The sequence below is a fragment of the Paenibacillus brevis genome (genome assembly GCF_018919145.1).
Taxonomy (GTDB): domain Bacteria; phylum Bacillota; class Bacilli; order Paenibacillales; family Paenibacillaceae; genus Fontibacillus; species Fontibacillus brevis.
Genome location: NZ_JAHLQJ010000004.1, coordinates 57672 through 288357 on the forward strand (window position 1 = coordinate 57672; position 230686 = coordinate 288357).

Here is a 230686-nt window from a genome sequence, read left to right on the forward strand (position 1 = left end):
ATTCCCGCGTGACTCTTGAATTGGCGGGAGAAATGCGCCAGCTGCATGCCCAGTTGCTCGGCAATATCCGCAATGCTTGTATCTGTAAAGGTCAACAGCCGCTTGGCCTCCTCCATCCGCTTTTGCTGCACGTAATGCATAGGGGTAACGCCCATAATTTTTTTGAAATAAGGAATAAAATAGTTCGGATGCAAATGGACGAGGTGGGCCAGCACCTCGATCTCGATCGGCTCGCAGAGATGCTCCTGAATATACGCCAGCACTTTTCCCAGCTTGTTTCTTTCCGTCACCTGCATGTAATCCTTCAAATAATCGTGATATCCTCCCTCCTCCAGACAGCAGGCAAGCAGGTTAAGCAGACAGGCCTGCATCCGCAGCCCGGCGAATGGGCCGCCGCTTTGAAATTGGCGGATCATCTCCTCAAACGTCAGACGGACCTGCTCCGGGTTACGTACACTGCAGATATAGAGCTTGCTCCCCGCATGAAACAGCGGCCAGCCTCCCACCTGGGCATCGAAATGGCAAAAATATCTTGAATACGGATTGTCCGGATTCGTAAAGGTCGTTTGACTGGAGCCCGCAGGCATGATCATTAACTGATTGGGCTCCGGGTAATAGGTCTCGCCATTAATAATGACAGAGCCTTCCCCTTGAGGAATGAAATACAGCCGATTAAAGCTCGGAGCCAGCTCCGTCCGGTTCCAGCCGGGATAGCCGGTTTTCAATTGGGCGTGCGTTACCGTTACGGTCAAGCTTTCTGGCATTCTCCCGGCCAGAAGCTCCATTTCATTCATCATCTTTCCCAATCCTCTCCGTGGATTTCTCTTCTCTTCTGATTGTAACACCGGGAGAGAGAAATTTAACATATTCACCTTAATTTTATGCAAAATACGCTTAATCTTTGTCATTCTCTTTCTTCAATATTCAAGCTAAGCTAAGAGCGATAAATATGGGGAATAAAGAAAGGCAGGTAGCGATATGAACAAAGTACGGTTTGGCATTATCGGCATCGGTAATATGGGCTCTTCCCATGCGTTAAGCCTGATTCACGATATTCAGGGCGCGGAACTGACTGCTGTATGCGATACAAACCCCAAGCGTCTGGATTGGGCAAAGGAGCACCTCCCTAGCCAAGTGCTTATATTCGGGAATCCCAAAGATTTCTTTGAGTCTCGCGCTATGGATGCCGTCTTGATTGCAACGCCTCACTATGACCATCCCTCCCTTGCGGTACAAGCTTTTGAGAGCGGTTACCATGTGTTGATTGAAAAGCCGTCCGGCGTATACACCAAGGCAGTCCGTGAGATGAACCTTGCGGCTGAAGCTTCAGACAAGCTGTTCGGTATCATGTACAACCAGCGAACCAACCCGCTCTATGCCAAGCTGCGCGAGCTGGTATTATCCGGGGAGCTTGGCGAGATTCGCCGGACGAACTGGATTATTACGAACTGGTACCGGTCGCAGAGCTACTACGATTCCGGCGGCTGGCGCGCCACTTGGGCCGGAGAAGGCGGCGGCGTGCTGCTCAATCAGGATCCGCATCAGCTTGACCTATGGCAGTGGACGACCGGAATGATGCCGGCCCGGGTTCGTGCGTTTTGCCACTTCGGGAAATACCGGAACATCGAGGTCGAGGACGATGTCACCGCTTATGTTGAATATAGCAACGGCGCCACTGGCCTGTTCGTGACTACAACCGGAGAAGCACCCGGAACGAATCGCTATGAGCTGACCGGGGATAACGGAAAAATCGTCGTCGAGGACGGCAAGCTGACCTTCTGGAGGCTGCGGGTGCCCGAGCCTCAGTTCAACGCGGAATTCACCGGCGGCTTCGGCCAGCCCGAATGCTGGAAATGCGATATTCCGATCCATGAAGGTGAAGGTTCGCAGCATAAAGGAATTTTGCGGAATTTCACGAACGCCATCCTTCACGGCGAGCCGTTGCTGGCTCCGGGAAAGGACGGTATTCACGGATTGACGCTGTCTAATGCCATGCATTTGTCGTCCTGGACCGAGGATTGGGTGGAGCTGCCGCTCGATGAGGATTTGTACCACGCCAAGCTGCAAGAGAAGATCGAAGCTTCAACCTTCCGAAAAGCAAGCGGAGACGGCAAAACACTCGACGTTTCGGGCACGCATTAGCTCTGATATCCAATTGATTTCAAGGAGGCTCAATCAGCGATGAAATTGTCCGTATTTACCGTAGCAACACCGGATCTCACACCGGAGGAATTGGTCCAAGCGGCCCGGGAAGCAGGACTCCATGGCGTGGAATGGCGATACAAGGAGATTCCAGCCGATGCAGCCGGAGAAGCGCCCTCCTACTGGCGCAACAACCTATGCTCGATTGATCCGTCTCTCCCGGACAATGAGCTGCTGCGCTTCAAGCAGATTACCGAAGCCGCAGGGCTGGATATGGTTAGCGTTACTCCCTACTTGAATCACCTCGGTCTGGAGGAGACAGAACAGGCTTTCCATGCTGCTCGTCTGCTGGGCGCGAAGATGATTCGCGTCGGAGCCGCCGGATATGGCGACGGGACGCCTTATCCCGAGCTGTATGACAAGACGGTCCGCTACCTGAAGGAAGCCGAGCGGCTTGCCAAGCAATACGGCGTTAAAGGGGTCGTGGAGACGCATCATTTCACCATCGCACCCAGTGCCGGCCTGGCCCATCGGCTTGTCAGCCATTGCGATCCCGACCTGATCGGCGTCTTGTTCGACCCTGGAAACATGGTATATGAGGGCTACGAGCAGTTCAAGATGGGACTGGAGCTGCTTGGTCCTTATCTGGCGCATGTTCATATCAAGAACGCCGCCTGGATTGAAACCGGCAAGCACAAGAACGGAACGGCCGAATGGCGCTGTGAATGGGCCTCCCTGCATAACGGGGTCGTCGATTTCGGCCGGCTGCTGGCGGATTTGAAGTCCGTTCACTACGACGGATATCTCGGCATCGAGGATTTCAGCGGTACATGGAATTCCAGAGCTATGCTTCGGCAGTTTGCCGAATTTATTCACGAGCGAATTTAAGAGGTTGTTCAAAAAGTCATCTTTGATCACAAAGTATTCCAAGGGGTTGATTCGGCGTCGAATCTTGCGTTCACCCTAGAAGTCCGGTACTCATGTGGGGCTCCCTACACTCCGTTACTCCTTCTTCGGGTTCTCACAACCTTCTCGGTGCTGAAAACCTGACTTTTTGAACACGCACTATAAGGAGGCTGCTTATCTATGCCATCGGAAGCTAACGAACAAGTTAAATCTTTTCAGACCAGCGACGGAATGAACTACGCGCCAAAAGGCAAGCCCAATCAAGTCGTACAGCCGGGCGAATTCATATTTGCCGCTGCAGCCCTGGATCACGGACATATTTATGGCATGACCGGCGGATTGATCGAGGCTGGAGCGACCTTGAAATGGGTCTATGACCCGGATCCGGCCAAAGTACAGGCATTTCTGAAATCCTATCCGCAAGCGGCCCCTGCCGCCAATCTGGAACAAATCCTTCAGGACCCGGAGGTTCGGCTTGTTGCCTCCGCTGCGATTCCATCTGAACGAGGTCCGTTAGGGCTTCGGGTAATGGATGCCGGGAAGGATTACTTTACGGACAAGGCGCCGTTTACCAGCCTGGAGCAATTGGAAGCTGCCCGCCAGAAGGTTCAAGAGACCGGACGAAAATATGCCGTATACTATAGCGAACGCCTGCATGTGGAATCTGCGGTTTACGCCGGACAGTTGATTCAGCAAGGCGCCATCGGACGAGTGCTGCAGATTACCGGATTTGGGCCGCACCGGTTGAACGCCCCTTCCAGACCATCCTGGTTCTTTGAAAAGGAGAAGTACGGCGGTATTCTTTGCGACATCGGGAGCCATCAGATCGAGCAATTCCTGTTCTACTCCGGGTGCAAGGATGCCGAGGTCGTGCACAGCAAAGTTGCCAACTATAACCATGCGGAATACCCCGAGCTGGAGGATTACGGTGACGCGACACTCGTCGGGGATAACGGAGCGACCCAGTACTTCCGGGTGGACTGGTTTACGCCGGACGGATTAAGCACCTGGGGAGACGGCCGGACATTCATTATGGGAACCGAGGGCTACATCGAGCTGCGAAAATATACCGACATTGCCCGGGATCGGCAGGGGGATCATGTCTATCTGGTCAACAAGGATGGCGAACAGCATTTCTCCGTTCGCGGGCAGATCGGATTTCCTTATTTCGGAGAGCTGATCCTGGATTGCATCCACCGTACCGAGCATGCGATGACCCAGGAGCATGCCTTCAAAGCTGCAGAGCTTTGTCTGAAGGCACAGAACCAGGCGCTTCATCTCACCACCTCTCTATAGACAGGAAGGATGCAACATGAGAGATCAGATCAGTACGGCCATTGTCGGCGCTGGTGCGATATCCACCGTTCATGCCGAAAGTATAGCCAAATTGAACGGAGCGCATCTGAAGCTGATCGTTGACAGTGATCCGGTCAGAGCCGTACAGGCCGCTGAGAAATATCATTGTGAGGCAGCATGCGATTTTCAAGCGCTGTTGAACCGGGAGGATATTCAGGTTGTGCATCTATGCACGCCCCATCATCTCCATGCCGAAATGGCGATCGATTTGCTCCGTTCCGGCAAGCATGTTCTTACGGAAAAGCCGATGGCTCATCATCTCCACGCTGCCGAGGCTTTGCTTCGGGAGGCCAGCCAGAGCTCGGCTCAGCTGGGGATTACCTTTCAAAACCGTTATAATGCCTCATCCCGGACCATACGGGAAATGATCGACAAGGGAACCCTGGGGCGTCTGCTTGGCCTTAAAGGAATCATCACCTGGAATCGCGAGCCGGCCTACTACACCTCCAGCCCTTGGCGCGGACGTTGGGCGACCGAGGGCGGCGGTGTGCTGATTAACCAGGCGATTCATACCCTCGACCTGCTCCAATGGTTCGGCGGCGAGGTAGCTTCCATCGAAGGCAGCGCAAGCACCGATACCCTGGGCGATACGATTGAAGTCGAGGATACGGCGCATGCCCATATCCGGTTTGCCAACGGAGCACGGGCATTATTTTATGCTACGAACGCCTATGTCTCCAATTCCCCGGTCGAGCTGGAGCTTGTATTCGAGCAGGGGGTGCTTCAGTTGCGTGAGGACTGTCTATATCTCGTTCAGGGTAGCTCTACGACGCTGCTATGCGAGCCTCCTGCCACCTTGGATGAGCAAGGGCTGGTTACGGGCAAATCCTATTGGGGCATTAGTCATCAGCTATTGATCGAAGATTTCTACGACCATGTCCGCAGCGGGACGCGCTTTCCGATTCACGCTGAGGAAGGGATCAAAACTATGCGGTTAATCACCGATCTGTACGCTTCTTCCCAAGCGCAGGCCGCTCGGATGAGCAGCCGTCCGACTTAAATTCTATATAAAAGTTGAGCTAATGATTATACACAGGAGGCAACGTGTAAAGTGTTCTTACGATCGCTGTTGTTCGCGGATTTCTTGGATTGAATTGGCCATGTAAAGGAAGCAATCCGCTCTCAAAGGCGAACGCTATCGAGCCTATGCTCCCGAGGTAGCTTTCCTTCAGAAAGCTTATACTATAGGACACTTTACATTTATGCCTTTTCTGTGCCGTTCTTTAGTTCAACTTATACAGTAAAAGAATCAGGCTCCCTCTCCAGAAAGAACACCTCTTTCAAATCACGGCTTACAGGACGGTGGTCAGCATGCGTCTCCATAATATCCTTCATGCTATCCCACCACTTTCTGCAAATCATCGTATCGGCAGCCTGGTTCCAGAGAGCTTCGTCCTCAAGCTCTAAATAGGCAAACAACGTGCTTGTAGGTTCATCCAAGAAAATCGAATAACTAATGACCCCGTGAGCGAGCAGCATCTCTTTCATCTCAGGCCAAAGCTCATGATGACGCTTATGATATTCATCATGACAATCCTCATAGACCTTCATCAGCGAAGCTTTTCGTATCATCCTCCCACCTCCTCTCGCTCAAAAAATTGAACTACTGAATGTTACGTCTGTGGGCAACGTGTGAAGTGTTCTTACGATCGCTGTTGTTCACGGATTTCTCTGATTGAACTAGTATAGAGTAGAAATCCATTCACAAAGGCGAACGCTTACGCTTCTACAGCACACTCCACACTTATGCCCTTTCGACGTAGCTTTATAGTTCAACCTATATAAGCAGCAAGTATCGAGTATCCTTCGTCAATCATTCGCCAATTTGAATTGCCGCCGCCAGCAGCACTAATGTAAGGCCCTGTCCCCAGCCTTGGGCCCATTTTCGGTCCACCGCAAGATAGTCCTCAACATCGTTCATCACAGCGGTTCCTCCGGAGACATTAAGCACGCGGCCATTCGCTGCAATATTACTCAGCACGCCATCCAGGGCTTTCTGCACATATTTCGCATGGAGGGGATTGCCCTGCATGAGCATAGCCGCCGCTATTCCTGCCGTCGCTGACACTTCACCGTAGGCCTCCGGAACATTAAGAACGGTTCCCCAAAGGCCATTATCCTTCTGCAGTTTTTTAATAGCAGCGAGTTGATCCCGCAAGGAACTCCATATATGCATCATCGGCGGATAGAGATAGCCTTCCGGCACCACCCTTGCCGCCCGGGACATCGTATAGGCTGCCCAAGCATTGGCTCGCGCCCAGTAAATCCCGGACATATGATCTTGCCTGATATTGTTGTAGCCATGGTACCAAAGCCCGGAGTCCTCGTCCTGCAAATAATGGATATGCCAATAAAATTGGTGCAGAGCATCTTCAATCAGCGGCTTCTCTCCCAGCATCACGCCGGTGCGCAGCATGAAGTAGGCGGCCATAAACAGCGTGTCGGCCCAGCACTGCTCCGGAAAATCATTCTTGGCGGAGACCGTATGCTGAAGCACCCGTTCTCCGAATCGAGGCGCCTTGTTCTGGATGTAATCGATCTTGCTTAAAATCAGATCGAGATACTTCTGGTCTTGCGTATGTTCATACAAGGTAAGCAGCATATGTCCCATCGCGCAGGTGTTCACGTTCCATATTGGAAGCCCCGCCTCAATATACTCATCACACCATGCCACCATCCGTTCGAGATAAGCCTGTTCCCCGGTAGCTTCGAAGATCGAGCTGACTCCGTAAAAAGCAACCCCTCCCGGCCAGTCCCAGGTCAAATCCATTCCGAAGATATAGTCCACCACGCGTCCGGCGATTGGTCTCAAGTCGGACGGAACCGCTGTTAGCTTCAACCTATTCACCCTCCCGGATTAGTTGTACTGTCCCTCGTCGATCGCTTTCTGCTTCTCATCAAGAATCTCCTGGTAACCCGCGTTAAGGTAAGTCTTCTTAGCCGCTTCGTATGTTACATCGAACTCCCCTTCCGGAGACAGAACGCACTTGACATACAGCTCCTGGAACAGCGAGTTCAGGTCGGCCTTGTATTCGTTGACTTTCTCAAGAACGATAGTGAACAAGGCGTCCGGCGTGCGGTATTCTGCCGTCTCATCATAGTACCGCAGCATATCTTCGGCCAGATATTCATACCCTGGGGGCGCCCAGTTGCGGATATACGATTTTCGCGTCAATTCCGGGCTGGCGTATTCAGCCATCTCCGTGACAAGTCCCCAATAATCCTTGTTGTTGTTATTGGACAGCTTCGATTCACCCGCAAAATCGGCTACCTTCACAGCGATGCCATCGCTGTCGAGCGTGTAATTCTGGCCTTCAACACCATTTTGCAGGAAGAAAAGATTGTCCGGCTGGCTCATCCATTCGAGATACATCCATACAGCCCTTCGTTCCTCGGCCGAGGATTCGTAATTAATGCCCATAATGAAGCCAAAGGGCCAGTAGGCGCGTCCCTGAGGCTGGAGGCCTTCCGGAACGCTCGCCGTCGGAGGCAGCACCGCGAATTCGGCATCCGGATTGTTAACGAGCGTAGCGGATATCACGTCCGTATTGCTGGTGAGATAGAAGGCGAACGTTCCGGTCTTTCCGGCTACGAACTCCGCTTTTGTCTTTGCCTCATCATTGCGCAGATAAAATTCCTTATCGATTATTCCGTTGTTGTACTGATAATTCAGATTACGAAGATAACGTTCCGTTGCCGGAGACGTCAGGTCAGCCACGCTAAGGTCAGAATACAGCGCCCGTTCTTTTCCATCGATCGGCCAATCCCGGAATGCATAGTTGAAATTATAGTTGTTTTGCAGCAAGCTGCCGCCGCCAACCCCGAGACCTGCTTCCTTCCACTTTGCCAGCATCTCGTTATATTTCTCCAAAGACGTCAGGTCCTCGACCTTCATCCCGGCTTGCTCTACCCAGTCCTTCCGAACGAGTGTCGTGAAGTTGTCCGCAGAAGGACGATTAGCAAAGAAGAAGACTTTGTTTCCGTCCACACTACCGTATTTCTCTATGGTTGAATTCATATTTTTCCAGTAAGTCGGAGCATAGTAAGCAATTTCGTCATAATCAAGCTCTTGCATCACTTCTTCCCCGTAATAGGCCAGTGCTTGCGGCATGTCATAGTGAAAAATAATGTCCGGTGCCTTGTGCGAAGCAAGCAATTGCTCATAGTCCGTAACCTCGCTCGTGCGGGTAATCGGAACATATTTAACATCGATGTTGTACTTATCTCCGAATTCCTGCTGAACCCATCGGGTATAGTAGTTGTCCGTGACATTCCAGCCTTCGAACGCGCGCTCGTAGACCGGGATTTCCAGCGTGACCTTCTCGGGAAATCCTCCCGAGTAATCTTCATAATCTCCCGACGCGTTAGCAGAGTTGGTGCTCGGCGTATTCGAATTTTTAGAGCCGTTATCGGAATTGGAGCTGGAGTTGTTATTCCCTGTACATGCCGACAGAACACTGATTGCTACGAACAAAGCCATGACGATCGAGAAAATTCTACTTTTGCTCATCGTTTTCCCCCCGTTTTTTCAAATGATCTTGCTCCGGTTATTCCTTGACCGCACCCAGTAAAACGCCTTGAACGAAATACTTCTGGATAAACGGATAGATACAAAGGATCGGAAGCGTCGCAAACACGACACACGATGCCTTTAGAACCTCAGGATTACTAAGCTGAACCTGTGTCGCCTCCAGCTGGAAGCTTTCGCTGGCCTGAATGACCAGATAATACAATTTGAGCTGCAGCGGCCGAAGATCCACCGCTTGCTTAATGTAGAATAAAGCGTCCTGATACGCGTTCCAGCGGCCAACCGCATAAAAGAGCGATAAAGTCGCAATAATCGGCTTGGAGAGCGGCAGGACGATGCTCCACAGGATGCGGAAATGGCCTGCGCCATCAATTCTCGCCGATTCCTCCAGGCTTGCCGGAATACTGCTTGAAATAGAGGTCTTCATGATCAGGAAATTGAACGCGCTGAACGCCTGCGGCAGAATAAGCGCCCACAAGGTATCGAGCATGCCGAGTTGATTCATCAGCATGTATTCGGGAATAATGCCGCCGCTGAAGTACAAGGTAATCATGAAGATCATGGTCAATGCGGTGCGCCCCTTAAGCTGCTTGCGTGATAAAGGATAGGCCGCGCAGACGGTGATGATCATGCCGAGTATGGTGAATGCAACCGTCACAATCACGGATACATAGAGGGAACGAAGGATACTGGCATCGGCAAAAATCTTGCCGTAAGCTTCAAATGTGAAGCCGCGCGGCAGCAGAACCACCTTGTTCGCGATGACAAAAGCGTCAGAGCTAAGCGATTTGGCGGCGACATGGAGGAACGGCAGCAAGCAAACAAGCGAGGCGATGATCAGCGTGAGATGAATCAGCACATCCCAGGCGTCAAAGCGTCTGTTGCGATGCACGGTGAGTATATTGCCCGAAGACTTCAAGAACCCGCCTCCTTTCTTTAGATAGGTTGTTCAAAAAGTCAGCTTCCCAAGACGAAGCTGTTCCAGGAGTACATTCGACATCGAATCTTGAATTCAGCCGGGCCTTCCGTTGCTCACGTAGATCTGTCTACGCTCCGCTACTCAGTCCCTAGCTTCATCCAACCTTCTTGGTCCTGTAAACCCAACTTTTTGAACTTTCAATTTAAGGGCTGTAATCAAAATCAGTTCGTTTATTACAATGCATGTTTAAAAAATCAGCTTCTCAGCACCGAGAAGGTTGTGAGAATCCGAAGAAGGAGGAACGGAGTGTAGACAAAACCTACAAGAGCGAAATGCTTCCAAAGGAAGCATGCCTCGTAAGCATCCGCTTGGACTTCAAGGATGAACGCAAGATTCGATGTTGAACCAACCTCTTGAAATACTTCGTGATCAAAAGATGAATTTTTAAACTACCTCTCATAATAGTCCGTCTTCTCCTAGCTTCTTGGCGATACGATCCGCCAGCAGCACCAGCATGATTCCGATCATGGATTGGAACAAGCCGAGCGCCGTTGCCCGGCTGAAGTTCCCGCCCTCGATCCCCCAGCGGTATACCAGCACGGGAATGGTCGTCGTAAACTCTGTTGTGGCTTTATTCTGCAGTGCATAGATCCGTTCGAACGAGCCCTCCATGACCCGTCCCAGGTTCATGATTAACAAAGTCACGATGGTGGTGCGAATCGACGGCAGAGACACGTTCCATACCTTCCGCCAGCGGCCTGCGCCGTCCACGGTTGCCGCCTCGTACAGCTCCGGGTTGATCCCGCTGATCGCCGCAAGATAAATAATCGTCCCCCAGCCCATACTCTGCCAGACGCCAATCGCCAGATAACTGATCAGCCAGTTGACATCCTCCTGCAGAAACGGAACCCGGTTTCCGCCCATCATCGCGATCACATTATTGACCACGCCGTTGCCCTCGCTCAGCAGTTGATAGGCGATTGCACCGATAATAATCCAGGACAGAAAATGCGGCAAATAGAGCAGGGTCTGGTTAATCCGCTTGAATCGGATGCTTCTTACTTCATTAAGCAATAGGGCAAGCACGATCGGCATCGTGAAGCTGAAGACAAGATCAAGGCAGTTCAGCAGCAAGGTATTGCGGACAGCGCGTCCGAAATCATGCTTGGCGAACAGCTCCCTGAACACCTCGAATCCAACCCATTCGCTCCCCCAGACGCCATGGGCGATTTTGTAATTCTTAAACGCCAGCACAAGGCCGGACATCGGTGCGTATTTGAATACAAGCACAAAAGCGATCGGGATCAGAAGCATCAGGTAAAGTTGAAGGTCCCGGCGAAGATAAAAAGCGAAGCTCTTCCCTAGCGTCCCTCTAGTATGCAGAGGACTTTCAGTCTTTGAAGCGCTTTCAATTTTCAGAATCTCACCTCCTAACGCTTGGTCATTCCTCGCCCCGCCCGAGCCAGTGTGGAGACCATAGGGGAGGCTGTGTCTCATCTTACGCTCCGTCTTCGCACCGGTAAATCATGAGTTTTGATTCTATTTGTCATTTTTGATTGCTGCTTGATGTCATGGGAATTTTACAGGTGAAAATAATCAATATTGAAGGTTCTAAGCAAAATTAACTATTATGACTAACCTCCTGCCTGCTCCTTCATCTCATTCACGAAGTGTTTGTCTTGGCAGATCTGTAGCTGCTTGGCGCCATGCCCTCATATTTACGGAAAAACCGGTTGAAGCTCTGCACATTGTAGTACCCTACTTCGGAAGCAATCTGGGCGATGGTAAGCGAGGTTTCCAGCAAGAGCTGTTTTGCTTTTTCAATTCGCAATTGATTGATGTAATCGATCAGGCTTTTCCCCGTGAGCTCATATACGATTCTCCGCATATAGGAATAACTGATGCCGATTTCCTTGGCCATATTTTCGAACACGATTTCCTCGCAATAATGCTGTTCCAGGTAGCGGACAATTCGCTCGCCATGCCCCGCTTCACCCTGATTCCGTGTGAGGTACTGGATGATCTCGCCGAAGAAGCCGCGCATGTATTCCTCAAGCTCGTCAAGCGTATCTAAGGAAGCAATGGCGGAATAAACATTTCCCCGGCCCGCGAATATCCGTTCCGTGCTGATGTTGTTTTCTCTGAGATGCTTGATCGTGACACTGAGCAGCTGGTTATAGATGAACATGATATTATCGTAAGAGATATATTCGGCCGAAAGAATTTCCTGCCGGATCATACTCAGCTCTTTATGGATGCTGTCCAGATCACCGGTGTTCAGAAAATTGAGAATCCTTCTTTCACTGAGCGACGGGTAGACATATTTCCTGCTGCCGTTGTCTGCTGCCCCTCTCCAGAAAATAATTCCCCGGCCTCCTTCAATCATCCTGTACTTGATCATCTCCATAGCCTCAGCCGCCCGGTCAGGAATATTCCCGTTCAAGGCAGCCGGACTGCTTACTCCGATCGTCACCGTATGACCGAAAATATCCTCTGCCGTGGTCCTCACTGCTGCAAGAGCGCCGTGAATGCCTTCGCAATTCCGGCCGGCTTCCCCCTCTCCATAATTAATCACCATCGCAAAATAGCCCTCGCCCTGATAAACGCTATAAGCATGGATATCTTCCGGAAATAAGTCCTCGCATTGGGCGTTGAAAAGATACCGGTGATAGCTCCGGGTTTCCGAATTGGCCTGGCGCACATAATTCCGGTATTGGTCAATCGAGACGATGGTGATCAGGCAATAGGGCTCAGGGAACATACTCTCAGCCTGCTCCGAAACCTCGCCCTTCAGCAGGTTATGAATGGCCAGACTGCGTGTATCCCGTTCACGCTGGCGAAGCAGCAGATGAAGGCCTTCCTCCTCCTCCTGCATCCGCCGGAATGCCGCATCGAGGAACGCAAGCTCATTTCGCCCCGATATCCCAAGATTGCCGCGTGCGCGAACACTGTGAACCAGCCTGCGCACCGGCTTGGACAGCCAGGTGGCTAGAAGGACGGACAGCAAGGTCCCGACGAAGAAAATAACGACGGTCAACAGAAGGATGCTGCGCTGCATCGCACGAGTCTGGGTCATTAACTCATCCATCGATAGAATACTCACATTCCACCATCGGTACCGCTCTGAAAAGGACCAGGTGTACAACAGCCGCTTGTCATCCAGCTCATGAAATGCGTACCCCTGCTTGATCCCTTGATCCAATATTTCTCCGACAAATGGCAGCTCTCGCCCATTGGTGAGCAATAGGCTTTTATCATCATGCGAAATGATGGTGCCATCCCGCCTCATAAGCACAAATCCGTGCTCGCCAGGCTCCGACGATCGCAGGTAGCTCTCAATCTGGCTTTCCCGCAAATTGACAACGATCATGCCCCGTGTCGTGGTCGATAGGCGATTCAATGGCAGCACATACGAAATGACACTCGTCCCCGAGCTTAATTCCCGGGGAACCCAAATCCCTCCGATCCCTACCCTTCCGATCAGCGCCCGCTCGATCCAATCGATCGACTCATATCTGTCCAGCGTCGTAATCCCTTTGTCCGTGGAAATGACGTAGTTCGCTCCCTCCAGATAAAAATAGGTAGAGTACACGCCATCGACTCTGTGGTTCAGGTTCACCAATTCGTTTAGCACCGTAAGGGCGCTGCTCATGTTGCCATAATTCTCTCCAAGCTCGGCATAGGTCTCGAAATTGCGGATCCGGTCATAAATATGGGTCGAAGACAGCCTTACGGCATCCTGTGCCAGATTGTTCAGCGCATTCTCATTCAGCTTCCGGTTCGCATTCAGTCCAGCGAGTGCGGATTCCGCAATCTCAAGCTCGGAATTCCGCAGGATCTGGGCTCCGCTGTACCAGGTCAGAATAGACAACGGAATCGCCATGACGCAGAACAGAATAAGTGCCAGCTGAAGCAGCATCGGAATTCGTTTCATTGCTCCTTGCCCCTCTTTCCCTATTCGTAATCGCTTTCATTTTAATTTATATGAACTGTTTCAAGTTAATTTAAATATATTTCGCTCCACGTGCTTTATCAACCATTTTTTTACACAAAAAACCGCCCGGAGAAATGTCACAGGCGGTGATGAAGGGGATATCTTCTATTATCGTTAGTAAGAATGGATTAAAACTTGACCAGATCATCCACCTTGACTGCCTGACCTGTTCGAATCGAACGATTGGCAGCAATCCCGGTAAGGATGGATCTTGCTCCATCCACATGGTTAGCAGCTCGATTGAACCGATCATTGACCGGGGTACCGAACATATCTTGAAGTAAAATCGGATCTCCTCCGCCATGGCCCCCTTCCCCTTCTTCAACCTCTACCTCATAAGGCGGCTTCCACATCGGATAGACTAGAATTCGCTTATTCATCAGCGCCCCCTCCAGCGCTTTATCTCCCCCGGAGTTGACGTACGATTGCTCCACAATCGTCATTTCCATTCTTCCCTTGCTGCCATTAAAGGCAATACGGTAGCCTTCCCAAGGCATATAGGCATTCAAGGAATACGTCAAAATCGCTTTATTCTTGTATCGAACAATGACGCCCAAGGTGTCTTCAATGCTGATCCCATCCCCGAATACGCTTTGGTCGCGCCGATAGCCGTCCTCATGCTCGGCCTCCAGATACATCGCCTTCAAGTGCGGATTCTCATCTAAATGCAAGGCAAAAGGATCATCCTTGGCATTCGGATTGCCAGTTGCCCGCTCGTAGAAGCTGGTTGCTCCCCGCTGCTCAGCGTTCTCCCTGCCATAGAACAGCAAATCCCCAAAGGCAAACACCTCTTCCGGCTGCGAGCCGATCCAGAAGTTGACCAGATCGAAATGATGCGTCGATTTATGAACAAGCAATCCTCCGCTATTCCGTTTATCCCGGTGCCAGCGGCGGAAGTAATCCGCACCATGCATCGTATTGAGCAGCCATTCAAAGTGGATCGAATGCACATCCCCGATCACCCCATCCATGATGAGCTCGCGGGCTTTGGTATGATGCGGCGCATAGCGATAATTAAAGGCGACTCTTACCTGGCGGCCCGTTCGCTTAACCGCATCAAGGATGTCCTGGCATTTGTCTTCATCTACAGTCATCGGCTTTTCCGTAATGACATCACAGCCAAGCTCCAGCGCCCGGATGATATAGATATGATGCGTGCGATCCACACTGGTCACGATGACGGCATCCGGTTTCTCAGATTCGAGCATCTGCTCGAACTGTCCTGGAGGGTAAGTCCTCACTTTCGAATAGCCATACTTTTCTTCCAGAAGCTGGTTCGCATAGTCCATCCGTGTCTGGTTGATATCACAAAAGGCAACAAGCTCAGAGGTCTCACTGAATTGCTTGGCAATGGCAGAATAAAAAAACTCCGCACGGCCTCCGGTTCCAACAAGCACATACTTTTTCTTGTTCATGTTACAGCTCCTTTTGAGTTTATTCCTTCATTCGTAAGTTAACACAATAAAGGATGGTTTTCTCCGCTTTTAAAGCTGTTTTTCTTTGATAACCCGCTTTTATTGTCATATGATAAAGGAAGTAACCGCTCAATTAAGGAGTGCTTTCATGAAACCTTCTCATTTTCCTGACATTCTTCGATTTGGACATAAAAACGACCCCTTCTATCTGGAATTTGATCGAAGAAGGGGCCATTATTCCATGGCAACAGATCATTACCACAGAGAATATGAGCTCTACTATTTATTCAACGGACAGCGTAACTATTTTATCAAAGATGATGTCTACCAGGTACAGTCAGGCGATCTTGTATTGATTGAGTCAAATGCCGTTCACAAGACCTCCGACTCAGGAACGCCAAACCATGAACGAATCGTACTTTACTTCGCACCGTCCTATTTCGACGTTCTGCCTGCAGCGGAAAGAGACCTGCTTCTATCCCCTTTTCTACAGGAATTTCCGCTGTTGAGACTTAACCTTCAGGAGCAGCTTCAGGTCGAAGCCCTGTTTCATACCCTGCTCACAGAATTGAATGAGCAGCACCCCGGATATCGCTTACGCATTTCTCAAATAGCAGATGAATTATTGCTGTATACGGCACGCAGCCTCCTGAAGCGAGAGTCGCTGCCGAAGCAGGAATCCTCCTCGGTTCAGCGCAAAATTTCCGACATCGTGCGATATATCAATCTTCACTTTGGAGAACCGCTTAAGCTGGAGGAGCTATCTCGCCGTTTTTTCATCAGTAAGAGCTACTTGAGCAGAATGTTCAAGCAGGTCACTGGTTTTGGCTTCGCCGAATACGTGAACCTCACCCGCATAAAGGAAGCCGAGCGACTGCTTCGTGACACGGACCACAGCATTACCCATGTGTCTGAGCTAGCCGGCTTCGATAACTTTTCTCACTTCGGGAAAATGTTTAAAAGACTGACCGGACTGACGCCCAGAGCTTATCGGGAGTCCCATCATCCCTTCTTCCGATAATACAGCGGCGCCTGTCCTGTTACCTGCTTAAATACCCGTCCAAAGTGAGTGATACTGCCAAAACCGACTTTTCTAGCGATCAGATTCACCTTCATGGAGGAGCTTTCGAGCAACTGCTTCGCTTCCTTCACTCGCACATGGTTCAAATATTCTATAAAAGTAAAGCCTGTCGCTTCTTTAAAGAAGCGGCTCAAATAATAGGGACTGATATAAAATTTCTCCGCCACCAAGGAGAGTGACATGTCCTGCATGTAATGGCTGTTCATAAACCTGACTACTTCAAATATTCGCTCATATGCCGCCGGATTTTGGACTTCCGTGGAATCTACGCTGCTGTTCAACAGATGTCTGCTGCAAAGGATGAGCATCTGGAAAACAAGAGTTTGAGCATACAGCTCAAATCCATGATTACGTTCCCGAATTTCCTTAATGATGCTGCGTGACAGCTCCTCAATCAGCATCGCCGTTTGCGGAGGGCATTTTAGAATCAGATATTCATGGTCAAGCAGTTGATTGATGAGGTCCGGGGATACTCCTTCGGCCCAAGCCAATTCCTCACTGTGGATGTTGACTACCAGTCTCTCATATTCTGATGTGTGCGCATCCGTGGTCCGGTGCACCACATTCGGACCGATCATGATGATATGCCCTTCATCTACAATCATGGTCCGGTCCTTAATAAAGAACCTTCGCTGGCCAGACATTAAGTAGAAGAATTCATAGCTGCTGTGTAAATGATTAATCTTCATATGATGGCTTCTCGCCTTCCGGTAAGAGACCGAGAAGGTGGTTTGTGCATTCACATAATTGATCTCTTCCATCATCCCGCCTGCCTTCTATTCCAACCCTTTTCCCCATCATAATTTACCGCTCAAATTCACGCAAGATATAAGAGGTTTCTAATGATTATCGCAAAAAATGTGTATTTTCCTGTGCTATGATGGGTTCAATTCCAAGGAGGTCAGATGCAGATGAACAATTACGGGAACCGTACGTCGTCTTTGAACCCATCAGATACCGTGCAGCGCTCTCCAATCGAGTGGGCGGAGCTGGGATGTGAAGCGCTAATGAACAAGTTTAAGCCTGAGCAGCTTCCTCCCGACCGTTTTCATTATCATCAGGGCGTATTTCTGTCAGGGATGGAGAAGTGCTGGGAAATCACTCAAAACCCTGCCTATTTTCATTACATCAAGAGCTGGGTCGACAGTAATATCCGGGCGGATGGCAGTATCAGAAAGTACAATTCTACGGAGCTGGATGATATACAGCCTGGGGTGCTCCTTTTTAATTTACTTGAGCAAACCGGGGATGACCGATACAAAAAGGCACTGGACGAACTCGTGTCGCACTTTGAGTCATGGAAGACCAATCCTTCAGGCGGGTTCTGGCATAAAGATCACTATCCGAATCAAATGTGGCTGGATGGCTTATATATGGGCGGGCCGATTGCAACTCTGTATGCCAAAACATTCGGCAAGGACGAATTCTTTGACATGATCGCCGCACAAGCGCTTTTGTTGGAGAAGCACACCAAAGACCCCGTTACCGGCCTGCTCTATCATGGCTGGGACGAGACCAAAGCTGCGGTATGGGCTGATCCCGAGACGGGTCTGGCCCCGGAGTTCTGGGGACGCTCGATTGGCTGGGTTCCTGTCGCCCTGCTTGAAATGCTGGAGCATTTCCCAGTGGATCATAAGGATCGGAACAACTTAATTGAGATGCTGCAAAGTCTGCTTAAAGCCGTCGTAAAATATCAGGACCCCGCCACCGGGCGCTGGTATCAGGTTGTCGACAAGGGACATCTCGCTGATAATTGGTTAGAGAACTCTTGCACCTCTCTTTTTGCTCAAGCCATCGCCAAAGCAGTAAGACTTGGATTTCTAAGTCCTGATTATATGGAGTACGCGTGGAAAGGATATCAAGGTGTGATTGATACCCTGACCTTTGATGAGCATGGCCAACTTGTGATCGGCCAAATCTGCATCGGCACCGGCATTGGGAACTATGCGCACTATATCGCCCGCCCTACCAGTGAGAACGACCTGCATGGGGTTGGGGCTTTTGTGTTGATGTGTGTTGAGATGAGTCAGGCTCGAGTGGGGAATGAGGAAGCCTTTCTGGGTGTTCCGGATCTGGCAAATAGAAAATAACCAATCTTCATACAAGAAAAGCCCTCTCATAAATGATTGGGCTTTTGCTATAGATACATATGTCAGTCACGTAGTAGCATCTTGTACAAAATGGTGCCCAAAAGGACCATTGCGCCATTGGTTCGGAACCTCATCAGCGAACCACTTTTCTCGCAATACAGCAAGCTGGACAAAAGGAAAAATGTTACGTCTTGAATTGGGATTCAACATAAGATCTTAAGCGGCTTGTTCGGTTTCAAGTTATTTTGAATGAACTCCCACTCTACCAATCGTTGCAACTATAGAAAGATCACCCGGATCATTAATTTTTCAAGATGTCACTGTAATTTCATCCATAAAGCATTCTGACGATCATTTGGACTTGATAAAACTATCATTCCAGATTGATGATCTTCAGGAATCATAAATCCAACCCAGCCGTTAAATGATTTTCCTTCTGCTACGCTAGGCGAATATTGGGAGAACATAAAAGAAGGAGTTCTCTTTTGAGTTACCGGGTCAATATACAGAAATCTATAATTATTTATTGACAGCGTTGCCCCAGGTTTTTCAGATGCTAAGATTTCAAGATTCACTTTTACAAGAACATAGGTATAACCGTTTGGAGCAGGTTCTTTTTTATCCTGAAGGACTTTCAAAGCATCCTTTCCTGTGCTGGTTTCTTCGATGATAACAGAACCAATGAATTTATCAAAATTTTCATTTATTTCAAAATATGCTTTTGAACCGTAAAGTAATGGATTTGACTCATCAAACCCGCCGTACATGCTTATGTCTCTTCTCAAAATACTGATTGTATTCGATTCAGGCATGACGTGGTATGATCCGCCTAATCCTTCAATAACTGTACGTAATGGCACATAGGTTACTCCATCAATGACTTTAGCTTCTCCTTTAATATCAGCCCCGTTTACCCTTAAAGAGTATCCGGCAGTGGCCGCAAAGACCGTAATGGATAGACATAATACTAAAAATGTACTAAGAAAACTTATGAAAACTAACTTTCTATTCACAATTAGCCGACTCCTTTACAATACTAGGCTGTGTTTCTATGGATACATTCCCTGCTACGGCTCTGGAGATCATGCAGGACTGTTCGGCCAAATGTGCGAGCCGCTCTGTTTTTAAAAATTCAGCTTCGGTCGACTCTTCTCTGAGTACGATTCGTGGTCTATGAATGATCCGTTCGTACGTAAAAATATTATTCGTTACATCGACTGTCGCCTCAGACTCTAGCGTCAGTTCCTGGGGTGTAATATCTGCACGCTCCAGCATCGCTGCCAGAGTGATCAGATAACAGGTCGACGCCGCTCCCAGCAGCATTTCGTCAGGGTTTGTGCCTGTCCCCGGACCGCCCATCTCCTGCGGAATCGATATCACCGTTTTTAAACCGCCTGCATCTATATAGCCTTCACTGTTACGTCCACCATTCCATACTGCTTTCAGATGAAAAGGATGCTTCATTACACTCATTCCTTTCGCTCTTCTCCAGCTTAGAAGCCGTCTATAGTTATTCTCCCATCATAACATAGCGCTCCTGCAAGGAGAATTCTGCAACAAGGCAAAAAGAGGAGCTCTCCTTCCCAGCACTAGGTCCCTCCATTTATACGACAAGGAACTCTTTTTTATTTATATCCCAGTACAGTGATCCCCTCTACTTGGTGCTCAAATGATACAATAGACAGAATTCAATTTATGCCCTTACAAAAATAATGGAGCTACCGCAGATATTTTAATCCACGCTCCTGCGTAAGGAGCGACATTAATCCCTTCGGCGTTTCATTATTCGCCTTCTGATTTCAATCCACGCTCCTGCGTAAGGAGCGACGTGGGAGCTTGTGAGTGCACGTAACAACCACGCTCCTGCGTAAGGAGCGACTTAAGATGCTCTAGAAGCACCTGCTGGCTTTGAAGATTTCAATCCACGCTCCTGCGTAAGGAGCGACACCGACAAAATGTTTTTTCATAGTCTCAACCATAATTTCAATCCACGCTCCTGCGTAAGGAGCGACTCTTCATAAATCCGGAGCAAATCATCTATGGAGCATTTCAATCCACGCTCCTGCGTAAGGAGCGACCACGAAAACATAAGAAATCGAGAGTAATTTAAATATTTCAATCCACGCTCCTGCGTAAGGAGCGACGCTTAAAGGTGCGATTAGGTACAGTCAAATCGAGATTTCAATCCACGCTCCTGCGTAAGGAGCGACTCCGGGCGATTTCAGCCCTTGTGCAGCAAGGGTTTGCAAGCGTTTTAGTGCGAATCCCTTTTTCAAGGCTTGGGAAATACCAAAATATGTTAGCAAAATCCCGAAATCCCGCGTCAGCCGCGAGGTGCGAATCCCCCTGGGATTTCATGTTCGCTTGGGGTTCGCACTATTATGTATTGGTGCTTAATGTTTTGATACTTAATGCTTTGGTTTCTAAATGCCCGATTAAACTTTATAGTGCGGATGAAATCTATCTTATGCCTCTTTATTATGAATAAATGTAATTCTACTAATATCTAATTCAGATACATTGTACCATACCAACAAAGGCTTCCGAATTTTCCCGGAAGCCACTCATGATTTTTCCTAATTGGAATACTTTTTTACTTGTCACCATTGATTTCAAACTTACACTAATCTCCTACCACAGAATCCCCTCCCTCCAGACAAACAGGCTGCAACCTTTCACCCGCTTGGCTGATGGGATCTTACAATTTCTATTCCCGTGAGTTAATGGAATTCGCAGCTTCGAATGATCAGGTCTGCTGCTTGACAAGGACTAGTGCTCGACACATCTACTTTAAGTGTATTCAGTTCCTCGTAAAGGGGAATACGTCCTACGCTTCTGGCAATGATGTCCTCCGTCCGAATCCCTGCATCCACGTCCTTACTCAGACGGGAGCGCAATGCCTGTTCACTGCACATTAAAGAGATGGAATGAATCTTACAGTCATCGGCTTCAAGATGCGAAATAATCTCATCAATAATGGACTGTTGATGCATCACCCAGCAGAACACGATGTTCTCATAGGTAGAGCACTTAATAAAGTTATTCAGCATATAGCAGATATTGTCCATCACCATATGCTTTGTTTCCTCTGTCACCTGAAAAGGATGCATATCCCAGCACCAGTCGCCATCCAGAAATACACTGTTTTTCAGATTAGTCTTCATAATCTGACAGGTAGCGGTCTTGCCCACTCCCATTGTTCCGCCAATTAAATAAATGTGCTTCATCCTAATTGCGCTGAATCCTCAAAGCGGATACTGTCTCCAGCCTTCCCTTCCGTTTCAAACAGAATAACCTCATTCGCACCCGTCTTCAATAAAGGTCCGGGGATATACAATCTTCTTTGCGGGCCAATCTCCCAGTACCGTCCCAGATTAAAGCCGTTGATCCAGGCTACCCCCTTGCCCCAGCCCGTAAAGTCCAGGAACGTATCGCCTGCCTCATCCACTTCCAGCTCAAAGCGATAAAAGGCTGGGGTTCCGCTCACATACTCTTTGCTGAAATCCACCATCTCCAGATTATCCAAAGGCAATGCGTAATGTCGCCAGCCGCTTTGGAAGGCGCCGTTGACGATCACCCCTCCCTTAATGCCCTTATGCTGCGTATTCATCTTGACAGAGTAATTGATTCTGCCCATGTTTTCGACCAGAACCTTCAGTTCATTTTGCGGATCAGGTAGATCAAAGAGCTCTTTATCCTCCATATGCTGGTCATATTTAGTGAACATCAGCTTATCGTTGATAAATACTTGGGCCCGGTCAGCACATTGAATCAAGCGAAAATCCTCAATACGTCTTTGTTTGCCCAAATTCGTCTGATACAGAACATATCCGGTAGGCTGATTCAGAGCCTCCATCGTCAAGGGATATGGAGATTCCACAACCTTTGCCAGCTTGTCTGCAATAGAGAACAGGGAAACCTTCTGTTGAACAGCAACCTCTCCGTAAGCCTTCTTGTTAATCAGGGTCGAGAATTGCACCTCCGGCACCTCGGTATAGCGGGCAATTACCTGCCTAAAGGCCTCATATTTCGGGGTAAAATCACCCCATTCCGTCAGAAGGGCATCATAATCATACGAAGTCGTGTCCGGCGAAAGCTTGTCATAATAATTGGCACCGCTCGTAAAGCCAAAATTCGTTCCCCCATGGAACATGTAGATGTTCACGCTGCCCTCTTTTAAAATATCATCCAGTTCTGCAGCCGCACTCTGCGCCTCCCGAGTATGATGTTGCTCATCTCCCCACGCATCGAACCACCCGATCCAGAACTCCATGACCATCAGCGGCCGGTCTTCCCCGTGGAATTGCTTCAGTCGCACGAAATGCTCTTTCACATCCGAACCACAGTTAATGGTCGGCAGTGCCGCATCCTGAACAGAGCCGTTATCGAGCATGTCATGCCATGGACCATCAGAAGTCACCAAGGGGACGGTTACCCCATGCTTTCTCATCAAGTCCACCAATGAGTGCATATATTGCTTATCGTTAGCATAGCTGCCGTACTCATTTTCGACCTGCATCATTACGATGGGCCCGCCTTGATCAATTTGCAGATCGTTAAATTCTTCGAACAAGCGCTTGTAATAGCGGTCGATCTTCGCCAAATATGGCGGATAGTTGAAACGGAGCTTCATATCGCCATCCTTCAGCAGCCAAAAAGGAAGCCCCCCAAATTCCCACTCAGCACAGATATATGGGGACGGTCTGAGTATCACATACAGCCCCAGCTTCTGAGCCGTCAGGATAAACTTCCTGACATCATACATGCCAGAGAAGCAATATTCGCCCTCCTGCGGCTCATGCATATTCCATGGAATATAGGTTTCTACAGTGTTACACCCAAGGGCCTGGAGTTTCTCCAATCGGTCCTGCCAATACTCCGGAACAACACGGAAATAGTGAATAGCCCCGGAAATAATCTTTAACGGCTTACCATCCAAGTAGAACTGATCTTCAATCGTAAATGAATGCTGCTTCGACATAGGCCACGATCCCTTCAAGCGTACTGGAAATCCCTTATACTTTATCACATTCTTGGGCTGTACGCTGTTCATTCTGTATACGATTCTGTACGAGCAAAGCGGCCTATAGCAATGCAACCAGTTGCTTTATAGCATTTAAAAAACTGGAGAATAGTTCTCCAGTTTTTTCACTCTAAACTCCCTACCCCAAAACCCCGTCCTTCGGCTTCACACCGAACGCCTTCGCCAAATCGGCCAGTTCCGAATCGGTAATTACTTGCTTGATTTCTCTTCCGCCGATCAGGTTGTAGACGGTTGCGGCCTTCTCTACGGTCTCGATCAAGCCGAAGGTTTCGTCCATGGTAGCGCCTGTGCCAAAGATGCCGTGATGCGGCCAGATGACAATGCGGTAATCCTTCATTTTCTTGGCTGTTTCCCGCCCGATCTCATTACTGCCCGGAACCATCCAAGGCAGGATGCTAACGCCTTCCGGGAAGACCACAAGACATTCGGTACACATCTGCCACAGTGTCTTGGTGAACTTCCGTTCATCCAACTCATGAGTAAAGGTCATGGCAATGAGATTCGTAGCATGAGTATGCATCACAATACGATGCTTGGGGTCTACCTTCAAACGCTCGATATGGCTCATAAAGTGAGAAGCCAGCTCACTGGTTGGTCTTGCGCCATTGCGCAGGCCCCACAAAATTTCCACTTGCTCTCCGCTCGCAGATACACGCACCACGCCAAGGTTGGCTTCCGGGTCCTTGATTACGTTTCTGAAATACTTGCCCGATCCGGTGACGATAAAGTATTTGCCGGCCAATTCCTTTACCGGGAAAGCAAGATCCAGAGAACGCGGGGAGCTATGAATATCAATGTACTTGGATACTTCCTCTTTATCCAGTAAATAGCTGATATTGCCGCCGTTCAGCTCATCCCAGCCCAGGGTCCACATATGATGAGTAATCTCGGTCATTTCCTGAATAAAAGGAGCTTCTGTGCTTCCAATGTATCCTGACATTTCAATCAGAGATGTTGTCATGATTTCTTCTCTCTCCTTAGATAATGGATAATAGAGGTTGTTCAAAAAGTCATCTTTTTCCGGATTCTCGCAACCTTCTCGGTGCTGAAAAGCTGACTTTTTGAACTCGCATTAATAGCTCATTTATCTCTTCAGCAATACTTCCTGTTCGTGCCGCTTTACCTCGTTGAGCCATTGCTCCCTGACAGGCACGCCTTGCGAAGCACAGTAGTAATCCCATACGGCTCCGAACGGATAGGATTTGAATTCTTCAACCAAAGCCAAGCGGGAGGTATAGTCGCCTGACAGTTCAATCTTCCGCAGTTCCTCCACCGGCTCCAGCATCGCACGCAGCAGCGCCTTGATTGTGTTTCTCGTTCCGATTACCCAGGCTGCCAAATGATTAATGCTCCCGTCAAAGAAATCGAGACCCAGACTTGTCTTCGACAGTAAATCTCCACGAACGAGTTCACGAGCAATTTCCAGCAATTCATCATCCATGGTGACCACATGGTCGCTGTCCCAGCGAACCGGACGGCTGACATGCAGCAGCAAATGCTTGCTGAACATCAGAATCGACGACAGCTTGTTGCTGATCACCTCGGTCGGATGGAAGTGCCCCGCATCCAGTGTGATGGCCTTGCCGCGCGATATTCCGTATCCCATATAAAACTCATGTGAGCCCACAACATAGCTCTCCGAGCCGATGCCGAACAGCTTGCTCTCCACGCCATCCACATTGAACTGCTCATCAATCGGTTCGCCGAAAATCTCATCCAGCGAGGCCGCCAGCCTTTGTCTTGGGGCCAGACGGTCCACCGGCGTATCCTTGTAGCCATCCGGTACCCAGAAATTCGTGAAGCAGGTCTGACCCAGCTCCCGACCGAAATGCTCGGCAATTTTGCGGGAAGCCTTGCCATGACGAATCCAGAATTCCCGGATCTCATCGTTCGCATGACTCAAGGTAAAACCGTCTGCCGCATTCGGGTGGGAGAAATAAGTCGGGTTAAAATCAAGACCCAGACCCTGTTCCTTCGCCCAATCCACCCATTTCTGGAAGTGGCGCGGCTCCAGCTCATCCAGATCCACCTGCTCATCCGTATCTGCGTAGATGGCATGCAGGTTGACCTTGTGCTTGCCGGGAATAAGGGACAACGCCTTCTCCAGATCCTCGCGCAGCTCTTGCGGAGTGCTTACACGCCCCGGATAGCTGCCTGTGACTGCAATACCGCCGCTAAGCTCCTTATCACGGAACAGGAATCCTCGAACATCGTCCCCTTGCCAGCAGTGGAGAGAGATTTTAATCTCCGCTAGTTGTTTTAAGACCTGATCTACATCAACGCCGTGGGATTCATACAACTTCTTCGCTTCGTTATAGCTGTTGACTACGCTTTGATTCATGTCGCTAGTCCCCTTCCTTCTATCCCAATTGTTCTGTGCTTCAGCTTCAACTATCTGCTGCCTGGTCCACCTTTTTCCAGCGATCGACGATCCGTCCCAAATCTTGAATTGGCTCCGGCTTGTAATATTTAATATCAAATGAGTTCATAATCACTTCTCGCGCTTCCTTAATATCCGGCAGTACACCGCTACTGATCATCTGAACAGCCAGATTTCCGAGCGCTGTCGACTCGGTAGGTCCCGCCGAGACGTCCCGTCCCAGCACATTCGCGGTAAGCTGACACAGCAATTCATTGTTCGCTCCCCCGCCAACGATCTGGAGGATATCCATCGATCTACCGGTCAACTGCTCCAGTTCCTCCAAATAACTGCGGTACGACAATGCCAAGCTGTCAAATATGCAGCGGGCTGCTTGCCCGATACTCTCCGGAACCGGCTCTCCATACTGCTCGCAGGCCTTCTGAATTTCCTTAATCATATGCTCCGGGTTAAGGAATCTATCATGATTGCACGGAATCAAGCTCCGAAAAGGCTCCGCCTCCGCAGCCAGATCGGCTAACTCCGCAAAGTTGTATCGATTGCCGTCCAGCCTGCGAACCTCCTGAATCAGCCAAAGGCCCATAATATTCTTCAGGAAGCGGAATGTGCCATACGCTCCCCATTCATTCGTATAATTCGCGGCCATCGCTTTGGCATCATTCAGGGGCTGCGTCAGCTCAACCCCAAGCAATGACCAGGTTCCGCTGCTGAGGTAGGCGGCATGACGCCCCTTGGCTGCCGGAATGCCGAGCACTGCCGAGGCGGTATCATGTGTTGCCGTAACGATGGCCCGGCACTCCGGTAGATCGTACTGCTCCATGAGCTCCGGGCAAAGCGAGCCGAGCTCAGTCCCTGGTTCAATTAATCCCGGAAACTGCTCCTTGCGCAAGCCAAGCAGTTCCAACAGCTCGGTATCGAAATCACGCGTATCCAGATTCAACAGCTGCATCGTCGAAGCATTGGTCGTTTCGTTCCCTTTTTTTCCAGTCAACAGGTAGTATAGATAATCCGGCACCATCAGGATGCTGTCCGCACGGGACAGTTCTTCACGGTCATGCACGAATAACTGATACAGGGTATTAAAGTTCAATTGCTGAATACCCGTCTTGCCATAGACAGCCTCAGGCGGGATGAGCGCCGCCAGACGCTGCATGGCATGCTCGGTCCGGCGGTCCCGATAAGCGTAGACCTCCTGAATCCGGTTACCGGCTTGATCCAGCAGCACATAATCCACGGCCCAGGTATCAATCCCCAGCGTGCATTGCCCGATTCCCTCCGCCTTTGCCTTTACAAGTCCGGTGATGATCTCACCAAACAGATAATCGATATCCCAGAAGCAGGAGCCGTCCCGCTCCAGGAACCCGTTGGCGAAGCGATGGATCTCTTTCAATTTGATTTTCCCGTCTTGAAGCGTTCCCAGCACCAGTCTCCCGCTGGAGGCGCCGATATCAACGGCAATATGATGGGTCATAGAAACAATCTCCTAGATGATTTTTTTGAACATCGCAATGACAGGTAGGATTTGGCTTAACATCATCATACAGCGCATAATCCAGGCCGATGGCATCAAGCACAGCAGTTACTTTGCCTGCAATTCCGCTTTGAACTAGAAACTTATCGGTCACAACCAGTGTTTTTTTCAAATCCAATTCCTGAATGTATGTCCCGGTATCCTTCAGACAGCCCTTCCCCATCAGATTAACCGGCGGAACGTAATAGACATACGTACTCATGATTTGGCCAGCCTCCATTATCAATTTAACGAAGCAATAATTTCGCCATCCTGCCCGTTTCTCTGTGTTTATATCTTATATCCTATCTACGTTAATCTTTGTTGTCAACGAAATAAAGAATAGTAATGTTGTTTTTATTTGTTTCGTGACATTTTTGAATTGAAATACTATATAAGTTGAACTATAAAAACTACGTAGGAAGGGCATAAGTGTGAAGTGTGCCGTAGTGAGAGCTTTCTGCAGGAAAGCTGCTTCGGAAGCATAAGCTCGTAAGCGTTCGCCTTTACGAGTGGATTTCTACCTTATAATATCTTAGTTCAATTAGAGAAATCCGCGAACAACAGCGATCGTAGGCACACTTCACACGTTGCCCTCAAAACGTAAAATGCAATGATTCAACTTATATAGAAAAAACCTTTGTTTTTGTTGCAAACACAGAATTATTATTCCATACTTAACTAGGAAGGGCTTGTATCCCCCCCTCCTCCATTGCGGTTTCGCAGAAAGGAAGAATTATGTTAGCTGCCGAAAGACGAAAGAAAATTATAGATTTGGCCCATCAGGAAAAGAGAGTGCTGGTATCGGTTCTCAGCCGCATGTTTGAGGTCACCGAAGAGACGATCCGGCGTGATCTTGAGAAGCTGGAAAAGGAAGGCATCGTAAGCCGGACTTACGGAGGCGCCATGCTGAACCGGCATACGAATGAAGATCTCCCGTTTACCGCCCGCAATATCATGAATACCGATATCAAGCAGAACATCGCCATCAAAGCGATGGATTTAATCAATGAAGGCGATACCTTGATGGTGGATCCAAGCTCCACCTCATTTGAATTGCTAAAGCTGCTAACCAATAAGAACAACCTGACCGTGATCACGAATTCCGTACATATTTTGAATGATTTCTCCGGATCAGAAATGAATATCGTCTCCACTGGCGGCAACCTGAGACCGCGCTCCTTGTCCCTGGTCGGTCCGGTGGCTCATCACACTCTCCAAAGATACAACGTGGATAAGGCGATCATCAGCTGCAAGGGCATTGACCTGGACAAAGGCATTACCGAATCCAACGAGCCTGAATGCGAGTTGAAAAAATACATGGTCAAGCAATGTGACAAGGTCATCCTCCTCGCCGATCATACCAAGTTCGATAAAGTTGCCTTTACCGTGCTGAGCGAATTGGAGCGGGTTGATTATCTGGTTACAGATCAGGCGCCGTCTGAGCCTTGGATGCGCAGATTGGCGGAGCTTAATATTGAGTTGATATACTGAGGCTGAGTTCCCTTCTATTGAGCTGACATTTGAGATGACCTTGATAGCATGAAAAAATCCCCATAAGACAGACAGATTATATCATCTCACCTGTCTATCTTATGGGGAGCTCACAATCATTAATTCCGATGTTCAAGCATTCTCAGTATCACCGTTATAGCCTCCGCCCGGGATGCCAGACTGTCAGGAGCGAACTTGTTATCGCTCCGTCCGCTCACGATGCCGAGCGAACGCAATGCTTCCGCTGCGTCCTTCACCCATCCGGGGATTGAACTATCATCCGCAAAGCCGGTAACCGCAGCACCCTCTCCGCGCAGTCCCAGTGCATTGGCCAGCATGCTCGCCATCTCGGCGCGGGTAATCGGCTTATCCGGTCTGAAGCTTCCATCCTCATAACCGTTCACAATGCCGGATGCAAGTGCTTGAGCGATCGCCGACACAGCCCATTGACCGATCTTTGATGCGTCCGTAAAGTGAAGCCCGCCCGTCGCTTCGTTCAGCTTGAGCGCATTGACGAGCATTACAATGAATTCGGCCCGGCTAACCTGATGATTCGGCTTAAAGGTACCGTCAGTATACCCTTTAACGATCCCCATTTCCAAGGCGGTCCGGATAGACTCCGCTGCCCAATGTCCCTGAAGATCGGAAAGGGATTGCACCGGTCTTTCCTCTGCTTTATTTCTTCCTGTATCTACAGCAAATACCGCAAATAAGCCGAATTGATCGGTTTGCGCCGTGAGACGGCTCCCTGTCAGCTCTCCGCCGAGCGAAATCCAGATCTGCTCTTCTTCGGAGTACAGGAAAATTTCCGCCTTCTCGTTGCTCTCCAGCAAGGAAGCATCAACCTCAAACGCAACGGTGATCTCGCGCAGCAACCTTCCTGCCAAGCCTCCCGATAGTTCATAGACGCCGGTGATGCGTTTTGCCTTCAATTCCTCCGGCAGGGCCGGATTCTCTCTTGATGGCTCAAGCGTAATGAGCAACTCCCGATTGGTCGCCCCTTTCGGAATCGATACATAGATCGTCCGGTTTCTTTCCAGATACCCAGCTTCCCCGGCCGGCAGGGTCGCTTGCCCTTGTGCGGGCGGCGCCTGGGTAGTTGTTGGAGCAGGGGCGCTCGTCCCCCCGCCTCCTCCACCTGACGGCGGTTGCGGTCTCTTGCTTGTGATCGTCACTTTGCGGGAATGTTCTTTGCCCAGATTCCCGACAAGATCAATCGAACGGGCGTAAACCATCGTTTCGTAGGCATCGCCGACGGTGAAAGAGGTTGTGACCTTCGTCCATTGTCCATCATTGATCTTATATTCCGTGTAATCCGTACCGCTCCAATCATCCAGGCCATCATCGATGCTTACCGTGATCGGGCCAACATCCCAGCTGTCATTCCCGTTAGGCGCCCCCGGTCCCGTCAAATCGATGACCGGTTCCGAAGGACCTGTCATATCTAGCTTTATTTCCAGGTCGGCCTCTGCTCCTGCATTCCCGGCCATATCGACGGTTCGGGCATAAATCTTCGTGATTCCTTCAATATTCAGGGTCAAATCGCCCGTATATGTCGTCCACGCTCCGCTGGCCCCGAGCTTATACTCCGTATAATCTGCTCCGCTATATGTGTCGGCTCCTTCCGAGATCAACACTGCAACCGGTTCAGTCCACCAGTCCTCAATACCAGCCGTACCAGCCGTTTGGATGATTGGTGCAAGCGGTCCCGTCAGATCAAGCTTACCCTCCCGTTCGGTCTCCGCTCCGACATTTCCGGCCCTATCCACTGTCCGGGCATAGATCTTCGTGATCCCTTCATCGTTCAGTACAAATTCAGCCGTATACGGCGTCCATGCTCCGTTTGCCCCTAGCTTATACTCCGTATAGTCCGCTCCGCTATGTGCGTCATTTCCTTCCAAGATCGCTACCGTGACCGGTCTGCCTGACCAGCCGTTCGGACTGATGGTCCCTTTCAGCTGAATCTCCGGCTCACTCGGACCTGTCGTATCTACCTTAGCTTCCTGCTCTGCTTCCGTCCCGGCATTGCCAGCCTTATCGACGGTTCGGGCATAAATCATCGTGACCCCTTCATCGCTTACCGTAAATTCGGACGTGTACGCCGTCCAGGCTCCGCTCGCCCCAACCTTAAATTCCGTATGATCCGATCCGCTTAATACATCCGCTCCCTCTACGATCTTCACGCTGACCGGTGTGCCGGACCAGCCATTCGTGTTCAGGGAGCCCGTCACCTGAATCGCAGGTTCGGCCGGGCCTGTCGTATCGATCTTGGCTTCATACTCTGCTTCCATCCCGATATTACCCGCTTTATCAACGGTGCGGGTATAGATCATCGTGACCCCTTCATCGTTTACCGTAAATTCGGACGTGTACGTTGTCCAGGCTCCGCTGGACCCGATCTTGTATTCCGAGTAACCTGCTCCGCTCTGATCATCCGTCCCGTCTGTAATCCTTATCGTGATGGGGCCATCCGCCCAATTTTCCGCGCCGGTCGCACCTGATACTTGAATCGTTGGAGCCGCAGGGCCGGTTATATCCACGTTCGCTGCTGCCTTCGCTTCCAATCCGGCATGGCCGACTTTATCCATGGTACGCGCGTAAATCTCCGTAACGCCTTCCGTGTTTATCGTAAAGCCCGCAGTATACTTACTCCAGGCCCCGCTTGCGCCGATTTTGTACTCTGTATAGTCTACGCCGCTCTGCATATCCGCTCCGTCCGAAATGGTCACCGTGATCGGGCCGGTTGCCCAGCCGTCCACGAAAGGTCCGCCCATCTGAATTATCGGCTCTGAAGGAACCGTCATGTCAACCTTCGCTTCAAATTCAGCTGCCGGCCCGATGTTGCCGGCCTTGTCAACCGTCCGGGCATAGACCTCGGTTATTCCTTCATCGCCGAGCACGAAATCTGACGTATACGACGTCCAAGCTCCATGGGCACCAAGCTTATACTCCGTATAGTCAGGGCCGCTAAGCGTATCCGCTCCCTCAATAATCGTCACAGCTGCCGGCCCTCTTGTCCAGCTTCCCGATGCTGGAGCTCCTTCCACTTGTATCGTTGGAGCTGCCGGATCCGATAGATCGAGCTTGACTTCTCCCTTGGCTTCTGCCCCTAAATTGCCAGCCCTGTCAACCGTCCGGGCATAAACCTCTGTAATGCCTTCATTACTCAAGGTCAAGCTATCGATATACTGAGTCCACACTCCATTCGTTCCGAGCTTATACTCCGTGTAATTCACGCCGCTCAGCATATCTACCCCCTCCGTGATCTCCACGGAGACCGAATTATTCGCCCAGCTTCCAGTACCGTTGGCTGCTCCCGCAACCTGAATAGTTGGTTCCGAAGGGCCCGTTAAATCAAGCTTGAGCTCTAACTCTGCTTCCGGGCCTATGTTGCCGGCTTTATCAACCGTCCGGGCCTTTATTTCCGTGATCCCTTCGGTCCCCCATTCAATTCCGCCTGCGTACCTCGTCCAGGTTCCGTCAGCTCCGAGCTTATATTCCGAATAATCGGGGCCGCTTAATGCATCCGCGCCTTCAGATATCGTCAGTGTAACCGGCCCGTTCGACCATGCTTCCGAATTGATCGGACCTGCGGCATGAAGCACAGGCGTTGCAGGCGCATCCGTATCGATGCCTATCTGGAACGATTGATGCGAGTCCATGCCGATACCATTTTCCGTTCGTACCCAGACCTTGTATGCACCCGAGGAACGGATTGCGATCGGTTCTGCATAATTTATCCAATCCGTGATCGAAGCCGGGTCTACGATCGAGGCATCTGTAATGCTGTATTGCCTTTTATCAGCCACATCATTTAGGAAGTCAGCACGAATATACACCGCTTCCTGCGTCCATTCATTCTCCATATATACCGTCCCGTCCGCCAATTCACCATGTAGCGTCATTTCGACCGGAACGATGACCTGAAAGGGTTGGGAATGAACTGCTACTCCCCCCTTTTTCGTCATTGCCCATATTTCAAGCGTATAGTTCTGGTTTACCGGAAACCGGGAATCGATCGTCACGGATTCTCCGAAGGCTTCTGTCTCCCCGGGATTGGTTATGTTCATCATGCTATGCGTAACCATCGCCCGACCATTCTGATCCAGAATCGTATAGTAGGCATAAAGCGGCTTCATTCTGCTGTCTACATAGGGATTCGTTTCAGATTCCAGGGCAACCACACCTGAAAAATTCAGATTTTCTCCCAGGGTAAGCGTTGTTGAAGACGAAGTGTTCATCTGGATAACCGGTTGAGCGGCATATTCGTTCCGCGGGAACGGTGCTGTCTCTCCGGGCACAATTAACCACGGCTTAGTCAATGACCCGGAACTGACGAAGCTGAATCCTGAAAGCTGATCCTTCTGTTTGATCTGTTCCGCCGTCCGATATGTTCCAAGCGTATTTCCTCCTGTCGCATCGCCGGAATAATAGGCATTCTTCAAAGTACTGCCGCTTTTAACGCTCCCAGCAAATCCTCCATATGTGGTGAAAGAGCCCCTAATATTTCCTGTCGCATAGGAGAATTCCACCGAATTGTTTGCATAACCGACCAGACCTCCGACTGTAATTGCATCTGAACCCGTAATATTCCCCGATGCATAGCTGTTTTTAAGATAGCCGTATTGAAGATATCCGACCAATCCCCCAATGCCAGAACCGGATATCCCGGTTATTTCCCCCATAGCATACGATTGATCAATGCTGCACGAGCAAAACCCTGCCAATCCCCCTACTCTAGTTGCCCCCTGGACATCCCCAAAGGCGGTTCCGTTCATGATCTGAATCGTTTGCCCGCTGTATTCCTCTCCTTCGCCGATCAATCCGCCGACTCTCTCCTGTCCCGTAACCGATCCGGCAGCATAGCTGTTTATGATTTTGGAACCAAAAGTCATCCCCCCTGCAAGCCCGCCGACACGGTCCGTCCCTTCCACCATGCCGGATGCTGAGCTATGCTCGATGACCGTCGTCATTCCGCTTCCCAATAGACCACCGGCTTTGTCTGTACCCAAGACTGATCCGGCAGCATAACTATTCGATAACGTGGCATAATTCGCGTTTCCTATGAGTCCACCGGCAGAACTCATCCCTTGTACTTGTCCGAGCGCATAACTATTCCGCACAGATTTTTGATATTGGTAGCCGATTAATCCGCCGACAGAACTGCCATCGGCAATGACATCCCCTTCGGCATAACTGTCGGTCACGTCATTGTTGTTCTGTCCGATCAGGCCGCCAATGTAGCCGCTGGTTGATCCGCTAGCCGTCACCGTTCCCGTTGCATGAACACCCGATAAAAACCCTTCATTATCCCCAACCAATCCGCCAACATAGTCTGATCCGCTGACATTCCCTGATGCCGAGGAATCTGCGATATTTCCAGTATTTCTTCCAGCGAGCCCTCCGGCAAAAAGTGTTCCGCTTACATTGCCCCCCGCATGCGAATTTGATATTGGCGCACCATTCGATCCGATCAATCCGCCGGCATAGTAATCTCCAGCAATGACATCACCCGATGCCATAGATCCGCTCACCATGGCGACTCCCGGGGATGCGGAACCGATCAATCCCCCAATGCCGCTTGTTCCGCTGACCTTGCCCGTGGCTTCACCATTTATCAACTGGTTTCCAGTCCCCTCAAAGTAGCCGATTAACCCCCCGATGCCGGATTCCCCCTGAACATCGCCGGATGCGCTCACATCCTGGAGATTCCCCGAGGATTGTCCGATTAATCCTCCTACCGTTCTTACGCCGGTAACGGAGCCCGAAGCCGAAGAAGAACGGACACCTCCATAGTCGATTCCCACCAGGCCTCCGGCCCAAGATGAATCATTCAGCGCTTCAACGGAGACGGCTGTCATAGCATTCGAAATCGTGCCGATATTCCGTCCAATTAACCCACCAACCTCGCTCCTCGCAGTGACAGAACCACCGGTGACTTGTATGCCTGTGATCGTTCCATCATTCCATCCTGCCAATCCACCTGCAGCGGAACCGTCTGTACTAATTGACACAGCCTCCAGATTTAAGTTTTCGACGAATCCTCCCTTGCCGATTTTGGAGAATAAACCTTGATTATATTCAACGCCTACTTGAATCGTTAGCCCATGAATCGTATTTCCGTTGCCGTTAAAATGCCCCGTAAACCCGTCATAATTCGAGTGTGAGATCGGCTGCCAATTTCCGAAGCCTGTTAAATCGATATCCTGCATCAGGACATATTGGCCGTTATCCGGATAAGCCGGATCGACCCCGATCATCGCCAATTCCTCCGCTGAGAAGATCTCGATCACCGCTTCATCGGCCCTGATCATGCTTGTACCTAACATAAATATTATTAGTCCTGCCAAAAGTACGAAGAGCCCGGTCCTTTTCCTGTTGCTCATCTCCTTAAGTTTCATCACTTCACCTTTCCCTTTCCCGCAATAGGTCGAGTTAAGCGCACTTTTCTCGAAGTACTCTTATGTGATAATTATTATAGATTCTTGCGAATGCCGGGATAAGTAGACATTTAAATGTCCACCCTGCTAGCTAAAATTCCAGCATACAAAAAAGCTCTGGAACTCCCCCACCGGGGAATTCCAGAGCTTTTTCATTGCAGGTCATGCGGTCGAGAGAATTCAATCTTTCTATGCTACGAAAAAACAAATTGACCAACCGATTTTTTCAACCGCATAGATAAATCATTTTGTTGCTCCATTGAACCATTAGTTTCTTCCATCATTAAAGTAATTCCCGACAAATGGGTGCTGATTTGCTCCGCAGAATTCAAGGTCTGCAAAGACATCTCGGCAACCGCTTCAATCACGCTGCCAATATCCTTGATGTAATGTGTTACGGAATCGGCACAGCCATCTACATCGATCGATAGATTAGAGATGGATTCCGCATCACGCTCATATTCTACTCCGGTTTGAAGCAATAGCTCGAATTGAGATGTAACATCCGTGCTGATGTAATCCAAAACCTTCTGGGAGCTTGAGGATAGCTGATTAAAAGCGACTCTGATGCGATTTACAACCGAATCAATGTTGCTAATAGCCGATGCACACTGTTCAGCCAGTTTTTTTACTTCATTAGCCACGACAGCAAATCCTTTTCCCTGCTCACCAGCTCTGGAAGCTTCAATTGCCGCATTTAGCGCTAACAGACTGGTCTGGTCCGTCAGTTCCCGGATTGTTTCGGCAATGATCTGTATTTCTTCTACCGATTTGCTTGCTTCTATGGCTCTTAATATGTCTTCCTGCCTTTGAATATAGATCTCCCGGCTGCTGTTGATCGATTGCGCGACTTCACCCTTCATTCGTAGGGCCCTTCTTTTCATCTCAGTCGAAAAATCCATCACATTTTGGGCTTTGTCCAGCAGATTGGATGTTACGGAGTGAATTTCTTGCACAGAAGCATTCGCCTCTTCCATATTGGCGCTTAAAGCTTCCGTCTGGCTGGACATTTTTATGGAAGAATCGTTGATATTGCTGATAGAAACGGAAGATTCACTGACGGACGCCAATAATCTGGCACTTGAGTGGCCAATGGTCTGTGAAGCCGTCGAAATTTCTATCAATAAGCTCTTTATATTTGAAACGGCCCCACTTAAAGACTTTGCCAGTTGACTTAGATCGTCATTACCTTTAAAGACAAGCTCTTGAGAAAAATCGCCTTTTCCCATTTCGTCGGTGTAAGCTATCACCTTAGATAGTTTTTTCAACACTAATTTATCATAAATGAAAACGACCATAAATGATGAAAACAGAATGCTCAGCACAGCTGTAGCCGCCACTCCCAAGGAGCCGTCCGCTAAATGAGCGCTAACGCCCCAGCGATCAAATACTTTGTTTGCGTGAGACAGTCCCACATTGATGGCTCCCCCAATATTGGAGCTGACAATTTGAACGATGATAACGGCTAATACCAGCTTCCATTTGATAGAATTGAATTTCATATAGGCTAGATCTTCCCCTCGCTGCGGAGCCAAGCTACCGTGTCAATGATCGTCTCCTGAAATGGCCTTGTACGGAAGCCTAGCTCATTCTTTGCTTTTACGGATGAAAACTGATTATTCCGGGTTAAGTTATAGATTTCAAATTTTAAAGCTTCCAGATTGGACCCGCCTTCCGATTCGACCATACTCCCCTGCGACATGGCCTGCATCTGTTCCGGTGTCAGAATCGTTTCGACCCGTTTGGCCCCGCTGGCTTCGCTGATCAGATCAAACATCTTCCGCATCGGCACCATCTCATTGCTCAAAATATATCCCTCTCCCCGCCGTCCTTGCCCGGTGCATGCAATGATGCCGTCCGCAAGATCGCGAACATCTACAGCGTTGAAGGATCCTTCAACCCCCACGCGAATTTCTCCACGGCAATAGCGAGTCACAAAACTCACCAACGGACCAAAGGCACTGTCGTTCGGTCCCGCTATTCCTGAAGGATAGATGATCGAGGCATCCAGACCTTTATTCCGTACCGCTTCCAAAACATATTGCGTGGCGATGGCTTTTGTTTTTGCATAATAGCCGACTACCTGGTCCGGGAAAAACTGTTCCGGCTCCCGGATGATCTCACCATGCGGCTCTTCAAGAATAGCCCCTGTAGAACTGACGTGTACCAACTTTTTCACCTGCTTGGCCACACACAAATCCACAACATTTTGAGTCCCGGTTACATTGACGTCGTACACCTTTTGGCTTGGCTCGGGAGATGTCGTCACAAGGCTTGCACAGTGGATTACGATGATTTCGTGATTTTCAGGTACATCGAAGAAAGCCTTCAACGACTTCATATCCGTCAGATCACCAAACACGACTTCTGCCTTACCCGGCACATATTTCACCGCAGGATCGCCGTTCAATACCAGCGCTCGAACCTTCTTCCCTTCGGAAGCAAGCTTATGGGAAATGTTGTTGCCCAAAAATCCGGCGGCACCCGTCAGCAAATAAATCGTCTCTTTCATAAATATAAATCTCCTCTCATAGGTCCAAATTAAATTGCATGTCTCTACCTTACCTATGAGTTGTTTATGAATTGCTTTGAAAATGTTTAAGAAATGCTAAAGAGCTTAAGAGTAAAACAACAACATAACTTTAACAACTCTCCGTTATAATAAAATTAATTTTGTGGGGAGGCGCATCCTATGTTCAAAATATTGGTTACCGAAGACAACAAAGAATTGAATCACGCCATCTGCGCTTATTTAAATCAGAACGGATATCAGGCTATGGGGTGCCTTAACGCGATGGAAGCATACGACACGATGTATGGCAATCTGTTCGATCTGATCATCTCCGACATCATGATGCCTGAGGTAGACGGTTTTGAATTTGCCGAAACCGTCCGGGGGCTGAATCAAGAGATCCCGATCCTATTCATAACAGCACGGGATGATTTTGCCTCCAAACAGCGGGGATTTCGCGCAGGAATAGACGACTACATGGTAAAGCCCGTCGATTTGGATGAATTGCTCCTGCGCATTGGCGCTTTGCTGCGCAGAGCGAAGATCGCGTCCAGCAAACGGCTTGAAATCGGAAATCTGATCCTGGATGCCGAAGAGCATACGGCCTATTTAAAGGAAGAGGAAATTCCCTTGACCGTTCGGGAGTTCAACCTGCTGTATAAGCTGCTGGCCTATCCAAAGAAAACATTTACCCGTTTCCAGTTAATGGACGAGTTCTGGGATTCCGAGACTTCCTCCAGTCCCAGAACCGTGGATGTGTATATGACAAAACTACGGGACAAATTTTCCAAGTGTAGTGAGTTTGAAATCGTTACCGTGCATGGACTAGGGTACAAGGCGGTGTTGAAGTGAAAGAGAACGAACGCAGCCTGTTTTCCTTTTGGAATTACCTGATCTTCTTCCTTTTCACCTCATTCGTGGTCAGCTGCAGCTTCCTGCTGTTTTTCGCAGGGATGGATATTTCGGAGACGGAAGTCAGGGGAAATGCAATAAGAACCTTTGCCAACATTGTTTTCCTGAGCGGCCTGTTTTGCCTGTTTGACGGGATTCGCCGAAAATATACTGTAGAGCGCCCCGTAAAGCGAATTCTGGAAGCCACGCGCCGCATAACGCAAGGTGATCTCAAAACACGCATCCATTCGATTCATGGACCGAACAGCAGAAATGAATTCGATATTATCATTGAACACTTTAATCAAATGGCGCGAGAACTCTCCGGCATCGAAACGTTGCGCTCCGATTTCATCGCTAATGTCTCCCACGAACTAAAGACGCCTCTAGCCGTGATCCAAAATTATTCGACTATGCTTCAAGACCCGGCTCTGCCGGAAGATAAAAGAATGGAGTATGCCAAGACGCTCACATCAGCTTCTCAACGGCTGTCGGATTTGATCACCAACATTTTGCGATTGAGCAAGCTGGAAAATCAACAGATTTTTCCGGAAATCCAAAGATATAATCTGGGCAGGCAGCTTTCCGAATGCCTGTTGGGATTCGAGAGCACTTGGGAAGAGAAAGAATTGGAGTTGGATACCAACATAGAGGAAGACATCTCGGTAGAAGCGGATGCGGAGCTTTTGACGCTGGTGTGGAACAATCTGATTTCTAATGCCATGAAGTTTACCGAACCTCACGGCAAAATAACCGTCAGTCTTGCCGCGGATGACGGCTGGGCCGTAGTAAAGGTTTCGGATACAGGCTGCGGGATGAGTCCGGAGGTTGGAAGGCATATCTTCGAGAAATTCTACCAAGGCGATGAATCCCATATGACACAGGGCAACGGCCTCGGGCTTGCCTTGGTTAAGCGGGTCATTGATATTGTGGGCGGCGAAATTCGGGTTGAAAGTGAGCTGGGAAAGGGAAGCACCTTCCTTGTAAAGCTGAGTATTTCCTAAATATAACGTCATCATTTCTAAAATAACTGCTTTCTATAATAAATTTATAAACCCAAAGGAGGTCATGGTCGACATGAATAACGAAACCAAGAATTTTACCTACATGTATTCCCCCAAGCAACAAGAGGAAGTGAAACATATCCGCCAGAAGTATATTCCAAAAGAAGAAGATAAGATGGAACAGCTGCGCAGGCTTGATAAGAGTGCTGAATCGCGCGGAACCCTCATTTCCATCCTAGTCGGTACGGCAGGTGCGTTGCTCCTTGGCATCGGAATGAGCTGTACGATGGTTTGGAAAGACATCCTGATGGTCCCGGGCATCGTGATCGGGGTCATCGGTCTAGCGGGCATAGCTCTGGCTTATCCGCTTTTCCATTCCATCACGAAAAAACAGCGTGAGAAGCTGGCTCCCGAGATTATGAGACTTAGTCAAGAGCTAATGGGCGAGAATTAAGATTCTTAAGGCTGCTTATAAAGACATGCAAAAAGCTCTTGGACTCCCCTATCGGGAAATTCAAGAGCTTATTCATCTTAGGGATGGTGCGGTCGAGAGGACTCGAACCTCCACGGGGGGTTAGCCCACACGGACCTGAACCGTGCGCGTCTGCCAATTCCGCCACGACCGCATTTTTGTGATACCGTTAATTTAACGGCAACGAAATATATGTTATCATGATACGAATAGATAGTCAACAAGCAGATTGGATGCCCCATCTTACGGGATGAAGCTTCGCGCTCATGTCGGGGAATTCGGCTCCGCCGACGATGTAATGGATGGAAGCTGTTGATGAATTTATTTCGATCCGGCCTGATGGCTCCGGAGGAGCTCAACCTCATTTGCGAGTACGGGCTGAGCAACTATAAATAAAATTGAGCTTGCCGCTTCCTATTTCCGTTCGTCCCCATATCGTTCCACTTCAAGCGATGCCAGCAGGAACGGAGCAACGCCCATCGGAGCATCTGAAACAACGGCCTCGGAGACATAATAATCGTAAGAACCGTTGCGGTCCTTGCTTAATCCGGCGCCATGGCAAATCCCGTGCAAATGGACTCCCCGCTCATCTTCTTGGGCCAAATGCGTTAATATGCCTTCGTAGCCTTTAAGCATGATCTCCTCAAAGGATGGCTCCAGATAACGCAGCCTAAGCCCTTTGGCCATGGCATAAACGAACATGCAGGAGCCCGAAGCCTCCAAGTAATTCCCCTTTCGTCCTCCTTGATCCAGCACCTGATACCATAGTCCGCTTTTCTGGTCCTGAACCCTTGCCAGTGCCTGACACAGCCGTTGAAAAATACCGATAATCGTGCCCCGCTTCGGATGATCAACCGGAAAATGCTCGAGGCAATCGACAACGGCCATCGCATACCAGCCCATCGCCCTACTCCAGAAATGAGAGGATAGGCCTGTGACGGAGTCAGCCCACTCCTGCTCCCGCGACTCGTCCCAGCCATGGTACAGCAGACCGGTTCGCGGATCACGCGTCTTGCGCTCGATTAACAGCAACTGATGAGCGGCTTCATCCATTAAGTCCGGGCGTTCAAACACCCGGGCATACTCTGCCAGAAACGGAGATGCCATGTATAAGCCGTCAAGCCACATCTGATAAGGGTATACCTTCTTGTGCCAAAATCCCCCTTCAGAGGTGCGGGGGTGCCCGACCAGTTGGACGGCCAGCAGATGGGCGGCTTTGGCATAGCGCTCCTCTCCGATCTCTCGAACCAGCTGAAACAGATTTTTTCCTTGATTGATCTGATCCAGATTGTATTCCTCAAGCGTATAAGAACAGATTGAACCGTCCTCCCCTATAAAAGTGTCCATATGCCGCTGCATATACGAAAGATAGCACGGTTCTTCATGCAGTAATCCCGCCCGAGCCATAGCCATCAGCAGCATGCCGGGCACATACGCCCAGCGCTGCAGCACAAATTCGTGATCGCCCTGTGCGTTGCATTCTCCCAATATCGTATCCGCGATTTTACGAGACCAGCACCTTGCGGTTGATTCCGCCGCTGTCTGAACTTCCGTCATTTCGATTCCTCCTGTCGTCGATTGGCTGCGCTAAAGATGACGGCGTTCACCTGCTAACTGCTCTCGCAACCAGGCGAATGCCGGAGCACCATGGATCTCGTGTCCCCCGGCGAAAAAGTCTGCCTCTACCCGTCCGGAGCAGCCTGCCGCATCATAGATCAGCTTCAACCGGTCCAGCGCCTGCCTTGCTCCATCCGGTCCGAATAAGTGATCGGTATCTCCCGATTCCAGAAATAACCCGCGCGGGGCGATCAAGCCAAGCAAATCCGGCATTTCGGCCTCTAGCAAAATCCCCGGGATATAATTATCAAGGCAATGGTGCCGGGTTAAAATACTGGTTGCAAAAGTGCCCGCATAGCCGCTGACCACCGCACAGGCAATCCGCTCATCAAGCGCAGCCGTCAAGCCGGCTACCAAGCCTCCGCCGGAAATCCCCATGATACCTATGCGATTCGGCGCCACTTCTTCGAGGGTTCGCAAATAGTCCAGCACCCTCATCGTCTCATAGATACGGAATCCAGCCATCGTATGCCCGGCCAACAGCAAAGCCGTGGACAGGCGGTAACAGGAATTTTTCGTTGCATCTCCGCCGGCTATATCCTCCGCGAGCCTTCTATCCCCGAATCCAAGCAGCTCCGGAGCCGCGACGATGAAGCCTTGCTTCACCAGAGACACTGCAAAATCCTTATGCAATCCAGGCGGCCCCGAGCGCTCCATTCCGTCTGCCATCAGGCCGACGATATCCCGGCTGCCATAGCCATGTCCATGAACAGTGATAACTGCCGGAGCAGGTGAAGCCAGTGGAGAATCCGGAATTAGAAGATACACAGCCATACGCATTCCCTTGCAGGTCGTGATTTCTAGGCGTTCCCGTATATAACCGGGGCAAGACACCCGTTCAAGCTTTACCGGCTGCAGCTCCCCCAGAGATTCAGGGAACCCGCCAAGCCGCACTGTCAACCCGGCCGCTAACTTGGCTCTCCACTCCTCAAAGGAAGTGTTACGGTGAAATGAACTTCTGCGCGGTGCGGCATCTGTCAGTCCTTTCATAAATTGCTCCAATGTGGACATGATCGCTTCTCCCTTCCTAACTAATGACAAGAATACCTTGCGAGGATGCCCTAGTAACCCTCGGGATGCCAGCCGTCCAACACCGTAATCACTCGATACTCCGCTGCTTCCTCGTCTGTCAGTTGACGGGACCAAGTTACTCTGGCCGCAGGGTTCGCACCGGGACCGCTGCTGCCGAATTCTTCATATCGGCTGGTCTGCTCGCGGTCAGGCTGTCCCCAATTGTGCCAGCCTTCTCCGATAATCGAAGCATCCATCCGGGTACGAATAAATGCGACATGCGCATGCGGACGCCATGGACGCCCCAGATACACCTCGCTTACCCCTTGGCCCCCGGTGATGCGACAGTCCAGGAACACATAACCGAACGGCTCGCCTTCCGGTGTGGAGGCGGCGGTAATATACCCGCGAGAGCGCTTGTTATGCAGATGGCAGCGGTCAAACAACGCCGTCGCCGCGCCGAAAATATAATCCACATCCCCTTCGATGTAGCACTCGTTGTAATATTGCTTGCCGCATCCGGTATACAGCGTATCCTGATCGCCGAGCAAGCTCACCCGGCGGAACACCGCCCTTCCCGCATCCACGAAGGCTGCCACCGCTTGCCCGGTCCCTGGCCCGGAGGCATTGCGGATCGTCAAATTCTCGGCCGTGAAGTTCTCGGCATACACATTCAGCGTACCGCTTCTGAAGGTTCCGAGCGGCTCTCCATCCGGACCAAGCGTATGCGCATTATCCGACCAGGATATAATTGTCGACTGCGAGTCTTCCCCAAGCAACAGGATCGCCGGAGCCTCCGGTCCCACCGTGATCTTCTCTTCATAGACACCGGGCTTGATCCGTATCGTTACCTCCGATTTGTGACCCTGCGGAATGGAATCCAGCGCCGCCTGCAGACTATCGAAACCTTCATCGCTTTGTTTGGAAACCGTGATCAGCATGTTTGACTCCTTTCGATTTTCAAGGTATTTATTCTATAAGAGGTAGTTCAAAAAGTCATCTTTTGATCACGAAGTGTTCCAAGGGGTTGATTCGACATCGAATCTTACGTTCACCCTCGAAGTGCAAGCGGATGCTTACGAGGCATGCTTCCTTTGGAAGCATTTCGCTCATGTAGGTTCTGCCTACACTCCGTTCCTCCTTCTTCGGGTTCTCGCAACCTTCTCGGTGCTGAAAAGCTGACTTTTTGAACACGCATTATAAGAGGTTGTTCAAAGAAAAGAGGCAGCTCACAATGACCAAAGTAACCGGTCCCAACCCCAAATATCAAATCGAACAGGGACGCTACAGCATTCAGCATATGATGCGCAAAGGCGTTACCGCCATGCCGCGTCCTCATAGCCATCCATGGACTGAGCTTTATTATTTATCGGAAGGCGAACGCGTCTATTTTGTGGATAATCGAGTCGTTACCGTCCATAAGGGTGAGCTTATTCTGATTCCCGGAGGGGAGCTTCACTCTACCGCCAGCTCCGAGATCGCCGAATTCGAGCGGATTCTGATCCACTTTGATCCTGAACTGCTTCCCCATGCGCTCCGCGATGAATCCGCCTGGTTTTATGGGCGGAGATACCGTCTGTTCAGACTGAGCTTGCGTGAACAGAACGATGCGCAAAGCCTCCTGGGCCGGATGCTGGAGGAATGTCGGCTCGGGAAGCCTTACTACGAAAGCTCTGTCATCGCTTTGCTGACCGAGCTGTTGATTTTGCTGCAGCGCTCAAGTCCTCCTCCCCAGGCTGGAGAGCGCAAGCATCCCCTGCATGAGCTTGTGACGGATGTGGCTACCTTTATTCGCACTCATTACAATGAAGCACTGACCATCGAAGAAACGGCCAGGCACTTTTTCATTAGTCCTTCGTATTTAAGCCGGGTCTTTTATCGGTTCACGGGCTTTCATTTTCGCGAGTATATCGTTCATCTTCGCGTCAAGGAAGCGGAGCGGCTGCTTGCCGAGTCCACAGTCAAGATCCAAGAAATTGCTCCGGCAATCGGATTCGAGCATTTATCTCATTTTAATAAAACCTTTAAAAGAGTGACCGGACTTACTCCGCTTCAGTATCGGAAAGAAGCCCGGTCACAAAGAGCTCCGTCCCGTACTGAAAAATAAAAGTCCGGCCTCCTCTCCTACTGCCATAACGCACCCTATACCGTCGTTACCGAAAGTCCGCCGGACCGGATCAGCTTCACATCGACGCATCGGTGCGCCGCAACCTTGGGCTGTACCTGCTCTTCCGTGTGCAGGACAATCCCATCCAGCAACAAACGGTCGGCATTGCGCAAAACAATGCCCCGCCGGCTCATTGCGCGGAAATTAGTGATGCCGAGGTCGGTCAGCGGCATCTCCGGCAGACCATTGACGAGCAGTGCGGTATCCGCTCCGCGGCAGATCACATTGCTCAGCCGGATATTCCGGAATACCGGGGTTTCCTCGGTCACCGGAACCGGCTCCTCCATGTATCCCTCAGAGCCTTCAACCCCTTCATAGAACAGATGGAAGGATACGGCCTCATACACAATACCGCTCATCAGAATATTCTCCATTACGATATCCTCGACGACGCCGCCTCTCCCCCTAACACTTTTAAAACGCAGTCCGATATCGGTGCCGATAAATGTACAATGATTCACCCTGACCGCCCGAACGCCTCCGGACATCTCGCTGCCGATGACCACGCCGCCATGACCATGATAGACCGTGCAATGGCGAATGGTAATGTACTGACTGGGTATACCCGCCCTGCGCCCTTCTTCGTCCTTGCCTGATTTCAAGCAAATGGCATCATCCCCTACATCGAAGCTGCAATGCTCGACGAGAGCATGGGAGCAGGATTCCAGATCAAGGCCGTCTCCATTCTGCGAGTACCACGGATTCCGCACCCGGATATTGCGAACGGTAATTTGCTCGCAGCCCCGGGGATGCAGGCACCAGGCCGGAGAATTCTGAAAGGTCGGCCCTTCCAGCAACACTCTCCGGCAGCCTCGCAAGCTCAGCAATACCGGACGGAGGTAGGCTCGGGAAGCCATATAAGCTTCCCGGCTTGTCTCCCCTTCCTCCTGCAGCTTTCTGAAGATGCCTTCCCCCTCCAGTGCGGCTCGGGAAGGCCACCAGATCTCGCCCTGTGTATCCAGCTCTCCTCCGGAAGCGGTCAGCCGATCCCATTGCAGCTCCGTCATCTTGAAGCGCTTAACCGGTCTCCACCCCTCGCCTCCTCCATCGATGATCCCTTGACCTGTAATCGCCACATCACTTAGTCCGTTGCCATCCAAAGGCGCCTGGCAGCGCCATCCGGAGTTGCCCTCATAGTGAGACAGCACAAGGGGATACAGCGTGAAATCGGAGGCAAACCGCACCAAGGCTCCTCGTTCCACGCAAAGATTGAGCCGGCTATGGAGTGTAAGCGGTCCTGTCAGCCAAATCCCCCGGGGGATGACTACCTTGCCTCCTCCCGATGCGGCGCAGTCGTCCAATGCTGCCTGAATAGCAGCGGTACAGAGTGACAGTCCGTCCCCGTTCGCTCCATAATCGGTTACATAAAATGTACGCTCAGGAATGGAAGGCAACTCGGGCAATGGATATGCCTGGCCCTGAATATCGTTCATCATGGTAGCATTCCTCCCTTGCTTAGTTGAGCTCCTCATAGCTAAACCAATCAAAATCGGCATAGCTCGTGCTTTCTGATCCCTGAGAGCTGGCATACATGCCCATATACGCTCCAGTAAATCCGCCGGCCAAATCCGTGCTGAGCACCGTTCCGTTAGCTCCGCCAAGCAGCAGGTTCCATTTATCTCTCTCATCTGCCCGGTAATAGAAGCTATAATTCTGTCCTCGCGCTTCGACCTTTAGCTGTACCCTTTCTGAGTTATAAGGTACGGAGGCGAACTCCTTCTCCTGGCCATTGCGGCGTTCGATCAGGCGAAGCGCCGGCTTTCCTGCCTCCAGGCCCAGCTCATACCGGAAATGATAGTTCTCATTTTGCAGCAGGACCAGCCCGGCAACCTCGCCCTCAGCCTGGGGACCAAACGTCATATCCGCTGCTGCCCGAAAGCTCAGATGCTGCTGCCTGCGCCCCACGAATGAAGGGTTTGCCAGATCCGACAGACGCTCCGGCTTAAGCTGAAGCCGCAGATAGCCCGGACGGCTGGACAGACTCCAGAACTCGCCGCGCGGGGTCCGCAGGAAGTTCCATATCAGCGCAAGCTCGCCGTCTGTGAAATCATCACGCGCCGGAGACTGAGGCCATTTTTGCTCCGGCAAGTCAGGTGCTGCCGTTTCAAATTCAACCACACCTTTTCCCGGGTTTACAACAGGCCATTCATTTTCCCAGCTAACTGGTGTCAGGAAGGTTTCTCTTCCCAGGTTGCGGTAGTATCCTCCACAGGTCCGGGAGGCCAGACAGAACATCCACCAATCCCCATGCTGGGTCTCCACAAGCTCGGCATGACCGACGTTGACGATCGGATAGCTTCTTCCCAGATGACGATGAGTCAGGATCGGGTTTGCTTTGTTCCCCTCATAAGGGCCAAGCACGCTACGGCTTCTGGCAATCGTAACCGCATGGGTATGGCCGGTGCCGCCCTCGGCAATCAGCACATAGTACCAGCCTCCGATTTTATAGATATGCGGTCCTTCCTGGGCATGGCCCACTTTAAGAGCTCCCTGCCAAATACTGTGCTTGGGTCCAACCAGCCCCCCCGACTTTAAATCGATCTCCTGCAGCCAAATATCCATATGCTTCGGGTAATCTTGACCTTCAGGAGGAACGCGGTTGCCCGTGTAGTACACTTTTCCGTCATCGTCAAAGAACAGGGAAGGATCAATTCCCGGAGCATCCTCCAGCCATACGGGATCAGACCATTCTCCGGCAGGATCTGTTGCAGTGACGTAGAAGTTGTGCTGCTCCTTGTCATTATCGACGAACGTCGTGATCATATAAAATACACCCTCGTGATACCGCAAGGTTGGTGCCCAGATTCCTCTGGATGGAATAATGTCTTCCAGGTTGAGTTGGGACGGACGATTCAGCACATGGCCGAGCTGATTCCAATTTACCAGATCCTTGCTGTGGAAAATCGGAACACCAGGGAAAAATTCAAAGCTTGAAGTTACCAGGTAGTAATCCTCGCCGACTCGGATCGCCGAAGGGTCGGGGTAAAATCCTGGCAGTACCGGATTGCGGAATGTTCTCAAGGTAAAAGACCCCCTTCACATAAATGAATTGTAAGCATAAACAATTATAGTACAACCAAATTTAATTTTCTTGATTGTTGCGTGTCATAATTAGATATTTTTATACTTTCATGCTATAACGAACGAATTCAGTGCTTGTCAACTTAACACCTTCCCCTCTAAAATGGAGGAAGAAAGGGGAAATCATCTTGGGAAAAAGAAGGACGCTCTATGCCCGCCTCTTTGTCAGCTTCACCCTCATTTCTGTTTGCTGTATTCTCATTCTGGCCACCGTGATCTTCTACCTGTACAGGAATATTTCTATCGCCAATGTCAACAAGGCAAACCAAAATGTGCTGCTGAATACGGAAACCGTTTTTATGAACTATAAAGAAATCGTCCAGAACTACACGATGGACTTCTACGCGAACCCGAATATCAACTCGCTGATGATGAGCGGGGACACGGAATGGAGCGATCAGCTGTACAATGCCCTGAGCCAAGTGCGAGGTGCCCTGGTCGTCAATCAATATCTGGAGAATGCCTATATTTTTGGTGTGGATAAGCCTGTTGCGATGTTTGAAAATATGCCGCTTAGCGCTGAATCCAAGCAGGAGCTGTTTGAATTGGTAAAGGGCAGTCAGCTCGTTGACTCTCCCTTTCTATGGAAGGCTGTTCTGAACGACGGAACCCCCATGACCCTGATGATCGTCTTCTATAATGACATGGCGTTCGCACATAGTGAGTATTATGGAGGCGTTGCGCTGACCGTTAATCTCGGCAAGCTGCAGAAGAACCTTTTTTCGCAAAAAACCGAGGAATCCACCCGTTATGCCATCCTTGACGAGCAAGGCGGTGTGCTTATGCACAGCACGCTTCCCGGTACTCCCCTGGATGCTGAAATGCTGAGCCGTGTCGTTGCCTCTCCTTCCGAGCGGGGTTCCTTTGTCTATAAAGGTGCTGAAGAGCCGCGATTGATTACCTTCATCTATTCTCCGCGGGACAAGCTGTGGTTCTTATCGGAGACGTCCTATCAGGACAGCGTCCGTGATATTTCAAGGCTCCGCAATATCCTTGTCTTGCTATGTCTGTTCCTCATTGCTGCTGTATCGGTAAGCGCTAATCTTGTCTCCCGGAGGATTTATCAGCCGATCAGGCGGTTGTTCGGAAATATCTTTCATATCTCCGGCAATCAAGAGGCCCTAAGATTCGGTAATGATCTGGATGCAGCAGACCTGGAGCTGGAAATGATCGGAGCCAAATTAAAGCAGCTCAAAAAAGAAAGCGATGACAGCGCCTTGATGCGCTGGTTGCTCTCTCCGCACAGTGATGCTAATCATGCCGAGACGCCTATAATGAACATCTGTGCCTCCGGAGGGTCTTACTGCGTCTGTGTGCTCGCCGCCGCACAACCTAATCCGGATGAAAGCCCCGCCGCAATCGTCGAGGAGATCATCACGGGAATTGACACAGCCTTCTCGGGCCGCGGATCGATTCAGTCCTTCCGTCCGCATCAAGGAGGCGCCGTGATTATTCTCAGTGAGGCAACTGCCGGAAGCCTGGGAGACTACGCGCTCTACCGGGAGAAATGGGAAAAGCTTGCCGCGTGGTTGTCCGAAGCCGGTGCCAGTCATGCGCTGGGGATCAGCGGTCTTACGAGCGATGTTGGCCTCCTAAGACCGAAGTACAGCGAGGCTGCCGACTGTTTGCAATACATCAAGTTTCATCAACAGCAAAATATTATATTTGGAGACGACATTATTCACTTGAACAGCAGCCCGATGCCGGACAGCACCCTTGAGCCTGTGCTTCAAGCCGTCCGGCACCCGGATCAGACAGACCGGATCCCTCAAGCGGTCGAGCGGCTGCTTGCCGTGGCCTGCAGCTATCGTGCCGAGTCCGCCACAACCGCTCTATCCAGGCTTGCCTTCGAATTAAGCCGCACCGCCGTGGCGGGGGCAGATGCCTGGCACGCCGAGTTCTGGGATTATTACCGGCAGGTCTGGCAGATTCAGAGCTATGACAAGCTAAAGAACTGGCTGGAGGAGTGCTGCTTCGCCGCCCTTGAACGCTTGGCCAACATAACCGCCGTACGGACCAGGAGCCTTGCCGCAGAAGCTGTTCATTATATCAGGGAGCAATATCATGATCCCGGCATTTCGCTTAACGTGTTGGCCGATAAGCTGTCAATCAGTCCCGCGTATCTCAGTAAGCTGATTGCAGAGGAAGTCGGCAGCAGCTTCCCGGATTTCATCAACCAGCTTCGTCTGGAACAAGCCAAATCGCTGCTGGTCACGAACCTGGAGCTGGACATTCGAGAGATTGCCACACGGGTCGGTTATGGCAGCAGCACCTATTTCACCACCCAATTCAAGAAGCGCTATGGGGTTACCCCCTCCAAATGGAGAATGAATCATATTTTGCAGTCAAGATGATTTCTAAAAATAGGAGTTCAAAAAATCAGCTTTTCAGCACCGAGAGGGTTGCGAGAACCTGAAGAAAGAGGAACGGAGTGTAGGCAAAACCTACAAGAGCGAAATGCTTCCAAAGGAAGCATGGCCTCGTAAGCATCCGCTTGGACTTCGAGGGTGAACGCTAGATTCGATGTCGAATCAACCTCCTGAAACTCCTCGTGATCAAAAGATGATTTTTTGAACAACCTCTTAAAAGGGATATCTGAAGCCTTCTGCCTTATGGCAGGCTAAAGATAATCCCTTTTTTCACGGGCATTCGAGCCGATACAACAAAAAAACAAAGCTTTTTTAGGTTTTTTAAGCCCTGAAAATCGACTTTTTTTAATCTTTTTTCGATTATTTTGATAGCGCTTTCATTAGGCTCTGATTTATGCTCTGCCATATAAAGCGTTCGCCCGATCGCCAGAACGCCGCTAACTGATAACGCTAACATAAAGGAGTTGAACCGGTCATGATGCAAGAGACCTTACCGGAGGCACCCGGACGGAATGTCCCGAAGACCCGAACCCCGAAACCCAAAAGCTTCCGTAAAGCCCTTCGGAAGGACGGCTCGCTTTATCTGCTCGCTCTCCCGGGTATCATCGTTCTGATTCTTTTCGCGTACCTGCCGATGAGCGGCCTGATCCTGGTTTTCAAAAATTACAACTTTAACGATGGCATTTTCGGCAGCCCCTGGGCGGGATTCTCCAATTTCGAATTCTTCTTCTCCAGTATGGAGGAAGCTTTCAGAGCCACCCGCAATACCGTGATGCTGAATGCATTGTATATGCTGACCGGTACGTTCTTCTCGGTCGCTATCGCTATTATTTTGAATGAGCTGCGCAGCAAGTGGTTCATTAAAATAACGCAAAGCGTCATGTTCTTCCCTTACTTTATTTCCTGGATTATTATCGGGGCAATTCTCTTCTCCTTGCTCGATTACGACAAAGGGATTCTGAACCAGCTGTTCCTAGCCATTGGCATCCCTGAAGTCGAATGGTACTCCAGCCCTTGGCTGTTCGTCATCATATTGGTGCTGGCGAATATCTGGAAAAGCGCAGGCTATGGCGCCATCATCTACTACGCCGTGCTCCAAGGCATTGATACTTCCTATTATGAAGCCGGACGGATCGACGGCGCCTCCAGGTGGCAGCTTATTACCCGAATTACGCTGCCTATGCTGATCCCTTCCATTATTCTAATGACGCTGCTGAGCATCGGCGGCATGCTCAAAGGAGATCTCAGCATGATCATGGGGGTAACCTTCCTGAATCCGCTGCTGCTGCCAACAACCGACATTATCGATGTGTATGTCTACCGCACGGCCATTCGTTCCGGCGAGTTCGGTTTTGCTTCGGCAATCACGCTCTATCAATCCGTCTTTGGCTTCATCCTGGTGCTGGTGGCTAATAAACTGGCCGGCTGGTACGACAAGGACAGCAAGCTCTTCTAGATATTACGTCAGATGTACGCTCACCACTTTAAGGAGGTATCAAAATGGCAACCACAGAAAGCAAAGGGCTCATGATCTTCTTTTATTGCTTTATTGCGGTCTTCTCGATCATTTGCCTGATCCCGTTTGTGCTGGCTGTATCCGGCTCCTTATCGACGGAGGCCAGAATCGCTGCCGAAGGCTACTCCTTCCTGCCCCGGGGATTTTCACTTGAAACCTATCAGTTTCTATTCGGTTCAAAGGCAGAGCAGATTATCAGGGCCTATTCCGTGTCCTTGCTTGTAACGGCACTCGGCACAGTCTCAGCGGTGCTGGTGACCACGGCTTACGCCTATGTCGTATCGGTTAAAGGCTTCCGTTTCAAAAATGTGCTCGCCTTCTTCGCTTATTTTACGATGTTGTTCAGCGGAGGCACGCTGCCCTGGTACTTGCTAAGCACCAAGTACTATCACTTGAATAACACGCTGATCGGGCTGTTCGTTCCCTATCTGCTGAATGTGTTTCTAATGTTCCTGATGACCAATTATTTCCGCAGTATTCCGCATGAAATCGTGGAATCGGCAGAGATCGACGGGGCAGGCCATATGCGGATTTTCTTCAGCATGATGATTCCATTGGGAAGAGTCGGGCTCGTTACCATCTCCTTGTTCTATGCGCTGCAGTTCTGGAATGACTTTTACCTGCCGCTCATGCTTGTATCCAATCAGGAGCTCTACACGATTCAATACATGATGTACAACATGATGGCTAACATTCAATTTCTGGCTTCCGGCAATGCGGCACAGGTGAGCGGCGCGATCATTGCTCCGCCGTTGGAGACCGCCAAGATGGCCATGACTTGTCTGACGGTTCTGCCCATTGCGATTCTGTATCCGTTTCTTCAACGCTTCTTTGTCAGAGGCATTGTCGTAGGCTCGGTCAAGGGCTGATTTCCGCCCAGACTATTTGCAAGATTGCTTCAGGCAGAGATTCTTCCGGCTCATTGTGGTGTTTTGGTGTACCATAGTACCATACAGAACATGAGGAATCGCCTGCCTTTGCAATATAAGCCGTAAGGCTGAATATATTCCAGGAGGGTTTAAGATGAAAAAGAACAGAGTCTGGTTAAGCTTGTTCCTGACATTCGCATTTCTGTTAAGCGCTTGTTCCTCGGGCAATAACGGAAGCGCTAACACGAATGCAGGCAGCAAGGAAGAGAGCGCAAGCGAGAGTGCCGGCAGCCTGGCTCCCGCCAAATTAACAATCGTGCTCTATGGCGACGAGACCAATCGAATGAAGGAACTGGCAAAGACCGAATTTTACGATGTGATCAAGCAGGAGATTAACGCTGAGGTTGAATTTCAGTTCCTTCCATGGAGTGAATATGCCGGCGGCAAGACCGACTTGATGCTGTCTACCGGCGAGGACTTTGCTACTTATACGGACATTAATTACATGGTGAAGTCAGTTGCCAAGGGGGTATATGCCGACCTTACCCCTTATCTGGACACCGCTCCGGACTTAAGCGCGAACGTGGATGAAGCTTCCTTCACCGCTTTCCAGTTGGGTGGCAAGCAATATGCGATTCCGGTCGGCAACAAGCCGAATTCCGCAGAGTTCTACAGTGTGCTCGTTCGCCAGGACTTGCTGGAAGAGGTCGGAATGACAAGTGTGTCCTCACTGGCAGAACTGGAAGAATTCTATGACAAGGTTCATGCGATTCATCCGGAATTGATCGGATACGCCAGTACCGATGCGCGCCGCATGCTGCTTTACGACTATACGGATAAAAACCTCTACTGGCAAAATGAATTCATTGCGCTGGACGAGTCTGCAGAGGACGATCAAATTATCAGCTGGTTCGAATCCGAAGATTTCAAGAAATACGCCGGGTTAATGCACGGCTGGTATCAAAAAGGCATCATTCCTAAATATGCTGCGACCAATACGCCGCAGCTTCAATCCGATTGGAACTCCGGCAAGGCAATTTTCTGGGCAGGGACAGCGGCACGTCCTTTTGAAGGAGCCGCAACCATTTCACAAGCAGTACCCGAGGCTAAGCTGGCCAACTATTTCCTGGGCACAGGCCGTCCAAAAATCAGCCGCGGCACTTACAGCACCGCTTTCTTCGTATCCTCCGCAGCGAAGGATCCTGAGCGTTACGTCATGTTCTTCAACCTGCTGCAAAAGAATCAGGAGCTGTATGACCTGTTCGCCTATGGTATCGAAGGAACCGACTATACACTGGATGAAAATGGCCGTTTGACGAAAATCAATAATGATGCGCTGATTCCTGACTGGCTGTTGATGAACAAAAACTTCATTCGCTTCGATAATTCTGTACCGGAAGATTTCATTGCCGAATATAAAGCATGGGATGACGGAGCAATCATTTCCAAAGGGGCTGGCTTCAACTTCGACAATACCCCTGTCAAGAATGAAGAAACCAAGCTGAACGGTGTGTTCACGGAATACCTAGCACCGATCGGCAGCGGGTTCGTCGATTACGATGAAGTCTATCCGAAAGCGCTGGAAAAGTTAAAAGCGGCAGGCCTGGATAAATATATCGCCGAATATCAAAAGCAATACTCGGAATGGTATGCAAAGCATAACTAGTTCGTAAAGCAGCAAAAAAAAGGGGCTGCCAGAAAGTCAGTAGACACTGACTGCTGGACGCCCCATTTTCGTTAACTCTAAAAGTAGGAACAAAAATTGTCTTTCTTGCAAAATGGAGGTTATCACACCCCATTTGAGAAAGGACGTTTTTTTGCGCAATCTAATCTCAGGATCCTGCATGATAATCGCTTAATTTACCTTCGTAAATCAAATGCAACCGGTCACTTTGCCGAAAATCATTCGGTGTAACCAGCGCAGGCAGCTTGTTCCACAGCTTGATGCCGGAACGCTCCAGAATCTCTGCAACAAATTGCGAGCAAAAATAGGAGTTGCTGAATTCCACCGGCTCCTTTAGTGCAATACCAATGACGCCCAGAATGTTATACAAATACTTATTGCGCTGTTTTATAAAAAGCTGGAGGACGCGTTTCATTTTCTCAACCTCGCGTTCAGACACCTGAAGCTCGTAAATAACGCATGTCGTATTCGGATATTTGCTGAAGGTGCCCGTCTTGATGTCTTCCCGTACAAATCCGCCGTTTAGAGGATTGCCGGGTTTCTTCCTCCCGAAGCTGTACAGCTCGGAAAGCTCCCGATTAAAAGAAATAGAGGCATGATTATAAGGTGCCCTCGTATAGCTCTTAATCATCTTTGTAAAAAGCGTTCCCGTATTCGTAAGTAAGATAAAGACCGAGCAATCTGCTGCCATTTACGAAATTTCTCCTTATCAAGTGTGAACTATTCCTTCATAATAACATATGATCCCTTCTGGAGGTGCTGAAAATCCGCCGTTTGGGAACACTTCCTTCAATGGAATCCTTATCTTGCGAGAAGATGGTGATTAGCAATGGACAGCTCATACTATACATTACTCCTGATATTTATTATTTTATCTGTTATCCATCTGGTTTATTATGTGCTGGGAAAAGTTAAACCTCTCAAGGACTACTCTGCCATTAGCATACGTATCAAAACCTGGTGGGGTATGTTTTTCATATTTTGTTTGGCTACCCTTTTCAATCCTGTAGTGTCCCTGTTATCTCTTATGGTGCTTACCTTTTTTGCCTTGAAGGAGTATTTCACCATGATTCGGTCAAGGAAAGCGGACCGCCGAATATATCTATGGGCCTATCTGTCGATCCCTGTGCAATTCTACTGGATTTATATCGAATGGTACGGCATGTTTATTATTTTCATCCCCATCTATGTGTTCCTGTTCCTGCCATTACCGCGGATCATCAACAAAGGGACGGTTGGCTTCCTGCGCAGTGTCAGCTCGACCCAATGGGGACTGATGCTCATGGTGTTCGGACTCAGCCATTTAGCCTACTTTCAATTTGCAACGCCGCAATACGGAGCGGGACTTGTACTTTTCCTGGTCGTGTTAACGCAGTTAAATGATGTCGTACATCATCTGGCTTCGATTATTCTCGGCAAGCACAAAGTCGTTCCTACCGCTAATCCCTATTTGACCTGGGAAGGCTTCCTTTGTGCATTTATCATAACAACCGCCGTGTCTTATTTGATCTACCCTTACCTTACTCCCCTTACCCCAACCTTCGGGCTCGTATCCGGTATGCTCATTAGCTTAAGCGGTTATTTAGGCAGCTTGACCGTTTCCGTTCTGAGAAGAGATTTGTTGATCGGGGCTGACGATAAATTTGAAGCATTGAACAAAAGCTACTTGAGTCGGGTGGATAGCCTGGCCTATACTTCACCTGTCTTTTTTCACGTTATTCGTTACTACTTTGATTTTATGTAATGAGCAAGAATGCTAAGAAGCGCCCCATTTTGTATCTGGTATACAGACACGAATGGGGCGCTGTCAGAGGGATTACAGCCTGCCATATCATCTTTAGATTCAGCGGCTGCTCAACCTGAGCTTATAGCGGGCTGATTCTGAACCTGAATTCCAACGCTTGATCCGAAGGAATACGATACTCCGGATGCACCGGGGCGCCCCAGCTATCATCACCGCCTACCCCCGACTGCTTGCCTGCTACCGTGATCACTGTATAATGAATATCCGGCAACTCGTAATGATGGTACGCATTCTCCAGTTCAAAGGCGGTGTAAGGTGATATGTTACACTCCACCGGAGCCGAAGGCGAGGCGGAGATCTCAAGTCCGTGCCCCAGCGCATCGGTGATAGAGACACGCCGAACGCCGGTGCGATTGCCTGACTCCTGAGGCACAACATAGCCTGACACGTTATCGGATACCGTTCCTTTAAACTGGGTCAATCTTGCACCATGGCGACGGTCAGCATAGTTCTCCTCCGGCCCATAGGCATACCAATCCAGCCGTTCGTATTCAGCCGGAATCTTGAAGGACAGCGCGTAGATCGGCAGTTCGGGAAGCCCTGCAGTTCCCTCGTAACGGGAAAGGACATCAAGATTGCCATCTCCGTACACCGTATAGGCTATGGTTGCCGAGACATCGGCATGAATGTTCAAGGCATAACGGAAGGTAACTGTCACTTGCCCCTTCGCCTGTTCCAACGATACCTTGGTGCAGCGGGGAGCCAGACTCGCCGCCAGCCAGGCACCTGCGTGGAAGCCCTGCCCCATCCCCCGGTCATTATCGGTAGTAGCTCGCCAGAACACCGGTGCCGGCGGGGCCGCAATCATTTCACGGCCGCCGTACCGAAGCGATACAAGACTGCCGATGCCTTTCGAGAAGAGTATGCTGAATCCGTCCCCATGTACGCCGATGTTCACATCCCCTTGTACAACGCGGAGTTGACCAGTTGGAGCTTCGGAAAGTTCAACAGGCTCAACCGTAAAAACATATTGCCCGAATGCCGCTTCATGGCCGGCGTCCGCCCACAGCTCCGCTTCGCGAAGCACCAGGGATGCATTGATCGTATATTCCCCGGGCAATTGCTGTGAGAACTCCGGCAGCTCTACCGGAACATACAGCTCACTTAGCGGGGCAACCTGCGGATGCAATGTTGTCCGGAATATCTCTTCTCCTTCCAGATGTAACGTAACAAGAAGCGAATATGCTTCCAATCCGGTAAATCGGCTTTCGTTCTGAATCTTGATGCCGTTTCTGTCCGGAATCAGCATAATATTCTGATACAGGTATTTAACCTCCTGCATTTTCGGCGATACCATTCGATCCGCATAAACAATGCCATCCGTACAAAAATTGTAATCGGTTGGACGATCGTCAAAGTCCCCGCCAAAGGCTAGAAATTCCTTCCCATAGCGATTCTTTTTAATCACCGCCTGGTCAATGTAATCCCAGATGAAGCCGCCTTGATACAGCTCGTATTTTTGCTCCAGCTCCGTGTATTTGTGCATCCCGCCCACCGAATTGCCCATCGCATGCATATATTCACAGCTGATGTAGGGCTTCTTCGGATGGCTGTTCAAGTATTCTTCAATGTCGGCGGGCTTGGCGTACATCCGGCTCTCCATGTCGCTGATATCATCATAAGCCCTGCGGTGGAACACCCCTTCATAATGGACCAGCCGGCTCGGGTCACGCTCGCGGAAATAGTTCGCCGTATCCCGCAGCACCTCTCCAGCATAAGACTCATTCCCGCAGGACCAGATCAGAATCGAAGGATGGTTCTTGTCCCGCTCCAGCATCGAAACCGCACGGTCCAGGACGATCTCCCGCCATTCCGGCTTGTCTCCGGGAATATTCCAGGACGGCTCAACCGCTCCAAGCTTTTGCCAGGATCCGTGGGTCTCCAGATTCATCTCGTCAATGACATACAGTCCGTACTCATCACACAACTCATACCATAAGCTCTGATTCGGATAATGCGAGGTGCGTACCGCATTGATATTACTCTGCTTCATGGTGCGAATATCCCACAGCATATCCTCCCGGGTAATCGCCCGGCCGGTTCTGCAATTGAATTCATGACGATTGACGCCTTTGAAAATAATCCGCTGCCCGTTCAGCCGCATGACACCGTCCGCCAGTTCGAATCGCCGGAAGCCAATTCGCTGAGGAATCACTTCACTTAACCGACCCTGTTCATCATATACCGATATCACCGCCGTATATAGATACGGGCGTTCTGCGCTCCATGTCTGAACTTCGGGCAAGCCGGCAGACAGCTTCGCTTGTCCATCCGAACCGAATACCGCTGTAAGCTCCGTAACCATCTCGCCAGCGGCATCCCGAACGGCAACCCGAACCTCGGCAGTAGCGGCATTCTCTAGACGCAGGTCCAACTCCAGCTTGCCTGCCTTGAACGTATCGTCCAAAGTAGCATGCACCTGCAAATCTCTGACATGCAGCTTCGGTAGGGTATACAGATACACCTCACGAAAAATCCCCGAGAACCGCCAGTAATCCTGATCCTCCAGCCAGGCGCCCGTGCTTCGCTGATAGACCTCGACAGCCAGCTTGTTGACCCCTTCCTGCAAGTACGGCGTCAACTCAAAGTCCGCCGGAGTAAAGCTGTCCTCACTGTATCCGACAAGGTGACCGTTCAGCCATACATAAAAGGCAGACTCCACCCCTTGGAAGGAAATAAACAATGGACTCCCGGACCATTCTGCAGGCAGCGTAAAGTGTTTGATATAGCTGCCTACCGGGTTATCATTTTCCGGAATCGCCGGCGGTCTCAGGTCGTGATGCCCGTCCCAAGGATACATCGTATTCGCATACTGCATTTGTCCGAAGCCTTGCGTCTGAATATGACCAGGTACGGTAATTTCACCCCAGCCTCCGCAATCAAAGCTCGGTGCCTGGAAGCCAACCGGACGGCTTGCCGGACTTGGGGCGTAATTGAACCTCCAGCTTCCGTTCAGCGAACGCCGCTGGCTCATCTCGCCTGAGGCCGCCTCCTCTTCGCTTACATAATACTTATGATCCGAATGGGCCGCTAAGCGGTTCACCGCAAATACTTGAACATCTGTTAGCCAGTCCAGGCTTGGTTCAATAGGATTCATTGCTGAGACTCCTTCCTTGTTATGCTATTTTTCTTCTTAAATAAATAAGTTGAATCGAAATGCTACGTAGAAAGGGCATAAGTGTGTAGTGTTAAAAGCTTTCTGTAAGAAAGCTACTTCGGAAGCATAAAGCGTAAGCGTTCGCCTTTGTGAGTGGATTTCTACCTTATCCTAATTTAGTTTAATCAGAGAATTCCGCGAACAACAGCGATCGTAAGCAACCTTCACACGTTGCCCCCAACGTACGGTCATATATTCAACTTATATATCACTAACTACTTGATCGAGCCGATCATTCCTGCCACGAAGTGCTTCTGCATCACAAAGAATACAATGGCGGTCGGGACGGTCGAGATGACAATCGCCAGCATGATGAGTCCGTAGTCCGGCGTATAGCTGGAGCCGAGCGTGGAGATCAAGAGCGGTATCGTCTGCTTCTGCGGGGTCTGCAGAATGATCAGCGGCCACATATAATTGTTCCAGCTGCTCATAAAGGTAATGATTGCTGCAGCCGCATAGGTCGTCTTCATCGTCGGAACGAATACCCGATAGAATAGACCCAGTTCAGACAAGCCGTCGATTCGGCCTGCCTCCAGCAGCTCCTTCGGAAACATTTTCGTGCTCTGCCGAAAGAAGAAGATCAGAAATGCCGTCGTCATGGTCGGCAACACCACCGCTGCAAGTGTATCAATACCGATCAGCGGAACAAGATTCGTGATCTTGCCGAACAGCCGATATAACGGGACCATCATCGCTGCGAACGGAATCATCATCGATAAGAGCAAAATGTTGAAGACAATATCCTTCGTCTTGCTGCGATAGATTTCAAAGCCGTATCCTGCCAGTGAAGCGATCAAAAGCGCCAGCAAGGTGGTGGACACGGAGACAATCAGGGAATTCTTCATTGCATTTAATATATTCACGGATTCAAGCAAATTCCGCAGATTGTCCATAAAGTGCATGCCCGGAAGCAATCGTCCGCGGGTAACATCCACCGAAGCGTTCGTCGAGCTGACAATCATCCACAAGAACGGAAAAATAGAGATGAACGCGGCAACAGAAAGGAATACATACATGGAGAATCTTCTGACCTTAACCATTGCGATCACCTGCCACTTTAAACTGAATGATGGAAAGCACGACAATCATAATGACAATCGAATACGAGACGGTCGCCGCATAGCCGAAGTCTGACGAATATTTAAATGACAGGTCATAAATGTACTGCGATATGGAAGCCGTCGCATTCCCCGGCCCGCCTCTTGTTATGTTCATCACCTCATCGAATAACTGCAGCGTACCGATCGTGGAGGTGATTGAAGTGAACAAAATGATCGGCTTCAGCATGGGTATCGTAATCCCGAAGAACTGTCTGCCGGACGAGGCTCCGTCTATTTTTGCCGCTTCATAGATCGCCGGATCGATATTTTGCATCCCGGACAAATAGAAAATCATGTTATATCCGGTCCAGCGCCAGGTAATGGCAATGATGATCGTAATTTTCGCCCAGAACGGATGCGTGATCCACTGGATCGGTTCGGATACAAGATGCAGATTAAGCAGCAGCGAATTAACCAGTCCGTCCCCCGCAAATAAATATTTGAAAATAACCGAATACGCAACCAGCGAGGTAATGCACGGCAGAAAGATGGCGGTCCGGAAAAAGCCTTTCCATTTCAGGGTTCGGTCGTTAAGCAGTGTCGACAGGAACAGAGCTAGCAGCACCATCATCGGCACCTGCACAATCAGGTAGATAAATGTATTTTTAACAGCGGTCCGAAACATGGAATCCGTAAACAGACGCTTATAGTTATCCATTCCGTTAAAGCTCAAATTCGCTCCGGTTCCGGTCTGGAAGGACAACATCAGAGCCTGGATCATCGGATAAAAATAAAAAACGACAATCATCAAAACGGCCAGTATAACGAAAGACCAGCCAACGGCAGCAGCTTTCAGGCGCATGGGTGATCCAGAGCCTTTCATCTTCAGCTTCATCTCCTTTTCTCTCGGCTGACGGGTGGATAGATAGCAATAAAACCTTGAACCGGAATCAGCGCAAGGTTTTATTGCTTGGCCCTCAGAGCTTATTGAAGCTGTGATTCGGCTTGTGTCTGAGCATCGCGCATGACGCTGTCCACATCTTTGCCGTTCAGATAGTTTTGGATTTCAATGACCAGAATATCTTCGATTGCGTACGTATGCAGACCGTAATTGACCTTAGGTACTTCCTCTGTCCATTTTGCAAAGTCCGCGTAGATCTTCTGTCCGCCGAAGTAATCATCACCCTTCTCATAGGCCGATCCGCTGGCAGCTGCCTTCAGGGAGCCGATCGCGCCGATTTGCTCCAGCAGGTCGGAATACAGTTCACTGTCCGAGCCGAAGGTATCCGCCAGGAAGCTTGCCGCCGCATCCTGTCCGTCCATATTCATGACATACCAGGAGCTGCCGCCCAAGCTTGAAGCATTGACCGAGCTGCTGCTGCCACCGAGACGAGGGATAGGTACGACTGCCCAGTTGCCTGATTGCGAAGCTTCCGCCTTCACAGAAGGCGTGATCCAGTTCCCTGTTGGAACCGAAGCGACGTCCCCATTGTTAAAGGCCGCCAGGAATTGGCTCCAGTCCGAATTCATCTTGACGATATTCGCATCAAACATCGCTTTGTAGGTTTCAAGCGCTTCCTTGATTACCGGATTATCTGCAATATTCGGTGTTTTGCCATCCTCTTTCAGATACCATGATCCGGCCGATTGAGCCATCACACGAATCAGGCCGAGATCGTTAGGGTCTTGTGTCAGCATGTCCTTGCCGGTAACTTCCTTGATCTTTTTGCCGACTTCAATAAATTGATTCCAATCGATATTCGTTACATCATCCACGGTATAGCCTGCTTGCTCCAAATAGTCTGTACGGATATACAAGCCCGTAGCACCGGAGTCGAACGGTACGCCGAATTGCTTGCCGTCATAGCTTGTCGGGCCAATTTTGTACTCTGCGAAGTCATCCGATTTAATGACATCGGACATATCGCGGAATGCATCCGGATAAGCCTGCAGGAAGTTCTGTGCCCGATAGTCTTCAATCAGCACGATGTTCGGCAACCCTTTTGTAGTTCCTGAATTGAGCCCTGTATTCAGCTTCTGTATAATGTCATCCTGCGCATACTCAATGATGTTGACGGTGATGTCCTGTTGCTTGGCTTCGAATCTTTCCTTGGCCAGCTTGAGGGCCGCAATATTAAAGTTAGGGTCCCATGCCCAGACCGTGACTTCCTGACTGCCGCCGGAGCTTCCCGAATTGGTTGTCCCCGTATTCTTCGAGCCTTCCGAGCCTCCCGAACCGGACGTCCCCCCAGAATTGCCCGAGCAAGCGGATAAGGTGAGCATCAGCATCAAGCTCGCAAGTATTAATGAAACCGTCTTTTTCATTTCATTCATCCCCCTACTTATCTTTTCGGAAAGCGCTTCCACTTCCTGTATTTATGATAGCACCCTGGTTTTTTCGGAGGTTAGAAATATCTTTATAGCGATTGGTGTTTTTATTACACCTTGGAGGAAAGCGCATTCACAGAATTCGTCTATTTTTTAGATTTTGGTAATTTATTTAGTTTGGCCCTCCAGTTCCTCTGTTCCATCCAGCTTCGACAGGAGCGGCATGATGATCCTGACTTTCGTTCCTTCTCCTTTTGTGCTGGATATATGCACGCCATAAGTCTCCCCGTATAACAACTTGATCCGATGATTCACATTTTGAATACCGATGCCTGTAAAGAGCTGGCGATGGCTTTTCGAGTTCGGCAGCACATTCGACTCCCCATTTAACTCCATCCCGTCCCCATTATCGACCACTTCGCACACCAGGGTATTCTCATTCTTGGAAATAAGAATATAGATCGTCCCCTCATTTTTTTCATTAAAGGCATGGAAGAAGGCATTCTCGATAAACGGCTGGATAATCAGCTTAGGCACTTCATATTCCAGACAATCCGGCGAGACAAAATAATTGACCTTGATCCGGTCCCCATACCGCACATGGTTAATGAACACATAATTCCGCATATTCTCCATCTCTTGCTCGATCGGAATCGTCTCACTGACATTGCTGATCGTATTTTGCAGCAGCGAAATCAGGGCGTTAATTGTTTCCGCCGCGGTTTCCTTGCTCCCCTTCTGAACCAGCATCTTAATCGATGCCAGCGTATTGTACAGAAAATGCGGATTGATTTGGCGCTGCAATGCTGCCAGCTCGGCGTTGCGCTGCTCCTTTTGGGTGTCCAGCAGCTGGCGGATATAATCGTTAAGCTCATCCAGCATATAGTTAAATGCTTTGCCCAGCTCCTGGACTTCAAACCCGCCTTTCACCGTGATGTAGTTGCCAAAGTCTCTTTTAGTAATGGTAGACATTTGCCGGACAAGCCGCGTCAAGGAACTCGTCAATCTTCTTGACATAATAAAGACAACCAGCAGCGCAAACAAAATAATGAGGATACAGGTCAGCGCCACGGATTGAACATTAATGATCTGTCCCGCGGTATACTGCCGGTCGATCAGATTCACCAAGTAAAGATCGTAGGAAGGCAGATAGTTGGATAAAATAATACGTTCCTTGCCGAATACGGCGCCGCTTTGATAATCCAGCTGGTTGCTGACGATCCTTTGCGCATCCTCCAGCAGCTCAGGCTCAGCACTACCGATCAGCTCCAGGCGGTTGCTGGATACGATCTTGCCGGAGCTGTCCAATACGACCACATCATTGCCTACACTCGTAAAATTAGCAAAGAAGCGTCTGAACTCCTGCTCCCGAATGGAAACGTAAAGCATCCCGTAAGGAAGACCGCTTGTCCGATCCACCATCGCCTTTGAAGCAATAAGAAAATGCTCCGCCTCATCCCCGTTCATTCGCTGATCATATTGATATAATATTCGGTTCGCATTAGCGACCGCTCTAGCGGTTAACGGCTCCTTCGCCAGCTCACTGTTCGTTACAGGCCAGTAGGCTCTATCGCTGGAATAGCTTCTGCCATTGACCCCTGTAATCATGACTGACACATCAAAGGCCCCCAGATTAGAGTTCATCTGGTTGACCTGCTCGGACATCCGATAGTACAGCTTGGACATGGAGACCGAATCCGACTCCTCGCTGGTTAAATAGGATTTCACTGTGCCGCTTTGAGTAGCAAAGGTTGATGCGTTCACAATCGAATCATGAAAGGAACTTAGACTGGTCTGGATTTGCTGCAATACCTTACCGTTGGTAATACTGAATGTCTCCGCAAACAGACGCTCTGACATCCGAATCGTAATTAATGAAGTGAGCAGGCAGACCGCAACGATACTGACCGTCATAATCAGGAAGAGCTTGGTGAAAAGGCGCTGGCCGCCCGGTTTCCTGAATCGATTCTTCATAGCTCGCCCCTCTTGCCGTATTGGTCCCGGCGATATTGGCTCGGCGATGCCCCGGTCTGTTTTTTGAACACTTTAGTGAAATAGCTGTGATCCCCGTAGCCCACCCGGGCGCTGATCTCCGAAATCGTCAACGTACTGGCAGACAAGAGCTCTGCCGCCTTGCGGATTCGGATCTTGTTCAGATATTCGCTGAACCCTTCTGCATTGTGGGTTGAGAAATAACTGGATAGATACGACGGATTGAAATGAAAATGCTTGCTGAGCGTGCCAAGACTCAACGGTTCACTGTAATGCTCATCCATATATTCCAGCAGCCTTCTCATATTCGCTTCTCCAGGCAGCGGCGTATGCGCCTCAGCCAACTGCTCCGCCATCTCCAGAAATCCGTTCATCCAGGTAACGGCCTCGCTCACGCTCTTTGACTCATCAATGGCTTTGAAATAATCATATTTCACCTGATCCAGTTCCTTCATGCGCTCACTGGCCTCTGTCATTACCACGGTCATATTAAAGATGGCGTTGCCCAGGAGCGATTTGAATTCAAAAGGAGGCACCCGATAATTGCAGGCCGCCTTGCCGACATACTCTCTCAAATGGTGAAACACCTCATGATATTGCTCCTTCCGCAGCTCCGCCAGCAATTGCTTCATATCAAATTCGGGCACTTCCGGCACAGCTGGCAGCTCGCTTGCCTGCAAGTAACTATGATCCGGGAAATAGAACCGATAAGAAAGCAGTCTGAGCCACTCCTCCCGATAAACCGTCTCCAGCTTCATCAGATCATCGAACGCCGGGCTTACAGCCCATACCAGCTTCGGCATGCCGCTTGATTTTTCCGCAGCAAAGCCTTTTACAAGCTGAAATACTTGCCCCTCATTCTCCTGAGATACATTGATAAGCATCAGCAGTTGTTTGCTCTCTGCGGCGATCACTCTGGGTACGGCCGGAACGGAGCCTTCCTCCAGACAAGTCTTTAAGCCGGAGGCAAGCCCGGCCATGTAGCTATGCGGATCACCAGAGACCCCGCTAAGATCTGCGCCTGCAAGCACGAACGAACGATGCGGAAAAAACTTGAGAAGCTGCGCCTGATCCTCCGGCTGAAAGCCGGCCAACAGCCGCTCCAGCAGCTGATCCAGTGACAGCTCGCCATTCCGGGATTGGGCCTTGTAATTCAATCCGGGGATTTTCCGCGCCGTGTTCTGCAGTACCTGCAGCAATTCGGAGGTTTCCAGTCTGGGCTTCAAAATATAATCAGCAACACCGCTCTGGAAAGTTGATCGCACGTAACTGAATTCGCCATAGCTGCTAAGCACAATAACTTCGATCTGGGGATAATGCGTCTTCAGAATCCGGACAAATTCTTCGCCGTCCATAACCGGCATGACGATATCCGTAATAATAATGTCCGGAGACAGCTGCTCGATCATCTCCAGCGCTTCCTTGCCGTTGGAAGCCTCGCCAACAATCTGAAAACCATGCTGCTCCCAATTCAAGTGATGCTTGATCCCTTGCCGAACCAATATCTCATCATCGACAATCAATATTTTGCAGAACTCGCTCAACTCGATCCCCCCATAATCTCTAAACCCATATATTCACATCAGGAATTGATAGCGTTTTCACACAACTGAAATACAGCCCATTCGTGCTAGCGTTCTTCCGAGTCTTCCGCCACATCAAATACTGGCTTTAAGTTCTTTAGTTTATATATGCTATCATAAGTTGGATTTATGGCAAACGTAAAATCATGGAAAAAACGCGAGCAATTTCTTTCTATAAAAAGGCAGTTAGGGGGTCCCAAAGTAAACTTGGAACCCCCTAACTGCCTTGTATGTTTCCTTGCCCGGTTTAATTCTTGAAGCTATGAATCGGCGCCGGAATCCGGCCGCCGCGGTCAATGAAGCTGGCGCAGCTAAAACCGTTGACCGGCATGACCGGCGCGTACCCTAGCAAGCCGCCAAATTCGGCGATATCGCCAACTCCCTTGCCAATGACCGGAATGATACGGACTGCCGTAGTCTTGTTATTAATCATTCCGATCGCCGCCTCATCGGCAATAATCCCTGAGACGGTTGCCTCGCTAGTGTCGCCCGGGATTGCAATCATATCCAGCCCCACGGAGCAGACACAGGTCATCGCCTCCAATTTCTCCAGGGTCAGTGCTCCCTTCTGCACAGCCTCAATCATCCCGTGATCCTCACTGACCGGGATAAAGGCGCCGCTAAGTCCGCCTACATTGGAGGAGGCCATGACTCCGCCCTTCTTCACATTGTCGTTCAGAATAGCCAGTGCCGCCGTAGTGCCGGGTGCTCCTGCTTCCTCCAGTCCCATAGCCTGAAATATTTCGGCGATCGAGTCGCCGATTTCCGGTGTTGGAGCCAGGGATAGATCAACAATGCCAAAGGGCACACCCAAACGCTTCGAGGTTTCCTGCGCCACCAACTGCCCCACCCGCGTTACTTTAAACGCAGTCCGCTTGATTGTTTCGCAGAGGCTCTCAAAGTCCTTGTGCTTAACCTCCTCCAAGGCACGCTTCACAACGCCCGGCCCGCTGACGCCGACATTAATGACGCATTCCGGCTCGCCCACGCCATGGAAGGCCCCTGCCATGAAGGGATTGTCCTCTACTGCATTACAGAAAATAACCAGCTTGGAGCAGCCCGCAGAGTCACGATCAGAGGTCAGCTCAGCCGTCCTCTTGACGATGCTGCCCATCAGCTTCACCGCATCCATATTAATCCCGCTGCGGGAAGTGCCAATATTAACTGAAGAGCAGACTCTCTCCGTTACAGCCAATGCCTCCGGAATGCTCCGGATCAGCTTAAGATCACTCTCTGTAAAGCCCTTGTGCACCAGAGCAGAGAAGCCCCCGAGAAAATTTACGCCAATCTCCTTGGCTGCCTTGTCCAGCGTCTCGGCTACCGAGACATACGAGTCCGTCTTAAGCCCGCCGGCGGCAATGGAGATCGGTGTTACCGAGACCCGCTTATTAACGATCGGAATCCCGAATTGGCGCTCCAGGTCTTCCCCCGTCTTGACCAGGTTTTCGCCCAGCCGGGTAATTTTATCGTAAATATTCCGGTTAAATACCGTTAGATCGGAATGTGCGCAATCCATCAAGCTGATGCCCATCGTAATGGTTCGCACATCAAGATTCATTTCCCGAATCATTTTATTGGTTTCCTGTACTTCTCCAAGCGTAATCATCGAATTCCTCCTGTGCCGGATGTTAAATTAGTCATGGTCTCTTAGATCCGATGCATCGTATTAAAAATATCCTCATGCTGCAGCTTGATCTCTACGCCAAGCTCTACGCCGATTTGCTGAAGCTCCTCGACTACCTCTTCAAAGCTCTTTGCCGGAGCCGAAATATCGACGATCATCATCATATTGAAATACCCTTGTACAATCGTCTGTGTAATATCCAGAATGTTGACGTTCTGCCCGGCGAGATAGGTACAGACCCTCGCAATGATACCTACCTTGTCCTTGCCGAGCACAGTAATGATTCCTTTCATAAAACCTTAGCCTCCTCTGCTTTCCTTCGTCTTTCTTTTTTCTACAAGCCTTCATTTGATTGTTCCTATTATGGCAGATGTCCAAAACAGCTTCAATGCAAAAAAATACGGGAACAGCTCGCGACAGGGCGGCTTTTCCCGTTCTCAGGCAAATATATAGACTCCATGGGGCTTATGATCTCCTATACCTTTGCCCTTAACAGCAGGAAAATGAAGTATGGAGCGCCAATGACAGCAGTAACTACTCCTACCGGTATTTCGTTTCCGTTCATAAGCGACCTTCCCAAAATGTCAGCAATAATGACCAATAAAGCTCCAAACAGAGCGGAAATCGGCAACAGACGCTGATGCCTTGCACCGACACATATTCTGGCAATATGAGGAGCGATGAGACCGACAAACCCGATGCCTCCGCTCACCGACACTGCCGCAGCAGCCAGCCCTACGGCAACAGCGAGCATTTTGAGCTGCTCATGCGTAATTCGTGCGCCCAGTCCGGCAGAGGTATCCTCGCTTAGCATGAGTATATTCAGTACATTGGACCTGCTGTATACATAAGGCAGCAGCACGACAAGCCAGGGCAGCAGTGCGAGTACAAACATCCAACTGGTTCCCCAAATAGTCCCTGCCAGCCAGGTAGCAATAAATTGATACTGCTTCGGGTTGAACTGAATCGTTAATATCGTAATAGCCGCACTGATTCCTGCTGCAACTCCGATCCCCGACAGCACCAGACGAATCGGGGACAAGCCTTCTTGCTTCTTATAGGCCAATATAAAGATCAGCAATGCGGCCGCCGACGCCCCAATCAGTGCGAGCAACGGCAAAAGAAAGATGGATGAGCTTGCACTGATGCCAAAGAAGAAGACGTAGAGCATCACCATTAGACCTGCCCCGGCATTGATGCCCAAGAGACCGGGGTCAGCCAGTGAATTTCGAGAAACGCCCTGCATAATCGTACCCGAAACTGCCAGAGCCGCTCCAATCATGACTGCGATCGTCGTTCGGGGAAGCCTGAAATCAAGAAATACCATGCGAAGGCGTTGATCACCCTTGCCGATCAGAATTTGCCAGATATCACTGTACGACAGCTCGACAGTGCCGATCCTTACACTCAACAATACGGCAACGACTAATGCGATGCTGAGTCCAATCAGCCAGCCGATAAATTTTTTGTTTATCATCGCTCCATCCTTCCCCCTTTACGAACAAGATACAAGAAGAAGGGCACGCCTAAGGCTGCTGTTACTGCAGACAGAGGAATTTCAAACGGAGGGTTCATCGTTCGGGCGAATAGATCTGCTAAAATGACCAACAACGCACCTAATACCGCCGAACAGGGGATGACCAGACGATAGTCCTGTCCCACCAGCTTCCTGACCAAATGCGGAACAATCAGACCTACGAATCCGACACCTCCCACCAAGGCAACCGAAATCCCCGCCAGCACCAGTACAACAACGGCGATTACAAGCTTTAGCTGTCCTATCTTTAAGCCAAGGCTCCGCGCATTGTCCTCGCCTATGCTCAGAATTGTAACCGAACGGGACAACACGAGGGCGCATACAAGACCTGCCACGAACCATGGCGTAACATACACGATCTGACTCCAGGTCACGCGCGATACACCGGATGCATACCAGAAGGCAATATTCTGTCCGATACCAAAATACAAGGAAAGTCCCTCGTTCAGACCATTAAACAAGGCCGTAACCGCTGCGCCCGCCAGCACCAGTCTTAAGGAGGAGGAGTTATTCTTCCCGGCGACTCCAATGCCGTATATCAGGGCCGCCCCGATTGTCGCACCGAAAATGGACAGCAGCAAAATAAAGTTATAGGATACATTGGTCAGATAGGCGAAGCTGAGCGCCAACACAAGCCCTGCTCCTGCATTGATGCCAAGCAGGCTTGAATCAGCTAGCGGATTTCTTGTCATCCCTTGCATCATGGCCCCGGCCACGGCAAAGCATGCGCCTACAATACCTGCCGCGAATACTCTGGGCAAGCGAATCGTCTGGATCACGAGGTGTTCCCGATTAGCAGGGTCAAAATGAAATAAGGCATCCCATATCACCTGCAGCTTGATATCCGCATAGCCGAGAATTACAGAAAGCACAATACTAACCAGTATCGCTATCAATCCTGCTATGCTTGTCATTGTGGCAATTGCCACGCGCCTCCGTTGCAGCATTAGAATTGCTCCATTCTATATAAAATCATTGCTATTCATGTTATACTTGCAGTTAGTTGATAATGATTCTCAATTGAAAAACCATAACAAAACGAGTATATGCCATAACCGTTAGTTGCGCAAGATGACGAATATGTATTGGGAGCGTGCGAATTGGATCTGCTATTTTCATTCCACAGCATCAAAAGACTGACCATTTTAACTGCTGAACAGCCTCTTCGCGAGTGGAGCCAACACTACTGCCTGCTATACATTCTTCAGGGCAGAGGGGAGCTTCGAGTGAATCAAAGTACGATTCTGCTGCAGCAGGGGACTGTCGTCCTATGTAATCGCAATCGTTATTTCGATTTGCATGGAGCTGAAGCCAATGACCTTGTATTGTACAGGCTGAGCTTTGATATATTGGAAAAGAACGTCGGCACACCTGAGCAGGAAATAGCCTATAAGCCTTTGCAGGAGCCATGGAGGGCTGATGGAGAAATCTTCGTCCAATCCTACCTCCAAGTCTTTGAGCTTGTCAAGCGTCTGTATGTGCTGGAGGAGGAGCAATCCCACGCCTATGCCAAACAGGCATTGCTATACGAATTGATTCTGCTGTTGGAGCAAGAGCGTACGCTTCCTTTGAATCCGCAAGAACAGCATACCTATTCCATTCAGCAGGTGATCGACTATATTGGCCAGCACTACCAGCAACCGATCACCCGGGAGGATTTGGCGCAGCTAGCCGGTTTTCATCCGCATGTCTTCTCCAGGATTTTCAAGGAAGAGACAGGGGACAGCTTCTCGCATTATTTATCCAAATTTCGCATCAGAAAAGCGAAAGCCCTCATGCTTACCACCAACAAAAACCTGAACGACATTGCTAGTGCTGTCGGCTACACCAACGGGCTTTACCTTAGCAGGAAGTTCAAGCAGATCACCGGCTATTCTCCCAGCTCATTTGCAGCAATGGAGAAGCGAATTGTTATTTATGACTGGGTGGGTAATTTGCTTGCGCTCGGTATTACGCCTGTGGGGGCGGCTTCTTTTTTTGGCTTGCACTCCAACCCTTTTTTGCGGAATCTATTGGAGGATGTAATTGATGTAGGACGACAGGATGTAGAAAAAGTGATTGCACTGAATCCGGATCTGATCATTGCACCGATCTGGATCGGAACAACCTTTATCCATCGGTTGGAAAATATAGCTCCCACCATTGTCGTGCCTTATGGCGACCCCTTTGACCGGTTTCACCAGCTCGCTCAAATTGTAAACAAAGCCGAAACGGCCGCCCAGTTCATGATGAACTATCAACAGAAGGCCGAGGCTCTGCGGCAAAGACTGCTTCAGTATATTCGGCCCGATGAGACAGTCGGACTTTATGAGCTATCCCCGAATCAGAGCATTTGGGTGCTTAACGATTTTCACGGAAGAGGCGGCTATAATTTATTTCGCGGGCTTGGCTTGAAGCCTCCAGCCTCGATTACACAGCGTGTGATCGGCAAGGGAATGCCATTAGAAATTCAGCCTGACCAGCTTCCGCTCTTCGCAGCCGATCACATGATTATTAGCTACACCTATCAAGATGGGGACATGCCCTATATCATGGATCTCCTGGAACACCCTGTATGGGCAGAATTAGAGGCCTCCGATCATCCAAAAATTTATTATATCGATCGCAATCTTTATCATGCTAACGACGTCTACTCGCTATATTGCCAGCTTGATCTGATGGAAGAGTTGCTGCAGCATCCTGTGAACAAAAAACCTCATAATCATTTTGTGCATAAAAATGAAGACAAATTGGTATAGACATCTGATCTGTCCACGATAGAATTAGACATTGTAGATGATATTGATTATCATTATCTGTAGAGAACATAAAGGGAGGCTCATGCTTTGAAAATTCACTTCAAATCCTTACTGCTTATCGTATCCATTTTAACGGTGCTGGCAGGCTGCTCAGGCAATAACAGCAATTCTCCTGCGGAGGGGTCAAATACCAATACATCTCCTGCTGCCAACGAAGAGCAGGCAAGCAATAATACACAACCTGACGCTGAACCAAGCGGCCCGCGCGAGTTGACGGATCCATTAGGCCATACGGTTACGATTCCTGCCAATCCGGAGCGCATCTTGGCTTCTTACCTTGAGGACTACCTGGCTGCACTGGATGTAACCCCTGTTGCACAATGGTCTGTAGGAAATTCTCCAATGGACTATCTGGAATCCTACTTTAAGGATGTCCCTGTTATCGCCCATGACTTGCCTTTCGAGTCCGTTACCAGCTTCTCGCCGGACCTCATTATTATTGGGGATGAGTCGCTGATCGCTGACGACAAATATGATTCCTACAATAAAATTGCCCCAACCTATGCTTTGGGCAGTGAGATTAATGCCGATTGGCGCAAAGCCTTTGCCGAGATTGGAAAGATTCTTGGCAAGGAAGCCGAAGTACAAGCCTCGCTAGAAGCTTATGATGCTAAGGCCGCCGAGGCCAAGGCTAAGATTGAAGCCGCCGGCTCCCCATCAGCCGCAGCGATTTGGCTGGTTGGCGGTACCTTCTGGATTGTCGTGGATGATCAATCCAGCGGTGCGGTCATGTATCAAGACCTCGGCCTGAAAGTCCCTTCAATTGTGACTAAAATTGCTGAAGGCGAAGGCGGGATTTGGAGATCGTTATCGCTTGAGGCTATGGCTGAACTGGACAGCGATCACATTTTCCTGATTAACAGTGACGCGGCAACAGGCTCCGAGGCTCTGAAGGACCCGATCTGGACAAGTCTCCCGGCAGTTGTTAACGGCAACGTCCATGAGTTCGATGCTGACTTAACAAGCTGGCTGTACACCGGTCCAATCGCGAATGACATGATTGTAGATGCCGTCGTAGAAAGTATTTTGAAATAGGTCTATCAAATAGGCGCTTCAACCTTTTAAGTGCAATTAATGCAAAGGCTCGTACTGGCAGGAAAGTCATAAAATCCTGCCTGTACGAGCCTTTCTTTTGTTACATAGAACTAATTGATACTCTCTCAGGCCAGAGGGATCGAATGGATCCGCACATGCCTTATTGCCCCATCGAACGCGGCATGTCCGTCCGAATCGCCGAATGCGTCTTCGCCGAACCGCCCTCCGTATCCGCCCGGACCGTCATGACTGCGGACAAGCACGTACGAAGCCTGTTCTTGCACGGTTACATCGTTCACCGACAGGATGAGTCTCCCCTCATCATAGACGAGCGAAACCTCCTGCCACTCCGACTTGGCCAACAGACCTGGTTTGCTTGTTAACTTCAGAAGGGTGCCGTTAGACCGAACGGCCGCCTCCACGCAGTCCTCACGGATTCGCAGGGCGAGACCGTTAACAGCATCCCCTTCATCATACAGCATTTGAATCCCTGACCCGGAATTTGGCCGAATCTGCATTGTTACGCTTCTCATGCTGAAGGCATCATGCAGGAAGCCGACTTCCTCCCATGCTGCAATCCGCACCGGTGAGTAAGTCGGTGTCCTGTAATGAGCCTGCAGGGCGTAGCTGTCCAACAACCCGCGGAGCTCGGCTTCTCCCAAGGGAAAGACGGTCGCATGCCTGGCCCGGAACGGAAAACGGACGCGGCTCGCGTCCAATTCCCCCGACCAGTGGAGCATATCCTGCGACTCCATGACGCCGAATTTGCCATAGGCCCAATAATCGTAAATCAACAGCCATTTCTGCTCGCTTTCGATCCATAGAAATTCCGGCCCTTCCGTATAGTCCGGGGTTTGAATATCGCTCACCCGTTCATACGGCCCTTCCGGTTGTTCGGCAACAGCGAGAAAATTCATGGGCGGGTGCGGGAATTTCAGAGGCTCATAGACATGGCTTTCGTCCTTCACGGCCATATAATAATTCCCCTCATGCTCCGCCAAGCTTGCATCAATCGTCTGAAAGCCGGGATCAAAGAATAGCTTTGTCTTCGAAAAGCTGATCCAGTCCCGTGTCCGTGCCGAATAATGCTTGCTGTTGCTCAAATCGCCTCCCGTGCTGGAAGCCCAATAGACCAGATACTCCCCCGTCTCCGAATCCATGCTGAATTCCGGCGCCCAGCTGTTAACCGTATCCGGGATTTCTTGCATGAGCGGCAGCAGCCGCTCTCCTCTCCAATGAATCAGGTCGTCGGATACTGCATACCCGATGGCTGGACCAAGCGGACGGATAGTGAACACCATATGCCATCTCCCGTCCCGGCCTTTTCCGATAAACGGGTCCCTCAGAATTCCCTCCCCAAGGGTGGTTTTCCAGACAGGCTTGTTCCCGTTCAATTCATGCCAGCGTCTTCCGTCCCGGCTTACGGCGTAGTGCAGCTGTTCAACCTTATGCGTCTGTCCCGGGCCGGAGCGGAAATACCCCATTAAGTAAGCAGCATGTCCGGTTTGTCTTGAAGAAATCATTCCATCTGGCCCCCTCTTTTATTGACGAGTGCTGTAAATCTCGTTCACTTCTTTCGTAAGCTGCTCTCCTCCGCTTTTCAGCCATGCGCTGACGGCATTGTCAATCTCTTCAAGCGGAGCCTCGCCTGTTATCACCTTTACCATGGAAGACATCCATTTGGTATTCAAGGTAGTGAAGTTTACGGTTTTATTGATTTCGGTCTCGACCGCAAGTCCGAGTCCGTAATTCGGCCAATCATAGTCTTCGTTGTTATCAAGCCATTGTTCTACTGCCTCGACGTATTGCGGGTCGTTATATTTGTGGAGTTGAATTCCTTTATCGGCACGGCGGAAAAAGTTGATCGACAACAGATTGCCTGCATTTTTCGTCTCCAGCTTCTCGAAGGTTCCGTCCTCGTTCTTCTTATAGTCCACGCCTTCGACCCCCTCTTTGATCAGGTCATACCCCTCATCAGAGAGCAGGTAATCAAGCAATTTCATAATCCGCTGCTGCTTCTTCGCATCGGCTTTGGCATTGATAACGACCTTGGTCTGGCCCATGCCATCCGTCTGGGTTGCGCGAATTCCGGTGGGACCCGCCGGTGGCAGCAGCTGAACCAGCTCAGCTTGAGGTGAATTCTTCTGGATGTTCGGCACATCCAGCCGCAGAACCTCATTCGGGTTCACCCGTTGAATCCCAACCTGGCCATTCCATAGCTTATTTCTTGCATCGGCCGGCTTCATCACAAGGAAATTGGGGTCAAGCACGCCTTCTTCATAAGCCTTTCTCAAAAATCCGATAAATGCCTTTAATTCCTCTGTCTGCGCCTGCATCGCAATCAGCTCGCCGTCCTTCAGCGCCCACTCATTGCCGAGCCCGAAGGCGCCCTGCAAATATTCGGCATTTTCGAACTTGCCGCTGTCGTTCACGATGATGGAAAATCCCGTCGTATCCTTCTTGTTGTTGCCGTCGGGATCCTCGGTCACGAAGGCTTTGGCTACCTCATAAAATTCGTCCACGGTGACAGGCATCTGCAAGCTCAGATTATCGAGCCAATCCTGCCGGATGGACATGGAAAAGAGGTGGGGGATGCTGTAATACGGAAGACCATAATAGTGCTCGCTATCGTTCAACTCTTTCCAGGCTTCCTCCGGCAGATGCTCGGTCAAATTGGCATAATCCCCGAGCAATGGCTTTACGTCCAGAAAAACGCCCTTGTCCCGCCACTGCATATAGTCCTGAGTCGTGACTCTGTACACGTCAGGCAGACTGTTCGACGCGGCCAGCACGCTGATCTTATCGTTATAGCTAGCTCCTGGAGTCCATTGAAGATCAAGCTTGACATTCAGCTTCTCATTCAGGATTTTGACAAGCTCCGAATCGTTGGACGGGCCGATCTCGGCGTATTGCGGAATCATGATCGAGATCTCCATCAGTTCTGCTCCGTTATCGGCCGAACCATCCGTCGTAGCTGAAGGAGTCGGTTCCTGCTCCTTGTTCGGACTGCTTGCCTTATTGCCGGATGAGCATGCGGACAAGCCGCTTACAGCGAGCACTACAGCAAGGATCATCATTAGCTTCTTCATTGTTACCCCTCTTTTCCTATATGAATTTGATTGTCATTCGGGCTACCGAACCGGCTGGCATGGCCAAATCGATCTTCCCGTCGGGACGTATAGGCAATTCCATCGTTGTAACGCGATAGCCCGTTTCACCATGCCAATTCTCTTGCCGCTGAAAAGGGGTATCGCTATGTTGAAGCAGAACCGTTATCTCCGCGGCTCCGTACTGCCAGTCCCCTTCCATCGTGAGCGTTCTTGCCGAAGCAAGATCCCGGTTGACTGCGAACAGCACAATTTCATCGCCTGTATCGGATATGACTGCGGCCGCGTCGATGTAGGGAACATGGTTCATCGGGCGGATTCTGACCCAGGTCGCGGGCATATCAAAGCCGCTGCCTTCCGCCTCCAATTCCAGCAACCGCCATCCCGTATCCAAACGCAGAAAAGGCTCGGCATACATACGCGATGTGTCGTTGCCCGGATTCACTGGCCTCATATCGACGGGATACGCCCGGGAATACAGGGTATTATCCCTTTGATACGCATATTGAACGGCATCGCCTTGCCGCAGGAACACGTTGAGCATAGAAGCAACATAACAAGCATGCGCCATCGTTTCGTATTCCGCCTTGGGCCAGTCCGCATCCGTCTCCGGCTCCAGGTTCCATTCGCCGATCTCGAGAGGAAGCCGCGGGAAGCCGAACGTTGCGGCTAATTGCTTGAGCTCCGCGATCAGCTTCTCATATTGGCTAGGGTAAGCGACCAATACCTGATTGTAGAACACGGCATCCGCCCGATTGTCCTCCAGCCATTGCTTGCGCAGCCCGGCATCACGAATGCCGCGGGTGTATTGGTGGATATCCAGGCCGTCCATAAAGGCCGGGCCGGCGATTTCGAACAGTCTTTGATTCCAAAGGGGCGGCTGCCCGGGGATTTCCGAATAATCGACGTACATCGGATCTTCGCCTGCAATGATAATCGAAATCGTTGGATCGGCCTGTTTCATTGCCGTATAATACGCCTGAATCCGCTTGGAAAAATCAATGGAATCCGTGTAGCCGAATTGATAATCGCCATAGCTTTCGTTGCCGACCTGCCACAGCTTGACGTTCCACGGTTCGGGGTAACCATGCTCAGCGCGAAGCCGGCCCATGGGCGAATCCATGCTTCCATTGACATATTCCACCCATTCCGCCGCGAGCTCGGGAGGCAGGTCCCGGCTAAACCCCACATTCAAGAAGGGCTCCGTGCCGGTCAATTGGCAGAAGCGTAAAAATTCGTTCGTTCCGAAATAGTTCGGCTCCAAGCCGCCCCAGTTCAAGTTATCCCGGACAGGACGCCGTTCCCAGGGACCGATGCCGTCCTTCCAGTTGTACTCGTTCGCATAATTGCCGCCCCACCGAATGGAAGTGACATTATATTTCTGGAGCAGCCCGATCGTCGCCGGATTGAATATCCCTTCGACCGCGTCGCCCGATGCCAGCATCACCCAATCCAGATCGATGTCTCCGGCAGCTTCCGCCTCCGCGGTCAGACTTAGCCGGTATTCTCCGAACGGGGAATCACTATAGCGGAATTCGCTCGCCCGGCTCAGAAGCAACGTCACCTCGTAACGCTCCCACTCTGTACTGAGCCGGAGCTTCTTTTCACTTAGACAGACACCGGCCTTATCTTCCAGCGCAGCCTGCAGAATCGCTCCGGGACTGGTTGCCCGTGCATACACCTTCAGACGGTATTCCAGCGTTCGCTCATCATGCAGCGTGATCCGCTGGACAATTCCCCTCCGCTCCCCGGCCGCGAAAAGCTTGAACCTTTGAAATCGCTTCCATTCTGACTTGCCGTGCAGCCCGCCCTCAAGCTGCTCAAACGCGCCATCCCGGAAATGAATCGGTTCCCAGGGATAGGCTAGTCCGGATGTAAACGGCGTATCTCTGTACATCACCTCGGTTCGCATCGTCCAGGGCAGGTTGGAGCCGTCCTTCTTTCGTTTGGAGTACCATTGCTCGAATGAACCGTTGGCGATGCAATCCTCGACAATCCCCGGATAAGTATCCCTTCCGTTCATCTCAAAAAACTTGCCAAAGATGTTCTTGTCGACACGCCACCCGCTTAGCTTGCCGGGAGCCCGACTAATTCGCACCTGTGCATCCATATCACCCCTCCTCTAGCTATGGTCCTGAGTTGGCCTGCTTAAATCTTGCCAACTCAAGTATGCCATGCGGCCGGAGCTGATTTCGTTACACAGAAACTCGAAAACTTATCCGATTCTATTGGATGCTGACCGGATAGCCGGATCCCGATTCAAGCTGAGCTCCAAGACGTATACGGAATGCGGCCGAAGCTCAGCCTTCCAGATGAAACCGTCCAACTGGACCTCCCGTACCTTCTCACGCAGCAAATCCGGTTGCCCGATCGTATTGCACAGCTCGTAATCTTGCCCGGCCAGTTCGTGGACGACTGCCGCCCCCTCCGGCTTCCAAGACGACAGGTCGCATACAAGGGACAGAGCATCCAAAGAACGGTTCACGATGAACACATTAAGCGTTTCGGTATTTTCGGAGATTGTACTGACAACATCCAGCTTGCTTAAATGTTCCAATCGAAGCGGGAGCAAGCACGGCCCTGCATTGAACGTATCACATTCCACTTCCGCAGCGACGAGACGATGGCTGCTCCGGCCTGCATACATTTTCAGCAGATGATAAGTTGCCGTCCCGAATACGCCTTCTCCCTGGCCGCTCCACCCCGGCTTTTTCATCCGCTCATAGGAATCGCCGACCCGGATGCATCCGCCCACCCAGCCATTGACCAAATCGGAGAAATTCGCGATTTCGACCAGATCGCTCCGGCGCATCATCTCGTTCAGCAGAGAAGCGTTGGCGATTGCAGCTTCCAAGGTATGCGCATTCGGCAAGTCGGGATTAGGGAAGTACATCGTGTTCCATTCCGTGACCGCAAGCTTCACGTGATTCAGCTCATCCCTGCTCCGGATCATGGCTTCGGCCTCGCCGAATATCGATCCCGCGACTTCCGCGAACGCAACGATTGCCTGGAATCTCTCCGCTCCCGGTGTACCGGCGTCCACCTTAAAAAAGTTCTTTCCTTGATACATATGGAACGTGAGATAATCCATCTGTGCCCCGGCGAGCTCCAGCACCTTCCTGTTCCAGCCGGGCACCAAGGATTCCCGGGCCGTTCCGCAGCCAAGCAGCTTGATCGCAGGGTCCTTTTCCTTCATAGCCGAAGCGAACCGGATAAACTTCTCCGCGTATTGCTCGGGCGTACAGACGCCTGCCTGCCAGGATCCATACATCTCATTGCCGACCTCCCAGTAGCGGACCCCATACGGTTCGGGATGGCCGTTCGCGGCTCGCGCTGCGCCCATAGGCGTATCGATGGCGCCATTGCAATACTCGACCCACCTTGCGGCCTCCTCCGGGGTCCCTGTTCCCATATTGACGCAGATTTGCGGCTCTACCCCAAGCTGTCTGCATAGGTCGATAAATTCATCGGTACCGAAATACTTGTGCACATGCCCGGCATTCTCCCAGGCCTCATTGATATAGTTGGGCCGCAGCACTGCCGGACCGACAAAATCCTCCCAATGGTAGAGACTGATATAGTTGCCGCCTAGCCGCATAATGCCGCAATTCAGGTCCCGGGTCATCTCATAGACTTCCTGCTTCAATAGTGCGGTCATCCGCTCCGGAAGCAAGGAGATATGATCGAACCAGACCATTCCCGTCGAGACCGAGTCTTCCCATTCCCCGGCAGGCAGCGGGATCGCCCAGATCTGCAGCTCGGCATTGCGGCAGCTTCGAGAGGAGATGACTTCTCCCTCCAAGCTCGCCCACTGGTGGCTGCGTACATCCAGCTCCGTACTGCCAATAAGCTCTCCGCTGCTCCGGTCCGTCAGTTTGATGTGCAATTTTATGATTTCGCGCGTGGCTCTCACGATCACTTTCAACCGGTAAGCCTGGCCATCCGTCACCTCCATGCGTTGCCCGATTCCTGCCGCGGCCCGGTCTTTGTTGAACAACCTGATCTTCTGGCTATGACCTCCATGCCCTCTTGCCGCGGGCTCCAGGGCGTATTGGGTATGCCTCCCGTAACCGAGCGGATACCATCCGTCCGATACGCCATCCCCATTCCGATCCTCTTCCTCAAAGTCCATATTTCGAATCGGAAACGCCAGCATTGCGGTCATATGGTCATCGATATCCTCAATGAAATGTCCAAAAAGGTAAGGACTGACGGTATGGTCCGAGATTTCTTTGCCTAAGGTAATTCGTGCTTGATTTGCGGGTTTCATATGAAGTTCCTCCTTGTATTCCCATCATTTTGCGAGTGATAGCTATTCCTCCAAGCCGTTCCTTCCTTGCATCGGGACCCGAATGGAAATGACTGTCCCCCGGCCTTGGAATGAAGTAATTGCCAGCCCATACCGCGCGCCGTGATGCAATACAAGCCTGGCATGCACATTGGCAATGCCAAGCGACGGGCTGCTCATTAGCGTTTCATCCGTATGATCGGCAATTCTGTCCAAGCGCCTGCGGAGCTTCTCGAGCCTGTCAGGCGCGAAGCCATCGCCATGATCCGCTACCTCGATAATGAGATCACCCGACTCATTATAGGCGCTGACGATTACGGTTCCGATGCCTTGCTTGGGCTCGATGGCATATTTCACGGCATTCTCCACGATCGGCTGAATCGAGCATTTCACAATCCGTTCCTTGTAGTACTTCTCATGCACATAAAATTTGTACTGAAAATGCCTCGGAAAGCGGATGTTTACAATTTCAAGATATTTCCGCGCATGCTCAAGCTCCTCTTGAAGCGAGACAAACGGCTCCTTGATCGAAGCCGTATACCGGTAGTAGTCGCCGAGGTTCTTGGCAATGACCTGGATTCGTTCGTTCCTCTCCACATAGGCGAGGCTATTGATAATTTCCAGGGTGTTATACAGCAAATGAGGATTGATTTGATTTTGCAGCGCATGGATCATCGCTTCCTTTTGCCCGAGCACAATGTTCATTTCGTTCACTTTCATTCTGCTGACCGTCTCGATAAGTTCATTTAACCGGCGCGTCATCCGGTTGTAGCTATGGCTAAGCAATTGAATTTCATCCTTGCCCGGTATTACCGGCGCTCTTACATCCAGGTTTCCCCGTTCCACCTGCTCCATTAGTTCCTTCAGCCTGCGAAGCGGGCGTGAGAACAGCTGCGCTATGATCGGTACGACGATGATTACGACCATGACAAGGATAAACACCGAAGCCATGACCGCATTGCGCGCCACCTTGATGCCGCTGGCCATTTCTTCGAAAGGAATCATGGCGACCAGCTTCCATTCCGCCATTTCAGAATCGCTGCTGGCAATCAGCATTTCTGTATCATCTATCCATTGGACATCCGAGGTTTGGGTCAGATCCAATTCCGCAAGGCTCGTGGTCGAGACCGGTTTGCCAAGAAGCCCCGGATCGGGATGATAGACGATTGTCCCATCCTTTGACACGATGAAAATATAGCCTTTGTTGGCAAGCGACGGGCTGACGATGGATTTTTCCAGCTCCCTTGTACGCAGATTAATGACCAGATTTCCGATATATCGCACCGAGTCCGTCGAATAGATCGGTAGAATTAAAGAGATAACGTATTTGCCCGTCAATTCCGAGAGATGCGTAGGCAGCACTCTTAGCTGCTCTTCCGGCTCAGGACGGAACCAAGGCTGATCCCGGAAGGGATTCCCGGAAGGATTTACATTTTGCAGATTGGATACGACCCGTCCGTCCGCTGCGACCAGGAACATGCTGTCCACCTCGTTGTAATTGAGCGCGACATAATTGTTCATCACATCCTGCAGATCGGCCTGGAGCGAAAGCGAGGTCGAGCCTTCGCTGACCAGCCAGTTCTGAATAATACCAATATGCTCTGCGGAACGGGTAATATCGTTGCGGTTCGGAAGCGGCCCGGCCAGCATGGAGGACACCGAGGTGCTCATCTGGGCAAAGTACAGCTCCAGTTGGCGGTTAAGACGGTAAGAAGTATCGCCCGCGAACTGAAAAAAGTCTCTCTTCGCTGCCTTTGTATAAAAATATTGTGAAAAAGCCCCTGTCAATGCGACGGCGGTCAGAATTGCCGTAAGCAGGATGACAATGAGCTTCGTCTTGATCGAATAGCGGCTGATCCATTGTCCCCATCTCATAGGCCGAGACCCTTTCGGTATTCGTTAGGAGTCATGGACATCACTTGCTTGAATACGCGGTTAAAATAAGGCAGCGATACAAACCCTACATCCTCTGCGATTTCATAGATTTTCATATCGGAGTTGCGAAGGAGCTCCATCGCCTTGTCCATGCGCAATTGATTAAAGTAATGGATGAAGCTTCGCCCCGTATACTGCTTGAACAGCACGCCGAAGTAAGATGCGCTTAAATTGGAGTAATCGGCGATCTCCTTCAGCGTGATCTCGTCTTGAAGGTGAGCCTCCAAATACTCGCAGGCACGGGCGATTACGAGCCGCATGTTGCTGCCTGCGAATTGAGAGTATCTTTTGATCCATTCATGCAATAGTTGGTGGATGAACAGACGAACATGATGACGGCTCATTTCCGCAGGCGGCTCGGTATTTGGATATGCCGGGTCAATCGCTTTGATGCAATCCGCAAGCTTCGCCAAGAAAATATGGATGTAGCTGATTCTGACTCCGTGTTCTTTGGCCAGAGAGAAGAACATATCGTCGATTATGCGGTCAGCCTGCTTGAAGAGCTGAACGGAATGAAGTCCTGGCATGCCGTCGATGAACAATTGAATGTCGAGCAGTATTTGATTGGAAGCTGCGAACGACTCCAGTCTCCCCAGCGAGCGGGTAATTGCGTCGTGAAGCTCCTGCTCCGAGATCGGCTTCAGCAGGTATTCGCTGACCTGAAGACGGATCGCATTTTGCGCATACGGGAAATTATCGTGCCCGCTGAGAATTAGCGCAACGATAGGAAGCTTATGTGTTCGGACCCGCTGAATCAATTCCAGTCCGTCGGCATCAGGCAGCTGAATATCGGTTATCAGCAAGGTCGGCCATTGGTCCTGAATGATCCGCCAGCCCTCCTCGCAGGTGGAGGCTTCGCCAATCACCTTGAAGCCGTCCAGCTGCTGCACCATTTCCACGATGGCATCCCGTATCAACGGCTCGTCCTCCACGACAAGCACATGGTACATTTTGATCACCCCTTCTAGCTGGCTTCCGTTTTATTGCGTTGATTGCGGTTAACCTTTAATCGAACCCATCATCATCCCTTTACTGAAGTGCTTCTGCATGAACGGATACACCGCAATCAGAGGCAATGCGGCCAAGAGGATGACAGCATGCTTTACGGCCTCCGTATAGAGGTAACCGGAATCGGTTACCGAGAGGCCAAGCTCGGACGGATTCACAATCAGCACTTGGCGCAAAAACACCTGGAGCGGATAACTGTTCGTATCGTTCAGATATAAAACCGCCTGAAAATACGTGTTCCAGTTCACCACGGTATAAAACAAAGTAAACGTAATGATCGTCGGCATAGAGACCGGCAAAATGATCCGCAGCAAAATATTGAACTCGCCGCAGCCGTCAATTCGGGCGGACTCCTTCAGTTCCTTCGGCAGCGTCTGGAAATAGCTTCTGATAATAATCATATTGAACGGCGCGATAGCATTGACAAGCCAAATGGACCAGTAAGAATCGATTAATCCAAGCCCATGCACAACCAGGTAAGTCGGAATCATTCCGCCGTGAAACAGCATCGTGAACAGCACCATGAAGTTAATGACGGTTCTGCCCTTCAAGTCTTGCTGGGCCAGCCCATAAGCCATCAGTACCGTCAATGTAATGTTGATTGTCGTTCCAACGACAGTCAGGGTTACCGCATTCCAGAAGGAAGTGGTGAATTGCTCATTATCGAGCAAGAACCGGTAGGCGTCCAGCGTCCACTCTTTCGGCCACAGCACGGCTCCCCTCATTAGAAGTTCTTTATCCGAAGCAAAGGAGCTGAAGATGGTAAGCGCAAAAGGAAATGCAACCGCCAATGCCAAGATAAGCAAAATGACGACAACGGCCAACTGGAAAACAAGTTCTTTGACGTTTCGTATTTTCGGCATAAGCTTAGTACACTCCCTCTTCTCCCAGTTTGCGCGCCAGCCGGTTCGCTCCCATGACAAGAACCAGACCTACCACTGACTTGAACATTCCCACGACCGCAGAGTAACTGTAGTCCCTCTGCAAAATACCGGTTCGATAGACGAAGGTATCGAAAACATCCGATACATGGAAGTTCAAGGGGTTCTGCAGCAGAAAAATGTGTTCAAAGCCGATCTCCATGAAATTGCCGAGCCGCAAAATAAACATCACGACTATGACATAGCGGATCCCCGGCAAAGTAATATGCCAAATTTGTCTCAGCCGTCCCGCTCCGTCCACTTTGGCGGCTTCATACAATGACGTATCGATCGAGGTCATGGAGGCCAGATACAAAATAGAGCCCCAGCCCATGCCTTGCCAGACGTTCTGGACAAGCCACATCGGCTTCAGCCACCCTGATTTGGCAAACGGTTCGATCGTGCCCAGACCGGCAGCTTCAAGCCATTGATTGACCATTCCGGTCTGCGTAGAGAACAAGGTCATCGTCAAGGACACGATAACGACCCAGGAGACAAAATGCGGGGCATACATGATCGTTTGTACGACGTTCCTGAACGACTTCAATCTGACCTCATTCAAGAGGATCGCCAGGAGAATGGGCGCAGGGAAGAAGAATAAAATGTCCAGGCCCGCAAATTGAAACGTATTTTTGAGCAGGAGCGTGAAATCCTGTTCCATAAACAGCCGTTTGAAGTTATCCAAGCCTACCCATGAGCTCTTCAGAAATCCGACGAACGGATCGTAGTTCTGAAATGAAATCATAAGGCCGAACATCGGTACGTATTTGAATATGACAAAATACAAAAGCCCGGGCAGAATCATCAGGTAAAACGGGAGATGAACGAAGTACTTGGGCTTGTTTCCGAAAGGGCGGGCGGTGGCAATTACATTAGCTTTCCTCATATAAACCTCCATGTGAGCCGTATTATCCTCATTATAAAGAGCCCGTTTTCCGAATTCGTTGCCCGGATTGTTTTTTTCTTATCCTATTTCACGATGTTCCCGGCTTATTAATGTACTTGCCAATCCCCTTCTATTTCGTATAAAAGTAACCCCCCAGAGAATGTCCCAAAAGATCATCGCAGATGATCGGGGAAATCTCTTTCAATATGAGGTTCCGCCAGGCAGAGTTACCAAGGTGCCACCTTAGGGGAACTTGGGTCTACCTTTTCCGCTAATCTTCTGCACATAAGTTCCATCATAAGCAACTTCACTTCCATATGCCCAGCATTGTCCCATAAGTTATCCCGTTCCTGCGGGTCGGTCTGCAGATCATATAGTTCACCTTCATTATTTGGGTGATGAAGAACTAACTTATGTGTCTTTGTCCTTACCATTACCGCACCTTCGGTACTTTCTTCCTCACCTCTTGATTCCTCCACTTCACAGAAGATCTCTTCTCTATGATCTGCTTGCATACCAGTTAGAACAGGCATCAATGATTTGCCTTGTATTCCTGGATGCATTGGAACACCAGCCGCTTCAAGCAGCGTTGGAGCCAAATCCACCAGTTCCACGAAAGTTGATTTTCGCGTATTTGCCTTAAATGTCCCCGGATAAGAAATAATTAGCGGCACATGCACAGATTCCTCGTAAAAATGCAGTCCTTTTAAATAAATGCCGTGGTCGCCTAAGAGTTCTCCATGATCAGACATATAAATGACAATCGTGTTATTCAGTTGACCTGTTCGTTCGAGCGCTTCCAGCATTCTACCTACTTGTTCATCGACCAAATCACACATCGCCCAATACGCAGCACGTATATACCTATGATCCTTTTCACTCATTTTATTAAAAGGATAAAGCTTAGGGTTCGCATATGCCCCCAGGTGATCTCTACGCTGAACTGCGGGTTTGGAATCTAACTCACCCTCCGCATAACTCGGAAGCGGAATCTCATCCAGTCGATCCAGGTAGCGCTTCATGTGACCTTCCGGCGGATCAAAAGGATGGTGCGGAGCAAATAATCATCGATTGATCGCGACGTATACTTTTTCCCCTTTGATCTGAGCCAATGTGAATATTCATTGACCGGCCAGTCTTCTTTAGGATGGTGTGACCAATGAAATAAATCGTAGCCGTCATTGATGCGCCTTTCCATACCTTTACCTAAACTTGGATGGCAGGCCGAGATATGCAGCTTCCCGGACAATCCGCAAGTGTATCCCGCTTCATTTAATAAACGCGTAACCAATACTTCAGTATCCGGTATGCTTTGCCCATTTTTTGTGAACTTAACCGTCCTCGGGTACCTACCCGTTAAGAAACTGGCACGGCTTGGGGAACATATCGTGGAATTACAGTAAGTATTCTCAAATAAAATACCCTCCTGTGCTAATTTATCAATATTGGGTGTGTGTACAAACGAATTCCCATAGCACCCTAACGAGTCAAAGCGTTGCTGATCAGTACAAATCCATAGTATATTGGGCTTCACCTGTTACACCTCTTTTTATGATTAATAGGGAAGGCTCTTGCTGTCCGCATATTCGCCCGGATTAAAAATGTAACAAAAAGCCCGTAGCATGAGGAAGGATCTGTTGTTCGACATCAATCCTTAAATGGTCGGCGGTGGTTAATCCTCCATTATCCTCATGGACGGGCTTCTTCTATTAATTTATGCGATTACTTCAAATTGATTTCCCTAATCTGCTCCAACGGAAATTTCAGCTTGCGGTCCTCTGTAAGCATACCGTTGATCTCCTGCTGGACATCGGTAAGCTGGGTGTAGCAGAAGCCGCAAATATAATCCACGCTCTTAATCGCCTGTACCAGGCCGTCAAAGCGTGCCAGGAATTCTTCATCCGTCTTTACCTGATGCCCGTAGCCCCAGCCTTTATCCGACTGGAAGGCGATTCCGCCGAACTCGGTGATCATGATCGGCTGGCCTTTATACTCATAGCCGTCGGCGAGCGCATATTTCCATTGGTTGCAGGTTGTCTCATTGTTGACGATTGCGTCCTTGTTGTCCGCATACCGCTTCAGGAACTTCTCTCCGGTCTCCACATAGTCATGCAAGGTGATAATATCGGAGACGGTATGCTCCCAGCCGTCATTTGTAATGACCGGACGGTACGGGTCATACGATTTGGTCAGATGGTAAATACTCTCCGTAAATTTCTGCTGTCTTTGATCATGCAAAATATACGGAATTCCCCAGGACTCATTGAATGGGACCCAGGTGATAATGCTCGGATGGTTATATTGCTGATGCACGATTTCCAGCCATTCCTTGGTAAAGTTCTCCACCGCATCATCATGAAATTCGAACGTCGCCGCCATTTCCGACCATACCAAAAGGCCCTTAACGTCGCACCAGTACAAGAAGCGGGCGTCCTCAATTTTCATGTGCTTGCGCACGCCGTTATAGCCCATCTCCAGCATAAAGTCGATGTCGGCAATTAGGGCTTCCTCGCTCGGCGGTGTCAAATGGCTCTCCGTCCAATAGCCCTGGTCCAGCATCAGCCGTTGATAGATTGGCACATTGTTGAGAAGCACCTTGCCTTTTTCAATGGATACCTTTCTCATGCCGAAATAGGATAGCACGCGATCCACAACGATATCATCCTGGTACAGCACAAATTCCACATCATAGAGATTCGGCTGCTGCGGCGACCAGAAGCGTCTTTTCCAGGGTCCGTTCACTTCGTGTACCAGATCTACTTCCACGCTCAGGCGAGGCCGGTCGATCACCAGACTTACCGTCTTTACATGACGGTCCTTCATCGTCACGATGGCTTCCAGTCTTAAGGTTCCCTTCGCCGTCTCCAGGCCGTGTACCCGGTAATCAAAGGCTACTCTGGCATGATCGAGATCCGGGGTGATCTTCACTGTGTCAAGCCGCTGCTCCTCCACATATTCCAGCCAGACGGTCTGCCAAATGCCGGTAGTCTGCACATAGAAGCATTCGAAATTGTCCTTCGTCCACCGCTGCTTGCCCCGTGGTTGGGTGCAGTCGTCGCTGTCCTCCGCTTTCAGTGTAATGATATTATCCGCGCCGAATGTCAGGTAAGGCGTAATATCGAAGGAAAATGCGGCATAGGCCCCCTGATGGCTGCCAGCCAGCACCCCGTTTACCCATACCTTGGCGATATAATCCACGGCTTGAAAATGCAGGATTACCCGTTGTCCTTCCGCTTCCTTCGGAATCGGCACGTTCTTGCTGTACCATACCCGCGAATGGAATTCCTCGATACCGATGCCGCTGGCCTGTGTTTCATACGTGAATGGAACAGTAATCTTATGCGTTCCTGCCAGCTGTTCCTGCCATTTTTCAATTTCCCCGACGTTCTCATCGTCGAACCGGAAGTCCCATTCGCCGTTCAGGTTCATCCATTTTTCGCGCACGAATTGGGGTCTTGGATAATCTTTGATATAACCCTTGGTTGTCATCTTGCTCCTCCTGAAAGTTATTTGGTTCTGATCTCCAATGCATAGACCGATGCCGGACGCAGCGGATAACCCGCCTTCCAGGCTTCGAACGGAATGGAGCTGGACTTGCAGGAGATGCAATCCGGGGCGAAGACGGAATTGATATCCCACTCGGATTCTCCTGTAATTTCATAAAGCACAGTGTCTTTGGAGGCCTGAAGCTCTCCAAGATCCAGAGCGGCTCTTACCTCTTGCAGGCTCCGGTTGACGATAAACAGAGTGATCGTGCTTCTGTCTTTGTTCGTGCACGCGGCTACATCCAGATCCGGCAAGGCGTCCAAATCGATCGGTGCCGGTTTGTTGGATTGAACAGCGAAGGTGCCGCACTCTACATTTACCGGAAGCATGTGGGAAATTTCGCGTCCCGCATAGAGCTTCATTACCTCATAGGTAGGTGTTCCGTATACCTTAAGCGGATGTCCGCTCCAGCCAGGGACTTTGCCGCAGTATTGATCCGCATAGTAATCGCCGACGCGGATACAGCCTCCGAGCCACCCGTTCACAAGATCGGAGAAGCTTCCGATATGCACAATGTCGCTGGCCCGCAGCATTTCATTCAGGTTGGCTGCGTTAGCCACCGCCGCTCCAAGCGTATGCTCATCCGGTAATCCTCTACGGATGTTATTCGGATAGTACATCGTATTGTATTCGGTAATAGCCAGCTTCACATGACAGTGCTTCAGATTGGCAAAAATCTGTTCTTTTGTCTCTTCCAAATTAAGGCGGGTCCACTCTGAATAGGCAGCCATCGCCTTATAACGCTCATCCTCCGGCGTATTGCGGTCCATCCCGAAACGGTTGTACCCATGATACAAATGCAGAGTCAAATAATCGATGTGCTCGCCCGCAATGTCAAGCACAGCCCGGTTCCATTCCTGATCGGTATGACCGCATGCCAGAATGACAATGGAAGGGTCAATCTTCTTCATCGCTTTAATGATAGGGAGCATACGTCTGGCGAATTGTTCTCCCGTTACACTTCCGACCTGCCAGGCGCCCCAAACTTCATTTCCAATTTCCCAATATTTCACATCATAGGGCTCCGGATGTCCGTTAGCAGCCCGCTGAGCACCCATCGGGGTATCCGTGGAGCCATTGCAATATTCCACCCATGCCGCTGCTTCTTCGGGTGTGCCCGAACCGTCATTTACACAAATCAGCGGCTCCACCTTCAACTCCCGGCAAAAGGCGATAAACTCATCTGTACCAAAGTATTTGCTGGTCCAGCCTCCCCAAGCTTCATTGAACATCACCGGCCGTTCCAATACCGGCCCGATTCCATGCTCAAAATGGTAGGCGCTAATATAGTTGCCCGCGAGTCTCATCATGCCGGCATTCAAATCCCTGGTCATCTCGACCACTTCGCGCTTCACCATGCCAATATGGTCCTCCGGCAGCAAGGAAACATGATCGATCCAAAGCATGCCCGTGGACACGCTATCCTTCCATCGAGGATGCTCAGACGGCACATACACGCGGAATTCCGCGTCCGCACAATCTCTGCTGACGGCTAGCACGGCTTCATATTCACGCCAGTTATGGCTGTTCACTTCTATGCGCTCCAGGCCTAGCCGTTCTTGATTGCTGCGATCTACAGCCTCGACGATCACATAATTAAACTCGATCGACGTTCGGATGACCAGCTTCACGGAATAATTCTTCGGTCCCTTCAGAGCAATTCGTTGGGCAATTCCCGCATAAGCCTCATCGTCGCTTAAGATGCGGATGCGCTGTGCGCGCCCCGAATGCTTTGGCGCCGAAGCCTCCAATGCATACTTCGTATTGCGCCCATTGGTGTAAGTATACCAGCTTCCCGATACGCCGGAGGTTCCCCCCGCTTCGCTCTCAAAGTCCATGTCTTTCAGCGGGAAGGCCAGCATGGCCTCCATATGATCACGAATATCCTCTACAAAATGCCCGAACAAATAAGGATTAATTGTGTGCTCGCTGGCACTGTTGCAATCGATTGAAATCGTAGCTTTATTGTTCAATTTTATACCTCCGTTGCCATTTATCCTTTTATGGAGCCGATCATAACACCTTTAACGAAATGCCGTTGCACAAATGGATACATGATCAGCACCGGCAGACTCGATACGATAATGACCGCATACTTGATGCTCTCGGATAGCAGTATTTTCTCTTCAAGGCCTACATTACCGCCGTCAGCGCCAGCTGATTGGCTGATCATCAGGATTTCCCGAAGCACAAGTTGAAGTGGATATAAATCTTCCGTTCGGATGTAAATCAGAGCGTTAAAGAATGCATTCCAATGGCCCACTGCATAGAACAACACCATAACCGCAATAATCGGTTTGGACAGAGGGAGAATGATGCTGATCAGCAGCCGCCAGTTGGAACAGCCGTCAATATGCGCCGCCTCCTGAAGCTCCCACGGAATACTGGATTGAAAATAAGTCCGCATGACAATCAGGTTATATGTCGAGATGGCGCCCGGAATGATCAGCGCCCACATCGTGTCGACCATTCCCAGGCTCTTAACCAGCAGGTAGCTCGGAATCAATCCCCCGCTGAAGAACATGGTCAGGGTGACAATCATCATCAGACCTTTGCGTCCCGGCAAATCCGGTCTGGATAACGGATAAGCAGCCAGCAAAGTCATAACGATATTGATCAGTGTGCCGACTACCGCATAGACAATCGAGTTGCGGTATCCGGTCCAAATTTTGTCATTATGCAAAATGCTTGTGTACGCTTCAAGCGTCAGGCCCTTTGGCAGCAGCCATACCTCTCCGCCCAGCACCCTGGCCGGGTCACTGAACGAAGCACTGACCACAAACACCAGCGGATAAAGCACGATAAGAATAATTACCGCGGCGATCAGATATACGATAACATCGAACAAGCGCTCGTCCGATGGACCTTTCAAAGATACTTCTCTAGACATTGTTCATCTCCTCCATTACCAAAGGCTCGTCTCTGATGTTTTTCTTGCAAACCTGTTCACCAGCAGCAGGAGCGTCAAGTTAATCAAGGAGTTGAAGAGCCCGATTGCCGCAGTGTAACTGTATTCTCCCTTCAAGATCCCGGTGGTATATACGAAGGTAGAGATCACGTCACTGGCTTCAAGGTTCAGGTTGTTCTGCATAAGCAGGATCTTCTCGAAACCGATGTTCATGAATTGTCCGATGTCCAGAATGAGCAGGATGACGATCGTCGGGATGATCCCTGGCAACGATACGTGCCAGATACGCCGCATACGAGAAGCACCGTCTATCTTGGCAGCCTCGTACAACTGCGGATTAATCCCGCTAAGCGCCGCAATATAGATGATGGATTGCCAGCCCATGTTTTGCCATATATTAGAGCCGATAAAAATCGTCTTGAACCAGCCTGCCGATTCCATGAAGCGGGTCGGCGATCCGCCCAGAGCCTGGATCAGCATATTGATCGGGCCATTCGTGGAGAGCAGAACGGTCAGGATGCCTACAATAACTACGACGGAAATAAAGTGCGGAATGTAGGTGATATTTTGCAGCAGCTTGCTATAGCGTTTACTGCGAATTTCGTTAATCAGTAGTGCAAGCATAATCGGTATTGGAAATGCAATCAGCAGTGAAAACAGATTAATGGATAACGTATTCCAGAGCAGTCTCCAGAAATAATAGGAATCGAAGAAGCGCTGAAAGTTATCAAAGCCCACCCAGCTGCTGCCAAGAATTCCTTTGCCCGGATTAAAATTTTTAAATGCAATTTGCAGCCCGTAAAGCGGGCCGTAATGGAACAGCAAATACCATGTGATCGGCAATAACAGCATCAGATACAGATCGTATCTGCTGAGAATTTGCCTAATGAGGCGGTTGCCCCGTTCCGGTCGGAACTGGGGCACCGCGGCAGTCTCATGGATTTCTGCGTTCTTCATGAACATCCACTCCTATCCCATAGAGGTTCTGCCTATTTAGCCATTTTGTCGTATGCGTCTTGGTAGATTTGCTGAAGCTCTTCAATGCTCATCTTTTTAAGCGTAGCCTGGAACTCATCCCACTTGTCAAAGCTCAATGCACCTGCGATAAATTTCGTGCTTTGCTCTTCATAGTACTTATCGATATCATTCCGAAGCGTATTCACCTTCTGAGCTGTTGCTTCGTCGAACATCGGCGCCGCATAGCGGGTTTTCGGCATGAACGGAGCCAGCGTATCTTGTGCTTCCTGTACTTGCGGAGGATTAATATACGAGCCGACATATTCACTGATCAGGTGAGGCGCGCCTCCACCGGCATATGGCGTAAGCTTCGGTTGCGTCTCGGCTGTGGAGAATTCAGGCTTGTACGTTGGAATTCCATCGACCAGCTCGTAATGCTCGCCTTCCCGGCCGAATCTCAGCAGGGTCGAACCTTCATCACTGTAGAAATAGTCGATCCAACGCATCGATACCTCTGGATGCTTGTTAACCGAAGTGATGGCAAATGCACCTTGGTCACGCGGCACAGGAGCTCCTTGGCTTTGCAGGCGGTCGCCATGCGGGCCTTCAAACGGTGCGATACCTGTATATTGATCTGAAATTGGCAGGAAGTTATTATTCGTCTGATCGAAGAAAACACCTGTATTCCCCGATCCTTGCTTTGCCAGATATTGCGCTTCCGTTTGTGAGAATACTTCATGATCCAGGAGATTCTCTGCATACAGCTTGTTCAAGAACATGAGCAATTCTTTGTTACGCTCGCTGCCCATCCAAATTTCAACTTTATCGTCATTAATATTGACGTTGTAGCCGAATTGCTGGTCCAGTCCGAAGGATCCGCTCATCGCAACGACAATAGGAAGTCCGGTACGGGCCGTGATCGGAATTTCATCCTGTTGTCCGTTTCCGTTCGGATCTTGATCGCGGAAGGCAACCAGTGCCTCATACAGCTCATCAAGAGTTTCAGGCACTTTCAGGTTCAACTTCTCCAGCCAGGCCGTATTGATCCATCTTTTGTCCGTCCGGGCCGAATCCAGCGTAACGATACCAGGAATCGTATAGATATGTCCCTCAGGCGTAGTAATCGATGCACGGATTTCCGGATATTCTTCCATCAATTTTTTAAGATTCGGAGCATATTCCTCAATCAGGTTTTCCAGTGGAATCAGTTGTCCGCCAGAACCGTAACGAACGGCTTCCAATGGTGTAATATTCGAGCGGTACATGATGTCAGGCAATTCATTCGATGCGAACAGCAGATTCTTTTTCTCGGCAAAACCGTCTGTTGGCGCTTCAATGAATTCCATTTGGACATTACTCAACTTCTCGTAATCCTGGAACACCGGCATGTCCTTAAAAGGACCATTGACAGGAGCGATACGTGTAAACATTTTCAGCTTCACCGGCTCTTGTACAATCGGGAATCCATCCTTACTTACCGTCGACTGCTCACCCGATCCTTGAGTAGCGGCTTCCTTGTTGCTGTTGGCGCCCGTGCTGCAGCCTCCGAGCGCGAGAGCAGCAATGATCATCAAGCTCATTGCCGTTCTTCTCCATTGTCTTTGCATTACTAATACGACCTCCTTCATCTTGTCACTTGCCTTTGTCATGTAAGCGTTTCCCTTGATGTGAATTTATTATAATTCAGTCGTCCAAACTGCAAATTCCACATATATGACTATTTACTATACTTATTTTACGGAATCATCCCGGCCGGATGGACGTGCTACATAGGCATGCGGAGTCATCCCCGTCAGTTCCTTAAATACCTTGAAAAAATAGTTATAGGTTGTAAAGCCAACCTGACTGCTGATCTGCTTGATCGAATACTTCCCGCTCTCCAGCAGCTTGCAGCTCGCATCAATGCGAACCCGGTTCACATATTCGGAAAAGGTCATCTGGGTTTCTTCTTTGAATATTCTGCTTAAGTAGGAAGGGTTAAGACCGATAGCCCCTGCTGCCAGCTCCAGCGTAATGAAGCTGGGATAACGCTCAAGAATAAGCAGAATCGTCTGCGATACATGCCGGGAATAGGGACCGGCAGCTTGCCGCTGGCGCAATAGACTCAATAACCGGTCGAAATAATCGTACAACCACGCCTCCAGTCCCCCCATGCTTCCAAGCTTTCCGAGCTCCTCGCGGGCTGGCAGCTCTTCCGATCCGCCAGCCTCCGGCGGGAGCGCCTTCTCTCCGATGGATAATAGCTCGCTGATCATCATCTGGACGTTCTGCGAATGAAGCGGATGCTTTCGAATCACAGCGAATACGGTTGCGAGCGAACGCTGCACGCCTTCCTTATCTAGCCGCTCCATAGATAGAAGAAGCTGCTTCTGCTCCTCAATCGTTAATGAGAGCCGGGAAGAATTTGCAGGATTCGCCGCTGTCTCCTTCAAGGAAGGGGAGGCATCAATGACCCGTTCCGCAGAGCGGTAGCTTGCTTCAAGCTTGGCCAGGCCGCCGCAGATATGCCCAACGGCATACGTGCATTTCAAATTCAAGAACAGCTCCAGCGAATGAAGAACATGGCTCATTAATCGTTCCGCTTCACTGGAGGCGGCTTGCTCGCTTCTATTTTTGAACGCGAAGATCACTGCCAAACGACCGTTCTCAACGTAGACCGCCAGACGCTCTGAAGGATCTCCAAGGGTCTGCTGCGTAAGCTCCACAGCCTGCCGGACCAGACGGTTCGTCTGCACATCACTTTGAGATTCGGTGAGCAGGAGGAAAGGAATAATTTGAACCGCTGCCGCTGCATAACACACAGCACCCTCAAAAAATCGATGCTGAGCGACATAAGCTTGAAGCTCCTGAGCTGCATCGGACTTTCCTGTAAGCAGGTGTGACAAGTGCTCGCGCAGCAGCTCATTCCTTCTGCTTTCTCCTTCTACTTCTTGAGCAGACTTGGAGGAGACTGCCGCATTTGCATCCTCCAGTTCCTTAGCAGCCCGCTTCAAAATCGTGATGAGTGATTGCTCATTCAGGCGATGCTTCAGCAGATAATCCATGGCACCATTTCTCAAGCACTCACGCACATAATCATAATCATCATAGCTGCTAAGCATGATCGTCATGATCTCCGGATAGCGCCGGCGGATTTCTCCCTGAAGCTCTACCCCATTCATGCCGGGCATATTAATATCGATAATGGCAATCTGCGGCCGATTACTCTCTATAAGCTGGAGGGCCATCGGGCCGCTGTAGGCTTCACCGCATAATTCGAACCCGTGGCGCTCCCATTCGATCATTGTCCAAAGGTGATGATGAACCAATGCCTCGTCATCTACAATCAATACCTGATACATCATTTAATTCACCTCTTCGGGTAGTTTGGGGGCAGCGCCTAATTTCGGAAATCTGATTTCTACCTTCGTATAAAGTCCTTCCTCGCTAAACAGTTTGACACCGTAAGGCTCGCCGTACATCAGACGAATACGTTCATGCACATTTCGCACTCCCATGCCGCTAAAGCGTGACGGGCTCTCCTCTTTATTTGCTTCTCCGAGCAATGAATCCAACTTTTCCTGGGACATCCCCGGACCATTATCCATAATTTCAATCAATAGATCCCCGCTATCCTCATAGACCCGAATCAGAATGAACCCTTCTTTTTGCAGTGAACTGATTCCGTGCTGAACGGCATTCTCCACAATGGGCTGCAGCATCAGCTTCAGAACCTTGCATTGAAGTAAAGCATCGTCCTCCACCTGAATTTGAACCGGAATCGGCCCCATGTATTTGTATTTCACGATAGATATATAGCAATTGACATAATCCAGCTCCTCCCTAACCGTAAGGAACTCACTGGAGTTTCCGAGTACGCCTCTCATCAGCTCGATTAAGGAGCCGGATACCTCTTCGATATTGGGTACGGAATTCAGATGGGCCAAATATTTGATCGTATTAAGAGAATTGTAGAGAAAATGCGGTCGGATCTGGGCCTGTAATGCGGTCAACTCTGCCTCCCGCTTCGCCTGTTCACTGATCCGGATGTCCTGCATCAATCGCTTCAGCTCATCGATCATACTGATGAACACCCGGTACAGATCGCCAATTTCGTCCTTTGTCTTGATTTCAGTATGGGGAAACGATAAATTCCCATCCTTGACTCGCATCATCATGGTCTTCAGACGGCGGATTTGCAGGGTTGTACGCGAGGACATCTGAAGTGCGCCTAACAGTACCACGGCAAATATAATGATCGCGACCTCGATCAGCAGATTGCGAATTCTAGCAGACTCGCTCAACAGGGAGTCAAGAGGAATAAAGGCTCGTGTGATCCATCCGGTGTGCTCGGAACGGCGGCTGACGACGATATAGGATTTGCCGTCAATGGTCTGCTCTTCCGCCTCCTTGATCACCTCGGAAGCCTGGGGTTTTCGATAAACGATATCTTCCATTTGGGGAGAAAGTGAAGCTGGAGCGGAATCAGACTGGTACACGAGCTCCATACGTTCATCCAGAACATAAAGCACGCTGTCGGCCGTCGGCTTTACACCGTAAGTATTGCGGATGAAATCATATTTCATGTCAACCATGACGACCCCAATGGTCTCCCGGTTATAACGAATGACCCGTCCTACGGAAATCGCGTCCGAAGTGCCTGTCTGCTTGAAATAAGCATGGCGCTCCCCGTTGTCCAGCATGAATTTCATCGTGCTTGTCTCCAGAAAATTGCGGTCGATCCACGGGCTGCCTGTAAAGAATACCTTTCCGTTCAACCCGATCACTGCGATCCGCGAAATATAAGGCTTATAGCCAATCAGACCGGACAAAAAATCGTTGATCTGCTTCTGTTCAAGGAACCATTCATAGCTGATCTCCTCGCTGGGGCTCAATACGGTATCTATGACCGTATTCTTGTTCGTGACCGCAACCGTATTGAGCCGATCAATCTCCTCCAGCATCAGGTTCAGCGTTTCATCGGCCTGGCGGATACTATCCGCCACGGAGGTTATTGCATTATGTTTAATCGTGTCCCGCATATTGACATAGATAATAACCGTGATCGTCACGATCGAGAGCAGACTGAGCAGCCCGAAGGTCATGAAGATTTTCCCCTGAATACCCAGCTTCAGTGAAATTTTATTGCGAATCGATGTGATGGACATTTCAACCACTCCCTTGCGGAGAAAATCAATTACGAAAGCGTTATCAAAAAACATTTGACTGAATTAATTGCTGCCGGAAGCTCTGACATAGAGAGGCGTCGTCTTATAATAGGCTTTGAATGCCCGAGTAAACGTATACAAGTTCGGATAGCCGAGTGAAAGCGCAATTTCCGTGACGGTCGCATCCGTGCCGACAAGCAGCCGTTTCGCCTTCTCCATGCGAATGTGTTGAATATACTTTTGCGGAGATACGCCTACCTGATTCGTGAAGGCATTCGAAAAGTAAGAACGATGGACCCCGGCAAAGGAAGCGACCTGCTGAACCGAAATCCCCTCTGTAGCATGAAGATCCATAAAATCCATGCATTCGCGAATCCATCCGGCAGGCTCCGAATCATGTCCGTTGGACGATGGCGGCATCAGTCCGGACAATATTTCGCAAGCCAGTCCTTGAAGCTCCAGGGAGAGAGCCGGGTTCCACCGTTCAAACTTCGCCATTGAATCAAGCATACGATCTGCCGCAAGCTTAAGCTGAGGCGTAACATGCTTCATGCTGTATGGCTTCTCCGGTGTCAGTCCTGCCAGCTTCAATAAGGTCAAAATCCGGCTGCCGTCCAGCGCAATCCAATTCATCTGCAGCGGTACTTCCCCCGGGATCGTATAATAATGATAAGTTTGATTCGGAAACAGACAGAACAAATCATCCTTGCCGAGCTCGATTCGCTGTCCCTCAAACTCCAGGGTGACTTTTCCCTCTAGGATCAGATGAAGGCTAAAGCATTCGATACGCTTGGGTCCTACCTGATAATTCGGCTTGGCAATCGTCCGCCCCGCCCGAACGGGCCATAATTGTCCCTCCCGGTCCAGATCGCCAGGCGTGTAGTAGATAAAGTCGGCATATTCATGTTCATATTCCTGTAATTCCCTTAACCTTACAGACATACTACTTCCCCCAATATCTAACAAAATGACAATCCCAACCTAACACTAGGCTATTTGAAAATCACGTATAATTCAATATTATCATAATAGGAGGCGATAAGAATTGTCTAGTAGACCTAACATTTTACTAATTACAAGTGACCAACAGCACTGGAATACGATCGGTGCTTTCCAATCCGAGATTTCTACCCCTAATCTGGATCGTCTGGCTCAACAAGGAACGACCTTTGGCCGTGCCTACTGTCCGAATCCAACCTGTACGCCGAGCCGTGCCTCTATCATTACCGGCATGTATCCAAGTCAGCACGGTGCTTGGACACTGGGAACCAAGCTGCTGGAGGACCGCCATACGGTTGGCGAGGATTTCAGCAAGGCTGGCTATCAGACTTCCTTGATCGGCAAGGCTCATTTCCAGCCCCTGAAATCTACCGGGGAATACGATTCGAAAGAGGCTTATCCGATTCTTCAGGATCTGGAATATTGGAAGGGCTTTAACGAATCCTTCTACGGATTTGACCATGTAGAGCTGGCACGAAACCATACAAATGAAGCTCATGTCGGGCAACACTACGCCTTATGGCTTGAGGAGCAGGGCTGCCACAACTGGAGAGACTACTTCCTCCCTCCGACCGGTACGATGGATCCGTCTGTTACTTACAAATGGCCAATTCCGGAGAAATATCACTACAATACCTGGATTGCAGAGCGGACCAATGCGCGGCTGGAAGAGCATCAACAATCGGATGATCCTTTCTTCCTCTGGGCAAGCTTCTTCGATCCCCATCCGGAATATTTGGTGCCTGAGCCCTGGGATACGATGTATGATCCGGACCAGCTTACCATACCGGGACTGGTGCCCGGAGAGCACGATAAGAACCCGCCTCACTTCGGCATGACGCAGGAGGACAACCCTGATTTCTCCCATTTGATGGAGACCGGGTTCGGCATCCATGGCTATCGTTCTCACCATTATTATGAATACGGGGATAAGGCAAGACTGACCGAGTATGACAAGAAGAAGCTGGTTGCCGTCTATTACGGCATGATCAGCATGATGGACAAATACATCGGTAAAATTCTTGACAAGCTCGACGCGCTGGGAATGGCTGATAATACGCTGGTCGTGTTCACGACGGATCACGGACACTTCTTCGGACAGCATGGTCTACAAGCCAAGGGAGGCTTCCACTATGAGGACCTGATCAAGCTCCCGTTCATCGTCCGCTATCCCGGTCATGTCCCGGCAGGCAGATGGTCCGACTCCATTCAATCGCTCGTAGACCTCGCTCCAACCTTCCTGTCCTTTAGCGGTCTTCCGATTCCGCCTACGATGACCGGGGTTGACCAGAAGGACGTATGGCTTGGACGCAAGAGCCAAGCTCGTGATCATGCTATCTGCGAATTCCGGCATGAACCGACAACGATACACCAGAAGACTTATGTGGATGCACGGTACAAAATAACGGTCTACTTTAATCAGACCTACGGGGAGATCTTTGATCTCCAGGAGGATCCGAACGAGCTTCACAATCTGTGGGATGAACCGGAATACGCGAAGCTCAAGACCGAACTATTACTGAAATATGCATGGGCCGAGCTCGGGAAAGAGCCGTTGCCGATGCCAAGAATTCATCACGCCTGATGAATCATAAGGAAGCAAAAAAGCGTGAGCCAAGGGTGTATCCCCTCGCTCACGCTTTTCATTTTTTAGAATATAACAATTCCCGCTATAGCAGACAATAGAATAACACCAAACGGATGCACCTTATATTTCATAACCAGCAGCAGACAGCCGCCGCAGATCAGAAGCATCCCTGCCATGGACCAGCTGAGCCAGCCCTCCGTACGGCCGCTCAGGCCGAAATGGATTGCCGCATAAATGATTAACCCGGTCACAATCGGACGCAACCCGTAGAATGAGGAGCGCACCCACCGGTTTCCCTGCAGCCGCAGGAAGAATGCCGCAATCAGGATAACGATCATTAGGGAAGGTAAAATAATGCCGAGGGTTGCTGTAATAGCCCCCAAAATACCTGCCTCCGAATATCCGATCAACGTAGCCGTGTTCGTAGCGATGGAGCCGGGAGCCATTCCCGCCAGCGAGACGATTTCCTGAAATTCCGTATTTCCGATCCAGCCCTTGTCGGAGACCTCGCGCTGAATTAAGGTGATAACCGCATACCCGCCGCCAAAGGAAATTAAGCCCACCTTGAAAAAAATAATAAATAATTGCCACAGCATGTGATGACCACCCTTTAGATGTAATATTCAGGAAATTGCAGTTCGTGGTGTTGCTCAGGTCTTGTCTTCTCGGTCGTCACACTCATCCCGCGTTTTCGCTTGAACAGCACAACAAGAATTCCAATGATCGGCCCGCCAAGAATCAAATAGAATGAATGGATCCCGGTAAACAGCAGGAGAAGCAACGATACCGCCGCCAATATCAAGGTGGCTGCATCCAGAATCGCTGTTTTCCACATCTTTTTGGCAGCTACAATAATCAGGGCGACTACCGCGGCATGAATCCCCTTCAGCGCGGCTTGCACCTTTACGTGATCCTTAAACATGAAGCTCAAATAGCTAAGGAGGAATACGATCAGGAAGGTTGGGAGCGTAATCGCGATGACGGCCACCAGCGCGCCTGCAACTCCTCCGAGCCGATAGCCGATGAAGGCCGCACTGTTCACAGCCACTCCGCCTGGAGCCGAGCCGGATACAGAGATCATATCCCCCATCTCCTCCTCGTTCATCCAGCCTTTCTTTTGTACAATTTCCTGTTCAATAGTCGCAATCATCGCATACCCGCCGCCAAAAGTGGACGGTCCAATTTTAAAAAACACTCTAAAAATACGCCATAGCAAATCCAGCTTTTGAAACAGACCCTGCTTCATTTCATTTCACCCTTCAATAATTATGTCTTCGTATACAGGTAGTAATTCTATAGAGGTAGTTCAAAAACTCAGCGTTTGCACTTGAACTATTATTAGTTTAGCATAATTAATTTCATTTTGGATTAAAGTTATAAAATTAATTGTAAAAATTCCATTAATACCTCATAATTAAACTATGTATTCAGCAAATACGGAGCTAAAAAGTTTATTTTTGGAATTAAGTTCATTATTCTGATGAAATTAGCTGGAAATAAACGAGAGAGGCCGCTATACTTTAAGTATCCCGACTAATTAACTTGGAAATGGAGAAAAGCTGTTATGATGCCTCATTCCAATCCTTCGATAAAAAAACAGGTTTATGACCGGATTTCCTATCTCGGAACCGCCTCAAAAGCCGATTTGCTGAATGTGTTCCCCCTGACCAGCAGCAGCATGACACGTCTGCTGGACGAAATGACAACACAGCAACTGATTGTTGTCTCTGGTCTTGGCAGCTCTACAGGCGGGCGAAAGCCCATCCTGTTCCAGACAAACCCGCAGTACCGTTATATCCTGGGTCTGGAGATTTCACGCATCTATTCCTCGCTCGGGCTGTATGACATGCATCTGAATCCCTTGTCCATGACCAGATGGGAGATGGATCGCAGCATGTCTCCCGAACTGCTTGTTACGCACGTTACAAACAGTGCCAAGGAATTTCTTAGCGAGCATGGCTTGTCTTCCAAGGACGTGCTGGGTATGGGGATCGGAGCGGTTGGACCGCTGGATCAGGGCAAGGGAATTATCCTCGAGCCCGAGTATTTCCCTTCCCCTTCATGGAGTCATGTCCCGATCTGCGATATGCTGGAGGAACGGCTGCATATTCCCGTCAAGCTGGATAACGGAGCGAATACGGCCTTGATCGGTGAGCATTGGGCATTAAGAAATCAGGATTATCAGCATATTCTATATGTTCATGCGGGAGTAACGATTCGTTCCGCCATGATGTCCGGAGGCCAGATTGTACGCGGCGCTGTAGATACGGAAGGCGCTGTCGGCCAAATGATTATCCAGACCAACGGGCCAAGACTGCATGGAAAGGGTAATTACGGCGCGCTCGAAGCCTTCGTATCCGTTCCTTCTTTGGAGGAGCGGGTTCGGACTCAGTTAAAGATCGGACGCAGCAGCGTTCTCGCGGGAATCCCGGCAGAACGCGTGAATTTTACTACCCTGACCGAAGCGCTTGTGCAAGGAGATGCCCTGGTCAAGGAGCAATTTGCCGAAACTGCGGCTTATCTCGGCATTGGTCTAGCAAATCTGATCAATGCACTACATCCGGAATGCGTTATTTTGGGCGGACCGCTGGTGGGAGCGCATCAACTTGTATTCGAAACCTCCGTGGAGGTAGCTAAAAAAAATACGTACCATTATCCCGAATATAGCCCTGTTTTCACGCAAGGGCGGCTCAAAGAAGAGGCGTTGGCAACCGGCGCAGCTGTTATGCTGCTGCATGAATGGGAAGGCGAATGAATGAAGCCGGGTTGCCAAGCCGCAGAACAGGAGGAACCACCATGAGCATCGGTTGTTCGCCAAGCGGCCACTCCGGGATCGGAGTCATGTGGAAGACGGTATCCGAGGCATGCAACTTGGCTTGCGATTATTGTTACTACAGCACCTGCGGAGGAAAGCCCGGCAAGAACATCAACCGGATCGATTCCGCCGTCTTGGATAAATTCATTAAGGACTATATGCAATACAGCCGGGGCAGCGCCAGCTTTGCCTGGCAGGGCGGAGAGCCGCTATTGGCCGGTTACGAGTTTTTCGAGGAAGTCGTATACCGCCAGGCGCTCCATGCTCCTCCCCATACCGTGATCAGCAACTCCTTGCAGACCAACGCCACTTTGATTGATGACCGCTGGGCCTCTTTTTTCAAAACCTATCACTTTCTGGTCGGCGTCAGTCTGGATGGACCACAGCATATTCATGATGCAAGGCGGGTCAATGCCGCAGGAAAAGGCAGCTTTCATCGCGTAATGGCCGGTATCGATCATCTTCGGAGACATAAAGTCGATTTCAATATCCTGACTGTCATTCATAAAGGGAATGTCGGTAAGGCCAAGGAGTTGATGTCCTTTTACCGGGAGCAAGGCTTTGCCTTCGTTCAATTTATTCCCTGCATGGATTTCAGAGCCCAGCAGGTGGACAAGCCCGGAGTATACGAAATCTCTCCCCAGGAATATGGAGATTTTCTGTGCGAGGTGTTTGACGAATGGTTCCAGGAGGGAAATCCGGACATTTCAGTGCGCTTCTTCGATAACATGCTCAGCGTCTACCTGAATCGTGAGGCCGAATCCTGCGTGCATCGGGCCTCCTGTCCGACGAGTCTCATTCTGGAGCAGAACGGAGACGCCTTCCCATGCGATTTCTATATCCATGAGGATTGGAAGGTCGGCAATGTCGGCGAGCATTCTATCGCAGAGATTCTAGCCCACCCTAATTACCGACGCTTCCATCAAATGAAACCGGCCCTGCCGGAAAAATGCCGTTCCTGCGAATGGCAGCGGCTATGCTATGGAGGCTGTCCACGGAACCGCAAATGGAATCCGGAGGGCGATCAATCCAGCCCGGATTATTTCTGCCAAAGTTACATGCAGGTGTACGCCTACGCCGACGAGAAAATGCACCAGTTAGGCGACCGGCTGCGCCGCGAGTTGTATGAAAGGAATGTACGGGAGATATTCAAGGGCAAGCTGCCCGGACGAAATGATCCCTGCGCTTGCGGAAGCGGCAAGAAGCATAAGTCCTGCTGTGGAGTAATGTCTTCCTGAAATCATAAAGAGAGGGTGTCCCATAGGAAAATCTTAGCCCCCACGATGAGGTAGAAAAATGCTAGCCTGGGCGGTCATGCAATAATTTAGTGCCGAATGGCACTAAATTATTGGCTGGTGGCTCATGCGGAAAAATAAGTGCCCAAAGGCATTATAACTCCTTGCGTGCGTGCTACTGCGCCGATTTTAATGCATAAAGGCACTATAATTCCTCGCGTGGGTGCTACTGCGCCGATTTTAATGCATAAAGGCACTATAATTCCTCGCGTGGGTGCTACTGCGCCGATTTTAATGCATAAAGGCATTATAATTCCTCGTGTGCGTGCTACTACGCCGATTTTAATGCATAAAGGCATTATAACTCCTCGCGTGCGTGCTACTACGCCCATTTTAATGCATAAAGGCATTATAACTCCTCGCGTGCGTGCTACTACGCCCATTTTAATGCATAAAGGCATTATAACTCCTCGCGTGGGGTGCTACTGCGCCGATTTTAATGCATAAAGGCATTATAATTCCTCGCGTGCGTGCTACTGCGCCGATTTTAATGCCGAATCGCACTAAAATTGCTGGTCTGGTGTCGGTACTCATGCCAAGCGCGGGCGTCCATACGAGCATGTCTTGCTCCTTTTGTTGCTCATATGCACTAATAATACTGCAAGGCGTAGCTGCCGCACAGGAAAAGGGCGTCCCTGAATATTTCGGGGACACCCTCGTTACGTTTTCCTCATTCAAGCAAAGCTATTTGCGATTCCTACCACGATCCATGACACGATGAGAATACCATTTCCGAGCATCAACTGCTTCTTCGGCCCCGAAAACCCCTTCCATTCCCCATCCTTCAAGCCCCATGCATTACTGATAATGAGAGCCAGTCCATTAAAGGCTAACCAGCCTACACTAGAGCCGATCGGTCCAAGCATGACGGTTGCCTTGGCATAGAATCCAAGGGCGAGGAACCAGATTAGCGAGGTAATCAATGCTTTGGCATAGGCTTTAGAGGACCCCGGCTTTACGTAATCCCGATAGGAACGATTCTTCACCAATTGATAAGCAGCATAAGCAAAGTTCGCTACGAATCCCCCGGACAGGGTGATCACCCAAGGAATCAGGCTGGCGCTCAGCTCGGAGACCCCGTGCCCGGCAGCGGTCTCCAATGTCCGGTTTGCGTAAGCAAAGCCGATATTCATGGCCGCCGATCCGAGACCGGCCACGGAGGCCATCATAAGCCCCTTGGACAAAGGCTTCGCCGGAGCGGCTTGTCCGCCTTGAGCTGCCTGTTGATTCATTCGTTTTTCCTTATCCAGTCCTGCCTTGGTAATCATAACGACTCCGCCCAGCATAATCACCATACCGCCAAGCAGCAAGCTGAATGAGAGCGCAGGCGGTACATTTCCGAACAGAATCAGTGGAATCAAGGAGCCCAAAGAGGCTGAAATCCCCATATTGACTCCATAAGTCAGTGATACGCCGATCGTATCCACCGCCTTGCCGAACAATACCGAACTGACTCCCCAGAGCAGGCCACATAGAGAGGCCAGACCAAGCACCCTTGCGGGAGTCTCACGAATATAACTCATGAAATCCGGTACCTCAATCCAGGTCCACAAAATAGGTATAATCAGAATTCCTGCCACGGAGAACACAACCCAGAAGGCTTCCCAGGAAAAGGGCTGATACTTCTTCATCCCCAGTCCGAAGCTGCCTTGAAAAAAACAAGCCAGTAACAAAACCATAAAACCGGTTAACAATTATTTTCTCTCCCCCCAGCCTGATGAGCAAGGCCGACAAACTCGTATGCACAACAAATTAAATATATAAAGGGGACGAGAAATTAGCAACCATCATTATTAGTAGAAAAATCCGTGAATTTGTGTAACTCATCAGCTCCGCATCTACAGTACTTCGATTCTTCCGGGCCTCTTTCCGGAAGCCAGGGCGATTCCGTCCTCTATATGACCAAGCCCCAGCACACCGGCTATTCGCTCATTTGCCCCAAGTTTTACTGCAAAGCTCAATGCCTCATACCCCGTATGCGAAGGAAGATCCCAGCTCATGCCCAGCCCATTCGCCGCCGCAAGAATCTGCAAATTCTGAATCAGGCAGCAAGCCGCGGCGAAATCATCTTTCGCCTCCCGGGGGGTCAGAGGTACGGAAGCCGCAACAATGAGGCAAGCCGGAGCCGTTCGAATCAGTTCTCTCAAATTCTTCTGTGTTGACGGGTCCAACGTAACTTCCAGGCTGCTTCGGCTGGCAGCGTCAATCCATATAAACCGCCAGGGCTCGCGCAAGTGATGATTTGGCGCCCACACCGCTTCCTCAAGAAGCGCCAACACCTGCGCCGCGGCAACGGGCCGTTGGCCATGCCACTTGTATTCCTGAATTTGCTCCATAGCAAGCTGTATACTCATTTTGTCTGCTTCTCCTCTCTCCGGTCGTTCTCCAATACTGTCCATCTTTCGGAGGCAGGCTTGCGCATCTTGCCTCTCGGCACCTTGTCATATTCTCCGAGGTAGAGCAAGCATACAAGCCGTTCATCCTCAGCAAGCCCGATGCTGGCGGCCAGCGCCTCATGCTCAACAACCGGCTCCGTATTCCATACCAACCCTAGCTTTCGCTCCCACGCAAGCAGCGTAAAGCCATGTATAATCGCGCTGGCAGCGGCCAGTTGCCTGTCATTGAAAGACGGGTCGTCCGTTTCCCTCCGAATGACAGCTACTATGGCCGGAGTTTTCGCCACCTGCTCGGCTAGCGTCTGCAGCAATTTCCCCGGGATCCAGCGATATAAGCCCTGATTGCTATAGGCGGCCATGATAGCCGCACCTGCCTGACGCTTCCCTTCCTCGGTTGCAAATATAACAAACCGCAGCGCTTCTTCGTCATACTTCAATGTCACCGCGCGCTCAGCCAGCCTGAACATCGCCTCCAGCTCCTCTCCGGATAAGGCACGTTTCGCAAATCTGCGAATCGTTCTTCGCTCGCGGATTACTTTTGCCGCCGCTTGAGAGAGATCCGGCTGCAAGTTAAGCTCTTCCATCGTATCATCCCCTTTGTGCTCATTTACAACGAGTATACAGCGAATGATAATCATTATCAATTAAAAAAGGCTTTGGATTCGCTTGAAACCTGCGAAAGGGACTATAAACAAAAGCGGCGTCTCGTGGGTTGCACGAGAAACGCCGCCTTCTCTTTAAAAGGGTACTTTACTTCAACGAAAAGCTCGCATTATCAAAGTTGCCGATATAGGTATACTTCGAGTCCGTCGTACCGGTCAGGACAAGGTAAACATCCTGAACCCCGGTTACAGTCTGCGTCAATGGAGTCGTTGCCGTCGCATAAGTGCTCCAGGAGCCTGCTGCTGTCGGTGGAACCTTCACTTTGCCGATCAACGCTCCACTCACCGAGCCCAGGCGAATCTCTACCTCTGCATCAGGTGAACAGTTGCTGCTATTCCCGGAATATTCAATGGCAAATTGATCGACCCCGGTCGCGCCAAAGTCCATTCCCTTATATGCGAGCCATGCGCCATTGAAGGTGTTCGCCACCTGTTGTCCGCTCTTTCCGCCTTCCGTCTTCAACGGAGAATTCTTGGCCGGATTCAGATCCGTGGACCAGGCATCATAGAGCTCCAGCTCCAGCTTGGCATAATCGCTTCTGATCTTATCGAACGTAAAGCTGTCCAGATTGCCGATATACGGCCGACTGGAATTGGTCGTTCCTATTAGCACGATATAGAGATCCTGCATCCCCTTAACAGAAGTATTCAGCTCAGCCGCAGCAGTTCCGTAAGTTCCCCAACCACTGCCTGTCTGTGTCAGGTTTACGGTTCCGATCAAGGTTCCATTGACTGCCCCAATCCGGATTTCAGCCCTTGCGTCTGCAGGTGCCTTTTCTGCAGGAGCATCATACACCATTTGGATCCGATTCATTCCCGCAGTTCCGAAATCCACGCGGTGGTAGGCCAGCCATGCCCCGCTAAAGGTGTTTTTGACCACGGTACCTCCGTTGCCCGGTTCGGTTCCTAACGGATTTCCATTATTGAAATGCTTGTCCGTCGACCAATCCGTCTTGCTCTCGAACTCAATCGTCAGCTTCCCGTCTTCCGCTTCAAAGTTCGGCGTGTCCGCCGGAGGCTCCGGTTCTATCAAAGGTTCCGGCACATCCGGCTGCTTGACTGGCACCGGTAAAGGCTCCGGAAGCGGTTCTTCTTCCGGCGTCCCCGGATCCGGATTCGGGTTCGGTTCCGGCTGCGGTTCTGCTTGGGACACAATCGGATCAGCCAGCCAGAGCGAATCATAGATATTGCCTTCATATTTATCTACCAGATAAATATTGACCTGATATTTCTTGGCATTTACATTAAAGGCCTGAGTCAGATCGAAATCTCCGGTTTTGACCGGGATCGCACTGGTTACAAACGCTTGCTCGCCGCCATTCATTAGCTGAATTACAGCAACAGCCGAGTCCGTATAAGCCCCCTTCAAATTACCCGTTATATCAACGAGCATATTACCCGAGCGTGTTACTTCGGCATTCAGGTCGAATACATCCCATTTAATATCCGAAGTGTACTCAGCATCTGAAAGCAACGGCTCGCCCGCAGCTACGCCCAGAGCTTCATTTGCCTTTACCCGCACCTGAACCGCACCGATCTCATAAGCGACCGGACCGACTAGCTGCGGATTGGCCGTAGCGGTCATCCAGGTCCGGCCTGCATCTGTGCTGAACTGATAATCAGACGGCTGGCTGAAGCCCGTTATATAAGTCCATCCGAATGAGTTGGCAGTGTCATCCACGACCGGATTTGTCGGAGCAGCAGGCTTCGACAGCTCTCTCACGGCAGCCAGCTTGAAATCAAATGCCACATCCGAGCTTGTAGCGTTCGACTGATGCACTTCCGCGGCTATGACATTGGTACCCTCTACGAGCAAGGAAGGAGCTACTTGGTAGACGTTCCAATCCCGTTCATCATTCACCGTTGCATTGGCATAAGTGTTATAGTTCACTGTACCGGATGGCATATTCGTCCGAATGATTTCCTGTCCATTCAGGTATATCACCGCACCATCGTCGCGAATCAGAGAAGCGTCCAGCTCGATCAGACCGCCCAGGTCGGCAACTTCAAAGGTCTGACGGAAGTAAGTAGTCGGGTATTTGTTATTGCTGTCCGGTCCATAGCTTACCGTCGTCTTTGCATATCCTTTATTGTCATACCCAAGCGGCGCAGCTCCGGATTTCCAGGTACTATGGTCATAAGCAGGACCTGTCCATCCATTGCCGGCATAGCTTCCCTTGTCAAAATAATTCCATTCCGCTCCTTCAGCAAGCAGCTCCTGCCGGGACAAGCTGCTGTCCACATTTGATCCGTAATCCGTTGTCGGCGGAGCCGTTGAGGCCTTGGCGCCCCAAGCTGTATTCGGCACGGAGGACATTTCGAACTCAAGAGTGCCTCCATTCATAATATCCTCATAGCTGATCCACGCCTGGTCAAAAACCTTGCCATTCAGTTGCGCGGATTGGATAAAGCGATTTTCGCTTGAAACCTGGTTCGCCTTGATCGTAAACGTCTTGCCTCCATCCAGATGCAGCTTCACTTCCGAGAAGATCGGAGACCCGATCAGGAAAGCAGCGTCTCCCGGATTGGCAGGATAGATCCCCAATGCACTATACACGAACCAGGAGGCCATTGCTCCTGCATCATCATCCATCGAAGACAGATAGCCTTCGGGATCGGCCCGGTATATCCGCGATTTCATCGGATAACTATACAGCCCATGGTTATGATATTTCTGGGTTACAACCTCTGTCGTGAACTCGCGCGCATAGTATTGCGTCAAATAAGGATAACCCAAATAGTTAAACAAGTAAGGCGCATCCAGATCCTGCTCATTGACAGCCATATATTCGTCCCGGCTGAAGAAATCCAGCAGTTGCTTGGCCATTTCCGTCTTGCCGCCCATTAATTCGGCCAAGCCGTCCATATCCTGCGAAGCGGACCAGCGATAATGCCACAGATTTCCCTGATAGGCATATTTGTCTACTTGAGCTACATCCCCGCTGCCGACGGTTATACCGTTCGGAGTAAAGAAGCCCACCTTCTTGCCATTCTCATCGACTTGATTCGGGTTCCAGAGATCCTTGTAAGATAAGGCAACTTCCTTGTACTTTTCATATGTCGCATGATCTCCAAGCAGCTCGGCCAACTTCATTGGAAAATAACCGCTCTTTGCCTTTTCAAGCTGACCGGATACCTTGTCTTGATCACCGAAGTTGTCCGCGTCAACTCCCATCCCTTTCATGGCGGTATAGGCATCGAAATCCTGAAAGCCCTTGGCATAGGCATCTAGCAGAACTGCCCCGTTGAACTCGTTGCGTACCGTCGGGCTCGGCCAATACCCATCGCCCCATTGCGTATAGGTGCCGCGAGTCTTGTACAAGTCCGCCAACGATTTCACCATGTTGTTATATTCAGTTGGAGTCAGCACAGAGAACAAGGCATATTTCCGGAAATCATCCCAGGTTGCCCAGCCGTTATAATATTCAAAATCACCGCCCAGCTCGGAAGTCTGCCGAACCGTATTCTCATCTCTCCCCGCCTTAAACGTACCCTCAGAGCTTGTCACATTTTTAGGATGGAGGAAGGTATGATACATTTGCGTGTAAAAAATCTTCTTGTTCTCTTCATCCGCATCTGTGATCTCTACCTTATTTAGCAGGTCACTCCAAGTTCGGCGGATTTCAGCATGCTGGGCATCAAAGCTCCAGCCTGTGATGTCATGATCACGTTCAACCTTTGCCTGCTCGACGCTGATTGGCGACAGACCTACCTTGGCCTGGATCACCTCGCCGCCAGCATTTTGGAAGTTCACCCATACACCGCTGTTGGAACCGCTGCGAACAGGATCGGTTCCTGTTGCATCTCCTTGCCAGGAGGTATATGAATCGAAATCCTGATCGAATTGGATCGCAAAATACATGACATAGTATCCGTTTCCGCATACATTCTTCGATTTGACCATACCGGTTATTTCATTATTGCTTTCCACTTTCAAATTTGCATCGATCATGCCTGCATAGGAATTGGACAGATCGATCAGGACGGAGCCTGTTGCAGCTGTGTCCGGGAAAGTGTAGCGATGAAATCCGACGTTATCGGAAGCCGTAAGCTCCACCTGGACGCCGGAATCAAGTGTCACAGCGTAATACCCGGCAGAAGCCTGCTCGCTCGACTTGTCGTATTTCTGCTTATATTCATTCACATTTTTGGTGAACGTGCGGGTCTCGGGCATCATCAGGATATTGCCGCCGGCTCCGCTGCAGCCTACGCCGCTAAACCGCAGGTGCGAGAAGCCCTTCAGGTTCGTGTCCTGATAATAGTAGCCGCTAAATGCGCCACCGTCGCTGTCGGGCCCAAGCGATACAAGGCCGAACGGCATCGTCGGTCCCGGATTGGTCTGACCGTTGTCTCCGAGCGTATTAATGAACGGATCTACATAGTCAACCGCCTCAAGATTAACGGGCGGATAGGCAGGCGTCTTTCCGGCTTCAACCCCGTACAATTGCAATTCATATAGACGAACGGTATTGGAGTCATACGCTCCCTGGCTAACATAGAACCGGACGTACCTGGCCGAGAACGGTTCAGGCAAGTAGCGGTCAACGATAGCCTGGGCGTTGTTCTGAACGACATCAACGTCTGTCCATGTCGTACCGTCATCACTTTTTTGCAGACGGAAATTTTTTGTATTCCAGAAAGGGGCATTTTTGCTTTCACCAACTGCCGCGTTCATGACAACCCATTCATTTATGGTATAGACCTGTCCCAAATCAAGCCTTAGCCATTTGATTTTGGCACTCGTATTATCGCACCATTTCGTGTCCGTCTTGCCATCGACGGCAAATTTCCCGGCTTCATTGCTGTTGCATTGTCCCGAAGCGGTCACTGCCGCGTTCAAGGCAACATTGCGCGTCGCTTCCCCCTGAATGCTCGCGCCGGACGCTGCCGTTGTTACGGGAGACATCCCGGGGATCAGTGATTCTAACAAACTGAATAACAGCAACAACGTCATGATAATTGCAAAAAACCTTTTATTCATTGCGCTTGGTTCCCCTCCTCGAATCAACCTCTTGAAATGCCTCGCGATCAAAAGATGACTTTTTGAACTGCCTCTCACAGCGAACTACTCTTCAATAGCCGTTCCACCATGACAGCGACTTCTGCCCGAGTCACAGCCTGGCCCGGGTTGAACTTCTTCCCGTCGCCTTGAATCAAGCCATGGCTCCATGCAGTTTCAACCGCTTCCTTGGCCCAATCCGAAATACTTCCGGCATCTGCAAACGCAGGCAGTCCTTGCCCGGATGCTATTAAATGGAAGTGATCCGCCGCACGGTTTAGTGCTACGACTGCCTCCTCGCGGGTAATCTGGTCGTTAGGCCGGAATTTTCCTTCATATCCGGTGATGATGCCAAGCGCAGCCGCATCGGCTACATTTTTGGTATAATAGCGGCCAGCCGGCACGTCTGTGAATACTCCCGCAGCCGCTTGGTCCGTTGGCCGGCTGCCTGAATGATCAAGTGCCCGCATAATCAAGGCGACAAATTCAGCGCGCGTGATGCTGCGTCCCGGGGCATAATGAATATTGTCCACCCCGTTCACAATCTGTTTGGCAGCCAGAGATTTGACCGAAGCCTCTGCCCAATGGCCCACCAAATCAACAAATGTCTTGCTGTATTGCAGGATCGCGTAGTAGGAAAAATGATCCGTAGAGAACGTGAATTGACTGTTCTTCAAGACGCCCGGCACATATTCCACAGATGTTCCGTCCGCATAATAAACACCGGCCAGATCCGCAGAAATAAGCTGCGCTTGTTCACTTGTCAGAGCTATCGTCACTGCAGCCGGTTTATCTAATTGATGAATTTCTTTAGTGCTATCGCCGGAAATCAATTGAATGACTACAGAAAGCACTACACCTGTAGCTGCATAATCCGATTGGGTTTTTAACGAGTTCTCCACCCATGCCTTGGCTTCATTGTTCCAAGCCGCCTGCACTACAATATGGATTCGGGCCGATGAGTCAGCTGTTCCTGGTATAGACCCGGCTGGGAAACGCACCGTCCGATTGCCGGACACAATGATCAAGTCCGTTCCTTGATCGCTTAATTCCTTCAGCGATTTGGCCGGAAATTCCAGCGCCTCCCCGGATTCTGAGGCCGCAGCGGGAAGTTCAACCGTTACGGAGCCATTTGCCTGGCGAGCAGCCTCAGCGAACACATCACGGCCTACAAGATAACGGCCGTCCATAGACAGTTCAGGCTGAATCTTCGCCCCGTTCGCCTGTCCTGCACCGGGCGGAATCTCATCGGAATCCAATACAGGACTGCTATTATTATTGGCAGGCGCTGTTGGTGTCGGGCTCGGAGCTGGGCTCGTACCGGAGCCCTTGGCCGGAATGGTAAACGTCCCGCTCGCAGTCAGGCCGCCATTTCCCGCAATCACCGTATATTGTCCTGCGGGAGCCAAGTCTTCCGCCTGAGGGATTGTAACTGTCTGCGAGTAAGCGCCGCTTACTGCAGGTATCACATCGATATATAAGATGGTTTGATTCGGACTTACAATTTTGACCACAACATCGTCTGATTCATCCGCAACTTCTCCAGAAAGCGTAAGTTGAGCGCCGCGTTGCACTTCCTTCACACTGAGATCCAGTGTAAAGGAAGATGCGGCAAAGACCGAAGCCGGCATAAGCATAATCATTAATGCCAGAATCGCCGCCAAATATTTTCTCACCGTATTGTCCTCCCCTTCAGCCCGTTATTGAAGCACAACCGGTCTTGCCAGTTGGAATGGTACTTCAAGGTTGTAATTAAATTCGTCGAACACGAACACCTTCACGCTGTATTTATTCCCGCTGACGTTAAAATACTGGGAAACATTCAGCTTGCCGTTTTTCAGCGGTATGGCGTTGATCAGGATCGGCTCGTTCCCGTTCAGCAGCTCAAACACTACATAGACAGGACCCGTGTAATTCTCCAGCTGCTCAATCTCCACATCCACCTGGAGCTGGTCCTCCCTCTTCACCGATCCGGTCAACGCAAACGTATCTCTGAACCCGTTCACCGTAAATGGAAGATCCGAAGCCAGCGGCAAGCCAGCTTCTGTTCCAGACGCAGCGTTTCCTTTCACGCGTACCAGAACTGTACCGGCAGGATAGTCATGATCACCTACCGGCTGCGGATTTGACGTCACCGTCCGCCACGTGATGCCTTCATCTACGCTGTATTCGTAGTCAGACAGCTCGGCATAACCCGGCACCGTCTTCCAGCCGAAGGTGTTGCGAGCATCATCCACCGCAGGATGGGTCGGCGCAGACGGCGCACCGCCTTGCAGAACTGCCGTCCGGATCTCTGAATTGTCCCGCTTGTCCACAGCTCTGACTGCAAATTCATAGGTTACGGAGAAGTCCAGCTTTTCGATCTCAACCTGGTAGTCGGTTTGTCCCGTTACAACAGGTACATAAACGCTCCAATTCGGTCCCAGTCTCCCGCTCGTCTCATAGACCCGGAAGCCGCGAATGAGATCATCCGCAGAGTTATCGGCAGGCTGTGTCCAGGATAATACCGCCCCTCCCTTCTCCGTCTTATCGATAGACAGTTCTTCTACCGGATTGGGTTTGACGCTGTTTTGCACAATCGTATAGCTGTCGAACGGATCATCTTCTCCGGAAATATACGTATGGATCGTCAGGCTGTCCTCCGTAATTTGAACCCCCGAATAGATCGGTTTATACGGCTGCTGATAAACGGCGGCAAACGACTTGTCCGCGTTCGCGTTAATTCCATAATATTTTCGGCCCGGCGAGTTGTTGATCATATATAGCGTTCCGTCCGGATTAATCACTTGGCCGTTCGTATCGGTAGTCACATTAGCTACGGGCTGATTGTTATACATCTGATAGGATCTCATAAAGACATGGTCATGTCCTTGAAGGACCACATCGATCCCGAGCTCATCCAGCACAGGGTATAGCTTTTGCCGCAGCTCCTTGATATCCGTATCGTTAGCATGATTGCCTACCGAATAAATCGCTTTATGGAAAGCAACAATCTTCCACTTCTTATCTGTTTGAGCCACTTCTTTACGAAGCCACTCGATTTGCTTGTTGAATGAATTGGTCTGTGCGTCATCCCAAGGGATGTCCCCTGTATTCAGCACCATAATATGCGCAGGACCATAGTCAAAGGAGTATACGGTTCCTCTTGGCTTGGGATCTGTATACGAATCATCGGGCAAATTAAAATGATAGAAGAAATTGTTATTGTTCGGCCCTTCATGGTTGCCGATTGTTGCCATTACCGGCAGATTCATCAACATATCCTGCGGTTGTCCAAAATAATCGCTCCACTGACCCTCATTCGCTCCGGCATCCACCAAATCACCGGGCATAACCAGAAATCTCGCGTCCGGATAATCGTCCAGGGCGCTTCGAAGTGATTCGGCCCAGACGCGGTAATCCTCGGTGTTCGCGCCTTGGGAGTCCGTCATATACAAAAATTCGAACTCCGTCTCGTCCTCGCCTTCGGTCGTAAAGTGACCGTCCGTGCTCCAATTTCCGTCACTGCCTACCCGGTATTTATAAGCCGTTCCCGGGGCAAGGCCGGATGCTATTGCTTTATGGCTGATATAAGTACCTGTCGTGCTGCCCAGGTTCAAGTTCTTCAAGACCAGCGTATCTTCCGGTGCACCGGTAAAGCGGAGCACTGCTGCCGAGTTAAAGCTTTGATCTGCAGGAACTACCTCGACAATACTGTCCAGAATATTTCCCGGGGCATGATCCGGAGCCTCATAGGAGGTATACCAGGCAAAGGAACGAGCCGTCTTCGCGTCACCATACAGGGACATCACGATATCCTTTGGCGAGTAGTCCACAGCTTCCGATTGATTGACCGGACTAAAGGTAAATTCACTTATGCTTTTGCCGCTATTGAACTTCAGTGGGGCTTGTCCATCATATGTGATAGTTACGATCTCTTTAGGCTTGACTGTATTCTCGAGCTTCAGTTGGAGCATGGAAGGGTCGTTTGCCGGCGCCGCATCTTCAACCTTCAGCTCCTGATCCCCCACTTTTGCTGTAAGACGATCCTTGAGGCCGGAAGGAAGTACATCCAGTTCCTCCATGAACTGCAAGGATACGGTCTGACCGTTCGCCTCCAAGGTGCCTGCGGTAGGGCCGGTATAAGCTTCAGGCAAATAAAACGCGGTTGCCGGAACAATCTCCTTCACCATCGTTGGAGTGGACCAGCGCAAGTATAAGTTCGAACCGCCGAAATCTTCGAAATAGTCCACTTTGAAGCTATATTTCACTCCGCTTTGCAAATTCACCGGCTGGCTGATTTGTTCTGCATCCCAATCATTTTCCCAGTGATTGATCACAAGCTGATTATCGATCCATAAGCGGAATCCGTTGTCCCCGATCATGTAAAAGGTATAGTCATTCGTTTCCGGCACTGTAATTTGCCCAGTCCAGGAGATGTTGGCATTATCCTGTTGGCCGACCCAGGTCTGAAGAATCGGGTCCAGATTCGTGAAGTGGATTTGCGGATCAATAATTGTTGATTTGTGTTCGCCAAAATTAAACGGCGTGCCTGTGTTTGTGTAATATTTCCCCAGCAGACCTTGATTCTTCGCAATGACAGGAGGGGCAATATCGGAGCTGTTTAATTCCATGGAAAAAAATAAATCCGAGCTATCGCCCCGTTGTTGATGAACCTCTGCTGAAATTACGTTCTTCCCGTCAACCAGCAGGGAAGGATCAATATCGAAATGCAACTCCTCACGCTCATCGCCTACCGCATCCGGAGCAAGCGTAGTGTAAGTAATGGTCCCGTTCGGCAAATTCGTGCGGTATACTTCCTGACCGTTCAGATAGACCACTGCGCCATCGTCACGGATCAATACAGCGGAGAGCTGCTTAATGTCGTCCGCATTGGCAATCTGAAATTCCTTGCGGAAATAGGTCGTAATATATTTTTTGCTGCTGTCCGAGCCATAATCGATAACGGTAGCCGGCTGCGGCTTGCTGCTGCTGGCGTATCCGAAGGAGCCTGGAGCTAACTTCCACTGGCTGTCGTCAAAGTTAACAGCGGACCAGGCCGTTCCTTGATTCGAGCCGTTGTCCAGATAAGTCCATTCACTGTGATGTGCGATCAATTGGCCTGCTGCCAAAGCCGCCACGGTCTTCGGCATGGTCACCATGATTTGAGCAGATGCGGTATGCCCACCGTCTACTGAAGCGACCGTCAGTTCCGTGGTCCCCGGCGATATTGCCGTAACCAGGCCGTCAACACTCACCTCTGCGACAGAAGGGTCTGCCATGGACCAGGAATAGCCTCGCTCATCCGCATTATTTGGTGCAATGCTTGCCCGAAGTAACTCCGATTCCCCAACCTCAAGCTCCAGCCTTGACTTGTCCAGTGAAATTCCGGTTACCGGAATGGTATCTGCCGGGATATTCCCGAGCGTTCCGTAAGCCTCGAACTCATAAATGCTTGCCTGATAATAACCATTATCGTTAATCTCACCAGGGTTCGTAATATTCAATTTGAAATAGCGGGCCGTAACCGGCACATTCAGTTCATGCTCTGTCACGCCGTAAGTGTTGTCTGTCACCGTAACCACATTGCTCCAATGAATCTCGTCAGAGCTGGCTTCAATCGTAAAATTGCGGGTATTATACTCCTCTGGCTCCCCCGCCGCACCGGCATGGTACAGCACGAACTTGTGAACCGTTGCTTCGCCGCCCGCATCCACCTCTAACCAGTAAGGGTTGCTCCGCTCAGGTAACAGCGCATCCCCCTCATATGACCATTTCTTATCAGCAGCTTCCCCGTCAATAGCATTGGCCGCTGAATAGCTCTGCGAAATCTCCCCGTTAGCCGTGGCCGTAGCAGCCGCGCCGGCGAACACATTGACGTCGCCGGGCTGCGCCACTGCCGGCTGAACCGGAACATACCCCGTTGAGAACAACGAGGTGATAAGCATTATTACTGCTAGAACCCGACTTGTAAGCGCAATCCTGCTCTTCACTCCTAAATTCCCTCCTAGACAAAGTAATGATGACCTAAAGAATGATAAGTTTTTAGTCCGGTTCAAACAATACATCGATCGTAAAGGGAGTATTAAAGTTACGTAAAATTTTCAATAAGGGAGAAGGATGCAACGATATGCAAACAAGGGGATTAATCAGAAGGATTTTATGTATAACAAATAACAAAAAACTCCTGAATCTCCACGAGGGAAACTCAAGAGCTTATTCATTGTAGTTGGTGCGGTCGAGAGGACTCGAACCTCCACGGGGGGTTAGCCCACACGGACCTGAACCGTGCGCGTCTGCCAATTCCGCCACGACCGCATGTAGTAAATATTCTAAATTTACTGCAACAAAAATATGTTACCACGATCAGAGAAGCAAGTCAATGAGTAATTTAAGGGCTGTGGTCCCTACATGGAAGCATTTGTACGTTTATTCGTACAAAATTAGCCCCTCCCGGTCATAACTAAAGGTGTTTGTACGATATTCCATAAGAAAAGTCGGCAGCATCCACAGATCTGTCCGATCCCGAGAACCTGATCAGCGAGATTTCGATCTTGTTTGCCTGCTTAACCTTTTAGCTATACAATTATCTTAATCATTAATTACTTGGGTGAAAGCGAGGAAATACCCGATGAGAGAAATCTTTATTCATCCGGATAATCTGCCCCTATTTGAAGCACTCGCATCGGATACCCGGTTGAAGATCGTTGAAATTTTACTGCAAGGCTCTAAGAATATTAAGGAACTCGCTGAGCAATTAGGGCTATCCTCCGCTATTGTAACCAAGCACATCCAGAAGCTGGAGGAAGGCGGGATTGTAAGCTGTGAAGCGATTCCTGCCAAGCGGGGCATGCAGAAGCAATGCCGCTTGGTGAATGACGAATATCTGCTAAGATATTTATCCCACTCTACAAATAAACCTACGTTGCCTGCATCCAATCAATATACCGTGTCCATTCCAATCGGGCAATATTCCTCTTATCAAGTCAGGCCGACCTGTGGCCTTGCCTCCGAGCATAAGCTGATCGGCATGCGGGACGATCCCCGCTATTTTGCCGAGCCTGAATGCGCCAAGGCTCAGCATTTATGGTATTCCAGCGGCTTTGTGGAATATCGGATTCCCAACTATATGACCGCAGCCGAACAAATCAGCAGCATATCCATTTCCTTGGAGATCGCTTCCGAGGCTCCGGGCTATGAAGAGCACTGGCCATCTGACATCACATTTTCGTTGAATGGATATCCGCTCTGCATCTGGACCTCTCCCGGCGACTTCGGAGAGCAGCGCGGGAGGCTGACTCCTTCCTGGTGGGGAGCGGGAAATACCCAATACGGCCTGCTTAAAACGCTGCTTGTCAACGGAGAAGGCACCTTCATAGACGGTGTGCGGATGTCCGGTATGCGGGTGAATGAGCTGGGCCTTGTCCGGTCAGAGGATATTCTGTTTCGGATCAGCTCTCTGCCAGAGGCCCGCCATCCGGGCGGAGTCAGCCTCTTTGGCAGAGCCTTCGGCAATTACGAGCAGGATATCGAAGTGATTATTACTACCTAAAATAAATAAAGAAGGCAGGATTACACCCACTGCCTTCTTTGTTTATTTTATAAGCCCAGCTCGGTTAGCTGCAGGTGCTCAATTATTGCGTTGCCAGTGAGCAGAATACCTGGCTCCCCTTGTGTTAGAGGTGCTGTGCCGAAGTAGACAATGTCACGGTCCATCCGCAGCATAAGCTTTCCCCCTCGGAAGACGGAGCTTAAAGTGTGGGACCGGCTCCAATCGAACTGTCCGGGAAGCTGACGCGTCTCAAGGGTTGACTCTTCACCGTTCATCTGCCGTACAACCCGTAGTGTATTCGAGGTGTGATCCAATACAAGAGCAATATAGCTGCCTGCGGATTCATACCATCCGTAAATCCCAACCTCCCGGCTTCGGTTGCCCGGCGTGATATCAAGCAGGAACTGATAGAAGGGCCCGCTATTTGCAGGCAATTCAACAAGCCACTCCGAACGGGAAGCAGGACTGTTGCCCAGCATTTGCTCCGTATGGCAGGCAAGCTGCCCTTTACCATGGATACGGCGGACATGATTCGCTGCTCCGGCGGCCAGCGAACCCTTGAATTCCAGATGCCGGGTAATCTCCACACTATAGTAGTTAGCCGAGGTAAATTTCGTATACAGGCCGGCATAGCCCTCACGAATCGGAAAAGAAGCTTCCAGCATCTTCACATCATCCAGCCAGACAGCATAACGATCTCCTGCCTGCTCAATACGCAGAAGATGGCTTGCCTCAAAATTAAACCCGGCAGGAAGCGATTTGCTTGCCTCCGGCAGCTTGACGCCTCGAACAACAGCATATAACCGAAGCTGTTTCTGTCCTACGTCCAGCAAACAGGCCGTATAGCTGCCGTCTTCCTGATAGCAAGGAATTACGCCATACAATCCCCCACGATGATCATGGTTCCAGGACAGGTATATCTCCATCCGCTTGGCTCCGAACTGCTCTGCAGTCAAAAGCGCTGCTTCGCCGCTTCGTTCCCTTTGGCTTAATACACCTTGGGCAACCTGCCACTCCCCGCCCTCCGTCGTCCAGCGGGCTTCTAATCCCTCCTTGTTGAACAGGTCACGCACGGCAGGCGCAGCCGGGGCATCCTGTTCCGTATACGTTGGGCCCGGAATCCACATTTCGTCACCGCTCCAGAGCAGGCGATCACTCCGCATCGTCCGCTGCTCCCTACCAAAGTCCAGCTTATGATTCGCATCCCGCCCGTGATAAAATACCCAGTCATCCACATTGTTCAGACCGCGAACTACCGAATTATGGCCTACGCCCTCTACACCTTCATTTTTACGAAGCAAGGGCTGGTATTCCTGGTCCGACGGGAACTTATTCCAGACCAGTTCATTCAAACCGGCTCCGTCCCGCCCCTCTGCCATAGAATAACCTAGGAAATAATTAGGCCGCACATAGGCATTGCCGCTGTAAATGACATAGTGCTTACCGCCTCTCCGCACATAGCAGGCTCCCTCAATCGTATGCCAGTCACGGCCGTCGCCAAAGCGGTTCTCTTCATATACTTCTTCATCCAGGGTAGGCACCACAACAATCTGCGGCTGACCGGACGGCGTGATCATATCAACCAGCTTATCCGCCAGGATAACTGTGCCCGGACGCTCTGCATCCACTCCCGCATACTCATTGTTCGAATAAAACAAATAATAATCGCCCTGTTCATCCTTCACCACATGCGCATCGATCGAGAAGGTATCGTACAGCGTTCTGCGCATCTTATATGGGCCTTCCGGCCGATCGGCTTCAGCTACGAGCAGACGCTGCAAATGGACATCATCCGCCTCCTCCGGCATGGAGGACACATACATATAGAACTTGCCGTTCTCATACACAACCGCCGGTGCCCAGTACCCTTTCCTGTCCTCAAGCTGAAATGCATACCCAAGGTGAGTCCAATTCACCATGTTGGTGGAATGCAGGACAAGCACCCCTTTGATTCCCGTTGCAAAAGCGTAATATTCACCTTGATGCTTCAGCACATACGGATCGGGATGAACCTTGGACTGGGCACCGTCAGAGCCATTTCCAGGAGTGAGCTTAAGCGGATTCACAAAGGTGCTGTCAGAGAGCACCGGTAAGAAGGCTGATTTTTTCTGGAACATAATCAATAATCACCTCAAGCTGGATTTATATTAATGTTTTAGTTAATTAATAAATGAATACATTCATTAAACAGTTTAACCCTCAAGCTCTATTCTTCGCAACCCTTCTTCACATAAATTTGCAACACTTATCCCTCCCTTGTAAAAAAACACCTCCAAGGTTGCTCCATATCTTACGACATGGTTGCATTCTCTTGAAGGTGTTCTAAATTTGTCTCATGCTATCAGGTCAGTCCCGCCAGATTTCTCCTAATGAGACACTTGAACAATGGTACTGTTCTTGTGCTCTCCATCCCAATTGCTATAAGCCAGCTTGTCACCCGACGGACTCCAGGAGGTTATGGCATATTCGGCATTGTCCCCAATCTTGAGCGACTCTCCTGTAGCGAGATCCAGAAGAAAGATCCCCTTCGAGGATGGATCGGCATTCTCTGTCAACTGGTAGGCAATCAACGTTTGATCTGGTGAGATCGATACCCCGCTGATCTCCGTGCCTTCAGCCAGCTTCTTGTAGTTCTCTCCATTCCGGTCGCTAAGTCCCATCCTCATCCTGTTGCCGTCATTCAGATATTGTACAACCAGCAGTCCCTTGCCTTCTCCCATGAAAAGCACATCCTGAACCTGCTCCAATTGCGTACTTTCTACCTGTCCATTCGCCGGATCCAACATGACTAGGGTAGGGTTATCACCTGTGCTATAGAAAAGCGTATCCTTCCATTTTCTCACAATCACTACTGGGCCTTCCGTCAACCCATCTATCCCTGTTGCCTTTCCTTGAACGGTTGAGCTGTAGGCTCCTCCACGATAGGATGCACCCACGATCATACCCTCATCCCCCCAGTGAGCGCTCATGGCTACATGGCTGCCCTCCGTCTTTATGGCGAAGGATTCTTTCGTCTCCAGATCCATTACATAGTAAGCCGGATCTCCCAGGGTATATTCCGAATATAACAGGTGCTTCTTATCAGGCGACAAGCGGGCTTCTCCCAGATTTGCACTTTCTTGCTCCTTCAGCAGCTGGAACTGCTCTGTGTCCAGATCCAGTAAATAAAGGCTCTCAGGATAAGAGCCTGCCAATTCCTCCAGCTCAAGCGGCTTCAGAGAATCATTCTCCTTGGCAGCAATCAGCGTATGCTCATCCACCCAATCTGTTAATTCTACCCCTTCATAACGCTGGATCCATTCGACGGATACCCCGGTTCGGTCAAATTTATTGTTCTCCTCTTGCGAATTGTTGGAAGTATTCGATTGATTCGATCGGCCCGGTTCATTCACTGCAGCTCCGTTATCTTCCTGAGCAGCCGAGCAGGCTGAGACTGCTGCTAATATGCTTATCCAAACAAGTGCTTTCTTCATATACATTGTTCTCATTTATTTCCTCCTTCTCCTCCATAATATTAATATTTAACAGAAAAATACAAAACTTAAACGTTTGCTTGTAAAAGAAATCATCTTCAAAGAAAAGAGCCCCGCCGCAGCCGCGGCAGAGCTCTATTTCTAATGGATACATAACCGGTCACTTGGCACAAATCGCATAGATCTTATTAACCGTATTGATGTTTCTTGAAGTCAATCGACTCTTGTAGGCTTTCTTGCCAAGTACCTTTGAACCGAAGTCTGTTCCCGTCGTGGAGCCTTTGGGTACTATCCAGAACGCATCTCTGCCCACGGGAATGAATCGTTCTCCAGGTGCCTTGGGAACAGAAGCGAATAGCTCACTTAACTCGGAGACGACCTCTGCCTGATCACAGAACAGACAGTAATGATGGAATTCGTCAGGAGCCTCAACGGCGGAAGCGGAGGCGGAGGCGGCCGCAACGATATCTCCAATTTCATCTCCTGTTCTTAAGAATAAATGGCAATCATATTGAAACTCCTTGCCTAATGCCTGTGCAATCTCGGCGATTTCCAACTCTCCGAAGGCTTCAGAAGCATCCAGCGTCAGAATGATATTTCCCGTTGCCAGAATGGTTTGAACATCGGGATAGCCAAGACCGACCAATGCCTCCTTTAAATCCTTCATCTTGATCGAAACACCGTTCACATTAATGCCTCTCATGAGCAATACATATTTATTTGTCATATGCATCATAACCCTACTAGTTCAACGCTTGAACGAGCAAGGAGACGATCTCGCCGCGTGAAAGCGTTACAGAGACATCCCCCTCTTGGGCTTCCCCCTTGGTTACCGCTGCTAGAACCTTAGCAACCTCACCAGCAGTCACCTGCTTGGATGGCTCGAAGCTGTCTGCAATCACGCCTTCCAGCAGTCCCGCTTCCTTCAATGCAGCCACTGAAGGTAAGGCCCACCCAGGAATAGCCGCTTCATCCGTGAATCCCGTGACATTCGTCGAAGCCTGAAGCTTCAATGCCCGGCTTACCATCACCGCCAATTCAGCACGAGTAACCTTATTATCCGGACGGAAGGAGCCGTCAGCATATCCATTAATAATACCTGCCGCGGCAGCCTTCTCGATCACAGCAGCATTCGCATGCCCTGAGACATCGCTAAATGCTACAGAGAGAGAAGCCCCTTTCACATCGATAATCCGGCCCTCCGGCTGTACGTTTACCGTACCTACCGAATCCAGATACTCGCGGAATACTTCATAATCAACTAGATTCAATTCATAGAAGCGTCCGGCATTCTTGGCCTGCTTCATAGATTTGTAGAAATCTCCGCCATCGGCCATATATGAATTTGTCGCTACAATATAGTATGCCTTTGGATCAATATCGGAGTAAGAGCCATTCGCCTGCTTGATTTGCACCTGGACGATGCGATTCCCCTCTTGAGTCTTGGCTCCGGTAACAGCATCAATCACATCGCCGGCCTTGGTCGAATCATAATAGAAACGCATGCCCGAGATTTGCGGGAAACGACCTTCTCCGTTCTCCACGCCGCTCACGCCATTTTCCAATGCGGCAACGATCTCTTCACCCGTCATTTTCAGAGCAGAAAGGTTATTACCGAATGGCATCGTCGTTAGCAAATGGCCCAGTGTAATATCTCCAGCCCCGATGGATGCACGAATGCCTCCGCCGTTCTGGATAGTGACATAGCCTGCCACATCGGATTCCTTCACAATACTCATCACTTTAGCTCTCATCCCGTCAGCGACAAGATCACCCAGATTAGTCTCCTGCGTCCGTACATTGTTGCGTTCGCCATCAAGGTCCACTAATGTCTTGCCGATCACCGTCTGCTTCAGTTCCTCCAAAGGCGCCTCATACTCTTTCAGCTTCGCCTCGGATTCAGCATCCCCCTTGATAAGGTACTCACCAGCATCATTTTGAGCATCCAGCGAAATCAGCTTATCCTGCCATTCCGTCAGAACACCATCCCCATCAAAGACTACATCCAACTGACCCAAATACTTGTTGTATTCACCGGTTTGAACGATCAGTGTCGGTTCCCCGTCCGCATGATGGACCTCTGCTTCATTCAATTGTGTGTGGGAATGCCCGCCGACAATGATATCAATGCCTTCTACAGCTTCGGCCAACTCCTGGTCAACCGTATAGCCCAAATGAGATAGCACAACGATTTTGTTGATTCCCTTAGCTTCCAGCGCCTCTACCTGCTTTCTGGCACTCTCGACTTCATCAGCGAATTTAATGTTTTCGCCCGGAGAAGCAAGAACCGCTGACTCAGGTGTGGTCAAGCCGATAATCCCCACCTTTTCACCTTGAATCTCTTTAATAATGGACGGATAAATGTTCCCTGCTTTACCCGGTGCACCGATATCCTTTGTGGCATACGCACTAAGAATGGGCTCCTTGCTGAAATCAATATTCGCGCTCACAAATGGGAATTTCGCCGCCTTCACGAACTCGATCAGTCCCTCCGGACCCTTATCAAATTCATGGTTGCCAAATGTCATGGCATCATAGTTCAGCTTGTTCATGAAGAACAAATCTGCCAGTCCGTTAAACTGATTGAAATAAAGCGTTCCTGAAAATACATCTCCGGCATCAAGCAGCAAGGTGCTGTCATTGCGCACTTCATTGACAGCCGTCACCCGGCGGGCAATGTTGTCCAGATGTGCGTGTGTATCATTCGTATGTAATACCCGAAGCTCAAACTTCTCTGTTGAAGCCGGTGTTTCCGCAGCCTGCGCTGTGCCGAATGCAGCTCCGGACAGCACTCCTGTAGCTACCAATGCAGCAGCCAGCAGCTTGCCGAACGATGTTCTTGCCAAATTCATAGCGTAGATCCCTTCTTTCCATTCGTATTTTGGAACGGTAAATCTACTAATACTATAAATTTAATAGATTTCCAAGTAAACTAGTTTAACACAAAGACCCGATTGTTTTTACAATTCTCTGATTATCCTGATAGGGCCATGACAAACAAAAAGCTCTTGAATTTTCCGCAAAGGAACAAATTCAAGAGCTTTTATCGTTCGGAATGAAGATTACATTTCATTTAAAACCTCTTTTACTCTAAGAAGCGCTGAGGCAATAACTTTATCCATATCATAATACTTATATTCGCCTAGACGTCCGCCGAATATGACGTGCTGCTCAGCATCAGCTAATTGTTTATATTTTGCATAGAGTATGCTATTTAGCTCGTCATTGATTGGATAGTACGGCTCATCTCCACGCTTCCATTCCACGCTATACTCACGGGTAATTAAGGTCTGTGGTTGAGTACCAAATTCAAAATGCTTATGCTCAATAATTCGCGTATACGGAGTTTCACGATCAGTATAATTTACTACAGCATTACCCTGGTAGTTATCGATTTCTAGCAATTCGTTATCAAAGGTTAAGCTGCGATAGGCCAAAACCCCATATCTGAAACTAAAGTAAGCATCAATCGGCCCGGTATAAACGATTTGTTTTGCAACATTATCCCAGTAGACCTTGTCAGCAAGATAGTCAGCTTCCAGCCTTACTTCAATACCTTCAATCATCTTTTCTACCATTGCTGTATATCCACCATTCGGAATACCCTGGTATGGATCATTGAAATAATTGTTATCATAGGTGAAGCGCACAGGCAATCTGCGTATAATAAATGCCGGAAGTTCGTGGCATGGACGACCCCACTGTTTTTCGGTATAACCGCGGATTAATGTTTCGTAAATATCGCTGCCAACCAGATTGATCGCTTGTTCCTCCAATGTACGGGGACTTTCCACATAACTGTCTCTGCGTTGCTGTTCAATTTTTTGTCTGGCTTCCTCCGGAGTGATCACTCCCCACATCTTGTTAAAGGTATTCATATTGAACGGCAAATTATAAAGCTCACCCTTGTAATTGGCTAATGGACTATTGGTAAATCGGTTAAACTCCGCGAACTGATTGACATATCGCCATATTTCCGTGTTGCTCGTATGAAAAATATGTGCGCCGTAGCGATGAACTTGAATATCCGCCACCTTTTCCGTATAGACATTACCACCGATATGATTACGTTTATCAAGGATCAAGCAGGTTTTCCCGGCTTTGTTAACTTCATGGGCGAATACCGCACCGTACAGTCCAGCTCCAACAATCAGGAAATCGTATTTCTTGTGCACAAACCCGCCTCCAAGTCAGTTAAAACCAACAACCTTTTGTGTAATTTTATACACCCCGACCGAGATGCTGCGTCCCATTCGTCCTGGCAGGCTTAATAGCCGGCCCATCATTCCGTAACGCAATTGATGATAAAGCTCCCGATCTGTTTCCTTAATGTAATTCCAGAACTCACGCTTCTTCTGCAAATGCTCCTTCGTTCCTCCACGAATCAGTAAGATCGTTGAAATCATCGTTACAATCTCAAGATGATGGAATAAGTATTTGCTCAGCTTGCCGCTTAAGTTGCTTTGCAGGCTCATCTGTTCAATCAATAGCCGGTTTACCTCCAATTGTTGATCAATGCGCTTAATCATGACCTTCTCATTGACCGATTGATCTGCGCGACCGATATAATATCTGTACAAATCCGTGTTTGAATAATAGATTTTATTCACATATGGCAAGGGGGCCGTTACATATAAGTTATCTACGTAAAAGGTATGCTTTGGCAGTACTAATCCACATTCCCTTAATATAGCTGTTCGATAGAGGAGTGAATGCATCATCAAATATTGGCCTTTACGGAAACGACCGATCTCGTCCCAGGTGAACACTATATTATCAGGCAGAACGTTATCGTATCTCATCACCTTCTTGAATCTTGCTCCCTCTTTGTCATAGACAAAGTTGCTGACTAGCAGATCAATAGTCTGATCCTCAGCCTCAAGCTGCTCCAGCGTGGCTACTATCTTCAGATAGGCCCGGATATCCACCCAATCATCGCTGTCCACTACCTTGAAATAGCGACCTGTCGCATGTCTGATTCCCGTATTGACCGCTTCACCGTGCCCTCCATTGGCCTGATGTATCGATTTGATGATGGAAGGGTACTTTGCTGCATAGCCGTTCGCAATCTCTCCAGTCTTGTCGCTTGAACCGTCATTTACTATCAGAATTTCTACGTTTTCCCCGCCAGGAAGTAGAGATTCTAAACAGTATCTCATATAATCTTGTGAGTTAAAGCAAGGAACGACGACTGATAATAGCTTCATGTTCACACAACCTTTACTTATGCTGTACTTGTTCTAAACTTAAAACTAGCGGCACTCCCAAAAAGGGAGCACCGCCAAATAAAAATATTCTTACATCGATCACTAACTACATCAGTAAAGCATCCTTAATAATTGGATACAATAACACATAGAATGCAACAGCTAAGATAACAATGATGATTCCTACTGCGCACCAAATGATAACCCTTCTCTTTTGGGTTAATTTTCTTCTTGCCTCGAAAGACTCATCGGTTTCTTTGACCACACGATAAATATTTCTGGCAATTAGAGCTAAGATCCCTAGAACCAGGACGTCCAGAACGATCAGAATAATCTTATAAACAGGGAAACCACTACTATATGTTCCTCCATTAGCAAGACCATTCATTGCCAAACTGTTAGCAATATTAAAGAGCGTATTCTTAGTAGAGCGTCGCAATTCAGCACGTGCCCAATCTTGCTTAGCATCGTTCAAAGGGATACCTGCCGTGGATAGGAACATATCTCCTCCGGCCGCCAGAAATTGATCTGCGTAATTAGCGGATTGACTACTCATATAATCCGAGATAATTACCCCGACAAATCCCCACTCTCCGCGAGTAACATTCGTGATCAGATTATAATGAGTCGTTGCTGGCGTATAACCAATTCGATTAAACGCCATCATAATTCCTCTTGCTCCGCCCTGCTTAACGTTTATTTCGAATGGCTTTAGATAAATTTCACGAATAGCTTGTTCATTGGACCAGGTTGCTACAGAGCCGTTTGCAGCACGATTCGTTTCCTGATCATTTAAAGCAAAGTGCTTAATATATACATACACACCTTTAGCTTGAACCGCTTTCGTGACATTTGTACTAATAAGTCCGGTCAGCACAGGATCTTCTGAGAAATATTCATAGTTTCTTCCTGAGAAAGGCGTTCTATGAATATTAATTGCAGGTGCATACCAGCCGCTTGTTTTGGTATTTAATGCATCTTCGCCGACAAGTCTTCCTTGTTCCTTGGCCAATTCAATATTCCATGTGGAAGCGACCATTGGACTTGTAGGGTAAGAGAACGAACCCTCTCCTGTAATCATGTTTGAGATACCTGCTGGTCCATCGTACTCGTAAGTTTTTGGTTTATTAATGCTTTCAATAGCCATCGTTCCGTACCCAGACTTGTTAAACAGCTTGTGCATATCACTTAATTTCATCGCATCGAGAATTTCATCCCATTTGGGATCGTTGTAATCGAGTCCAATCATATCAGCCAGATTAAAGGATGTTTTTTGATCATATTTGTACGCAGAGGCTGCAGGATAATTCCGCGAACTGATTGGAGGAGCACCTGAGGAATCATAGCCCTCTGCTTGCAAATTTTTAACCAATTCCTCACTGGCCAGAATTGTTTTCGCTGTTTTCTTGGCATCTGTTACATTGGATACACCTTCCATAACACCTGTTGCATAGGTAAGCCCGCTATTATCCATTTTGGACCAGTTGCTTCTTGAGAGGTACTCAAAATCAGCAGCTGCAGCGGTATCAAATTGATTTGTCACTTCTCTCTCAAATTCCACTTTGGACAATGCATTCACTTCCAATGAGCCTGCAAGGCTGGCATTACCGTCTGCTGTCATGCCATTTTCAACGGTATAGCCTTTCAGCGCCAAAATGTTATTTACTGCTGCATGAGCATTTTGAGCAGCTGTTAAATAATACCTCCCGGCATCTAAAATATAGCCCTTTTCATTAAGATAGTCATAAGAAGCCAGGTCTGCCTTGTTCACTTGAATTGTGAGAGTCTCACTTTCTCCTGGATTCAGTTCTTTTGTCTTTGCAAAGTTCACCAGATTGACCGATGCCTTTTCAACTCCACCAGGAACATAAGGGGTTTGAGCATAGAGCTGAACAACATCTTTCCCTGCCTGATCCCCAGTGTTCGTCACAGTTACATTTACCGTATAGTTATCGCCGTCTTCAGCAAGCTGATACCCGCCCCACTCAAAGCTGCTATAAGACAAACCATAGCCGAATGGATAAATGACGCTTTCTCCATAGTTATAATCTCCAGTATTTGGCGTCCCCATTACCTTGTCTTCATATCTGGTTTCATAATACCGGTAGCCTACATAAATTCCTTCACCATAATTCAGATAAGCGTTGCCTACTAATTCATTATTCGCATTCACATATCTGAAGTCACCGAAATTCTGCATTGAAGGAGCAGAGAAATTATCGTATACATAAGTATCTACCAGACGTCCAGAAGGGTTGGCTTCTCCCTTCAAAATTTCTCCGACGGCTTCAATACCGTTCTTTCCTGTGCCTCCATACCATAGAGCAGCATCAACTCCATACTCAGCCTGATCGACAAACCCGAGCTCCATAGCCCCCGCCGAATTTATTAATATAATGGTCTTCGAGAATTCTCCAGATTGTTCAATGGAAGCCAACAACTCTCTCTCTTCCTTGGACAATTGCAGATAATGCTCATCCGCCGCACCACCGAAGCGGGACATCTCGGTAGGCAGGTCTCCGCCTTCTCCGCCTTGTCTCGAAAACACAACGATCGCTGCATCATTGTAGTTCTTATAAGAGTTTTTCAGCTCAGCAGTAAATTCTGATTGAGGAACCTCGTCCAACTTCCAATCCCCTTGAGCATCTCCATTCCCCGGGCCAGTACCTTTACCATGTTCATGAGTAGAGTTTTGATAGAAGCTATGCAAGGTTTCATTTACTTCAAACCCGGCATTAACCAAGGAGCTGTATATTGTACTCGCTTCCCCAGAAACCGCTCCGGATCCGCTGCCGCTTGCCGAGCCGCTTGCCGATGCAATACCGAACAAGCTAACTTTGGACTTTTCAGTCAGAGGAAGGGCGGTATCGTTTTTAAGCATGACTACGCCTTCTCTTACAACTTGCTTGGCAAATTCCTCCTGAGTTTTTAATATCTCAGCTTTATCCTGATAATCACTTGTAAACAAGTTTTCCTGGCTCGAGGCATCATTTACGCCTTCACCGATTACACCTACAAATTCTTGTAAAGGTTTATCCCAATAAATAGCAACCATATTTGCTGCAACTGTACTTGCAAGCATGACTATCGTTAAGAATGCTGTAAAGATAATATGTCTTTTTCTTTTGTTTCCCATTAGTCAATTGACCTCCCAGTCAGATTTATTCATCCTCTGAGCTAACGCCCTCTTCATATACAAATGATGAAGCATCTTTATTTACAGTAACAATTACATTATCAGAATGACTGCTGCTTTGCAGATAGAAAGGGGTCGGGAATACACTCATTGGATCATGAGCTTCTTCCTCTTTTGGCACGACCTTATCTCCGGCAGAGGCCTTCCCGCTACTACTTGAGATATAACCACCTTCATCAATGGTTCCCCAATGTTCGTCGAAGACAACTTCTGTTGGAGGAGTTAGCGTTACTGTGTTGCCCACACTCGTATACTCGCCAGTAAATGTATATGTGATTTTAGGTGCTTTTTCATCTTGCACAGGATTTCCGGCTTCATCAAATTTTGTTACAAGCTTTGTATATTCATAGCCGCCCTCTTCATCCAGCTTCAATGTATTTTGTTGCGTCAATCCTGTCCCCGTAACAAATCCGTTATGCCAGCTATTTCCTGCTAACTCTTCTGCTCCAATAGACATACTATACGTACCAGCAACTTTACTTCCAGAGCCACAAGCTACTAAAATTGAGAATAAAGCTATAGCCATTGACATCAAAAGAATTTTTTTCAAAACATTTTTCTTTTTCATAGTTTTAAATCCCCTTGTTTTTTTATTTTAAATTAGATTGCACACGTTAGAATTGTTGCTATGTTACTTAAGCACCACCATTATTATACCGAGACGAGAAAATTCATTCTGTTGGTTCTTTTTTGAAAATGATCTTGAAGATTGGAAAAAACACCCAGAAAGAAATTGCGCTGTTGATAAGCATAGTAATAACATCCGCCGTTGTCTCTCCGGCACCGCCCATCCTCCATGTATTCATCAGCAAATTGTAAATCGGAGCTTTATACAAGCCCTGTGCGGCAGCTGCACCGATTGAAATCACGATATAAGCGATAACATACCAAAAAGCGGCTTGCCAAATGTTACTGTTCGATTTGAAGGTAATATTACGTTGCAGAAAGAAATTAATAATCTGCGCGATCCCAATTGCAATTTGTACGGCAATAAAGTAGGCAAGTCCGCCGCCTCCACCAGCCGACAATGCGCCTGCCGCATAATCGAATACATAATACGGAGTACCGTCAAAGTTGCTCCCCAGCTGTAGAATTTGAAAGCTTGTATCGACAAGTGCTGTTTTTGCGAACAGCGACTTAAACAGTGGCATCACGACAATTTGCAAAACCGTGACTCCGTTACTCAACAGAAAAAACATTAGAAACTGCGCAATGTTCGGGTGCTTCTCCGAATATCGGTTCCAGAAGCCGATTAATCCTCTTGATTGTTGTTTCATAAGCTGCTCTCCTTATTGTGATTTCGCCGCCTGCATCAGCTTTTTTCGTTCCTTCAACAAATGGCGCAACCCTTTAAAGAAGCTGCCGTTAACCACCATCAACATCCCATCCACCATAGGCATATTTACTAGGCCGCCGGTCATTCTCGCAATCCCTCGAAACGGCATATGATAAACGGACATCATGATCAGGTTAGCTGTGCTTCTCTTTCCGATTTTCCGCAAAAACCAATGAGCAAAGGTCATCGCATGAAAAGCAAATCGAGCAACCCAACCTTTAGCGTATTGACATTGTGCAATCGTATCATTATACCCGAGCGGTTGTGTGCGGTCCCAGGTTGCTTTAGGCACCGGATGACCCAGCAGTTGTTCAAATTCGGCTTGCGTGACGTTGCTTGCCTTGCCCGAATAATAGGACGGCAGCTTGGCACGCTCATACGGCAATGGCGCACCGCTGCCGTTAACATGCAGATTTGCTGCCAGTCGGATATCCATGCTGGATGCCCCGATCATGATGGCATAATCCGCTTCCTCCACTTCCCAACGATTCGTCTTGATATTAAAGTAGCGGAAGGCTTTATCATCGAATGGTATACGAACCATTTTGCTCTCGCCGGCCCGCAGAAACAGCTTGCTGAAGCCCTTCAATTCCTTGTCGGGACGGAAGATATTATCTGAATTGCAACCTATATATAACTGAGCAATCTCCATACCATCCATGGAGCCGCTATTGGTAATTGTGAACGTTGCTCCCGCGGAATCGACGAACAGATCGGAATAAGCAAATGAGGAGTAGCTTAATCCATAGCCGAACGGGTATAACACATCAACCCGGGCCTTGTCATAGTAACGATAGCCGAAAAATAAAGATTCCCGATATTCCACACTGACCTCTTTACCTGGAAAGTGGCTTGCTGCCGGTGTATCCTCGTAACGGAGCGGGTAGGTTTCTGCCAACTTGCCGGAAGGGTTCACCTGTCCTGTCAGTACTCGCAGAATCGCCTTCGCACCTGCTTGACCGCTGAGATAACCATGTACCAGGCCCTTTACTTGATGAATCCAAGGCATCTCAATAGCTGCCCCGCAGGATAGTACCGCGACGATATTCTGATTGACTTCGTGAAGCGCTGCAAGCAAAGCAACCTGATTGTCGGGAAGACGTATGCCCTGCCGGTCAAGCCCCTCTGCCTCTGTCACCTCATCTAATCCGATATAGAGCAGTACGATATCTGCCTGCTTGGCCAGTGCACACGCCCGGGATACCTTGCTGCGATTTCGCTTACCATAGCGCTCGAAGCCCGGCTCATAGCCGATGCTGTTGATGCCGAACTGCTCCAGCATTTGCAGAGTTTGATCCAGCTTGGTCGGATTAACAATCGATGACCCTGCCCCTTGATAACGAGCTTCCTTCGCAAAATCCCCGATCACAGCAACCTTCCTTGCGGATAGGAGCGGAAGAATGCCGTCTTCATTTTTCAAGAGCACAATCGACTCTTCCGCAGCCTGCTGAGCTGCGCTATGATGCTGCTCGATCGGAAGCTCTGTCTTGCCCTTGCCGTTGTCTGCTAATGCCTTCTCCGTGGTAAATACAAGCTGCAACAGACGGTCTACGCACTGATTAAGCACTTCCTCATCCAGCTTGCCGCTCTTCACAGCCTGAACGATTTCAGCATTGGTCTCACCTGCAGTTGTCGGCATTTCAAGCTCATTTCCCGCGACTAAGCCAGCAATACGATCGTTGCTGCCTCCCCAATCTGTCACGACCACCCCGTCGAACTCCCATTCCTTACGCAGAATATCCTGCATCAAATGCAGATTTTCATTGGTGTAGGTTCCGTTCAGCTTGTTGTAGGAGGACATGACCGTCTGCGGCTTGCCTTCCGTGATGGCGATTTCAAAGGCTGTCAAGTACATTTCCCGTAGTGTTCGTTCATCGACAATCGTGTCAATCGACATCCGGCGTTCTTCCTGATTATTAGCAGCAAAATGCTTGACACAAGCGGATACACCGTGCTCCTGAATTCCCCGAATATAGCTGGCGGACATTTTTCCTGCCAGATAAGGATCCTCGCTGAAGTACTCAAAATTTCTGCCGCATAACGGATCACGCTTCATATTGATGCCTGGCCCGAGCAGGACATGAACCTTCTGCGCTGCCGCTTCCTGACCCAGATGATGTCCGATCTGCTCGCCCAGCTCCGCGTTCCAGCTGTTAGCAACGGTAGCAGCCGTTGGGAAGCAGGTAGCAGGAAGACTTGGGTTCAACCCAAGATGATCTGCCGCTTCAGCTTGCTTGCGAATCCCATGCGGACCATCCGCAAGGAACATGCTTGGAATTCCTAACCGTTCGATATTCTGTGTTTGCCAGAAATCCTTGCCAGACATCAGCGAGGCTTTCTCTTCCAGTGTCATTTTGTCAATAAGATCTCTATATTTCATATCTCTTCTCCACTTAATCCTTAAGTTTAAAATAAAGCGCATTCATTTTGTCTCTGCCTATTCTACACTTACTCTTTATACAAAGCTTTCTTCATTGTTTCTTCCCCCTTCTGTTTTCTTACCGTCATTCTAGCACTCTTCTTTTTCGTGTTTGGAGAAGACGCATAAACTGTGCTTATTTCTGCATAAACTGTTCAGCATAAGTAGAGAATGCCCTTATATGAAAGCCTATAGGATTAATTCAAAGGCAATAAAGTCCGGTACACCCTTCCCTTGAAAATGGAAATAAAGAGCCTGCTTCCCATTTTCCAATCGAATATCCGCAGTGAAGGAAGACCTTTGCTTGGATGATACAACATCAATCACGGCCGCAGGTTCTTGCCCATTCAATGAAGTGGTGACTATGAACTGGCCTACAGCCTTCCCCCTTACCTCAACGGCGATCTTGGTCACACCCCGGATGTCAAAGTACTTGAAGCCCGCGATGGAACCGGAACGAAAATTGGCGATATATTGATTGGGTGAATGCTCCCGATCCTTGCCCTCCTGTGTGAAATACGGATGCTTCCGCAATTCCCATCTGCTGAAGAGCTTATCCACACGTGCAGTACCGCTCGCTTTCATAAGATTGCAGGCTATGTAAGTCTCATACCTTCCGTATCCAGACAGCGGCTTGCCATTAAGTCCACAGCTCGTCATTTCAACTTGTCTGATGGAGCCGTCTTCTTCAATAGTAATCGGTTCGGCACAGGCTTGCCGGGAATAAGAATGCCGATTCGTCTGCCGATGGTAGAACACATACCACTGACCATTGATCTCCACCATCCCACCGTGATTATTGCCGATATAATTCCGGGCATGTTCCTCCTCGTAAATACCGTTCAGGAACAAGTCTCCGTTGCTTACCAAAGTGCCTCCATACCGAAAATCCCCTGTCGGTCTGTTGCTTATGGCATAGCACAGTTCATGGTTATGGACGGAAGAGTAGACAAAATAGTATTGCTTACCGATTCTTCGAATGGAACTTGCTTCAAAAAACTCATGTCCTTCAAAGCCTGTTCCTTCAGCCTGTCCGACCTTTGGAATAATCAACTCCGGTCCGTACTTGATCGTCAGCATATCCGGTTCCAGCTCAAGCACATATCCGCCTTTCATGGAAAACTTCTTAAATCCTGTCACGATGGATGGCAATGCTTTCTTGGGGGCAAATCCAGTATATAAATAAACTCTTCCATCATCATCCATCAATACACCCGGATCGAAAGCAAATACATCTCCACTTGTCTCCCCCCATACTCTCCCATCCGCATAACGGATATGTCCATAGAATGCATACGGACCGGCAGGAGACTCGCTCACCGCCACCGACATGATCCCTAGAAAGTCAAAAGCATAGTACAGATAATAACGCCCATCCGTTCCTTCCGTCACATCCGGGGCAAACAGGTGATACCACCCGCGCCGATTGCTAGGGTCTTGATTCTTTCGGTAGATTACTCCTTCATATTTCCAATCCTTCAGGTTATCAACGGGGGCCGACCAACAAATATAATCATTAAGACAGAAATAACGTCCGTTAAAGCGATCATGGGACCCGTAAATATAGACCCTGTCCCCAAATACATATGGCTCCCCGTCTGGCACATACTCATAGCTGGGCAAAAAGGGATTCAACCCTTGTTTATTCATGTTCATGTCCTCCCGATAGCGTTCATTCAGTTCTATTCAACTCTTGCCCCATCCTATCTGATATTGATGAGAAGGTTATCGATGTTAAACTACAATTAAAAAGGGGATACCCGAAAGTAGTTTTCACCGACTTTTCGGAGCTCCCCTGCAATTAATTTACAACAGTGTGATAGGCAAACTATAGACTCGTGACTCGTGTCCATTAAAGCGTATCAAAGCTAGTTATTTATTTGCTTCAACGGAATTAATACCTTCAGCTCAAACCAGTTGTCCTGCTGGCTGACATTGACTACGCCGCCGTATTTCTCTACGGCATATCGGATGCTCTTTAGCCCATACCCATGATCGAATGTGTCCGGTTTGGTCGTCTTGGGTAAATCCCCGTTCAACTCCAGCTCTCCCTCGAAGTAATTCTCAAAGCGGATCATCGTAAAGCCTTTTTGCGCAAAGACAGATACATGAATTAATCGTTTCTCCGCTTCCTCCATACGCTGTTCATACTCAATAGCATTATCCAGCGCATTGCCGAATATCGTGCAGATATCGATAACATCAATACCGTTTAACAGACTGCCGTCAGCTACACAGGTCAGGGTAATCCCATGCTTGATGCAATACATATTCTTGCTGGCGAGCAGGGTATCGAGCACATGATTTCCGGTCTTGTTCTGAGCCTCGAAGTGCTTGATTTCGTCTTCCATCTTCTTAAGATAAGCATTCCGTTTATCGGCATCCTCTTCTGCTCGCACCGCAATAATCTGATTTTTCAAATCATGATATTTGAAGTTGATCAGCTCGATGCTCTCCTTCGATTGCTGATACTGGGAATACTGATGCTGAAGAATATTCTGTACCGCCTTCAGCTCATGTCTGACGCGAAGATCATTAAGCTGAATGTGATAGGCATAAAGAATGGCGAAGCCGCCTAAATCAACTAATGTCCGTATATTCAGAATCTCTTGTGCATATTGCCCACTAAACGGGGTCTGCATGTTAACAAAGCTCAGATTACTGATGCCAAATACCGCAGCCCCGATAAAAACGGTCGACCAAAGCTCACGCTGACGGATTACCAGTCTCCTTTCTTCTGGAATATGCTGTCTCTCCAGCAGCCAAATAATCAGGAAGAACCCACCATAAATCAATATCAATAACAGAGCTTCTTGCCAGAGCGGTACCGCTGCTCCTTGCCAGATAAATACATGCACCTGCCATTCCAGGGAAGCCACAAATTCCGCGGCAACAAAGGCCCTTACACTGAAATACCCTGCCTCTTGCGCACTGATGTCACAGCTTGCATAAATGAATAGGAACATCATGGCAATAGCGGTAATCATACATGGGATCCAAAAGTAAATCGGCAGCTCTTTCGTTAACAATAAAAAAACAGATTGAATTAGTAAAAAAACAACAGAGAACAACAGTAATCCTCTAAGCTTTAGGTGCTTCTTCAAGGGCAGGATGTACACGATGCAGGCCAGCCACTCTGCCAAAGCCGTGTACAAACGGGGGATATCCGGAAGTACGGTATTCATTTGATCACTTCTCCCCAATAGTTGGATAAAGCCTCCATGAACGCTTTGCGTTTGGGGCGGCTGATCAGCAAGGGCTTTCCTTTGACAATGGCAAACACATCATCCATCCCTTCCACATGCTCCAGGTTTATATAGTAGCCTTTATTGCCCCGGAAGAAGGGATACCCTGCAAGTTCATCCTCCAGTTCTTTCATCGTGCCAACGGTCTCCATCTCACCGGTCTTCGTTACAAATACCAGCTTGTGTCCCAGGCTCTCAATATAGTAAATATCCGAAATGCGAAACCGCTTGACCCCGCCTTTGATCTTAAGCGTAATATAATGTTCTTCCCGACGCTTCATCCGTTCAATTGCCCGGTTCAATCGCTGGGAGAACTGAAAATAGGAGATCGGCTTCAGCACGTAATCAAGCGCGTCAACTGCGTATCCCTTAATCGCGTACTGCGCCATATTGGTAATAAAAATGATGACCACCTCGGAGTCCATCTTTCTGATTTCCTCCGCTGCCGCCATGCCGTCCATAAAGCGCATCTGTACATCCATCAGAATAATATCGAATTGGGCCTTGAAATCCTCAACAAATTCATCGCCGTCCTCGTAGGTCGCCAGTTCCATAATTTCACCAGTCTCTTGCTCGAACTGGTTCAGAAACCCTATGAGTTGCTCTTTGTAATGAGCCTCATCCTCAACAATTGCAATCCGGATCATGTTGCCCCTCCTTACCCTTCATCAGGGAACAAAAATACCATGATTATAGCAAACAAAAGCACATCTTTCCACACGCACGATCTATATCTTTTTAAACTTATTTACATGGTCATGTAGACGATTTACGATTTCCTGATTATAGCTAACCTCCTCCGAGATGGTGGTCATAGATTCAAGTAAGCTCGATGTGCTTTCATTAGCATCAATCATTACATTTACCCCGTCCTCTACGGCCAGACTGATTCCCCGGATGCCTTCGGCCATATTGGTTGAGATGCTCCTTAATTCTTCTGATTGGCTCGTAAAGCGCGATAGCATTAGATTGATGTTCCCCACATCAGCCTTATAATTATTAGCCGTATCTACAAAGTTAGCGTAGTCATCCAGTACCCTGCCTGAGATATAAGACATAATCATATTGGCGTTATCAACAAGCTCCTTCACCGAATCTGTCACCAATGCGCTAATCGTCTGGATATCGCTCGCGGTATGTTTCGTATTTTCTGACAGTTTTCTGATTTCATCCGCTACAACGGCAAAGCCCTTTCCGGATTCTCCAACTCTTGCCGCCTCAATAGAAGCATTTAGAGCCAAGAGATTCGTTTGGGTGGAAATATCCAGGATATTCGAGGTGAGCTCGTTAATTTTCTCCACAGACCGGCTATTCAATATCGCAGTCGACATCGCTTGCTCAATATCCTCCACTACAGTTATCGTCTGCAGCTTGCTTTGGTTGGACTGTGAATGGATATGCTCGGCACGATCGAGAATATGGGCAACCTGATCATAATTGGCGCCGGCATCATCTGCAATAAGATTTGCTGCCGACAGAATGAGCTGGGCTCCATGATCGATGTCCTGAATGGTGCTGCTAATTTCCTCCATGCTTGCTGTCATTTCATTTAAACCTGCCGATATGGTTGTTGTAGCGTCTGTGGAAGCCAAAATATTGTTGCTAATGTTCTCAGCCGATTGATGAATTTGATTGGAACCCAGCTTTATAGAAAGCATGGCACTCTGCAATGTCTCCAAAAAACGATTCATTCCTTTAGCCATCCGCCCGATTTCATTCTCTGCATGATCCTCTAGTCTAACCGTCAGATCCCCCTCATTATGCTCCAGACTATGGATGATATGATCGAGACTTTTACTTGCTGTGTTAATTGGACGAATGATCGCTTTCAAGACGAACCTAAAGGCAACAACAACAGAAATTAAGAAAAGAACGGCCATGGCATAAATGATCATGGAGGACCTTGTTACTCTGGAATCAATGAGTGTTTTCTCATGAGCAATGCTACTGTCCAATACGGCTTGAAATTGAGCTTCCGCTTCCTGCATGGCTCCTGCGAGACGATCCAATTCGATGTAGCTCTCTTTCGCTGATGCCCCGCCCCCTTGAGCAACCTGATCCAGCATTAGAGCAGCCTGACTTAAATACGCTTCTATTGAATCCTGATAAGGCAGGTATGAAGCTCGGAGCGTGTCGTCCATTGCTTTTTTAGAGAACTCCTCTGTCACAGCGGCTATCGCATTGGCGCTGGCTATTGCCTGCTCAACAATCCTTTGCGTTGCTGATCCTTCTTCCTTCGCACTTTCGTCGCCCCAAAAGGCTGCCTGAACAGACAAATCAATCCGGCCTAAATCTTTAGCTAATTTCAACTGCTCATTCTCCAGAACCAGAAAAGAATTTGAAAATAAAGTGGCGGATAATTGCACTTGAGAATTGGTAATCCCGCTGATTAAGGTGTTTAAGACAAATAGGAATGTGAGGATAAAAAGCACAAGTTTGATCTGAAAAGAAATAGTTTTCCGCATGCACTAACGCTCCCTGATCGTTCTATTTGTATAAAAGCGCATTCATTCTTACTTAGGCGCTCTTACCCCATACTAAGAAAATGTAGCATAAAGCATTTCCTAAAATGGGCTGCTTGCTCAAACTGTATAAATTACTGCATAAACTGTCATTATGATTTAAGAAGCACTGAGCACAAAAAAACAGCAGTCAAATAGCTGATCTGCTGTTTATCCAAAGCGTTTATGATTTGAAGGAATCAGGATTTTTGACGCCGGCCAGAAAAGTATCCACCATGAGCCGAAAGGTAACGTCCAGCTCGAGCGGCAGTCCGAAGCCGCCCTGCTGTTCCAGCGTTACGAACCCATGCAGCAGACTGCGGATCGTCCGCACAGCATGAACGGCGCTGTCGCCGGCCAGTCCGTAACCGTCCATCGTCCGGTAAATTTGCTCCAGCACTCTTTCCCCGGCTTGCTCCAAGAGCTCGTCGCCGGGAGACGGCGCCGCTTGCAGCGCTTGGTATAAGCCGGGATGCGCACGGGCGAAGCCGAGGTACGCACGGCTGAATGCCCGGACTGCGTCATCGTCGGACAGTCCGGCGACCTCTCCCTCAAGCCGGACGGCGAGCTCTTCCAGGCCGCGATGCGCAAGCAAGCGGCGCAGCTCGGGCAGTCCGGCGACATGGTTGTACAGGGAGGGAGGACGGATCTTCAGCTTCTGAGCAAGCGTCGCCAGCGTCACCGCCTCGAAGCCCTCCGCATCGGCCAGCTCGGCGGCGGCGTTAAGCAAGGTAGGCAAATCAAGACCGATTCTCGGGGACATGAGGCTGTGCACTCCTTTGCTTTATGATCGCATGCTCCGCTTCAACGATGGCGCGGTCGAAGGCTTGCGAGGGATCGCTGAGCATACGGCCGTGCCCGACCGCGAGCAGCGACGGTTTCAGCGCTTGCAGCTTGCGGGCGCTGGCAAGCGCCTCTTCCTTGTTCCATGTCGCCATGGCCGGGAACGGGAACCATGGCTTGATCTGCCCCGACACGGCTACGCCGCCCCTGGTCTGCATGGCGTCTCCCGCGATCAGCGCATCGTTGCGCGTATCCAGAAAGGACATCGAGCCCGGTGTGTGTCCCGGTGTCGCGATGGTAAGCAGGGAGCCAACCCGGTCGCCGTCCCGCAGCAAAACTTCCGGCTCTGCGGCGATCTTGCCCGGCTTCGGCACGCCGCCTCGAATCTCTGTAGACGGCTCATGCGCGTCCAGGCTTCTGTCCCCGGCGAGCAGCCGGGCGTCACGCGCGGAGATGTGCAGCTTCGCAGCAGGCAGCGCCCGCTTCAGCGCATCCACCGCGCCGATATGGTCACTGTGCGCGTGAGTAAGCACGATTCGTACAACCGGTTTGCCGATGCGCGCAGCCGCCTCCAGAATATCCTTCGCGCTATAAGGTAGCGCCGCATCAATCAAAGTCAGGCCATCCTCTTCCTCCACCAAATAAGCATTCACCGGAAAGATGCGCGGCATCCATGTCAATTGCCATACCGTCTTTTCATGTATCACTCTCATATCGGGCTCTCCTTTCGCCAAAAACTAATGCTATTAGTTTTATAATAACTAATAGCATTAGTTTTTGCAAGCCCAATATTTAATGAGGCGCCTGTGCTGTCTTCCCGTGTGCTGCTTAGGCTTTTTTGCTGCAAAAGGCTACATAATAAAGATCCTTTCCCGCGGTGTTAAAAAAGCTGTACATCTTCTTGAATTGCTCCCGGTTCTCTTTCTTAAGTCCGTTCTTCGCAATCCGAAGCGTTCCAATCAGCCCTTCGTCCCGGATCATCCCTTTGATACTCATTAAGGACATCGGACCGCTTGTATTCTCCGCTCTCGCAAAGCCCCGAGAATACAACAGCGATTCCCACTGAGGAATCGGCATTGGCGATACATTCACATGGATGGTATGGCGAAGCTCCTCCAGCAAGCTTGTCATGTCCTCTTTGTAGAACGTAATATCATGAGTCAGCAGAACTCCGCCCGGCTTCAGCACTCTGAAATACTCCGCAACCGCTTTTTCCTTGGCTGCCTGATTGAGCATCGTCAGCATAGCTTCGTTAATGACCACATCAAAGCTCTCATCCTCGAACGGCAGCTTCATCGCATTGGCCTGACGCACTTCGATATAGCTCTCAACACCTGCTTTGTTAATATTTTTCCGGGCCTTCTCCAACGCTTTGGAATCCATATCCACGCCGATAATGGAGCACTGATATTCCTTCGCCAGCTGGATCGAGGTCGTACACATATTGCACGCCACCTCAAGCACTCGGGAATCCTTGCTCAACTTGGCTTGCTGGATTAACCATTCCGTAGCGACAGCACCTCCCGGACGCAGTCTTTTCTTTCCCAGCTTGGCAAGAAAATTATGGCCTACCTCTTCTTTTTTCATCCTTGCTCTCCTTCCCATGACCTTGGTCCGCTTCATGCATTGAATGATCTATAGAAGCTGATATAATGAAAATAAGCTATGAGAATGATTCTCATCAAAAGATTATAGCAGAGAGCGGTTCCGCGCTCTGTTGCCATAGCAACGGGAGGCTAAATAAATGCAGGATTATTTCGATAAAATCGGGAGCAGTCGTCTATTCAGCGGATTTTCAAGAGATGAAATGGTGCGGGCCTTAAGCTGTCTTGACGGAACCATCCGGCATTTGGACCGAAAGGAAATTCTGTTTCGAGAGGACGATCCCCTGGATTCGGTCGGCATTATACTTAACGGACAAGTCCTCCTCTGCAAGGAAAATGCTTACGGAGTACGGTTTATCTTCTCGGACCTGGGCGAGGGAGAGATTGTGGGCGAGACCGCACTTCGCCATTCCAGGGAGAGCAGCGGCTATGAAGCTATGGCGGGCACCGACAGCAGCCTTTTATTTTTAAAAATAAACAAGATTATCACTCCCGGACAGAATACCTGCTCCTTAAGAGGACGTATCATAGAAAATCTAATGGCCTTATTGCTGGACAACAATCGTTCCATGTATCAGAAGCTGGACCTCGTCTCCCATAAATCGCTCCGCGAGCGGATTCTGCATTATTTGGCGCTGCAATCCAAGAAGCACAATTCTTCTTCATTTGAAATCCCATTTTCCCGAAGTGACCTGGCGGATTATTTAAGTGTAGACCGCAGTGCATTATCGAGAGAGCTGCAGCGGATGGCCGAAGCGGGATTGATTCGTTTCTCTAAAAATTATTTTGAGCTGCTCGATCGAGAATTGATCCCCTAAGCAAAAGGCCCCCAATCCTACTAGATAGAGTAGTTTTGGAGACCTTTCCGCACCTATAAGCTTAAATGATTGCGGTATTACAGCTCTTGTCCGTTGGTTTCAATCACTTTTTGATACCAATGGAAGCTATCCTTCTTCGTTCTCTTCAATGTTCCGTTGCCATGGTTGTCCTTATCCACATGGATGAAGCCGTAGCGCTTGTCCATTTCACCGGTTGAACAGCTTACTACATCAATGATCCCCCAAGAGGTGTAGCCAACCAGCTCAACGCCGTCTGTGATGGCCTCCTGCATTTGTTGAATATGCTGACGCGTATACTCGATGCGATAATCGTCATGAATCTGGCCATCGGCCTCTACCACGTCGCGTGCTCCCAGACCATTTTCCGTAATCATAACAGGCAGCCGGTAGCGGTCGTAGACATGGTTCAGCGTGTAGCGAAGACCTTTCGGGTCAATCTGCCAATCCCATTCATTGACTTCCAGATAAGGATTCTTTGCTCCGCCCATAATGTTGCCTGAGGTCTGTGCTGTATCCGGGTCGGCGCTTTTACAGATCGTCATATAGTAGCTGAAGGTATAGAAGTCGCAAATACCTTCTTTCAGAATCGCCTTGTCCGCCTCGGTAATTTCTATTTGAATATCATTCTCCTCAAAATATCTCAGCGCATAGTAAGGATATTCCCCGCGGTGCATAACATCGCCGCAGAAGCAGTTTCTAATCAAATCTTCTCTCTGCGCAAGCAACACATCGTCCGGGTGGCAGGTATGCGGGTAAACCGTAATATGACAGATCATGGAGCCGAATTGGAATTCCGGATTGATCTTTTTACCGATAACTACCGCTTCTGCACTCGCTACCATTTGGTTGTGCAATGCTTGGTAACGCAGGTTCGGTTCATCTACCTGGTCCACGAAGTATTTAGTTCCCTCGTGAAGAATACCGCCATGATTCCAGTTGCCGAGCGGCACGGTCAGATCGTTGATTTCATTAAATGTAATCCAGTATTTCACGTCATTTTTATAACGAGTAAACAGGACCTTACACAGCTCCAAATATTGATCCAGTACTTTCCGTGAAGACCATCCGTTGCACTCCTCGACGAAATGGTAAGGCAGGTCATTATGGTAGACCGTAACCAATGGCTCGATATTGTATTTTTTCAGTTCCTGGAACACCTTGTCATAGAACTCCAGTCCTTTTTCATTCGGCGTATCCGAATTGCTGTCCGGGAAAATACGGGACCAGGCGATAGACAGGCGATACATTTTCAAGCCCATTTCGGCAAACAGGGCAATATCCTCTTTATAATGATGATAGAAGTCAATCGCTTCATGGGCAGGATAATATTCTCCCTCCACAATTCCTCGAGTAATCCGTCTTGGTTCTCCGAAGGATCCTTCTGTCATTACATCCGCGATGCTGATCCCCTTGCCGTCTACATCCCAGGCCCCTTCAATCTGGTTGGCAGCAGTTGCGCCTCCCCAGTAAAATCCTTCAGGAAAGTTTTTCAGTGTTCTCATGCTGTTCCACTCCTTAATTTATCTATATATTTTTAGTTGTCTTCTACCGGATTTTCTTCAAATCCAACGATAAACGTGGTGATAGCCGCCGTGATAAAGGCGATGACAAAGGCAGCAGCTACCAGCCAGACATTCCCCGGTTCCCCGATGAACATCGGCAGGGTCAGGAAGGACGGACCGCCCATGGCATAAGACTTGGCTCCAAAGAGTGCGGCAAACGATCCGCCGACCGCACCGCCGATTAAAGCGGCTAAGAACGGCTTTTTCAACCGTAAATTGACGCCGTATATCGCAGGCTCCGTGACACCGGACATCGCCGAGATTGTTGCAGACGCGGCAACGGTCTTCGTGTTCTTGTCCTTGGATTTCAGCCATACCCCGAATGCTGCACCGGCCTGGGCCATATTGGCACTGCCTGATACCGGGCTGATAAAGTTGTAGCCTACTCGGGAAATACCGTCGATCAGGACCGGCACCATCCCATGCTGCATCCCCGTCACGACTAACACGGAGTAAAGTGCGCCGTAAATCAAACCGGCGAAAATTCCGCCTTTATCAAACAGAATGCTGATAAATCCTGCGATATTATTGCCCAGGAACTGCGCAACAGGACCGATAGCAATCAGGGAGATCGGCGTCGCAATCAAAATAGTCACGGCCGGAACAATAATGATCTTCAGTGCAGAAGGCGTGAACCGGTCTACGAATCTCTCAATGTAAGACGCGAACCAAATCGTCAATACAATCGGCAATACGCTGCCGTTATATTTGATCAGGTTCATAGGAGCCCCAAGGAAATGCAACTGGGTTGTTCCCTCTGTCAGGAAATTCAAGAAGGTCGGATGAAGCATCGCTGCAGCTATGGCAACGGCTACATAAGTATTCATCTTGAAGATTTTAGCCGATGAAATCGCTAACAGAAACGGTAAAAAGGTAAATACGCCGTCACTGATTGTGTTGAGGATCAAATAAGTTTCACTTTGATTGCTGAGTACCTTGACCGAGACCAACAGGGCGAGGATCGCTTTGATCAAGCCGGCGCCGGCTAATGCAGGTACGATAGGGTTGAATATGCCCGCAATCGTGTTCATGACCTTCGTCAGCGTCTTTTCTTTCGGACGTTCTGTCTTTGTATCCGATTTCACCGGAGCTGCTGAAGAACCGCCATTTGCCGAGTCAGACGTATATTCTACAAATTCCTTGTACACGTTCGAGACATTGGGACCGATTACAATTTGGACTTGACTGCCATTCTTAATGACGCCCAATACACCCTTTATTTTTTCAAGCTCCGGTTTGTTGACCTTGCTCACATCGATGATCTCCAAGCGCAAGCGAGTCATACAATGTGTAGATTCTGCAATGTTGCTGCTGCCGCCGATATGATTCAGCACACTAGCGATTAAATCCTTATACATGTTCTCCCCCATTTCGAAGTTGTTGGTTCTGGTTCGTTACAGCCAAATTATAATACTAGTATTTTTTTTAGTCAATAGAATAATTTTCATTCAATAAAATATTTTCATTTGGAGATTTTTGAGAGAACAAGACCGAAAACCCGTGCCTCCCCCTTTATAAGTTGTTATATTTGTATTTTTTAGGTATTATTTAATAATGAAATATATTTTAGCGGAGGGGTATCGTGAAGATTACCAAAACGGATCGTGAAATATTGAACTCATACATACAAACCATGAAAGGAATGGGCGCTTTTTTAGGGAGCGGCTATGAACTGATCCTTTACAGCCTTGAGAATCAATCGATTATGATGATTGTTAACGGGGAGCATAGCTCCAGGAAAATCGGGGATTCCATTACGGATAAGGATCTGAATATTTTAGAAAAGGCAAAAAAAATGGAGGAAGGCAACCAACACCTCGTCTATTTCAGCAGAAATTCCTCTGGTGAGCCTATGAAATCAATGATCACGCCAATTGAAGGCTCCAATCATAAAATTATTGGGGTTCTTTGCATCAACTTTTATCTGAATACCTCGTTCGTAAAAGTCATGGGCACCTTCCTTCCGGAACATAACTCCTCACAGAAAGCGCCCGTCATCGACAGCTTTTCCGAGGATCCGCAATCGATCATCCTTCAATCGCTTCAGGAGGCCAAGGCACAGATCGAGAGCGACACCTCCATTCCAGCTACCGAGAAGAACAAAGCCATTATTGAACAGCTACTGGTCAACGGAATATTCCAGATCAAAAATTCTGTAGTTATTGTATCTGATTTACTATCTATTTCCAAAAACACGGTTTATCTTCACATCAGAAACTACAAAACCAAACAAAACAACTGAACAGCCAAAGAAGCCCTGCCGGAGGAACTCCAAAACAGGGCTTTCTCTATGATTACTGCTCCTAAAACGGTTACAAGTCTACGCGGATATAGCTGTCAGAGCCTTCGAGCACCACTTCTACCCCTTTAACGCTCACCAGTCCGTTAGGAACGATAACCGGGGTGATCGTCGGCAGACCTGCCTCACGGATCACAGCCATGTCAAATTCAATAAGCAACTGCCCTTCCTCAACCCGCTGACCATTCTCAATATGCAGCTTGAATCCTTCACCTTTCAAAGACACGGTATTCATGCCAATATGCATCAGAATCTGCACACCGCTATCATGCTCCAGCATAACTGCATGCTTACTCTTCTCCATCACATGTACTACCGTGCCGGAGAACGGCGATACCAGTCTGCCTGCGTCAGGCTCAACAGCAAACCCTTGTCCCATCGCCCCCTCCGAAAAAGCTTCATCGGGAACCTCAGACAGTGCCACAACAGTGCCGCTCAGCGGGGATTTTATGACCAATGAGGTTACAGCTGGCTTCTTTTCCTTGCGTTTAAAAAACATAGGCTTCCTCCCGGATGTCATTATAATGAATTGATAAGTTGCTTCAGTGGATCATAATTAAAATTATATCGATAGTATTTTTTTTAGTCAATATAATTTATTTCATTCCCATAGCGTACTTCTTCATCGTTTCGTAGCTCATTGCTCCCACAAATTTGTCCTTGATCACCCCGCCGGAATCCAGCAAATACGTTGTCGGGTACGCAGTAACTTGATATGCCTGCATAACGTCTCCCTTCGTATCGAACAGAATGGGAAACGTAAACTGCCCTTCGTCCACAAACTTGTGCACATCATTCTGATGATTTTCAATAGCCGTCATATTCACACCAAGAACCACTATATCTTGATGCTGATAGTCTTCATAAAATTTCTGCATATGAGGCATCTCCACTTGGCATGGGGGACACCAGGTGGCCCAAAAGTTAAGCATTACTCTTTTCCCCTTATAGTCAGATAGCTTTACAGGATTCCCTTGTAGATCGGCAAGCGTGAATTCCGGTGCCCTTTGTCCCTTCCGAACTCCTACTTCATTCGCTTCAAGCTCCGACACCTGTATCGCATCAGAAGGAGACTTTTTCAAATAATCATATGTGCCATATACAACAAGACCGATCAAGAAAAGTAGGGCTGCTATATTTTTCCTCATCCTATGTATCTCCCTTCATCAAAGAGTAATCCGCCAAAAATACTATTCCCGGAAACCTCCACCAGACCTTGCCTCATTCAACCAGTTCCATGCGGTTAGGGCTGTGGCAATAATTAAAAAATACAATTGCTGCTTGTTGAAGGACAAAAACAGGATCTCCCGATTCGGAACACAGAACCAGAGAATAACATGTCCAATCGATAGCCAGACAGCATAGGCAGGCCATTTTAATAGATTACTTTTACTTGAAAAGGCTAATTGTAGAAAAAGAAAACCTGCGGTTAATCCGGCGATTGCTGCATGGAACCAGACAGGCTCTACTCCGATGACAGCCGATAACATCTGATATGCGAACCATCCGGAACATAAAAATAAGGTCGCCATATCCAGCCATGATGGTAATAATCCCTTCATCTTCGCCGCTTTCTTCCAGATATAGAATACAGCAACTGAGCTTGCAATCCAGGCCCCGCGCCCTCCTCCGTCAAAGTAAAGCAGAACAGCAGGACGCTGCATGACCTCGACCGGATGTAAAAGTAAAAAACTCAGCTTCCACACTACAATCCACATCCAAGATGCGTTGGACATAACAGACAGAATGACGTGCCGCTCCGCCATATTTCGTAGACGATAGCGAAGCATCAGCCAGCCTGCTGCTCCAAAAGCCAAATATAATATCAGTTGTCCATTTAACACTAAAGAGCCTACTTGAATATTATTCAATTCCCCTCAACCCACCTTGATTAAGCGATTTGCCTGCTAAAATAAACTTTATTGCACTTATAGAAAAGGGAATACCACAGGTAAGGCATTCCCTTTCTTATGAGCTGCTATTTGATTTAAGGAGCCGCTTCACTCTTCTTTGGATAATGAAAACCGGTACACCTGTTCAATTTGTGCTATTTTATTCACCAATCAGGCCTAGAACCTTATTTTTTAGTATAGGCTTTTGATTGATGCCAATCAATTGATCGACTAGTCTTCCATCCTTAAAGATCAGCAGCGTAGGAATACTTCGAACACCAAACTGAGAAGCCAGTTCTGCATTTTCATCGACATTGACTGTAGCAATTGTAGCTTGCCCCTCCAGTTCACTTGCCAATTCGTGCACGATAGGAAGCTGAACCTTACATGGGCCGCACCAAGGAGCCCAAAAATCAACTAAGCTAACACCTGACTGGATAGAGCTTTGAAACGTTTCTTTCGTTAATGCTGCTGCACTCATTGCAATAACCTCCCTGAATTCATTCATAGTAATTTATTATTCAATTGAATAGTTGAATTATAGTGTGTTATTATTAACACGTCAAGCAAATACGGGAATATTGGGTCGATTAAATTTGAAATTTCCGCTTAATAGTTGTATAGTTCATGTTAAAATTCAATTATTCAATTGACTGAGATTAATCAAAAGAAAGGGGTTTACTGAAATGAACTGGAATGAAATAACTACCCTTGAGGAATGGAAAGATATCCTTGTGAAATCATCGGAGCGAGGACAGGTAATCCTTAAGCACAGCACAACCTGCCCGGTTAGCTCCAATGCGCTGCATGAATATGAACAATACCTGGAGTCTACTCCCAATGATCAGATAGATTATACGCTGGTTAAGGTCATTGAATCCCGCCCTGTATCCAATCAGATCGCAGAAGATTTAGGAGTAAAGCATGAATCACCTCAAATTATCTTCGTGAAAAATGGAGAAAAATACTGGACTGCTTCGCATTGGGCGGTTACAAAAGCACATATGACAGCGGTATTGAACTGACACTAAAAAAGGTAAACAGCATCACTCTTGAAAAGAATCGAGGTTAATGAACTACTATGGATGAGGCGCTGAATGAGGCCAAGGTATTCAAAGAAGATCTCTACAAACAACTATCGAGGATCGGAAAGTGCTTATCTAGCGATAAGCGGCTGGAGATTATGAATTTGTTGTCCCAAGGGTCAAAGAGTGTAGAAAAGCTTGCAGCATGCACAGCCATGAGCATCGCGAACGTATCTCGCCATCTCCAAGTCCTGCTTGATGCGAAGCTCGTGAAGTTCTCCAAAAAAGGAACCTATGCAATTTACTCATTAGCTGACCCCTCCATTGTCGACTTTCTTGCAGCCTTATGGCGAGTATGTGATAAGCAACTGCCCGATATCGGGAAACTAAAACAAGACTTTCTTGACAACCTCGATCATATTCAAACCTTGACGATGGATGAGGTACAAGAAAAGTTAAGCTCCGAATCCATTATTTTACTGGATTTGCGGCCTAAAGAAGAATATGAGTCAGGGCATATATCCGGTGCCATATCCGCTCCCATCGAAGATCTTGAGAACTTCATTCAAGAATTACCACAAAATTCGGAGGTTGTTGCTTACTGCCGAGGACCCTTATGCGTCTACTCAGCATTGGCTGCCCAGAAGCTGCAAGCTAACGGCTTTAATGCCTATCGGATGGAAGAGGGCTTGAATGAGTGGCAGCATCACTTCCAGTAATTCTGTTGAACTTACAAAAAAGCTCTTGAACCTCCCCTCAGGGAGCTCAAGAGCTTGCTTATGTTAAGGATGGTGCGGTCGAGAGGACTCGAACCTCCACGGGGGGTTAGCCCACACGGACCTGAACCGTGCGCGTCTGCCAATTCCGCCACGACCGCATTTTTTGTGATGCCGTTAATTTAGCGGCAACGAAGTAAATATTACCACGGATCCCGAAGCCAGTCAACAACACTTTTCGAAATCAGCCATACGGCGAGTTTTGTACGATCTTTCGCATAAAAAAGCGCTATATGAGCAGTAGATAGAAGAATTTGTATGTTTATTCGTACAAAGTTGGCGTATCCAAGCCGCGGTTAGAAGCTTTTATACGTTTATTCGTATAAATTCACTTGTCTGACCACTACAGCGTTGGCTTTTATACGATATTTCATACAAAGGTTCCGCATCCCCATCAGTCCGTTTCTGTCCCCGAAAGCTAGTTCCTCCAGAAATCGGTTCCGGCAAAAACCTGCTCCAGAGCATAATCTGCTGCCGGGTTGTCTGCAGCTTCTTCAAGCGCCTCACACCTCGCCCAGGCCACCCTGCTCTTGGAAATCACAGCCATCATCACTGCCGGGCCGTACTCCCGATAATCTACCGTTTGCTCATTTGCCGGATTATCCCAGTGGTCCCAGCCTGACGGATGAATATGCTCGCCCAATTGGCAATTCACAAATACGGTCTGGGCATACTCGCGCCAAGGCCGTCCCAGAAATACCTCCGACACACCGGGATCTGCCGTGATGAAGCAGCCACGGAAGACATAACCGTATTGTTGTCCGATTGGAGTGGAGGCGGCCGTAACATAACCTCTCTTCCCGGGCGCTTGCAGCAGGCTGTGAATATTGCAGCCATCAAAATAAGCAGTTGCCCCGCCAAAGATAAAATCGACGGTCCCCTCGATGTAGCAATTTTGATACAGCTGGCGATAATGATCATGCTGCTCCCTGATCGGGACACCGCCGAATTGCGCCCGCTCCTTGGGCTTTGGCGGCAAAGGGCCAGTAAATAAAGTGTCCTGGTGGCCCTTGAATACACAATTGCGAAAGACCGTCTGGTCACAATGGGCATACACCGCCACAGCTTGACCGATATGCTCCCCCATCCCTGCCGTATTGGAAATCGTCATATTTTCAACGACAAGGTGTTCTCCGCCCAGAAATAAGGTCGGCGTAGCAAATGTGCCGATTTCATTCCCGTCCTCATCCAGCTCCCTGGCATAACGGTTCATCGTTAACTCAACCGCTCCAATGCCAACCATTTTCAGATTGGATCGGTAGATGATGACCTGCTCCTCGTAGATCCCCGGCAAGATACAAATCGTTTCCTGCTCTCCGGAAGCTGTCTGCTCTAGAAAATCTACCGCCCCCTGTATTGTTCGGAAATGACAGAAGGACGATGCCCCTACCAAAATCATGCCAGACGGCTCCTCTCCACTACACTACTTTTTCATACTCAGGATTCTTCCAACTCCAGATTTAACGGTACGAGTTCCACTTGTTCTACCAAAGGCTCCGGCTTGCTCGTATTTTTCGACCGGCAATGCACGATTTCGACATCTTCCCCGTTCTCGATGTAGAAGGCAGGGCCCGTGTGATTCTCAATCGTAACCCGGTTAAAACGCACATCCCGGACATTTCCCAGATAGAACCCGCGCTGCTTCATATCCTGTATCCCCGACATCATGGCCGGCTTGCCCGGAATCGCTTCCTTGGCCATGGAAATATCGATTCCGTCGAACGTAATCTCTGATACGTACTGTTCTGCCAACCCATAAAGAAATCCTGCTGCTGCATGGACCTCCCGGGCTGTTACATTCATAAAATGAATTCTTCTGAACCTGGGCGTTTCCTTTGTCACCGGATAAGGCGTTTTGTCCCACACGTATTTTTCCTTCCCGCGCGGGCCGCAGAAATAATAGAGATTCATGATGAAGGGGCAGATGACCTCCTCCATAACCACATTGGCAACGCGAATATCCTCGACCGTACCGCCGCGGCCGCGACGGGATTTAATACGGATTCCACGGTCCGTTCCTTTAAAGATACAATTGCTGATGGTGACATTGCGGACATCGCCGCTCATTTCGCTGCCGATCACCACACCGCCATGTCCATGTATCATCGTGCAGCCCGTAATCGTAATATTCTCGCAGGCCACCCTTTCCGCCGTATCTTCCGTTCCCGCCTTAATTGCGATGCAGTCATCCCCGACATCGATATGGCAATTCGCAATACGGACATTGTTGCAGGATTCCGGATTAATCCCATCCGTATTCGGAGAGTCCGCCGGATTGTGAATCGACACATTATCGATCGTGACATCGCTGCAGCAGATCGGATTAATCGTCCAGGACGGAGATTGAATGAGCGAGACATCCCGGATGGTGATCCGCCGGCACCGGTCAAAGCTGATCAGCTTCGGCCGCGGGTACTCCAGCTCATGCGGAGCATTTCTCTGCTTATGCCACCACGGCTGTCCGTTCCCGTCCAGCGTCCCGCTGCCCGTCACCGAGACTTGCTCCAGGTCCTCGCCATAGATGCAAGAGGCATGCACAGGCCGCTTTACACCCTCCCATCTTGACTCCACTACAGGATAATCAGCCGGATTGGTACTGAAGGATAGCACCGAGCCAGGACTAAGCCGAAGCTCGACATGGCTTTTCATCCGGATCGATCCCGTCACATACACCCCTGCAGGAACGTAGACTGTTCCGCCGCCGGCTTCACTCGCAGCCTCTATCGCTGCGGCAATTGCTGCGGTTGCCGGCATACCGCTGTCTTTGGTTGCACCATAGTCTGTGATATTATAAATGCTCATTTGATTTTACGCTCCTATGTCGTCATTAAAGACCGCATTTCCACACAAGCCATCACGAAGGCCCCAACTCCATGCAGATCATTCTTCACCTTCGGACGAGTCACATAGTTCTCATAATCGCCAGCCGAGGTTCCGATGCAAATATCCGGCAACAGTAGCCGCCCCTGCTCATCCCATTCCACGATTTCGGTCAATCCCTCATAACCTCTTCTGGCCGCGATTACTGCCTCTTCACCGGCCAGTCCGAATTGGACCGCTTTCGCAAGCGTATAGACGAACAGACAGGAGCCGGAAGCCTCAAGCCAATTGTCCTTCTGATCTCCTTTATTCACCACCTGATACCATAAACCGCTTGCACCATCCTGATAACGAATGAGCGCTTGAACGAATCCCTGCAGTTCCTCCGCCAGCTCTTCCCGGCCGGGAGCATCCTCCGGCAGCAAATCAAGAAACTGACTTAGAGCTAGTCCGTACCATCCTATGGACCGGCTCCAAAACTCCGGTGAGCAGCCGGTATCCGGATTTGCCCAAGGCATCTGACGGCTTTCATCCCAGGCGTGATACAGCAAGCCTGTAGTCTCATCCTTCATATGCTTGCGCATCAGCCGCTCCTGGTACAGCACGATCTCCCGCAAGCCAATTTCGCCATAAGCGTTGGCATATTTCAAGGAGAACACGCCTACCATGTAAAGCCCATCCAGCCACATCTGATTCGGATATTTGTCCTTGTGCCAGAAGCCGCCCTCCGACGTTCTGTTCAGGGTCAGCAGCAGGCTGCGCAGCTTATCCGCAGCAGCTTTATACTTCGGTTCGCCAGTCTGTTCATGTAATCTAAAGAGCAGCTGCCCTGCCTGCATCGCATCCAGTTCATCCCGGGCAAAGTAGAAATTACCGTAATCATCCACCAAATTATCGACGTATTGCTGAATGTACTCCATGTAGCGGTTATCTTGAACCGTCTGTGCAAGGAGCTCCATTCCGCATAAAAATACACCCTGATGATAATGCCATCGATTCGCAGGGGGAAGATTGCCTGCTGCAGCGTAGATATCCATTAATGAGTCGCAGGCCTTCCTGGCCCATTGGATTGGTGTCTCCGGGCGACTAACCGTCATGTTCAAGCTCCCTCCAATTGTGATTCGTCTAAGACCTATGCTTCGTACATCGTTCAATCATCACTGCATCCTAACCCTTCATCGATCCCAGCATCGCACCCTTTGCAAAATGCTTTTGCAGGAATGGATACACCATAAGAATGGGCAGCGTAGCCACCACTATGACCGCCATCTTGATCGTCTGATCCGGCGGAGGTACCGTTCCGTCCAATGTGGAGCTGTGGTCCATCCCGCTGGCCAGCACGACGATCTGTCTCAGCAACACTTGAATCGGCCATTTGGCACTGTCATCCAGATAGAGAATGGCGCTCATATAAGTGTTCCAATAAGTTACCGCATAGAAGAGGGAAATCGTAGCGATGGCCGGCATGGACAGCGGAAGCACGATTTTGAACAAAATGCCGAAATCACTGCACCCATCGATTTTCGCCGACTCCTCAAGACCTTCGGGTATGTTCTGGAAGAAGTTCCGAAGAATGATCATATTAAAGGCACTGATTGCCGACGGCAGGATTAACGATGCATACGTATTGATCAGCCCTAATTCCTTCACGACCAGGAAGGTAGGAATCATCCCGCCGGTGAACAGCATGGTGAACACGACCATAAAGTTAATAACATTCCGCCCGTCCAAATCTCTGCGCGACAGACCGTAGGCCATCAATGAAGTAATAAACATGCTGAACAAGGTTCCGAATAACGTCACTCCAATGGAGACGCCCATCGCCCTGAATATCGTATTTGTGGAAAAAATAAATTTGTACGCATCCCAGCTCCAGATCCTTGGAATCAACACGAATTTATGCGCAGCCAGCTCCGCACTCGTCGTAAACGATCCGGCAACAACGTGGACGAAGGGAAGCACCGTAATTAACGCGATCAAGGCAAGCAGCGTGAAATTGATGGCGGCATAAATTCTGCCGCTAATCGATCTGTCTTCTACCATTTTTAGATTCCTCCTGCAATATCAGTAAACGCCTTCTTCACCCATTTTTTTCGAAATCCGGTTAACAAGCATAACCATGATCAAGCCGATAATCGATTTAAAGAATCCAATCGCCGTACTATAGCTGAATTGTCCTTGTCTCAAACCAGCCGTGTAGACATACGTATCGATGATTTCCCCGACCTGCCGGTTCATGGAGTTTAAGAGCAAATAGACATGTTCGAAGCCTAAATCCAGCACATGACCGATTTTCAAGATGAACAGCGTTATAATAACCCCGCGGATCGTAGGCAGCGTGATATGCCATACCTGACGCATTCTGCCGGCTCCGTCTATACGTGCTGCCTCATACAGCCCCGGATCAACGGCTGCGATCGCTGCGAGATAAATAATCGTTCCCCAACCTGCTTCTCTCCATATCACCTGAATAATGTACATCGGACGTAACCAGCCGTTACTAAGCAGGAAATTGATCTTTTCAAAGCCAAAATAACTCAGCAATTCATTAATAATCCCGCCATCCATCGTGACCATAACATAGGAGATGGATACGATAATTACCCATGACATGAAATGCGGCAGGTATACCAGTGTCTGAAATATCCGCTTGAAGAAATTTCCTCTCAATTCATTGAGCATCAAAGCGAGAATAATCGGGATCGGAAAATAAATAAATATATTTAGCGCAAACAAAACGATGGTATTCCATAAAATATTGAAAAACTCCGGCTCCGTGAACAGCCGTCTGAAATGCTCAAATCCTACCCATTCGCTGCCGAATATTCCTTGATAAGGCTTATAGTTCTGGAATGAAATAATGAGCCCGTACATCGGAAGATATTTGAAAATGATAAAGTACAGCACTCCGGGCAACAGCATCACATAGAGCCATTTATTTCGCCACAACCGTTTTTTGAGCTCGCTTGATCTCTTTTCCTTCCCGAGCCGTAATGGAGGGGCAGCTCCGGGCTGAACGGTGACTTCCTGCATGAGATTCTTCCTCTCTACTATTTGATGAACCGAAAAGGCCATGGCAGTTCCACAGCCTTTCCGGGTGACTGCAAAGTCACGCTTTATTTCGCAGCGGCATTAAACTCTTCGATGATCTTGTCGCCTCCCCGGCTCTTCCAATCGGATACGGCCTTCTCAAAGCCGGCTCTATCGATCTGTCCATACATGTATTGATAAGTCGCATCTGTAATGATCTGTTGAAGCTCAACACCTTTTTCCATATAGGTGACTGAATCCAGTGCGGCGGTTGGATCAGCTACCCCAACCTTTACGTTCTCCAGAAGCAGCTCTTCCGCATGAATCCGGCCCGGAAGCTCATTGTAGCTCTCGTACATTCCGTTCGTTTCAGCTTCCCCGATAACGCTGTCCTTGTAGCCTTTTACCTCGCGCTCAATCAGTTCCTTCTCTGACGAAGGCTTGGCTTTGCCGTCAACTACGGTATAATGGACACCCTCGATACCCCAGTACATTACATTGGAAACTTCCGGAGTCATCATCTTGTCAAAGAAAGCGAGAATCTTTCTAAGCTCCGCCTCATCCTTTACAGCCGATTTCGGGAACAGAACAATGTTGTTATATCCCGGAATCATCCATTGAGCGAAACTGCCGTCAGGACCGGCAACCATACTGTGCGTGTCAAGCACCGCATCCGGAACGTTCTTGATCAGGTCCTTATGCAGTGAATCAATGTCCTGCATCGAGCCGCCGATGTACATCCCTGCCTTGCCGCTGGTGAACATTTTGACGGCATCCGTTTTACTTGTCGCAGCAAAATCTTGGTTCATATACCCGCTCTCACGTACTTTTTTGAAGAAATCCATCGTGTCGTAGTAGCCTTCGAACGTAAACTCCGGCTCCAGCTGGCCATCCTTGGTTCCCCAATAGTTTGGTGTTCCGAACCAGGAGGATACAGTCTTGAAGGCACCATAGACCAGCTCGTTGCGGTCAACAATTCCGATTGTATCCTTCTGCCCGTTGCCATCCGGATCTTGCTCGGTGAAGGCTTTGGCCATCTCGAATAATTCATCCACATTCGCCGGTGCGCTGAGGCCTAATTTGTCCGCCCAATCCTTGCGGTAGATCATGCCTTGACGGGCCAGCGGTCTGCCGATGTACAGCGAATACAGCTTGCCGTCCACCTTGGTATTATTCAGAATTTCCGGCTTCAGCTTATTCAGATTCGGGAACTCGCTAAGCAGTGGGCCGATCTCCCAGAACTGACCATCTTTAATCGCTTCCTTCATCTGAACGAAGGTTGTGGAGTTTTTCAAATACGTAACCTGTGGCAAGGAGCCCGTTGCAAAAGAAGTATTCAGCTTTTCTTCATAAGTATCCGCGGGGAAGAATTGATACGTCAGCTTCGTGTTGGTCAATTTCTCGATTTCTTTCTTGATCGTGTCCGGCGGTGTCTCTGACGTGTTCAGCGGAAGCATAATCGTAATTTCCGTCGGTTCCTCCGGAGCGGCCGAGACCTCCTCTTTCGAGTTGGATGGAGCAGGTGTCGGATCAGACGATGCCCCCTTGCTCTTCTCGCCTCCCCCGCATGCGGACAATACCAGGCTGAAAGCGAGTAATACGGTCAGTAACATACTGAATGACTTTTTCTTCATTCCAATTTGACCTCCAATGACATAAAATGATTACGTTTTCACAATACATGCCCGTTGGCATTCCAGATACAATCATTTGTTCAGATTGGCCGCTTGGTTCAAGGCTTCTGGAGAAATGATTATGGTGATTATCGGGGGTGCTTGTCACAAGGTGCAAAAAAAAACCTGCACTAACTCCCATGGAGTTGGCGCAAGGCTTGAAGTCAATATTTATTTCTTCAAAGCAAGCGAAGCATCGTACTCTTGTATAATTTGATCTCCGCCATTTCGGCGCCACCGCTCAATCTCCTGGGCAAAACCTTCCGCATCGATGCTTCCAAGGATATAATTGTAGGTCGCGTCGGCAATCAGCGCGGACAGCTCCGCATTCTTCTCATCAAAGGTAGGCGAGCTGAGCGAAACCGTCGGATCATTCACCAGGAAGGATTCGTTATCCTCACTCAACTGGTCAGCCAGATTGGTCAGCTGCTCCTTCTGTCCTACCTTCATAATATTGCTGTTGCCGATATCGGCAATCATTAGGGAATAGAGCGGGCTGACTTCATTTACTCGCAACTGGGAGGTTGATTCAGGCAAGATCACCTCACCGTTAACTATACTGTAATGGCGCCCTTCCACTCCATACATCATCAGATTAGCTACATCCTTATCCATGGTCCGGTCAAAAAATTGCAGGATATCCTTTAGCTCCTGCTCTGTTGGGATGGCCTTCTTCGAGAATAAAAACAAACCGTTATAATTCGGAATCGACCATACCTTGTAGCCGTCCGGACCTTCAATCCGGTTCACCAATGTAAATTCAGCCTCAGGATTAAGCGCCCTGGCTTCGATCGCCAGACGCTGCACGTCCGTCATACTGCCAATGAGCACGCCGGCTTCTCCCTGGATAAAGCGATCCCGCTGGATTTCCTTGCTCGTCAGTGCAAAATCCCGATTTAAAATCCCTTCATTATACAGCTTCTTCATGAAGTTCATCGTATCCATGTACTCTTCCGTCATAAACTCCGGAATCAAGTGATCATTCTCGATCTTCCAATTATTCGGTGTACCGAAATAGGAGCTTAGCGTTTTGAATACACCATACACAAGATCATTTCGATCGACCAAGCCGATGGTATCCTGCTTCCCGTTACCATCGGGATCGTTATATGTAAACTGCCGCATTATCTCATATAAATCATCCAGCGACTGCGGCTTAAGCAATTGAAGCCGGTCAAGCCAGTCCTGACGTATAATGACCCCTTGCCTGGAGGATGGACGTTCCGTATATAGGCCGTAGATTTTCCCATCCACTGACGCCTGCTCCAGAATTGCGGGATCCAGCTTTTTCAGGTTATCATATTCCTGAAGATACGGACCAATCTCCCAGAAGGAGTCGGAGCGAATTGCATTTTTCACTAAATTGTAATCGGTAAACTTCACGAATGTTACTTTGGCTAACGAATGCGTAATCAGCCCGGTATTCATCTTATCGGTATAGACGCCCTCAGGAATCCAGTTCACATCAAGCTGAGCGCCGGTTAGCTTCTCAATCTCCTCCATAAGCTCGGATGCAGGAGGCTGAGGGAAATGGAGCGGAGCCAGTATCGATATATATAATCTGCTGTCTCCCTTTGCTGATGGATCCGAACTGCCTCCGCAAGCAGTTGTCATCAAGAATGGAACAATCAGCATGATACGAAAAAGGCGGGTTGCTTTCGCCCTGATGGATTTTCCAGACATTTAAAATGTCCTCCTTCCTCATGTATTCATCATACATGCTGAAGCCGCAATAATTAACCATTTTGACGCAACTCTCGATGAAATGATTATCGTTCAGGAAAATGATTATTGTTATTATCTGCCAGATTACATACACTTAAAGTACGTTGATCAAAACCTCTTAAACTAAATGACTATCTATGATAAGGTGCTGAGTTAGGTGAGACCATTAAGCTTCTTAAGCAAATTGATGATCTTTACATTCGCAATCAGTACGCTTCCTGTACTATTTATCGGATCTTTTTCGTATTTTACCTCTACTAAAGAAATTCAAAAAAACGTGAACCAGAGTAAAATGGAGCTCATCTCGCAAATTAATTCCAATGTGGAGCGGAAGCTGACCACAGTCAATCAGACGTTGAATCAGGTCGTGAACTCCAGCGTGCTGAAGCGGGCTCTTGACAGCCCCTTAAATGAAAGCGATTTCAAGTTGTATAACGATCTCAGAAATGAAATCCGTAATATGCAGTCTTTCGATACCAAGCTGGAGGATGTCGTCCTCCTTAACACCCAGCAAAACTGGATGATCAAGAACTCAGGCTTGTATCAACTGGATTCCTACAAGGACCATGATCAATTAATGTCCTTGCTGGAGAATTCAGATAGCAATTCATGGGTTCTGACTCCTTCGTCCTGGTATTATAGCGAAGAAAGCGTCGATGCAGCCAAATGCAGCTACAGCATCAGCCTGATTAAGAAGCTCCCGACTAACAAATTGCACAAATACGGGCTTGCGCTCGCCAACATTCCCGCATGCACTTTGCAGGGCGATGTATCCTCCGATTCGCAGCCTTTGGACGATATTATTATCCTTGATGAGCATAACCGGATTTTACTGCACCCGGATGCTTCACTCGTGGGCTTGCCGCTCGAGGACAGCGGATTTATGGATGGTTCCAAGCTGGATCTCCAAGCCGGCAATTCCGGGCAGTTTACTACAACCATAGACAAAAAGGAATATTCCGTCAGCTTCTTGCGCTCCCAACTGAATGGCTGGGTTTACTTATCTGTAACCTCCATTGCAAGCCTGACCAAGGAGTCTACCAAGATCGGACTGTTCACCTTTTACATTTGTGCGGTCATGCTGTCGCTATCCATTCTTCTCGCTTGGATCGGGTCCCGGCGGATGTATACACCCATTGAGAGATTGCTGAACCAGCTGGGTCAGCGGAAACCAGGCCTCAGAGCCCGTCACGCCAACGAATTCCAGGTGATCGGCGAGCAGCTGCACCATCTTTTCCAGTCCAAATCGCAATTGGAGCGGGAGATTAACCAGCATATCCGCCAAGTAAGGACCTTTTCACTTAGCCAGGCTTATCAAGGCAACTACAAGAAGAGCGAGCTTCATACGAAGCTGGAGCAATTTGGCTATGGCGGACAAATTCAGAACTGGAAGACGATGGCGGTCATTACCTTGTCGATCGATTCTTATGAAAATTCGGCCTACGAGAAAGAAGACCTGAGCCTGCTGCTGTTTGCTACGCACAATATGATTGAGGAGCTTGTCAGTCCTGACAATCGGTTCGCCCCAGTCATTATGGATCAGTTCATCGTCACCTTAATCGGAAGCACAGAAAATGATGAGCCTGCCTTCCATCGTTGGCTGTATGCGCTGACCGAGCAGCTTCAGCAGGAAATCAATCGTTGTCTCAAGCTCCAGGTGAGCATCGGTCTCAGCCTTCCGTTCCATTGCTTCCACAAAATACCGATCGCTTACAAGGAAGGAATTGAAGCTTTGAAGTACCGAATCAAGCTAGGCACCGGGGTGATTATTCAATTTGAGAATCTTAACTCCGGCATGCATTATCTGAAACTGAATTATCCGAACCATAAGGAAAACGACCTGATGGACGCGATCAAATTGGCTGAGACTGACAAAGCGAAGGAGCTTGTCCGCCAGCTGTTCTCATGTATATTTGCGCAAGAATTATCGCCGCAGGAATACCAGATTCCGATTACTCGCCTGCTTAACAATCTGCTCATCATGATGCAGGAATCGGGTATCGGGCTGAATCAAATCTATCATGCCAATGGATCCTTATTTGAGGAATTACTGGAGCTGCCTACTGTAGCCGAAATTGAGGACTGGTTCTGGAGTGTCATTATTAACCCGTTAATCAAGATCTTTAACAGCCGGCAAAATGCACAGTATCAGAATATTTCCGAGAAAATCATCGACCTGGTACAGCACTATTACGATACAGACCTGACCCTGGAGGAATGCGCCTCAAGGCTTCATTACAATGCCAACTATATCAGCAGCATTTTCCGTAAAGAGACCCAATCCTATTTCAGTGAATATCTGACGATGTACCGGTTCAAAATGGCGAAAAAATGGCTGGAAGAAACCGATATGCCGGTCAAGGATATCGCTGCAAGATTACGCTATAACAACTCCCAGAACTTCATCCGTTCGTTCCGCAAGCAGGAAGGAATGACCCCGGGACAGTACCGCGAGCTGCATAGCAACTCGAAGCATTCGCAATTACTCGACGAAATGGCCGAATAGGCTGGCATGACCTAGATGTGCAAGGCGCAGGTCAGTATGACCCAAGAGTGCACGTTAAGAGGGCAGCCGTGTGAAATGATCCTACGATCGCTCTTGTTCGCGGATTTCTCGAATTGGACTAAGTTCTCACAAGGGAGAAATCCGCTCTCAAATGCGAACGCTCCGCTTCTTCAGATTCATTTCACACTCTTGCCCTTTCAAACGTGCTTACGTTCAACTGAAATGCAGATTGCACATGACTGTGCCATAAGCTGCACTGCAATTAGCTTGCTGCCTGCGGCATGCAAGCGGGACACAGCGCGCGCTTGAAATTGCGCCGACCTCACGATGCTCCGGCCTTGCGTTGAACTTCGCTTACTTGAAGCCTTCAGCCATGCTCTATCGGCACTCCAGTCTTACTCTGAACTGCTTCATTGCCCTACTTGACCCACCTCACTCGGTCATACACCAGTGAAGTTTGACTGCATCAGCGCCATCAGGCAGCTCATATGCCGGATGACGAGCCTGTAGGTACATGCCAAGTGATTCGAGCATGTGAGCTACTATAGTGCGTTCGGCGCATATAAAGCCGAACTAAAGAGTCCTGCGTAGCAAGGGCATAAGTGTGAAGTGTGCTGAAGAAGCGGAGCGTTCGCCTTTGTGAGCGGATTTCTACCCTACTATTCATTCAAAGAAATCCGCGAACAACAGCGATCGTAAGCACACTTCACACGTTGCCCCCAGTAACGCAGAATCATTGATCGGCTTATATTGGCTATTGCAGGGAAATATGCAGAACTCAGATAAGCCTCCACAACATCAACATCATTCCGCCGAGTCAGGCTGATCCTGATTTAACTCCTCTATAATCGAGACGCGCGGTTCTGAGGATGGACGATAACTGTATCTGCGGTCAAGCTTGACAACATTTCGATTGGGTCTGCGGATAAGCACGTGCGTATCATCCCAAGCGACCACGATGCCCCGCACATCATTTTCCGGGATGGCATCCCTCACGACTCGTACCTTCTCGCCCGATATTCTATATTCATTCAACTGTTCATCAGTAATCACGACAATCCCTCCTTTCCGTTATCCTGTCCGTTATGTTCAAAAAGACTCCCGCAGCAACTTGATGCTGCGGGAGTCTTACTATTCTACAGAACTTCAAACTTGCCGATACGACCAGCCCGCTTTACTCAAGCATACTGTTGGCGTTGAGCTGCTCCTTGCTATCGTTCTTCTCGAACCAGAAATCAAGCACCTTCGCGGACATGACCCTTTGCTGGATATATCCTACCTGCTGAGGACTGAATTCCTGCTGCCAAGCTATATTCAACTCTTCACACAGTCCAGCAATCGTAAGCAGTTCGGACCAGGCCACATAGCGCTTATACCAGAAGAACTGAGGGTGCTCAAGCATATAGGGGTAAAGGTCATCAAACTCTGTATGCTTGCAATCCAGTGCACGTTCGAAGGTAACCTTTGCATCAGCCAATTTGGAAATAAAAAAATCCGAGTTCACTACAGATTCGTTCCCCATTTTGTAAGCCTCCTCTCCTAGTCATCCCCATTATATCGAAAATAACCTTACCTGCAAAGAAGCGGGAGCAAAAATAGGGCAAGAAGATTTAACTAAATCGAGCGTTCCGGGGCAACATGCGAAGTGTACTTACGCTCGCTGTTGCCTGCGGATTTCTTGATTAACCAAGACATGACAAGGGAGAAATCCGCTCACGAAGGCGAGCGCTAACTAGCCTATGCTTGCAAAGCAGCTTTCGGACAGAAGCTTTTACTCCAGTACATTTCACACTTTTGCCTTATCCGCACATAGATTCACTAGTCCATCTTATACACTATAAATGCAGCTTCGCGCACACGAACTACTCGGCAAAGACGATCTTCCCGCCTTCAAGCGAGGCGATTTTAGCCAACGATTCCAGACGGATGCCGCTCTCGCGAAGTGCATTAGCTCCGGGCTGGAAGCATTTTTCGACAACAATGCCCGCCCCAATCAAAGTGGCGCCCGAGCGTTCAATAATTCTGATCAATCCGCGGGCCGCGTCTCCATTAGCAATGATGTCATCAATGAACAAAATCCGGTCATTCTCCTTCAAAAATTCCTTGGAGATCAGAAGATCGGTGACCATTCCTTTCGTGAAGGAAGGCACTCGTTCACACAGCACCTCCGATTCCACTTGAAGCGACTTCTTCCGTCTGGCAAATACAAGCGGAACACCGAGCGCATATGCGGTTGCAAAAGCAATGGAAATCCCCGAGGATTCCACAGTAACGACCCGGGTCACATGCTCACTCCGGAACAGGTCGGCGAATTGACGTCCCATTTCCATCGTCAACTGCGGGTCCACCTGATGGTTAAGCAGGGCATCGAGCTTCAGTACCTGATCCGATACAACAACCCCTTGCTCTATAATCGCTTGTTTTAATTTATCCATGCCATTTCCTCCCGAACTTCCTTGTTTACGACTTTGAGTCATGTCCCATTGCCGGACAACATACCTTGTACTATATATAGCACATCATCCGGGGGGAGTACCATGAAAAATGCCATCAAAGTATTGCAGATTGCATTCACTTATATCGGAACCGTCGTCGGTGCAGGCTTTGCTACCGGTCAAGAAATATTGCAGTTCTTTACCCGATACGGAAAATGGGGCACACTGACCATCCTGCTCTCTACCGTCATGTTTATTTGGCTGGGAACAAAGATGATGCTGCTTGCGAACAAAATCCAGGCCGCATCCTATGAAGATCTGAACCGCAAATTGTTTGGCGAAAAAATCGGACAGGTTCTCAGTCTGTTCACTCTGGTCGTCCTGATCGGCGTCAACAGCGTCATGCTGGCCGGAGCCGGCTCGGTGTTCGAGGAGCATCTTGGCCTTCCTTTTCAAGTCGGCCTGTGGATCACGCTCGTTGCCACCTTTTTTCTGTTAGGCAGAGGCATCGGTGGGGTCATGAAGCTGAATACAGTTGTGGTGCCGATGATGATCACTCTATCTCTCGCCGTGATCTTCAATACAGCCGGTTCTCCCGGGGCCTCGCGCTTCTTTACCCTGACCACCGATGCAAGCCCGCTAGCCGTGTTGGCATCACCGCTGATGTACTCCGCCTTCAACTTGTCCATGGCACAGGCGGTTCTTGTACCGATAGGCAGTCACACCCGAAATCGGAAGACGATCATTTGGGGAGGGATTACTGGCGGCATTGGGGTAGGCTTCATGCTCATGGCAGGGCATTTCGCACTTTCCTCCAGCATGCCCGGCATCACCCAGTTCGAGATTCCGATGGGCAACATCGCGGGGCAGCTTGGTACCACAATACAGCTCATTTACATCTTGTTGATCTTCATGGAGATCTTCAGTACCTTCGTGGCCGATGTATACGGCGTAACCTTGCAATTGAAGCAGTATCTTAAGGTTCCCTCCGCCTTACTGTCAATCAGTATCCTAGCCATCTGTTATATGACCAGCCAGTTCGGCTTCAGTTCGCTGCTATCTATTTTATACCCGCTCTTCGGACTGTTCAGCCTTCTGTGGGCAGTCATGCTCGCCCGTTACAAAGAGACCTAGCTGCTTAATGGATTTCTATAACATCAACGGACGGAAAATGCTCCCTGATCTCCTGCAGAATATGTTCATGGCAGGTCATAAATATAATCTGCTGCTTTCCGGATAGGTGTCCAAGCACCCTAAGCGCCCCTTCCAGCCTTCCCCTATCAAAGTTTACAAACAGGTCATCCAGCAGTAGCGGAAGGCTCCGGGACCCTGACACCGCATCCGACAATGCAAGCCGCATGGCAAGATAAGTCTGCTCGGCTGTCCCACGGCTAAGATAAGAGCTTCCGATCGGTCCATGGTCCCGATGCTCTACCATTAACTCCTGGGTCCCCATCTTCACCAGGATTCTTGTGTACAGCCCCCCTGTCATCTCCTTCAAATAGGCTGATGCCGTTTTGAGTACTTGAGGCTGCCGCTCCTGTTCATAAATTTTGCGTACCCGTCCAATCAGCTCATGACACAGCGCCAATGCGGCATATCGGTCTACCGCGTCATTAAGCGCCGCTTCCTGCTCGGCCAATTGCTGCTGCCAATTGTTCTGAAGCCCCTGAGCCTCCAGATTCTCGCGCTCCTGAAGCAAGCGTCCTTTCCGTTCAACAATACCTTGTCTCGCTGCTTCCGCCTGCTTAAGCCTGTCACGCGCCTCCTCAAGCAGAACAGACAATTCCGCTTCTTCCCGGCTCTTCAAGAGCCGGCCTAACTGCTCAATATGCTCTGGACCGATTGTTAAATGGATCTCCAGCTCAACTTGCCTCAACTCTTCCTTGAGACGCGCGCGAAGAGTCTCTTCCTCAGCCATACGCAGCAGTTGTTCTCCATCCTCCGCACCGCTTTCATCGAGCAAATGCCCTTCTGCCTGTTCCAGAAGTCCGAGCCGATCCAGCGCTTTCTCCAGCTCCTCCTCAAGTCGAGCCTTCTTCTCCGCAAGTCTGCCCGCAGCTTCCCGCAGCTTTTTCTGTTGCTCAAGTTCAGCCAAGGCGCGGTGCAATTTACCTGGCAAGGCGTGATGCTCTATAGCCGCCGCTACCTCAACCTCTGCTGATCCACCTATCCCATTCAAGGCACGGCAGTCCGACTCAAAGCTTGCAATCTCATGCCTAACACCCTCAAGCTTCAAGACCACGGCTTCCAGCTGCTCCAGCCATTCCCTTCCTTGCTCGGCAAGACGAAACACTTCCTGGGCTGCTTCCGGCGATAGCTCCGGAGCCAGCTGACGCTCCACCAGCCAGCGCTCCCAGTCTTGGGATTGGGCTGCAAAAAGCTCTTCTTTGCGAGTCAGTTCCCGCTCCAGTCCGGCTAATGCTTCATCCAGGGCGTGCTTTTTCCGGCGTTGTTCAGCTGCTTGCTTTTCCAGTGTCTCCTGCCTTTGGCTCCAGAGCATCCATTTCTCCATCAGCCTGCGGAGTGCCCGCTCATCCTCATCTGTCAGCGTATAGCCATCCAGCCCTCCCTCAGCCTTGAACGGGACCGAGTAACCCGGCAAACGGGAGGTTGCCCCTGGCTCTCCGACAGGCAGATCAACCAGCTTGGGCAGCAACTGGCTCAGCTTTAATCCGGCAGGGGTAGTAGATAAGCTCCATCTGTTCTCCTGTACTTTTCGAGGAATATTATCCACTTGGCGCCTGTTGTTCAGTATCTTGCTGACTAGGTATAGATCGATCCCAAGCATAAGAAAAGCACTGATAAGACTCCCCCATACCGAGTCTGCAATGAGCCACAACAGGAGCGGGATCAGCACCGTCAGCAGGGTAACTCCTGCCAGCCACCCAGAATAATTCGCGGCCGGACGAGCCGATCTAGTGACCTCTGCCGACGGAAGTCCCCCTTCCCGAAGAAGAGCTTGTTCATCGCGCATCCGGTCGATTAGTCCGGATATCTCATTCCACAAAGCTTGAGTCTCGCTCCGATCCTTGGAGCGCAGCCGGACATATTCCCGGTTTCCTTCCTCTCTGCTTGCCGCAAGCCGATCCATTGTGCGATCAAGCTCGGTGCCTGCCGCAGTAGCCTCCCGCTCCAGCTTCAGGCGCTCTTGATAAAGGGACTCCATCTCTCTTTCATAGGCGCTAAACTCCGTATTCGTTCTTCTTACCGTCTCCCTTTCTCCGATTGTACCTGCAAATTTCCGCAGCTGATCACGAGTCCAATCCGGATGGATGCTCTCCAGACAGCGCTCCACCTTTTGTTCAAGCCTCGAAGCCTCGTTAGCCAGCTCAACGGCCTCTTGCCTGCGGCTCTCATAAGCGGGAAGACGCCGCTCCAGTTGAAGAATGGCCTGCTCCTGATCAAGAAGACTGGAATCGGCAGACGAAGTCTGTATTTCCGATTCCAGAGCAGCGATTTTCCGCTTCAACTCATTCAGCTCCGGGAGTTCTCTTGCCTTCTCCTCCTGCAGCCGGTTCCAGCGGTCCTTCGCCTGCACCGGGAATGCCGTCCGTTCCGGCAAATCGGCTAACTCTCTAAGGATCGCTTCCCGCTTAAACCAAGCAGGGCGGCATGCAATCGCCTTGCTAAGCGAAGCTTCCTCCTCGACGCACTGCTCATATTCAGCTGCACTGCCGTGGAGGAGATCTTCGAGCTCCTTCAGCTCCAAAGTCACTGACTCATAACGGGGCAAGAGCGATTTGGCTGCTCCAGCCTGATGCTCAATACGTTCAAGCTCCTGGGTCAATCCATAGATTTCTTGGCTTCTGCCCCGGGGACGATACAGCTTGTCCATCTCTTGAATGATTTTCTTCTCTCCATGCAGCACCGCTGCCCCTCCGCCGATGCCGGCATGAAACAAGTAGCTGCTTAAATCATCCGAAGCAAGCGCCGACACCTCCTGAAGCTCGGACAAGGTAACGGCAAACAGCTGATTGAACATTTCCTTCGACATCCCGCCCAGCAGCTCTCTTCGCAGATCCCCGTCCGACAGCTCCACCATTCCGCCTTCCGGATCACTTCGGCTAATCCTTAGCCTGTCGCCGGCTCTGCCGGACAAGACGGACCCTTCGGGAGGCTTCGCATAACGCTCGATGAACCAGAGTCCGCCTTCCGGATCACGAATGGTGAGGATTCCCCCATGAATCCCGCCGCCTGCCGGTTCATACCGCTGAGGCCCATAGCTCCGTGAAGGAATCCCGAACAGCATCGCCCGAACAAAGCCGAGCAGGGTGCTCTTTCCGGCTCCATTCGGTCCATAAAGGACTGTTACATCCTCCTTAAGCTCTAGCTGGAGCTCTTGAAGTTGACCAAAGCCTTGGACATTTAACCGCTCAATTCTCATCGTCCGCCCTCCCCTGCTGCTCCCTCTTCACGCAGAAGAGAGGCTGCAGTCTCGCGCGCGAGATGCAGCCATTCCTGGCGTTCCTGCGCATTCTTGGATTTCAGCAATTGACGCAGACGGCGATCCGATTTCATGGGCTCCAGCGCTGCTTCCAGCAGTTCATCCAGAAGTTGGGTCTTCCGCTCAGCCTGCTCCGCCATGCGGAACAACTCGCCAAGGAAGCTGTCTTCTCCCAGCAGCTGCTCCCGGTCTACGGCAGCCTGTGTATGCAGCTTGAAGCCGGCAGGCCAAACAATAGCTTTGGGCAGCAATCCCATGCTCCCGGTACCCACCCTTACCTCCTCCTGCCTTTGCAGTTCGGCCAGCAGTTCTCTTGCTTCATGTCCACTGTTAATCAGCGCATGCAAGGGGCCGCTCCCGGTATATCTGAAGCGGACAATGGCCGGCTTGCCTTCCATGTCCCGCCTTATGGCCTCAAGCTGTTCCTCGGTCCGAAGCTTCCATTCTTCTTCGCTATTCAGTCCTTCAATGGAAAGTTCTATCTCACACCATCTCAATTGATCAAGCTCATGGAAATGCAGCACGGATCTCCCTTCTCCATCGACCTCTACCAGATAACAGCCCTTTGCTCCGGTCTCTTTCATGCTGCGCCCTTGCAAATTCCCCGGATAGACGATCCATGGAGCTTCACTAAGCACCTGCCGCTTATGGATGTGGCCCAAGGCCCAGTAGTCATAACCGGATTCGCGAAGCTCGGAAAGTGAGCAAGGGGCATAAGCATCATGTCCCTCCTGTCCGTCTACGTTCGCATGAAGGAGGGCGATATGATATAGATTCGAATCCTCGCTGCGGATATAGTAACGCGACAAATTCTCTGTCACCGAGGAAGACGCATAGGATATTCCACTGACAACAGCTACCGGTTGTCCGTTCAAACGGCTGACCGCCGTGCAGCTCTCCAGCGAGGAGCCGAAGATTCTGACATTCGAAGGGAAGGAGAGCCGCACCTTGCTGCCGAGCGGGTCATGATTGCCATGAATGACATAGACCGGTATTCCATGCCGTTCCAGCCTCTCCCATGCTTCCTTCAGTCGAAGCTGCGCGCGTAATGAAGAATCAGAGGCATCATAGATGTCGCCGCTAATTACGATAAAATCCACCTGCTCAGAAACAGCAAGATCCACCAGCCCGCTTAAGGCGGCGAAGGTGGAATCCTGAAGATAACTGCGCAGCCGGTCAGGTACCCCGGTCATGCCTGTAAACGGGGTATCCAGATGCAGATCCGCGGCATGTATAAAACGAAACGGATGCAAAGCGATCACCCTTTCAACCTTTATATTGCAAGTAGATTTTCTTCAATTCATGAACGACCCGATTCAACGAATAATGGTTCTTGGCGTGATCCGAACCGTTCCGCGCCAGCTCATACCGGTAAGCAGGATCGACGATCACCTTTTCCAGGGCGTCGGCAAGCTGATCCGCATCATCGGGAGGCACCAGCAATCCGGTCGTCCCGTTCGAAATCTGCTCCGAGATGCCCCCTATATCGGAGCCGACCAAGGCCAGTGAGCACAGGGCAGCTTCAGCGAAGACGGAGCCGAATGCCTCCGCACGGGATGGCAATACAAATACATCAAAGAACGGCATGAATTCCTCCGGATGAAGGGTGTAGCCGTAGAAAATCGTCTCGCTGTACACACCCAGCCGCTGAGCCCGCTGTTCCAGCTCCTCGCGTATCGGTCCGTCTCCGATGATATGGAGCACATAAGCAAGCCCGCGCTCCTTCAGTCTGGCACATGCCTCCAGCAAGGTATCAATCCCTTTGGCCGGTACAAGACGGCATACCGTGACAAGCTGGGCAACCTCATTTTCATGAGGAATCGGTTTAAAGCGTTTTTCATCAAAACCGTTCGGAATAACATCGATTTGATCATAATTTTTCACATAAGGCCTCAGGTACTCTTTAAAGGAATGGGATACCGTAAGCACCCGATCCGTGCGATGCTCCAGCTCTTTATAAATAGAGGTCAGAAATTGATGCTCCAGCCCGTTCTCCTGAATCTTTCCGTTCAGAATGAGCTCCCGCTCATAGCTGGAGTGAATGCTCTGAATGACCGGAGTATCCGGAAATACTTCCTTCATGGCAAGCCCGGCAATAGGGTGATGCGCATGAATGAGATCAAACGTCGTTTTTAGGCGGAGCCGGGTCCACCAGAGATAATCGCGATAGGTCTGGACATATTTTTGCACCACCGGACTGGCTTCATATTGATGCCAATCAAAGGTTTGAAACTCGACCGCATCGCTTCCCTTGCTGCGAATTCGCTTGGGGATCGAAAATAGCTCCATCTCCCAATGCGGCGGATTGAAGCGCTCCTGTAAATAGGGAATCATTGATGATACGCCCCCGGGCTGCTCCGGCGGGAAAAACAAAGCCTGCAACAGTTTCATAAGGGTTCTCCTTTGCTCTGTCCTGCTAACCTGCGGATGAACCGCCCTCCTCTTCATTATGCCATAGGCCAAGCGGAACATCCATTCCCCTTTTGAGATTAAAATAGGATATGTTAAACTTCCTAAGTACTGTTTGAACGATAAGATCACTAGAGCGTCAGCGTTCGCCTTTACGAGCGAATTTCAACTTTATGTTAATGCGAGTTCAAAAAAATCAACTTCTCATCACCGGAAAGTTTTGCAGGGACCTGATAAAGGAGGGACAGAATGTAGGCAGACCCTGCAGGTGCGAATGCTTCTAAAGGAAGCATACCTTGTAAGCATCCGTTTGAACTTCTAGAATGAATGCAAGATGCGACCGCTTACCCGCATTTAACGGACATTTTGCCCACTTAGCTAGTAGATTTGAAGGGGAAAGGATTGATTGAGCTTCTATGTGCCGAAAATGTCCGTTAAAAGGACCTACCGGCGTGGTTTAATTCCATCTATCTGATGCCTGGAACGAAGCAATTGTAATAGGAAGACCCTGCGACGCGACGCGCGGAGGATGTGAATCAGGCATTTCGTGATCCAAGGGGACTTTTGAACAGTGCCTCTTATAACAGCCTCTTATAAGGTTTTAGTTCAATCAGAGAATCCGTGAACAACACCGATCGAGCCAACACTAGATAGAACCGTTTATAAAGGAGCAAGATGCGATGACCAAACCTTCCTTGCCGGAAGACTTCCGTAATCAAATGACCGAAATGCTCGGAGAGGCCGAAGGAGCTGATTTCCTGTGCAGCTATGGTGCCCCCCGCGCCTTCGGTCTTCGCCTCAACCAACTGAAGCTGAGCTTAGGATCAGCCGCAGAGCAACTCCTCTCCGGGCAGTTCGGGCTTCGCCCTGTACCCTGGTGTCCCGCCGGGTATTATTATGAAGAGCCTTCCCGTCCGGGCAAGCATCCCTATCATGCAGCCGGATTATATTATATTCAGGAGCCCTCGGCCATGTCTGCAGCCGAGCTGCTTATGCCGCGGCCCGGTGAGACCGTCCTGGACCTCGCGGCTGCGCCGGGAGGCAAGACGACTCAAATCGCGGCGCACATGCAGGGAGAGGGAGTACTAATCAGCAATGAGCACCATCCGCAGCGCGCCAAGATACTTGCCGAAAATGTGGAACGAATGGGCATCACGAATACGGTAGTGACTCAGGCTACTCCCCCTGAATTGGCATCCCGGTTCCCTGCAGCCTTTGACCGGATCATGCTGGATGCCCCTTGCTCCGGCGAGGGCATGTTCCGCAAGGACCCGGAAGCGATGGCAGAATGGTCGCTAAAGTCCGTCGAGCTCTGTGCGGCAAGGCAATGGGAAATTCTGCAGGATGCGCTTGTAATGCTCAAGCCGGGAGGCAAGCTTGCCTATTCAACCTGCACCTTCAATCGGCAGGAGAATGAGGAAATGATGCAGCGCCTGCTGGCAGCTCATCCCCGCCTGAAGCTGATTGCCGAGAAGCGGATATGGCCGCATCTCCAGGAGGGCGAAGGACATTATGCGGCGCTGCTGGAGCTTGCCGGCGTTGACGGCGAAGGCATCGAGGATAATGCCGGAGATGAAATGAAGCGGCCGCAGAAGGGGCGCGAAGCCCGCCGGGGTGCACGCGGCAGCGACGGCAGCAAGGACACCGCGGCGGCCTGGGAGGCATTCCGGCAGTGGGCCGATGAATCACTGCCGGGGCTTGACAGCGGCAGCCTGCGCGGGGAGCCGGTGCTCTTCGGCGAGGCGCTTTACCTGCTGCCGCGCAGCAAGGAATTGGTCCTGACGGCAGAGAAGCTGTCAGGACTGAAGGTCCCCCGAGCCGGACTTGAGCTCGGCGAGCTGCGCAAGGGGCGCTTCCAGCCCGCGCATGCGCTTGCGATGGCTGCCCGGGCCGAATCAGCGGCACAGCACTGGATGCTGGACGCTGATTCGGCCGAGACGGCAGCCTTCCTGCACGGCGAGACGCTGGCTGTGCCGCCTGAGCTGCGCGGCTGGTGCCTTGTCACCCTGCACTGCGGCGATGAGAGCTTCCCGCTTGGCTGGGGCAAAGCCAGCGACGGTCAACTCAAGAATCATTTGCCAAAAGGACTGCGGCGGCTGCAGTGAAACTTGTGCTGGCCCGGATGATCAAAGCGCTTGCTTCTGCTGTCCGCATATTCCCGATTTGCCGGAACCGGGCATCTATCCATACCTGCTACGCCCTCTCGGCATATGATACGGTATCCCGCTGTGAACGGGATCTTGATCCATATGATGAGGGAGGAATAACAATGGGTGAAGTATATGGCGGCGGCTTCACGTCGACGGGAGCTATTCTGGTGCTCTTTATCCTGCTCGTTATCATTTCCCGCGCACTGGTTCTCTAAATAGAATCGCGGCGATCAACAAAAAGGGGCTGTCCCGCAGATCTCAGATCTGACGGGATGCCCCCTTTTGCCATATTCTCTTAATTCCCCAGGCAATATTTCTCCAATGCCAGCTTAACACCCTCTTCATTGTTAGTCGCGGTAACGGCTTGAGCAGCCGCTTTCACCTCAACCGGAGAGTTATCCATCGCTATGCCAAGACCGGCATAAGTCAACATCGACAGGTCGTTATAATAGTTACCGATAGCCATAACTTGCTCCGCTTGAAGTCCGCGCTTCTCGGCAAGCTTCTTTAGCGCCGCCCCCTTGGAGGCTTCCTTATGCATAATATCGATGAAAAAATCGCCGCTGCGCAAAATATTAAACTCCGGTGCCCAGACGCTCCAATCCGACTGCACTTGATCCAGTTGCTGCATATCGGCGGTAAGCGTCATCTTGACGATCGGTTCGGAGAAATCCTCCCAGGCAGGCAAATCCAGCGGGTCAATCAGAAAGCGGTGATAGAGATCAAGCGCCTCTTGACTCAGATCCGGTGCATTCGGCACATAGACCGAGAAGGTTGTGTTCACATCATAGTGAATCCCGTGTTCCCGACAATACTCGATATAGGGATTCAAGCCTTGAGGAGTCATGCCGAACTCGTGTACGATCCTCTCATCCCGGGTACCCACGGTTGCCGCCCCGTTATGCGTAATCACATAACCATTCAGCCCCATTTTCTGCATATAGGGTATAGAGCTGAAAGGCGCCCGTCCGGTACAAAGGACGAACTCAACGCCTTGTCCGGCTAAGGCTTGGATGGTCTCCACCGTTCGCGCACTAATCTCGTGATCATCATTCAGCAAGGTTCCGTCCATATCCAATGCAATCAGTTTGTATTTCATCTCCATTATGATACCTCTCCTTATCTTCCTATCTTTGCCCTGTAGGTTTACCTACCTACACTTCGTACCTCCTTCTTCAGGTTCTCGCAACCTTCTCCGTGCTCTTTGAACTCGTATTATAAGAACGAAGAGACTCCAGCTCCGACGCAAGCAGCTCGCGAAAAGCTCCCTTCGGCAAAGCTTCATCCAGTTCGAGCGGTCCCATGGAAATCCGCTTCAGATAGGTCACCCGGGAACCTACGGCTTCCAGCATTCGTTTAACCTGATGATACTTTCCCTCCGAGATCGTCAGCGCGATACGGGTGCTCGGACTTCCATCCGCAGCCGTCCTCCTGCTTACTACCTGCATTTCAGCAGGAAGGGTCATATAACCGTCATCCAGCTCCACGCCTGCGGCGAATTGCCGTGCTTCCTTTTCACCTATTTCTCCTTCACAATCAGCGAGATAGGTCTTGGGGACATGCTTTCTCGGAGAGAGGAGCTCATGGGCAAGCTGGCCATCATTCGTTAGCAGCAGCAGTCCCTCTGTATCCTTATCCAGCCTTCCTACAGGAAAGGGATTGAACACTCTCAGCTCATCCGGCAGCAAGTCCAGAACCGTGCGCTCACGCGCATCCTCCGTTGCAGAGATAACGCCCGGCGGCTTGTGCAGCATGACATAAATAAATTCACGATAGACGACGGCCTCGCCATCAAATTCAATCCGATCCAGGTCGGGATCGCTTTGCAGTCCGCTGTCTTTGATCACAGCTCCATTGACGGTAATTCTGCCCTGCTTGACCCACTTTTTGATCTCTGACCGGGAGCCATAGCCAAGATGCACCAGCATCTTGTCAATCCGTTGTGTTTTCTTGCCCTCTGCCATGAATTAAGTCCACCTCCATCCGGCCGGATATTCATTCTTGATCATACCGTTCTGCCATTTTCCCCAGCCAAGCGGATACCCGTTGACTGTGATCAGCACATATCCCTTGGGCAGAAGACCGGCAGATCTGGCAACTCTCGCTTCAGGTAGTTCCAGGGTTTCTCCCTTCAAGTAGTGGATAGCTTCTCCTTGCTCTATTGAAAGGTCTGCCCTCCGCTTAGCTTCGTCACTCCGGAGCCCCAAAGCCAACGGGTGGCCCGGATGAAAGCGTCCGTGACTGACTGTTCCGACATACCATCCCGGTCTGACAACCTTTAAACCCTTCAGCTTGTCCTTCGGTAACGGAGATATATAGACATGTCCACCGAAAAGGACTTCATGTCCTTGCGGCGTTTCTAATAGGTGATTCGCAGCAAAATCCAGCCAGCCCTTCAACAGCTCCTGTTCATGATCGTCCTGGCTGTGTGAATGACGCTGGTGACGCGGCTTTTCTTTTCCCTTCCCCTTGCGAGGCGCCTCCTTCAAGGGCTCTTCCACTTGCTTGAAGGAGCTGCCTCGCAAGGGTTCTACCAATTCCGATTGCTTGAGGGACATCTCTTCTACAGTCAGGTGCTGCCCCTGATGCCTGAGCACAGCAAGAAAGTGTCCTTCCCCGTCGATTCGATGCGGCCATAGTCGTCCGCACCCTGCCGTTTGATTCTTTAGCTCGGGATTGGCAGCTGCCTGAGGATGGGTCAACCAATCCGGATGTCCGGGCTGAAAGCCGGGCTGCAGCTTCAGCGGGACCACCTCGAAATCGGGGTTCTCAAGTAAAAACTCAAAGATCCGATCCTCATTTTCCTCGGGCGAGAAGGTGCAGGTGGAGTAGACAATCATTCCGCCGGGGGCCAATAATTGCGCAGCCACGCGCAAAATGTCTTGCTGCATTAACGTACATTTTTGTACGGAATGACGCTCCCACTGGCGAGCCATATCCTCATCCTTACGGAACATCCCTTCCCCAGAGCATGGGGCATCGATAAGTATTTTATTAAAATAATGCGGAAAGCTTCGTGCAATTGCCTCTGGTGTCTCATTCAAGACCACTGCGTTTCGAATTCCGTACAGCTCTATATTTTTAGCCAGTGCCTTCGTTCGGTCCGCGCTAATATCATTCGTTACCAGTACCCCTTCCCCCTGTAGCCTGGCTGCAATCTGAGTCGACTTGCCGCCTGGTGCGGCGCACAAATCCAGCACTCGGTCCCCGGGTTGAATATCCAGTACCTCTGCCGGCGCCATCGCACTCGGCTCCTGAATATAATACAGGCCTGCATGATAGTACGGATGCTTGCCCGGTTTCAATCCTTCATCGACATAAAATCCAGATTCACACCAAGGTATACTGCGAAGTTCAAAAGGAGACAGCTTACGAAAATCATCCACACTGATCTTTAGTGTGTTTACCCGGATACCGGCAAATCGCGGTTTATCGTACGAAGACAAAAATAGTTGAAATTCTTCTTCTCCCAAAAGGGAGTTCATTTTGTTGACGAATTCTAGCGGCAATTGCAGCGCCATCGCATCGCATCCCATCCATTTCTAATTGTTCTGGACCTTGTCCCGGCCCTCCGATATTATAACATAAAATGCAGCCCGCCCTGCGGGCAAGCTGCATCCTTATTCATTCCTTCCGCTGTTTGGCCGCTTCCCGAGCTTCATGCTTGGCTCCCCGCTGCGGACCTCGACGCTGGGGGATATTGGGGGCCAGTTCTGCGGCTGCAGTCTCTACAGCCTGAATCAGTTCCTGATCAAGCAGCTCGATGTGCAGATCATAGTACTCGAACGGAGCCGTCTCGAAATCATCGAGCTTTCGGACATATTCGAGGACCGATTGGCGAAGCTTGCCCAGATCAATCCCCAGACACGTTGCCGGATAAGGGCCTAACCTCTCCATAGCCGAGTGAAGCATTTTTCTCCCGCCGATGATGTTGCCGTTCCGAAAATGATAGAGACCTACCGCAACCTGAAGCAGTCCTTTATATAAAGGATCTTTGTCCTGCTCCAGCCATAGCTCCTCCAGAACCTCATGGCATTCGAAGTAGTCCTGGTCCCGATTGAAATAGATCAGATACGCCACGTATAGCGGCTCATAGCTCATCCCCGGGCTCCTCCACTGTTTTCTTCGATTTGATCAGCGCCTTGACCTCAGCCAGTTGCTCCTTCATTCCTTCCATATCGTGATTCTCCCACAGAATGTTGAACTTTTCCTGCGCTTCAATGGCTTCTGTGACAAGGTGGAAAAAGTACAGCTGATGGATGCTCATAAGCAGCTTGGATACAATATTGGAATCATCCTCGAAGCTCTTCTGGGCAATCAATATCTCCTGCCGGATACTGGACATCTCATTGTCGAGTACGAAAGCCGCTTCCGCCGCCTTCTTCAGGCGCTTTCTCATCTCATCCGGGAGGCTCTCTTTATATTTATAATTCAGAGAATGCTCGATGGTTGCCCAAAAGTTCATGGCCAGTGTACGGATCTGAATCTCGGCCAGAACGTGTTTTTGACCAAGCGATGTCTGAACGGGGTATTCGATAATCATATGGAAGCTTCGATAACCGCTGTCCTTGTAATTCGTAATATAATCCTTCTCATAGACAACCCTGAGGTCCTTCCGCGTCCGAATATACTCCGCTACTCTGCGGATATCCTCCACAAATTGGCACATGATGCGGATGCCCGCAATATCCTCGATTCCCGTCTCCAATTCACTCATCGGCACCTGGAGCCTCTTCGACTTATCCAGAATGCTGGATATCTTCTTGACTCTGCCGGTGACGAATTCGATCGGCGAATATTCCTCCAGCTTTTTGAGCTCGGAGCGCATCGTCTTGAACTTTACTTTCAATTCTTCTACTGCTTGTTCATATGGAAGCAAAAAGGTTCCCCAATCTCTACTGTCCATTTCTGTTGTGCCTCCTGTCTTCTCTCAGCGTCAGCGATGATCGGCTCCAATGGCCTCGGAGATATGCCTGTAACCGTCTTTACGAAGCAGTTCCCCTAACTGACGATACAACTTGCGATTAATTTCCGGCCCTTCATAGATCAATGCCGTATAAATTTCGATCAGGCTCGCGCCTGCCTTAATCTTCTTATAAGCATCCTCTGCCGTAAAAATCCCGCCCGAACCAATGATCGGCAGCTTCCCGTCCGTCTGCTTATATATTTGGGAGATCATCTCCGTCGATTTCTTCTGGAGCGGCTTTCCACTAAGTCCGCCTGTCTCACCGGCATGAGCATGACTGAGCCCATCCCTTGCAAGCGTAGTATTGGTAGCAATTACGCCGGACACTCCGCTTCTGGAAATCGTATCGATCATATATTCCAGTTCCTGCTGGCTGACATCCGGAGCAATCTTGACCAGCACGGCCTTCTGTGTCCCGCATTGTTCAGCCTGACTCTTCATTTCATCCATAACCGCTTCAAGCAGAAGAGCCAGCTCGTTTCCATGCTGCAGGTTGCGCAGATCAGGTGTATTTGGAGAGCTAATATTAACGACAAAAAAATCAGCATAAGGGTACAGTGCCGCGATGCACTTCTTGTAATCCAAATGCGCTTCTTCATTCGGTGTGGCTTTATTCTTACCGATATTGACTCCGATCGGAATAGGCCTGAATTTCAGGGCGGCAAGCCGCTTGGCCATCTCTTCGGCTCCCAGATTATTGAATCCCATCCGATTGATCAGCGCCTCATCCGAAGGAAGCCTGAACAGTCGGGGCTTAGGGTTCCCGGGCTGTGCAAGCGGCGTGACGGTGCCGACCTCCATGAAGCCAAATCCGATCGACGAGAAGCCCTTCACGGCTTCTGCATTTTTATCCAGACCGGCAGCCAGGCCGATCGGAGAAGGAAAGTCCACTCCGAACAAGCGGCTCGACATTCGGGAATCTCCAGAAATGCCGTACATTTTACGAAGAAGAGGAATCATTCCGGGAATTTGAGCTGATCTATGTAATCCGCCGATCACCAAATGATGGGCTTGCTCCGGATCCAGTTTAAAAAATATAGGTTTCCCCAAACGGCGATACAGCACTCGACACACACTCCGATCTAGTTCGAACTTCACTCCATATTCAGTTTAGCGGTTTCCGCTGGAAAAGAAAAGTTCACACCTGTCAGATTCTTCTTTTCCGTGTATGGAAATTTGTTGTGAAAGCCATTACAATAAGGCTAAGAAAGATCAAGATAACCGTATTATAACCGTATCCAAAGAGAGGGGAATCGCTATGTCAACCAAACGCAAGGCACCGGCTATCCAGCACAAGAACCAGCAACAAGTCAACAAGAGAGCACTTATTTGGACAGGTTCCATCACTGCCGCCCTGATCGTCGTCGTATCGCTGATTATTATCTTCCTTTAAGGGTTAGCTTTTGAACTCTAATTCAACCAACGATACGTCCGATGGGGATTGGTCTGATTCTGGCGGTGCTTAAGCTCAAAACGCTGTTCATGCTGCGGCTCCAGCTTTGGAAGAATCCCCTTCTTAATCGTTACCTTGGTTCCCTTCGGAATCATATCGAATAATTCCTCCACGTCCTCTTTGTCCATGCGGATACAGCCCAAGGATTCATCCTTGCCGATACTGTCCGGATCATCCGTACCATGGATCGCATAATCGGTATCCGAGAGCTGCATCCCTCTGCTCCCAAACTCCCCATTATCCCTGCCGTTTGGATTCACCACTTTATCTGATATTTGGAAAGAGCCTTCCGGCGTTCTCGTTCCACCCAATCCCACCTTGTAAGTCCGCAGAATCGTCTTCCCGCTCACCACGGCAAGCTGATGGCTAGACGTATCCACAAGCACCTCGATCGGTTCCGTGAAGAAAGGCTCCCCAGCCAATAGAGCCGTGCCTTGCCCTGAACCATTACCTGTCTCCGTGCTTGCCCCGTCTCCATCCGCTTCTCCGAAACTTCCGGATGAACCCTTCAGCTCTACTAGCAACGGAATAAAGGCCTGCTCCATGATCGCATCGCTGCCGGCAAGCCAGTTGCCGGGGAATTCCCCTGTCAGATCACTCAGCTGTTCCGGCCATTCTCCCTTGCTCTGCTTAAAATGCCTCATGGCCGACATCAGCACAGCCAGCGATTCTTGACGTTCAATCCAATCGGGAGCATCGGTCTGCAATTGTCCAGGCTCTGGAGGATCACAGTCACAAGCTTCCGGATCAAATGACTGGACGGTAATCTTCCCTTGGTCAGGATACTTGTCGATTGCGTAGACAACAGGCATGCTTCTTGACCAGAGCGCCCATACGCCCGCAGTGTCCATTCCCAGCACCGCCTGCTGACCGGAAAGACTTGTGCTCGTCTCCTTCTGACCTTCTTCCAGTAAGCTTGCCAGGCCTGCTTTCCTCGATGAAGGGTCATTGAAATATCGCTGCGCAGTATAACCAGGCACAGAAACAACCACTTGCTCCTCGGGTTCGACCACTGCATCTGCTTCATCCTCTTCCTGTACCGGCAAGGGGGTTGTATCCACCAGATCCGCAGACGCTGGCGCTGTTCTGCCCGGTGCTTGCACCTGAGGCAGCGTGGCAAGCAGGAAGATCATAAGTGCAAGAATAGCCCTTCTCCATCGCCGCTTGTTTTTCTCCTTGCGCTTCGATTCCTGGAGCAAATTCTCCTGATACTCTTGCCACAGGTCAGCAGGCACCTTACTCGCCTCGAACGCTTCATATACGCTCCCAGCCTGAATGTAACAGTAGTGGGCCTTCCCCTCCTGTCCGGATGCTTCATATTCTTTGCCCAGTAAATACCAGGCCATTTTATTGTCGGGATGATTACGTACATATTTTTTCAGATAAGAGGAGTTATTCATTTTGACCTCCATGCTTCACCGAATTGTAAACCAGCTATATATGTATATCGGCAGCAAAAAGTCTGCTTATGAACAAAAATCCCCCGCAAATTCATGCAGGGGATTTTGCTGGTATGATTTAGGAATGGCTCAAGCAATCAGCCTTCTTTGTTAAACGGGCTATCTGCAATTTTGATAGAGTCAGTAGGACAGCCGTCGCAAGCATCTTGAAGATCTTCGAACATATCCTCCGGAATTTCCGTTACGCCGCGGTTGCCGTCATTCTCGAAAATGACTTCTGCCAGCCCCTCATCATCGTAATCGTAAATATCCGGTGCCGTTGCGCCGCATGCGCCGCATGCAATGCAAGTATCCTTCTCTACCCACGTATATTTAGCCATATAATCTGCCTCCTGAATAAACGGAACAAGTCCGGTGCTTAGTTTGTGACCAAGTTCAATATAATATAAAAAACGTTTGATTTCAATGCAATTTCCACATCATTCCTATTCCTAAAAAGCAAGATTCCTTGATTATTCCCCAGGCTCCTTCAGAAAATCCCTCTGTAACGAAGTACCCCGAATCTTATGATTCCGAATCAGGGCGGAGGGATCTTCGGTCAGCATGCCTGCGGTTAATACGGCACTTTCACCAAATTTATCCCGCAGCAAATCCATCGTCTTGGTTAGCGCTTCTTTCTTGGGCTGCTCGCTATAATCAAACAAATCCAGTTGAAGAGCAGATTCTTCTTTATCAACAAGATTTTGTAAAGTGATGCCAAGAAGCCGTACCGGCCGCTCGCTTTTCCAGTGCTTATGGTACAAGTCGCATGCCTCTCGGTATACTTCGTCCATTCGGTCAGTCACCGTCTCCAGGCTCTTGGAACGCGTAATGGTCCGCATATCGGGAGTTCTTATTGTAATCTGAACCGTCTGCGCCATCATCACTTGTCTGCGCAGCCTGCGCGTTACCTGGTCCGCAAGATTCAGAAACACCCGATGGATATCTTGAATATCAGTCAAATCCTTCGGAAGGGTGGTGGTATGACCGACAGACTTATTCTTCTCCCGGTCATCTTTAACCGGAGAATCATCAAGCCCGTTGGCAGCCTGCTTCATCCAGCTTCCGGCAATGCCGAACCGCTGAACCAACATGTCCTCATCCGCCGCTGCCAATTGGCCGATCGTATGAATCCGGAGTGTTTTCAGCTTCTCGGCCGTCTTCCTGCCGATACCGAACATTTCCTGGCAAGGTCTGTTCCAAAGGATTTCCGGCACGTCTCTGATCCGCAATACGGTAAGCCCGTTCGGCTTCTTCATATCTGAGGCCATCTTCGCAAGAAGCTTGTTCGGCGCAATTCCAATGGAGCAAGGAAGTCCCAGCTCTTCCCTGATTCGTGTCTGGATTTCGCGCGCGATATCCAGAGGCGTTCCGAATTGTCTGGAGCCGGTAATGTCCAGATAGCATTCATCAATAGAAACCGCCTGCAGCAATGGCGAATAACTGTATGCAATATCCATGAAGGCCCGGGAATACTTCCGATATAAATGGAAGTCAGGCTGGATCACAACCAGCTTCGGGCATTTCTTCAGCCCCTGGCTCACCGTCATTCCTGTAGACACACCCAGCCTGCGGGCGGCATAGGAGCAAGTGACAATTACGCCCTTTCGCAGCTCCACGCTTCCGGCTACCGCTGTAGGGATCCCTTTATATTTTTCCGGTTCATCCGCCTCATGCACCGAGCAATAAAATGCGTTCATATCAATATGAAGCACAACTCTTCCCCGAGACGGATAATATTCATCAACTGTACCTTCCACAGGTTCCGAGACCGCCCTTCGTATTGTTCTCATATTCAAAAAGTCAGCTTTTGATCACGAAGTGTTCCAAGGGGTTGATTCGGCGTCGAATCTTGCGTTCACCCTCGAAGTCCAAGCGGATGCTTACGAGGGATGCTTCCTTTGGAAGCATTTCGCTAATGTAGGTTCTGCCTACACTCCGTTCCTCCTTCTTCAGGTTCTCGCAACCTTCTCGGTGCTGAAAAGCTGACTTTTTGAACATGTACTCATAGTATCAGCATACCTCCGGGCAGGAAATGGGGTCAATAACCCCTATATAAAATCCCAAAAAGCGTGTTACATTTAAAAAATTAAATGCTATAATATGAAATTATACAAATCGGGCCTTATACTAACAGACATCCAAAGGGGGATCTATTCCAACATGACAAAGGCATTATCCATCTTCGATACAACCTTGAGAGACGGCACCCAGGGTGAGGGCATCAGCCTTTCCGCCGACGATAAGCTCAAAATCGCCAAGAAGCTGGATGATTTAGGTGTTCATTACATTGAAGGCGGAATTCCCGGAAGCAACAATAAGGACATTGAGTTCTTTAAGCGCATCCGGGATTACAAGCTGAATGCCAAAATCACAGCCTTTGGCAGTACCCGCAGGAAGGATAGCTTGGCTGAGCATGACTCTAACCTGGCCAGGATTATTGACTCCGGCGTCTCGGTCGCTACCCTAGTCGGCAAGTCATGGGACTTCCATGTGCATACCGCGCTTCAGACTTCCCTGGAAGAGAATCTGGCGATGATTTATGACTCCATTGCCTTTTTGAAACGCAAAGGACTGGAAGTGATCTTCGATGCGGAGCATTTCTTCGATGGCTATAAGAAAAATCCGGAGTATGCTCTTTCGGTCATGCGTAAAGCCGAGGAGGCCGGCGCCGATTGGCTGGTGATGTGCGATACCAACGGCGGAACGATGCCGCATGAGGTGCATGATATTGTGACTGTTCTGAAGGGGCAGGCAACGAGTGCCCGTGTTGGAATTCATACTCACAATGACTGCGAGCTGGCAGTCGCCAACTCGATCAGTGCGGTGCGCGCCGGTGCCGAGCAGATTCAAGGTACGATGAACGGCTATGGCGAGCGGTGCGGCAATGCCAACCTTTGCTCGGTCATCCCGAATCTTCAGCTCAAACTTGGATATCAGGTGCTTGAGGAGGAACAGCTGCAGCAGCTTACGAACACTGCGCGCTATATCAGCGAGATCGCCAATGTGTATATGCCGGTTAATCAGCCTTATGTCGGCTCCGCAGCCTTTGCTCATAAAGGAGGAATCCACGTCTCGGCGATCTTGCGGGATTCAAGAACCTACGAGCATATTGCCCCGGAATTGGTCGGTAACCGCCAGCGTGTGCTGGTATCTGAGCTGGCCGGCCAGAGCAATATTCTGTCCAAAGCCCAGCAGATGGGGATTCAGATCGATCCGGAACGGGAGAGCACGAGAGAGGTCATCGACAGAATCAAGGAGCTGGAGCATGAGGGCTATCAATTCGAAGGCGCGGATGCTTCGCTGGAGCTTTTGCTTCGAGAAGCGAACGGTGATCTAAAGGAACTGTTCGTGTTTGAATCCTTTAAAATGCTGGTAGAGAAAATAGCAGGACGGCCTGTCACCTCCGAAGCATTCGTCAAGCTAAAAATCGATGGGGCCAGCATCTTCACCGCCGCTGAAGGCAACGGTCCGGTCAATGCACTGGATAATGCACTCCGTAAGGCGCTCATTACGTATTATCCGGGTCTCAAGGATATCCATCTTTCCGATTACAAGGTGCGGGTTCTGGATGACAAGGATGCGACAGCCTCCAAGGTTCGGGTTCTGATCGAATCAGGCAGCTTCGGTAATTCCTGGAGCACGGTCGGGGTCTCCGGCAATGTCATTGAGGCGAGCTGGGAAGCCCTTGTGGACAGCTTGCGTTATGCACTGCTCGGTCAGGCCAAGCGTGAGGATTATGTCGCCATATCGTCCGATTCCCGAGGATTAGTCAATCATTAACAATCAAACAATAAGGGTGTGCAGCATAAGTTCATTCACGCTGCACACCCTTTTTTATTACATCCATTTCTTAATTTTCGCTTCCAGCTCGTCCGGAGCTAACGTACCTACAATCACATCCCGGATAATTCCGTCCTTGTCGATTAGCACATTGGTCGGAAATGCCACCCCGCCGAACTTTCTATAGATTTCCTCATCCTCATCAAGCAGCACAGGAAAGGTATAGCCGTACTCCTTCACAAATTGCTCCACTTGCTCAAGCTTATCGTACAATGTTACATTCACTGCATATAAGTCCAGGCTGTCTTGGTAGCGGGATGCTAGGCTCACCAAATCAGGCGCCTCTTCCTTACACGGATCGCACCAGGAAGCCCAAAAGTTAAGCAGCAGCACCTTATCTCTCGCTCCCCCCACCTCATAGCGGCTTCCATCCAGACCGGGCAAGCTGAAAGAAGGTGCCGGCGTACCCGGCTTTAGCGCATACTGCGCGGCCATCGTTGTTAAGGAAGGTTCTTCCTCGGCTGCTTTCCCCGTGATTTTGTCCACCCAAGCAGCGACTGGAATTCTTCCAGCCTGGGCATGATCATATACGACGCCCGCCAGCAGGATGAATGCAATCACCCATATCCAAGTATTTCTTTTCATCATCAGCTTCCTTATCCTTTATTAAGCATAAGCAAAATTCAGCTTCTGATTCTATTGTACCCTGTTTCTTAAAATTTTTACAATTTAACTATTACGTTTTACTGAGAAATGCATAGAGATCGCCCAGTGTAACTATCCCTCGCTCCCTCAATTTTTCAATCATCGAGATCCATAAGCCTGAAGTCATTCTGGAATCCTCAAGGGCATGATGCCTGCGGAGCAAAGGCACCCCATACACGCGAAGCCAGTCATCCAGCGAAGACAGCTTGCGCTCCGGCTCCAGCTTCTGGGCAATCATCATTGTATCCAGCACTCGGTGGCCCAGATGCGCCTTCGTTGTCTTCCAGAGAGCAACATCAAGAAATGCTTTGTCATGAGCACTGCCATGGGCAATGAGCACCCTATCATCAACAAATGACATGAAATCCCGAAGCGTCTGCAACAAGCTCGGCGCATCCAGCATCATCTCCTGAGTAATACCCGTTAACTCTACGATGCGCTCCGGGATAGAGCATGCCGGCTTGCAGAGCGAATAGAACTCCTCGCCGCTCTGTTGATTACCATCAACCTTAACAGCTCCAAAAGAGATAATTTCATCCCCATAATGATAATGAAAGCCCGTTGTTTCCAGATCGAACACAGCGGTTTTCAGTTGATGAAGCGGGATATGCAATGTCTCGGGTCTCCGTTGTCCCTTCGTCAGCGATCTTACGAAGGCAATTTGCTGGGCGCTGGGCGCCCCAAGCATAGACCCAAGGCGCGGCGTCCCTCCTCCCCTTAACGCCTCCCAAAATCCTCCGTTTCCCTTCATAGGCTCCTTCATAGCCATTTCCTCTCTCTATACCTTTGCTGCCTTTGTAACGTCCTGTACATCAGCTTTACCGTGCTGAGCGCCTCTCTTAGCTCCTGGCGTATTTCCTTTTGCTTAAGCAAGCTCTGCGGCAAGTATCCTGAACCGGTCTGCTCTCCCTCTCCAGCCTTGACAGCTGTTATCGATCGAAACCGAAGCGCCGCATGGAAGGCAGTCTGACAGGATTCCACCCATCTAAAGGGAACCGCATCCAATTGATTCAGTTGGGACAAGCGTTCCATGGTGGAGGATGCTTGGATGCCATATTCCACGGCTAAATAGCGAACCGCGTTTACAATAGGAAGATATAACCCATACTTCACATCGAATTCGCCCGCATGCTCGCCGACCTGCTCCGTGATTACCTGCCCTAGCACATTTAATGCTGCTTTGTGGCGGAGGGTATTCCGAAGCACGGCTGCAGTGAACGGTTCCTGCAACTTGGATTCCTGCTCAAACAGCGTATACATTGCGTTTCTGACCTCAGCTGTCAAATCGGGATTCCCGGAAATATGCCGAAGGTCTGCCGCAATCATCAGATAGCGAACCTGCTCCCAGCCCGGTTCATTTCTCCAAGAAGCAAGCTGCCGGGACCATTCAAGAGATGTTTTTCTCCACAGCGGGTTCGTAACCATGACATTTCCAGGACAAGGGGGATAGCCCGCTATTTCAAGAATTGCCGACAATCGCTGGCCGAATAGCGCAAAGTAGCGATGCACTTCCTCATCTTCTATATCGTGATCAGCTAATACGAATCCGTTATCCTGATCACTTCCCAATGTCTGTTCTCTTCTGCCGGCGCTGCCAAATACAACAAAAGCATAGTCAGCAGGAGGAGAGCCGAAGCCCTCCTCAACCAACTGCTGCTCGCACAATGCGACGGCTTGCTTCAGGACAGCATCATGCATTTCGCCGACCCTTTGATTCCATTTCTCTATATGGAGTGATGCAAACTGATCCATGAGATCATCCTGCATTTGCATCCGAACCGATCGCAACGTCTCTGGAGATGCAGCCGACATGATCATTTGAAGGCTGGAATGGCTCGCGGCCGTATCATAGCTCATAAGCCGGCTCCCTTTCTATGTTAAGATACGTGGTTGGCGGATGGTTTTACCGAAGAAGAAGTCTCTTGATGAAGCAGACTCATTTGCTCCGGATAGCCGTAAGTTCCATGCTCGCTGATATCCAGCCCCATCATTTCCTCTTCTTCTGTCACTCTCAGGCCCATCAGCACCTTCATACCGCCAAGAATAATGAAAGACACGGCCAGTACGAAGGCAAATGTACCGATAACCCCCAGCAATTGCACGCCAAGCTGTCCCAAGCCGCCGCCATAGAACAGGCCTGCTGTACCTACTCCCGTCGTCTCTGCAAGCTCAGGAGTAGCGAATAAGCCAGTCGAGATCGCCCCCCATACACCGGCAATCCCGTGGACGGAGAATGCGTAGATTGGATCATCGATTCCAGCACGCTCAAACCATCTTGCCGTAAAGAAGGTCAGGACACCAGCCACCGCACCAATGACGATAGAAGCCCATGCATCAACGAATGCACAAGAACCTGTAATCGCTACAAGCGCCGCCAGAACACCGTTCAACATGCTTGGAATATCCGATTTCCCCATAACCGCCCAAGAGATCAGAAGTGCGGCAACTGCCCCTGCGGCAGCCGCGAGGTTCGTTGTTACCAGGACATAACCAAAGAATCCATCGCCAAGTGGTGTCAATGCACTGCCTGGATTAAAGCCAAACCATCCAATCCAGAGAATAATGACGCCAAGCACCGTCAACACCTGATTATGCCCGGGAATGCTGTTCGGCTTGCCATCCTTATTGTACTTGCCAAGACGCGGCTTCAACAGGATTGTTGCGACCAAGGCGGCTGTTGCACCGGTTAAATGAACTACAGTAGAACCGGCATAGTCCTGCATCCCCAACGCTCCAAGCCAGCCGCCACCCCATACCCAGTGTGCTACGATCGGATAAATCAATCCTACGAACAGTACACCGAATACGATGTATACGCTAAGTTTGGCCCGTTCCGCCATCCCTCCGCAAGCGATTGCCAGCGATACCGCAGCAAAGGCCATTTGAAACAGAAACATCAGATTCAAAGGAACTCCGATTTCAGAAAATACACTGAAAGATCCAATGGCATTCTCACCGCCAAAAAGGAAGCCTGTTGTTCCAAGAAAGCTGTTGCCGTCTCCAAAGGCAAATGCAAACCCTATTGCCCACCATACAATGACAGTGATTCCGAGGGTCAACACAGTCTTGCCTGCGACGTGTCCGGCGTTCTTCATTCTCACTGTCCCGGCTTCCAGAAGAGCAAAGCCCGCTTGCATAAAGAACACCAACATCGCTGCTACAAAAACAAATAAGGAATTTAATCCAAGCTCCAGCACCGCAGTGGTGACCTCTCCCTCTGCAGCAAATGCAGATACCGGAAAAGCAAATGCTCCGATTGCCAGTAACAGACCATACAACCACTTCTTTTTCATAAGACCCTCTCCTCAATGTTAAGTTTCCTAACATATTTTAAAATGTTAAGGTGATTATATGGCTGAAAGCATTAAAAACACAATAGATTTTTCAGAAAAAAGCTAGAAAGTGCAAATTATATAGCATGCAGTATAAATAACATAACACAGTATGTTAGATATTTTAATTTTATTTCTAAAGTCGCTTATTTTTAGAAAGCATGACGTTTGACTGTACGGTTATAGTTTTGTATCATTATCCAATAGTAAGCAATCCATATGTACGGGAAAGGAGTGGTCTGATTGGAGTAGCAAAACTCTATCGAATCGGTGAACTTGCGAAGGCGGCAGAGGTGAGCGAGCGCACCATAGACTACTACACCAAGCTTGGGCTGATCCGTCCGGAGACAAGGACACAGACCAATTACCGGCTTTACAGTTCTGAAACCTTGCTTCGCCTGACACGTATTAATGAAATGAAGCGGGAAAAGTACTCGCTTGAAGAAATCCGGGAAAAGCTAAAGCAGTGGGAGAAGTTAACCGGCGAGGAAGTAACCGAAAAGCTTAGTACGCTGGAAATCCATATGCAGCAGCTGGAACGTGAGGTGAAGGAGCTCCAACCAATCATTTCCAAAATGTCGCCTAATCAAGCTAAACGGGTTTTTGCCGAGTTAATGCCGCAGAGTCTGGCTTGTATAGAGGCTTTGCGTATTATTCTAAATCAAGGTCCTTTTAGCTGAGAAATATTGCAGACATAAAATTAATAATCACTTGACGGAGGAATGCAAAATGTACTCAGATGTTATGATCATTCCAATACTGCTAGCATTCGGACTTTCGCTCTGGGCTCAATTCCGGGTGTCCGGCACGTTTAAAAAATGGGCTAAGGTTCCTAATATGTACGGCCTCACCGGACAACAAGCGGCCAGACGCATGCTTGACTCCAATGGCTTGTACGATGTACCGATTGAGCCTGTACGAGGCACGCTGACCGACCATTACGATCCGATCAAGCGGGTCGTACGTCTGTCGGAACCGGTCTACTACGAGAACTCGATCTCGGCTGTATCCGTGGCTTGTCACGAAGTTGGTCATGCTATTCAGCATAAAGAATCTTATCCAATGCTTGTTCTCAGACACCGCATGTTCCCGATTGTCAACTTCGCCTCAGGCGTAGCTCCATTTCTCTTGCTCGCCGGCTTCCTGTTCGGCGCATTCAACTTGATCGGGCTCGGAATCATCTTCTTCTCGGCTGCCGTATTGTTCCAGCTGGTTACGCTGCCGGTAGAATTTAACGCAAGCAGCCGCGCCCGTAAAATCATGCTCCAGCAGGGCTTCATTAGCCAGACGGAAGAACGCGGCGTTGCCAAGGTGCTGAACTCAGCTGCATTGACTTATGTCGCGGCCGCATTGGTGTCCTTGCTGGAACTGCTCCGCTACGTCCTCATCTTTACGAACAATCGGGATTAAGGTATGCAAGCAGGATGTCGTGCACAAGCAATTCTCAGGCTGAACCGCAGTTAGCACGTAGCGAGGGCAGCCGTGTGAAATGATCTTACGATCGCTGTTATTCACGGATTTCTTTAATTGGACTAAGTTCTCACAAGGGGGAAATCCACTCACAAAGGCGAACGCTCCGCTTCTTCAGATTCATTTCACACTCTCGCCCTAACTTCGGCGCTTTTGTAGTTCAACCTGTATACAGCTTGCACATTACATTGCTGCATACTACATTGCAATAAGCTTGCCGCCTGCGGCATGCAAGCAGGAAAAATCGCGCAAGCTGCGATACGCCCATGTATCGCAGCTTGCGCGATTTGCTTTATACACGCACCAATGGCATATCGTGCGCCTACTTGCGCCCGATCGCACGATACTCCCGACCTTGCGCCTAACTTCGCTTGTCTGACTGGCATTCGAGTCTTTACTTCATCGGCAATCCCGTTTTACTCCCAATTTCACTCACTCTACATGAAAACCTACGAATTAGTTAACCTTAAGCGCAAAAATTTCATTTTATCCGCCACTCTACCAGTTTTCATGAATTTAAAGTAACCTTTTTTGCTACATACGTGTGATCCCCATTAGGTAGGTATGACCGTATTGGTGCGCGTAAAGCATACTTCATCCGGAACCCTTATACCGGATAAACAAGTCCTGTAGCTAGATACATGCCGAGCAATTCGAGCGGCTTTTGCTGTCATAAGTGCATTCGGCATGATAAAGCCGGGCTTTAAAAAGACTGCGTAGAAAGGGCATAAGTGTGAAGTGTGCTGAAGAAGCGACAGCGTTCGCCTTTGTGAGCGGATTTCTCCCTTTCTTAGTCCAATCAAAGAAATCCGCGAACAACAGTGATCGTAAGCACACTTCACACGTTGCCCCCGGCACGCAGCATTATTCAAGCCTGCATTTATTTTGCTGCGCACTTACAGCAATAAAAAAAGCCGCCGGTCATTGACTCGGCGGAGTATCGATCTGAAGTCCAAAATATTCGAGCAAAAAGGCTCTGAATGATTGCGCGACGAGCGGAAGCTTTTCATCTGCCCGATGGATAAGTCCGATGGTTCGTGTCACCTTCGGTTCTGATATTCTTACACGGCTCGGCTGCAGAGAGAAGCTCTGAAAAAGCGCCATCTCCGGCAGCAAGCTGACTCCCATACCGGCGGCTACCAAGCCGCGAATCGTATCCGTCTCCTCTCCTTCAAAGGCTATCTTGGGCGTGAAGCCCGCCTCCTGACAAGCCTGCCATACGATCGGCCTAAGCGAGTAGCCTTTACTGAACAGAATAAATTTCTCATCCTTTAATTGATTCAGCTTAATACTCTGCTCCCCTGCTAAAGAATGATTATTCGGCAGAATGGCTACCAGCTCCTCTGTCAGCACCACATTGCCGACCACCTGGTCATGATTTTCCGGAAACGGCGATATGAACGCCAAGTCCACCTCTCCGGACACCACATCCCGAATCAAGGTCGGATAAGTTCCTTGCCTGAATCGAAACTTCACATTAGGATACAGCTTCCTGAACTCAGCTACGACACTTGGAATCATGTGAATGCCCAAGCTATTGGGAAAGCCAAGCCTGATCTCTCCCTGCTCCGGATCCAGAAATTCATGCACCTCGTTAACCGCTCGCTCCAAATCCTTCAGAATGGCTTCAACCCTGCTGCAAAATAACTGTCCTACAGCAGTCAGGTATAAATTACGTCCTTTCTGCATGAACAAATCCACACCAAGCTCCTGCTCCAACTGATGAATCTGGCGGCTCACAGCAGATTGTGCCACATGAAGCTCTTCCGCCGCTTGAGTAACATGTTCCTTCCTGGCAACCTTCAGAAAATACTGCAATTGTCTTAATTCCACGAGTCCGATCGCTCCATTCGCATCTGTTCGTAACATCAGAATTAGCTCATGAAATGGCAGAGTAAGGGCTTACAAATCATATTAATTCTAATTTACCATGGCTTAGCCGGTCATTCAACGCCGTTTTAACAGTCTTATAATAAGTCCGTACAGGAAGAAGCCCGCAACCAGACCGCCAAAATGCGCCATCCAGTTAATTTGTGCTACCATGATACTGAAGACAATACCGATCATTAAAATACTGTAAAGGGTCTTCCTGGAGCTCTCATCCATCATATTCCGTTGGAACAGGGCTATATACAAAAAGGCGCCGTAAACCCCGTAGATTGCGCCAGATGCGCCTACAGACAGATGGGGTTCCAGAGTTTGCCGATAGACTTCAAGGCTAATCACATTAGCAATAACGCCGCTGCCTAAATACAACAACGCATATTTCCAGTGCCCGAGAAGCCGCTCCAGCGGCGGAGCAAACACCAGAATCGCAAAGCTGTTGGAGAACAGATGAGTGAAGCCCAGATGCAGAAACATGGAAGAGAATAGTCTCCAGTATTCGCTGGCGAAGGGCTCTACATTGGTTAAAGCCCCGAATCTCAGCTGTACATAGGAGTCCGTAGATCCGCCGCTGAATACGGTGATGAAGAACATCACGATATTGGCCGCAAGGATCAGGCAGGTTACCGGGTAATAGCGTAAATAGCTCTTCCAGTTCTCGTAGCGAATAAAAATCATACAATCCTTCCTTTACTGTGTAAACTCCTCAATTTCCTTCAAATTGGACAACCCCAATTTAAAACGATTATAATGAAGGCTGAATCCATTATCTCATGTTTAGGAGGAGAATCAAATGACTCAAGAACGCGGTAGCGTGGCAACATTTAAAGGTAATCCGATTACCCTTGTTGGTCCTGAATTAAAGGTTGGCGATCAGGCGCCAGACTTCAGACTGAATAAGAATCTCCTTGAGGAAGTGACCCTCCAGGATTTTGTCGGCAAAATCAAGCTGATCAGCGTCGTTCCTTCACTGGATACCGGCGTATGTGATGCTCAGACTCGCCGCTTCAATCAGGAAGCTGCAGCACTCGGCGATGATGTGGTCATTCTCACTGTCAGCGCAGACCTTCCCTTTGCGCAAGCCCGCTGGTGCGGAGCGGCCGGCGTGGACCGGGTCATTACTTTATCCGACTACAAAGATAATTCCTTCGGCAAAGCGTACGGCGTTTTGATCAAGGAATTTGCACTGGATCATCGTGCCGTCTTTGTCTTGGACCGCGACAATACGATCCGCTATGTGCAAGTCCTGAATGAAATGGGCGAGCATCCAGATTATGAGCAGCCTATCGCTGCTGTTAAAGAATTGCTCTCGTAAGAAATCGATCCGCTATGTGCAAGTCCTGAATGAAATGGGCGAGCATCCAGATTATGAGCAGCCTATCGCTGCTGTTAAAGAATTGCTCTCGTAAGAAATCTGTACATGAAAAAGCGAGCAAGGAGCCGTCTCCTTCTCGCTTTTTTTGGGTATATATCAGACTATTATTTCTTCAGCTTTATGGGGATGAAGCTTTCCATCTGTGCGGATCCTGTAGCTCTTATAATTTCCGGAGGCGTGATAATATGGCCCATGGCGTAGTGGTTCGTTCTTATATCGAGGGCAAAGGTATCCGATTCCTCGATCCAGGTCATTGCTTCTTTATACAGCCGCTCATTCTCTTCATAATCTCCATCTTTATAATGATAGGTCACATAAAATCCGCCATCAAAATCTAGAACTTCATATTCTTCGGCATCCATATAGTCCGTCAGAGCGTAAATCCAGACCAATCCCCCCTGCTCCGCATCAAAATACAAGAAGTCTCTTGGAGTGAAATTGTCACTCGGTCTTGGTCTGAGCTTGGAGAAATAGGCATCAAACTTACCGAGCACCCCATTTTCCGAGAAATCATTATGCGGATCCACTCCTGACGATGCGGCCTTGAACGGGGGTATTGAAATCACTCTGAATTTCATATTTTCACTCCTCTAATTAAAGTTCATTGCCTCAGCATTACAAAATAATCTGAATAAGCAGATCACTATCTCGATTTTCCTTTATTGGAAATTCAGCGAATATGATATTTAACACTAAATAGCAAACAGGATAAAAAAAATAGGATGCCTTCCATGTCGTATGAATCGCTGAAAACAGGATCACATCCATGGGGGCATCCCCTATCGGGCATATTCGATTTTCCGATTAAGAAACCTTGTAGGAAGACAGCTTCTTATCCAGCATAGCAAACAAATGCAGGATATTGCGGTAATTAGCCCCCAAATCCCCGAAAGAACCGCGGGTTGCCGAGTAGATGTCAACACCGCAGCGCATAGGACCGGTCGCAACGATAGAAATGGTGATATCCATGATCCGGCCGAATTTTGTCCGCTTCTCCAGTGTAATCTCCCCGACTGACGGCACCTCATGCAGCACCTTGTATCCCGGAATCTTCTTCAGGGTCGCAGACACTTCATCAAACAACTTGTCTTTGGACATCTGATAATATCTGGTCTTCAATTCAGGTGATTTAGCCCGGTCACTCGTTCCATCCTGGCTACGGAAAATCCCTGCTAATGTTCTCTTAAATGACAACCTGTTCTTCCTCCTTTATGTATAGCGCCTCAAAACTGCACGTACATCCTGTTTATAGTGTAACATTGTTGGGACGCAAACAAAAGCCAAGTCATGAGGCGAAAAAACAAAAAAAGCGCAACAGATGCCGTTGTTCACGACAACTACAGCGCTTTCTTCAATAAAGATTGAGACCCGCCTATGCCGTCCGGTTTCACTGTCTCGAACCTGCACCCGCAGGTGGGTGACCGCAACTTCACTTTTGAAGTCCCCTCATCAACATGGATAGGGCATTTCAGCCATGCAGCAATATTGGTCTCCCGAGACAACCGTCATTGGTTCAAAACAACTTGGAACCGAAACGCACATCGCAGGACGTAAATCCATTATAGAACCTTCATTCCTAAAAGTAAACTTAGCGAACAAGGAAAATGTAACCATTTTCAAAACAATGATTAATTCCGATCCTTGTGCTCGCCACCTTCGGTTAATTCCTTGATCTCTCCATGTTCAATCACTGCTTCTGCGTCCTTATTCTCTGGATCCGCGCCTTCTTGTCCTTCTTCTTCCGCGGCTCTCATCTTCTCAGCCTTTTCTTGAATCTTGGCATACCCGTTATAGAAATTGAAGAAAGCCACAAGTGCGCTCAGCGAGGCAAATCCGAACATGATCAACCAAGTGAATCTAAAGGTTATCAGTCCCAGAAAGACTACGCAGAGAGCCGTCGACAATAGACGAAACGGCTTGATAATGCTAAGCAATACCGCATTCTTGATAATTTCCTTCGTAGACATATATAGATGTGTCATGATAGAGAAGAAATTGAACAGCGACAGTAAAAGGATAACCAGAAGCACCAGCATGATGATACCTATGACCTGGAGATTCTGCATCTCATTCATGTAGAAGAAATACGCAAAGTACATAATAACAATCAGAGCAGTATAGAAAATACCTCCAAGCATACTCTGTTTGTAATTCTCCTTGTAGCCTCTGAAGAACAGCTTGATAATACCGAGATCCGTCTCTCCCATTACCCATTTACGAACGACAGTGAACAGAGCAGCCGTCGCGGGAAAAATAGTGAAAGGCGCAAGAATTCCCATGGCATATAAGGTTGCAGTTTCTCCTTCCAGCTCCGAAATCTGCAGTACCTGCAATCTGATTACAAGAAAGAAAAAGAACGGCAGCGAGCATAGCATCCATAGCAGGTTGCTGCCCGAAATTCTCATAATCCATTCTGTGACTTTATAAAACCCGCCCATCATACCTCTTGGTTCCAAGTATAAATCTCCCTCCGCAAGTTAAAAATTTGTCCAAATCCTACTCTAACTATATCATGATTACATAAGTGCAATCCAGCGCCCAATGTGACATCTCCGGTAAGGTATTTCACCGGGTCTCCCCTAACACAGCAAAGGCTGTCTCCAGACATGAAGTTCATGCCGGAAACAGCCTTTTCATATGCTTTATTCGCTGGAATGATCGTCGCGTTTTGCCGGACGGCGATCCCCGCCGTTATAGTTCGAAGTACGCGGCTTCCGATCCGATGAACGGTAGGAATCACGGCCTCCATCCCGGTTGTAACCTTCTCTGTTATTGCTGTAACCGCCTTTATTGCCGTATCCGCCACGATTGCCGCCTTCACGGTTGTCACGGCGATATCCGCCGCCACCGCTGTTACGGTTGCCGTAGCCGGATGGCTTGCGTCCGCTCGAGCGAATGTCCGGATTCCGGCGCTTCACACGAATCGGCTCTTCTGGCGTCAATTCAATATTGGTCTTCTCATTCTTCTCACCTGTAATCAGCTTGAAGGCTGCTGCAAGCAGGTTGACCGAATCGTACTGCTCCAGAAGCTGGATCGCAATCCCTTTATACTCGTTAAGCTCTCCGCCTTCAACAAGCTCGATCAGGCGCTCTGCCGTAATGCGCTGCTTGCCTTCAATCGCTTCGGCGATGCTTGGCAAAGGCTTGCGGGCAATTTTATGTCTGGTAATACGTTCGATAAAATGAAGATGATCAATTTCACGAGGCGTAACGAACGACCAAGCCACGCCCTCTTTACCGGCACGTCCTGTACGGCCGATCCGGTGAACATAGCTCTCCGGATCCTGCGGCAGGTCGAAGTTCACGACGTGGGTTACGCCGGAGACATCGAGACCGCGCGCAGCGACATCCGTTGCTACAAGAACATCAATGCTGCCGTCACGGAATTTGCGCATAACATTGTCACGCTGATTCTGCGACAAGTCGCCATGAAGACCGTCTGCGGAATAGCCGCGTTTTTGCAGCGCTTCAGACAGCTCATCCACCCGGCGCTTCGTCCGGCCAAATACAATCGCAAGCTCCGGCGATTCCATGTCAAGCAGACGGGACAGGGCATCAAATTTCTGGCGTTCCTGAACTTCAATGTAAGCCTGATCGATCAGCGGTGCGCTAACTTGCTTAGGAATAACTGATACATGCTCCGGATTTTTCAGGAACTGCTGGGCAAGGCGCTGGATATTCGAAGGCATCGTAGCAGAAAATAGCATCGTCTGACGCTCTTCCGGCACCAATTTCAGGATGGATTGAATATCCTCCATAAAGCCCATGTCGAGCATTTCATCCGCTTCATCAAGAACAACGGTCTGAACATCATCAAGCTTGATCGTCTTCCGGTTAATGTGGTCCAGCAAGCGGCCCGGAGTACCAATAATAATCTGAGGCTTCTTCTTCAACGCGCGGATCTGACGGACGATATCCTGACCGCCGTAAATCGGAAGGGAGCGGGTTCCTTTAAACCGGGCAAGTTTGCCGATTTCCTCGGCAACCTGGATAGCAAGCTCGCGGGTCGGAGTCATAATCAGCGCAACGATGCGTTCTTCCTCTTTGGAAATCTTGTTAATCAGCGGCAGTCCAAAGGCTGCGGTCTTCCCTGTACCTGTCTGAGCTTGTCCGATCAAGTCACGGCCTGTCATAGCGATCGGAATGGATTTGGTTTGAATCGGGGTTGCTTCTTCAAATCCGAGTTCGGTAATGGCTTGCAGCACCTTAGGCTCTAGGCCGAATTCTGTAAATGTGTTCAATAGGTTCATACTCCTTCTATATAGTGGACATTTCCACCATCTTGACTGTATTCTTAAGTAGCATTCAAACGTTAATTAGGCTGTCCAACCGCATCCTAAAAGTTACATATGGATTGGCGTGCGATAAATACTTCTGAAGGTAAATCCGTTTTGAAAACAGGAAATAGATCTCTACTCAAGAATATCTAAAACATTATAGCACAAAACAATTCCAGAATACTAGCAAGCAGGTTGGGATACTCTTATTTAAATGAGGTGAACATTTGTGTTAAAGGAAATCAGGAACTGCGTAATCGTCATGATCGGAGCCGCTTGTATCGCGTCCGGATTCAACTTGTTCCTTGTTCCGAATCATCTGCTCAGCGGCGGCGTTTCCGGTCTGGCCATGCTGACAGGCTACTTTACTCCCTTCAATATTAATGCCATGTATCTTGCCTATAATGTGCCGCTCCTGATCGCAGGCTGGTTCATGCTGGGCAAGCGGTTCATTGGACTCAGCATCCTGTCCGTTGTCTCTGTGACCCTGCTGATGGCCGTCATTCCAGAGAAGATGGTTGCGTCCGACACCTTGCTATCCGCAGCCTTTGGCGGTGTGCTTGTCGGCTTCGGCAGCGGTATTTCCTTTCGCGTAGGCGGCTCCTCCGGAGGCTTTGATATTATCGGCTCCATCGTCACCCGCTTCCGGGACTACCCGATCGGCCAGATTATGGTTGCCATGAATGGCTTAGTCATTCTCGCCATGGGCTATCTGGATGGGAACTGGAACCTGGCTCTCGCCTCCATGATCTCGATCTACATCACAGGCAAGGTGCTTGACTACGTCTACATCAATCATGTGAAGATAACTCTCTACATCATTACCGAGCACACTGAGGCCATGCTTGAACAACTGTTGAAGCTGCCGAGAGGTGTAACCCTAATGAAGACGCAAGGCGCTTTTTCTCATAAAGAGAAGGATATGCTTATGACAGTTACTACCCGATATGAGTTAATTGAACTCAAGGAAATCATTAAGGCCACGGATCCAGCCGCATTCGTCAATATCGTTCAGACGGTCGGCGTAATGGGCTCCTTCCGCAGAAGGTAGTATTGCTTTTAGGCCGGGATGCAGGATTCTTTTTGGCTCCGAATGTGATATACTGACAGTAATCGGTTCCTTCGTCAACTTCATATTTTCGATCCGATTGCCTTTTTTCACAGGCTCAATGCTTTTTCTGTTTTAGGAATGATTCCGGTAACGAATGATTCTTGGAGGAAAGGGTGATGGTTGTGGAAATGGAAACGGTAAAGCTGGAACGTATCGTCATGAAGTGGTTTCCGGATATGCTGGCATGCCTTAACGAACGGGAGCTCAACTCCATGATCATCCTGCGAGATGGTTTGACCATTTTGGAACCGGAAGATGCGATGGAGATTATTCAGTTCAGTATTTGCGAGCATCAGAACTCGGCTCTGCTTCATTAACCTTTTTTTGTCTGCATGAAGCCGTTTTTTCCGCTTAGCGGAAGAGACGGCTTTTTATTATGACCTGCATCGGCTGCGAGCATTTACCATCGGGAAATCCGTTTATTCAGAGCTCAATCGGTTTATTATTACAAGATAAAGATCAGGTCAGCAATGGTAACAAAGATGTTCTTTATGAAAATAACGCATCAGCTATAATCAAGTCAGCGTACACAAGGGAGAGAAGACGATGAACATCCTATGGACACTTTTACTTCTGGCCTTGGGGACAGGCTCTGGAGGCGCCGCACCGAGCGATCAGGCGGAGGCTCCAAACGCCGCTAGACTTCCGGCTATTCTGCAAACATCTGTGCAGACGATCAAAGCAAACTATGCACAAGGTAAGCTGAACGATCCGCTGACACCCGCGGAATTGAATCCTGTAATTGTTCAAGCCGAAGCCCCCCAAGTGAAAGGCATTTATGTCACTGCATACAGTGCAGGCGGAGCCCGCCTCAGCACACTGCTGGATTTGGTCGATTCAACCGAACTGAATTCCATGGTCATCGACATCAAGGATGACGCAGGCTACATCACCTATAAGACAGACAATGCCACACTTCAGGAGCTGGGCAAGCCGCAGCCCTTTATTGGAGATATAGATGGTTTAATGACCAAGCTTAATGAACACGACATTTATCCAATCGCAAGAATTGTTGTCTTCAAAGATACGATACTTGCGAAGAAAAACCCGGAGTTATCCTTCCTGAACAAGGACGGAACCGTATGGGAGAACAGTAAAGGCGACAGCTTCGTTAATCCTTACAACAAGGATGTATGGGAATATAATATCGAGGTTGCCAGAGAAGCTGCCAAGCACGGATTCAAGGAAATTCAGTTCGACTATGTCCGGTTCCCGGAAGGCTTCGAGAAGCGGGCCGACAGTCTGAAATATGATAAAAATGAGCTGAGCCGGATTGACACGGTATCCGAGTTCGTGAAATACGCCAGGGAACAGCTGGAACCGCTTGGCGTGAAGGTATCGGTCGATATCTTCGGCTATGCTGCATCCGTACCGGCGGCCGAAGGGATCGGACAGGATTTTGTGAAGATATCCCAGCATGTCGATATTATCTGTCCAATGATCTATCCAAGCCACTACACAACCGGATGGTTTGGAGCCAAGGAACCGGACCTCGCACCTTACCAGACGATCAAAGGCGCGTCTGAAGACACGATTAAGAAGCTTGATCCGCTTGGAGAAGAAAAGCCGATTATCAGGCCATGGATCCAGGACTTCACCGCCAGTTGGTTGGGTAAAGGCCATTATACGAAATACGGCAAATTTGAAGTAGAAGAACAAATTCGCGCCCTCAAAGATTTGAATATCGATGAATACCTGCTATGGAATGCCAATAACCGTTATACCGCTGATGTTGCATACGAATAAGATCAGTTTCCAGCACTCATACTTTAAGTTAATCTAACAGCTTGCATGCAACCCGGGCCTCCTGCCCGGGTTTTCGCACGAAGAAACGGAGATAGCAATCCATGAAACAAACCTATTCCTTACGTCAAAAGCTGCGCCAATTCCTCGTTGTCCTTATTCCGATTCTGGTCACCCAGGTAACCTTGTCGCTCATGACCTTTTTCGATACGATGATGTCCGGGCATGCAAGTCCGGAGGATCTTGCCGGTGCCGCCATTGGCTCCAGCATCTGGATTCCCGTCCAGACCGGGTTAAGCGGTATTCTGATGGGAATCACGCCCATCCTCGCACAGCTGATCGGAGCAGGCCGGAAGGATAAAGTGGGCTACCACGTCCTTCAAGCACTGTGGCTGGCTCTTGGTGTAAGCGTCCTGGTCATTCTTGCAGGAAGCTTCACGGTCACACCGCTGCTGAATAGCATGAACCTGGAGCCGAAGGTCCACCATGTTGCTCTTTATTTCTTGACCGCTATATCAACCGGGACGATTCCCCTGTTCGGATACATCGTCATTCGTTCATTCTTTGATTCGTTGGGACAGACCCGGATATCGATGCTTGTCATGCTCATTTCTCTCCCTTTAAATGTCGGAGCAGGATATATTCTGATTTTCGGCCGACTCGGCTTTCCCCGCCTTGGAGGAATCGGCTCAGGAATTGCTACCGCCTTCACGTACTGGTGCATCTTCCTGATTGCGGCGGGAATTGCCCATAAAATGCGGCCCTTTTCCGAGTATGGAATCTTCCGCAAATTCCACGGAATTTCCTTGAGCAAATGGAAGGAGCTCCTGCGAATCGGAGTACCGATGGGATTTGCCATCTTCTTTGAGACTGCGGTCTTTGCGGCGGTCACATTGCTCATGAGCCGCTATGACACCTTGACGATCGCTGCCCATCAAGCAGCCAATAACTTCGCTTCAACGTTGTATATGATTCCGCTCAGCATCTGCATGGCACTGACGATCCTTGTTGGTTATGAGACCGGGGCTTCGCGTCTTAAGGATGCGAGACAGTATGCCCGGCTTGGCATCGGGATCGCCATCGGTCTTTCTCTGGCTACAGCCGTAATTCTGATGCTTGTGCGCGAGCAGGTGTCCGGTTTGTATTCGGACAAGCCGGAAGTCATCTTTCTGACTACGCACTTTTTGGTCTATGCCATCTTCTTCCAAATCTCCGATGCCATCGCAACCCCGATTCAGGGCGTGCTTCGCGGATATAAGGATGTGAATCCCGCATTCTGGATTACACTGCTTGCTTACTGGATCATCGGCTTGCCGCTAGGTCATGCCCTGTCCGTATGGACGGATCTTGGCCCTTATGGTTACTGGATCGGTCTGATTTCCGGCCTGGCTGTTGCAGCTATTCTGCTTCTGCAGCGTCTTGTCTTGATCCAGCGCAGAAAGGATAAGAGCATGCAGGCAAATCCAATCTGATTACTACAGAACAATCTTCAGACACTAAAAAAAGACTGTGCCCGCCGGTATGCAGATGCATGCCAGAGGCACAGCCTTTTTGAATTTAGGATTATTGCGACAAGCGGGCTGCTAACTCGTACAAGTCTTTATCGAACTTTTTCTTGGTTGAGACGACCTTCTCGATATCCGTCAGAATCATCTCTCCGCCGATCATACCGCACGCCTTGTTGGACTCGCCTGCAATTAGGCTGCGTACTGCAAAGTCGCCCAAGCGGCTTGCCAGGTTACGGTCGAACGGCGTAGGCGATCCTCCGCGCTGAATGTGGCCGAGTACCGTTGCGCGCGGCTCCAGCGAAGGCTGACGCTTCTTGATCGCTTCTACCACGTCATCTCCCTTGCCAACACCTTCAGCAACGATAACGATGCTGTGTCTCTTGCCATTATCGAAGTTCTGTCTCATCCGGTCTGCAACTTCGTTCAGATCAAACGGCATTTCAGGAATAAGAATGGTCTCCGCACCCGAAGCCAATCCTGCATGGAGAGCAATATCTCCGGCATGACGCCCCATTACCTCAACCACGGAAGCCCGTTCATGGGAAGACATGGTATCCCGAAGCTTATTAACAGCATCGACAACGATGCTTACCGCGGTATCAAAACCGATGGTGTAGTCGGTAAAGGAAATATCATTATCAATCGTTCCAGGCAGACCCATTGTCTTGATTCCCAGCTTGCTCAGCTTCTCAGCGCCATGGTAAGAGCCGTCGCCGCCGATTACGACCAGTCCGTCAATCCCGCGGGCACGCAGAATTTCTGCCCCCTTCTGTTGGCCTTCCGGTGTCTTGAACTCCAGACAGCGGGCGGATTGGAGAATCGTACCGCCCCGTTGAATGATATCTCCCACGCTGCGAATGTCCATGGCGAAGATATCGTTGTTCAGGAGACCTTGGTAACCGCGTTGAATCCCGTAAACCTCCAGCCCATAGAACAAGCCGCTGCGAACAACAGCGCGAACCGCTGCGTTCATGCCCTGCGAATCTCCTCCACTTGTAAGAACCGCAATCTTTTTCACTGCTGACATGATAATTCCTCCTAATGATTAATAAAGTGCGAGTTCAAAAAGCCAGCTTTTTGAACTACCTCTTAAAGGTGTTTTCGAATCCAGACGCTATTGACGAAGAAGAAGATCCGCATAAGAGGACTTCGCCGCATCAACCTCTTAGACGCACTGCGAATTTCAGGCTGTTCGCTGACCTTCGGATCCGATAAATACAACGCCAGCAATCCTTCTATGATCATCCGGTGAAATGAAGAAGCGGGCAGCTTCTTGATATCCCGGCGGGCCCCTTCCACTATAAAGGAAATCCGTTCCAGCATAGTTTCTCTATTCTCGTAATAGCTGCAAAAATTCAAGTCTCCGCCTATTTCATCCTCTGCCTGGTCAATAAGATAGTCAAGCATAATATGTAAACCGCACACATTCGGGAAATAGGCATGATGAATCGTCTGGGCACTGCTGTCGTCCAGCTTGTCATTGCCAGCCGCAAGGAATAGCATGAACACGCCCAGCGTCGAGCCTGTCGCTGCCGCAAATTCATTCCAGCGCAGCTCGGGGGTACGCAGCTTATGCTGCTCCCACCAGCTCAGGAGCGCCTCCTCACGGAGCTTCGGGTCAATATGCTTGTACACCTGAAGATCGCTGTACAGACTGACTAAATCGATGATGTAGGGCTGTGCAGCCGCAAATCCAGGTAATTTCGCAATGTTACTCCGGCACGTCATAACCAGTTGTTTCAGATACCCGCCATCATCCTGTTCTTCGCGTAGTGCATAGTAATCAACAAGCTCGGCATCAGGCTGTACGGCATCCAGCATACTCCGGTGCAGAAGACGGAAGTCATTCTGATCCATCGAAGTGCTTCGGTCACAAAGATTGTCCAGATAATCACTAATCGTCTGAAACGCAACAATTAACGGGATCAGCGCATCTCGTCTCTCCAGATTGGCTGCTGCATACACCGCTCCACCTTGACAGTGGAATTCCTTGGTGTTGATGCTGGCCAGTGCCTGACGTCTCAGCTCGGGATCAGGAATCTGATCGGCTGAACGCCTCCAGCTATTCAATTCATGACGAACCTCCGGCAGTATATACCGGTATACGCGGTTCATCATGGAGAGGGGTTCTCTCGGGAACTGATTGCGCCGCTGCTCAAGTTGTATCAATGTCCTGCCTCCGCTGCATGATTCTAATCGTAATCACATTCGTTAAAAAACCATTCTATATTATAATATGATCCCACAAATTGTACAAATAAACAAAGTCACAAGCTCAACCGGTTTCGAATCTGCTCCGGGCCCCATATCAGTCATAACTTAGACAGCTAATGAAAGCACTAGTATGCTATACTCTAGATGATTTGTCTTCATGATTCTAGATAGTCATATCATTAGACAAGAATGGAGCTCGAAACCGAACATGAACGATTCCAACCAATCCGAGATTCCTAGGCTTAGAGCCTTTAGCTTTACTATTTTCGGAACAAGCGTACTTGTGGCATCTTACTTTCCGCTTTTTTATGCCGGGCTGGGCTTCTCTAAAAGTCAGATCGGCTTGTTATATGCGCTCGGCCCAATGATATCGATTGTCGCAAATCTGCTCTGGAGCATTGCCAGCGATAAGTTCCGTACGATTAAGAAAATTATGATTATTTTACTATTGGGCGAAATTGTAATGAGTGCCGTGTTATCTGTCTCTACGTCCTTCTCGGTTATTGTGCTGATGATTACGATATTCTATTTCTTTTTCTACCCCGTCTTCCCGTTGTCTGACACACTCGCCATCAACGCGGCAAAAAGAGCGAACAAAAACTTTATCACGATCCGGATTTTCGGATCGATTGGCTACGCCTTTTTTGCGCTGTTTATTGGATATTTATTATCCTTTCTCGGCTCATCGCGTACGATGTGGGTTACAATCGGCATTGCAGGCATCGCGCTCCTGATCACCTTGTTTATGAAGGATCAGAGCAGTCCTGTTGCCAAAATGGACATGTCGGGAATCTGGGGAATTCTGAAGCAGAAGGAACTGCTCTGGTTCTTCGGCTGCGTGTTTTCACTTGCGATTGCCGTCCGAATGAACGATGCCTTTCTGACGGTGGCCCTGAACGACCTTGGCGCGAGTGAAGATATGATCGGCTGGTCCCAGCTCGCTTCGTCCCTTTCGGAAGTTCCGATCTTTTTGCTTCTGAGTATATACGGCGAGAAGATTAAAGACCTTCCTCTGCTGATCTTTGCCAGTCTCATGTTCGCCACGCGTTTCCTGCTCGTCAGTCTGGCTGATTCCGCCCTGGATATCATCCTCGTACAGACCTTGCACAGCCTGTCCTTCGGTGTCTTCTATGTAACGTCTATCCGTATGCTGACCCGTCTGATTCCAGATGAATACCGGGCAACCGGCATGGCATTGTTCACCATCGCCTGGTCCAGCGCCTCAGGTCTGCTGAGCGGCACGTTTGGCGGGATGGCCTTTGAGCAGTTCGGACGCGAGCGCTTCTATATGATTGCCGTAGGCTTTGCTCTGCTTGCCTGCATAGGCTTCGCCAGCAGATATTTGATTCGCGGGCCGCGGCCGACAATCGCCCCGGCACCTGCTGTTCATGAGGTAGAACGCAAGGATTTGTCGAAATAAATGTAGATAATTATTGCGGCTTGGCATAGGCATCTACACTCACTCCTTCCGGGATTGGAAATATATTAGTGTTGAATCCGGAAGGAGGGATACGAATGAGCGAATGTAATGTTGGCGGCGCTTTTTACACCTCAACTACAGTTATCTTGGTGCTTTACATTCTATTGGTCATTGTTTTGAGAACCTTCTGAGATAACTGGATTAAAATGAAAAGGAGCCTACAAAAGTAGGCTCTTACGCTGCTGCTATGTGTATAACAAAGTAATAACCAGCAATTCGTAGAGAACAAGCGTGAGAATTAGTTCGTCTTGATTGTAAAATGGATTAAAGAAAGCACGCGGGGTTCCATGATTGGGCACAGCTAAGTATAATAGCCCCCGATCGCATTTTACAATCCTGCCTGTAAAGACTTGTCCATCCATCGTTTCAATTCTGACATATTGATTCGTATAATGTCTGCAAATATGATGGAAATGTTCTCGCATAGACCTTAGCTTTTGGATTGAGCTTTCATCTGCACGGTATAGAACTTTCTGCTGATGCATTCCTTGTTGATAGCTCATTTGCGACTTCCTTCCGCTTGAAATTTATATATCTTATGCCTATATCGTTGCTTTGTTAATTGGACAAGCAAAAATAAACAAGTAAGTTTTAGGAGGATATTTCATGACCCAATCAAACTCGAGTCCCATTCTTGACGCCCTAAAATTCCGCTACGCCTGCAAAAAATTTGATTCTTCAAGGAGGATCTCTGACAATGACTTTTTGTCCATCCTTGAAGCTGCTCGGCTGTCGCCAAGCTCTTATGGCTTTGAGCCATGGAAGTTGTTAGTTGTTCAAAATCCAGAATTTCGCGAGGCGCTTCGGCCGCATGCAGGCGGAGCTCATAACAGCTTCAACGGAGCCAGCCACTTCGTCATTGTGCTTGCAAGAAAATCGGCTGATATGCGGTACGATTCAGACTACATAAGCCATATGCTGACCGGCGTCCAAGAATTGCCTGAATCGACAGCAGCCATGAAGCGAAGCAGCTTCGAGAGTTTCCAGCGCGAGAGCTTCAAGCTTCTGGAAAGTGATCGGGCCATGTTCGATTGGGCCGGCAAACAGACCTACATCGCCCTTGCGAACATGTTAACCGTTGCTGCTTCCATGGGAATCGACTCTTGTCCGATCGAAGGATTCAACCGGGCAGGCGTGGAGCAAAAGCTTTCTGAGCTCGGGTTGTTGGATCTTGAGCACTTCGGAGTATCAGTTATGGCCGGCTTCGGTTATCGTGCGGAGACAGCTCCACTGAAGACCAGACAGTCTATTGAAGAGATCGTCCAGTGGGCGTAATCATTTTCGGGCACAAAAAGAGCTCCGCAAATTTTAGGTTTGCGGAGCTCTTTTGCTTGCAATTAGTTTATTACTGACCCATGGTATTTCACAACTCGATGAACGGCAGGGTCGTAAATTTCGCGAACCGCTGCCAGCACCTCATCTCGGCGGGTGCACTCGGGACGGCTCAACCGACTCTAGTCTCATCAACCTGGCTCGCTTAGCCGGCAAAATGTCCGTAACGCAAGATTACGCACAAAAAAACACAGCCCCTAAGAGCTGTGTCTTTCAATATGTGCCTGGAACCAAACTTTATAAGTGATCCGGTAACCCGGAAGTGATCTTATAATTTGATTACGTTAGCAGCTTGAGGACCACGGTTGCCGTCAGTGATTTCGAACTCAACAGCTTGGCCTTCTTCTAGAGTTTTGAAACCGTCGCCTTGAATTGCGGAGAAATGCACGAATACGTCTTCGCCGCCTTCAACCTGGATAAAGCCATAGCCTTTTTCTGCGTTAAACCATTTAACTGTACCTTTCAAATGAACAACCTCCTAAAAATAATCGCCATCATTGACGAATAACCATATTATACTCTATGCCTTTTAACATTGCAACGTGACATTTATCGTAAAAAATGCCTATAGTCATTTTGTGCCGAATTTGGCCCCTTTTAGGTAAGACTTTGATTTGCCTTTCTTCATGTGCTGGGTTATCATTTTACATAAATATTTCATATATGAATGGTACAGATCGGAGTCGTTGAACATGATCAAGAAACACGAAATATACAAAAAAGACAAGTGGAACATGATGACGGTCGAGGTGCAGGGAAAATACATCGTATTGCGCGAAATTTCCGACCAGTGGGGCGAGGAAAGCCATACTTTTCTCAGCAGACCCGCATTGATGCATTGGGTACAGCAGCGTTTCCCTAAGGAAGAATATGCAGGCAAGGAAGAAGAATGGCACAGTATTATCGCAGCATTCAAGCAAGTGTAAGGTTTGCAGCCCTAAAGCCATAAAGAATGGAGCCGAATTCAATGGACCAGAGTTCCAGCCTGTTAGTATTTATTATTTCCGCATTTGCGCTCGGAATCGTCCTGATCCTGACCAAGGACAATATTCCGCCAAAGCTAAGGCGCGGATCCGCTATCGCCGCGATCGTCATGATCTCGGCCGCATTTATCCTCATGATTTACAGCTTCTTCACCCTTGGTTAGAGCCTGGTTGAAAGCCATCTTTTGATCACGAAGTGAATTAAAATTAGCCGCCGCAGGGCATCATAAGGAAATGTTTCCAGCCATGTTGAGAAGGGAGATTTCCAAACTTGATGCCTTTGCAGCGTCTATGCCACCTGCCGCTGGCGCTAAGTCTGCTGGTATCTTCAATCCCCAGCTCTGCAGCGTCGCACGGGTTACCGGCTACCAACCAACCGCCAATCCATGATTTAATCCAAAGGAGGATCAGCCCCATGAGTACATTGAGTAAACGTTCTGAAGCGAAAACGGAAAACACCTGGAAGCTGGAGGATATTTATCCTGATCAGAAAGCATGGGATCAAGCCTACGATGAAATCAAAGAACTGAAGAAAAAAGCAGCTGATTATGAAGGCAAGCTGACCGATGCGGACAAGATCAAGTCTGTATTCGAACTTGAGGACACGATCTCCGAGAAGCTGGAACGCCTGTACGTTTATGCTCACCTGAGCCATGATCAGGACACCACGAACCCTACATATCAAGCTTTATCGCAAAAGGCAAAGAAACTAAACGTCGAAATCGGAGAAGCGCTCTCTTTTATTACCCCGGAAATTTTGACGCTTCCGGAGCAGGAACTGGATGCTTTAATCGAATCCCCGACCCTCGCCGGATATAAATTCACCTTGCAGGAAATCAAACGCGAAAAAGCCCATGTGCTGAGCAAAACCGAAGAGGCGCTGCTTGCCCAGGTCGGCAATCTGTCACAAGCGCCACAGCATATTTTCGGCATGATCAACAATGCTGACATCAAATTCCCGAAAATAAAGGATGAGAACGGCAATGAGGTTGAGCTGACACACGGCAGCTACATTCAATTCCTTGAGAACCCGAACCGCGAAGTACGGCGCCGTGCATTCAAGGCCGTCTATGAAACCTATGCCAAGCAAAAGAACACGATCGCGGCAACGCTGAATGCGAATGTTAACAAAAATATGTTCTATTCCAAAGTCCGCAAGTACCCTTCTGTCTTGGAAATGTATCTCTATGGAGATAACATTCCTAAGGATGTCTACACCAATCTGATCGATACGATTCACGAAAGTCTGCCGCTGCTTCACCGGTATATGAATCTCCGCAAAAAACTGCTTGGCGTTGACGAACTGCATATGTATGACCTGTTTGCTCCGCTCGTTGAGGAATACAAATGGGATATCACATATGATGAGGCCAAGCAAATGGTGCTGGATGGTCTTAAACCGCTTGGCGACAACTACCTGGGTGTCCTGAAGGACAGCTTCGATAACCGGTGGATTGATGTTTACGAAAATGAAGGCAAAAGGACCGGCGCTTACAGTTGGGGCGCTTACGGTACACACCCATTTGTTCTGCTTAACCATAAGGATAACCTGAACAGCATGTTCACCCTTGCCCATGAAATGGGCCATGCGCTGCACTCCTATTTCTCTGACGAGGCATTGGATTACCGGGATGCGCAGTACACGATTTTCCTGGCTGAGGTTGCTTCGACCACAAACGAGGCCTTGCTGATGGATTATCTCCTTAAGAAATCCACCGATCCGAAGCAAAAAATGTATCTGCTCACCTATTATGCCGATCAATTCCGCACAACTGTGTTCCGGCAAACCATGTTTGCCGAGTTCGAGAAAATTGTGCATGAGCACGCCGAGAGCGGGGAATCGCTAACACCGCAGGATTTGTCCAAAATCTACTATGATCTGAACGTGAAATATCATGGCGAGGGCATGCATGTAGATCAGGATATTGAAATGGAATGGGCGCGGATTCCTCACTTTTACACCAGCTTCTATGTTTATAAATATGCTACAGGCTTCTCGGCAGCAACCAGCTTCTCGAAGCAAATTCTGGAGGAAGGCCAACCGGCTGTTGACCGTTACCTCGGCTTCCTGAAGAGCGGCGGCAGCGATTACTCCATCAATATTCTTAGCAAGGCTGGAGTGGATATGTCTTCTCCACAGCCAATCCGCGAAGCGATGAGCGTATTCGAGCAGATTATCGAGCAAATGGAGCAGTTAACCAAATAATCAGCCGGGGCTATTCGTTCCGTATAATCTATCCCTTGCCCAGATGGGCAAGGGATTTTATACTGTCGATAGAAGGAGGTGTTACCTCATATGAAAATGCAATGGTCCTTGATTCTTGCGCTGATCTTCGCTCTGATTACTGCCGTGTTTGCCGTTATCAATGTCGATCCTGTTCAGGTGAATCTGCTATTCGGTTCAGTTAGCCTGCCGTTAATCCTGCTCATCCTTGGCTCCACACTGCTGGGCGGCCTGATCGTCGGCTCTTTCGGCATCTACCGCGGATATCGCCTGCAACGGGAAGTGAAGCGCCTGAATGCAAAGCTTGTACATATCCAGGATGCCACAGGTTATGTCTGGCCTGCTGAGAATGCGTCCGATGCTCCTAAGAGCGAATCGGCAGAGGCTGTTGAAGAACAGCCGTCAAATCCCCAAGAACAATAAATACATGCAATTGCAGGAGGACTAGCCTAATGAAGATCCAACCCAATGAATCCTATATCCTTGATCTGCTCGTCAAGCTGCTCGACACTCCCAGCCCCAGCGGCTTTACCCGGGAGGTCATTCAAATCGTCCGCGAGGAAGCCGAGGCGCTTAGCATTCCTTTTTTCCAAAATGAAAAAGGCGGAGCCATCCTTACCCTGAAGGGCAAGGATTCCTCACGCAGGATTGCTATCAGTGCCCATGTGGACACACTTGGAGCCATGGTTCGTGCAGTCAATGGCAACGGTACGCTGGCAATTACTTCGGTCGGCGGGTTCATGATGAACAGTATTGAGAATGAATACTGTCAGATTCATACACGGAGCGGAAAGGTATATACAGGAACCATCCTGTCTTCGCACCCTTCCGTTCATGTGTACAGCGATGCTCGGGAGTTCAAGCGTGAAGAAAGCAATATGGAAGTCCGGATTGATGAACTTGTTGAAAATAAAGAGGACGTGCTGAAGCTCGGGATCTCTGTCGGCGACTTCATTTCCTTTGACGCCCGGCCTGTCGTTACAAGCAGCGGATTGGTAAAATCCCGCCATCTGGATGACAAAGCCAGTGTCGCCGCGTTGTTTGGATTGCTGGAATCAAGCCGCCGCGAAGGCTGGCTTCCGCGTCATGATCTTGTATTCTTGATCTCCAACTTTGAGGAGGTCGGCCACGGCGCCGCATGGATTCCTGAAGACGTAAATGAAATGATCGCCGTCGACATGGGAGCAATGGGCGATAATCTGAGCTGCAAGGAAACCGATGTGTCCATCTGTGCGAAGGATTCAAGCGGTCCCTACGATTACGAGATGACCGGCAGACTCATTGAGCTTGCCAAGGCGCTGGACATCCCTCATGCCGTGGATATCTATCCGTATTATGGCTCTGACGCCTCTGCGGCCCTGCGGGCAGGACATAACATTCGGGCTGCATTAATCGGCCCGGGCGTTCACGCCTCACATGCCATGGAACGGACCCATAAGCAGGCTATCTTTAACACGACCCGCCTGCTTGCCGCTTATGTCGCCGAATAATTGGCTTCATCGAACCATTAGACACAGAATAGCGGCTGCACTAGCAGCCGCTATTCTGCTAGCTTGTGCCGTACTTGCCATGCTGTTCTGGGCCAAAGGCAACTTGCTCCCTCATAATTACGCCTATCTTGCTTATCATTCGAAGGAAACCGGGATCACGCTCCATGCCCTGACTGTCCAGCCGGAGCAAATTGAACTGCGCTCCGCGGATCGTCCTTTGCGTGATTATCGGATCTATGGTATGAACGGCGGCTTCTTCTACCAGGATAGCGTTCTGTCCATTGCCGTCAATGGCGATGTTCCAGTCAAAGGCCAGCCGGGCGGTTACGGAACGGGCTGGTTCAACGCCAAATATGCGCGGGGCACCCTGGTCTGGGATACAGCAGCAGAGCAATTTTCGGTCCAGGTCGTCTCTTCTGCTGATGAGCTTGAGGTTGCAGACCGGAACCGCTACTTCGCCCAGGGAGGCATCAGCATGAATCTGGGCGATGAAGACGGTTGGGAAGCAGCGATGGAGCTGGAGCATTTGCCTTATCCGGACGAGAAACGCCTGCGCTCCGGATTAGTCTATGACGATTCCGGCCTGTTGTGGCTGATTGTTACGCCGGATCGCTGTACAGCCAAGGAATTCAGAGCCGCTATTACAGAGGGAGTTGCACCGGATCGAGCAAAGGAAGGGATCTTCCTCGACGGTGATGGCTCCTCTCAACTGAATTCCGCTGAGATCTCTCTATATGGCGACGCCCGCGAGCTTAGGCAGATTATCGCTATTCACTAATCAGGCTGTACCGTAGATAACACGTAACGGCATGTCCAGCAGGGAAGTGTGCCATAGCAAGGACAGTTAAACACCGAAAGGCGCGTTAGAGGGACAACGTGTGAAGGGCTGCTACGATCGCTGTTGTTCACGGATTTCTATGATTGGACTAAGTTCTAATAAGGAAGAAATCCGCTCACAAAGGCGACCGCTGACGCTTCTACAGCACACTTCACACTTATGCCCTAATCACTTCGCCTTTGCAGTTCAACTTCGAGGCGCAATTTGCACATGGCTGCGTTGCAAGTGCGCTGCAATAAGCCTGCGCCTGCGGCACGCAACCAGGATACTGTATGCAAGTCAAGCCTCCCTCCAACTTTACCCTTCGCCATCACAATACAAAACACCGCGCCGGGAGCTGTATTTTGCGCGTAGTAAGCATATGCCCACATGGTCGGCATATGCAGAGTCTGCTGGAATAGCCCTTACTCTGCGGGCTTAGTTGTAATTCAGCCACCCCTCCAATGGAGGCGCGATGTTGCATAGTACTGCCTATAATGCAATGTCATCCGGTACCTCATATGCCGGATGAACGAGCCTGTAAGCAAATACCGAGGGATACGAGGATGCTGTCAATTAGCTCTTTATGGACAGCTATATGAGCACTATAGTGCATTTGGCACCTATAAAGCCGAATTAAAGAGACTGCGTAAAAGGGCATAAGTGGGCAGTGTGCTGAAGAAACGGAGTGTTCGCCTTTGTGAGCGGATTCCTACTATTTCAAATTTCACTCAATCAAAGGAATCCGCGAACAACAGCGATCGTAAGCACACTTCACACGTTGCCCCCTACACGCAGAATCACTAATCCGCTTTTATACTGCTGCGCTCTTGCACGAAACTGCGACGAAGGGAACGTTGGCATTTACTCCTGAGATGGCTCTACTTTTGTTCCGCCCCTTCTTTTTTTGATTGTGTTCAAAGCGAATGTAATAAATGACACAGAATTCTCAGCCTGCCCATTGATATGGTTTTAGTATAAAACTTAATTCTTAAGCTTTAATGAAGGTGGTGCGCCCATGGAGCATGAAGAACATTCAGACATTGTCGAGAACATTTGTGAATCCACCCTGACGATGGCTTATCAGCTAGGCAAGCTTTTTTTCAACGATGGGGAGCCGATTGTCCCAAGCCGCTTCTTCATCCTGTTGATGGTCTCTCGAGCCGGTTCCTGCACGATCTCGGCTATTGCTGAGGAGGTCGGTCTCTCCCCGGGAGCAAATACGATTGCTGTGAACAAGCTTGTTAAGGAAGGTCTATTAATGCGGGTCAAGGATAAGCAAGATAAGAGAGTGTGCTGGATGCGGATCACTCCGGCAGGTCAAGCTGCACTGGATGCGATGATAGACAAGCGAAATCATGTATTTCGCATGGTACTAGCAGATTTTCCGAAGTCGCATTTAAATATGTTCCAGCAATCTCTCGAGTTTATTCAGCATAAATTATCTCCCACAGGAGAACTGGTAGAGCTGCCCGCATTTCCTTCAGACGGAAGAAGTAGGTGAGTATATGCAGTTATTACACATAGGCCTTGACATCGGCTCTACAACTGCGAAGCTGGTCGCCATACAGGACGGAGCCATCGTTCATGAGAATTATATCCGTCACTATTCCGACGTCCACCGCTCCGTACTCACGCTTTGGGAGCAATTAAATGCCCTCTTCCCCGATCCTGATACCAAGGCTACAGTATGCATCAGCGGTTCCTCCGGGCTGGCATTGTCCGACCTTGCAGGCATCCCCTTCCTGCAAGAGGTGGTTGCCTGTACCAAGGCTGTCAAACAATATGCCCCGGAAACGGATACGGCAATCGAGCTTGGCGGTGAGGATGCAAAAATCATCTATTTCAGCGGCGGCATGGAACAGCGCATGAACAATGCCTGCGCAGGAGGAACGGGCGCTTTTATCGATCAGATGGCCTCACTATTAGAGACGGATCCTGCGGGTCTGAACGAGCTGTCCAGCCATCATGCCACAATTTATCCGATCGCTTCGCGCTGCGGCGTGTTCGCAAAGACTGACGTCCAGCCGCTTCTAAACGAAGGCGCACGGCGTGAGGACATTGCCGCTTCGATCTTCCAGAGCATCGTGAACCAAACGATCAGCGGTCTGGCCTGCGGCCGTCCCATCAAGGGAAAGATTGCCTTTCTCGGAGGGCCGCTGACCTATCTGTCCGAGCTGAGGAAACGCTTCGCCGTAACGCTGAATCTCCGTGCGGACGAGATCATCTTCCCCGACCGAAGCCAGTATTTTGTGGCGTTGGGCTCGGCGCTGCATGGGGAAGACGGCGAGCCGCGCAGACTGGACGATTGGCTTCAGTCACTGCTTGGCGTATCCTTTGAACGCTTGCGTAAGCAGGATAAGGGGCAACAGCTCCCTCCCCTCTTCAAAGATTCAGAGGAGCTTGCAGCATTCCGTACACGCCATGGCAAAGCCTCGGCGAAGGTGATGAGCTTGTCGCATTATTCGGGACCCTGCTATTTCGGTATCGACGCAGGATCGACTACGACCAAGCTAGTGCTCACCGGGCAAGAAGATCAAATCCTGTATGTCTATTACGCCGGTAACAAGGGCAACCCGCTTGGCTCTGTGCGTGAAGCGCTGAAGCAGATTTATGCGTTGCTGCCGCCGGATTGCTACATCGCCAGGTCGGTTGTAACCGGCTATGGCGAGGGGCTCGTCAAAGCCGCGTTCCGTGTCGATGGCGGCGAGGTAGAGACGGTTGCCCACTACAAGGCGGCCTCTTTCTTTTTGCCGGATGTCGACTTCATTCTGGATATCGGCGGACAGGACATGAAATGCATCAAAATCCGCGGCGGCATCATTGACAGTCTGATGCTGAATGAAGCCTGCTCCGCCGGCTGCGGCTCCTTTCTGGAGAGCTTTGCGGCAGCACTGGGGCTTTCTATTACAGAGTTCGCTGCTCAGGCCCTGGAATCCAGACAACCCGTCGATCTGGGATCGCGCTGTACGGTATTCATGAATTCCAAGGTCAAGCAGGTTCAAAAGGAAGGCGCCTCCCTGCCTGATCTGTCTGCAGGCCTCGCCTACTCTGTGGTAAAAAACGCGCTGCAAAAGGTCATTAAAATCCGCAACCCCGAGGAAATGGGCAAGCGGATTATCGTCCAGGGCGGAACCTTCCTGAATGACGCCGTCCTTCGCGCCTTCGAGCAATTAACCGGACGCGTGGTCATTCGTCCCGATATCGCAGGTATGATGGGCGCTTACGGCTGTGCATTGATGGCCAGAGACGGTTACTCGGGCACAGGATCAAGCACTCTGCTGCCGGAGTCAGAGCTGGACAGCTTCAGCTGCGAAGTATCGCACGCCCGCTGCGGGATTTGCAGCAATCACTGTGCCTTGACGATCAGCCGGTTCCCGGACAAGAGCTTCCATGTCACCGGCAATCGCTGCGAGCGTGGAGCCACCCAGAAGAAAGAGAAGAACACGCTGCCCAATCTGGTCGCCTACAAATATGATCGGATATTCCACTACCGCTCCCTGGAGCCGGAACAAGCTCATCGCGGAACTGTCGGTATTCCCCGAGTGCTTAATATGTTCGAGAACTATCCATTCTGGCATACGTTTTTTACCAAACTGGGCTACCGGGTCGTGCTGTCTCCCAAATCCTCCAAGAAGCTCTATGAAAGCGGTATGGAGACGATCCCGTCGGAATCTGTCTGCTATCCCGCCAAGCTCGCGCACGGCCATGTACAGAGTCTCATCAACAGCAAGGTTGATATGATATTCTATCCTGCAGTCATTTATGAAAAAAAGGAAGACGAAGCGGCTGACAATCATTTCAATTGCCCCGTCGTCGCCTCCTATCCCGAGGTCATCCGGACGAATGTAGATGCATTGAAGGTATCGGGCATCCCCTTGATCAGCCCTTTTCTAAACTTCGATTCCCCTGCCGTGCTTCGCAAGCGGCTCCAGGAGACATTTGACGGGATTGCCAAGGAGGAACTGAATCAAGCTTTTGATGCAGCCTGGCAGGAAGCTGGGCTAGTGAGAGAGGAGTTGCGGCAGCAAGGAGAGGATACGCAGGCGTATCTGAATCAGACCGGCGGTAAAGGCATCGTTCTATGCGGCCATCCCTATCATGTCGATCCTGAGATCAACCACGGGATTGCAGAGCTTGTCACCGGCATGGGGCTTGCCGTGCTGACGGAGGATGCCATTTGTCATCTGGGCGACGTGGAGCATCCGTTGCCTGTCGTCAATCAATGGACCTACCACGGCCGGATGTATCGAGCTGCCTATGCCGTCTCCAAGCTGAAGCAGCTGGAGCTTGTCCAGCTGACCTCTTTCGGCTGCGGTATTGATGCCATTACCGCCGATGCGGTTCAGGAGATTCTTGAGAGCCGCGGCAAGACCTTTACGCTGATTAAGGTCGATGAGATCAGCAATCTGGGCGCAGCAAGAATCCGGCTTCGTTCGCTGCTCGCCGCAATGCGGGACAGAGAAGCCGGCTGCAGGAGCGAGTTGCCGCTGGACTCTGTCATCCTCCCACCTCCCCCGGCTGTATTTACGCGGGAAATGCGGGAGGACTACACCATTCTTGCCCCACAGCTCTCTCCCATTCATTTCGAGCTGTTCGAGACCGTATTCCGGGACGGCGGATATCGACTGAAGGTGCTGAAGGCGGCAACCCGCGAGACCACGGAGGAGGGGCTTAAGCTCGTCAACAATGATGCCTGTTACCCGGCTATCGTAACGATCGGGCAGATCATGACCGCCCTGAAGAGCGGGGAGTACGATCCGAACCGCACAGCCGTCATCCTGACCCAGACGGGCGGCGGCTGCAGAGCGACCAACTACATCGGCCTACTCCGCAAGGCGTTGAAAGAGTCTAGACTGGAGCAGATTCCGGTCATTTCGCTGAATGTCTCCGGCCTGGAAAATCAACCCGGGTTCAAGCTGAACCTGCGCATGATTAACCGCCTGATTGCCGCATCCTGTTACGGGGACCTGCTGATGCGGCTCCTATACCGGTTCCGGCCCTATGAACAGCGAGCCGGTTCAACCTTGGATCTGTTTCGCAAATGGATGGACCGCTGCAAGCAGTCGCTGGCAAAATTCTCCTTCGGACAATACAAAGAATACATTCAGGCTATGGTCACCGAGTTCGAATCACTCCCGCTTACCGGTGCCGTCAAGCCCCGGGTTGGTATCGTCGGCGAAATTCTGATCAAGTTCCATCCGGACGCCAACAACAAGCTGGTCGAGCTCATTGAAGCAGAGGGTGGCGAAGCGGTCGTGCCCGATTTCCTGGACTTCATGTTTTATTGTCTATACAACCCGATATATAAAGCGGATCAGCTCGGCAAGAGCAAAATGCTTGGATTGATGAATCCGATGATCATCAGCTATCTGGAAATGTATCGCAAACCAGTGAAGAAGGCGCTCGAACAGAGCCGCTACCTGACACCTCCGGAGAGCATCTACACTCTTGCCGACAAGGCCAGCCGGCTGCTCTCGGTCGGTAATCAGATGGGAGAAGGCTGGTTCCTTACCGCCGAAATGATGGAGCTGCTGGATCACGGCGTCGACAACATTGTATGCATCCAGCCGTTCGCTTGTCTGCCGAACCATATTACCGGACGCGGCATGGTCAAGGGGCTCAAGGAGCTCTATCCACGCGCCAACATCGCCGCGATTGACTATGACGCCGGTGCCAGTGAAGTCAATCAGGTCAACCGGATCAAGCTCATGATGTCGATCGCAAGCGGAGTTCTATGCTAGACGAAGAAATGCCGCCCGCCTACAAGCGTTCAAGCTGTAGGTGGACGGCGTTTTATTTATCGAGTGATATTATTGGGGTTAATAAGCTGTCCAGCCCGCATCTGCCGTAATCGTAGTTCCGTTGACGAAACTGGAATCGTCCGAAGCCAGGAATAATGCTACCTTTGCTATATCCTCAGGCTGCCCCATCCCCGGATTGATTCCCATTCCAACCTGTGCGCGTTCGGCACCGAACGGATTGACCGACGTCAATGACGCGCCAATGTTCGTCTGCACCGCACCGGGAGCAATCGCATTACAGCGAATACCCAACTGGGCATACTGGAAGCCAACGTTCTTGGTTAATCCGACCACCGCATGCTTGGAGGCCGTATAAGCAGCACCCGCACGGGAGCCGAACAATCCTCCGGCAGAAGCGATATTCACAATTACGCCTGCCTTCTTCTCCGTGAAGAGCGGGAGCACTTTTCGGATGGTGCGCATCGGGCCTGTAGTATTCACCGCGAATACCTTCTCCCACAGTTCATCTGTCAGGTCCCCTGCAGGGACAAAATTATCCATAATTCCTGCGTTGTTTACCAAAATATCTACGGTCCCATAACGGTTCACCGTCTCATCAATCAAGCGCTGAACATCCTCTTCTTTGACTACATTGGAAGCAATTGCGAAGGCTGTACCGCCTTTGGCTTCAATACCCTCAACGACCTTTCCGGCATTTTCCACGCTTAGATCAGCAACAACAACCTTGGCTCCTTCCGCAGCATAGAGCTCTGCAATCGCTTTTCCCATCCCTGAGGCAGCTCCTGTGACAACAGCTACTTTTCCTGATAGCTTCATGTTCTACAACCTCCTATTATGATAAAATCAACATATGTTCGATAAGTCATTGGATAACTCAAGTATAAAAGTCACATAAAAACCTGACAATCACGAAACTTTCCAGAATTGTTCGTTAATCAACAAATTCAGTGAAACTGTATATTATCTTGTAGTTAGGGGGGATCTAATATGCCGCAAGCTGAGGTGAAGCGTGATCCAAGAATTGTCCGCAGTATGACGGCCATGCGCAGCGCGCTTCTCCAGTTGATGTCCCGCAAGCCGTTTGCTGCCATTACGATCACTGAGATTGTAGGCCTGGCCGGATATAACCGGGGAACGTTCTATGCCAATTACACGACTAAGGAAGATTTGCTGGAGGACATGATCGGCGAAAAGATCGGCGACCTGCTGCAATCCTTCCGAGCCCCTTACGCACAGGTCAGTGAGTTCAGCCCGCATGATCTGCATGCCAATTCCGTCATGATCTTCAATCATATTGCCCGCAATGCTGATTTCTATACCATTTTAACGAAAAGCGACGTGCTGCCTGCACTGCGAAAGAAAATGTTTACTTCCCTGAAGCAAATTCTTAAAGAGGAATTGAGTTTTGAGGAAGGCGATGTGGATCAGGAATTGATGTTCATCTATTCCTTGAACGCCTTATTGGGCCTAATCTTCTATTGGATCGAGAGCGGTTATGCCCACCCTCCTGCTTATATGCAAGAGCAGTTGGTGAAAATCTTGAATCATATGCCATCATCGGGAAAAAAGCTGGGGGTGAGAACCCAGGCAGTGTCAAAAAATCTGCATGAAAAAAGGGGCTGAAGACGGTATCTTCTCCCCTTTTTAACCTTACCCGTTCTTCTGTGCCTCGATTCGCTCGGCCAGTTCGCTGAGATATGCCCAGCGCTCCATCAGGCGCTCCAGCTCGGCCTCAGCCTGCTGCTGTTCAACCATCAGCTCCTGCAGCCGCATCGCATCGCTTGCAGCATGCGCCATTTGCTCCGTGATATCGGTAAGCCGTTGCTCAGCCGCTTCCACATCCGCGTCGATGGTCTCATATTCCCTTTGCTCCTTGTACGAGAATTTCAGCTTCTCCGCTCTTTCAGGGTCCTTCGTGCTGCCGGAAGCATTTCCGGTCCCTGTTCCATTGCCTGAGCTGCCTTTTGCTCTATCCGATGAGCCCGCGCCACCTCCGGCATTGTCCTTCGCCGCCGAGCCCGCCGCATTCATCCGTTCCTCGTAATCGCTGTAATCTCCCACATGCACGGCGACAACGCCATTGCCTTCGAATACCATTAGCTTGTCTACAGTCCGGTCCAGGAAATACCGATCGTGGGATACGACAAAGACTGCACCGGTGAACTCATCGAGATAGGCTTCCAGCACCGTCAGCGTCTGGATATCGAGGTCATTGGTAGGTTCGTCGAGCAGCAGTACATTCGGAGCTTCCATCAAAATCCGAAGCAGATAAAGGCGACGCTTCTCGCCTCCGGAAAGCTTGGAAATCGGTGTCCATTGCGAGGCGGGCGGGAACAGGAAGCGCTCCAGCATCTGTGCTGCCGTTATTCTTGTACCATCGGCCGTCTCAACGACCTCTGCGGCATCCTTAATATATTCAATGGCCCGCTGGTTCGGATCCATCTCCTGATGCTCCTGCGTAAAATATCCCAGCTTGACGGTCTGGCCCAATACAACTTCGCCTTCCTCAGGCTGAATTCGTCCTGCGATCATGTTGAGCAGGGTCGATTTGCCGTATCCATTCGGCCCTACGATTCCAACGCGGTCTCCCGGCACAGCTGTATAGGTTAAGCCGTCGATCAGCAGCCGATCACCGGCGGATTTACGGATGCCCTCAATTTCTACAATCTTGCGCCCCAACCGGGTGGAAGCTACGGAAATATCCAGCGACTCATTCTTATACTCCGGCTTCATCCCTTGAAGCTTCTCGAACCGTTCAATTCGCGCCTTCTGCTTGGTCGAGCGCGCCTGAGCGCCGCGACGAATCCAGGCCAGCTCGCCCCGCAGCAGATTCTGCCGCTTCTGTTCGCTGGCTGCCTCTCGTTCCTCCCGTTCGCTTTTTAATTCAAGAAAACGGCTATAATTGGCTTCATAACGGAACAGACGCCCCTGATCCAGCTCCAGCATGACATTACATACCCGGTCCAGGAAGTAACGGTCATGCGTAATAATCAGCAGCGCGCCTCGGCGCTTCTGAAGGTAGCTCTCCAGCCAGGCCACCGATTCGTTGTCGATGTGGTTCGTTGGCTCGTCCATAATGAGCAGCTCGGATGGCAGAATCAATGCCGACGCCAGAGCAACACGCTTGCGCTGTCCCCCTGAGAGCACCCCCATTTTCCGGGAAAAATCAGCTATCCCCAGACGTGTCAATATACTCTTTGCCTCATTTTCCAGGCCCCATGCATCAAGACGATCCATCTCCTGGCTTAACCGGCTGACTCTTGTCTGCAAGCTTTCATCTGTCGGCAGAAGCTCCAGTTCCTCAACCGCCTCCATATATTGCGATACGAGTTGATGCTCCGGACCGCCGTTTTGAAATACTCCTCTCAGAACCGTCATATCCGGATCGAATTCCGGATTCTGTGCCAGAAAAGCTACTCGGACTCCCCGATTGATCGTTACCTTGCCGGCATCAGCCTGCTCCAGACCAGCGAGCACCCGCAGAAAGGTCGACTTGCCTGTCCCATTTACCCCGACTACGCCGATCTTATCGTATTCGTCCATCCCAAAGGAGGCATCCTGAAACAGGATTTTCTCACCGTAGCTCTTACTTAATTGTTCAGCTGTCATTATGTTCATATGATTAACCCGCTTTCCGCTCCACCAAATTCATCTTGAAATCACTCTATACAAGCCCTGCTTAGCCAAGCCATAATCCCATCCCGGCGGCAATCAAGCCTGCAGTCAACGCACTGAGAATATTCACGGCATCATTGTTCATCCAGACCAGGCCCCGATCCGGCAGCGTAGGCTTGCCGCAATGCATTTCGACCTCCACCAGCTTGTCACAGACCGGGCAGCGATACATCCGCTGGACGGTAGCTCCAAGCAATGAATCGACATAGGCTCCGGCAAATCCCGATGTCCCGCCGATCAACAACCATTCTCCAAGCGAAAGCTCCATAGGAAGAGCCACGGAACCCTCCCGGCTCCCCCCGGCAAACTGCCCGAACGAGCCGATCCAGCCAGATACTGTTTCTCCTAGCCCAAGCCAGACCGCCCAGCTTTCCCATTCCGGCCATGCCAGAAGCAGCCAGCCTGCTCCGCCGATCATCAGCGCTCCAATTAGTGCAGCCCCGCTGCCAAGCAGGGATACCCCGCCTGAAGTTCCTGCGGGAACCGGTCTCCAGGTAAGCAGCGATCTGGGTTGACGACGGCTGAGCCCTCCCAGCTCCGTCGCCCAGGTATCCGCCGTTACCGCAGCTAGCGTACCCAGTACGAAATAGGCCCAAAATGGATCCGGCCATAAGGCATAACCCAGACACGCGGCCATTCCTGCTCCGCCGTTTGCGAAAACTTGTCCCGCATCACGACGCCCTGTTTTGGCGTAGGATTTCTCCAGCTCATGCTTGCGCTCGGCCTTTACCTTGGACAATATAGAGGAGCTTATAAAGAATAACAGCAAAAGTCCAAACCAGAACCAGGTTCCCTGTGCAGCGCCGAAATAGACTGTCCCCATCAATATGGCTGCCACCATACCGGAAAGAGAAAGAGACTGCTTCCGGTAGGCTATTCCTGCAACCAAAGCGGCACCGAGCGCCCCAATTCCCCAATAAATCATGAACGGGACGGGCCGGACAGCACTTCACATCGACCCAGCACCTCGCCCCCGTAGGCAATTTCCAGCTTGTCTCCGGCGAAGACCGGTCCTACTCCTTCCGGCGTACCGGTAAAGATCAGATCCCCCTCGCCCAACCCGTAGCGCTCCGCTATATAATCAACGATCTGCTGAAGCGGGAAAAGCATATTCCTAACATTCCCTTGCTGTACCAGCTCACCATTCTTAGTCAAGGTAAAATCCTTCTCGGCAAGCTCGTCCACACCGGGAAATGCAACATATGGCGTTAAAGGCGCCGAGTTCCGGAAGCCCTTGGCCGCCGTCCAGGGATGCCCCTGCTTCTTGAGCTCGCTCTGCACATCCCGTAGTGTAAAGTCAATTCCGAATGCCATCACATCCACGAGTTCATCCACCTTCATACCCGGCTTATAATCCCGGGCAATCCGCAGCACAAGCTCGGTCTCAAAGTGAATCTCTCCCCGGTTCCCGGGAAGCTCCAATCCACCCTCATTCATCGATACAGCAGCATGGGTCGGCTTCATAAAGATCATCGGCTCCTTAGGCACCGCATTGCCGAGTTCCTCCGCGTGCGCACGATAATTCCGCCCCACACAATATATATTCAAGATCATCTTATTGCCCATTATCTGTTCCTCCCATTAACTAAATTAGTTGTTCGCTTTGTCTCATAACTCCTTAATATTTCTGCTGGTCTAGGTAGCAGCCTCTTTAGTTCAACCTTTAACTTTTATTATACGGAGCCTTAAAAGCCAATGGCCATAGCTCCGGACGATTCGTACAGATGAGCAAGTCCGGATGCAAGCCTGCAAGACGGCGCATGCCCTTCACATGATCCACCGTCCATGCCATCACATCCAGGCCGCGTCTTGACGCTTTAGCCGCCATTTCAGCGGTGAGCCTTTTGTAATTGACCGAAAGAAAGGAGCACTGCAGCATTTGCAGCCGCAAGAACAAATCCTTCGGCAGTTGATCAATAATCAGTCCGGTTCGCACCGACTTGGTATTCTCCTTGACTTTGGATAGCGAACGCAAATCAAAGCTGGTCAGCACCACTTCGTGCTCCATGCGATGCTTTTTAATAACCTCAATCACCTTGTCTTCCAGTCCGGGATACATATTCCCTTGCGTCTTCAATTCGATATTGGCCTTCAATCGGCCTTGAATAGCCCCCAGACAGTCATCCAGAGATATCAAGCGCTCCCCCGCATACTGTTTTGATTTCCAGCTACCCGCATCCAACGCAAGCAATTGCTCCCAGGTATAGTCCTTCACAGGCCCACGGCCATTGGTCGTACGATTCAAGGTGTAATCATGAATCAGAAAGGGAATTCCGTCTCTCGATAATTGGACATCCACCTCGATCCAGGCCACATTTGAATCCGACAGAGCTAATTCGATCGCCGCCATCGTATTCTCAGGGGCCGCTCCCGAGCAGCCCCGATGTGCCACGCATTGTATCGGCATCTCTATCCGCCCCCTGTGTGTACCTCTCCCGATTCTTTTATTCTTACTCCCGGAGAAATCGCTTCTAGCTCGCTCCAGAGCTGAGCACGCTCCTCTTCATTCATCGGCACCGGCTGTCCTACCTCTGTTTTGTAGGGAACCAGCCTCAGATCACAGTCTCCAGCCTTGCTGCAGGAAGCCTGGAACACGGCCGTCTCCCAGGTCTTAGGATCATTCGATTTTGTGAAAATAAAATTCCCTGTACTGTAGGCAATCCATTTTCCCTTATAAGACTCCAGCCCCTGGAGTACATGAGGGTGCCCTCCGATGACCAGATCTGCACCGGCATCAATATATGCATGGGCAAGCTCGGTCTGATGCTTCTCAAGCTCAACGGTCCGCTCTTTCCCCCAATGGACGACCACTAGCACCAGATCAGCCTGATCGCGCGCCTCCCGAATCGTCTTTACCGCTTGCGTAGAGTCGTAGGTTGCAGCAACCCCAGGTCCCTTACCCGCTGCCCATTCTTTTTTCGGAATCACCCGCGAGAACCCGCATAATGCAATCCGAATGCCATTTCGTTCAACATAGACGGGTGCAAAGGCTTCTTTACTGTTCTGGCCAGCCCCGACATGAAGCACTCCAGCCTTCGAAAGATGCCCAAGCGTATCCGACAGCCCCTCCACACCTTGATCCAGAATGTGGTTGTTTGCCAAATTCACTGCCTCTACCCCTGCCCGAACCATTTCCGGAAGGGCTTCAGGCGGCGATTTAAAGACATAGGTCTTCTCTTCCTCAGGCGTCCCCCCCTCCGTTACCGGGGTTTCCAGATTGAGCACAGTCAGATCATCCTGAAGGAACAGGTCCTTAACATGCTTGTATGGATAGTCATAGCCTTCTTGCTTAAGCTTGTTCTCGACCTTCCCGGAAAACAACGTATCACCGCCAAAGGAAATCACCACTCGCTCCTGTTCACTTGTAGCTGACTCCAAGTCCGGATTCTCTTCCGAAGCATCGACTTCCTGATGGGTCTCCTCGGAAAGATCATTTTCGGATTCCTTCCCCTCGGAAGCATCCTTCTCCCCGGTCTCTCCATCCGGCCCCGAAAGCTCCGGAGTAACTGATCCGCCCGGCTCCTGGACCGAATGATCAGGTTGTCTTGCCCCATTCTCAGCAGGCCGATCCATCGTAAACAAGTAGGAAGCCAGCACAATAATCATAAAAATGAGGCCGAGATTAATCCAGACCCATATTCGGCGCTGCCGTCTTTTCTTATTTGCTTGCTTCTTCTTGCTTTTCTCAGAACGCGGTGGATACATCCCTTATACTCCTTCAACGAAAATTGCTTCATGAAATCATTTCAATTCGAAATCTGATCTTATTATATCAGCTATCCTGAAATAAATAGAACCCTCTGCCAAAAGCAAAGGGTTCATTCAGAGCATCTTCAGGATTTGAATGTTGAAAAAATACAATCGCTAAGCGTCTCCATATACAGCGGATCCGTATTTAACGAATCAATTCGCTCCAATCTCATATCAAGCTCCTTGGCGATGGCCTTTGCCTCGATATCCAGATCATACAGGACCTCCAGATGATCCGATACGAAGCCAACCGGAGCAACCAGCACATCTTCGATCTGCTCCTGACTCAAATCCCGCAGCGTATCCAGGATATCCGGCCCAAGCCACGGCTCTGCCGTCCGCCCTGCGCTTTGCCAGGTGAACTGCCAGGACGTGACCCCGGCCTTCTCTGCAACAGCCCTGGAGGTCTCCAGCAGTTGATCCTGGTAGGGGTCTCCCATCTCGAGAATTTTAGCCGGCAAGCTGTGAGCACTGAACAGTACCCGTACCTTATCCCGTAAGGCTCCTGCTTCAACGAATTGCTCCAGCTTGGCCGATACGCGCTTGGCTAAGACTTCGATCAGCTTCGGATGAAGATGATAGCTCTTCACAAATTTCATGGCGATTCCGTGTTCGGCAGCTTTTGCCTCGGCACGTTTTATGTAGCCCCCGATGCTCATTACGGAGTAATGCGGAGCCAGCACAATGCCTACCGCCTCCTTGATCCCGTCCTTCGCCATTGCCTCAACGCCATCCTCAATAAACGGGGAAGCATGCTTTAGCCCCTGATAGCAGATAAATTGCTTGTCCTGATAGGGGTTCATTCGATTCAGCGTTTCTTGTAGTGCGGCAACCTGATTATCTGTGTTGGCCCGGAGCGGAAATACACCTCCGACAATTGCTTCATAGCGATCGGTCAGCTCCTTGAGCTGATCCTCCGTTGGGGGATGGCCCCGACGAATGTGAGTGTAATATGCTTCAATTTGGTCCATGCTTTCCGGTGTGCCGTAAGACATCACCAATACACCGATTGTTGTCATCACGAATTCCGTTCACCTCTTCAATTAAATAAGTAACTCTATAAGTTCGTCTAAGCCTTCCGCTTCGCAAGCACTTCAGCGGAATAGTCGTGCACATAAGCTGTGAGCTCCTGAAGCTTCTCCAGCGACGCTTCAGGGAATAATCCGTGTCCGAGATTGAATATGTATCCCGGCGTCTCTAGACCCATATCGATAATTTGTTTAGCATGCTGCTTGATCACATCCATAGGAGCCGTCAGAAGATAAGGATCCAGATTCCCTTGAATGGCATATTTGCCTTCTGTTCGTCTGCGTCCTTCCCGAATCGACACACGCCAATCCAGTCCGATCACCTCTGTCTGTAGAGAAGTCAGCTTTGGAAGAAGCTCCCCGGAGCTAACACCCGGGAAATAAATTTTCGGTACATTCAAATCGGAAAGTTCGGCAAAAATACGAGTAATTACCGGCTCCACATATCGTTCAAAATCTTTAGGCGCAAGTGCGCCAACCCAACTGTCGAACAGCTGGATAGCCTTGCCGCCGCTATCGACATGCGCTCTTAAATAAGTGATCACCATATCTCCCAGCTTGTTCATTAGCATGTCCCAAAGCCCGGGATCACTGTACATCAAAGTCTTTGTCTTGATATAGCTTTTGGAGGGACGTCCCTCAATTAAGTAGCTTGCAATCGTGAACGGCGCGCCTGCAAATGTAATTAATGGCACATCAAGCTCCCGGTCCAGGATGGAGATCGTATCCAAAATATGCTGCAGATCCTTGTGCACATCAATAGGCTTCAACCGTTCAATGTCCTGCCGTGAGGAGATGGGATTGGCGATAACCGGGCCAATATTTTTGACAATATCAAAATCCACACCGAGCGATGCAACCGGATTCATGATATCAGAATACAAAATTGCTGCATCAACCCCAAGCTTGCGCACCGGCATCAGGGTAACTTCGGCCGCCAGCTCCGGCTGCTGGCAAATTTCAAGCAAGGTATATTTTTCCTTGATTTGTCGATATTCGGGATCGTATCTCCCAGCTTGGCGCATGTACCATACCGGGAGCCGATCCACCTCCTGCTTGAAGCAGGCACGGATAAACCGGTCATTATAAGCCACTAGATCAGGCCTCCTGTTCACTTAGAGAGGTTGTTCAAAAAGTCATCTTTTGGTTTTTT

At 49.6% G+C, this 230686-nt stretch carries 179 protein-coding genes, 3 tRNA genes, 1 other RNA gene, 1 pseudogene and 1 CRISPR repeat array (1 of these 185 running past the window's edge); of the genes and pseudogenes, 51 read left to right on the forward strand and 133 right to left on the reverse strand.

Annotated features, from left to right (window positions below; all coding sequences use genetic code 11):
- Positions 1-797, reverse strand: the 5' portion of a protein-coding gene (locus KQJ23_RS05650; protein WP_346779350.1) for an AraC family transcriptional regulator. 34 nt of this gene lie to the left of the window's left edge; only the first 797 of its 831 coding nucleotides appear in the window; the start codon lies at positions 795-797; its stop codon lies off the left edge, out of view.
- Positions 798-978: 181 nt separating this feature from the next.
- Between KQJ23_RS05650 and KQJ23_RS05655 the strand changes: the two genes are divergently transcribed.
- From KQJ23_RS05655 to KQJ23_RS05670, 4 genes are all read left to right on the forward strand, one after another.
- On the forward strand, positions 979-2142 hold the full coding sequence (locus KQJ23_RS05655; protein ID WP_216477718.1) for a Gfo/Idh/MocA family protein: 1164 nt from the start codon (positions 979-981) through the stop codon (positions 2140-2142).
- Positions 2143-2181: 39 nt separating this feature from the next.
- Positions 2182-3030: a sugar phosphate isomerase/epimerase family protein gene (locus KQJ23_RS05660; RefSeq protein ID WP_216477719.1), complete on the forward strand. Its 849-nt coding sequence runs from the start codon at positions 2182-2184 to the stop codon at positions 3028-3030.
- A 198-nt stretch (positions 3031-3228) separates the two neighbouring features.
- Positions 3229-4344: a Gfo/Idh/MocA family protein gene (locus KQJ23_RS05665; protein ID WP_216477720.1), complete on the forward strand. Its 1116-nt coding sequence runs from the start codon at positions 3229-3231 to the stop codon at positions 4342-4344.
- A 16-nt stretch (positions 4345-4360) separates the two neighbouring features.
- Positions 4361-5404, forward strand: a complete 1044-nt coding sequence (locus KQJ23_RS05670) for a Gfo/Idh/MocA family protein (protein ID WP_216477721.1) — start codon at positions 4361-4363, stop codon at positions 5402-5404.
- 233 nt (positions 5405-5637) lie between these two features.
- Here KQJ23_RS05670 and rhaM read toward each other — a convergent pair whose 3' ends face one another.
- The 7 genes from rhaM to KQJ23_RS05705 all read right to left on the reverse strand — a co-directional run bounded on the left by rhaM (position 5638) and on the right by KQJ23_RS05705 (position 15260).
- Positions 5638-5976, reverse strand: a complete 339-nt coding sequence (gene rhaM / locus KQJ23_RS05675; protein WP_216477722.1) for an L-rhamnose mutarotase — start codon at positions 5974-5976, stop codon at positions 5638-5640.
- Between the two features lie 241 nt (positions 5977-6217).
- Positions 6218-7243, reverse strand: coding sequence for a glycoside hydrolase family 88/105 protein (locus tag KQJ23_RS05680; RefSeq protein WP_430522282.1), 1026 nt, complete (start codon positions 7241-7243; stop codon positions 6218-6220).
- Positions 7244-7261: 18 nt separating this feature from the next.
- Complete coding sequence (locus KQJ23_RS05685) at positions 7262-8914, reverse strand: type 2 periplasmic-binding domain-containing protein (protein ID WP_216477723.1); 1653 nt, start codon at positions 8912-8914, stop codon at positions 7262-7264.
- Positions 8915-8951: 37 nt separating this feature from the next.
- A complete protein-coding gene (locus KQJ23_RS05690) occupies positions 8952-9851 on the reverse strand; it encodes a carbohydrate ABC transporter permease (protein WP_216477724.1) in 900 nt (299 codons plus the stop codon).
- A 456-nt stretch (positions 9852-10307) separates the two neighbouring features.
- Positions 10308-11270, reverse strand: coding sequence for an ABC transporter permease (locus KQJ23_RS05695; RefSeq protein ID WP_430522285.1), 963 nt, complete (start codon positions 11268-11270; stop codon positions 10308-10310).
- A gap of 244 nt (positions 11271-11514) precedes the next feature.
- Positions 11515-13785, reverse strand: a complete 2271-nt coding sequence (locus KQJ23_RS05700; RefSeq protein ID WP_216477726.1) for an AraC family transcriptional regulator — start codon at positions 13783-13785, stop codon at positions 11515-11517.
- 188 nt (positions 13786-13973) lie between these two features.
- Positions 13974-15260, reverse strand: coding sequence for a Gfo/Idh/MocA family protein (locus KQJ23_RS05705; RefSeq protein WP_216477727.1), 1287 nt, complete (start codon positions 15258-15260; stop codon positions 13974-13976).
- A 241-nt stretch (positions 15261-15501) separates the two neighbouring features.
- Between KQJ23_RS05705 and KQJ23_RS05710 the strand changes: the two genes are divergently transcribed.
- On the forward strand, positions 15502-16281 hold the full coding sequence (locus KQJ23_RS05710) for a helix-turn-helix transcriptional regulator (RefSeq protein WP_249529530.1): 780 nt from the start codon (positions 15502-15504) through the stop codon (positions 16279-16281).
- On the opposite strand, the gene KQJ23_RS05715 is transcribed toward KQJ23_RS05710, so the two are convergent.
- Complete coding sequence (locus KQJ23_RS05715; RefSeq protein WP_346779351.1) at positions 16263-17105, reverse strand: AraC family transcriptional regulator; 843 nt, start codon at positions 17103-17105, stop codon at positions 16263-16265. The two genes, KQJ23_RS05710 and KQJ23_RS05715, sit on opposite strands and share 19 nt — an antisense overlap.
- A gap of 147 nt (positions 17106-17252) precedes the next feature.
- Between KQJ23_RS05715 and KQJ23_RS05720 the strand changes: the two genes are divergently transcribed.
- Positions 17253-18431, forward strand: coding sequence for a glycoside hydrolase family 88/105 protein (locus tag KQJ23_RS05720; RefSeq protein ID WP_216477729.1), 1179 nt, complete (start codon positions 17253-17255; stop codon positions 18429-18431).
- Positions 18432-18748: 317 nt separating this feature from the next.
- Here the strand turns inward: KQJ23_RS05720 and KQJ23_RS05725 are convergent, their stop codons facing one another.
- The 8 genes and pseudogenes from KQJ23_RS05725 to KQJ23_RS05760 form a co-directional block, all read right to left on the reverse strand.
- Complete coding sequence (locus tag KQJ23_RS05725) at positions 18749-19444, reverse strand: copper amine oxidase N-terminal domain-containing protein (protein WP_216477730.1); 696 nt, start codon at positions 19442-19444, stop codon at positions 18749-18751.
- Complete coding sequence (locus tag KQJ23_RS05730) at positions 19437-19895, reverse strand: OsmC family protein (protein WP_216477731.1); 459 nt, start codon at positions 19893-19895, stop codon at positions 19437-19439. The genes KQJ23_RS05725 and KQJ23_RS05730 overlap by 8 nt, the downstream gene beginning before the upstream one ends.
- A 450-nt stretch (positions 19896-20345) precedes the next feature.
- Positions 20346-20641: direct repeats of the CRISPR family, unit length 32 nt; unit sequence ATTTCAATCCACGCTCCTGCGTAAGGAGCGAC.
- A 510-nt stretch (positions 20642-21151) separates the two neighbouring features.
- Positions 21152-21658, reverse strand: a complete 507-nt coding sequence (locus KQJ23_RS05735) for an AAA family ATPase (protein WP_216477732.1) — start codon at positions 21656-21658, stop codon at positions 21152-21154.
- Positions 21655-23412, reverse strand: a complete 1758-nt coding sequence (locus KQJ23_RS05740) for a glycoside hydrolase family 35 protein (protein ID WP_216477733.1) — start codon at positions 23410-23412, stop codon at positions 21655-21657. Before KQJ23_RS05740 ends, KQJ23_RS05735 begins: the two co-directional genes overlap by 4 nt.
- Positions 23413-23593: 181 nt before the next feature.
- Positions 23594-24436 carry a rhamnulose-1-phosphate aldolase gene (rhaD, locus tag KQJ23_RS05745; protein ID WP_216477734.1) on the reverse strand — a complete coding sequence of 281 codons (843 nt, stop codon included), beginning with the start codon at positions 24434-24436 and terminating at the stop codon, positions 23594-23596.
- A gap of 123 nt (positions 24437-24559) precedes the next feature.
- Complete coding sequence (rhaA, locus tag KQJ23_RS05750) at positions 24560-25816, reverse strand: L-rhamnose isomerase (RefSeq protein WP_216477735.1); 1257 nt, start codon at positions 25814-25816, stop codon at positions 24560-24562.
- Between the two features lie 46 nt (positions 25817-25862).
- Positions 25863-27326 (reverse strand): rhamnulokinase, encoded by a 1464-nt coding sequence (gene rhaB / locus KQJ23_RS05755; protein WP_216477736.1) that lies wholly within the window; start codon positions 27324-27326, stop codon positions 25863-25865.
- A 40-nt stretch (positions 27327-27366) separates the two neighbouring features.
- Positions 27367-27588 (reverse strand): annotated as a pseudogene (locus KQJ23_RS05760) (iron-containing alcohol dehydrogenase); the annotation flags it as partial.
- A gap of 515 nt (positions 27589-28103) precedes the next feature.
- On the opposite strand from KQJ23_RS05760, the gene KQJ23_RS05765 reads away from it, so the two are divergent.
- Positions 28104-28859: a DeoR/GlpR family DNA-binding transcription regulator gene (locus KQJ23_RS05765; protein WP_216477737.1), complete on the forward strand. Its 756-nt coding sequence runs from the start codon at positions 28104-28106 to the stop codon at positions 28857-28859.
- Between the two features lie 119 nt (positions 28860-28978).
- On the opposite strand, the gene KQJ23_RS05770 is transcribed toward KQJ23_RS05765, so the two are convergent.
- The 3 genes from KQJ23_RS05770 to KQJ23_RS05780 form a co-directional block, all read right to left on the reverse strand.
- Positions 28979-35188, reverse strand: coding sequence for an OmpL47-type beta-barrel domain-containing protein (locus KQJ23_RS05770; RefSeq protein WP_216477738.1), 6210 nt, complete (start codon positions 35186-35188; stop codon positions 28979-28981).
- 305 nt (positions 35189-35493) lie between these two features.
- A complete protein-coding gene (locus tag KQJ23_RS05775; protein WP_216477739.1) occupies positions 35494-36801 on the reverse strand; it encodes a methyl-accepting chemotaxis protein in 1308 nt (435 codons plus the stop codon).
- Between the two features lie 5 nt (positions 36802-36806).
- Entirely contained in the window at positions 36807-37811 is a 1005-nt protein-coding gene (locus KQJ23_RS05780; protein WP_216477740.1) for an NAD-dependent epimerase/dehydratase family protein, read from the reverse strand.
- A gap of 180 nt (positions 37812-37991) precedes the next feature.
- Between KQJ23_RS05780 and KQJ23_RS05785 the strand changes: the two genes are divergently transcribed.
- From KQJ23_RS05785 to KQJ23_RS05795, 3 genes are all read left to right on the forward strand, one after another.
- Complete coding sequence (locus KQJ23_RS05785) at positions 37992-38663, forward strand: response regulator transcription factor (RefSeq protein ID WP_216477741.1); 672 nt, start codon at positions 37992-37994, stop codon at positions 38661-38663.
- A complete protein-coding gene (locus tag KQJ23_RS05790; RefSeq protein ID WP_216477742.1) occupies positions 38660-39706 on the forward strand; it encodes a HAMP domain-containing sensor histidine kinase in 1047 nt (348 codons plus the stop codon). Before KQJ23_RS05785 ends, KQJ23_RS05790 begins: the two co-directional genes overlap by 4 nt.
- 73 nt (positions 39707-39779) lie before the next feature.
- A complete protein-coding gene (locus KQJ23_RS05795; protein WP_216477743.1) occupies positions 39780-40160 on the forward strand; it encodes a hypothetical protein in 381 nt (126 codons plus the stop codon).
- Between the two features lie 84 nt (positions 40161-40244).
- Here the strand turns inward: KQJ23_RS05795 and KQJ23_RS05800 are convergent.
- The 4 genes from KQJ23_RS05800 to KQJ23_RS05815 form a co-directional block, all read right to left on the reverse strand.
- Positions 40245-40332, reverse strand: a tRNA-Leu gene (locus KQJ23_RS05800).
- 260 nt (positions 40333-40592) lie between these two features.
- On the reverse strand, positions 40593-41735 hold the full coding sequence (locus tag KQJ23_RS05805) for a glycoside hydrolase family 88/105 protein (protein WP_216477744.1): 1143 nt from the start codon (positions 41733-41735) through the stop codon (positions 40593-40595).
- A gap of 30 nt (positions 41736-41765) precedes the next feature.
- Complete coding sequence (locus KQJ23_RS05810; protein ID WP_216477745.1) at positions 41766-42806, reverse strand: alpha/beta hydrolase family protein; 1041 nt, start codon at positions 42804-42806, stop codon at positions 41766-41768.
- Positions 42807-42856: 50 nt separating this feature from the next.
- Positions 42857-43747 carry a pectinesterase family protein gene (locus tag KQJ23_RS05815; protein WP_216477746.1) on the reverse strand — a complete coding sequence of 297 codons (891 nt, stop codon included), beginning with the start codon at positions 43745-43747 and terminating at the stop codon, positions 42857-42859.
- Positions 43748-44040: 293 nt separating this feature from the next.
- Between KQJ23_RS05815 and KQJ23_RS05820 the strand changes: the two genes are divergently transcribed.
- Positions 44041-44913 carry a helix-turn-helix domain-containing protein gene (locus KQJ23_RS05820; protein WP_216477747.1) on the forward strand — a complete coding sequence of 291 codons (873 nt, stop codon included), beginning with the start codon at positions 44041-44043 and terminating at the stop codon, positions 44911-44913.
- A gap of 35 nt (positions 44914-44948) precedes the next feature.
- Here the strand turns inward: KQJ23_RS05820 and KQJ23_RS05825 are convergent, their stop codons facing one another.
- Complete coding sequence (locus KQJ23_RS05825) at positions 44949-46409, reverse strand: glycoside hydrolase family 28 protein (protein ID WP_249529532.1); 1461 nt, start codon at positions 46407-46409, stop codon at positions 44949-44951.
- A 19-nt stretch (positions 46410-46428) separates the two neighbouring features.
- A complete protein-coding gene (locus KQJ23_RS05830; protein WP_216477748.1) occupies positions 46429-47994 on the reverse strand; it encodes a glycoside hydrolase family 43 protein in 1566 nt (521 codons plus the stop codon).
- 188 nt (positions 47995-48182) lie between these two features.
- Here KQJ23_RS05830 and KQJ23_RS05835 point away from each other — a divergent pair, with 188 nt between their 5' ends.
- Entirely contained in the window at positions 48183-50408 is a 2226-nt protein-coding gene (locus tag KQJ23_RS05835; RefSeq protein WP_216477749.1) for a helix-turn-helix domain-containing protein, read from the forward strand.
- Positions 50409-50664: 256 nt separating this feature from the next.
- On the opposite strand, the gene KQJ23_RS05840 is transcribed toward KQJ23_RS05835, so the two are convergent.
- A complete protein-coding gene (locus KQJ23_RS05840; RefSeq protein WP_216477750.1) occupies positions 50665-50880 on the reverse strand; it encodes a hypothetical protein in 216 nt (71 codons plus the stop codon).
- An 18-nt stretch (positions 50881-50898) separates the two neighbouring features.
- Between KQJ23_RS05840 and KQJ23_RS05845 the strand changes: the two genes are divergently transcribed.
- The 3 genes from KQJ23_RS05845 to KQJ23_RS05855 all read left to right on the forward strand — a co-directional run bounded on the left by KQJ23_RS05845 (position 50899) and on the right by KQJ23_RS05855 (position 54474).
- Positions 50899-51879, forward strand: a complete 981-nt coding sequence (locus KQJ23_RS05845; protein WP_216477751.1) for an ABC transporter permease — start codon at positions 50899-50901, stop codon at positions 51877-51879.
- A gap of 44 nt (positions 51880-51923) precedes the next feature.
- The gene (locus tag KQJ23_RS05850) at positions 51924-52808 is read left to right on the forward strand and encodes a carbohydrate ABC transporter permease (RefSeq protein ID WP_216477752.1); all 885 of its coding nucleotides are present in this window, start codon (positions 51924-51926) and stop codon (positions 52806-52808) included.
- 154 nt (positions 52809-52962) lie between these two features.
- Complete coding sequence (locus tag KQJ23_RS05855; RefSeq protein ID WP_216477753.1) at positions 52963-54474, forward strand: ABC transporter substrate-binding protein; 1512 nt, start codon at positions 52963-52965, stop codon at positions 54472-54474.
- Between the two features lie 166 nt (positions 54475-54640).
- Here KQJ23_RS05855 and KQJ23_RS05860 read toward each other — a convergent pair whose 3' ends face one another.
- Positions 54641-55183: a hypothetical protein gene (locus KQJ23_RS05860; RefSeq protein ID WP_216477754.1), complete on the reverse strand. Its 543-nt coding sequence runs from the start codon at positions 55181-55183 to the stop codon at positions 54641-54643.
- A 138-nt stretch (positions 55184-55321) separates the two neighbouring features.
- Between KQJ23_RS05860 and KQJ23_RS05865 the strand changes: the two genes are divergently transcribed.
- Positions 55322-56236: a phosphatidate cytidylyltransferase gene (locus KQJ23_RS05865; RefSeq protein ID WP_216477755.1), complete on the forward strand. Its 915-nt coding sequence runs from the start codon at positions 55322-55324 to the stop codon at positions 56234-56236.
- A 121-nt stretch (positions 56237-56357) separates the two neighbouring features.
- On the opposite strand, the gene lacZ is transcribed toward KQJ23_RS05865, so the two are convergent.
- From lacZ to KQJ23_RS05915, 10 genes are all read right to left on the reverse strand, one after another.
- Positions 56358-59393 (reverse strand): beta-galactosidase, LacZ type, encoded by a 3036-nt coding sequence (gene lacZ, locus KQJ23_RS05870; RefSeq protein WP_216477756.1) that lies wholly within the window; start codon positions 59391-59393, stop codon positions 56358-56360.
- A 275-nt stretch (positions 59394-59668) separates the two neighbouring features.
- Positions 59669-60493: a carbohydrate ABC transporter permease gene (locus KQJ23_RS05875; protein ID WP_216477757.1), complete on the reverse strand. Its 825-nt coding sequence runs from the start codon at positions 60491-60493 to the stop codon at positions 59669-59671.
- Entirely contained in the window at positions 60486-61388 is a 903-nt protein-coding gene (locus KQJ23_RS05880) for a carbohydrate ABC transporter permease (RefSeq protein WP_249529533.1), read from the reverse strand. Before KQJ23_RS05880 ends, KQJ23_RS05875 begins: the two co-directional genes overlap by 8 nt.
- 89 nt (positions 61389-61477) lie before the next feature.
- Positions 61478-62818 (reverse strand): ABC transporter substrate-binding protein, encoded by a 1341-nt coding sequence (locus KQJ23_RS05885; RefSeq protein WP_216477758.1) that lies wholly within the window; start codon positions 62816-62818, stop codon positions 61478-61480.
- A gap of 171 nt (positions 62819-62989) precedes the next feature.
- Positions 62990-64795 carry a cache domain-containing sensor histidine kinase gene (locus KQJ23_RS05890; protein ID WP_216477759.1) on the reverse strand — a complete coding sequence of 602 codons (1806 nt, stop codon included), beginning with the start codon at positions 64793-64795 and terminating at the stop codon, positions 62990-62992.
- Complete coding sequence (locus KQJ23_RS05895) at positions 64792-66357, reverse strand: response regulator transcription factor (protein ID WP_216477760.1); 1566 nt, start codon at positions 66355-66357, stop codon at positions 64792-64794. Before KQJ23_RS05895 ends, KQJ23_RS05890 begins: the two co-directional genes overlap by 4 nt.
- A gap of 286 nt (positions 66358-66643) precedes the next feature.
- Entirely contained in the window at positions 66644-67999 is a 1356-nt protein-coding gene (locus KQJ23_RS05900; protein WP_430522286.1) for a PFL family protein, read from the reverse strand.
- 44 nt (positions 68000-68043) lie between these two features.
- Positions 68044-68313 carry an ACT domain-containing protein gene (locus KQJ23_RS05905; RefSeq protein ID WP_216477762.1) on the reverse strand — a complete coding sequence of 90 codons (270 nt, stop codon included), beginning with the start codon at positions 68311-68313 and terminating at the stop codon, positions 68044-68046.
- Positions 68314-68495: 182 nt separating this feature from the next.
- Complete coding sequence (locus tag KQJ23_RS05910) at positions 68496-69497, reverse strand: FecCD family ABC transporter permease (protein WP_216477763.1); 1002 nt, start codon at positions 69495-69497, stop codon at positions 68496-68498.
- On the reverse strand, positions 69494-70504 hold the full coding sequence (locus KQJ23_RS05915) for a FecCD family ABC transporter permease (protein ID WP_216477764.1): 1011 nt from the start codon (positions 70502-70504) through the stop codon (positions 69494-69496). Before KQJ23_RS05915 ends, KQJ23_RS05910 begins: the two co-directional genes overlap by 4 nt.
- Before the next feature lie 153 nt (positions 70505-70657).
- Here KQJ23_RS05915 and KQJ23_RS05920 point away from each other — a divergent pair, with 153 nt between their 5' ends.
- The gene (locus KQJ23_RS05920) at positions 70658-72295 is read left to right on the forward strand and encodes an AraC family transcriptional regulator (protein ID WP_216477765.1); all 1638 of its coding nucleotides are present in this window, start codon (positions 70658-70660) and stop codon (positions 72293-72295) included.
- Positions 72296-72382: 87 nt separating this feature from the next.
- Positions 72383-73390, forward strand: coding sequence for an ABC transporter substrate-binding protein (locus tag KQJ23_RS05925; RefSeq protein WP_216477766.1), 1008 nt, complete (start codon positions 72383-72385; stop codon positions 73388-73390).
- A gap of 125 nt (positions 73391-73515) precedes the next feature.
- Here KQJ23_RS05925 and KQJ23_RS05930 read toward each other — a convergent pair whose 3' ends face one another.
- The 18 genes from KQJ23_RS05930 to KQJ23_RS06010 all read right to left on the reverse strand — a co-directional run bounded on the left by KQJ23_RS05930 (position 73516) and on the right by KQJ23_RS06010 (position 99034).
- A complete protein-coding gene (locus tag KQJ23_RS05930) occupies positions 73516-74913 on the reverse strand; it encodes a hypothetical protein (protein WP_216477767.1) in 1398 nt (465 codons plus the stop codon).
- An 18-nt stretch (positions 74914-74931) separates the two neighbouring features.
- Positions 74932-76479, reverse strand: a complete 1548-nt coding sequence (locus tag KQJ23_RS05935) for an extracellular solute-binding protein (protein ID WP_216477769.1) — start codon at positions 76477-76479, stop codon at positions 74932-74934.
- A 16-nt stretch (positions 76480-76495) separates the two neighbouring features.
- Entirely contained in the window at positions 76496-78607 is a 2112-nt protein-coding gene (locus tag KQJ23_RS05940) for a hypothetical protein (protein WP_216477770.1), read from the reverse strand.
- A gap of 105 nt (positions 78608-78712) precedes the next feature.
- Positions 78713-80767: an alpha-L-arabinofuranosidase C-terminal domain-containing protein gene (locus KQJ23_RS05945; protein ID WP_216477771.1), complete on the reverse strand. Its 2055-nt coding sequence runs from the start codon at positions 80765-80767 to the stop codon at positions 78713-78715.
- A gap of 42 nt (positions 80768-80809) precedes the next feature.
- Positions 80810-82660, reverse strand: coding sequence for a cache domain-containing protein (locus KQJ23_RS05950; protein ID WP_216477772.1), 1851 nt, complete (start codon positions 82658-82660; stop codon positions 80810-80812).
- A complete protein-coding gene (locus tag KQJ23_RS05955) occupies positions 82657-83670 on the reverse strand; it encodes a response regulator (RefSeq protein WP_216477773.1) in 1014 nt (337 codons plus the stop codon). Before KQJ23_RS05955 ends, KQJ23_RS05950 begins: the two co-directional genes overlap by 4 nt.
- Before the next feature lie 48 nt (positions 83671-83718).
- Positions 83719-84591, reverse strand: coding sequence for a carbohydrate ABC transporter permease (locus KQJ23_RS05960; protein WP_216477775.1), 873 nt, complete (start codon positions 84589-84591; stop codon positions 83719-83721).
- A gap of 4 nt (positions 84592-84595) precedes the next feature.
- Positions 84596-85534 carry an ABC transporter permease gene (locus KQJ23_RS05965; protein WP_216477777.1) on the reverse strand — a complete coding sequence of 313 codons (939 nt, stop codon included), beginning with the start codon at positions 85532-85534 and terminating at the stop codon, positions 84596-84598.
- 227 nt (positions 85535-85761) lie between these two features.
- Positions 85762-86556 carry a sulfatase family protein gene (locus KQJ23_RS23910; RefSeq protein WP_283571154.1) on the reverse strand — a complete coding sequence of 265 codons (795 nt, stop codon included), beginning with the start codon at positions 86554-86556 and terminating at the stop codon, positions 85762-85764.
- Positions 86553-87068: a sulfatase-like hydrolase/transferase gene (locus tag KQJ23_RS23915; protein WP_346779352.1), complete on the reverse strand. Its 516-nt coding sequence runs from the start codon at positions 87066-87068 to the stop codon at positions 86553-86555. Before KQJ23_RS23915 ends, KQJ23_RS23910 begins: the two co-directional genes overlap by 4 nt.
- A gap of 188 nt (positions 87069-87256) precedes the next feature.
- Positions 87257-89023: a glycoside hydrolase family 2 protein gene (locus KQJ23_RS05975; protein WP_216477778.1), complete on the reverse strand. Its 1767-nt coding sequence runs from the start codon at positions 89021-89023 to the stop codon at positions 87257-87259.
- Positions 89024-89040: 17 nt separating this feature from the next.
- Positions 89041-91053, reverse strand: coding sequence for an alpha-L-arabinofuranosidase C-terminal domain-containing protein (locus tag KQJ23_RS05980; RefSeq protein ID WP_216477779.1), 2013 nt, complete (start codon positions 91051-91053; stop codon positions 89041-89043).
- A 20-nt stretch (positions 91054-91073) separates the two neighbouring features.
- A complete protein-coding gene (locus KQJ23_RS05985; protein WP_216477780.1) occupies positions 91074-91970 on the reverse strand; it encodes a carbohydrate ABC transporter permease in 897 nt (298 codons plus the stop codon).
- Between the two features lie 15 nt (positions 91971-91985).
- Positions 91986-92945 carry an ABC transporter permease gene (locus KQJ23_RS05990; RefSeq protein ID WP_216477781.1) on the reverse strand — a complete coding sequence of 320 codons (960 nt, stop codon included), beginning with the start codon at positions 92943-92945 and terminating at the stop codon, positions 91986-91988.
- Between the two features lie 32 nt (positions 92946-92977).
- The gene (locus KQJ23_RS05995; RefSeq protein ID WP_216477782.1) at positions 92978-94552 is read right to left on the reverse strand and encodes an extracellular solute-binding protein; all 1575 of its coding nucleotides are present in this window, start codon (positions 94550-94552) and stop codon (positions 92978-92980) included.
- Positions 94553-94675: 123 nt separating this feature from the next.
- Positions 94676-96289: a response regulator gene (locus KQJ23_RS06000; RefSeq protein ID WP_249529534.1), complete on the reverse strand. Its 1614-nt coding sequence runs from the start codon at positions 96287-96289 to the stop codon at positions 94676-94678.
- Positions 96290-98092 carry a cache domain-containing sensor histidine kinase gene (locus KQJ23_RS06005; protein WP_216477783.1) on the reverse strand — a complete coding sequence of 601 codons (1803 nt, stop codon included), beginning with the start codon at positions 98090-98092 and terminating at the stop codon, positions 96290-96292. It abuts the gene before it with no gap.
- Between the two features lie 63 nt (positions 98093-98155).
- The gene (locus tag KQJ23_RS06010) at positions 98156-99034 is read right to left on the reverse strand and encodes an AraC family transcriptional regulator (protein ID WP_216477784.1); all 879 of its coding nucleotides are present in this window, start codon (positions 99032-99034) and stop codon (positions 98156-98158) included.
- Between the two features lie 103 nt (positions 99035-99137).
- Here KQJ23_RS06010 and KQJ23_RS06015 point away from each other — a divergent pair, with 103 nt between their 5' ends.
- Positions 99138-100676, forward strand: a complete 1539-nt coding sequence (locus tag KQJ23_RS06015) for a sulfatase family protein (RefSeq protein ID WP_216477785.1) — start codon at positions 99138-99140, stop codon at positions 100674-100676.
- Positions 100677-100741: 65 nt separating this feature from the next.
- On the opposite strand, the gene KQJ23_RS06020 is transcribed toward KQJ23_RS06015, so the two are convergent.
- Complete coding sequence (locus KQJ23_RS06020; protein WP_216477786.1) at positions 100742-101275, reverse strand: chromate transporter; 534 nt, start codon at positions 101273-101275, stop codon at positions 100742-100744.
- Between the two features lie 14 nt (positions 101276-101289).
- Complete coding sequence (locus tag KQJ23_RS06025) at positions 101290-101925, reverse strand: chromate transporter (RefSeq protein ID WP_216477787.1); 636 nt, start codon at positions 101923-101925, stop codon at positions 101290-101292.
- Between the two features lie 318 nt (positions 101926-102243).
- Between KQJ23_RS06025 and KQJ23_RS06030 the strand changes: the two genes are divergently transcribed.
- Together KQJ23_RS06030 and KQJ23_RS06035 are read left to right on the forward strand one after the other, a co-directional pair.
- On the forward strand, positions 102244-103434 hold the full coding sequence (locus tag KQJ23_RS06030; protein WP_216477788.1) for an ROK family protein: 1191 nt from the start codon (positions 102244-102246) through the stop codon (positions 103432-103434).
- Between the two features lie 41 nt (positions 103435-103475).
- Complete coding sequence (locus KQJ23_RS06035; RefSeq protein WP_216477789.1) at positions 103476-104732, forward strand: anaerobic sulfatase maturase; 1257 nt, start codon at positions 103476-103478, stop codon at positions 104730-104732.
- Positions 104733-105463: 731 nt separating this feature from the next.
- Here KQJ23_RS06035 and KQJ23_RS06040 read toward each other — a convergent pair.
- From KQJ23_RS06040 to KQJ23_RS06070, 7 genes are all read right to left on the reverse strand, one after another.
- Positions 105464-106468, reverse strand: coding sequence for an L-rhamnose/proton symporter RhaT (locus tag KQJ23_RS06040; protein WP_249529535.1), 1005 nt, complete (start codon positions 106466-106468; stop codon positions 105464-105466).
- 159 nt (positions 106469-106627) lie between these two features.
- Positions 106628-107143, reverse strand: coding sequence for a nitroreductase family protein (locus KQJ23_RS06045; protein WP_216477791.1), 516 nt, complete (start codon positions 107141-107143; stop codon positions 106628-106630).
- The gene (locus KQJ23_RS06050) at positions 107140-107769 is read right to left on the reverse strand and encodes a nitroreductase family protein (RefSeq protein ID WP_216477792.1); all 630 of its coding nucleotides are present in this window, start codon (positions 107767-107769) and stop codon (positions 107140-107142) included. Before KQJ23_RS06050 ends, KQJ23_RS06045 begins: the two co-directional genes overlap by 4 nt.
- Positions 107770-107935: 166 nt before the next feature.
- On the reverse strand, positions 107936-112828 hold the full coding sequence (locus tag KQJ23_RS06055) for a glycoside hydrolase domain-containing protein (RefSeq protein ID WP_216477793.1): 4893 nt from the start codon (positions 112826-112828) through the stop codon (positions 107936-107938).
- 74 nt (positions 112829-112902) lie between these two features.
- The gene (locus tag KQJ23_RS06060; RefSeq protein ID WP_216477794.1) at positions 112903-114522 is read right to left on the reverse strand and encodes an S-layer homology domain-containing protein; all 1620 of its coding nucleotides are present in this window, start codon (positions 114520-114522) and stop codon (positions 112903-112905) included.
- Between the two features lie 24 nt (positions 114523-114546).
- A complete protein-coding gene (locus KQJ23_RS06065) occupies positions 114547-118818 on the reverse strand; it encodes a PA14 domain-containing protein (protein ID WP_216477795.1) in 4272 nt (1423 codons plus the stop codon).
- A gap of 237 nt (positions 118819-119055) precedes the next feature.
- Positions 119056-119143 (reverse strand) — tRNA-Leu (locus KQJ23_RS06070).
- Between the two features lie 313 nt (positions 119144-119456).
- Here KQJ23_RS06070 and KQJ23_RS06075 point away from each other — a divergent pair.
- Positions 119457-120377, forward strand: a complete 921-nt coding sequence (locus KQJ23_RS06075) for an ArsR/SmtB family transcription factor (protein ID WP_216477796.1) — start codon at positions 119457-119459, stop codon at positions 120375-120377.
- Positions 120378-120424: 47 nt separating this feature from the next.
- Here the strand turns inward: KQJ23_RS06075 and KQJ23_RS06080 are convergent, their stop codons facing one another.
- The 17 genes from KQJ23_RS06080 to KQJ23_RS06160 all read right to left on the reverse strand — a co-directional run bounded on the left by KQJ23_RS06080 (position 120425) and on the right by KQJ23_RS06160 (position 144124).
- A complete protein-coding gene (locus KQJ23_RS06080; protein WP_216477798.1) occupies positions 120425-122494 on the reverse strand; it encodes a glycoside hydrolase family 43 protein in 2070 nt (689 codons plus the stop codon).
- A 249-nt stretch (positions 122495-122743) separates the two neighbouring features.
- Entirely contained in the window at positions 122744-123865 is a 1122-nt protein-coding gene (locus tag KQJ23_RS06085) for a TolB-like translocation protein (RefSeq protein ID WP_216477799.1), read from the reverse strand.
- Positions 123866-124010: 145 nt separating this feature from the next.
- Entirely contained in the window at positions 124011-124577 is a 567-nt protein-coding gene (locus KQJ23_RS06090) for a DUF1697 domain-containing protein (RefSeq protein ID WP_216477800.1), read from the reverse strand.
- A gap of 16 nt (positions 124578-124593) precedes the next feature.
- Positions 124594-126702 (reverse strand): 5'-nucleotidase C-terminal domain-containing protein, encoded by a 2109-nt coding sequence (locus KQJ23_RS06095; protein ID WP_216477801.1) that lies wholly within the window; start codon positions 126700-126702, stop codon positions 124594-124596.
- A 210-nt stretch (positions 126703-126912) separates the two neighbouring features.
- Positions 126913-128025, reverse strand: a complete 1113-nt coding sequence (glf, locus tag KQJ23_RS06100; RefSeq protein WP_216477802.1) for a UDP-galactopyranose mutase — start codon at positions 128023-128025, stop codon at positions 126913-126915.
- Positions 128026-128040: 15 nt separating this feature from the next.
- Complete coding sequence (locus KQJ23_RS06105) at positions 128041-129057, reverse strand: glycosyltransferase family 2 protein (protein WP_216477803.1); 1017 nt, start codon at positions 129055-129057, stop codon at positions 128041-128043.
- Between the two features lie 106 nt (positions 129058-129163).
- The gene (locus tag KQJ23_RS06110; RefSeq protein WP_216477804.1) at positions 129164-132193 is read right to left on the reverse strand and encodes a glycoside hydrolase family 3 N-terminal domain-containing protein; all 3030 of its coding nucleotides are present in this window, start codon (positions 132191-132193) and stop codon (positions 129164-129166) included.
- A 25-nt stretch (positions 132194-132218) separates the two neighbouring features.
- A complete protein-coding gene (locus KQJ23_RS06115; RefSeq protein WP_216477805.1) occupies positions 132219-132821 on the reverse strand; it encodes a hypothetical protein in 603 nt (200 codons plus the stop codon).
- Positions 132822-132924: 103 nt separating this feature from the next.
- Complete coding sequence (locus tag KQJ23_RS06120) at positions 132925-133530, reverse strand: GtrA family protein (protein WP_216477806.1); 606 nt, start codon at positions 133528-133530, stop codon at positions 132925-132927.
- A 12-nt stretch (positions 133531-133542) separates the two neighbouring features.
- Positions 133543-135969 (reverse strand): beta-glucosidase family protein, encoded by a 2427-nt coding sequence (locus tag KQJ23_RS06125; RefSeq protein ID WP_216477807.1) that lies wholly within the window; start codon positions 135967-135969, stop codon positions 133543-133545.
- 228 nt (positions 135970-136197) lie between these two features.
- On the reverse strand, positions 136198-137658 hold the full coding sequence (locus KQJ23_RS06130; RefSeq protein WP_216477808.1) for a family 43 glycosylhydrolase: 1461 nt from the start codon (positions 137656-137658) through the stop codon (positions 136198-136200).
- A 218-nt stretch (positions 137659-137876) separates the two neighbouring features.
- Complete coding sequence (locus KQJ23_RS06135; RefSeq protein ID WP_216477809.1) at positions 137877-139193, reverse strand: ATP-binding protein; 1317 nt, start codon at positions 139191-139193, stop codon at positions 137877-137879.
- Positions 139190-139900 (reverse strand): LytR/AlgR family response regulator transcription factor, encoded by a 711-nt coding sequence (locus KQJ23_RS06140; RefSeq protein WP_216477810.1) that lies wholly within the window; start codon positions 139898-139900, stop codon positions 139190-139192. Before KQJ23_RS06140 ends, KQJ23_RS06135 begins: the two co-directional genes overlap by 4 nt.
- 81 nt (positions 139901-139981) lie before the next feature.
- Positions 139982-141562 (reverse strand): methyl-accepting chemotaxis protein, encoded by a 1581-nt coding sequence (locus KQJ23_RS06145; protein ID WP_216477811.1) that lies wholly within the window; start codon positions 141560-141562, stop codon positions 139982-139984.
- A 376-nt stretch (positions 141563-141938) separates the two neighbouring features.
- Positions 141939-142517: a TetR/AcrR family transcriptional regulator gene (locus KQJ23_RS06150; protein WP_216477813.1), complete on the reverse strand. Its 579-nt coding sequence runs from the start codon at positions 142515-142517 to the stop codon at positions 141939-141941.
- Positions 142495-143250, reverse strand: a complete 756-nt coding sequence (locus KQJ23_RS06155; RefSeq protein WP_216477815.1) for an MBL fold metallo-hydrolase — start codon at positions 143248-143250, stop codon at positions 142495-142497. Before KQJ23_RS06155 ends, KQJ23_RS06150 begins: the two co-directional genes overlap by 23 nt.
- A 115-nt stretch (positions 143251-143365) precedes the next feature.
- Positions 143366-144124 (reverse strand): class I SAM-dependent methyltransferase, encoded by a 759-nt coding sequence (locus tag KQJ23_RS06160; RefSeq protein ID WP_216477816.1) that lies wholly within the window; start codon positions 144122-144124, stop codon positions 143366-143368.
- A 157-nt stretch (positions 144125-144281) separates the two neighbouring features.
- Here KQJ23_RS06160 and KQJ23_RS06165 point away from each other — a divergent pair, with 157 nt between their 5' ends.
- Positions 144282-144959, forward strand: coding sequence for a Crp/Fnr family transcriptional regulator (locus tag KQJ23_RS06165; protein ID WP_216477818.1), 678 nt, complete (start codon positions 144282-144284; stop codon positions 144957-144959).
- A 77-nt stretch (positions 144960-145036) separates the two neighbouring features.
- On the opposite strand, the gene KQJ23_RS06170 is transcribed toward KQJ23_RS06165, so the two are convergent.
- Together KQJ23_RS06170 and KQJ23_RS06175 are read right to left on the reverse strand one after the other, a co-directional pair.
- A complete protein-coding gene (locus KQJ23_RS06170; protein WP_216477819.1) occupies positions 145037-146482 on the reverse strand; it encodes a glycoside hydrolase family 1 protein in 1446 nt (481 codons plus the stop codon).
- A 32-nt stretch (positions 146483-146514) separates the two neighbouring features.
- Positions 146515-147900, reverse strand: a complete 1386-nt coding sequence (locus KQJ23_RS06175) for a PTS transporter subunit EIIC (RefSeq protein WP_216477820.1) — start codon at positions 147898-147900, stop codon at positions 146515-146517.
- A 224-nt stretch (positions 147901-148124) separates the two neighbouring features.
- Between KQJ23_RS06175 and KQJ23_RS06180 the strand changes: the two genes are divergently transcribed.
- Positions 148125-148784: a helix-turn-helix transcriptional regulator gene (locus KQJ23_RS06180; protein WP_216477821.1), complete on the forward strand. Its 660-nt coding sequence runs from the start codon at positions 148125-148127 to the stop codon at positions 148782-148784.
- A 70-nt stretch (positions 148785-148854) separates the two neighbouring features.
- On the opposite strand, the gene KQJ23_RS06185 is transcribed toward KQJ23_RS06180, so the two are convergent.
- The 4 genes from KQJ23_RS06185 to trxA all read right to left on the reverse strand — a co-directional run bounded on the left by KQJ23_RS06185 (position 148855) and on the right by trxA (position 151241).
- Positions 148855-149340, reverse strand: a complete 486-nt coding sequence (locus tag KQJ23_RS06185) for a PTS sugar transporter subunit IIA (RefSeq protein WP_216477823.1) — start codon at positions 149338-149340, stop codon at positions 148855-148857.
- A gap of 97 nt (positions 149341-149437) precedes the next feature.
- A complete protein-coding gene (locus KQJ23_RS06190) occupies positions 149438-149989 on the reverse strand; it encodes a peroxiredoxin family protein (RefSeq protein ID WP_216477825.1) in 552 nt (183 codons plus the stop codon).
- A gap of 42 nt (positions 149990-150031) precedes the next feature.
- Positions 150032-150712 (reverse strand): hypothetical protein, encoded by a 681-nt coding sequence (locus tag KQJ23_RS06195; protein WP_216477827.1) that lies wholly within the window; start codon positions 150710-150712, stop codon positions 150032-150034.
- Positions 150713-150893: 181 nt separating this feature from the next.
- On the reverse strand, positions 150894-151241 hold the full coding sequence (gene trxA / locus KQJ23_RS06200) for a thioredoxin (RefSeq protein WP_346779353.1): 348 nt from the start codon (positions 151239-151241) through the stop codon (positions 150894-150896).
- Between the two features lie 178 nt (positions 151242-151419).
- Between trxA and ytxJ the strand changes: the two genes are divergently transcribed.
- Positions 151420-151758: a bacillithiol system redox-active protein YtxJ gene (gene ytxJ, locus KQJ23_RS06205; protein WP_216477830.1), complete on the forward strand. Its 339-nt coding sequence runs from the start codon at positions 151420-151422 to the stop codon at positions 151756-151758.
- A 56-nt stretch (positions 151759-151814) separates the two neighbouring features.
- Positions 151815-152477, forward strand: a complete 663-nt coding sequence (locus tag KQJ23_RS06210; protein WP_216477832.1) for an ArsR/SmtB family transcription factor — start codon at positions 151815-151817, stop codon at positions 152475-152477.
- 70 nt (positions 152478-152547) lie between these two features.
- Here the strand turns inward: KQJ23_RS06210 and KQJ23_RS06215 are convergent.
- The 8 genes from KQJ23_RS06215 to KQJ23_RS06250 all read right to left on the reverse strand — a co-directional run bounded on the left by KQJ23_RS06215 (position 152548) and on the right by KQJ23_RS06250 (position 161740).
- Positions 152548-152635: transfer RNA gene (locus KQJ23_RS06215), tRNA-Leu, on the reverse strand.
- Between the two features lie 317 nt (positions 152636-152952).
- Positions 152953-153930 (reverse strand): pectinesterase family protein, encoded by a 978-nt coding sequence (locus KQJ23_RS06220; protein WP_216478096.1) that lies wholly within the window; start codon positions 153928-153930, stop codon positions 152953-152955.
- Between the two features lie 41 nt (positions 153931-153971).
- A complete protein-coding gene (locus tag KQJ23_RS06225; RefSeq protein ID WP_216477833.1) occupies positions 153972-155336 on the reverse strand; it encodes a glycoside hydrolase family 28 protein in 1365 nt (454 codons plus the stop codon).
- A gap of 14 nt (positions 155337-155350) precedes the next feature.
- Positions 155351-156451 carry a glycoside hydrolase family 88/105 protein gene (locus KQJ23_RS06230; RefSeq protein WP_216477835.1) on the reverse strand — a complete coding sequence of 367 codons (1101 nt, stop codon included), beginning with the start codon at positions 156449-156451 and terminating at the stop codon, positions 155351-155353.
- 70 nt (positions 156452-156521) lie between these two features.
- Complete coding sequence (locus KQJ23_RS06235; RefSeq protein ID WP_216477837.1) at positions 156522-157397, reverse strand: carbohydrate ABC transporter permease; 876 nt, start codon at positions 157395-157397, stop codon at positions 156522-156524.
- 21 nt (positions 157398-157418) lie between these two features.
- The gene (locus tag KQJ23_RS06240) at positions 157419-158387 is read right to left on the reverse strand and encodes an ABC transporter permease (protein WP_216477839.1); all 969 of its coding nucleotides are present in this window, start codon (positions 158385-158387) and stop codon (positions 157419-157421) included.
- An 83-nt stretch (positions 158388-158470) separates the two neighbouring features.
- Positions 158471-160018: an extracellular solute-binding protein gene (locus KQJ23_RS06245; RefSeq protein ID WP_216477841.1), complete on the reverse strand. Its 1548-nt coding sequence runs from the start codon at positions 160016-160018 to the stop codon at positions 158471-158473.
- 210 nt (positions 160019-160228) lie between these two features.
- The gene (locus tag KQJ23_RS06250; protein WP_216477843.1) at positions 160229-161740 is read right to left on the reverse strand and encodes an extracellular solute-binding protein; all 1512 of its coding nucleotides are present in this window, start codon (positions 161738-161740) and stop codon (positions 160229-160231) included.
- Positions 161741-161939: 199 nt separating this feature from the next.
- On the opposite strand from KQJ23_RS06250, the gene KQJ23_RS06255 reads away from it, so the two are divergent.
- Entirely contained in the window at positions 161940-164288 is a 2349-nt protein-coding gene (locus KQJ23_RS06255) for an AraC family transcriptional regulator (RefSeq protein ID WP_216477844.1), read from the forward strand.
- Between the two features lie 804 nt (positions 164289-165092).
- Here the strand turns inward: KQJ23_RS06255 and KQJ23_RS06260 are convergent.
- From KQJ23_RS06260 to KQJ23_RS06270, 3 genes are all read right to left on the reverse strand, one after another.
- The gene (locus KQJ23_RS06260) at positions 165093-165341 is read right to left on the reverse strand and encodes a hypothetical protein (protein ID WP_216477846.1); all 249 of its coding nucleotides are present in this window, start codon (positions 165339-165341) and stop codon (positions 165093-165095) included.
- Between the two features lie 121 nt (positions 165342-165462).
- A complete protein-coding gene (locus KQJ23_RS06265; protein WP_216477848.1) occupies positions 165463-165810 on the reverse strand; it encodes a hypothetical protein in 348 nt (115 codons plus the stop codon).
- Between the two features lie 340 nt (positions 165811-166150).
- Positions 166151-166723: a xanthine phosphoribosyltransferase gene (locus KQJ23_RS06270; RefSeq protein ID WP_216477851.1), complete on the reverse strand. Its 573-nt coding sequence runs from the start codon at positions 166721-166723 to the stop codon at positions 166151-166153.
- A 102-nt stretch (positions 166724-166825) separates the two neighbouring features.
- On the opposite strand from KQJ23_RS06270, the gene KQJ23_RS06275 reads away from it, so the two are divergent.
- Positions 166826-167857: a YkvI family membrane protein gene (locus KQJ23_RS06275; RefSeq protein WP_216477853.1), complete on the forward strand. Its 1032-nt coding sequence runs from the start codon at positions 166826-166828 to the stop codon at positions 167855-167857.
- Between the two features lie 4 nt (positions 167858-167861).
- Here the strand turns inward: KQJ23_RS06275 and KQJ23_RS06280 are convergent, their stop codons facing one another.
- The 3 genes from KQJ23_RS06280 to KQJ23_RS06290 are packed head-to-tail and all read right to left on the reverse strand — an operon-like array spanning position 167862 to position 173561.
- Complete coding sequence (locus KQJ23_RS06280; protein WP_216477855.1) at positions 167862-171110, reverse strand: AAA family ATPase; 3249 nt, start codon at positions 171108-171110, stop codon at positions 167862-167864.
- Positions 171107-172432 carry a metallophosphoesterase family protein gene (locus KQJ23_RS06285; RefSeq protein WP_346779354.1) on the reverse strand — a complete coding sequence of 442 codons (1326 nt, stop codon included), beginning with the start codon at positions 172430-172432 and terminating at the stop codon, positions 171107-171109. The genes KQJ23_RS06280 and KQJ23_RS06285 overlap by 4 nt, the downstream gene beginning before the upstream one ends.
- 4 nt (positions 172433-172436) lie before the next feature.
- Positions 172437-173561, reverse strand: a complete 1125-nt coding sequence (locus KQJ23_RS06290) for a glycosyltransferase family 4 protein (RefSeq protein ID WP_216477857.1) — start codon at positions 173559-173561, stop codon at positions 172437-172439.
- Positions 173562-174259: 698 nt separating this feature from the next.
- On the opposite strand from KQJ23_RS06290, the gene KQJ23_RS06295 reads away from it, so the two are divergent.
- Complete coding sequence (locus KQJ23_RS06295) at positions 174260-175684, forward strand: RsmB/NOP family class I SAM-dependent RNA methyltransferase (protein WP_216477859.1); 1425 nt, start codon at positions 174260-174262, stop codon at positions 175682-175684.
- A 164-nt stretch (positions 175685-175848) separates the two neighbouring features.
- Positions 175849-175944 (forward strand): sporulation protein YjcZ, encoded by a 96-nt coding sequence (locus KQJ23_RS06300; RefSeq protein ID WP_199558820.1) that lies wholly within the window; start codon positions 175849-175851, stop codon positions 175942-175944.
- Between the two features lie 80 nt (positions 175945-176024).
- Here the strand turns inward: KQJ23_RS06300 and KQJ23_RS06305 are convergent, their stop codons facing one another.
- From KQJ23_RS06305 to KQJ23_RS06330, 6 genes are all read right to left on the reverse strand, one after another.
- Entirely contained in the window at positions 176025-176828 is an 804-nt protein-coding gene (locus KQJ23_RS06305) for a Cof-type HAD-IIB family hydrolase (protein WP_216478100.1), read from the reverse strand.
- Positions 176829-176904: 76 nt separating this feature from the next.
- Positions 176905-177693: a pseudouridine synthase gene (locus KQJ23_RS06310; RefSeq protein ID WP_216477861.1), complete on the reverse strand. Its 789-nt coding sequence runs from the start codon at positions 177691-177693 to the stop codon at positions 176905-176907.
- Between the two features lie 3 nt (positions 177694-177696).
- Positions 177697-179250 carry an RsmB/NOP family class I SAM-dependent RNA methyltransferase gene (locus tag KQJ23_RS06315; RefSeq protein ID WP_216477863.1) on the reverse strand — a complete coding sequence of 518 codons (1554 nt, stop codon included), beginning with the start codon at positions 179248-179250 and terminating at the stop codon, positions 177697-177699.
- A 103-nt stretch (positions 179251-179353) separates the two neighbouring features.
- Positions 179354-179830, reverse strand: a complete 477-nt coding sequence (locus KQJ23_RS06320; protein WP_216477865.1) for a DUF309 domain-containing protein — start codon at positions 179828-179830, stop codon at positions 179354-179356.
- A complete protein-coding gene (gene yjbM / locus KQJ23_RS06325) occupies positions 179820-180635 on the reverse strand; it encodes a GTP diphosphokinase (protein WP_216477868.1) in 816 nt (271 codons plus the stop codon). The genes KQJ23_RS06320 and yjbM overlap by 11 nt, the downstream gene beginning before the upstream one ends.
- Before the next feature lie 30 nt (positions 180636-180665).
- A complete protein-coding gene (locus tag KQJ23_RS06330; protein WP_216477870.1) occupies positions 180666-181760 on the reverse strand; it encodes a quinone-dependent dihydroorotate dehydrogenase in 1095 nt (364 codons plus the stop codon).
- Positions 181761-181953: 193 nt separating this feature from the next.
- Between KQJ23_RS06330 and KQJ23_RS23920 the strand changes: the two genes are divergently transcribed.
- The gene (locus tag KQJ23_RS23920) at positions 181954-182088 is read left to right on the forward strand and encodes a hypothetical protein (protein WP_283571155.1); all 135 of its coding nucleotides are present in this window, start codon (positions 181954-181956) and stop codon (positions 182086-182088) included.
- Between the two features lie 17 nt (positions 182089-182105).
- Here the strand turns inward: KQJ23_RS23920 and KQJ23_RS06335 are convergent, their stop codons facing one another.
- From KQJ23_RS06335 to KQJ23_RS06345, 3 genes are all read right to left on the reverse strand, one after another.
- Positions 182106-183548: a L,D-transpeptidase gene (locus tag KQJ23_RS06335; protein WP_216477872.1), complete on the reverse strand. Its 1443-nt coding sequence runs from the start codon at positions 183546-183548 to the stop codon at positions 182106-182108.
- 137 nt (positions 183549-183685) lie between these two features.
- Positions 183686-183928: a ferredoxin gene (locus KQJ23_RS06340; RefSeq protein WP_216477874.1), complete on the reverse strand. Its 243-nt coding sequence runs from the start codon at positions 183926-183928 to the stop codon at positions 183686-183688.
- A gap of 132 nt (positions 183929-184060) precedes the next feature.
- Positions 184061-185380 carry a DNA polymerase IV gene (locus tag KQJ23_RS06345; RefSeq protein WP_216477876.1) on the reverse strand — a complete coding sequence of 440 codons (1320 nt, stop codon included), beginning with the start codon at positions 185378-185380 and terminating at the stop codon, positions 184061-184063.
- Positions 185381-185750: 370 nt separating this feature from the next.
- On the opposite strand from KQJ23_RS06345, the gene cimA reads away from it, so the two are divergent.
- Entirely contained in the window at positions 185751-187370 is a 1620-nt protein-coding gene (gene cimA, locus KQJ23_RS06350; protein WP_216477878.1) for a citramalate synthase, read from the forward strand.
- A 57-nt stretch (positions 187371-187427) separates the two neighbouring features.
- On the opposite strand, the gene KQJ23_RS06355 is transcribed toward cimA, so the two are convergent.
- The 4 genes from KQJ23_RS06355 to KQJ23_RS06370 form a co-directional block, all read right to left on the reverse strand.
- On the reverse strand, positions 187428-188015 hold the full coding sequence (locus tag KQJ23_RS06355) for a TlpA family protein disulfide reductase (protein ID WP_249529539.1): 588 nt from the start codon (positions 188013-188015) through the stop codon (positions 187428-187430).
- Between the two features lie 91 nt (positions 188016-188106).
- On the reverse strand, positions 188107-188838 hold the full coding sequence (locus KQJ23_RS06360) for an exonuclease domain-containing protein (RefSeq protein WP_216477883.1): 732 nt from the start codon (positions 188836-188838) through the stop codon (positions 188107-188109).
- Positions 188835-189932 carry a DUF294 nucleotidyltransferase-like domain-containing protein gene (locus KQJ23_RS06365; protein ID WP_216477885.1) on the reverse strand — a complete coding sequence of 366 codons (1098 nt, stop codon included), beginning with the start codon at positions 189930-189932 and terminating at the stop codon, positions 188835-188837. The genes KQJ23_RS06360 and KQJ23_RS06365 overlap by 4 nt, the downstream gene beginning before the upstream one ends.
- A gap of 20 nt (positions 189933-189952) precedes the next feature.
- Positions 189953-191368 (reverse strand): ammonium transporter, encoded by a 1416-nt coding sequence (locus KQJ23_RS06370; RefSeq protein WP_216477887.1) that lies wholly within the window; start codon positions 191366-191368, stop codon positions 189953-189955.
- Positions 191369-191649: 281 nt separating this feature from the next.
- Here KQJ23_RS06370 and KQJ23_RS06375 point away from each other — a divergent pair, with 281 nt between their 5' ends.
- Both KQJ23_RS06375 and KQJ23_RS06380 read left to right on the forward strand, forming a co-directional pair.
- The gene (locus KQJ23_RS06375) at positions 191650-192087 is read left to right on the forward strand and encodes a MerR family transcriptional regulator (RefSeq protein ID WP_346779358.1); all 438 of its coding nucleotides are present in this window, start codon (positions 191650-191652) and stop codon (positions 192085-192087) included.
- Between the two features lie 49 nt (positions 192088-192136).
- The gene (locus KQJ23_RS06380; RefSeq protein WP_216477891.1) at positions 192137-192817 is read left to right on the forward strand and encodes a zinc metallopeptidase; all 681 of its coding nucleotides are present in this window, start codon (positions 192137-192139) and stop codon (positions 192815-192817) included.
- Between the two features lie 981 nt (positions 192818-193798).
- Here the strand turns inward: KQJ23_RS06380 and gltC are convergent.
- Together gltC and KQJ23_RS06390 are read right to left on the reverse strand one after the other, a co-directional pair.
- Positions 193799-194710 carry a glutamate biosynthesis transcriptional regulator GltC gene (gene gltC / locus KQJ23_RS06385; RefSeq protein ID WP_216478102.1) on the reverse strand — a complete coding sequence of 304 codons (912 nt, stop codon included), beginning with the start codon at positions 194708-194710 and terminating at the stop codon, positions 193799-193801.
- A 114-nt stretch (positions 194711-194824) separates the two neighbouring features.
- Positions 194825-195439, reverse strand: coding sequence for a rhomboid family intramembrane serine protease (locus tag KQJ23_RS06390; protein ID WP_216477893.1), 615 nt, complete (start codon positions 195437-195439; stop codon positions 194825-194827).
- Positions 195440-195554: 115 nt separating this feature from the next.
- Here KQJ23_RS06390 and tpx point away from each other — a divergent pair, with 115 nt between their 5' ends.
- Positions 195555-196076 (forward strand): thiol peroxidase, encoded by a 522-nt coding sequence (tpx, locus tag KQJ23_RS06395; protein WP_216477895.1) that lies wholly within the window; start codon positions 195555-195557, stop codon positions 196074-196076.
- A gap of 164 nt (positions 196077-196240) precedes the next feature.
- On the opposite strand, the gene KQJ23_RS06400 is transcribed toward tpx, so the two are convergent.
- From KQJ23_RS06400 to cshA, 5 genes are all read right to left on the reverse strand, one after another.
- Positions 196241-196714, reverse strand: coding sequence for a hypothetical protein (locus KQJ23_RS06400; RefSeq protein WP_216477897.1), 474 nt, complete (start codon positions 196712-196714; stop codon positions 196241-196243).
- A gap of 226 nt (positions 196715-196940) precedes the next feature.
- Positions 196941-197330, reverse strand: coding sequence for a DUF1499 domain-containing protein (locus KQJ23_RS06405; protein ID WP_044477818.1), 390 nt, complete (start codon positions 197328-197330; stop codon positions 196941-196943).
- A 167-nt stretch (positions 197331-197497) separates the two neighbouring features.
- A non-coding RNA gene (gene ssrS, locus KQJ23_RS06410) (6S RNA) lies at positions 197498-197689 on the reverse strand.
- Between the two features lie 75 nt (positions 197690-197764).
- A complete protein-coding gene (locus KQJ23_RS06415) occupies positions 197765-198592 on the reverse strand; it encodes a YesL family protein (protein ID WP_216477899.1) in 828 nt (275 codons plus the stop codon).
- A gap of 186 nt (positions 198593-198778) precedes the next feature.
- Positions 198779-200377 (reverse strand): degradosome RNA helicase CshA, encoded by a 1599-nt coding sequence (cshA, locus tag KQJ23_RS06420; RefSeq protein WP_216477901.1) that lies wholly within the window; start codon positions 200375-200377, stop codon positions 198779-198781.
- A 265-nt stretch (positions 200378-200642) separates the two neighbouring features.
- Here cshA and KQJ23_RS06425 point away from each other — a divergent pair, with 265 nt between their 5' ends.
- The 4 genes from KQJ23_RS06425 (at position 200643) to KQJ23_RS06440 (ending at position 204739) form a co-directional block, all read left to right on the forward strand.
- The gene (locus KQJ23_RS06425; RefSeq protein ID WP_216477903.1) at positions 200643-201464 is read left to right on the forward strand and encodes a YitT family protein; all 822 of its coding nucleotides are present in this window, start codon (positions 200643-200645) and stop codon (positions 201462-201464) included.
- Positions 201465-201640: 176 nt separating this feature from the next.
- Positions 201641-201841: a hypothetical protein gene (locus tag KQJ23_RS06430; protein ID WP_216477905.1), complete on the forward strand. Its 201-nt coding sequence runs from the start codon at positions 201641-201643 to the stop codon at positions 201839-201841.
- A gap of 229 nt (positions 201842-202070) precedes the next feature.
- Positions 202071-203270, forward strand: coding sequence for a putative glycoside hydrolase (locus KQJ23_RS06435; RefSeq protein WP_216477907.1), 1200 nt, complete (start codon positions 202071-202073; stop codon positions 203268-203270).
- 101 nt (positions 203271-203371) lie between these two features.
- Complete coding sequence (locus KQJ23_RS06440; protein ID WP_216477909.1) at positions 203372-204739, forward strand: MATE family efflux transporter; 1368 nt, start codon at positions 203372-203374, stop codon at positions 204737-204739.
- A gap of 91 nt (positions 204740-204830) precedes the next feature.
- Here KQJ23_RS06440 and pfkA read toward each other — a convergent pair whose 3' ends face one another.
- A complete protein-coding gene (gene pfkA, locus KQJ23_RS06445; protein WP_216477910.1) occupies positions 204831-205802 on the reverse strand; it encodes a 6-phosphofructokinase in 972 nt (323 codons plus the stop codon).
- 62 nt (positions 205803-205864) lie between these two features.
- Positions 205865-206944 carry a tetraprenyl-beta-curcumene synthase family protein gene (locus KQJ23_RS06450; RefSeq protein ID WP_216477912.1) on the reverse strand — a complete coding sequence of 360 codons (1080 nt, stop codon included), beginning with the start codon at positions 206942-206944 and terminating at the stop codon, positions 205865-205867.
- Positions 206945-207197: 253 nt separating this feature from the next.
- Here KQJ23_RS06450 and KQJ23_RS06455 point away from each other — a divergent pair, with 253 nt between their 5' ends.
- From KQJ23_RS06455 to KQJ23_RS06465, 3 genes are all read left to right on the forward strand, one after another.
- A complete protein-coding gene (locus KQJ23_RS06455) occupies positions 207198-208409 on the forward strand; it encodes an MFS transporter (RefSeq protein WP_216477914.1) in 1212 nt (403 codons plus the stop codon).
- Between the two features lie 95 nt (positions 208410-208504).
- Positions 208505-208600 carry a YjcZ family sporulation protein gene (locus KQJ23_RS06460; RefSeq protein ID WP_216477916.1) on the forward strand — a complete coding sequence of 32 codons (96 nt, stop codon included), beginning with the start codon at positions 208505-208507 and terminating at the stop codon, positions 208598-208600.
- Between the two features lie 475 nt (positions 208601-209075).
- On the forward strand, positions 209076-209744 hold the full coding sequence (locus KQJ23_RS06465) for an NAD(P)H-dependent oxidoreductase (RefSeq protein ID WP_216477918.1): 669 nt from the start codon (positions 209076-209078) through the stop codon (positions 209742-209744).
- Between the two features lie 325 nt (positions 209745-210069).
- Here the strand turns inward: KQJ23_RS06465 and KQJ23_RS06470 are convergent, their stop codons facing one another.
- Positions 210070-210267 (reverse strand): cold shock domain-containing protein, encoded by a 198-nt coding sequence (locus KQJ23_RS06470; RefSeq protein ID WP_018750471.1) that lies wholly within the window; start codon positions 210265-210267, stop codon positions 210070-210072.
- Positions 210268-210493: 226 nt separating this feature from the next.
- Here KQJ23_RS06470 and KQJ23_RS06475 point away from each other — a divergent pair, with 226 nt between their 5' ends.
- The 8 genes from KQJ23_RS06475 to KQJ23_RS06510 all read left to right on the forward strand — a co-directional run bounded on the left by KQJ23_RS06475 (position 210494) and on the right by KQJ23_RS06510 (position 221059).
- Positions 210494-210727, forward strand: a complete 234-nt coding sequence (locus KQJ23_RS06475; protein ID WP_044477808.1) for a hypothetical protein — start codon at positions 210494-210496, stop codon at positions 210725-210727.
- Between the two features lie 26 nt (positions 210728-210753).
- Positions 210754-210948: a hypothetical protein gene (locus KQJ23_RS06480; RefSeq protein WP_249529542.1), complete on the forward strand. Its 195-nt coding sequence runs from the start codon at positions 210754-210756 to the stop codon at positions 210946-210948.
- Between the two features lie 251 nt (positions 210949-211199).
- On the forward strand, positions 211200-212990 hold the full coding sequence (gene pepF, locus KQJ23_RS06485) for an oligoendopeptidase F (protein ID WP_216477920.1): 1791 nt from the start codon (positions 211200-211202) through the stop codon (positions 212988-212990).
- Between the two features lie 90 nt (positions 212991-213080).
- Positions 213081-213431: a LapA family protein gene (locus KQJ23_RS06490; RefSeq protein ID WP_216477922.1), complete on the forward strand. Its 351-nt coding sequence runs from the start codon at positions 213081-213083 to the stop codon at positions 213429-213431.
- 29 nt (positions 213432-213460) lie between these two features.
- The gene (locus KQJ23_RS06495; RefSeq protein WP_216477924.1) at positions 213461-214498 is read left to right on the forward strand and encodes a M42 family metallopeptidase; all 1038 of its coding nucleotides are present in this window, start codon (positions 213461-213463) and stop codon (positions 214496-214498) included.
- A complete protein-coding gene (locus KQJ23_RS06500) occupies positions 214485-215276 on the forward strand; it encodes a hypothetical protein (RefSeq protein ID WP_216477925.1) in 792 nt (263 codons plus the stop codon). The genes KQJ23_RS06495 and KQJ23_RS06500 overlap by 14 nt, the downstream gene beginning before the upstream one ends.
- A gap of 1057 nt (positions 215277-216333) precedes the next feature.
- A complete protein-coding gene (locus tag KQJ23_RS06505; RefSeq protein ID WP_216477927.1) occupies positions 216334-216819 on the forward strand; it encodes a MarR family winged helix-turn-helix transcriptional regulator in 486 nt (161 codons plus the stop codon).
- Positions 216820-216823: 4 nt separating this feature from the next.
- Entirely contained in the window at positions 216824-221059 is a 4236-nt protein-coding gene (locus tag KQJ23_RS06510) for a 2-hydroxyacyl-CoA dehydratase (protein WP_216477929.1), read from the forward strand.
- Between the two features lie 78 nt (positions 221060-221137).
- On the opposite strand, the gene KQJ23_RS06515 is transcribed toward KQJ23_RS06510, so the two are convergent.
- Complete coding sequence (locus KQJ23_RS06515; RefSeq protein WP_216477931.1) at positions 221138-221896, reverse strand: SDR family oxidoreductase; 759 nt, start codon at positions 221894-221896, stop codon at positions 221138-221140.
- Positions 221897-222067: 171 nt separating this feature from the next.
- Between KQJ23_RS06515 and KQJ23_RS06520 the strand changes: the two genes are divergently transcribed.
- On the forward strand, positions 222068-222703 hold the full coding sequence (locus KQJ23_RS06520; RefSeq protein ID WP_216477933.1) for a TetR/AcrR family transcriptional regulator: 636 nt from the start codon (positions 222068-222070) through the stop codon (positions 222701-222703).
- A 27-nt stretch (positions 222704-222730) separates the two neighbouring features.
- Here KQJ23_RS06520 and KQJ23_RS06525 read toward each other — a convergent pair whose 3' ends face one another.
- From KQJ23_RS06525 to hemE, 7 genes are all read right to left on the reverse strand, one after another.
- Positions 222731-224698 carry an ABC-F family ATP-binding cassette domain-containing protein gene (locus KQJ23_RS06525; RefSeq protein ID WP_216477935.1) on the reverse strand — a complete coding sequence of 656 codons (1968 nt, stop codon included), beginning with the start codon at positions 224696-224698 and terminating at the stop codon, positions 222731-222733.
- A gap of 61 nt (positions 224699-224759) precedes the next feature.
- Positions 224760-225677 (reverse strand): DUF92 domain-containing protein, encoded by a 918-nt coding sequence (locus KQJ23_RS06530; protein WP_216478104.1) that lies wholly within the window; start codon positions 225675-225677, stop codon positions 224760-224762.
- Positions 225677-226321, reverse strand: coding sequence for a fumarylacetoacetate hydrolase family protein (locus tag KQJ23_RS06535; RefSeq protein ID WP_216477937.1), 645 nt, complete (start codon positions 226319-226321; stop codon positions 225677-225679). The genes KQJ23_RS06530 and KQJ23_RS06535 overlap by 1 nt, the downstream gene beginning before the upstream one ends.
- 97 nt (positions 226322-226418) lie before the next feature.
- Positions 226419-227162, reverse strand: a complete 744-nt coding sequence (locus tag KQJ23_RS06540; protein WP_216477939.1) for a glycerophosphodiester phosphodiesterase — start codon at positions 227160-227162, stop codon at positions 226419-226421.
- Positions 227163-227164: 2 nt separating this feature from the next.
- Positions 227165-228460 (reverse strand): CapA family protein, encoded by a 1296-nt coding sequence (locus tag KQJ23_RS06545; RefSeq protein WP_216477941.1) that lies wholly within the window; start codon positions 228458-228460, stop codon positions 227165-227167.
- Positions 228461-228588: 128 nt separating this feature from the next.
- Positions 228589-229527 carry a ferrochelatase gene (gene hemH, locus KQJ23_RS06550; RefSeq protein WP_216477944.1) on the reverse strand — a complete coding sequence of 313 codons (939 nt, stop codon included), beginning with the start codon at positions 229525-229527 and terminating at the stop codon, positions 228589-228591.
- Between the two features lie 47 nt (positions 229528-229574).
- Complete coding sequence (gene hemE, locus KQJ23_RS06555) at positions 229575-230627, reverse strand: uroporphyrinogen decarboxylase (RefSeq protein ID WP_216477946.1); 1053 nt, start codon at positions 230625-230627, stop codon at positions 229575-229577.
- Positions 230628-230686: the final 59 nt, after the last annotated feature.

What these genes read in the sequence shown, in the direction of transcription:
- KQJ23_RS05885 (WP_216477758.1), bottom strand. Translation starts at nt 62,818, where the DNA reads ATGAAAAAGACGGTTTCATTAATACTTGCGAGCTTGATGCTGATGCTC.
- KQJ23_RS05990 (WP_216477781.1), bottom strand. Translation starts at nt 92,945, where the DNA reads ATGAAGAACGCAGAAATCCATGAGACTGCCGCGGTGCCCCAGTTCCGA.
- KQJ23_RS06040 (WP_249529535.1), bottom strand. Translation starts at nt 106,468, where the DNA reads ATGGTTTTGTTACTGGCTTGTTTTTTTCAAGGCAGCTTCGGACTGGGG.
- KQJ23_RS05935 (WP_216477769.1), bottom strand. Translation starts at nt 76,479, where the DNA reads ATGAAGAAGCTAATGATGATCCTTGCTGTAGTGCTCGCTGTAAGCGGC.
- KQJ23_RS05875 (WP_216477757.1), bottom strand. Translation starts at nt 60,493, where the DNA reads ATGGTTAAGGTCAGAAGATTCTCCATGTATGTATTCCTTTCTGTTGCC.
- KQJ23_RS05960 (WP_216477775.1), bottom strand. Translation starts at nt 84,591, where the DNA reads ATGCCGAAAATACGAAACGTCAAAGAACTTGTTTTCCAGTTGGCCGTT.
- KQJ23_RS06370 (WP_216477887.1), bottom strand. Translation starts at nt 191,368, where the DNA reads ATGAAAAAGAAGTGGTTGTATGGTCTGTTACTGGCAATCGGAGCATTT.
- KQJ23_RS06475 (WP_044477808.1), top strand. Translation starts at nt 210,494, where the DNA reads ATGATCAAGAAACACGAAATATACAAAAAAGACAAGTGGAACATGATG.
- KQJ23_RS06510 (WP_216477929.1), top strand. Translation starts at nt 216,824, where the DNA reads ATGCAGTTATTACACATAGGCCTTGACATCGGCTCTACAACTGCGAAG.
- KQJ23_RS06025 (WP_216477787.1), bottom strand. Translation starts at nt 101,925, where the DNA reads ATGAAGCAGGGTCTGTTTCAAAAGCTGGATTTGCTATGGCGTATTTTT.
- KQJ23_RS06270 (WP_216477851.1), bottom strand. Translation starts at nt 166,723, where the DNA reads ATGGATAAATTAAAACAAGCGATTATAGAGCAAGGGGTTGTTGTATCG.
- KQJ23_RS05965 (WP_216477777.1), bottom strand. Translation starts at nt 85,534, where the DNA reads ATGAGGAAAGCTAATGTAATTGCCACCGCCCGCCCTTTCGGAAACAAG.
- KQJ23_RS05780 (WP_216477740.1), bottom strand. Translation starts at nt 37,811, where the DNA reads ATGAAAGAGACGATTTATTTGCTGACGGGTGCCGCCGGATTTTTGGGC.
- KQJ23_RS06390 (WP_216477893.1), bottom strand. Translation starts at nt 195,439, where the DNA reads ATGATTTTTATTCGCTACGAGAACTGGAAGAGCTATTTACGCTATTAC.
- KQJ23_RS05860 (WP_216477754.1), bottom strand. Translation starts at nt 55,183, where the DNA reads ATGGCAGCAGATTGCTCGGTCTTTATCTTACTTACGAATACGGGAACG.
- KQJ23_RS06400 (WP_216477897.1), bottom strand. Translation starts at nt 196,714, where the DNA reads ATGAAATTCAGAGTGATTTCAATACCCCCGTTCAAGGCCGCATCGTCA.
- KQJ23_RS05685 (WP_216477723.1), bottom strand. Translation starts at nt 8,914, where the DNA reads ATGAGCAAAAGTAGAATTTTCTCGATCGTCATGGCTTTGTTCGTAGCA.
- KQJ23_RS05805 (WP_216477744.1), bottom strand. Translation starts at nt 41,735, where the DNA reads ATGACGGAAGTTCAGACAGCGGCGGAATCAACCGCAAGGTGCTGGTCT.
- KQJ23_RS05915 (WP_216477764.1), bottom strand. Translation starts at nt 70,504, where the DNA reads ATGCTGCAACGGAGGCGCGTGGCAATTGCCACAATGACAAGCATAGCA.
- KQJ23_RS06275 (WP_216477853.1), top strand. Translation starts at nt 166,826, where the DNA reads ATGAAAAATGCCATCAAAGTATTGCAGATTGCATTCACTTATATCGGA.
- KQJ23_RS06135 (WP_216477809.1), bottom strand. Translation starts at nt 139,193, where the DNA reads ATGAATACCGTACTTCCGGATATCCCCCGTTTGTACACGGCTTTGGCA.
- KQJ23_RS06520 (WP_216477933.1), top strand. Translation starts at nt 222,068, where the DNA reads ATGCCGCAAGCTGAGGTGAAGCGTGATCCAAGAATTGTCCGCAGTATG.
- KQJ23_RS06165 (WP_216477818.1), top strand. Translation starts at nt 144,282, where the DNA reads ATGCAGGATTATTTCGATAAAATCGGGAGCAGTCGTCTATTCAGCGGA.
- KQJ23_RS06265 (WP_216477848.1), bottom strand. Translation starts at nt 165,810, where the DNA reads ATGGGGAACGAATCTGTAGTGAACTCGGATTTTTTTATTTCCAAATTG.
- KQJ23_RS05975 (WP_216477778.1), bottom strand. Translation starts at nt 89,023, where the DNA reads ATGACAACCAAGGGTTATATCAAAGATTATCCAAGACCCCAATTCGTG.
- KQJ23_RS06050 (WP_216477792.1), bottom strand. Translation starts at nt 107,769, where the DNA reads ATGGAAGAGCTTAACTTGCAGCCGGATCTCTCTCAAGCGGCGGCAAAA.
- KQJ23_RS06380 (WP_216477891.1), top strand. Translation starts at nt 192,137, where the DNA reads ATGTACTCAGATGTTATGATCATTCCAATACTGCTAGCATTCGGACTT.
- KQJ23_RS05890 (WP_216477759.1), bottom strand. Translation starts at nt 64,795, where the DNA reads ATGAAGAATCGATTCAGGAAACCGGGCGGCCAGCGCCTTTTCACCAAG.
- pepF (WP_216477920.1), top strand. Translation starts at nt 211,200, where the DNA reads ATGAGTACATTGAGTAAACGTTCTGAAGCGAAAACGGAAAACACCTGG.
- KQJ23_RS05905 (WP_216477762.1), bottom strand. Translation starts at nt 68,313, where the DNA reads ATGAAAGGAATCATTACTGTGCTCGGCAAGGACAAGGTAGGTATCATT.
- KQJ23_RS05855 (WP_216477753.1), top strand. Translation starts at nt 52,963, where the DNA reads ATGAAAAAGAACAGAGTCTGGTTAAGCTTGTTCCTGACATTCGCATTT.
- KQJ23_RS06490 (WP_216477922.1), top strand. Translation starts at nt 213,081, where the DNA reads ATGAAAATGCAATGGTCCTTGATTCTTGCGCTGATCTTCGCTCTGATT.
- KQJ23_RS06495 (WP_216477924.1), top strand. Translation starts at nt 213,461, where the DNA reads ATGAAGATCCAACCCAATGAATCCTATATCCTTGATCTGCTCGTCAAG.
- KQJ23_RS06440 (WP_216477909.1), top strand. Translation starts at nt 203,372, where the DNA reads ATGAAACAAACCTATTCCTTACGTCAAAAGCTGCGCCAATTCCTCGTT.
- KQJ23_RS05765 (WP_216477737.1), top strand. Translation starts at nt 28,104, where the DNA reads ATGTTAGCTGCCGAAAGACGAAAGAAAATTATAGATTTGGCCCATCAG.
- trxA (WP_346779353.1), bottom strand. Translation starts at nt 151,241, where the DNA reads ATGAATGAATTCAGGGAGGTTATTGCAATGAGTGCAGCAGCATTAACG.
- KQJ23_RS23910 (WP_283571154.1), bottom strand. Translation starts at nt 86,556, where the DNA reads ATGAAGCGCTACCTGGATCGACTGGATGAGATTCCGCTTCCGAGTTAT.
- KQJ23_RS05740 (WP_216477733.1), bottom strand. Translation starts at nt 23,412, where the DNA reads ATGTCGAAGCAGCATTCATTTACGATTGAAGATCAGTTCTACTTGGAT.
- KQJ23_RS06045 (WP_216477791.1), bottom strand. Translation starts at nt 107,143, where the DNA reads ATGAGTATACAGCTTGCTATGGAGCAAATTCAGGAATACAAGTGGCAT.
- KQJ23_RS06305 (WP_216478100.1), bottom strand. Translation starts at nt 176,828, where the DNA reads ATGAAATACAAACTGATTGCATTGGATATGGACGGAACCTTGCTGAAT.
- KQJ23_RS05730 (WP_216477731.1), bottom strand. Translation starts at nt 19,895, where the DNA reads ATGAAGCATCCTTTTCATCTGAAAGCAGTATGGAATGGTGGACGTAAC.
- KQJ23_RS06170 (WP_216477819.1), bottom strand. Translation starts at nt 146,482, where the DNA reads ATGAGAACACTGAAAAACTTTCCTGAAGGATTTTACTGGGGAGGCGCA.
- KQJ23_RS05865 (WP_216477755.1), top strand. Translation starts at nt 55,322, where the DNA reads ATGGACAGCTCATACTATACATTACTCCTGATATTTATTATTTTATCT.
- KQJ23_RS06310 (WP_216477861.1), bottom strand. Translation starts at nt 177,693, where the DNA reads ATGGCAGAGGGCAAGAAAACACAACGGATTGACAAGATGCTGGTGCAT.
- KQJ23_RS06110 (WP_216477804.1), bottom strand. Translation starts at nt 132,193, where the DNA reads ATGGGAAACAAAAGAAAAAGACATATTATCTTTACAGCATTCTTAACG.
- KQJ23_RS06525 (WP_216477935.1), bottom strand. Translation starts at nt 224,698, where the DNA reads ATGAACATAATGACAGCTGAACAATTAAGTAAGAGCTACGGTGAGAAA.
- KQJ23_RS06150 (WP_216477813.1), bottom strand. Translation starts at nt 142,517, where the DNA reads ATGTCCCCGAGAATCGGTCTTGATTTGCCTACCTTGCTTAACGCCGCC.
- KQJ23_RS06250 (WP_216477843.1), bottom strand. Translation starts at nt 161,740, where the DNA reads ATGTCTGGAAAATCCATCAGGGCGAAAGCAACCCGCCTTTTTCGTATC.
- KQJ23_RS05710 (WP_249529530.1), top strand. Translation starts at nt 15,502, where the DNA reads ATGGCAACAGATCATTACCACAGAGAATATGAGCTCTACTATTTATTC.
- KQJ23_RS06295 (WP_216477859.1), top strand. Translation starts at nt 174,260, where the DNA reads ATGACCAAACCTTCCTTGCCGGAAGACTTCCGTAATCAAATGACCGAA.
- KQJ23_RS06115 (WP_216477805.1), bottom strand. Translation starts at nt 132,821, where the DNA reads ATGAAAAAGAAAAATGTTTTGAAAAAAATTCTTTTGATGTCAATGGCT.
- KQJ23_RS05950 (WP_216477772.1), bottom strand. Translation starts at nt 82,660, where the DNA reads ATGAGATGGGGACAATGGATCAGCCGCTATTCGATCAAGACGAAGCTC.
- KQJ23_RS06500 (WP_216477925.1), top strand. Translation starts at nt 214,485, where the DNA reads ATGTCGCCGAATAATTGGCTTCATCGAACCATTAGACACAGAATAGCG.
- KQJ23_RS05845 (WP_216477751.1), top strand. Translation starts at nt 50,899, where the DNA reads ATGATGCAAGAGACCTTACCGGAGGCACCCGGACGGAATGTCCCGAAG.
- KQJ23_RS05700 (WP_216477726.1), bottom strand. Translation starts at nt 13,785, where the DNA reads ATGAAACGAATTCCGATGCTGCTTCAGCTGGCACTTATTCTGTTCTGC.
- KQJ23_RS06185 (WP_216477823.1), bottom strand. Translation starts at nt 149,340, where the DNA reads ATGTTTTTTAAACGCAAGGAAAAGAAGCCAGCTGTAACCTCATTGGTC.
- KQJ23_RS05735 (WP_216477732.1), bottom strand. Translation starts at nt 21,658, where the DNA reads ATGAAGCACATTTATTTAATTGGCGGAACAATGGGAGTGGGCAAGACC.
- KQJ23_RS05775 (WP_216477739.1), bottom strand. Translation starts at nt 36,801, where the DNA reads ATGAAATTCAATTCTATCAAATGGAAGCTGGTATTAGCCGTTATCATC.
- KQJ23_RS06345 (WP_216477876.1), bottom strand. Translation starts at nt 185,380, where the DNA reads ATGAGAACAATACGAAGGGCGGTCTCGGAACCTGTGGAAGGTACAGTT.
- KQJ23_RS05945 (WP_216477771.1), bottom strand. Translation starts at nt 80,767, where the DNA reads ATGAAACCCGCAAATCAAGCACGAATTACCTTAGGCAAAGAAATCTCG.
- KQJ23_RS06455 (WP_216477914.1), top strand. Translation starts at nt 207,198, where the DNA reads ATGAACGATTCCAACCAATCCGAGATTCCTAGGCTTAGAGCCTTTAGC.
- KQJ23_RS06030 (WP_216477788.1), top strand. Translation starts at nt 102,244, where the DNA reads ATGATGCCTCATTCCAATCCTTCGATAAAAAAACAGGTTTATGACCGG.
- KQJ23_RS05670 (WP_216477721.1), top strand. Translation starts at nt 4,361, where the DNA reads ATGAGAGATCAGATCAGTACGGCCATTGTCGGCGCTGGTGCGATATCC.
- KQJ23_RS06535 (WP_216477937.1), bottom strand. Translation starts at nt 226,321, where the DNA reads ATGGGCAATAAGATGATCTTGAATATATATTGTGTGGGGCGGAATTAT.
- KQJ23_RS05715 (WP_346779351.1), bottom strand. Translation starts at nt 17,105, where the DNA reads ATGATGGAAGAGATCAATTATGTGAATGCACAAACCACCTTCTCGGTC.
- KQJ23_RS05705 (WP_216477727.1), bottom strand. Translation starts at nt 15,260, where the DNA reads ATGAACAAGAAAAAGTATGTGCTTGTTGGAACCGGAGGCCGTGCGGAG.
- KQJ23_RS06090 (WP_216477800.1), bottom strand. Translation starts at nt 124,577, where the DNA reads ATGACAAATAAATATGTATTGCTCATGAGAGGCATTAATGTGAACGGT.
- lacZ (WP_216477756.1), bottom strand. Translation starts at nt 59,393, where the DNA reads ATGAATCCTATTGAACCAAGCCTGGACTGGCTAACAGATGTTCAAGTA.
- KQJ23_RS06005 (WP_216477783.1), bottom strand. Translation starts at nt 98,092, where the DNA reads ATGTCCATCACATCGATTCGCAATAAAATTTCACTGAAGCTGGGTATT.
- KQJ23_RS06140 (WP_216477810.1), bottom strand. Translation starts at nt 139,900, where the DNA reads ATGATCCGGATTGCAATTGTTGAGGATGAGGCTCATTACAAAGAGCAA.
- KQJ23_RS06105 (WP_216477803.1), bottom strand. Translation starts at nt 129,057, where the DNA reads ATGAAGCTATTATCAGTCGTCGTTCCTTGCTTTAACTCACAAGATTAT.
- rhaB (WP_216477736.1), bottom strand. Translation starts at nt 27,326, where the DNA reads ATGACCCATCATATTGCCGTTGATATCGGCGCCTCCAGCGGGAGACTG.
- ytxJ (WP_216477830.1), top strand. Translation starts at nt 151,420, where the DNA reads ATGAACTGGAATGAAATAACTACCCTTGAGGAATGGAAAGATATCCTT.
- KQJ23_RS06190 (WP_216477825.1), bottom strand. Translation starts at nt 149,989, where the DNA reads ATGAGGAAAAATATAGCAGCCCTACTTTTCTTGATCGGTCTTGTTGTA.
- KQJ23_RS06515 (WP_216477931.1), bottom strand. Translation starts at nt 221,896, where the DNA reads ATGAAGCTATCAGGAAAAGTAGCTGTTGTCACAGGAGCTGCCTCAGGG.
- yjbM (WP_216477868.1), bottom strand. Translation starts at nt 180,635, where the DNA reads ATGGACAGTAGAGATTGGGGAACCTTTTTGCTTCCATATGAACAAGCA.
- KQJ23_RS06360 (WP_216477883.1), bottom strand. Translation starts at nt 188,838, where the DNA reads ATGAAGGAGCCTATGAAGGGAAACGGAGGATTTTGGGAGGCGTTAAGG.
- KQJ23_RS06000 (WP_249529534.1), bottom strand. Translation starts at nt 96,289, where the DNA reads ATGATGTATCAGGTATTGATTGTAGATGACGAGGCATTGGTTCATCAT.
- KQJ23_RS06290 (WP_216477857.1), bottom strand. Translation starts at nt 173,561, where the DNA reads ATGAAACTGTTGCAGGCTTTGTTTTTCCCGCCGGAGCAGCCCGGGGGC.
- KQJ23_RS06460 (WP_216477916.1), top strand. Translation starts at nt 208,505, where the DNA reads ATGAGCGAATGTAATGTTGGCGGCGCTTTTTACACCTCAACTACAGTT.
- KQJ23_RS06235 (WP_216477837.1), bottom strand. Translation starts at nt 157,397, where the DNA reads ATGGTAGAAGACAGATCGATTAGCGGCAGAATTTATGCCGCCATCAAT.
- KQJ23_RS06355 (WP_249529539.1), bottom strand. Translation starts at nt 188,015, where the DNA reads ATGAAAAGAAATACTTGGATATGGGTGATTGCATTCATCCTGCTGGCG.
- KQJ23_RS05825 (WP_249529532.1), bottom strand. Translation starts at nt 46,409, where the DNA reads ATGATGAACGATATTCAGGGCCAGGCATATCCATTGCCCGAGTTGCCT.
- KQJ23_RS06540 (WP_216477939.1), bottom strand. Translation starts at nt 227,162, where the DNA reads ATGCCGATACAATGCGTGGCACATCGGGGCTGCTCGGGAGCGGCCCCT.
- KQJ23_RS06335 (WP_216477872.1), bottom strand. Translation starts at nt 183,548, where the DNA reads ATGAATAACTCCTCTTATCTGAAAAAATATGTACGTAATCATCCCGAC.
- KQJ23_RS05655 (WP_216477718.1), top strand. Translation starts at nt 979, where the DNA reads ATGAACAAAGTACGGTTTGGCATTATCGGCATCGGTAATATGGGCTCT.
- KQJ23_RS05660 (WP_216477719.1), top strand. Translation starts at nt 2,182, where the DNA reads ATGAAATTGTCCGTATTTACCGTAGCAACACCGGATCTCACACCGGAG.
- KQJ23_RS05770 (WP_216477738.1), bottom strand. Translation starts at nt 35,188, where the DNA reads ATGTTAGGTACAAGCATGATCAGGGCCGATGAAGCGGTGATCGAGATC.
- KQJ23_RS06210 (WP_216477832.1), top strand. Translation starts at nt 151,815, where the DNA reads ATGGATGAGGCGCTGAATGAGGCCAAGGTATTCAAAGAAGATCTCTAC.
- KQJ23_RS06155 (WP_216477815.1), bottom strand. Translation starts at nt 143,250, where the DNA reads ATGAGAGTGATACATGAAAAGACGGTATGGCAATTGACATGGATGCCG.
- KQJ23_RS05995 (WP_216477782.1), bottom strand. Translation starts at nt 94,552, where the DNA reads ATGCAAAGACAATGGAGAAGAACGGCAATGAGCTTGATGATCATTGCT.
- KQJ23_RS06240 (WP_216477839.1), bottom strand. Translation starts at nt 158,387, where the DNA reads ATGCAGGAAGTCACCGTTCAGCCCGGAGCTGCCCCTCCATTACGGCTC.
- KQJ23_RS05795 (WP_216477743.1), top strand. Translation starts at nt 39,780, where the DNA reads ATGAATAACGAAACCAAGAATTTTACCTACATGTATTCCCCCAAGCAA.
- KQJ23_RS05955 (WP_216477773.1), bottom strand. Translation starts at nt 83,670, where the DNA reads ATGTACCATGTGCTTGTCGTGGAGGACGAGCCGTTGATACGGGATGCC.
- KQJ23_RS06120 (WP_216477806.1), bottom strand. Translation starts at nt 133,530, where the DNA reads ATGAAACAACAATCAAGAGGATTAATCGGCTTCTGGAACCGATATTCG.
- KQJ23_RS05720 (WP_216477729.1), top strand. Translation starts at nt 17,253, where the DNA reads ATGAACAATTACGGGAACCGTACGTCGTCTTTGAACCCATCAGATACC.
- KQJ23_RS05985 (WP_216477780.1), bottom strand. Translation starts at nt 91,970, where the DNA reads ATGTCTAGAGAAGTATCTTTGAAAGGTCCATCGGACGAGCGCTTGTTC.
- KQJ23_RS05850 (WP_216477752.1), top strand. Translation starts at nt 51,924, where the DNA reads ATGGCAACCACAGAAAGCAAAGGGCTCATGATCTTCTTTTATTGCTTT.
- KQJ23_RS06340 (WP_216477874.1), bottom strand. Translation starts at nt 183,928, where the DNA reads ATGGCTAAATATACGTGGGTAGAGAAGGATACTTGCATTGCATGCGGC.
- KQJ23_RS06035 (WP_216477789.1), top strand. Translation starts at nt 103,476, where the DNA reads ATGAGCATCGGTTGTTCGCCAAGCGGCCACTCCGGGATCGGAGTCATG.
- KQJ23_RS06075 (WP_216477796.1), top strand. Translation starts at nt 119,457, where the DNA reads ATGAGAGAAATCTTTATTCATCCGGATAATCTGCCCCTATTTGAAGCA.
- KQJ23_RS06160 (WP_216477816.1), bottom strand. Translation starts at nt 144,124, where the DNA reads ATGAAAAAAGAAGAGGTAGGCCATAATTTTCTTGCCAAGCTGGGAAAG.
- KQJ23_RS06010 (WP_216477784.1), bottom strand. Translation starts at nt 99,034, where the DNA reads ATGTCTGTAAGGTTAAGGGAATTACAGGAATATGAACATGAATATGCC.
- KQJ23_RS06280 (WP_216477855.1), bottom strand. Translation starts at nt 171,110, where the DNA reads ATGAGAATTGAGCGGTTAAATGTCCAAGGCTTTGGTCAACTTCAAGAG.
- rhaA (WP_216477735.1), bottom strand. Translation starts at nt 25,816, where the DNA reads ATGAATCAAAGCGTAGTCAACAGCTATAACGAAGCGAAGAAGTTGTAT.
- KQJ23_RS06505 (WP_216477927.1), top strand. Translation starts at nt 216,334, where the DNA reads ATGGAGCATGAAGAACATTCAGACATTGTCGAGAACATTTGTGAATCC.
- KQJ23_RS06230 (WP_216477835.1), bottom strand. Translation starts at nt 156,451, where the DNA reads ATGACGGTTAGTCGCCCGGAGACACCAATCCAATGGGCCAGGAAGGCC.
- KQJ23_RS05940 (WP_216477770.1), bottom strand. Translation starts at nt 78,607, where the DNA reads ATGGATGCACAGGTGCGAATTAGTCGGGCTCCCGGCAAGCTAAGCGGG.
- KQJ23_RS06465 (WP_216477918.1), top strand. Translation starts at nt 209,076, where the DNA reads ATGACCCAATCAAACTCGAGTCCCATTCTTGACGCCCTAAAATTCCGC.
- KQJ23_RS06130 (WP_216477808.1), bottom strand. Translation starts at nt 137,658, where the DNA reads ATGAATAAACAAGGGTTGAATCCCTTTTTGCCCAGCTATGAGTATGTG.
- KQJ23_RS06085 (WP_216477799.1), bottom strand. Translation starts at nt 123,865, where the DNA reads ATGAGAACAATGTATATGAAGAAAGCACTTGTTTGGATAAGCATATTA.
- KQJ23_RS06020 (WP_216477786.1), bottom strand. Translation starts at nt 101,275, where the DNA reads ATGCTGTGGCAATTATTTATTATTTTTTTCAAGGTGGGCTTAATTTCC.
- KQJ23_RS05880 (WP_249529533.1), bottom strand. Translation starts at nt 61,388, where the DNA reads ATGAAGCTGAAGATGAAAGGCTCTGGATCACCCATGCGCCTGAAAGCT.
- KQJ23_RS06080 (WP_216477798.1), bottom strand. Translation starts at nt 122,494, where the DNA reads ATGTTCCAGAAAAAATCAGCCTTCTTACCGGTGCTCTCTGACAGCACC.
- KQJ23_RS06245 (WP_216477841.1), bottom strand. Translation starts at nt 160,018, where the DNA reads ATGAAGAAAAAGTCATTCAGTATGTTACTGACCGTATTACTCGCTTTC.
- KQJ23_RS06365 (WP_216477885.1), bottom strand. Translation starts at nt 189,932, where the DNA reads ATGAGCTATGATACGGCCGCGAGCCATTCCAGCCTTCAAATGATCATG.
- rhaM (WP_216477722.1), bottom strand. Translation starts at nt 5,976, where the DNA reads ATGATACGAAAAGCTTCGCTGATGAAGGTCTATGAGGATTGTCATGAT.
- KQJ23_RS06545 (WP_216477941.1), bottom strand. Translation starts at nt 228,460, where the DNA reads ATGTATCCACCGCGTTCTGAGAAAAGCAAGAAGAAGCAAGCAAATAAG.
- KQJ23_RS05815 (WP_216477746.1), bottom strand. Translation starts at nt 43,747, where the DNA reads ATGCTGATCACGGTTTCCAAACAAAGCGATGAAGGTTTCGATAGTCTG.
- cimA (WP_216477878.1), top strand. Translation starts at nt 185,751, where the DNA reads ATGACAAAGGCATTATCCATCTTCGATACAACCTTGAGAGACGGCACC.
- KQJ23_RS06435 (WP_216477907.1), top strand. Translation starts at nt 202,071, where the DNA reads ATGAACATCCTATGGACACTTTTACTTCTGGCCTTGGGGACAGGCTCT.
- KQJ23_RS06430 (WP_216477905.1), top strand. Translation starts at nt 201,641, where the DNA reads ATGGTTGTGGAAATGGAAACGGTAAAGCTGGAACGTATCGTCATGAAG.
- KQJ23_RS05930 (WP_216477767.1), bottom strand. Translation starts at nt 74,913, where the DNA reads ATGATTTCTTCAAGACAAACCGGACATGCTGCTTACTTAATGGGGTAT.
- KQJ23_RS06125 (WP_216477807.1), bottom strand. Translation starts at nt 135,969, where the DNA reads ATGAAATATAGAGATCTTATTGACAAAATGACACTGGAAGAGAAAGCC.
- KQJ23_RS05840 (WP_216477750.1), bottom strand. Translation starts at nt 50,880, where the DNA reads ATGTTAGCGTTATCAGTTAGCGGCGTTCTGGCGATCGGGCGAACGCTT.
- KQJ23_RS06320 (WP_216477865.1), bottom strand. Translation starts at nt 179,830, where the DNA reads ATGAGCTATGAGCCGCTATACGTGGCGTATCTGATCTATTTCAATCGG.
- KQJ23_RS06300 (WP_199558820.1), top strand. Translation starts at nt 175,849, where the DNA reads ATGGGTGAAGTATATGGCGGCGGCTTCACGTCGACGGGAGCTATTCTG.
- KQJ23_RS06225 (WP_216477833.1), bottom strand. Translation starts at nt 155,336, where the DNA reads ATGAGCATTTATAATATCACAGACTATGGTGCAACCAAAGACAGCGGT.
- KQJ23_RS06480 (WP_249529542.1), top strand. Translation starts at nt 210,754, where the DNA reads ATGGAGCCGAATTCAATGGACCAGAGTTCCAGCCTGTTAGTATTTATT.
- tpx (WP_216477895.1), top strand. Translation starts at nt 195,555, where the DNA reads ATGACTCAAGAACGCGGTAGCGTGGCAACATTTAAAGGTAATCCGATT.
- rhaD (WP_216477734.1), bottom strand. Translation starts at nt 24,436, where the DNA reads ATGACAACATCTCTGATTGAAATGTCAGGATACATTGGAAGCACAGAA.
- KQJ23_RS06095 (WP_216477801.1), bottom strand. Translation starts at nt 126,702, where the DNA reads ATGAATTTGGCAAGAACATCGTTCGGCAAGCTGCTGGCTGCTGCATTG.
- KQJ23_RS05820 (WP_216477747.1), top strand. Translation starts at nt 44,041, where the DNA reads ATGACCAAAGTAACCGGTCCCAACCCCAAATATCAAATCGAACAGGGA.
- KQJ23_RS06315 (WP_216477863.1), bottom strand. Translation starts at nt 179,250, where the DNA reads ATGGCGCTGCAATTGCCGCTAGAATTCGTCAACAAAATGAACTCCCTT.
- KQJ23_RS23920 (WP_283571155.1), top strand. Translation starts at nt 181,954, where the DNA reads ATGTCAACCAAACGCAAGGCACCGGCTATCCAGCACAAGAACCAGCAA.
- KQJ23_RS05910 (WP_216477763.1), bottom strand. Translation starts at nt 69,497, where the DNA reads ATGATAAACAAAAAATTTATCGGCTGGCTGATTGGACTCAGCATCGCA.
- KQJ23_RS05785 (WP_216477741.1), top strand. Translation starts at nt 37,992, where the DNA reads ATGTTCAAAATATTGGTTACCGAAGACAACAAAGAATTGAATCACGCC.
- KQJ23_RS06175 (WP_216477820.1), bottom strand. Translation starts at nt 147,900, where the DNA reads ATGTATAAGGATTTAATCGCTAGTGTGCTGAATCATATCGGCGGCAGC.
- pfkA (WP_216477910.1), bottom strand. Translation starts at nt 205,802, where the DNA reads ATGTCAGCAGTGAAAAAGATTGCGGTTCTTACAAGTGGAGGAGATTCG.
- KQJ23_RS06055 (WP_216477793.1), bottom strand. Translation starts at nt 112,828, where the DNA reads ATGAATAAAAGGTTTTTTGCAATTATCATGACGTTGTTGCTGTTATTC.
- KQJ23_RS05810 (WP_216477745.1), bottom strand. Translation starts at nt 42,806, where the DNA reads ATGTCCACATTGGAGCAATTTATGAAAGGACTGACAGATGCCGCACCG.
- KQJ23_RS05665 (WP_216477720.1), top strand. Translation starts at nt 3,229, where the DNA reads ATGCCATCGGAAGCTAACGAACAAGTTAAATCTTTTCAGACCAGCGAC.